Origin of the sequence: Variovorax gracilis (assembly GCF_030317115.1) — a bacterium.
Taxonomy (GTDB): Bacteria; Pseudomonadota; Gammaproteobacteria; order Burkholderiales; family Burkholderiaceae_C; genus Variovorax; species Variovorax gracilis.
In genome coordinates, this window is the sequence record NZ_JASZYF010000008.1 from 1 (window position 1) to 218,810 (window position 218,810).

Genomic DNA, 218,810 nt, shown 5'->3' on the forward strand with positions numbered 1-218,810 from the left:
CGTGTCGATCACGGTGAAGCTGATCAACCCGATCGCGATGGAAGAAGGCCTGCGCTTCGCCATCCGTGAAGGCGGCCGTACCGTCGGTTCGGGCGTCGTGGCCAAGATCCTGGACATCTGATCCGGGCGCACAAAGGAATCACCATGGCCACCAAGCAAAAAATCCGCATCCGCCTCAAGGCGTTCGACTACAAGCTGATCGACCAGTCGGCAGCCGAAATCGTCGACACCGCCAAGCGCACCGGCGCGATCGTCAAGGGCCCGGTGCCCCTGCCGACCCGCATGAAGCGTTTCGACATCCTGCGTTCGCCGCACGTCAACAAGACGAGCCGTGACCAGTTCGAGATTCGCACGCACCAGCGCCTGATGGACATCGTCGACCCGACCGACAAGACCGTGGACGCGCTGATGAAGCTCGACCTGCCGGCCGGCGTAGACGTCGAAATCAAGCTCCAGTAAGTACCTTTGCTTACCACCAAAGCCCGATTGCAGCAGTGCAATCGGGCTTTGTTCTTTGCCACGAACCTGTGGCATCCTAGATCCAAGACACAGCGGCCCCAGTGGCCGCTACGCAAACAAGGGCTCTGCATGGTACGAATCTGGTTATGGCGAGGATTGGCCTCGGCTGCCCTGACGCTGCTGGTGGCGTGCGGCGGCGGTGGAGGAGGTGGGAGCAATGCGTCGGCGCTGGGCTTGAGCGGTGCCAATGTCTCGGGCGCAACGACGGTCACGCTCGATGGCGTCGCGACCTACGACTCGGTCCCCAATACGACGGGCGCCCTCATGTATGCCGCCACGGCGCCAAAGCCGGTTCGGGGCGCCCTTGTGGAGATCGTCAACAACGTATCGTCGGCGATCCTGTCCACCACGACGACGGATTCCAACGGCGCCTACGCCGTTTCCGTGCCCTCCAGCACGTCGGTGATCGTGCGGGTCAAGGCCCAGATGGTGCAGGGCGGCTCGGGCGCGACCTGGGATGTCAGCGTTCGGGACAACACCCAGGCGAATGCGATCTACGCCATGGAAACCCCGGCGTTCTCCACCGGCACGGCGGCGGGCACCCGCAATCTCCATGCGCCATCCGGCTGGGGCGGATCAAGCTACACCTCGGGCCGTACGGCGGCGCCTTTTGCCCTGCTCGACACCGTTTACGCCGCGCAGTCCAAGGTCTTGTCCGTGGCGCCGGCCGCGGTCTTCCCCGCGCTGCGCGTCTTCTGGAGCGTCAATAACGTGCCCGCGGACGGCAACCCCGCCCTGGGCCAGATCGGCACCACCTTCTTCACCGACGATGGCGGGACGCCGGCCATCTATGTCCTCGGGAAGGAAAACGTCGACACCGACGAGTACGACGCTTCGGTGGTCGCGCACGAATGGGGTCACTACTACCAGTCGGCGTTCAGTCGTGACGATTCGCCGGGCGGCAGCCATTCCATGACCGAAAGCCTGGATCGGCGCGTTGCCTTCTCGGAAGGCTGGGGCAATGCATGGTCAGGCATCGTGCTCGATCGCGGCAACTACACCGACGCGGTCGGGGTCAGACAGGCGCAAGGTTCCAATATCGACCTGACGACGGGTGCCAGTCCCAATCCGGGCTGGTATCGCGAGGCATCCATTCATTCCATCTTCTGGAAGCTGAACAGCGCGGTCGGGTTCAAGCCGATTCACGACACGCTGACCAGCGCGCAGTTCAAGAACGGCCTGGCCGTCACTTCCATCCACCCCTTCACCGCGGCGTTCGGCGCGGCTGCACCCGCAGGCAGTTCGGCCCTGGCGGGGCTTCTGTCCGCGCAGAGCATCAGCGCCGCCCCCAATGACCCGTTCGGGACGATGGAGACGAACAGCGGCGGCATCTCCGGGGTGGCGAACCCGATCCCGCTTTACCGGTCCGCCGCGGTGGGCGGAAGCACGTCTGCCTGCGTTACCAACCAGGCCGGTCCGGGCAACAAGCTCGGAGACTACGTGTATCTCCGGTTCGCTACGCCTTCGGCGCGCAACTACACGATCACGGTGGCCGGCCCGGCGGGGTCGGACCCGGATTTCGTCGTCTACAGTGGCCGTCAGATTGCGGAGGCCAATGCCGTCAGCACGACGGAGACGAGCTCTGTCGGCCTGCCGGCCGGCGAAAGCGTTCTCGTCATCAACGACTTCAACAACTCCTCGGCAGCGACATGTTTCACCGTCACCATTCAATGAAGCGCGGGTTCGCGAACGCGGGACTTCGCGCCGGAGCCGGCGCGGTTGCATTGCTGTTGGCGCTTTGCGCCCATCATTCGGCCAGCGCCGACAGTGCGGGCCCTGCTGGCGCGACAAAGGCTGCGGGCGCGCCGGGCAAGATGAAGGCTGCCCCCATGAAAGGAAACGGTTCCGGCGTTGCCGTGCTGTTCCAGGTGAGCGACGCGAACCCGCAGGTGGGAAAGGCCGTTCCCGTGACGCTGACCTTCGAGGGCATCACCGACCCGAACGGAGCCACGCTGCGGTTGACCGCCGACGGCGGCTTGTCGCTCGGGACGGGTGAGGTGACGCGCACCCTTCCCGCGGGCGGGCCCAGCACGTTGACCGTGGAAGTCGTGCCTGCGGCGGAAGGCGTGGGCTATCTTCATGTCTTCACCACGCAATATGGCGCGTCCAGCGCGACGTCGATTCCGGTGCAGGTCGGGAAGGCATCGTCCGCGTTGCCCGCCAGCAAGGACCTCAAGCAGGGATCCGGCGGCGACAAGATCCTGCCGATGCCGGTGAAGTAACGAGCTTCGTTCTTCGATCCCGGCAGGCCGCTTGCGCCGTTGCGTACTTGCGGGCTATAATGTTTGGCTCTGCCCAAGTTGCGCTCGCCTGAGTGTTTCTTGCGCGGAACTTTATCAACCTTCTTCCGCATACCAAACGCTGTCGCCAATTGAAGTGGCAGCGGCGGGAGTTTTGGAGAAAACCAATGAGTCTGAGCAACTCCCTCGGGTTGCTGGGCCGCAAGGTGGGGATGATGCGTCTCTTCACCGATGACGGGGACGCAGTTCCTGTCACGGTGGTGGATGTGTCGAACAACCGCGTGACCCAGATCAAATCCCAAGAGAACGATGGCTACGTCGCACTGCAAGTGACGTTCGGTTCGCGCAAGGCATCGCGCGTGACCAAGCCCGAAGCCGGTCACCTCGCCAAGGCGGGTGTGGAAGCAGGCGAAATCATCCAGGAATTCCGCGTGACCGCCGATACGGCCGGTCAGCACAAGGCTGGTGGCGTCATCGCCGCGGCCAGCGTGTTCGCGGTGGGCCAGAAGGTCGACGTGCAAGGCACCTCGATCGGCAAGGGCTACGCTGGCACCATCAAGCGCCACAACATGAGCTCGCAGCGCGCGTCGCACGGTAACAGCCGTTCGCACAACGTGCCCGGCTCGATCGGCATGGCGCAGGATCCCGGTCGCGTGTTCCCCGGCAAGCGTATGACGGGCCACCTCGGCGACGTCACCGTGACGACCCAGAACCTCGACGTGATCCGTATCGACGAAGCCCGTCAATTGCTCCTGATCAAGGGTGCGATTCCGGGTTCGAAGGGTGGCTTCGTCACCGTGCGTCCGGCTGTCAAGGCCAAGCCGCAAGCCGCTGAAGGAGCGAAGTAATGGAACTCGAACTCCTGAACGAACAAGGCCAGGCCGCGTCGAAGTACGACGCCCCCGAGACCGTGTTCGGCCGTGACTACAACGAAGACCTGGTTCACCAGATCGTCGTCGCATTCCAGGCCAACGCCCGCCAAGGCACGCGCGCCCAGAAGGACCGCGAGCAGGTCAAGCACTCGACCAAGAAGCCTTTCAAGCAAAAGGGAACGGGCCGCGCCCGTGCCGGTATGACTTCCTCGCCGCTGTGGCGTGGGGGCGGCCGCATTTTCCCGAACATGCCCGACGAAAACTTCTCGCAGAAGATCAACAAGAAGATGTACCGCGCCGGCATGGCGTCCATCTTCTCGCAGCTCGCTCGTGAAGGCCGTCTGGCCGTGGTCGATTCCATCAAGGTCGACTCGCCCAAGACCAAGGCGCTGGCCGCCAAGTTCAAGGCGATGAATCTCGAGTCCGTGCTCGTGATCGCCGAGGAAGTCGACGAGAACCTGTATCTGGCCTCGCGCAACCTGGTGAACGTGCTCGTGGTCGAGCCGCGTTATGCCGATCCGGTGTCGCTGGTCCACTACAAGAAGGTGCTGGTCACCAAGGGTGCCGTCGACAAGCTCAAGGAGATGTTCGCATGAGCCGCATGAACCCTACTCCCGCACAACGTCAGTTCGACGAAGGTCGCCTGATGAACGTGCTGGTCGCCCCGATCGTGTCCGAGAAGGCCACGATGGTCGGCGAGAAGTCGAATGCCGTCACCTTCAAGGTGCTGCAAGACGCCACCAAGCCCGAGATCAAGGCCGCTGTTGAACTGATGTTCAAGGTCGAAGTCCAGGGCGTGTCGGTGCTCAACACCAAGGGCAAGACCAAGCGCTTCGGCAAGTCCGTCGGCCGCCGCGACAACGTTCGCAAGGCCTATGTGACGCTGAAGGCTGGTCAAGAGCTCAACCTCGTCGGGGAAGGCGCTTAATCATGGCCGTCATCAAGATGAAACCCACTTCGCCGGGCCAACGCGGCGCGGTGAAGATCTCGCGGGACCACCTGTACAAGGGTGCGCCGCACGCAGCCCTGCTGGAACCCCAGTTCCAGAAGGCCGGCCGCAACAACAACGGTCACATCACGACCCGTCACAAGGGTGGTGGCCACAAGCACCACTACCGCGTGGTGGACTTCGTGCGCAACAAGGACGGCATCCCGGCCAAGGTCGAACGCATCGAGTACGACCCGAACCGCACCGCCCACATCGCGCTCGTGTGCTACGCCGACGGCGAGCGCCGCTACATCATCGCCCCGCGCGGTCTGGAAGCCGGTGCAACGCTGCTGAGCGGTTCGGAAGCCCCGATCCGCGCCGGCAACACGCTGCCGATCCGCAACATTCCCGTGGGTTCGACGATCCACTGCATCGAACTGCAACCCGGCAAGGGTGCGCAGATCGCCCGCTCGGCCGGTACCTCGGCCACGCTGCTGGCCCGTGAAGGCGTCTACGCCCAGGTCCGCATGCGTTCGGGCGAAGTCCGCCGCGTGCACGTCGAGTGCCGCGCGACCATCGGTGAAGTCGCCAACGAAGAACACAGCCTGCGCCAACTCGGCAAGGCCGGTGTGAAGCGCTGGATGGGTATCCGCCCGACCGTTCGCGGCGTGGTGATGAACCCGGTCGACCACCCGCACGGTGGTGGCGAAGGCAAGACCGGCGAAGGCCGCCATCCTGTCGACCCGTGGGGCAACCTGACCAAGGGTTATCGCACCCGTAACAACAAGCGCACGCAGGTCTTCATCGTGTCGCGTCGCAAGAAGTAAGGGTTAGCAAATGACTCGCTCTCTCAAAAAGGGTCCGTTCGTCGACCACCACCTCGTGGCCAAGGCCGACAAGGCCGTGACGACCAAGGACAAGAAGCCGATCAAGACCTGGTCGCGTCGCTCGATGGTCCTGCCCGAGTTCATCGGCCTGACCATTGCCGTGCACAACGGCAAGCAGCACGTGCCCGTGTACATCACCGACCAGATGGTTGGCCACAAGCTCGGCGAATTTGCGCTCACGCGCACGTTCAAGGGGCACCCCGCGGACAAGAAAGTCCAGAAGAAGTAAGGAACGACCATGTCTGAAACACGTGCAGTCCTCCGCGGCGTCCGCCTTTCGGTCGACAAGGGCCGTCTGGTCGCCGACCTGATCCGCGGCAAGAAGGTCGATCAAGCGCTCAACATCCTGCAATTCACGCAGAAGAAGGCCGCTGTGATCGTGAAGAAGGTGCTCGAGTCGGCGATTGCCAACGCCGAGCACAACGACGGTGCCGACATCGACGAACTGAAGGTCAAGACCATCTACGTCGAGCAAGGCGCCACGCTCAAGCGCTTCACCGCGCGCGCCAAGGGTCGCGGCAATCGCATCAGCAAGCCCACGTGCCATGTGTACGTGACGGTTGGCAACTAATAGGCCTGGAAGAAATATGGGACAGAAAATCCACCCAACCGGCTTCCGCCTTGCGGTCAGCCGTAACTGGTCCAGCCGCTGGTACGCAAGCAACCGCGACTTCGCCGGCATGCTGGCCGAAGACATCAAGGTGCGCGAGTACCTGAAGAAGAAGCTCAAGAACGCATCCGTTTCGCGCGTGCTGATCGAGCGTCCCGCCAAGAACGCCCGCATCACGATTTACTCGGCACGTCCGGGCGTCGTGATCGGCAAGAAGGGCGAAGACATCGAGAACCTCAAGCGTGAACTCGGTCGCCAGCTCGGCGTGCCGGTCGCGGTCAACATCGAAGAAGTGCGCAAGCCCGAAATCGATGCCCAACTGATCGCCGACAGCATCACGCAGCAGCTCGAAAAGCGGATCATGTTCCGCCGCGCCATGAAGCGTGCGATGCAGAACGCCATGCGTCTGGGTGCCCAGGGCATCAAGATCATGTCGGCTGGTCGCCTGAACGGCATCGAAATCGCGCGTACCGAGTGGTACCGCGAAGGTCGCGTGCCGCTTCACACGCTGCGCGCCGACATCGACTACGGCACCTCGGAAGCCAAGACCACCTACGGCGTCATCGGCGTCAAGGTCTGGGTGTACAAGGGCGACACGCTGGGTCGCAACGACCTGCCGGCCGTCGAAACGCCGCGTCCTGACGAAGAGCGTCGCCCGCGCGGCCCGCGTCGCGATGGCCGCCCTGGTGGCGACCGTCCCGGCTCTGACCGCCGTGGCCCGCGCGCCGGTGCCCGTGGTCCGATCGGCGGCAACGTCGCTCCGGCCGATGGCAGCGACAAGCCCGCAGAAGCCACTGGCGCCGCCCCTGCGGCTCCGGGTGCAGACTCGAAACCCGCCGTTAAGCGCGTCCGCAAAGCCGCGCCAGCTGCAGCAGCTGACGGTGCCAAGACCGAGTGATCGGTCTTAGAACTACGGAGTAATAAACATGCTGCAACCTGCACGCAGAAAGTTCCGCAAGGAACAAAAGGGCCGCAACACCGGCATCGCGACCCGCGGCAACGCGGTGTCGTTCGGTGACTTCGGCCTGAAGTCGATCGACCGCGGCCGTCTCACGGCCCGTCAGATCGAAGCCGCACGTCGCGCGATCTCGCGTCACGTCAAGCGCGGTGGCCGCATCTGGATTCGTGTGTTCCCCGACAAGCCGATCTCCCACAAGCCCGCAGAAGTGCGGATGGGTAACGGCAAGGGCAACCCCGAGTACTACGTCGCCGAAATCCAGCCTGGCAAGGTGATCTACGAGATCGTCGGCGTTCCCGAAGAACTGGCTCGCGAGGCGTTCCGCCTGGCCGCTGCCAAGCTGCCGCTGCGTACGACCTTCGTCGCTCGCCAGCTCGGCGCCTGATCGAGGAGAACACCATGGCAACACGTAAGAAGAAGGAAGTCGCGGCCACGGCCAAGACTTCGAAGGCTGCCGAGCTGCGCAACAAGGACGTTGCGGGCCTGCAGACCGAAATCAAGGATCTGCAGAAGGCCCATTTCGGCCTGCGCATGCAGAAGGCCACGCAACAGCTGTCGAACACCTCGACGCTGCGCGTGACACGCCGCGACATCGCTCGCGCCAAGACCATTCTTGCTCAGAAGCAGCAAGAAGCCCAAGCCGCCAAGTGAGGAGTGAACATGACGGAAGCTAAAAAATCCCTCAAGCGCACCTTGATCGGCAAGGTGGTCAGCGACAAGCGTGAAAAGACCGTGACCGTGCTGGTCGAGCGTCGTGTGAAGCACGAGCTCTACGGCAAGATCGTGGCCAAGACCAGCAAGTACCACGCCCATGACGAAAAGGGCGAGTACAAGCTGGGCGATACCATCGAAATCACCGAAAGCCGGCCGATTTCGAAGTCGAAGAACTGGGTCGTGACCCGGTTGGTCGAAAAGGCCGTTCTGGTCTGATCCCAGGCGCTACAGCCCTTTCAAAAACGGCCCACAATGTGGGCCTTTTTTCTTTTTAGGAGCAATAGATGATCAAAGTTGGCGACACCCTTCCCCCGGCGACCCTGCAGGAGTATTCCGAGGTCGAAGGCGAGGGTTGCAGCATCGGCCCGAACGCGGTCGACGTGACCAAGGCTGCAGCTGGAAAGACCATTGCGCTGTTCGCGCTGCCCGGTGCCTTCACGCCCACCTGCTCCGCCAAGCACGTGCCGGGCTATGTCCAGCACTTCGAGGATTTCAAAGCCGCAGGCGTCGACGAAATCTGGTGCGTCAGCGTCAACGACGCCTTCGTCATGGGCGCATGGGCCCGCGATCAGAAGACCGGCACCAAGGTCCGCATGCTCGCCGACGGCAGCGGCGCCTTCGCGAACGCCACCGGCCTCACCCTCGACCTGACCGCACGCGGCATGGGCGTGCGCAGCAATCGCTATTCGATGCTCGTGAAGGACGGCAAGGTCGCGACCCTCAATGTCGAAGGTCCCGGCAAGTTCGAAGTCAGCGACGCCGACACCTTGCTCGCCCAAGCAAAAGCGTAGCCCCGCGCCGCTGATGTCGGAACACCGCGGAACCAGCTTCGCTGGGCCGCCGGTGTTGCCCCCGGCAGGGGGTAGGCGGCCACACGAAGTGGGCGAGCCTGGGGGCGAGTTCAGGAACACCGCGGAACCAGCTTCGCTGGGCCGCCGGTGTTGCCCCCGGCAGGGGGTAGGCGGCCACACGAAGTGGGCGAGCCTGGGGGTGAGCTACAGCTCTGTCTTGAGGTAGTGCGAACCCGCAATCGGGTTGTGATAGTACGGCGGCACGTCCACGAATCCCAGGTCTTCGTAGAGCGCCCGGGCCGACTCCATGTCATCGAGCGTGTCGAGCAGCACGCAGGCATAGCCCGCGCCGCGCGCCGCATCCAGGATGGCCTCGGCCAGTTGGCGCCCGAGCCCCACGCCGCGAAATGCGGGCCGCACATAGAGTCGCTTCATCTCAGCCGCGTTCGGATAGTCGGCGGTGTCCAGCGGGCGCAACGCGCAGCAGCCCGCCACGTAGGCCGACCCGCCTTGCGCTCGCTGCAACGGTTCCGCATCGACAGGAACGGCCGTGTCACTCACGTTGACCAGCGCCAGGAGCAGCGCGCCCCGCGGCTCCGCATAGTCTCCCGGAAGGTTGGCGAGCTCTTCGTCGAAGTTCTGAAAGCCGAGATCGACGCTGAGCGAGGCGGCATAGTCTCGAAAGATCGCACGCGCAGCCTCCAACTCATGCGGCTCGTCCGGCGTCATGAGCACGATCTCCGGCGTGTCCGCCAACGGCAGCGGGCGTGAAACCGAGTGGCTCATAGACGAAGCGATGCAATCCAGGTCGCGATTCCCGCACAGGCGGCGAAAACCGCGAACGCGAGCAGCCGAGATGCAACATCATCGCGGCTCGGCGCTGCGCTCCCGTCGATGACCAGCTTGTCGCCGGTGATCATCGGGCGTACCAGCCGGTGCCGCTTGACAACGACATAGAACAGCACGGCCAGCACGTGCAGGCTGACGAGCGTGATCACGGTCCATTTGCCCACCGTCGTATGCCAAAAGCTGGCAGCGCTGACGACCGAATTCGGGACGAACCGCGTCAGCGGCCCCGAGGCCGAGATCTCGTCGTCGGCCACCAGTCCCGTCGCGACCTGGGCGATCAGGAAGCCTAGCAATGCGAACACCGACAGGGCGCCCAGCGGCGAGTGACCGATCAATTGATCGGGATGGCCCCGGCCCCGGAGGTAGGCCACGACCGAGGTCGGCGCATAGAGAAAGGCGGAGAAACGCGACCATCGCCCGCCCACGAACCCCCAGACCACACGGAACAGCAGCAGCGACAGCACCGTGTAGCCCAGGCGGAAGTGCCATTCCATGACGCCGCTGAGACCGGTCGCAATCAGGCCGATCACCGCCGCTGCCAGCACCCAGTGGAAGAGCCGCGTCGGCAGATCCCAGACCCGGGTGCGAGGCGCACCGGCTTCGCCCAGGCCCCGATGGCGGGCGGCGGGCTCGAAGGAGGCGGTCATCGGCGAGGTCTGGGCATGGCGGCGGGACACGCAGATTAGCAAACTTCCGGCGCTGCGCGTTCTGCGGGTTGTCTCTAGTCGTGAGCGGCGGCAAGTCCCTAAACTGACCGTCGCGCCGTACCTCGCGACGCGACCACTAGAAGGAGACACGATGAAACGAGTGATCCTGATCACCCTGGCTGCCGCATGCGCCGCCATTTCCGCCCCGGCCGCTGCGCAGTTCGCCAAGACCGAAGACGCGATCAAGTACCGGCAAAGCGCGATGTTCATTCAGGGCCAGCACGTGGGTCGCCTGGGCGCCATGGCCGCCGGTCGTGTGCCGTACGACGCGGCGGTGGCGGTTTCGAACGCCGAGGTGGTAGCCCAGATTTCGAGGTTGCCGTGGGCCGGTTTCGGCCCGGGCACGGAAGGCGGCAAGGCCAAACCGGAGATCTGGAAGGAACAGGCCAAGTTCAAGGAACTCAGCGAGAGACTGATGGGAGAGACCGACAAGCTGCTGGTGGCCGCGAAAGCCGGCAATCTCGATGCGTTGAAGACAGCGATGGGCGCGGTCGGGGAGACCTGCAAGACCTGTCACGACACCTTCAGGAGCAAGTAGCTCGCCCCCAGGCTTGCCCACTTCGTGGGGCCGCCCACCCCCTGCCGGGCAACACCGGCGGGCCAGCGAAGCTCGTTCCGCGGCGTTCCTGGGAGTGGGCGCTCGCGCTGGCAAGCGTTGGGCTTATGCCTCGGCCAACAGCTTTTCTATGAGCTTGTGGAGTTCGGCGAAGTCCGGTTCGCCGACGTAGCGCTTGACGATTTCGCCGCGCTTGTTGACGACGTAGGTGGTGGGGGTGAGCTTCACATCGCCCCAGGCCTGGGCGACGGCGCCGGTGTTGTCGATCGCAACCTTGAACGGCAGCTTGCGGGTCTCGACGAAGTTGACGACGTAGCTGGGCGGGTCGTAGCTCATGGCCACGGCGAGGGTGTCGTAGCCGCGGCCCTTGTACTTGTCGTAGGTCGCGATGACCTTGGGCATTTCGGCAACACAGGTGACGCAGCTCGTTGCCCAGAAATTGACCAGCGTCACCTTGCCCTTCAGATCCTCGGTGGACTTCTTGCTGCCATCGAGAAGCACGAAGGTCGAGGCGGGTGCCGCGGAAACCCCGGTGTTCAGGTATACGCCCACGCCGACGGCCAGGACGAGGGCGGCTGCGGCGGCGTAGATGACTTTTTTCATGGGTGATCGAGGGAGCCGGTCGATTTTAGTTCCCATCGCCTGACGGCGCCCGGACCCCGGGTGCCGGTTGTTCCGGGGGGCGTTCGATAATCGATCTCCCGATGCCCCGTCGATCCATCTCTCGTCTCGCAGCCATGGCCCTGGCTGCCGCTGCTCTCGTTGCGTGCAATCCCACCTTCAACTGGCGCGAGGTCCCTGTCGGGAACGCCGGCGTGATCGCGCTGCTGCCTTGCAAGCCCGACCGTGCAACGCGCCAGTTGCCGCTCGGTACAGAGGCGGTCGCCGTGGACATGGCGGGTTGCAAGGCGGGTGGGGCCACCTTCGCCGTGGCCCACGCCTCGGCCAGCGATGCTGCGCAGGCTGAAAGCTGGATTCGGGCCTGGCGGGCGGCGACGCTCCAGCAGCTTGCGGGCGCCCCGGTCGAGGAAGCCCCTTCCAAGCTGCCCCGGGCGTCGGCATCGCCTGCACCGCTGCGCCTCGATACGCGAGGCCCGGCGCCGGGCGGCCAGTCGGGGGCGGCCCATGTCCTGTGGTTCGCCCAGCAGCGTCCGGACGGCGTGGCGATCTACCAGGCCACGGTCGTGGGGTCGCCGTCGTCCGCCGAGGCCCTCCAGACGTTCTTTGAAGGTTTGCGACTACCGTGATCCAGGAAACGCGAGAGGGCGCTCGGGAGCCGTTTGTGGGATGCTGCGTGTTGTCTTATTTCTACATCCGGCGGACGCCCCCGCATAATTGGCGGGCCATACGCCGACCTGCATGAACAGCATCTTCATCATCGCCCATTCACCGCTCGCCCAGGCGTTGCGGCAGTGCGCGCTGCATGTCTTTCCGGACAGCGAGCCTTCGATCGTCGCGCTCGACGTCCTGCCCAACGTGTCGCCGGAAGAAACCCTCGCCGCGGCGCGCATCACGCTGGCGCAGCTCCAACGCGCGCCGCGCTCGCAAGTGCTCGTGCTGGCCGATGTTTTCGGCGCCACGCCGTGCAACGTGGCGCAGAAACTGGTCGACGGCATCCGCTCGCGGCTCGTCGCGGGCGTCAACCTGCCGATGTTGCTCCGCGCGGTGAGTTACCGTAACGAACCGCTCGATACTCTGGTGCAGCGGGCGGTGACCGGCGGCACCGCGGGCGTGATGCAGGTGGCGGTGGCGGCACCGCAGAATCAAGCAAGAAGAAAGCACAGTGACCAAGACATCCGTGACCATCAGCAATAAGCTAGGACTGCATGCGCGGGCCTCGGCCAAACTCACCAAGCTTGCGGGGAGCTACCCCTGCGAGGTCTGGCTTGCGCGCGGCGACCGCCGCGTGAATGCCAAGAGCATCATGGGTGTGATGATGCTGGCGGCGGGCCTCGGCGTGACCGTGGAAGTCGAAACCAACGGCGAGCGCGAGCAGGAGGCGCTGGATGCGATCGTGGCGCTCATGAACGACAAGTTCGGGGAAGGGGAATGATGGCTGACCCCCAGGCTTTTTCACTTCGTGTCAACGCCCACCCCCTTTCAGGGGGCAATGCCTGCAGCCCGGCGGAGCCGGTTCTGCGGCATTTCACCAACGGCGCTTGCGCTTCGCGCTTGCTCACTTCCTAGGGGCGGGGGATGACTTTTGCGATCCACGGACTGCCTGTTGCCCGTGGCATCGCCATCGGGCGCGCCGTCCTGGTGGTGTCGAGCCGCATCGATGTGGCGCACTACTTCATCAAGCCGGAGCAGATCGAGACCGAGATCGATCGCGTCCGCATGGCTCGCGATGCGGTGGCCGAGGAGTTGCAGAAGCTGCAGGCCAGCGTCGCGCTGATGGGGCCCAACGACGCGCCGCATGAACTCTCGGCGCTGCTCGACGTCCATCAGATGCTGTTGCAGGACGAGGTGCTCACCGGCGGCGTCAAGCACTGGATCGTCGAGAGGCTCTACAACGCCGAATGGGCGCTGACCACCCAGCTCGAAGTGGTGGCGCGGCAGTTCGACGAGATGGAGGACGAATACCTCCGCGAGCGCAAGGCCGACCTGGAACAGGTCGTCGAGCGCCTGCTGCATCGCATGAAGGGGACGGCGGCGGTGCTCGCGCCCACCCCGCCGCGGCGCAAGCGTGCCGCGGAGAACGACGACGAGCAGTCCGACCCGACCGCGAACGACGCCTTCGACGCGCCGCTGGTGCTGATTGCGCACGACCTGTCGCCGGCCGACATGCTCCAGTTCAAGAAGAGCGTGTTCGCCGGCTTCGTGACCGACGTCGGCGGGCGCACTTCGCACACCGCGATCGTGGCGCGCAGCATGGACATCCCCGCGGTGGTCGGCGCCCGCAGCGCGAGCCAGCTCGTCCGGCAGGACGACTGGGTGATCATCGACGGCGACTCGGGCGTGATGATCGTCGACCCCTCGCCGATCATCCTGGCGGAGTATGGCTTCAAGCAGCGCCAGGGCGACCTCGAGCGCGGGCGGTTGTCGAGGCTGCGCCACAAGCCGGCTGTCACGCTCGACGGCCAGCGTGTCGAACTGCTTGCCAACATCGAGATGCCCGAGGACTCGGTCGGCGCGGTCAAGGCTGGCGCGGTCGGCGTGGGCCTGTTCCGCAGCGAATTCCTCTTCATGGGTCGCGAGGCGCAGCGCATGACGCGCCTGCCCGATGAGGAAGAGCAGTACCAGGCGTACAAGCGCGCGGTGGAAGGCATGCAGGGCATGCCAGTGACGATTCGCACCATCGACGTGGGCGCCGACAAGCCGCTCGATGGCAAGTCGGTGCGCGACGACGCGCACCTGAATCCCGCGCTCGGCCTTCGCGCCATCCGCTGGAGCCTCGCCGACCCGGCGATGTTCCTCACGCAACTGCGTGCCATCCTGCGCGCGGCAGCGCATGGCGAGATCCACCTGCTGATCCCGATGCTCGCCCACGTGAGCGAGATCCGCCAGACGCTCTCGCTGGTCGACTTCGCGCGCGCCGAACTCGACAACCGCGGCGTGGCGCACGGCAACGTGAAGGTCGGCGCGATGATCGAGATTCCGGCGGCCGCGCTGACGCTGAAGACCTTCCTCAAGTACTTCGATTTCCTGTCGATCGGCACCAACGACCTGATCCAGTACACGCTGGCCATCGATCGCGCCGACGAGTCCGTGGCGCATCTGTACGACCCGGCGCACCCGGCAGTGCTTCGGCTGGTGGCCGACACCATCGCCGAGTGCCGGCGGCAGGGCAAGGGCGTGAGTGTGTGCGGCGAGATGGCGGGCGACGTCGTGTTCACGCGGCTGCTGCTGGGCCTGGGCCTGCGCAGCTTCTCGATGCATCCTTCGCAGATCCTGGCGGTCAAGCAGGAAGTGCTGCGGGCCGACACGACCAAGCTCGAAGCCTGGGCGCGGGGCGTCCTGGAATCAGAAGATCCCGCCGCGGCGTTGGTTCGCTAGCTCGGGATGAAGCTCCCTCGACTGGGGGATCGTTTCGAGCCCGCCTTGTGGTTGAGAGCCGTACGGACTTCCCGGGAACCCCTTCGACGCCTGAAGCCGTGATTGAAAAATTTCGGTACATGCCGAAACCGCGCCGAAAGGACTTGCCGGCGCGCCGCCAGCACCATCGAGTCTCCCTGATCGATTTCGATCGTTGTTGAAGGAAGACTCTCATGAAACGCTGGTTCAAACGTTCCCTTTTCGGTATCGCGGGCGCGGCGCTGGTCGCCGGCAGCCTTGCGGGCTGTGGTCATCGCCATGGCTGGAGCAACGCCTCGGAGCAAGACCGGGCCGAGTTCCGCGCCAGGATGGTCGAGCGCGTGAGCGGCAAGCTCGAACTCGACGTCTCGCAGAAGCAGAAGCTCACGGTGCTGACCGAGAAGCTGCAGGCGCAGCGTGCGGCGCTGCGCGGCGGCGGCGATCCGCGTGCCGAGTTCCGTTCGCTGTTCGCCGGTGCCAAGCTCGACCAGGAGCGCGCGAAGAAGCTGGTCGAGGACAAGACGGCGGCGGTACAGGCCGGCAGTCCCGAAGTGATTGCCGCCGCGGCTGACTTCTTTGACAGCCTGAACCCCGCGCAGCAACAGAAAGTGCGGGACTTCATGGACCGCGGCCGCCGCTGGAGGGGGTAGATGCTCGCCCCCAGGCTGCGCGCACTTCGTGTCGCTTCGCCTACCCCCAACCGGGGGCGGGTCGGCCGCGTGGGAGCGGCCCTGCGCGGCGGCCCCCTGGAAGGGGAGGCTGGCGCGGTAGGTGGTGCCGTCTCGGGCGGCGTCTGCGCGACTCTGCGCGTCGAAGGTGCCGTGGTGCTTGTCGCAGCGGTCGTCGCCTACACGCAACTGGGTGCCGGCTGGGGCGCCTTCGCCATGCTGTTCCTGCTGCCCGACCTGTCCTTCCTCGGCTACCTGGCCGGGCCTCGCGTGGGTGCGGCGGCGTACAACGCGGCGCATTCGTACATCGGGCCTGTCGCGATGCTGGTGATCGGCTCGCTCGGTGATTCGCCTGTCGCGATGGCAGCCGGATTGATCTGGTGCGCCCACATCGGCTTCGACCGCGCACTGGGCTACGGCCTCAAGTACGCGACGGGATTCGCCCACACGCATCTAGGCCGCATCGGCCCGGTCGATCCTTGGTGACGGCCCGACGAGGCGGGCAAGCCTGTGAGCGAGCGAGAAGCGAGAATGTTTCATGCGAATCCTCCTGATCGACGATGACGAGCATTTGGGCGCGCCGCTCGCCAGCTACTTCGCGCGCTTCGATTGCGTGCTCGACAGCGCCACCAGCCCGAGCGAAGGCCTCGCCAAGCTCCGCGCCGCGAACTACGACGCCGCCATCCTCGACGTGATGCTCCCCGAGATGGATGGTTTCGCGCTGTGCCGCGAGATCCGCAAGGAAAGCGACATCCCCATCGTCATGCTGACCGCCCGCGGCGACGTGATGGATCGCGTCGTCGGCCTCGAACTCGGCGCCGACGACTATCTTCCCAAGCCCTTCGAGCCACGCGAGCTGGTCGCGCGCGTGCAGACCATCTTGCGGCGCCAGCGCACCGTGCCCGCCGCCGTGCCGGTGCAACGCCGCGTGTTCGAAGGCCTGTCGATCGACCTGGACAAGCGCGAGGTGCTGCGCCAGGGCGAGCGCGTCGACCTGACAAGCACCGAGTTCGAGTTGCTGGCCCTGCTCGCGGACCAGCCCGGCAAGGTGTGGAGCCGCGACGACATCCTGAACCGCCTTCGCGGCCACGAGGCCGAACTCTACACACGCGCCGTCGACATCGTGGTGAGCCGGCTGCGCAAGAAGCTGGAGCCACTGGACTGCATCAAGACACTGCGCAACGCCGGCTACACACTGGCCGTCGGCCGGGGCGGACCGGCGTGAGAGCGGAACGAGGCCATCGCTGGCGTCACCGCTGGCGCCATTCCTTGCGCGTGCGCCTGATCATCGTGTTCGTGCTGCTTGCGTTGGCCATGACGGCGGTGTTCCTCGGCGGCATGCAGCGCGCCTTCTCCACCGGCTGGCGCGACGCGGCCCGACCGGTCGTCTCCGACTACATGGATCGCATCGTGGCCGAGCTCGGAACGCCGCCCGATGTGGCGCGAGCGCAGGCGCTGGTGACGCGGCTGCCGATCTCCATCCGCATCGAAGGCCCGAGCGTCAACTGGGACTCGCATCCCGACCGCCGCGCCCACGGCTTCGGTCCGCGCGGCGACTGGCTCAGCCGCACCACCGCCGACGGGCATCGCGTGAGCTTCGGCGTCGGCACCTTGCCCTGGCAGCGAGAACCGCAAGGCATCGGGTGGATCACGCTGGCCCTGCTGCTGGTGCTGATCGTGCTGGCCTATTCCTATGTACGCCGGTTGTTGAGGCCGCTCGACGACATCCGCGCCGGTGCCGAGCGATTCGGCCGCGGGGCCTTCGACGTGCCGATTCCGCTGCGCCGCCGCGACGAGCTGGGCGACCTGGCGCAGCGCATCAACACGATGGCGCGCGACATCCAGGGCATGCTCGACGCCAAGCGCGCGCTGCTGCTGGCACTGAGCCACGAGCTGCGCTCGCCGCTCACGCGCGCGCGGCTCAACGCCGAGTTGCTGCCCGCCACGCCTGACGGCGAGACCGAACGTGCCGCGCTCCTGCGCGACCTTGCCGAGATGCGCGACCTGATCACCGACCTGCTCGAAAGCGAGCGGCTCGCCAGTCCGCATGCGGCGCTGCACCGCGAGCCCGTCGATCTGGCCGCACTCATCCGGGAGACGGCGAACGAGCATCCCGAAGTCCAGCGCATCACGCTGGACTTCGCGGAAGACCTGCCGACGCTGCAACTGGACCGGTCGCGCATTCGCCTCCTCGTGCGCAACCTCCTCGACAACGCGCTGCGGCACGGCGCCGAGGCCGCGGAGCCGCCGCGCATCGCCCTGCGAAGGGCGGGGCAGGGCGTCGAACTGGAGGTGCGCGATTTCGGCCCTGGCGTGGATGCCGCGCAACTGGAGCGGCTGACCGAACCCTTCTACCGCACCGACAGTGCCCGCCAGCGCGCCACGGGCGGCGTCGGCCTCGGCATGTACCTCTGCCGGCTGGTCGCCGAGGCCCACGCCGGCACGTTCACCGTGCGCAACGCCAATCCGGGCCTCGCCGTCAACGTCGTGCTGCCTGCCGCCTGAAATCGCTCGGGCTGCCGCCCGTGTGCTCGCGGAACACGCGGCTGAAGTGGGAGAGATTGCTGAAGCCGGAGGACATGGCGATGTCCGTGATCGGACGCGCGGCGTTTGCCGGATCCTGCAGGTCGCGGATGCTGCAAGCCAGGCGCTGGTGGAGGATGTAGCCGGTCAGCGTGTCGTCGTCGCCCGCGAAGGCGTTGTGCAGATGGCGCTTGCTGCAGCGCAGCGCCTGGGCAATGCCCTCGATCGAGAGCGCGGGGTCGCGCAGGTGCTGCGCCACGTGCTGCCGGATGCGGTCCTTGAGCGCCTCGCGCTGGGTGCGTGGCGTGTCCTGCCCGGCCAGTTCCATCAGCGAGAGCCGCACGAGCTGGATGATGAGTTCGCCCGCGCCGCGCGCCGCCGCCTCGCTCATGTAGGGCAACTCCAGGTAGGTGTTGCGCATGGTTTCCAGCGCCACGCGCGAGATGCCACTGCCGCCGCCGACACGACGCGCCACCAGGTCGCCCAGCGGAAGTCCGGGCGCGGCGACCTGCTCCTTCGGCAGCATCACGATCAGGTGGTCGCTGCGCTCGGGGTTCGCGACCGTGTAGTCGGCCGTGGTGTCGTAGAGCGTCCAGCCGCCGGCACGCACGGCGGCTTCGCGGCCGCGCTGCGCCACTTCCGCCGAGCCTTGCCAAGGCGCGACGATCTTCAGATAGGCGGCTTCGCTGCTGCGAGCCATCTGCGGCGTGCGCAACACGCGATGCCGATTGGCTTCGAGGCGCGTGAGGATCACGTCGCCGGCATGGGAGGCCGCGAGATGCCCGTCGAAATCGCGGTCGCCGTACAGATCCGACTCGAGCCCGCCGAAGTGGCGCCACACCCACTCGCGCCAGACCGGCGCGCGTTCGCGCGGAGGGACGCCGTCGGTCGACAGGAGCAGGGACGCGGTCATAGGCTGGATCGTTGAAAGAGCTGCGCCTATTTTCCGGTGCGTGGCTCGTGCCCACGCTTGCGGGTTAACCACTACCGGCGTGCACGCTGCGACAACAGCTTTGTGCGCAGCGGGCACAGCGGCGGCGGAACATTCTTCCTACGATTCCAGGACCGGACGCACCTCGACGCCCGGAAAGGAGACCGTATGTTTCGCCACGCCAATCGCCGCCGCTGGATCCAGGGAACCGCTACCGCGCTCGGCGCCGCCGCCGTTGCGCCGCGCCTTTTCGCGCAGGGGGCGCCGGTGCGCATCGGCTACGCCATCGCCCGCACCGGCCCGTGGGCCGCGGGCGCGCAAGTCAGCCAGGAGCCCAACTACCTGCTGTGGGCCGAGCAGGTCAACGCCGCGGGCGGGCTCTCGGTCAAGGGCGCGAAGCGGCCTGTCGAGCTGATCGGCTACGACGATCGCAGCGAAACCGAAACCTGCGTGCGCACCTACGAGAAGCTCATGGGCAGCGACAAGGTCGATCTCATCCTGCCGCCCTGGGGCTCGGGCGCAAACTTCGCTGTGGCGCCGCTCGCCAATCGCTTCGGCTATCCGCTGCTGGCGCCCACTGCGCTCTCGCGCAAGCTGATCGACATGCACCTGCCCTACTTCTTCTCGCTGCTGCAGCAGCCCGACAAGATGATGGGCGCGCTGGTCGACCTGATGGTGGCGAACAACGTGAAGACCATCGCCATCGTCTACATGGACGATCTCTTCGGCCTGGAGAACTTCGCGGCGCTCAACAACGCGCTCAAGAAGACCAGCATCCAGGTGGTGGATCGCAAGAGCTATCCGCTCGGCGTCAAGGACCTGGCCCCCGTGCTGCGCACGATGAAGGACCTGAACCCCGACGCCTTCATCGGCATCACCTACCCGCCGGACACCATCCTCGCCAGCCGCCAGTCGCGCGAAGTCGGCTTCAATCCGAAGTACTTCTACGCCTCGGTCGGCACCGCCTTCCAGCTCTACAAGAACGTCATGGCGGGCAATGCCGAGGGCGTGATCGGCATGGGCTCGTGGAACGCCAACACCAGCCCCGAGGCCAAGGCCTACTTCGAAGCCCACAGCAAGAAGTTCGGCAAGGAGCCCGATCGCTGGGCGAGTGGCCATGCCTGGGCCGGACTCGAGATCCTGCAGCAGTCGGTGGGCAAGGTGGGGCTCGACCGCAAGGCGCTGCGTGAGCACATCGCGAAGAGCGAGTTCAAGACCATCCTGGGCCCGATCCGCTTCGACGGCAGCGAAAACGCCTCCATCCCCGGGACCGTGGCCCAGTGGCAGAACGGCGAGTTCGAGGTGGTCTGGCCCAAGGACCGTGCCACCGCGCAGCTGAAGCCGAAGCCGGCCTGGAAATAAGGTGTCGCTGAGTGGATGGGCCGAGCTGCTGGCCGGCGGATTGATCACGGGCGGCATCTATGCGCTCGTGGCGATCGGATTGAACCTGCAGTACGGCCTGATGCGCATCATGAACATCTCGCACGGCGAGTTCCTGATGCTCGGCGCCTTCCTGACCTGGTGGGCGCACACGACATGGGGCATCTCTCCCCTGGTGTTCCTGCCGGTGGCCTTTGCGGTGCTGATGCTCATCGGCATCGCGGTGCACTGGCTGTGCTTCAGGCAAGTCGCCGCGAAGGCGCCCAACGTGGACGTGTTCGAGGCCCGCAGCCTCATGGTCGGCTTCGGCCTGATGTTCTTCGTGCAGAACACGGCGCTCCTGATCTGGGGCGGTGACCTGCGCGGCTACGAGTACCTGGCGGAGCCGGTGCAGGTGGCCGACATGCGTTTCACCATCAACAAGCTGGTGCTGTGCGGCGTCGCGCTGGCGCTCAGTGTCGCGCTCATTGCATTGCTCAAGCTCACGCTGCTCGGCAAGGCCGTGCGGGCGCTGATGCAATCGCCCGTCGGTGCGCAGCTCGTCGGCATCAACACCCGGCGGCTGCATCCGCTGATGTTCGGCATCGGTCTGGGCCTGTCCGGCGTGGCGGGTGCGCTGCTGTCGATGACCTACGAGATCTCGCCCTCGATGGGTGAACCCTACACAGTGACGGCGCTCATCGTCATCACGCTGGGCGGCTTTGGCAGCATCGCGGGCAGTGTTGTCGGCGGATTGTTGCTGGGCGTGGTCGAAGCGCTGGGCATGCACTTCACGAGCCCCTCGCTCAAGATGCTGCTGTCGTACGCCGTGTTCATCGGCGTCCTGATCTGGCGGCCCAACGGATTGTTCTCGCGATGAAGGCACATCTGGCCAACAGGCCCTGGCTGACGCTGGGCATCGGGCTGGCACTCGCCGCGGCGCTGCCCTGGATCGCCTCCGATTTCGTGGCCTCGGTGGCCTTGAGCTGCCTCATGTACATCGCGCTCGCCACGAGCTGGTCGCTGTTCTGCGGCGCCACGCGCTACCTGTCACTCGCGACCTCGGCCTTCTTCGGGCTCGGAGCGTATTCGAGCGCGACCTTGCTGGATGTGCTGCCCTGGCCGCTCGTGATCCTGAGCGGCGCTGCCGTGGCGAGCGTGGTGGCCGTGGCCATGGGCGCGGCCGTGCTGCACCTTCGCGGCACCTACTTCGCAGTGTTGACCTTCGGCATGACGGAGCTGATCCGGCATGCCGTGACCTTCGTCGAGAAGCAGGTCTCGGGCACCGTGGGGCGCGTGCTCTCGGTGGTGCCGTCGAACGAGACGGTCTACCTGACGGTGCTTGCCATCGCGGGCGCGGCGATCGCCACCGCGATCGTCGTGAAGCGCAGCCGTTTCGGCCTCGCGCTCTCGGGCATCGGCGCCGACGAGCAGCGTGCGCAGACGCTGGGCGTCGATACGCGGCGCTACAAGATCGCCGGCTTCGCGCTGACGGCCGCCTTTGCCGGTGCCGTCGGCGCGGCGATGGCGGTGCGTTGGACCTACATCGAGCCGGCCGCGGTGTTCAGCCCCTTCATCGGCTTCCAGACCGTGCTGATCGCGTTGATCGGCGGCGCGGCCAGCATCGGCGGTCCCGTCGTCGCGGCGATCGTCTTCAGCCTGCTCGCCGAGACCCTGCGGCTGCAGTTGCCCTACGGGTACATGATGGTGCTCGGGCTGCTGCTGATCCTCTGCGTGATGTACCTGCCCAATGGGCTGGCGTCGCTATGGCAGCGCAAGGCCGCGCTGCGGGGGAGCGGCCATGACTGAAGCTCGGATGCTGGCAGCGATTCCCTTGCTCGAGGCCCGCGAAGTCACGGTGCGTTTCGGCGGCCTGACGGCCGTGGATGCCGTCAGCGCACGGCTTCATGCCGGTGAGCTGGTCGGCATCATCGGCCCGAACGGCGCGGGCAAGACCACCTTCTTCAACGCGATCTCGGGCGTGATCCCGCCGACAGCCGGCAAGCTGCTGGTGCAGGGCGCGGTCGACCTCACGGGCCGCGGTCCGCATCACTACGCCGCGCATGGCATCGCGCGCACCTTCCAGACGCCGCGCGTGATGGCCGACATGACGCTCACCGACAACGTGCGGTTCGGCATGCAGTTCGCGGGACGCCATCGCACACCCATCGCCGGGTTGCGCAGCGAGGGCGACATCCTCGACATGCTCGGCCTCTCCGCACTGGCCGACCGAATCGCGGCGGACGTGACGCCATCGCAGCAGCGACTGCTGGAGATCGGCATGGCGCTGGGCACCCGCCCGCGCGTGCTGCTGCTCGACGAAGTGGCCGCGGGCCTGACGGAAGCGGAAGTCGACGCGATGGCGCGCCGCATCCGCCGGCTGCGCGACGATCACGGGCTCACCGTGGTGTGGATCGAGCATGCGGTCACGACGCTGCTGAAGTACGTGGAGCGCGTGCTGGTGCTGCACCAGGGCCGCAAGATTGCCGACGGCACGCCGGCCGAAGTGGTGCGCAACGCCGAGGTGGTCGAGGCCTATCTGGGCGATGAGATGGAGGGCGCGGCATGAGTTCGAGCCAGCTCACCGTTCGCGGTCTGGCCGCGGGCTATCACGGCTTTCAAGTGCTGCAAGGGCTGGACCTCGATGTGCCGCCTGGCATCACCGTCGTGCTCGGGCCGAACGGCGCCGGCAAGACCACGCTGCTGAAGGCGCTCGCCGGGCTCCTGCCGCGCGAAGGCGAAGCGGTGCTCGACGGCGTGGCGCTGCCCTCGGGCGAGGCGACGGCCTGTGTGCGCAAGGGCCTGGCACTGGTGGCGGAGGGGCGGCAGCTCTTCCCGCAGATGACGGTCACCGAGAACCTGGAGCTCGGTGCATGGCTCTCGCCGCCGCGCCTGCGCAACGAACGGCTGGCCCGCGCCTTCGAGGATTTTCCGCGCCTCAAGGAGCGCGCCAGCCAGCTCGCCGGCACGATGAGCGGCGGCGAGCAGCAGATGGTGGCCGTTGCCCGCGCCATGATGAGCGGGCCGCGCCTGCTGATGCTGGACGAGCCCTCGCTCGGCCTCGCGCCCCGCATGGTCGATGAACTGCTTGCCATCGTGCGCCGCATCGCGGCCCAGGGCGTGACCGTGCTGATGGTCGAGCAGAACGTGCGCAAGGCGCTGCAGGCGGCCGACCGCGGCTACGTGCTGGAGCGCGGAAAGATCGTTGCTTCGGGCGAGGCGCGGGCGCTCTTGGACTCCGACGCGATCCGGAAAGCCTATCTCGGCGTCGCCTGAAACAACCATTCCCTTACTTCGAGGACCCATCGCATGACCACCATTTCCATGCTCATCAACGGTGAGCGGCGCCAGGCCGCAGGCGGCGCCAGCTTCGAGCGGCGCAATCCGCTCGACGGCGAAGTTGCCACGCGCGCACCTGCGGCGTCACCCGCCGATGCCATCGCGGCGGTCGAAGCCGCGCACGCCGCTTTCGCTGCATGGTCGCAGACCGGCCCCGGCGAGCGCCGCGCGCTGCTGCTGAAGGCGGCGCATGCACTCGAAGCCCGCACCGATGCCTTCGTGCAAGCCATGGCCCGTGAGACCGGCGCCTCGGCGATGTGGGCCGGCTTCAACGTCCACCTGGCCGCCGGCATCCTTACCGAAGCCGCCGCGTTGACGACGCAGATCAGTGGCGAGGTCATTCCATCCGACGTGCCCGGCAGCCTCGCGATGGGTGTGCGGCAGGCGGCCGGCGTGGTGCTCGGCATCGCACCCTGGAACGCGCCGGTGATCCTCGCCACTCGCGCCATCGCGACGCCGCTGGCCTGCGGCAATACGGTGGTGCTCAAGGGGTCGGAACTCTGCCCCGAGACGCACGCGCTCATCATCGACGCCCTGAACGAGGCCGGGCTGCCGCCCGGCGTGGTGAACTTCGTGACCAACGCGCCGACCGATGCGGGCGCCGTGGTCGAGGCCATGGTCGCGCATCCGGCGGTACGCCGCGTCAACTTCACGGGCTCCACGCGGGTGGGCCGGATCATCGCGCAAACCTGCGCCAAGTACCTCAAGCCCGTGGTGCTTGAACTCGGCGGCAAGGCGCCGCTGGTCGTGCTGGACGATGCAGACGTCGATGCCGCGGTGAACGCGGCTGCCTTCGGCGCTTTCGCCAACTCGGGACAGATCTGCATGTCGACCGAACGCATCGTGGTGGACGCGGCCATCGCCGACGAGTTCGTCGCCAAGTTCGCGGCCAAGGCCAAGAGCCTGCCGGTCGGCGACCCGCGCGAAGGCCCTGTCGTACTCGGCTCGGTCGTCGACGCGAGCACGGTGACGCGCTGCAACGCGCTCATCGACGACGCGCTCGCCAAGGGCGCCAGGCTGGTGTGCGGCGGCCGCGCCGAAAGCACGCTGATGCCGGCCACCGTGCTCGACCATGTCACGTCCGACATGCTGATCTACCGCGAGGAATCCTTCGGGCCGGTGAAGGCGGTGGTGCGTGTCGACGGTGTGGAGCAGGCCATCGCGACAGCCAACGACAACGAGTTCGGCCTTTCTTCCGCTGTGTTCGGCCGCGACGTTGCGCGCGCCTGGAATGTCGCGCGCCGCATCGAGGCTGGCATCTGTCACGTCAATGGACCCACGGTGCACGACGAGGCGCAGATGCCGTTCGGCGGCGTCAAGGCGTCGGGCTACGGCCGCTTCGGCGGCAAGGCGGGCGTGGAAGCCTTTACCGAGCTGCGCTGGATCACGGTGCAGACCACGCCGCGGCATTACCCCTTCTGACGGCCTGCTGCTTGTCGCCTTCGCTACCGGCGCGCGCAGAGGCCGGGGCTACGATGCGGCTGCCCCAGACAGCCCTTCCAGGAGACACGAGCATGAGCAGCAGCACCCTCACCAATCACCAGGTCCGCCTCGCCAAGCGCCCCGAAGGCATGGCCACGCGTGACAACTGGCAGTTCACCACCGAGCCGGCGGGAGAGCCGGCCGAAGGCGGCGTCCTCGTCAAGACGCTGTCGCTCTCGCTCGACCCCGCCATGCGCGGCTGGATGAACGAGGGCAAGAGCTACATCCCGCCGGTCGAGATCGGCGCCGTCATGCGCGCCGGTGGCGTGGGACGCGTCGCCGCCTCGCGCAACCCGGCATTCGCGGTCGGCGACATCGTGTACGGCACGCTCGGCGTGCAGGAGTACGCCTTGATCCCGCAAGAAGAAATCAAGCGCAGCGGCCTGTCGAAGATCGACCTGAATGCCGGGTCGATCACGCAATGGCTCAATGTGTTGGGCATGCCGGGCATGACCGGCTACTTCGGCCTGATGGACATCGGCCAGCCGCAGCCCGGCGAGACGGTGCTGGTCTCTGGTGCTGCCGGCGCGGTGGGCCAGACGGTCGGCCAGCTCGCGAAGATCAAGGGCTGCCGCGCGGTCGGCATCGCCGGCGGCCAGGCCAAGTGCGAGTGGGTGGTGAAGGAGCTGGGCTTCGACGCCTGCATCGACTACAAGGCCGGGCCCGCCGCCGTGCGCGAAGGCCTGAAGACGCATTGCCCGAAGGGCGTGGACATCTACTTCGACAACGTGGGCGGCGAGATCCTCGACGCAGCGCTCGCCAAGCTCGCGCGCGGTGCCCGCATCATCATCTGCGGTGCGATCAGCCAGTACAACAACACCACGCCGGTGCAGGGTCCGAAGAACTACCTGAGCCTGCTGGTGAACCGGGCACGCATGCAGGGCATGGTGGTGTTCGACTACGCCGATCGCTACCACCTGGCGGTGGCCGAGATGTCGGGCTATCTCAAGGATGGCTGCATGAAGAGCCGTGAGGATGTGGTCGAAGGCATCGACACCTTCCCCGAGGCCCTGACGAAGCTTTTCACGGGCGAGAACTTCGGCAAGCTGGTGCTCAAAGTCGCGGACTGAGGGTTGCCCTCCAGGCCGGCTAGGCCTTGGCCCGGGTGCCCATCACCGCGGCCGAGATGATGAGGACGGCGGCGAGCGCGATGGTCCAGCTCAACGGCCGTTGCGTCACGATCAGCAGCAGCGCCGTCGATGCCAGCGGCGTGATGTAGCTCAGGATGCCGATCTGCCGCGCGTCGCCGCGCTTGAGCGCCATGTCCCAGAAGAAGAAGGCCGCGCCGAGCGGGCCGAGGCCGCACAGCGTGACGAGCAGCCAGTCGCGCGACGAGAGCGCGGCCGAAGGCTCCAGCAGTGCATGGCACAGCAGCGAAAGCGCGCCCGAGACCAGCCCGAACAGCCCGATCGCCGTGGTCGGAAAGGCCGGTACGCGCTGCGTCCACAGCGAGTAGCTGGCCCAGATGAAGGCCGAACCCAGCGCGGGCACGAATCCCCAGTAGTTGCCATCGGCGCTTGTGGATGCACCGCTGCGCGCGCCGAGGATCGCAATGGCCGCGCCCGCAAAGCCCAGCAGCGCAGCCACCACGTGCAGCGGGCGCAGCGACACGCCCGGCAGCAGCACCGGCGCCAGCACCACCATGAAAAGGGGCCACAGATAGTTGACGAGGTTGGCCTCGACCGGCGGCGCATTTCGCAGCGCGATGAACAGCAGGAAATGGAAGCCGAAGAGCCCGTAGACACCCAGCGCGAGCGTGCGCGCCGGCACGGCCCACGCGATGCGATTGCGCAGCACCAGCGGCCAGCTCATGGCGCTGCCGATCACCAGCGCGAGCCCGGTGAGCAGGAAGGGCGGCAGGTGCGAAAGCGAAGTGCCCAGCGAGGCGAGCGTGGCCCAGAGTGCGATGGCGGCGAGGGCGTTCAGCGTGGAAGACATGGCGCCCGAGCTTAAGCGGGCCGGTCGTCGCGCAACGCCGGTCGATCGTCGCGCCGCGACGATTCGGCCGGGTCAGCCGTGGCGGCTGGCGGCTCTGCGCAACGCGGCGGTCAATGCCGAAGGCGAGCGATAGCCCGTGCGGCGCGCCGTTTCGGCCACGGCCATTCCGCTGGCGCGTAACTGCCTCGCATGCGCCAGCCGCTGCGTGCGCAGCCAGTGCATGGCACTCACGCCCAACTCGTCGCGGCAGCGCTGCGCGAACTGACTGGGGCTGAGGCAGGCGACCGCGGCGAGGTCCGCCACGCCGAGCGGCCGATGCCAGCGCGCTTGCGCCCAAGTGGACAGTGCTCGCCAATCGATGGTGCGTCCGCGTGCATTCGGCACGTACGGGCCCCAGGCCTCCAGCAACAGGCCCTGCGCGTGATGAAGCGCCATGGCGGGTGGCGAAGGCTGCGCGAGGCAATCCGCCAGGTAGCGAGCCAGCGACAGCACCTGCGGGGCCACCGGCGAGCGCTCGGCGCACCGCGCCCACAGCGCCTGGGAGGTGTCGAGCACGAGGCAACGGCTGCCGTTCTTCGACTCGAAATCGTGACTGTCGCCAGGCTTCACGACCCAGCCATCACCGGCGCCGATGCGGCGACCACGGCCTTCGACCTCCAGCTCCAGCACGCCGTCGAGGCCCACCAGCACCTGGAAGTGATCGTGCGCATGGCTCCCGCGCGAGCCACCGTAGCGGCGCAGCGAGAGGCCGGGCGAAAGAGATGAAGGGTCGTGAGGCTGCATGGCGAGCCGGCGATTTTCCTCGCCTCGCCAGCGTCTGTCACCCCAGGCGCAAGAGCAGCGCCGACACGCCGCACACCAGCAGGAACGGAATGCTGATGCGGTGAAACTCGCGCAGCCCATTCGGCAGTTTCGCGAGGCGCAGTGCGATCAGGTTGGCGAGCGAGCCCAGCACGCAGCCGAAGCCGCCCACGCTCACACCCGCCGCCAGGGCGGGCAGGTCATGCACGAAGCCGTCGAGCAGGATGGTGGCCGGCACGTTGCTGATGAATTGCGAGGTGACGATGGCCGCCAGGTATGCGCGCCAGCCTTCGCCGATCGGCAATTGGCCGAGCAGCGTGGCGATGGCCGGGAGCTCGGCCAGTTGCCGCAGGTCCACGAACATCAGCGCAATGATCGCGAGCAGGGCCCAGTCCACGCCGAGCAGCACGCGCGGACGCAGCAGCAGGAAGGCGCCGAACACGGCCGCCAGTCCGGCGAGCATCCAGCGCTGGTCGAGCGCAATGACGAAGCCGACGAAAAGCACACCCGACAGGGCCAGCAGGCGAGGCTCCTGCGGGGCGGCTTCGCTCGACGGCTTCAGCGTGATCGGCGCGCGCGGCACCAGGAAGCGGATGGCCGCGAAGAGCCAGAACAGCATCACCGCCACGGTCGGCGCCATCATGGCCATGAAGCCGAAGAAGCTCTCGCCAGAACGGTGCCAGAGGAAGAGGTTCTGCGGATTGCCGATCGGCGTCAGTGCCGAGCCCGCGTTGACAGCCAGGGCCTCGATGACCACCAGCCGCGCCAGCGGCAGATGCGCCTGCGTCGCCAGCACGCGCGTCAGCGGCACCAGCAGGAACAGGCTGACGTCGTTGGTCACCAGCGCCGACAACACGGCCGCACTCGCCGCCAGAAGAAAGACCAGGTTGCGCAGCTCGGTCGTGCGCGACAGCAGCCTCGCCGCGGCGGCCTGCAGCATGCCGCTGCGCTCCACGCCCTGCGTGATCGCCAGCAGGCCTGCCAGTGCGCCGACGGTCTGCCAGTCCACCAGCCGGAGGTAGTCCATCGGTGCGCGCGGCCGCACCACCGCGAAGACGACGGCCGCCGCCAGCAGCACCCACAGCAGGCCGTTGCCGCCGCCGTGTTCGGCTTCGGCCGGGGCCGCGTCAGCGGGCGTCGAGTTCACGCAGCTCGCGCTTGAGCACCTTGCCGATCGCACTGCGCGGCAGTTCGTCGATGAACTGCAGGCGCGCGAGCCTCTGCGTCTTGCCCAACTGGGCGTTGGCCCATTGCAGGATCGCCTCGGCCGTCGTGTCATCGCCGGCTCGCCGCACCACGAAGGCCACCGGCGTTTCGCCCCATTGCTCCGACGGCACGCCGATCACCGCGGCGTCCGCGACCGATCCATGGCCGCGCAGCACCGCCTCGAGGTCGCTCGGGTAGATATTGAATCCGCCGCTGATGATCATGTCCTTCTTGCGATCGAACAGCGTGAGAAAGCCATCGTCGTCGAAACGGCCGACGTCGCCGGTACGGATGAAGCGCTTGCCGGCGGGGTCGAACCATTCGGCTTCGCGCGTCTTGCCCGGCTGTCCGTGGTAGCCGACCATCATGCCGGCCGAGTGGCCCACGACTTCGCCGGCCTCGCCGCGCGCGACTTCCTTGCCGGCCTCGTCGATCAGCCGGATGTCGCTGCCTTCGGCCGGGCGGCCGACGGTGTGCAGCTTGTCCGGATGCAGGTGGGCTTCGAGGATGCAGGTGCCGCCGCCTTCGGTCATGCCGTAGAACTCGATCAGGCCGCCGGGCCAGCGCGCGAGCACGTCGGCCTTCAGGGCCGCGTTGAACGGAGCGCTGGTGCTGAACTTGAACCGGAAGCTGGACAGATCGTGAGCGCCGAAATCCGCATGCGCCATCAGCCGCTGGTATTGCACCGGTACCAGCATCGTGTGGGTCACGCGATGGCGCTGCGCCAGCTTCAGGTAGCCGCCCGCGTCGAACTTGGGCATCAGCACGACGCAGCCGCCGAAGGCGATGGTCGGGAAGAACACGACCAGGGTGGTGTTGGAGTAGAGCGGCGTCGACAGCAATGTGACCGTCTCGGGACCGTACTCGTAGCTGGCGCCGCGCTTCACGTGTGCCCAACGCATGCCGTGGCCCTGCACGATGCCCTTGGGCTCGCCCGTGGTACCGGACGAATAGATGATGTTGAAGGGCCAGGCGGGTTGCGGATCGACCGAGGCAGGGCGGGCGCCCGCCGGTGCGAGCCAGGCTTCGACATCGCGTCCAGCCGCTGAACCGTCGAGGGCGACGCGCGGGATGGCGCCTTCCGCCGCCGGACCAATGACTTCGGCCGCCGCGGCATCGACGAAGAGCACGCGCGCCCCGGCGTCCTCGATCATCCGCGCGAGGCTGGCCGGCGTGGAGCCCGGCGCCAGCGGCGCGACCGCGATGCCCGCGCGCAGCGCGCCGAGGAAGACCGCCGCGTAATGCACGCTCGATGCGGCGCAGATCGCAATCGCGTCACCCGGTGCGAGGCCGTCGCGTTGCAGGCTGGCGGCGACGCGGTCCATGAGCGCGTCCAGTTCCCCGTAGCTCAGTGCGTGCGAGGCATCGGCCAGCGCAGGCTTCGCCGGGCGCTGCTGTGCATGGATGCGGATCAGGTCGGCAATCACGCCGAAGTCGCGGTCGATGGCCGCCTCGAAGGAAGTCATGGCTGAAGGCTCGGAAAAGGATGAAGCGTCGGGGATGGGCAATGTGGCGGCGCTAGGTTAGCCGATGCGAGAACGATTGGATGTCGCCACGTTGCCTGCCACGCCGTGCGCTTTCGAAAAAAATCCATGGGAATTGTCTGATTTGATCGGGCGAACGAGATATTTACTGCGCTTCTGGGAATATTTCTTGTTGCATCCAAGACTGTTCTCATTGGCAGTTCAATTGCGTCTGAATCGCGATGAACTATGGTTCAATGCCCTTCCTCCTGACAAAGCCAGACGGAATTCGCGCTCTTCGGGCATTTCTTTCATGTTCGATGAGCGTCATGAATTGGAATTTCGCGCCTCATTGGATGTTGAGCGCTTTATTGGAGGGGGAGCATCTGCCTGCGGGCGGGTGATGCGAGTGACATTGCAGGGATCAATAACATGACAAATACAAGTCGTGAATCCATCGAGCAACGGGTCGTCGAGCTATTCGGCGAAACGACCAGGCTCGATGTGGCGCAATTCCGGTCGGAATTGCTGCTGGCCGACACGGGCATAGATTCGCTCGGATTGGTTGAGCTCATCTTCGCAATCGAGGACGAGTATGACATTTCCATTCCATTCAATGCGAACGAGCAGGGCCGTCCCGATGCCGCTTTCGCGTCGGTGGGGCAATTGCTGGAGCAGGTGGTCAGCCTCGTCCAATCCAAGCATTCCGATTCGGCCGTCGCCGCATGAATCGCGTCGTCGTGACCGGCCGCGGCGTGCTGTCGGCCATCGGCCGCGGCGTGCCTGCCTTTTCGGAGGCGCTGCGCGCGGGCATCCAGGGCATCGTTCCGATCGAGGGCCTGCCGATCAAGGTCGCGGCCCCGGTGACCGGCTTTGATTCGTCGGCGGAATTCAGCGCGGGCGAACTGGCCTTCCTCGACCGCTCGGTGCAGTTCGCGCTGCTGAGCGCGCGGGAGGCCGTGGCGGAAAGCGGCCTGGCCATCTCCCCGGGCCTGGGGCCGCGCACTGCAGTGATCGTGGGGGTGGCCTCGGGCAACATCTGCAGCCTCGAGGAGTCCTACCGGTCCAACCTGGTGGACGGGCGCCGGCGGCTGCCGCCGTTCACGGTCCCGAAGATCATGGCCAATTCGCCGGCCAGCCACATCAGCATGGCCTTCGGCGTGACCGGCCCCGCCTTCGTCGTCTCCACGGCCTGCGCGTCTTCTGCCTATGCCGTCGGCTTGGGCTTGCAGATGATCCGCTCGGGCATCGTGGACGTTGCCATCGTCGGCGGCACCGAGGCGAGCCTCGTCGACGGCAATCTCAAGGGCTGGGATTCGCTGCGCGTCCTGGCGCCCGACACCTGCCGGCCGTTCTCCAGGGGTCGCCGCGGGCTGGTGCTGGGCGAGGGCGCGGCAACGCTGGTCCTCGAATCGCTGGCACATGCGCGCCAACGCAGTGCGCCCATCTTCGGCGAGATCCGCGGCTATGCGCTGACCTCCGATGCGCATCACGTTCTCAGCCCCTCGACCGATGGACAGGCCGATGCCATCCGTCACTGCCTCCGCGACGCGCAGATGAACGCCGAGGAACTCGTCTACATCAACGCCCACGGGACTGCCACCGCGGCCAACGACATCGCCGAGACGCGCGCGCTGCAAATGGCACTGGGCAAGACGGTGGAGCGGCTGCAGGTGTCGTCGACCAAGTCCATGCATGGCCACACGCTGGGCGCCGCCGGCGTCATCGAGTTGCTGGCCACGCTGGTGGGGTTGCAGGAACGCTTTGCGCCGCCGACCTTGAACTTCGTCGAACCCGATCCGGAGTGCGACCTGAACTGCGTGCCCAACCAGGCGCAGGCGCTGGGCAGGGGGCTCTGCGCGCTCAGCAACTCCTTCGCCTTTGGCGGGCACAACGCCGTCCTGGCGGTCGCTTCGGCGGCAGCCGTCTGATCGGTTCGCAAATGCTGGAGTTGGATGGCGTCTGCAAGACGTATCGGGAAGGGGACATTGAAGTCCATGCACTGCACGACGTGAACCTGAGCCTGGATGCGTCGAGCTTCTGCATGATCGTCGGCCCATCGGGCAGCGGCAAGTCCACCTTGCTGAACCTGATCGGCGCGCTCGACCGGCCCACGCGGGGCCGGGTCGTCATCGAGGGACAGGACATCAACCTCCTGCCGGACCGCGAACTCACGCGATTCCGCGCCGAGCGGATCGGATTCATCTTCCAGTCCTTCAACCTGATGCCGGTACTGACCGCCTACGAGAACGTCGAGTACGCGCTGCTGCAGACCGGCATGCCCAAGGCGCAGCGGCGCGCGCGCACCGACGAACTCATCGAGGCCGTAGGACTGGGCGCGCATCGAGCGCACCGTCCGAACCAGCTCAGCGGGGGCCAGCGCCAGCGCGTGGCCATCGCGCGTGCGCTGGTCAAGCGTCCCGCCCTGGTGCTGGCCGACGAACCGACGGCGAACCTCGATTCGTCGAACGGCCGTGCCATCGTCGCGCTGATGCGCGACATGCAGCAGCACTTCAGCACCAGCTTCGTCTTCTCCACCCACGACCCGATGCTGCTGGGACACGCGCACCAGGTGCTCCATGCCAGTGACGGCCGGGTGACGTGCGAAGCGCCCGCGACGACGCCGATGGAGCCCGCCGCATGCTGATGAACCTCTCCCTCGCCTGGCGCAACGTGCGCCGCAACCGACGCCGCACCGGCATCACGTCGATGACCATCGCACTGGGCGCCGCCGCGTTGCTGTTGCTCGGCGCGCTCATGAACTACGTCGTGCTGGAGTTCCAGACCTCGACGGTGCGGCGCAGCGGCCACGTCGCGGTGTTCCAGGGCGGCTACTTCCTGTATGGCGCGGGCAACCCCGCGGCCTACGGCATCAAGGACTACGACGCGCTGATGGGTGACATCCGCAGCGACCCCGCCATGCAGCCGCTGCTGCGAGTGGCGACGCCGGTCCAGATGATTGCCGGCGTGGCCGGGAACTACCAGGCCGGTGCCTCCAAGACTTTCTTCGGGCAGGGCGTGGTGCCGACGGACCGGCTCAGCATGCTGACCTGGAACCAACATCGGCTCGAAGGCATCGAGGCGAGGAGTTCGCCGTTGACGCGTGACGACGGCGTGGCCATGGGCTCGGGCATGGCCCGCATCCTGCACCTGTGCGACGGCGCGAGCCCCGATGGCTGCCCTCGCCATCCCACGGCCCGGACGCAGCCCGCTGTCTTGAGCCCGCAGGACGAGGAGCTCGTCGCGCTGAGCCGTCGGGAGCACGCCGTCATCGACGACGCCCAGGCGGGGGATGCGCCGCGCATCGAACTCCTGGCCGCGACGGCGGGCGGGGCGCCCAACGTCATGTCGGCTGCGGTGGAGCGGATCGACGTCCATGGCGCCAGGGAGCTCAATGACAACCTGATCGTCATGCAACTCGCCACCGCCCAGCGGCTGGTGTACGGCCGGGGCGAGCCGCGTGCGACCGCAATCAACATCCAGCTTCAGCGCACCGAGGACGTGCCCGCCGCGCGCGCCGGGCTGACGCGGCTCTTCAAGGAACGCGGGCTCGACCTCGAAGTCCGCGACTTCGTCGAACTCAATGCCCTCTACGCGCAGACGCAGGCCTTCTTCACTTTCCTGTTCGGCTTCGTCGCGCTGGTCATCGGCGCGATCGTGCTCTTCACCATCATGAACACGATGAGCATGAGCGTGATGGAGCGCTTCAGCGAGATCGGCACTGCGCGCGCGCTGGGCGTGCAACGCAGCAGCGTGCGGGGGCTCTTCATCCTCGAAGGCGCGCTGCAGGGGCTTCTCGGCGTCACGGTCGGCGTGGTGCTGGCGATGCTGATCGTGTACGTGGTCAATCGCAGCGGCCTCGTCTGGAGCCCGCCGACCTCCGCGGGCGTGCTGCCCTTCAAGTTGTACCTGTTCGGCAGCCCGGTCCTGATCGGCGGCACCTGGCTGCTGCTGATCTTCGTCTCGGCCGTCGCCGCGTGGCTTCCCGCCCGCCGCGCATCCCGCATGCCCATCGTCGATGCACTCCGCCATGTTTAGCCGCCGCCTCTTCCTGAAGTCTCTTTGTGCATCGCCGATCGTGGTCGCGCCGCCGGGCGCGCTCGCGCAGGACGCCGACCTCGCACGGCGCGCGGTGGTGCGCGCCGACCAGATCCGCAATCCTCAGCAATCCTTCCGCGCCCAGATGCGGCTGACCGAATTCCGCAACGGACAGGCGCGGGCCGCCGCCACCCTGGTGCTGCATTCCAAGCCTGAGGCCGGCACGGGACGATTCCGCAACCTGGCGCGCTATGTCGAGCCCGCCGCGGATTTCGGCAAGGCCATCCTGATGGATGACCAGGCCTTCTGGTTCTATGACCCGGCGTCGTCCGCCAGCATCCGGATCTCGCCCCAGCAGCGCCTCGTGGGGCAAGCGGCCAACGGCGACGTGATGAGCGTGAACTTCGGGCGCGACTACGCGCCGCGCATGATGGGCGAAGAGTCCATCCGGGACGCCGACAACGCCGAACGCAAGACCTGGCGAGTGGAGCTGACGGCGTCATCGTCGTCGGCGGTCTACCTGCGCATCGAGTACTGGATCGAGCGCGATACCTGCCGACCGGTGAAGGCACGCTTCTTCGTGGACAGTGGCCGCGCTCTCAAGGTGGCCTTCTATCGGAAGTTCAGTCGTCAACTCGGCGAGATGCGTCCCGGCGAGGTCGTCATCCTGGACGAGGTGGACAAGAGCGTGGCCACCAAGCTCGTGCTCACCGGCTACGCGGCGCAGGAGATTCCCGACAACTGGTTCAACCGCGAATACCTGCCCAGGCTGCGCGACGGCGGCGGGGCCGTGCGGACGTGAAGTGGTTGACGGCGAGTACCTGCGCATGCGTGCTTGGAATCCACGTCGGTGCTGAGGCGAGGCAGCTTGCGGACGATGCCGACCGCATTCCGTCGTCCGTGTTGCAGGACGGCGAGGAACCCTTGCTGAAGCCCCGGCGCATCGGCCCGGTCTACGTCGAATTGAACGTCGAATCGGCCGACCGGCGGCAGCCTGCGGTGCCGATCGCTTCGACGGCGCGGAGCCGCCAGATCGCGCGCGGCATCGTGGACGCCCGGGCGGAATGGCCGCTTCACCCTGAGCTCAGCGCACGGTTGAGCGCCCGCGCCGGCATCTCGCGCACGCGCGACGGCGGCACCTCGAGCGACGAGCAGTTCGACCTGCGCGAAGCCGCCGTGCAATGGCGGGCCAGCGACCGCGACGTGATCGAGGCGGGTCGCATCAACGTACGCAATGGCGCCGCGCTCGGCTACAACCCGACCGACTATTTCAGGTCGCGCTCGGCGGTCGACTACAGCACCCGCGACCCCGAGGTGCAACGCAACAACCGCCTGGGCACCGTCTTGCTGGCCGCCCAGCGCATCGACGCGCAGCGCGCGGTAATGCTCGCAGTGGCGCCGAAGCTGACCAGCCCCAAGGGGCTCGCCGAGGAGCAGCCTTCCGAGCGGCTGCGGCTGGCGGACACCAATGGCGAGGATCGCCTGCTGCTCAAGGCCGCCTTCGACGCGCCTTCGCTGTGGAGTCCCGAGCTGTTGGCGTTCAAGGACTCGCAGGGCTGGCGCTTCGGCACCAACCTCACGCAGGTCATCGGCGCGCAGACCACGCTCTTCTTCGAATATTCCGGCGGGCGCAGCCCTTCGCTGATGCAGCAGGCGCTGCGCAGCGGCGTCGCGCTCGGCGACCTGCCGTCCCGCGCCCTGGCCATGGGTCAGGCGCGGCCCGGCGAGTCGTGGCAGAACGATGCCGCAATCGGCGTCACGTGGACCGGCAGCTCGCAACTGAGTCTCAGCGCCCAGCTCAACTATCACCAGGCCGGGTTCGACTCGGCCGAGTGGCGAAGGTGGCTGGCCATGGGCTCGTCCGGCCCCGAGGGTGCCAGCATCGCGTGGTACGTGAGGAACCATGCGAATGCCATGCAGGAGCCCTTGTCGCAGCGCAGCGTCTTCCTGCGCGCGCAGTGGGACCCACTCGGGTTCCGCGATCTCTACTTCAGCGCCTTCCTGAACCGGAGCCTCGACGATCAGTCCTGGCTATTCCAGACAGCCCTCGAATACAGGCTGAGCCCGGCCAGCCGGTTGCGCGCCATGTTCCTCGCCACCGGCGGTAGCGCGGACAGCCTGTATGGCAGCGACCCCGTTCGCCGGGCCTTGCTTCTCAGCTTCACCCACTTTCTGTAGTCATGAGCGAATTCATTGCGGACTTGTTGTTCGCCTCCACTGCGCGCAGCCCCGAAAAGATTGCCCTGGTCGACGAGCGCGGCGAGCTGAGTTACGCCGCGCTGGCGCAGCGGGTCGAGTCCTTCGCTCAGGCGATGATCGCGCTCGGTTTGCGTGACAAGGGCCGCGTGGCGGTCTTCATGGACAAGTCCATCGACGCCTGTGCGGTCGTCCTGGCGGCGATGCTTGCAGGCGGCATCGCCGTGCCACTGAATCCCAAGCTCAAGCAGCATCAGTTGCGCCACATCCTGGCTGACTGCACGGCGCAACTGCTTTTCACCACGACGGCGCGCCACGGCGAGCTGAGCGGCTGCATCGACGACCTGGAGGTCCGCATCGTGCAATGCGACCAGCATGGCTCTCGCCTACTCGATCGACAGCCGCTACTACCGCGGCACGGAGCGCTGCGAGGAAGGACCTCCCGCCCCGGTGGCACCGGCTCCCGTCGAGCCGAAGACCTTCACGCTGAGCTCGGACGCGCTGTTCGCATTCGGCAAGTCCGACTACGCGGCGCTGAAGCCCGAGGGGCACGCCGAGCTGGCCCGGGTTGCATCGGAGATCAAGTCGGGTTCGCTGGATGCCGTCGCCGTGCAAGTGCGCGGCCATGCCGATCCCATCGGCTCCGCTGCCAGCAATCTCAGGCTCTCCGAGCAACGTGCGCGCACCGTCAGCCGCATCCTGGCGGAGCAAGGCATTCCGGCGAACCGCATCACCATCGAGGGTGTCGGCAGCGCCGAGCCGGTCGTTTCCTGCAAGGCCACCGGCCCCAAGGACGCGCGCGTGGCCTGCAACGCGCCGAACCGTCGCGTCGAGGTGATCGCGCGAGGCGCCAAGTAAGGGCCTGACCCGCGCATCGAGAAAAAAGCCCGGGGTCGCCTTGGCGGCCCCGGGCTTTTGCGTTTCAGGAACAACGCGATCAGGCGCCGGTCTCGGCCGCGTGCGAAGCGGCCGCATGCGCCTGCTGGTCCGCGTGGTAGCTGCTGCGCACCATTGCGCCCACGGCCGCGTGGCTGAACCCCATCTTGTAGGCCTCTTCCTCGAACATCCTGAAGGTGTCGGGATGCACGTAGCGGCGCACCGGCAGGTGGCTGTTGCTGGGCGAGAGGTACTGGCCGATGGTCAGCATCTCGATGTCGTGCGCGCGCATGTCGCGCATGACCTGCAGGATTTCTTCGTCGGTCTCGCCGAGGCCGACCATGATGCCGCTCTTGGTCGGCACGCCGGGGTGCAGCGCCTTGAACTTCTTCAGAAGGTTGAGGCTGAACTGGTAGTCGCTGCCCGGGCGCGCTTCCTTGTAGAGGCGCGGCGCGGTCTCGAGGTTGTGGTTCATCACGTCCGGCGGTGCGGCCTTGAGGATCTCGAGCGCGCGGTCGTCGCGGCCGCGGAAGTCGGGCACCAGGATCTCGATCTGCGTCAGCGGCGAGAGCTCGCGGATGTTGCGGATGCAGTCCACGAAGTGCTGGCTGCCGCCATCGCGCAGATCGTCGCGGTCCACGCTGGTGATCACCACGTACTTCAGGCGCAGCTTGGCGATGGTCTTCGCGAGGTTGAGCGGCTCGTCCTTGTCGAGCGGGTCGGGACGTCCGTGGCCGACGTCGCAGAACGGACAGCGCCGCGTGCACTTGTCACCCATGATCATGAAAGTGGCAGTGCCGTTCCCGAAGCACTCGCCGATGTTCGGGCACGAGGCTTCCTCGCAGACGGTGTGCAGGTTGCTTTCGCGCAGGATCTGCTTGATCTCGTAGAAGCGGGTCGTGGGCGAACCGGCCTTGACGCGGATCCATTCCGGCTTCTTGAGGACTTCGCCCTGCACCACCTTGACGGGGATGCGCGAGAGCTTGGCCGCGGCCTTCTGCTTGGCGAGGGGGTTGTAGTCCTCGGGGCTCTGGGCGTCGCGGACAACTTGGAGTGTGCTCATGGCTTCTCTTTGGCGGGGCTCAAGGTGCGAGGTAGGCGCTGAGCTTGTTGCCCAACACCCGCGCGGCTTCGTCCCAGGTTGTTTGAACGCCGATTGTAGAAAGATCGACGGTTTTCAGCGCCGCGTAGCCGCAAGGGTTGATGCGCGTGAAGGGTTCCAGGTCCATCGCCACGTTGAGCGCGACGCCGTGGTAAGTGCAATGGCGGCTGACCTTGATGCCCAGCGCGGCGATCTTGCCGAGGCCGCGAAACGGGTCGTCGGGATGCACGGGGCCGGTGAGCGAGGCGTGCGAAAAGGGGTCGTCGAGCCGCACGTAGATGCCGGGCGCACCGCCCACGCGGTGGCCGGTGACGCCGAAATGGGCCAGCGTGCGGATCACCGATTCCTCGATGCGGTAGACGTATTCCTTCACGTAGTAGCCGGCGCGCCGCAGGTCGATCAGCGGGTAGGCGACCACCTGGCCGGGGCCGTGATAGGTCACCTGGCCGCCGCGGTCGGTCTGTACGACCGGAATATCGCCCGGGTTCAACACATGGTCGGCCTTGCCCGCGAGGCCCTGCGTGTAGACCGGTCCGTGCTCGCAGATCCAGAGCGCGTCGGCCGTGTCCGCTTCGCGTTCCTGCGTCCACTGCCGCATGGCCGCGTAGGCCTCGGCATAGTCGACGCGGCCGAGCAGCGCGATTTCAGGCGCCCAAGTAGCGGTCAGAGCACCACCTTCACCATCGGATGGCTCGACAGCGCGCGGTAGATGTCGTCGAGCTGTTCGCGGCTGGTGGCCGTGACGGTGATCGTCACGCCCAGGTAGTTGCCGGCCTTGCTGGGGCGCAGCTCGATGGTCGTCGCGTCGAAGGTCGGGTCGAACTGCTCGGCGACCAGCGTCACCGCGTGCACGAAGCCGTCGACCTTGGCGCCCATGACCTTGATCGGGAATTTCGAGGGGTACTCGATCAGCGAATCCTTGCGTGCGTCGAGAGGTGCATCCGGCGGGGTGGGGGTGCTCATGCTGTGACTCCGTTGTCTTGCGTGCTGCGCGCCTTCGCCTGCTCATAGCCGGCATGCAGCGCCTGGTAGATGGGGCCGGGGCGGCCGGTGCCGATCGTCTGTCCGTCGAGCGTCACGACCGGCAGCACTTCCTTGCTGGCGGACGACAGCAGGAGCTCGTCGGCGGCGAACACTTCGTTGCGCGCGATGCGGCGAAGCGTGAAGGGGATGCCCACGTCGGCGCAGATCCGTTCGATCAGCCCGTAGCGAATGCCGGCCAGCACCAGCTCGTCCCTGGGAGGGCCGAATACGGCACCGTCCTTCGCCACCCACACATTGCTGGACGAAGCCTCGCTGAGCCAGTCGCCACGGAACATGATGGTTTCGGCCGCTCCGGCCTCGATGCTGATCTGGCGCGCCAACACCGCGCCCAGCAGGCTGGTGCTCTTGATGTGCGCCTTCTGCCAGCGGAAGTCCTGCGCGCTGACGCAGGTGACGCCCTTGGCGCGCACCGCCTCAGGCACCGGCTTCATCGGATTGACCATGACGAACACCGTCGGCGTGAGGCCCTTCGGCATCGCGTGGTCGCGAGGCGCCACGCCACGCGTCACCTGTATATAGACGCCCTGCATGCCCGCACGCACATCGGACGGCGCTGCATCGATCAGGCGCATGGCGACGGCGCGCCACGCCGCATGGGACAGCGGGTTCTTGATCTGCAGTTCGGCGAGCGAACGGTCGAGCCGCCCCATGTGCTCGTCGAAGCAGAACAGGCTGCCGCCGTAGACAGGCACGACCTCATAGACGCCATCGCCGAAAATGAAGCCGCGATCGAGCACGCTGACCTTCGCATCCCGTAACGGGGCGTAGCTTCCGTCGAGGTAGCAGAGGGAGTCGGGGAGGGCATCTGTGATCGGGTGCATGAGGAATTATGGTGGGGGCGCCCTGGTACTTTCCAACCCGGAGGCGATTCCGCAGCGGGCCGCAAGGATCATTTCCTCGATCGACCCCGCGAAGCGGCGGAAGGTCGTGGCTTTTTACTTATAATCAATGGCTTTGTAGAAATTCTGGGTCGTCATCCGGGCTTCATTCCAATGAAAACAATCGCCCGCGATGCCTCGAAGGACGTCCATGAGGACAGTTCCGACCTGGACGAGGATTTCAAGCCGTTGACCGCCGAGGAGGCCCAACGGCTGCGCGACAGGAAACCGTCGATCTCGCCGTGGCGCGTGATCGCGATTCAGGTTGTAGCGGGACTGCTGGTGGCATTGGCCGCCTGGGGTCTGACAGGGAGGCAAAATCTGGGATGGTCCGCCGGATACGGCGCGCTGGCAGTGGTCATTCCCTCTGCGGTGTTCGCACGGGGGCTGACCGGACGGTTTTCTTCCCTGAATCCAGGCACTGCGGTGTTTGGGTTCTTCTTGTGGGAAATGGTCAAGATGGCCTTGACGGTGGCGATGCTGATCGCCGCGCCAAGGCTGGTAGTGGCGCTGAGCTGGCCGGCAATGCTGGTGGGCTTGGTGGTGACAATGAAGGCGGCTTGGGTGGCGGTGATGCTGGCCCCCAGGCGCCTGAAACTTTGAGACGAGTAACGGATGGCTGCTGAAAACGCTGCGGAACACGGTATGACCGCTGGTGAATACATCGTTCACCATTTGACGCATCTTCAAAGCTCGAAGCCCGGAGGCGTCGCCGACCTCTCCGTATTCAATTTCGATTCGCTGTTCTTCTCGATCGCGCTCGGCGTGCTGGGCTGCTGGCTCATGTGGCTGGCCGCGCGCAAGGCCACTTCGGGCGTGCCGGGGCGCTTCCAGGCTGCGGTCGAAATCCTGGTCGAAGTCGTCGACCAGCAGGCCAAGGGCATCGTCCACAACGCCGAGAGCCGCAAATTCGTCGCTCCGCTGGCGCTGACGATCTTCCTGTGGATCTTCCTGCTCAACGCGATGGACTTGCTGCCCGTCGATTTGCTGCCCGCCATCTGGGGCCAGATCCACGGCGATCCGCACCATGCGTACCTGCGCGTCGTGCCGACGGCCGACCTCTCGGTCGCGATGGGCTTCTCGGTCACGGTCCTGCTGATCTGCCTGTACTACAACATCAAGATCAAGGGCCTGGGCGGCTGGGTGCACGAACTCTTCACCGCGCCGTTCGGCAATCACTGGGCGCTGTACCCCTTCAACTTCGCGATGCAGATGATCGAGTTCGTCGCCAAGACCGTGTCGCACGGCATGCGTCTGTTCGGCAACATGTACGCCGGCGAACTGATCTTCCTGCTGATCGCCCTCATGGGCGGCGCGTGGACCCTGTCGGCCACCGGCATCTTCCTGGCGCTGGGCCACATCATCGCAGGCACGGCCTGGGCCATCTTCCACATCCTGATCATCACGCTGCAAGCCTTCGTGTTCATGATGTTGACGCTGGTCTACGTGGGCCAGGCGCACGATCACCACTGATCATCCCGTTCGTTTTCGTTTTTCTTTTCTCTTCAACCAAAGTCCTCTAGGAGTCATCATGGAAGTTATCAGCTTTGTCGCACTGGCCGCCGGCCTGATCATCGGTCTGGGTGCTGTCGGCGCATGTATCGGCATCGGCATCATGGGCAGCAAGTACCTCGAATCGGCTGCTCGTCAACCCGAGCTGATGGGCGAACTGCAAACCAAGATGTTCCTGCTGGCTGGTCTGATCGACGCCGCGTTCATTATCGGTACCGGTATCGCGCTGTGGTTCGCAACGGCCAACCCCTTCCTCTCGCAAATCGCCAACCTGCCGAAGTAATCGGGTCCAGGCTTTCTCGTCGAACCCATGTCGTTCTTCGTTGAATGGCCGCGGATTCATTCCCAAAGAGAGGGTGAAAAGTGAGCATTACCGGTACCCTGATCATCCAGATGATCGTGTTCCTGATTCTTGTCGGGTTCACGATGAAGTTTGTGTGGCCGCCGATCGCGAAGGCGCTGGACGATCGTGCCCAGAAGATCGCCGAAGGCCTCGCAGCCGCCGACAAGGCCAAGAGCGAACTGTCCGCCGCCAACAAGCGCGTGGAAGTCGAGCTCGGCCAGGCGCGCAACGAGTCCGCACAGCGTCTTGCCGATGCCGAACGTCGTGCGCAGGCCATCGTTGAAGAGGCCAAGGCCCGCGCCACGGAAGAAGGCAACAAGATCGTTGCGGCCGCCCGCGTGGAAGCCGACCAGCAGGCCCTGAAGGCGCGCGAAGCACTGCGCGAGCAGGTCGCTGCATTGGCCGTCAAGGGCGCTGAACAGATCCTGCGCAAGGAAGTGAATCCGGCCGTCCACGCCGATTTGCTCGCCCGCCTGCAGACGGAACTCTGATCAAGCCATGGCAGAACTCGCCACCATTGCACGTCCCTACGCCGAGGCGCTGTTCAAGGCGTCTTCGTCGGACCTGGCCGGTGCCGGCGCATGGCTCGAAAAAGTCGCGGCCATTGCCAGCAATCCGGAGCTCCAGCAGTTCGCGGACAACCCCAAGGCCACGCCCGAACAGGTGCTCGGCGTGATCGCCGGCGCCCATGGTTCGTCGCTGCCGCCCGCAGCGAACAACTTCCTGACGGCACTGCTCGAGAACGGCCGCTTCACCGCGCTACCGGAAATCGCGAAGCAATTCCGCACGCTGGCGAACGCCCAGAGCGGCTCGTCCGATGCGGTGGTGTACAGCGCCTTCCCCATCGATGCCAGTGCGCTGGGAACCGTCGCCGCCGCGCTTGAAAAGCGCTTCGGCCGCAAGCTGCAGGTCACGGTCCAGCAGGATCCGTCGCTGATCGGCGGCATCCGTGTGGTGGTCGGCGACGAGGTGCTCGACACCTCCGTCAAAGCGCGCCTTGAACAAATGAAAGTTGCGCTGGCAGCCGCCTGAGGCCGTCAGCCCCCTTAAAGAAAGAAGGAAAGAGTCATGCAACTCAATCCCGCAGAAATTTCCGAACTGATCAAGAGCCGCATCGAGGGTCTCGGCGTCAGCGCGAACATCCGCAACGAAGGCACCGTGGTGTCGGTGACCGACGGCATCGTGCGCGTGCACGGCCTGTCGGACGCGATGCAGGGCGAAATGCTCGAGTTCCCGCCCAGCGCCGACGGCACGCCGTCGTTCGGCCTCGCGCTGAACCTCGAACGCGACTCGGTGGGTGCCGTGATTCTGGGCGAGTACGAGCACATCTCCGAAGGCGACACCGTCAAGTGCACGGGCCGCATCCTGGAAGTGCCGGTCGGCCCCGAACTCATCGGCCGCGTGGTGAACGCCCTGGGCCAGCCGATCGACGGCAAGGGTCCGGTCAACGCCAAGATGACCGACGTGATCGAAAAGGTCGCTCCCGGCGTGATCGCACGGAAGTCCGTCGACCAGCCGATGCAGACCGGCCTGAAGTCCATCGACTCGATGGTGCCGATCGGCCGTGGCCAGCGCGAGCTGATCATCGGCGACCGCCAGACCGGCAAGACCGCCGTGGCGATCGACGCGATCATCAACCAGAAGGGTCAGAACATGACCTGCGTCTACGTTGCGATCGGCCAGAAGGCTTCGTCGATCAAGAACGTGGTGCGCGCCCTGGAACAAGCCGGCGCGATGGAATACACCATCGTGGTTGCCGCCTCCGCTTCCGAATCGGCCGCCATGCAGTACGTCAGCGCCTATTCGGGCTGCACGATGGGCGAATACTTCCGCGACCGCGGCCAGGACGCGCTGATCGTCTATGACGACCTGTCCAAGCAAGCCGTGGCGTATCGCCAGGTCTCGCTGCTGCTGCGCCGCCCGCCAGGCCGCGAAGCCTACCCCGGCGACGTGTTCTATCTCCACAGCCGTCTGCTCGAACGCGCGGCCCGCGTCAACGCCGACTACGTCGAAGCCTTCACCAAGGGTGAAGTCAAGGGCAAGACCGGTTCGCTGACCGCACTGCCCATCATCGAAACGCAAGCCGGCGACGTGTCCGCCTTCGTTCCGACCAACGTGATCTCGATCACCGACGGCCAGATCTTCCTGGAAACCAACCTGTTCAACGCCGGTATCCGCCCCGCCATCAACGCCGGTATCTCGGTGTCGCGCGTGGGTTCGTCGGCACAGACCAAGGTCATCAAGGGCCTGTCCGGCGGAATCCGTACCGACCTGGCGCAGTACCGTGAACTGGCTGCGTTCGCGCAGTTCGCTTCCGACCTCGACGAAGCGACCCGCAAGCAGCTCGACCGCGGTGCCCGCGTGACCGAACTGCTGAAGCAGGCGCAATACAGCCCGCTGCCCATCTCGCTGATGGGTGCCTCGCTGTTCGCCGTGAACAAGGGTTTCATGGACGACCTGGACGTGAAGAAGGTTCTGCCCTTCGAGCACGGCCTGCACCAGTTCCTCAAGTCCAGCTACGGCCCGCTGCTCGACAAGATCGAACAGGCCAAGGCCATCGACAAGGACGCCGAGGCCGAGCTGACCGCAGCCGTCACGTCGTTCAAGAAGTCGTTCGCCTGATCGACCACGCAAGGAGCCCCAATGGCAGCTGGTAAGGAAATCCGCGGCAAGATCAAATCGGTGGAAAACACCAAGAAGATCACCAAGGCCATGGAAATGGTGGCCGCGTCGAAGATGCGCAAGGCGCAGGAACGCATGCGTGCCGCCCGCCCCTACAGCGAGAAGATCCGCAACATCGCGGCCAATCTCGGCCAGGCGAACCCGGAGTACACGCACGCCTTCATGAAGACGCACGACGCCAAGGCGTCGGGCTTCATCCTCGTCACGACCGACAAGGGCCTGTGCGGCGGCATGAACACCAACGTGCTTCGCGCCTTGACCACCAAGATGCGCGAAGAGCAGTCGGCTGGCGTCGCCATCGAGGCAGTCGCGATCGGCAACAAGGGCCTGGGTTTCCTGAACCGCGTCGGCGCGCGCGTGGTCTCGCATGTCACCCAGCTGGGTGACACGCCGCACCTCGACAAGCTGATCGGCCCCGTCAAGGTGCTGCTCGACGCGTACGCCGAAGGCAAGCTCAGCGCGGTCTACCTCTGCTACACCAAGTTCATCAACACGATGCGCCAGGAATCGGTGGTCGAGCAACTGCTGCCGCTGCAGGCCGACTCGCTGAAGGTCGAGAAAGGCCAGCACTCGTGGGACTACATCTACGAGCCCGATGCGCAGAGCGTGATCGACGAGCTGCTGGTGCGCTACGTCGAATCGCTGGTGTACCAGGCCGTGGCCGAGAACATGGCTTCGGAGCAGTCGGCACGCATGGTCGCGATGAAGTCGGCCACCGACAACGCGGGCAACGTCATCAACGAACTCAAGCTGGTCTACAACAAGACCCGGCAGGCAGGCATCACCAAAGAGCTGTCGGAGATCGTTTCGGGCGCCGCGGCGGCCGCGGGCGTCTGAGCCCTTCGGACCTCAACAGATTTAAATTTTTATCGGAGCAGACATGGCTCAAGCAGAAGCAGTTCAAGGCAAGATCGTTCAATGTATCGGCGCCGTGGTCGACGTGGAATTTCCGCGCGACAAGATGCCCAAGATCTACGACGCCCTGAAGTACGAAAGCGGCGGGCTGACCCTCGAGGTGCAGCAGCAGCTCGGCGACGGCGTGGTGCGCACCATTGCGCTCGGCTCGTCCGACGGCCTGCGTCGCGGCCTGATCGTGACCAACACCGGCGCACCCATCACGGTGCCCGTCGGCAAGGCCACGCTGGGCCGCATCATGGACGTGCTGGGTCGTCCCATCGACGAACGCGGCGACGTGGGCCAGGAACTCCAGGCCTCGATCCACCGCAAGGCACCCGAGTACGACGAACTCTCGCCCTCGCAAGACCTGCTGGAAACCGGCATCAAGGTGATCGACCTGGTGTGCCCGTTCGCCAAGGGCGGCAAGGTGGGCCTGTTCGGCGGCGCCGGCGTGGGCAAGACCGTGAACATGATGGAGCTCATCAACAACATCGCCAAGGCGCACTCGGGCTTGTCCGTGTTTGCCGGCGTGGGTGAGCGCACTCGCGAAGGGAACGACTTCTATCACGAAATGGCCGACTCCGGCGTCGTGAACCTCGAGAAGCTCGAGGACTCGAAGGTGGCCATGGTCTACGGCCAGATGAACGAACCCCCGGGCAATCGTCTGCGCGTGGCGTTGACCGGCCTGACCATCGCCGAGTCGTTCCGCGACGAAGGCCGTGACGTTCTGTTCTTCGTCGACAACATCTACCGCTACACGCTGGCCGGTACCGAAGTGTCGGCTCTGCTGGGCCGTATGCCTTCCGCCGTGGGCTACCAGCCGACGCTGGCCGAGGAAATGGGCCGTCTGCAAGAGCGGATCACGTCGACCAAGGTCGGCTCGATCACCTCGATCCAGGCCGTGTATGTGCCTGCCGACGACTTGACCGACCCGTCGCCCGCCACGACCTTCGCCCACTTGGACTCGACCGTGGTGCTGTCGCGTGACATCGCTTCGCTCGGTATCTACCCCGCCGTGGACCCGCTGGACTCGACCTCGCGCCAGCTCGACCCGCTGGTGGTCGGCGAAGAGCACTACAACGTGGCCCGCGCCGTGCAAGGCACGCTGCAGCGCTACAAGGAACTGCGCGACATCATCGCGATTCTGGGCATGGACGAACTCGCACCGGAAGACAAGCTGGCCGTGGCCCGCGCCCGGAAGATCCAGCGCTTCCTGTCGCAGCCCTTCCACGTTGCCGAAGTGTTCACCGGCTCGCCCGGCAAGTACGTGCCGCTGTCCGAGACCATCCGCGGCTTCAAGATGATCGTGAACGGCGAAGCCGACCACCTGCCGGAACAAGCGTTCTACATGGTTGGCGGCATCGACGAAGCGTTCGAAAAGGCCAAGAAGGTCGCTTAAGGAATCACCATGGCAGGCACCATTCACGTGGACGTGGTCAGCGCCGAGGAGTCGATCTTCTCGGGCGAGGCCAAGTTCGTCGCGCTCCCCGGCGAAGCCGGCGAGCTCGGCATCTACCCGCGCCACACGCCGCTGATCACGCGCATCCGCCCCGGCGCGGTGCGCATCGAGACGGCTGACGGCGGCGAGGAATTCGTCTTCGTGGCCGGCGGCATCCTGGAAGTGCAGCCCAACACGGTGACCGTCCTGTCCGACACCGCAATCCGCGGCAAGGACCTCGACGACGAAAAGGCCAACGTGGCCAAGGCCGCCGCCGAGGAAGCGCTCAAGAACGCCAAGACGGACATCGACATCGCGATGGCGCAGTCGGAACTCGCCGTCATGGCTGCCCAGCTCGCCGCCCTGCGCAAGTACCGTCAAAAGAAGTAAGCGGCAACGCTCCAGCTTCGAACAAAAGCCGCCTTCGGGCGGCTTTTGTCATTCACGCGTTGTTTTGACGTCAGTTCGGCTTGAATTTGGCCGAAGTTAAGTCTTGTTCGGCTGAAGCTCCCCCCCTAGTATTCGCCTGCGCTCCGACCGGTAACTCGGCGGAAGGCAAAGAAGAACACGACGGAGACAACGCTTGGCCCCCTGGAGCCGACTGACCGCGGACGAGATGCAACTGCTGGAGACCACCTTCTGGTCCGCCGGCGGGTCGCGCCATGGCATGGCCGAGCAGCTCGGTTTCTCCAAGAGCAAGGCCAATTCACTGATCGCCGGCCTCGTCGAACAGGGGCTGCTCGCGGAAGCGGGATTGCAGCGCTCGTCCGGTGGCCGTCGCCCCGAAAACCTGCAACTTCATGGTGGCCTCGGCGCGCTGGTGGGGGTCGACATCGGCGCCACGAGCCTCGACGTGGCCGTTCTCGCCCCCGACCTGACCGTGCTCGCGCACCACGCCGAGCCGGCCGATGTGCGCGAAGGTCCCGGCGTCGTCTTGGCCCGCGTGCGCGTGCTGGTCCGTGAGCTTCTGGCTCGGGCTGGCTTCGATGCCAGACAGGTCATCGGCATCGGCATCGGCGTGCCGGGCCCGGTCAACTTCGAGATCGGGCAACTGGTCAACCCGCCGCTGATGCCGGCCTGGGACAGTTTCTCGATCCGCGACTACCTGCGTGAAGACTACGCGGCGCCGGTGTTCGTCGACAACGACGTCAACCTGATGGCGCTCGGCGAGCTCTGGCGCCTGAAGCGCTCGCTCTCCAACTTCCTCGTGATCAAGGTGGGCACCGGCATCGGCTGCGGCATCGTGTGCCATGGCGAGGTCTATCGCGGCGCGGCCGGGTCCGCGGGCGACGTCGGCCACATCTGCGTCGACCAGGAAGGCCCGCGTTGCCACTGCGGCAACCTCGGCTGCGTTGAGGCGATGGCGGCAGGGCCTGCCATCACCCGGATGGCGGTGCAGGCGGCCGAGGCGGGCGAGAGCGATGCGCTGGCCGAATGCCTGCGCACGCAAGGCCGTATCGAAGCGGTCGATGTCGGCCAGGCCAGCCGTGCCGGGGATGCGGCAGCCAACGCCATCGTTCAGCGTGCCGGCAGCCTGATCGGGCAGATGCTCGCGTCGATCGTCAACTTCTTCAATCCGTCGCATGTGTTCATCGGCGGCGGCATCACGCGCATCGGGCCGTTGTTTCTTGCGGCTGTGCGGCAGAGCGTCTATCAGCGATCTCTCGCCCTGTCGACGCGTCACCTGGAGATCCAGTACACCCCGCTCGGCGCGCAGGCCGGTCTCATCGGCGCGGGTGTGCTGGCCATGCAGGAGACGCTCAAGGCCCGGGGAGTCGCGCCATGAGCCCCAAGGCCGCCGTCTCGGTCGAGTTCGACAAGGTCCTGAAGTCCTTCGGCCCCGTCGAGGTGCTGCACGGCGTGAGCTTCTCGCTCGAACCCGGCCGCATCTACGGACTGCTCGGCGAAAACGGCGCGGGCAAGTCGACGCTGATGAAGATCCTCGCGGGCTACGAATCGCTCACGGGCGGCAGCTTGCGGGTCAACGGCGAGCTGCACGAGTTCGCCAACTCGCGCGATGCCGAGGCGCTGGGCATCGTGCTGATCCACCAGGAGTTCAACCTCGCCGAAGACCTGAGCGTTGCGCAGAACATCTTCCTCGGCCACGAAAAGAAGAAGGGCTGGCTGCTCGACGACGCCGCGATGGAGCGCGACGCCGCCGCCGCGCTCGCGCAGGTCGGGCTGAACATCGATCCGACGACGAAGGTGCGCCGACTGATCGTCGCCGAGAAGCAACTGGTCGAGATCGCCAAGGCTGTCTCGCGCCATGCGCGGCTGCTGATCATGGACGAGCCCACCGCCACGCTCACGCCCGGCGAGACCGAACGCCTCTTCAAGCTGATCGCGCAACTCCGCGCGGACGGCGTGACCATCGTCTACATCTCGCACAAGCTCGACGAGGTGGAGCGCGTGACCGACGAGGTGATCGTGATGCGCGACGGCCGCTTCGTGACGCGCGCGCTGACGTCGGACGTCACCCGCCACCAGATGGCGAACCTGATGGTCGGCCGCGAGCTGGCCGACCTGTATCCGCCCCGCGACGTGGTCGTCACGGACACCGCCCCGGCGATGCAGGTACGCAACTTCACCGTGCCCGGCTGGGCCGACAACGCGAGCTTCGAAGTGCGCCCCGGCGAAATCCTCGGCTTCGCGGGCCTGGTGGGTGCGGGTCGCACCGAACTTTTCGAAGGCCTGCTGGGCCTGCGCCCCGCGAGTGGCACGGTCGAGATCCAGGGACGCGCGGTGACATTGCAAAACCCCCGCGAAGCCGCCCGCCACGGCCTGACCTACCTCAGCGAAGACCGCAAGGGCAAGGGCCTCCATGTGCACCTGGGCCTGCGCCAGAACCTCACGCTGATGGCGCTCGAACGCTACGCCAAGCCATGGCTCCAGCCCGATGCCGAACGCGCCGCGCTGGCGGAGGCCGTGAAGGACTACGGCATCCGCACCGGCGATCTCGATGCGCAGGCCTCGTCGCTCTCCGGCGGCAACCAGCAGAAGCTGGCGCTCGCGAAGGTGCTGCAGCCGCAGCCCAAGGTCGTGGTGCTCGACGAGCCGACGCGCGGCGTCGACGTCGGCGCCAAGCGCGACATCTATTTCCTGATCCAGCGCCTGGCCCGCCAGGGGCTGGCCGTGATCGTCGTCTCGTCCGAACTGATGGAACTGATCGGCCTGTGCCACCGCGTTGCGGTGATGCGCGCAGGCCGCCTCGTCACGACGCTCGACGCCGACCATCTAACCGAAGAGGAGCTCATCGCTCATGCCACCGGAACCGCCCCCAGCCACGCCTGAGGCCGCCGCGGCCCATCGCAGCGAAGCCAAGGTGCACTGGCTCCAGCGCCTGCACGGCCTCGGCCCTGTCATCGGCCTGGTGCTGCTGTGCATCGCAGGCACGCTGCTCAACAGCGACTTCGCCACGCTCGACAACGCGATGAACGTGCTCACGCGCACGGCCTTCATCGGGATCATCGCGGTCGGCATGTGCTTCGTGATCATCTCCGGCGGCATCGACCTGTCGGTGGGCTCGATGGCCGCCTTGATCGCCGGCTGCGTGATCATGTTCATCAACGCCATGGGCCCGGCGCTCGGTTCGCCGCTGCTGGCGGTGATGCTCGGCGCGGTGCTCGCCGTGGTGCTGGGCGCGACCTTCGGCCTCGCGCATGGGCTGCTGATCACCAAGGGTCGCATCGAGCCCTTCATCGTGACGCTGGGCACGCTCGGCATCTTCCGCGCCTACCTGACCTACTTTGCCGACGGCGGCGCGCTCACGCTCGACAACGAGCTGTCGGACCTCTACGCGCCGGTCTACTACGCGAGCCTGCTGGGTATTCCGGTGCCGGTGTGGGTCTTCTTCATCGTCGCGGTGATCGGCGGCGTCATCCTCAACCGCACCGCCTACGGACGCTACGTGCAGGCCATCGGCTCGAACGAGCAGGTGGCGCGCTATGCGGCGGTCGGCGTGGACGGCGTGAAGATCCTCACCTACGTGCTGCTCGGCGTCTGCGTCGGCATCGCGACCTTGCTCTACGTGCCGCGGCTCGGCTCTGCATCGCCCACCACCGGCCTGCTGTGGGAGCTGGAGGCGATCGCCGCGGTGATCGTCGGCGGCACCGCGCTCAAGGGCGGCGCGGGCAGCATCACCGGCACCGTCATCGGCGCGATCCTGCTGTCGGTCATCAGCAACATCCTGAACCTCACCAGCATCATCAGCGTGTACCTCAACGCGGCGGTGCAGGGCATCGTGATCATCGTCGTCGCCTTCCTGCAGCGCGGGCGACGCTGATGCGTGTGGGTTTCCGTCCGTTCCATTTCATTCACCACAAGGAGACAAGCAGCATGACTTCCATCACCCGACGCCTGGCGCTGAGCGCCGTCGCCGCCGCGAGTTTCGCGGCCTTTCCGGCCCTCGCGGCCGAGCCGGTGAATCTCGGCGTGTCGATCCCCGCGGCGACGCACAGCTTCATGGGCGGCATCAACTACTGGGCCAACCAGGCGAAGAAGGACCTCGAGAAAGAGCACAAGGACCTGAAGATCACCATCAAGACGGCAGCCAACGCGCCCGAGCAGGCGAACCAGCTGCAGGACTTGTCGACGGTGACGAAGATCAACGCGCTCGTGATCTTCCCCTTCGAGTCCGCCGCGCTCACCAAGCCGGTGGCCCAGGTCAAGGCCAAGGGCACCTACGTCACCGTGGTCGACCGCGGCCTGACCGACACCAGCGCGCAGGACGCCTACGTGGCCGGCGACAACACCGCCTTCGGCAAGATCCCGGCCGAGTACATCGCGAAGAAGCTCAACGGCAAGGGCAACGTGGTCGCGCTGCGCGGCATCGCCACCACGCTGGACAACGAGCGCATGGACGCCTTCAACAGCGTGCTCAAGAACTACCCCGACATCAAGCTGCTCGATGCCAAGTACGCCAACTGGAACCGCGACGACGCCTTCAAGGTCACGCAGGACTACCTGACGCGCTTCAAGAACATCGACGCCATCTGGGCCGCCGACGACGACATGGCCGTGGGCGTGCTGAAGGCGGTCGAGCAGGCCAAGCGCGACGACATCAAGGTGATCTTCGGCGGCGCGGGCGCCAAGGGCATGGTCAAGACCATCATCGACGGCAAGGACCCGCGCATCGATGCGGACGTGAGCTATTCGCCCAAGTTCATCTACGACGCGATCAAGCTCACGGCCGAGGCGCGCCTGAAGGGCGAGAAGCTGCCGGCGACGACGATCATTCCTTCGGTGCTGATCACCAAGGACAACGCCAAGAGCTTCTATCACCCCGATAGTCCGTTCTGAGCTCGCCCCCAGGCTGCGCGCACTTCGTGTCGCTTCGCCTACCCCCTGACCGGGGGCAACACCAGCGGACCGGCAAAGCCGGTTCCGCGGTGTTTCACCAACGGCGCGCGCTTCGCGGCGCATGAATATCCATGACTCACGATACTTTTCAACGCAGGCTGCGCTACGCCATGGTTGGCGGAGGGCGGGATGCATTCATCGGCGCGGTGCATCGCAAGGCGATCGCGCTTGACGGGCAGGTCGAGCTGGTGGCGGGTGCGCTGTCCTCAAGTCCTGAGAAGGCGAAAGCCTCGGGGCGCGATCTGTTCCTTGCGGACGATCGCAATCACGGGGACTGGCGGGCGCTGCTGGATGACGAGCTGAAGCGGCCGGCCGATGAGCGGATCGACTTCGTTTCGATCGTCACGCCGAACCATGTGCACTTTCCGGTGGCGCATGCGTTTGTGGAGGCTGGCTTTCACGTCGTGTGCGACAAGCCGCTGGTGCATACCGGCGATCAGGCCGATGCGCTGGTGGATGCGGTGGCGCGCAAGGGCACGGTGTTCGGCGTCACGTACAACTACACCGGGTATCCGATGGTTCGGCAGGCGCGGGAGATGGTGCGCTCGGGCGAGCTGGGCGAGATCCGCAAGGTGGTTGTCGAATACAACCAGGGCTGGCTGGCAACGCGGCTCGAAGGCGAGGGCAACAAGCAGGCGGCCTGGCGCAGTGATCCGGCGCGCAGCGGGGCTGCAGGGGCGATTGGCGACATCGGGTCTCATGCGGAGAACCTGGTGGCAACGGTCACGGGGCTGGAGATTGAAAGCCTTTGTGCCGACCTGAGCTCGATGGTGGCCGGGCGTGCACTCGATGACGACGGCAGCGTGCTGCTGCGCTTCCGGGGCGGGGCGCGCGGCGTGCTGATTGCGTCGCAGATCAATACGGGGCTGGAGAACGATCTGCGGCTTCGCGTCTCGGGCTCGCTGGGCACGCTCGTGTGGCGGCAGGAGCGGCCGAGCGAACTGGTGCACCTTCCGCTCGATGGGCCGAAGCGCATCCTCACGCGGGGAGCGCCCTGGCTGTGCGAGGCGGCACAGCGCGCCAGCCGGTTGCCGGCCGGGCATCCGGAAGGCTTCATCGAGGCTTTCGCGAATGTCTATGGCGGCGTCGCGGCGGATATTCGCGCGCGGCTTTCGGGCGTGCAGGCCGATGCGCTGGCCGCGGACTATCCCCACGTGGAGGATGGCGCGCGCGGGGTGCGTTTCATCGAACGCACGGTGGCGTCGGCGCACGGCGAGGCCAAGTGGACGGCGTGGTGAGCTGAGCCGTACGGGCAAGTCGTAGGCCCCTGCCGACAGCGCGTCGCGCCGGGGTCGCGACGCAGGATCGGGCGGCACGACCTACGATGGAGGTCGCCCCATGACCCATCCATCGTCCGATGTCCCCGCTTCGAGCGACCTCGTCGTCGCTCGCCCCGAGGGCCTCTATTGCCCGCCGGGCGATTTCTACATCGACCCGTGGCGTCCGGTCGATCGCGCCGTCATCACGCACGCGCACTCGGACCACGCACGCGTGGGCCACGCCCACTATCTCGCGCACACCGACAGCGCGGGCACGCTGCGCACCCGGCTCGGCGAGATCACGCTGCAGACGCTGGCCTATGGCGAGAGCATCGTCCATCACGGCGTGCGGCTGTCGCTGCATCCGGCGGGCCACGTGCTCGGATCGGCTCAGGTGCGGCTGGAGCATGGCGGGCGGGTGTGGGTCGCGTCGGGCGACTACAAGACAGAGCCTGACGGCACCTGCGCGCCCTTCGAACCGGTGCCTTGCGACACCTTCGTCACCGAGTCGACCTTTGGCCTGCCGATCTACCGCTGGCCGACACAGCAGGTGCTGTTTGCCGAGATCAATGACTGGTGGCGTGCCAACGCGCAGCAGGGCAGGGCGTCGGTGCTGCTCTGCTATGCGTTCGGCAAGGCGCAGCGCATCCTGCACGGCGTGGATTCGAGCATTGGGCCGATCGTGGTGCACGGCGCGGTCGAGCCGTTGAACGCCGTGTATCGCGCAGCCGGTGTCGCCTTGCCGCCGACCTTGCGCGTGAGCGATCCGGGTGTCGATGCGGCGCTGCTTCAACGCGCGCTGGTGCTCGCGCCGCCGTCGGCGCAAGGCACGCCGTGGATGCGCCGCTTCGGCAACTACTCGGATGCCTTCGCGAGCGGCTGGATGCAACTGCGCGGCACGCGGCGGCGCCGAGGCGTGGACCGTGGCTTCGTGATGTCCGACCACGCCGACTGGCCCGGCCTGCAGCAGGCCATCGCCGGGACCGGCGCGGAGCGCGTGTTCGTCACGCATGGCATGGTCGCCGTGATGGTGCGATGGCTGAGCGAGAACGGCCTGGATGCGCAAGCCTTCAGCACCGAGTACGGGGACGAAGATGCAGACGGCTCCGTTGAGGCAGGCGCCGCCGCGGCACCACCATGAAGCAGTTCGCCGCGCTCTATCGCGAGCTGGACGCAACCACTTCCAGCCTGGCGAAGCAGGCCGCCCTGCAGCGCTACCTGCAAAGCGCCACGCCCGAGGACGCGGCCTGGGCCGTGTACTTCCTCGCCGGCGGCAAGCCGCGCCAACTCGTGCCTGCCAAGCTGCTGAGGCTGCTGGCGCAAGAGTCGGCAGGCTTGCCCGAATGGCTCTTCGACGAGAGCTACGAGGCCGTCGGCGACCTGGCAGAGACCATCTCGCTGCTGCTGCCGCCGCCGGACGAAACGCACGACCTGGGGCTCGCGGCCTGGATCGAGCAGCATCTGCTGCCCCTGCGCAAGTCCCTGCCCGACGCACTGGCGGATGCCCTGCGTTCGCAATGGAAGCGGCTGGCCATGGAGGAGCGGCTGGTGTACTTCAAGCTCATCACCGGCGGCTTTCGCGTCGGCGTCTCGCGCCTGCAGGTCACGCAGGCCCTGGCGGCTGTCGGCGCGCTCGATCCCAAGCGCGTCGCGCAGCGGCTCATGGGCTACACCCATATCAGCGGCCAGCCCACGGCGGCCGACTACGCCGCGCTGATCGCGCCGGAAAGCACCGGCGAGCTCGACCGGCAGACGAGCGGCCAGCCCTATCCCTTCTTCCTCGCGCATCCCTTCAACCTGCCTCTCGAAGCATTCGAGACCACGCTCGGTCCGCCCTCGCAATGGATCATCGAATGGAAGTGGGACGGCATCCGCGCACAACTGGTCAAGCGCGCCGGGCAAGTCTGGTTGTGGTCGCGCGGCGAGGAGTTGGTGACCGATCGCTTCCCCGAGCTCGCGGTGATGGGCGAGGCGCTGCCCGAAGGCACCGTGCTCGACGGCGAGATCGTGGTGTGGCGCGACGACAGGGTGCAGCCCTTTGCCGACCTGCAGAAGCGCATCGGGCGCAAGACGCTCGGCCTGAAGCTGTTGCGCGAGACCCCCGTCGTGCTGCTGGCCTATGACCTGCTCGAATGGCAGGGTCGCGACCTGCGCGGCTTGACGCAGCAGGAGCGCCGCGTGCTGCTCGACGACCTGCTCGCCGATGCGCAACATCCCTCGCTCGTTGCCAGCCCGATGCTGCATGGAGAAAGCTGGGACGATCTCGCACGGCAGCGCGAAGCCGCCCGCTCGATGGGCGTCGAGGGGATGATGCTCAAGCAGCGCGATGCGCCCTACGGCGTCGGGCGCACGAAGGACGTGGGCGTGTGGTGGAAGTGGAAGATCGATCCGCTCTCCGTCGACGCCGTGCTGGTCTACGCCCAGCGCGGCCATGGCCGCCGCGCAAGCCTCTACAGCGACTACACCTTCGCCGTGTGGGATGGGCCGCCCGAAGCCGGGGACCGCAAGCTCGTGCCCTTCGCCAAGGCCTACTCGGGGTTGACCGATGCCGAGATGGCGCGCGTGGATGCGGTGATCCGCAAGACCACGATCGAGAGCTTCGGCCCGGTCCGCAGCGTGCGGCCGACGCTGGTGTTCGAGCTCGGCTTCGAAGGCATCGCCCGGAGCACGCGGCACAAGAGCGGGATCGCGGTGCGCTTTCCGCGCATGCTGCGCTGGCGCGAGGACAAGCCGGTGGAAGAGGCAGACACCCTGCAGACGCTCGCCGCGCTGCTGCCCTCATGAAGATCACGAAGCGCGCACTGGATGAATGGTTCGCCGCCCGCGGCTGGAAACCCTTCCAGTTCCAGCGCGACGTGTGGAAGGCCATCGCGGACGGCCGTTCGGGCCTGCTGCACGCGACCACCGGAGCCGGCAAGACCTATGCGGTCTGGCTCGGTGCGCTGCTGGCGTTCGCCGGCGAGGCGAAGGAGCGGCGGTCCGGCACCCGCCATGCGCCGCCGCTCACGGTGCTCTGGCTGACGCCGATGCGCGCCCTGGCTGCCGACACCTTGCGCGCCCTGCAACAGGCCCTGGAGGGCCTCGGTGCGGAGGCACACGACTGGAGCGCCGGCGCGCGAAGCGGCGATACCGGCGCGGCCGAACGCAGCGCCCAGAACCAGCGGCTCCCCACGGTGCTGGTCACCACGCCGGAGAGCCTGTCGCTGCTGCTCTCGCGTGCCGATGCCAAGGACGTGTTCGGCTCGCTGCGCATGGTGGTCGTCGATGAATGGCACGAACTGCTCGGCAACAAGCGCGGCGTGCAGGTGCAGCTTGCGCTGGCTCGGCTGCGGCGCTGGAACGCGGGGCTTCGCGTGTGGGGGATGTCGGCCACGCTGGGCAACCTCGACGAGGCGATGCGGGCGCTGCTGGCCGGCGAGCCTGGCGTGCTGGTGCAAGGCGACGTGCCGAAGACGCTGGTCATCGATTCGCTGCTGCCCGGCCGCGCCGAGCGCTTTCCGTGGGGCGGGCACCTGGGCCTCACGATGCTGCCGCAGGTGATCGACGAGATCGCCGCCAGCACCACTACGCTGGTCTTCACCAACACGCGCTCGCAATCGGAGATCTGGTACCAGGCGATGCTCGAAGCGCGGCCGGACTGGGCCGGACAGATCGCGCTGCATCACGGCTCGCTGGATCGCGCCGTGCGCGAATGGGTCGAACTGGGCCTGAAGAACGGCGACTTGCGTGCGGTGGTCTGCACGTCGAGCCTGGATCTGGGCGTGGATTTCCTGCCGGTGGAGCGCGTGCTGCAGATCGGTTCGCCCAAGGGCGTGGCGCGGCTGTTGCAGCGTGCAGGGCGATCGGGCCATGCGCCGGGGCGACCGTCGCGGATCACGCTGGTGCCGACCCACAGCATCGAGATCGTGGAGGGCGTGGCTGCACGCGCAGCGATCGCAGCCGGCCACATCGAGGCCCGGATATCGCCGGAACAGCCGCTGGACGTGCTGGTGCAGCACATCGTGACGATCGCCCTGGGCGGCGGCTTCCTGCCCGATGCGCTGTACGACGAGGTGCGCCAGACCGTGGCCTACGCCAACCTGTCCCGCGAAAGCTGGCAGTGGTGCCTGGACTTCGTGTCGCAAGGCGGGCCGTCGCTCGCGGCGTACCCGGACTACCGCCGCGCCGTGCCCGATGCGGAGGGCATCTGGCGCGTGCCCGATGCGCGGCTGGCGCGTCGCCACCGGTCGAACATCGGCACCATCGTCAGCGATGCGAGCATGTCGGTGCAGTTCGTCAGCGGCGGGAAGATCGGCAGCGTGGAGGAGGGCTTCGTCGCGCGGCTGAAGCCGGGCGACTGCTTCCTGTTTGGCGGGCGGCTGCTGGAATTGGTGCGCGTCCACGAGATGACGGCCTGGGTCCGGCGCGCGAGCGGCAAGCGGCCCGCCGTGCCGCGCTGGAACGGCGGGCGCATGCCGCTGTCGAGCACGCTGGCCGACGCCGTGGTTCAGCAGCTCGCACTCGCGGGCGAAGGTCGCTACGACACGGCCGAACTCCAGTGCGTGCGCCCCTTGCTCGACATCCAGCAGCGCTGGTCTGCGCTCCCGACGCCGCAGACGCTGCTCGCCGAAGTGCTGAGGACGCGCGAGGGATGGCATCTGTTCCTTTATCCCTTCGCCGGGCGACCTGTGCATCTGGGCCTCGCGAACCTCATCGCGTGGCGCGTCGCGCAGCATGAGCCACGCACCTTCTCGATCGCGGTGAACGACTACGGCTTCGAGTTGCTGAGCGCGACCGAAGTCGATTGGCCGACCCTCTTGCCGCAGGTGCTGGTGGCCGGGCACGACGCCCAGGCGCTGGAGGCCATCGCGCAGCGAGACGAACGCACGGCACTCCTGCATGAAGTGCTCGCGTCGCTGAACGCGACCGAGCTGGCGCGACGGCGCTTCCGCGAGATCGCACGGGTGTCGGGGCTCATCTTCCAGAGCTTTCCGGGCGAAAGACGAAGCAACAAGCAGCTTCAGGCCTCGTCATCGCTGTTCTACGAGGTGTTTCGCAAGTACGACCCGGCGAATCGCCTGCTGCAGCAGGCGGAAGCGGAACTGCTCGCGCAGGAACTCGAAATCGGGCGCCTGCGCGCCAGCCTCGTGCGCATGGCGACACAGCAGCTGGTCGTGCAATCGCTGGCGCGCCCCACGCCCTTCGCGTTTCCGCTGATGGTGGAGCGCTTTCGCGAGAAGCTCTCCAACGAAAACGTGGCGGACCGCATCGCGCGCATGGTGCAGCAACTGGAGACGGCGGCGGGCGGCGCGATGCAGGTCGGCGGCGCGGACCAGGTCAAGGAGACGCTGCGCTTCGGCCAGGAACAGGCGGCGGATGCAAGCGTGCCCGGCGACGCGGCGCCGCGCAGGAAGCGAAAGACCTCCCGGCCCCTTCCTCCGCTGTAAGCCGGCACGGGCGGGCCGCGCATCTGGGAAACTCGAAACGTGTCTTCTACCCCCAAAGCCTGCCGGATCGAACTGGCGGGCCAGCAGATCGATCTCCTGCCCGACCCGGCCCTCTGGTGGCCGGCCGAGCGCGTGCTGTTCATTGCCGACCTCCACCTGGGCAAGGCGGCCACCTATCGTTCGCTCGGCCAGCCGGTGCCCAGCGGCACCACGCAGGAGAACCTGGCGCGCCTCGATCGGCTGATCGATCGTCACGGGCCGGAGGAGATCGTGTTCCTCGGCGACTTCCTGCACGCGGTGCAGGCTCGCACCGCGCAGTTGCTGGCCGCGGTCGAGGCGTGGCGCGAGCAGCATCGGGCGCTGGCCTGCACGCTGGTGCGGGGCAATCACGACAGCCGGGCCGGCGATCCGCCGGCCTCGCTGCGAATCCGCGTGGTGGATGAACCGCATCCCATGGGGCCCTTCGCCGCCTGCCATCACCCGCAAAAGCAGCCCTCGCACTTCGTGCTGGCGGGCCATGTCCATCCGACCCTGAAGTTGTACGGGCGAGGCCGCGACAGCGTGCGCGTCCCGTGCTTCGTGCAGGATGGGGATCAACTGGTCCTGCCCGCCTTCGGCGAGTTCACCGGCGGCTGGCGCGTCGACGCCGCGCCGGACCGTCGTTTCTTCGCTGTCGGCGGCGATGCCGTGTGGAAGGTGTGAAAATTCGCCACGGACGACATCACTCTATGGATAACCCTGGCGAATTGCATTCCGGCGCGGACCTCCGCGAGCACGCCGTCTACCTGCTGACGGAAATCGCGCCCATGGCCGGCATGGCGCTCGAAGAAGCGCGCGTCGTGGTCGATGCCATGCGCCCAGTGCACGTGCTGCCTGACACGTTGCTGTTCGAGGAAGGGGACGCGGTCGACAACGACTACATGGTCCTCGTGCTGGACGGCCAGGTGCGCGCGGAGACGAACACGGGCATGCCGGGGGAGGAAGTGGTGATCTCCGTCATCGGCCCGGGGAGCCTGATCGGCGAGATGGGTGTCATCGACGGCGGCCCCCGCTCGGCAAGCTGCACGGCGATCACCGAGGTCAAGCTCGGCGTGCTCTCCCGTGCGGCGCTCATGACGCTGATCGTCGAACATCCCGCCGCTGCGGCGCGGCTGATGCTCGGCTTGTCCAAGGGGCTGGCCGAGCGCTTGCGCGAAAGCAACCGGCGACTGCGCACGCTTTCGCAGGTCACGCGCGCCTTGCAGTCCGAACTCGACGCGGTGCACTCCGTCAATCGCAGGCTGCTCGACTCGCAGGATCTCTGAAGCTTCGCCCCGGAGCGCGTCAGAGGACCACGGGTGCGTCAGGCAGTTCGTTGCTGTCGGCCTGGCCCTCGGCGAGCGGGAAGTGCTCGACCAGCAGCGCCGAGACTTCTTCCAGCGCCTGCGTGAGTCCGTCCTCGAACCGACCTTCGCGGAACGCCGCACCCATGCGTTGCGCCATCGCGGCCCAATCGTCGTCGCTCACCCGCGCGTCGATGCCGCGGTCGGCCACGATCTCGATCGCGTGCTCGGCGAGCAGCAGGTAGATCAGCACGCCGTTGTTGTCCGCGGTGTCCCACACGCGCAGCTTGCCGAACAGCGTGATCGCGCGCTCCCGCGGCTGCGCGTCGCGCCACAAGTAGGACATCGGCAGGCCGGCCTCGACGCAGATGCGGATCTCGCCGCTGTGCCGCCTCTCGCTCGCGCCGACCCGGCGCTCCAGGCGTTCGAGCACAACGGGCGGCAAGGCGCGCCGCACCTCGGCCTCGTCGATCCAACGATGGCGCCAGAGCCGTCCGAGACGGGAAAGCATCGTCGCCATGGTCACCAGTCTCCCGAGGCGCCGCCGCCACCAAAGTCGCCGCCACCGCCCGAGCTGAATCCGCCGCCGCCCGAACCGCCGCCCCAGCCGCCACCGCCGCCGCGTCCCGCGCCCCAGCCGCCCAATCCGCCTCCGAGACCGCCGCCCAATGCACCACCGCCGAAGCCGCCGCCGCGCCGTCCGGCGCCTGCACCGAAAGCCATCGACAGCAGGGTAAAGAGCAGGGCCGCGAGGCCCGCCAGCACGGCGATCACGATGCTGGACGTCAGCACCATCACGACGACGCCTGTGAGCCCGCCCATCGCGAGCGAGCCGGGGATCTTGCCGAGGATGCGGCGCGCGATCGGCCCGCCCACCAGCACGGCGATGAAGAAGAACACCGCGAGGTCCTGCCAGTTGAAGCCCTCGTTGCCGCCCTGTCCGCCGCTGAAGTCACCGCCGCGTGCATCGACCTCCGGCAGCGCCTCGCCCTTGACCCTGGCGATGAGTTGGTCGGCCGCCGCATCGAGTCCGCCGGCGAAGTCGTTCTGCCGGAAGCGCGGCTTCATCGCGTCGTCGATGATGTGCGCGGCTGCGAGGTCGGGCACTGCGCCCTCCAGTGTCTTCGCGACCTCGATGCGCATCTTGCGGTCGTTCTTGGCGACCACGACGAGGATGCCATCGCCGACCTGCTTGCGGCCGATCTTCCATTCGTTGCCGACCCGGTTGGCGTAGCTCGCGATGTCCTCGGGCTGTGTGGTCGGGACCATCAACATCACGATCTGCGAGCCCTTTTGCTGCTCGAAAGCCTGCAGCTTGGCTTCGAGCGCCTCGCGCTGCGCCGCGCTCAGCGTGCCCGTCTGGTCGATGACCCGCGCGTTCAGCGCCGGAATCGGCAGCAGCCCCTGCGCATGCGCAGCGAAAAGCGCGCACGCCAGCAACAGGAAGGCCGTCAACGCGTGCCGGATGCGGACAGCCGTCATGGTGCGTCGCCGCGTCTACTTCTTCGGCGCGCTGAAATCGACCGACGGTGGCGTCGAGATCTGGGCTTCGTTCTGCACCGTGAAGTTGGGCTTGGGGTCGTAGCTGAAGACCTTGGCCGTCAGGTTGGTCGGAAAGCTTCGCGCGAGCACGTTGTATTCCTGGACGGTCTGGATGTAGCGGTTGCGCGCCACGGTGATGCGGTTCTCGGTGCCTTCCAGCGTCACGCGCAGGTCGCGGAACGCCTGGTTGGCCTTGAGGTTGGGGTACTGTTCCGCCACGACCATCAGCCGCGACAGGGCGCCCGACAGTTCACCCTGCGCCTGTTGGAACTTGTTGAAGGCCTCGGGGTTGTTGAGCGTCTCGGGCGTCACCTGGATCGATGTGGCCTTGGCGCGCGCCTCGATCACCTTGGTGAGCGTTTCCTGCTCGAAATTGGCTTCGCCCTTGACCGTGGCGACGATGTTCGGCACCAGGTCGGCGCGGCGCTGGTACTGGTTGAGCACTTCGCTCCACGCCGACTTGCTCGCCTCGTCGAGGCGCTGGAAATCGTTGTATCCGCAGCCCGCCAGCGACAGCGCTGCGAGGATGATCAGTAGCCAGCGTTTCACCATGGGGGTGCTCCCTTGTTGCGAAGTTCGCGAAGGTAGCATAGATGGATGGTGGTCGACCCACTTCAAGTCCTGCAGGCCGCGAACCGCCGGTCCGCGCCCAGCCTTGCGTCCGGCGATCCGGCTGGCACCCTGTTGATCGCCGGCGCGACGGGTGCGCTCGGCCATGAACTGGTGCGGCGCCTGGCCGGCAGGCATCGCTTCGACCACACCCACGTGCTGGCCCGCGAGCCGATTCGCGACGGGCTGCCGGGCGTAGAAACCGTGCTCGCTCCGAACGGCCCGATCGCGCAATGGCCGCTGTTGAAGGCCGACACCGCGCTGGTCCTGTTCGAGCCGCCGCGCCTCTACTACGACCGCGAGCGCGCGCTGTGGACACCGGAGCCCGCGCAACTGCCGGCGCTCGCCGCCTGGCTGCGCGCATGCGGCGTGCAAACCCTGGCCGTCGTGCAGCCCCATGCGCAAGGACGGTTGCCGGAGGCGCTGAAGCGCGGCCTCGCCAGCCTCGACGAGCAGGCCGTCGTGGCGCTCGGCTTCGAACGCGTGATCCTCGTGCGTTCGGCACAGAAGCCGGCGAAGGAGCGCTTTGCGAATCCCGCCGAGCGGCTCGCCGCGTGGATGCTGTCCATTACCCGATTCATGGTGCCGGCGAGCGAACAACCGGTGCGTGCGTCCAAGGTGGCCGAACTGGTCGACGTGGCCTTGCGCATCGCGCCGCCCGGCGTGCACGTGGCCGCGCCCGAGCTGGTCTGGCAGGCGGCGCAGGGCGAGTTGCGCGCCGTCGTGCAGGGCTGGGTGGCGCCTTCCTTGCCGCATTCATGATGCGAAACGGCGCTACCCCGCGTCACCTCGGATTTCTCGGCCCGATGCAAAATCGCCGCTTCCCGACCGCATCACCATGTCCACCAAGACCAAACTCCGCGCCGCCACCGTCGGCGGCACCGCCGACGACATCGAAGCGGCCTTCTACGAGGCCCTGCAACGTGGCGACGTCGATTCGCTGATGGGCTGCTGGGCCGACGAGGAAGAGATCTTCTGCGTACACCCCGGCGGCCCGCGCCTCGTGGGCGCCGATGCGATCCGCGCCGCGTTCGAGCACATGTTCGGCAATGGCGCCATCCATGCGACGCCGGCGCGCGTGCGCAAGGTCGAATCGCTGGCGAGCGCAGTGCACAACGTGCTGGAGCGCATCGAGGTGCTGACCGCCGAAGGGCCGCGCCATGCCTTCGTGCTGGCCACCAACGTCTATCACAAGACCCCGCAAGGCTGGCGCATGGTCGCCCACCATGCCAGCCCGGGCAGCGCCCAGGATCCCGGGGACACGGGCGATGCCCCTCAGACGATTCATTGATGAAGGCTCTCCCCCAGGCTTGCCCACTCCGTGTGGCCGCCCACCCCCTCTCCGGGGGCAACCCCTGCGGCCCGGCAAAGCCGGTTCCGCGAGGTTTCACGCATCGTGTGCGCCGGTTTCAGGCGCTGCGCGTTGTGGCTTTCGGGATGGACGACTGAGATGGACTATGTTGCGCCCCGCTGGTTGCCTGGAGGCAACCTGCAGACCATCTGGCCCGCGCTGTACGCGCGGCGGGTTCATGCGCCTCTGCCCGATTACCGCCGCGAGCGCTGGACCACGCCGGACGGTGATTTCATCGACGTCGACTTTCTCGAAGGCACTGCGCCGCGGCCGAGGCCGTTGCTTGTGGTGTTCCACGGCCTGGAAGGTTCGTCGCGCAGCCACTATGCCGAAGCCTTTGCCGCCTTCGCGATGGAGCGGGGCTGGGATTACGCCGTGCCGCATTTTCGCGGCTGCAGCGGCGAGCTGAACCTCGCGCCGCGCGCCTACCACTCGGGCGATTTCGAGGAGATCGGCTGGATCCTCGAGAGGCTGCGCACGCGACAGGATCAGAACGGTGGCGGATCGATCATGGCGGCCGGCGTCTCGCTCGGCGGCAATGCGCTGATGCGCTGGACGGAGGAAGCGGGCGGCGAGGCGTCGAAGCTGGTCAGTGCCGTCGCGTCGATCTCGGCGCCGCTCGATCTCGCGGCGGGAGGCGCGGCCATCGGACGAGGTTTCAACCGCCTGGTCTACACGCGCATGTTCCTGTCGACCATGAAGCCCAAGGCGCTGGCGAAGCTGGCGCAGCATCCGGGCCTCTTCGACCGCGACACGCTCATGGCGGCCCGGAACCTGTACGACTTCGACAACGTCTTCACCGCGCCGCTGCACGGCTTTCGCGACACGGACGACTATTGGGCACGGGGCTCGGCCAAGCCGCACCTGCACGCCATCCGCGTCCCCGCGCTGGTGGTGAACGCCGCCAACGATCCCTTCGTGCCGGCCAGCAGCCTGCCGCGCGCCGGAGAGGTCGGAAGCTACGTCACGCTATGGCAGCCCGCGCACGGCGGCCACGTCGGTTTCCCGCTCGGCCTGCCGCCCGGCCACGTTCGCGGCATGCCCGAACGCGTAGTCGACTGGTTGGCCGGTCGCTGAACCGACTCATCCGAAACACCGGAAGCGGCTCCGCCGTACCGCCGGTGTTGCCCCCGGCAGAGAGTGGGGCGAGTGCAGAAACACCGCGGAACCGGCTCCGCCGGGCCGCCGGTGTTGCCCCCGGTAGGGGGTAGGCGGCTACACGCAGTGAGCAAGCCTGGGGGCGAGTCCAGAAACACCGCGGAACCGGCTCCGCCGGGCCGCCGGTGTTGCCCCCGGCAGGGGGTAGGCGAAGCGACACGCAGTGCGCGAAGCCTGGGGGGGAGCAAAATGCCCTGATGGACGACATCGTCAAACAGGCACTGGCCAAGTGGCCCAACGTTCCGCATTGCTACGGTTGGCTCGGGCTCGACGCGCGCGGCAACTGGTACTTGCGCGACGACCGCACGCAGGCCACCGGGCCGTTTCCCGTCGCCAAGGGCTCGCTGCTGCAGCATGAAAAGCTGATCGACTTCATCCAGCGCAACTACGAGCACGACGATCAGGGCCAGTGGTTCTTCCAGAACGGCCCGCAGCGCGTGTACGTCGAGCTTGAGGCCGCGCCCTGGATCTGGCGTGTGGGCGACGATTTTTCAGTCATGTCCCATTCGGGCCTGCCGGTCGAGCCGTCCGCCTGCCTGCTCGACGAGGAGGGCAGGCTCTATCTGGTCGCACCCCTGGGCTTGGGCCTGGTGCATACGCTGGACATGGGCATCGCCGCCGAGGCCGTGGAGCAGGGACGCTGGGTGCCGGAAAACGTCCGCACCCATGATTTGCCCGCGCGCTTCGGTCATGTGATGAGCCCGGCCGCGAGCCAACCCGTCAAGCCTGCCGCGCCGCACTGAACGAACGACGCAATGAAGAAAGCCCGCAGGTCGCGGGCTTTGTCTCGTGTGGAAGGCGGGGCTTCCTACTTTGCGCTCGCCTCTGCGGCAGGTGCAGGCGCGGCAACGGGTGCCGCTGCTGCCGGTGCCGCTGCGGGTGCAGCCGCTGCATCGGCAGGTGCCGCCGCCGCCGCATCGCCCGCCGCAGGACGCTCGGGCACGGGGAACTTGGCGCCGCCTGCATTGGCCAGGTAGACCACCGCGCGGCCAATTTCCAGGTCGTCGAAGTCGCCGCCACCTTGGGCAGGCATCGCGCCCTTGCCTTTGAGCGCATGCTCGAGCAGCGTGGCGAAGCCCTGGCCGATGCGGGGGGCCCAGGCCGCAGCGTCGTTCAGGTGAGGCGCGCCGGGAATGCCCGGGCTGCCGTGGCAAGCCACGCACTGGGCCTTGAACACGGTTTCGCCGGTGGCGAGGGGACGGTTGGCATCGCGGATCTCGATGGAGCCCACCTTCTTGAGGCGCTCCGCGATTTCGCGATCGCGGTTTTCCTTCGAGACACCATAGAGCGACATGCTGTCACCCTCGGCCGAACCCGAGGGATGGGTGCCCGAGACCACGTACGAAACGAGTCCCGCAATGATCAGGATGGGCGCAATGAAGGAGAAAAATACCGCCAGCAGCAGTTGCTTCGGGTTCTTGATCGGGCCGGTGTGGGCTTCTTCTGTCGCCTGGTAGTGCGGTTCGCTGCTCATTGCGTCCTCGGTATCGGGGGCTTTTTTCGGATCAACCGGCGATTATAGAGAGGCGTCCTGGGCGCCCCTCTTTCACACATCAATGTGTGGCCCAGCCGCCACCCAGCGTCTTGTACAGCGTCACCTGGTTCTGCAGCAGCGATTGCCGCGTCTGCGCCGTCGCGAGCTGCGACGTATAGAGCGAGCGCTGGGCGTCCAGCAGGTCGAGCCCGCTGGCAATGCCATTGCGGTAGCGCATGTCGGACAGCTTGAAGCGCACCTCCTCGGCGTTCGTCTGCGCCACGAGGGCGCGCAACTGATCGTCGAAGGTGGCGCGGCCCGCGAGCGCATCGGCGACTTCGCGGAATGCCGTCTGGATGCTCTTCTCGTACTGCGCCACCGCGATCTCGCGTCCCGCGCGGGCCGAATCCAGAGTGGCCTGGTTGGCGCCGGCATTGAAGATCGGCAAGGTGATCTGCGGCGCGAACGCCCAGGCCTTCGACCCGCTCTTGAAGAGCCCCGAGAACTCGGAGCTTGCCGTGCCGACCGACGATGTCAGCGTCACGCGCGGGAAGAAGTTCGCACGCGCCGCGCCGATATCGGCATTGGCTGCGATCAGCTGTTGCTCCGCAGCGCGGATGTCGGGGCGCTCACCCAGCAGATCGGACGGTAGCCCGGCCGGCAGCTCCTGCATGGGCGCCAGGGCCTTGAGCCCCTCCTTGCTGCCCTGGGTCGCTTCGGGCGGCACCGGCGCGCCGATGAGCTGCGCGAGGGCGTTCTCGTTCTGCATGCGTACGCGCTGCTGCTGCGCATAGGCAGCGCGCGCGGTTTCGGCCTGCGATTCCGCGAACCGGAAGTCGATCTCCGACGAGACGCCGTTGTCGAAGCGCAGCTTCGTGAGCTTGAGCGACTCGTCCCGCGTCACCATCGTCTGGCGTGTGATCTCCAGCACTTCGTCATCACCCAGCACCGCGAGCCATCCGTTGGCCACGGAGGCGATCAGGCTGATCTGCGTCGCCTTGCGCGCTTCCTCGGTGGCGAGGTACTGCGCGAGTGCGGAATCCTTCAGGCTCGCGATGCGGCCGAAGAAGTCGATTTCCCACGCCGTGAAGCCCAGCCCGACCGAGTAGCTTTCAGAGATGCCAGTACCCAACAGCGAAGGCCGCTGCCGGGTGCCGCTTGCACTCGCGTTCACCGCCGGGAACAAGGCCGAGCGCGTGATCTGGAACTGCGCGCGCGCCTGCTCGATGTTGAGCACCGCGACTCGCAGGTCGCGGTTGTTGGCGAGCGCCAGTTCGATCAGCTTCTGAAGCCGCGGGTCCGTGAAGTAGTCCTGCCAGGCGATCGTCGCAGCCAACGGCTGCCCCGCACTCGAAGGCTCCGCATTCGGAAACGTCGCCGGCACCGGTGCCGCTGGCCGCTCGTACTTCGGGATGAGCGAACAGCCGCTCATCAGCAGGGCCGCGCCCAGCGCAGCGAGGCTATGGGTGTACTTAGTTTTCATGAGATTCCTCGATGCCAGCCGCCTGCGCATGGCGCTTGTCGGCCTCGTGCTGGCGCTCGCTGCCCTTGAACAGGCTGCGCACGACCACGAAAAACACCGGCACAAAAATCACCGCGAGCGCGGTACCGGTCAACATGCCGCCCAGCACGCCGGTGCCGATCGCGCGCTGGCTCGCCGAGCCCGCGCCCGTCGCCAGCACCAGCGGCAGCACGCCGAGGCCGAATGCGAGCGAGGTCATCACGATCGGCCGGAACCGCAGGTGCGCCGCGGCCAATGCAGACTCGATCACGCCCTTGCCCTGCGCCTGCAGGTCCTTGGCGAACTCGATGATCAGAATCGCGTTCTTCGCCGAGAGGCCGATGATCGTGATCAGGCCCACCTGGAAGTACACGTCGTTCGCCAGCGAGCGGAACATCGTCGCCAGCAGCACGCCCAGCACGCCCAGCGGCACCACCAGAATCACCGCCAGCGGAATCGTCCAGCTCTCATACAGCGCGGCCAGGCACAGGAACACCGCCAGGATCGCGAAGCCGTACAGGATGATGGCCTGCGAGCCCGCGAGCTTTTCTTCACGCGACTGGCCGGTCCACTCATAGCCGAAGCCCGGGGGCAGCTGCGCGGCGAGCTTTTCCATTTCGGCCATCGCGGCGCCCGAGCTGTAGCCCGGTGCCGCCGAGCCGGAGATGCGGATCGCCGGGTAGCCGTTGTAGCGCACCGTCTGCTGCGCGCCCGTGACCCAGCGCGTCGTCGCAAAGGCCGACAGCGGCACGGGCAGGCCCTTGCTGTTGCTGGCGTTGAGCTTGAGCAGATCCTCGGGTTGCATCCGTGCCGGCGCATCGGCCTGCACCACCACCCGCTGCAGACGACCCCGGTTGGGGAAGTCGTTCACGTAGGTCGAGCCGAGCGCGGTCGACAGCGTCGTGTTGATCGCATCGAAGGTCACGCCCAGCGCGTTCGCCTTGTCGCGGTCGATGTCGATCTGAAGCTGCGGTGCGTCTTCGAGACCGTCCGGCCGCACCTGCGTCAGCAGTGGGCTCTTGCTCGCCATGCCCAGCAACTGGTTGCGCGCGTTCACCAGCGCCTCGTGGCCCGCGCCAGCGCGGTCCTGCAGGCGGAAGGTGAAGCCGCTCGCGTTGCCCAGTTCAGGAATGGGCGGCGGGCTCAGCGGATAGATGAAGGCATCGCGCACGCTGGAGAGCGCGCCGAAGGCCCGACCCGCAAGCGCATCGGCCGACTGGCTGTGCTCGTGGCGCTTGTCCCAGTCCTTGAGCGTCACGAAGGCGAGACCCGCGTTCTGGCCCTGGCCCGAGAAGCTGAAGCCCAGCACGCCGACCATGCTCTGCACTTCAGGCTGCTTGAGGATGTAGGCCTCGACATCCTTGATCACCGACAGCATGCGCTCCTGCGTCGCACCCGGCGGCAGTTGCACGTTGATGATGATGTTGCCCTGGTCTTCCTGCGGCAGGAAGGAGGTCGGCAGCTGGCGGTAAACCACCACCACCGCGCCGATGATCGCCGCGTAGATCACGAGGTAGCGTGCCGCACGCTTCAGGATGCGCGCCACGATGCTCTCGTAGCCCTTGGCCGTGCGCGAGAAACCGCGATTGAACCAGCCGAAGAAGCCCTTCTTCTCGTGGTGATGCCCGGCTTCCACCGGCTTCAGCAAGGTCGCGCACAGCGCCGGCGTGAGCGACAGCGCCATGAAGGCCGAGAAGCCGATCGACGCCACCATCACCGCCGAGAACTGGCGATAGATGTTGCCAGTCGAACCCGCGAAGAAAGCCAGCGGCACGAACACCGAGATCAGCACCACCGTCACGCCGATGATGGCGCCCGAGATCTGCCGCATCGCCTTGCGCGTGGCTTCGAGCGGGGAGAGACCTTCCTCGCTCATGATGCGCTCGACGTTCTCGACCACCACGATCGCATCGTCCACCACGATACCGATCACCAGCACCATGCCGAACATCGTCAGCACGTTGATCGAGAAGCCCAGCGCGAGCAGCGTCGCGAAAGTGCCCAGCAGCGCGATCGGCACGACGATGGTCGGGATGATCGTGTAGCGCCAGTTCTGCAGGAACAGGAACATCACCAGGAACACCAGCGCCACCGCCTCGAACAGCGTCTTGACCACTTCGGTGATCGAGATGCTCACGAAGCGCGAGCTGTCGTAGGGGATGGTCCACTTCACACCTTCGGGGAAGAAGCGCGAGAGCTCGTCCATCTTGGCGCGGATGGCCTTGGCCGAAGCCAGCGCATTGCCGCTTGGCGCGAGCTGGACGCCGATACCGACGGCCGGCTCGCCGTTCAGGCGCGCCGAGGTCGAATAGGCCTGGCCGCCCAGCTCAATGCGTGCGACGTCGCGCAGCCGCACGGCCGAGCCGTCGGTGTTGGCGCGCAGCACGATGTTGCCGAACTGCTCGGCCGTCGTGAGCTGGCCGTTGACCACCACCGTGGCGGCGATCGCCTGGCCCGGTACGTTGGGCAGGTCGCCGATGATGCCGGAGGACACCTGCGCGTTCTGCGCCCGGATCGCCGCGTTCACGTCGGCCGGCGACAGGTTGAAGCCCTGCAGCTTGGCCGGTTCGATCCAGATGCGCATGGAGCGCTCGGTGCCGAACAGCTGCGCCTGGCCGATGCCGGCGACCCGCTGAAGTTCAGGCACGACGTTGCGCGAGGCGTAGTCGCCCAGCGCGATCGGATCGTAGGCCGGGTTGTCGGAGGACAGGATCGTGAACAACAGGAAGTTGTTGCGCGACTTGTCCACGCGCACCCCCTGCTGCGTCACTGCCGCCGGCAGGCGCGGCGTGGCGCGCGACAGGCGGTTCTGCACGTCGACCTGCGCGAGGTCGGGATCGGTGCCCGTCTGGAAACTGATCGTGATCGTGCCGGTGCCGTCCGCCTGCGCGACCGACTCCATATAGATAAGGCCCGGCGAGCCGTTCATCTCGCGCTCGATCACCGACAGCACGCTGTCTTCCAGTGTCTGGGCCGAGGCGCCGGGGTAGGCCGTGCTGATGACGATTGCCGGCGGAGCCACCGGCGGGTACTGCGAAATCGGAAGCTGCGTGATCGCCACGCTGCCCATCACGATGATGAACAGCGCGATCACCCACGCAAAGATCGGTCGGTCGATAAAGAACTTGGCCATGCGGGCGCGCTCCTTACTGCTTCGCGGCGGGAGCCGGAGCGGCTGCCGCGGCAGCAGGAGCGGCCGGTGCAGAAGGTTTCCACGGCACTGCCTTCACGGGCGTGCCGGGCGGCATCATCTGGAGCTTCTGGAAGCCGTCGACCATCACCTGTTCGCCGGCCTTCAGGCCTTCGAGCACCACCCACTGGTTGTTCTGCGCGGCGCTGATCTTCACGTTGCGCTTGGTGAGCTTGCCGTCGGCCTCGACCACGGTCAGCGTGTCACCCTGCTGCGTGCGCGTGACCGCCTGCTGCGGGACCGTGATGGCGTTGGCGGCCTGCGCCTGTTCCACCCGCACGCGCACATACAGGCCGGGCAGCAGCTCGCCCTTGGGATTCGGCACTTCGGCGCGCAGCGTGACCTGGCCCGTGGTCGCGTCGACCGTCAGGTCGGAGAACAGCAGCCGGCCGGGCAGGGCGTATTCGGTGCCGTCTTCGAGCACGACGCGCACGCTCGCGGCATTCGGGCCGCTGGCGCGCTTGAACTGGCCGGCTTCCATCGCGCGGCGCAGGCGCAGCACGTCGGTGGCCGACTGCGTGAAGTTCACGTACATCGGATCGATCTGCTGGATCACGGCCAGCTCCGTCGCGTCGCCCTGGCCCACCAGCGCGCCTTCCGTCACCAGCGCGCGGCCGATGCGGCCGGAGATCGGCGCGGTCACGGCGGCGTAGCCCATGTTGATCTTGGCGGTCGTCAGCGCCGCGCGGCTCACGCCCACGTCGGCCTCGGCCGTCTTCTGCGCGGCGACCGCGTTGTCGTATTCCTGCTTGCTGACCGCGTTGGCGGCGACCAGCGGCTTGTAGCGCTCGGCCAGCGCCTTGGCCTGCGCCGCATTGGCTTCGGCGCGCGCCAGGCTGGCCTCCGCGCTGCGCTGGGCAGCCGCGTAGGGGGCCGGATCGATGCGGAACAGCGGCTGGCCCGCCTTCACGTCGCTGCCTTCCTTGAAGAGCCGCTCCAGCAGGATGCCGGCCGCACGGGCACGCACCTGCGAAACGCGCGAGGCTTCGAGCCGGCCCGGCAGTTCGGTGATCAGCCCGACATTGGTCGGCGTGGCGACCACCACGCCCACTTCGGGCGGCGGCGGCGCGGCACCACCGGCTCCGGCCGCGGGGGCAGCGCCCTTGCCGCAGGCCGTCAGTGCCAGGAGCACGGCGGTGGCGGCGGCAGCAGCCGCAAGACGCGGGGAGAACAATGAATGGCGCGAGACATGCAGGACGGGCATGCGATTCCTTTGAAGCGAGGAAGAGGACGATGCATGGTTCGCGCCAGTGCCTAAAGCAACACGGCGAACATGACCATCGGGAAAGGGCTGTATCTTACATACATTCATGCATGTATAGTGACACCCGTGCGCAATCGCGCATTCTAAGAAGGGAGACTAAGTGGTTCGTCGTACAAAGGAAGAGGCGCTCGAGACGCGGCATCGGTTGCTCGATGCGGCCGAAGTGCTCTTCCAGGCCCAGGGGGTATCGCAGACCTCGCTGCAGCAGATCGCGCAGCAGGCTGGAGCCACGCGCGGCGCGATCTACTGGCACTTCAAGGACAAGGCCGACCTTTTCAACGCCATGATGGACCGCGTCAAGCTGCCCCTGGAGGCGGCCGCGCAACAGGTGACCGGCGGCCCCGAGGCCGACCCCATCGACGACGTCGAACGCATGATGGCCGAGGCGCTGAAATTGATGACCAGCGACCCCCAGGTGCGCCGCGTTTTCGACATCGCCACGCACAAGGTCGAATACACGCACGACATGCAATCGGTGCACCAGCGGCACCTGGACGCCCGCAACGCCTGCGTGATCGATTTCGAGAAAGCCATGCTCGCCGGCGCCCGCCGCGCCCGCATCCGCCTGCCGATCCCGGCCGCGGCGGCGGCGCTGGGGCTGCACGCGCTGATCAGCGGGTTGATCCAGGACTGGCTGCTCGACCCCGAGGCTTTCGACCTGGTGTCGACCGGGCGCCGGACCTTTCGGGTGTACCTTTCAGGGCTGGGTTTTGTCAGGCCGTTGGCGGGCGGTGGCTGATAGGCGATAATGGAGGGCTCCTGACATCGTCAGGCGACACCCATCTCGCTGTATTTCAACGGATAGAATTCGGCCCTCCGAAGGCTGAGATCCAGGTTCGATTCCTGGCGGCGGGACCAATTCAAAGGCTGGAAGCGTCCGCATGCTTCCAGCCTTTTTCGTTTCTCCTCCGCACAAGCCCTATCAGATGCATGAGTGCATGCTGTGAACGCGCATGGATTTGGCTAGGCGCTGCCTCCGGGAACGTCCGCGGCCATGCCTGACGCCTCGGGCCATTTCGCTGCCGAAATTTTTGGCCCTTGCCGTTCTAGGAGTGTTCCAAGGCCTTCACCAGTTCCGCCGTCGTCAAGATCACATGCGCATAGGTTGGCCCATTGATCTCATGCGCCACCTTCATCGCCTCCATCGAGAACGCCGCAGTCGCATCACGCACCAGCGTCACGTGATACCCCAGCTCCACCGCGAACTTGCCTGTCGTCTCGATGCACGTATTCGCCAGCAGCCCGATCAGCACCACCTTGGTGACCCCATGCTGCCGCAGTTGGATATCCAGATCCGTGTTCGCAAACCCGCTGGAGCCGCGGTGCTCCTTGATCATCACGTCCCCGTCCTGCGGCTGAAAATCCGGATGCCACTCGGCGCCCCAGCTTCCTTCCGCGAAGAGCTGGATGCGGTGTCCGCCCAGCTGGTAGGGCGTCGGGTGCGCCCACCCGCTGAAGTCCGAGGGCTTCGCGCGGTTGTGCGGCACATAGAACACGGGGATGCCCGCCTTCCGGCAAGCCGCGACGACCTGGCGCATGTGCGCGATCGTGTCCGTCTGGTCGATCACTGCCTTGGCGCGGCCTTGCAGCTTGCCGCCCTCCGACAGAAAGTCGTTGTACGGGTCGACCAGCAGCAAGGCGGTGCTCATGGTCAGCCCTTGATGAACGCGAGCAAGTCCGCGTTGACCACGTCCGGATGCGTCGCACACAACCCATGCGGCAGCCCCGCATACACCTTCAACTCCGCCCCCTTCACCAGCTTCGACGACAGCAGCGCCGAATCCGCAATCGGCACGATCTGGTCATCGTCCCCGTGCATCACGAAGGTCGGCACGTCGATCTTCTTCAGGTCTTCGGTGAAGTCCGTTTCCGAGAACGCCCTGACGCAGTCGTAGTGCGCCTTGATGCCGCCCATCATCCCCTGCAGCCACCAGTGCTGGCGGATGCCTTCGGAGATCTTGGCGCCGGGGCGGTTGTAGCCGTAGAAGGGCAGGGTGATGTCGCGGTAGAACTCGGCGCGGTTGCCGGCGACGCCGGCGCGGATGCCGTCGAACACGTCGATCGGCAGGCCGCCCGGGTTGGCTTCCGACTTGACCATGATGGGCGGCACCGCGCCGATCAGCACGGCCTTGGCGACGCGCTTCGTGCCGTGGCGCCCCAGGTAGCGCGCGACTTCGCCGCCGCCGGTGGAGTGGCCGACGTGGATGGCGTCCTTCAGGTCCAGCGCGGCGGTGAGGGCGGCGAGGTCGTCGGCGTAGGTGTCCATCTCGTTGCCGGTCCACGTCTGGGTCGAGCGGCCGTGGCCGCGGCGGTCGTGCGCGATCACGCGGTAGCCCTGCGCCAGGAAGAACAGCATCTGGTTGTCCCAGTCGTCCGCCGACAGGGGCCAGCCGTGCGAGAAGACGATGGGTTGGCCTTGGCCCCAGTCCTTGTAGTAGATCTCGGTGCCGTCTTTGGTGGTGATGGTGGGCATGGTCAAGCTTCCTTTTGGGAGTGGAGGGAGGGAGGATGGCGGTGCCGGCAGTATGCTCGGATACCCCGCCGGCGACGACCTCCCAAGGGGCACTTCGACCCTCTCCGGATTGCGAATCGGCGCATTGGCCTTTGGAGATAGAAAACACCCCCATGGCTTCCGACCTTGCTCGCTCCTGGCTGACTTTCAGCGCGCCCGTGGCTGCGGCGCAGGCGGCCGGGCGCCCGGTCGTGGCGCTCGAATCGACCATCATTGCCCACGGCATGCCCTACCCGGAAAACGTTCGCACGGCGCGCGAAGTCGAGGCGCTGATCCGCGGCCTGGGCGCCGAGCCCGCGACGATCGCGGTGATGGACGGGCGCATCCGCATCGGACTGTCCGACGACGAGCTGGAGCTGCTCGGCCGCTCGAAAGAGGCGCAGAAGGTCAGCCGCCGCGACCTGCCGGCCGTGCTGGCCGGCGGCGGGCTCGGCGCGACGACGGTGGCCGGCACGATGATCTGCGCGGCGCTCGCCGGCATCGAGGTGTTCGTGACCGGCGGCATCGGCGGCGTGCACCGTGGCGCGCCGGAGAGCTTCGACATCTCGGCCGACCTGCAGGAACTGGCGAAGACGTCGGTGGCCGTGGTGTGCGCGGGCGCCAAGTCCATCCTCGACATCGGGCTGACGCTCGAATACCTGGAGACGCACGGCGTGCCGGTGCTCAGTTGCGAGCAGGACAATTTCGCGGCCTTCTACACGCGCGACAGCGGTTTCAGGGCGGACTACCGGCTCGACGACGCGGCGGCGCAGGCCCGCTTCATCCGCACCAAGTGGGATCTGGGCCTGGCAGGCGGCGTGGTGCTGAGCACGCCGGTCCCCGAGTCAGCCGCGATGCCGCGCGAGGAGATCGACGCGCTGACGCGGCAGGCGCTGGACGAGGCCAAGGCGCAGGGCATCGCCGGCAAGGCGGTGACACCTTTCCTGCTGGCGCGCATCAAGGCGCTGACGGGCGGGCGCAGCCTCGCGACCAACATCGCGCTGGTCAGGCACAACGCCGAGGTGGGTGCCAGGCTGGCGCTGGCATTGGCGGCCGGGTCGCGTCGCTAACATGCCCGGTTCAGTGATCAATCCAAGGGAAGCAGAGGCCGCATGACGAACGAGAGCAACCAAAGAGCCGCCGAGTTGAAGAAGATGACGCTCTGCGCCTCCTGCGCCGGCATCCAGCGGAACTGGCGCCGCGCGCCAGGACACGCCGAGCTGGTCCAGCAGTCCAGCCGCAAGGCGGTGCGCAGCGACGACGATGGCGGCAGCCACACGGTCACCCTCACCAGCTACCGCTGCGACGCCTGCGGCACGCGCTGGGAGTACGAGAACGACAAGACCAACCAGCAGGCGGGCTGGTCGGTGGTCGGGCAGTAGGGCCGGCTTCCACGGCGGCTTGTTGCGCGGAGGGTTTGTGACTTACCAACTGCACTACTGGCCCTCGATCCAGGGCCGCGGCGAATTCGTGCGTCTGGCGCTGGAGGCTGCCGGCGCGGCTTATGTCGATGTGGCGCGCGAGCCGCCCGCCAAAGGCGGTGGCGAAGCGGCGCTGGGTCGACGCCTCGGCGATCCGGGCAACCCGCGTCCCTCGTTCGCGCCGCCTTTTCTGGTCGATGGCGACATCGTCGTCGGGCAGACCGCGGCGATCCTGCTCTATCTGGGGCCGCGCCTCGGGCTCGCAGGTCTCGGCGAGGCCGACGGGATCTGGGCTCACCAGTTGCAGCTCACCATCGCGGACGTGGTGGCCGAAGCGCACGACACGCACCATCCGCTGTCGACGGGCCTCTATTACGAAGACCAGCGCGAAGCGGCGCTGGAGCGCGCCAAGGCGTTTCGCGAAGAGCGCATCCCCAAGTTCCTCGACTGGTTCGAGCTGATCCTGCAACGCAATCCCGCCGGTGATCTCCATTTGGTCAGCGATGTGCTGACCTATGCCGACCTGTCGCTCTTCCAACTCGTGGCGGGCTTGCGCTACGCGTTCCCGAAGGCGACGGCAAGGGCGCTCGCGCGAACCCCGGCCGTCGCCAAGCTCGCGACGAACGTAAGCCGCCGCCAGCGGGTGCACGACTATCTGCAGAGCCCGCGCCGCATCCCCTTCAACGAGGACGGCATCTTCCGGGCGTATCCCGAACTCGACGGCTGATCGCCAATGCGCGAGGCGCCTAGTCGTTGGGCTCTTCGCGCATGCGCAGGGCCGCGTCGTAGAGCGCATTGCGCGGGGCGCCGCTGATCTCGGCCGCCACGCGCACGGCGCTCTTGAGCGGCAGTTCGTCCAGCAGCAGGCGCAATACGCGCTCGCCTTCGACGCCGTCGTCGGCCGCCGTGGGCTTGGGATGCAGCACCAGCGCGAACTCGCCGCGCGTGCGGTCGCGGCTTGCCCGGAACCAGTCGGGCAAGGCGGCGGCGGTGACGGTGGCGATCTCCTCGAACTGCTTGGTGAGTTCGCGGCCCACGGTGATCTGTCGCTCCCCCAAGGTCGCCAAGGCACGCGCCAGCGCTTCGATACGGTGAGGCGCTTCGAGCAGCACCACGCTGCGAGGCTCGTCGGCCAGTTCGAGCACAGCGGCGTCACGCTCGCCCGACTTGCTGGGCAAAAAGCCCGCGAAGACGAATGCGCTGCCGGCGTCCCCCGATGAAACCAGCCCCGCTGCGCCGACCAGCGTCGTCACGCTGCTGGCACCGGGCAGCGGCAGCACGCGGTAGCCGGCCTCGCGCACCGCGGCAACCAGCCGCGCACCGGGGTCGCTCACGCCGGGGGTGCCGGCGTCGCTCACGTAGGCAATGCGTTCACCGTTCGCGAGCTTCGCGATCACGGACTGAGCGGCCTCGGCCTCGTTGTGCTGGTGCAGCGCCAGAAGCTGGGCGGAGGCCCGCTCGATGCCATAGGCGCGCAGCAGGCTTTGCGTATGGCGGGTGTCCTCGCAGGCCACGGCATCGACGGTCTGCAGGACATGCAGCGCGCGCAGCGTGATGTCCGCGAGATTGCCGATCGGCGTTGCGACGACGTAGAGCGTCGCCTGCGGATAATGCTGCGCGCCCGCGGCATCGCGTGCCGCCTGCAGGGCGGCGCCGAACGAAGCGGGTGCGAGTGAGGTCAATGGGTTTCTCCAGAACAAGACGACAGGGAGGTCGCCGCAGGTGACGACAAAGCAGCGAGGCGACGCGGCGGAAGATGCCGCGCTCGACCACTTGCAGGCGGCCGGCCTGAGCCTGGTCGCGCGCAATTATCGAACCCCCGGCCGCGGTGGCGGCGAGATCGACCTGATCATGCGCGATCCGGGCGACGGCACGCTGGTGTTCGTCGAGGTGCGGCAGCGTGCGAGCGGCACGCATGGCGGCGCCGGGGGCAGCATCACCGGCGTGAAGCAGCGCCGCATCGTCTTCGCGGCGCGGCACTACATCAGCCGGCTCCGCGTGCTGCCGCCATGCCGTTTCGACGTGGTGCTGATCGAGGAGCGCATCGAGTGGATCCAGGGCGCGTTCGATGCGGGTTGAGGCGTTCGCGGAACCCATCGGCCGAACCCGGCTCTACGTCGCTACACGTTTTGTTTCACCGAGCGCGTCTCATCGCGCAGTTATCATCCCGCCCCATGCTTGAGCAACGCATCCAGCAGCATTTCATCGACAGCGCCGACCTGAAGTACCAGGCAGGCCCCCTTCTCGGTAAACCCATTTCGCAAGCGATGCAGGCGCTGCTTGCGTGCGTCACCAGCGGCGGCAAGATCCTCGCGTGCGGCGCGGGCGTGTCCGGCTTCCTGGCGGCGCAGTTCGCCTCGCAGTTCGTCGGCCGTTTCGAGCGCGATCGTCCCGAGCTGGCCGCAATCGCCTTGCCCGGCGACCCGACCGATCCCGCCGCCGACACGCCCGATGCACTCGACGCCGACCGCTTCGCGCGGCAGGTCCGGGCGCTCGGCCAGGCCGGCGACGTGCTGCTCGCCCTGAGCGCGAGCGGCCAGTCCGCCGCGGTGCTGGCGGCGGTCGAAGCCGCCCACGCACGGGACATGACAGTCGTGGCACTGCTCGGCAACGCCGGCAACGCGGGCGGCGGTTCAGGCGGGGCGGTGGGGCGCGCGCTGCGCGAAACCGACGTCCAGGTCACCGTGCCGCACGAGCGCGGAGCGCGCATCCACGAGGTGCACCTGCTCACGCTGCACTGCCTGTGCGACGGCGTCGATGCGCAACTGCTCGGCGATCAGGACAGCGATTCCTCGCTCCTGTCCGTCTGAACCTGCTTCACTGCGCGGCGGCTGCGCCTTGCTTCGACGGCTGGTTGGTGGCGTCGATCCGCTTCAGCAGGTCGCGATAGGTCGGTGATTCGCGTAGCAACTTTCCGCCGAGGGCGCGCAGGCGGTCCACGGCCTCGTCCGGCAGCACGAAGCTGGTGGGCAGGTTCATGAAGTAGCGCTTTTCCTCAGGGTCGTGGATTTCATCGAAGCTCACGTCGATGGCGTCGAAGGTCAGCTTCAACACCGATGCTTCGGCCTGGGCCTTCGACATCCCGGCGAGTCGGCGCTCGGCGATCGCGAGTTCCCGCTTGTCGGCCCAGCGCTGGGCAATGTCCTTCAGCAGCTCGACCGATTCGTAGGAGAAGTGATCGATCGGCACGCTCGACGATTGCAGCAGCTGCGAGACGATCCCCGGCGCGATGGCTCGGCGGTCCCAGTCGGTGTCCGGCGCCGAGCGCGAGTTGACGACCACCACCACGATCCGGCGGATGTGCTGCAACCCCACCTGCTCCTGGAAGGCCGGGCTTGCCTCCACTTCTTCCAGCGCTTCGAGCAGGCCGCGCAGGCCGAGGTTGTCGGACACGCCGCCGTCGACCACGTGCAGGTACGGGCGGTTCTTGCTGTCCTGGAAGCTCTGGATGTCGCGGTAGCGCAGCAGGGCGCGGCCGGCCGGGCGCTCGGGGCCGTCGGCCTTGGTGACGTCCTTGACCCACGCGGGCATGACCGCGCCGCAGGTTCCGCCGTAGTTGTGGTACGTGACCGGCGACAGCACGGCGGGCACGGCGGACGAAGTCGCGGCGGCCCGGGCGAGCCGCACCTTGCCCAAGTCGGAGCACAGCAGGTCGAAGTGGTCCTGCGAGAACGGAAAGCGTGCGCCGGTCGAGAGGTCCGTGCCGGTCACTGCCGTCACGGGCGTGGGCTTGTCGATCAGGTCGTCGAAGGTCGCGCCGCCGAAGAGGATCTGGTCGTAGTAGTCGGCCGCGAACTCGGAGCGCCCGTAGAGGCCGCTGCCGAGCGCAAACCAGTTGATGGGGTTCAGCGCACCCCAGGTGAGCGCGCCCTGCACGTTGCGCTTGAGGAAGCGCGGCTCGTACTCCGTGAACAGCCGATCGCCATAAAGCGCATAGGCCAGCGCGGTGAAGCTGCCGCCGGAGACACCGGCAATGGCATCGACTTCCGACAGGAGGTTGACGGGCTGTCCCTTCACCATGACGCTCGTGCGCCGCAGTTCTTCCAGCACGCCGTACGAGAAAGCCGCTGCGCGCGTTCCACCGCCCGAGAAGGTCAGCAGGAACAGCGTGTCCGCGTCATTCTTGACGCCGTGCGTGCGCTTCAGCATGTTGCCGACGCGGTAGCCGCTGTCCAGGTCGACATGGTCGATGGGCGGATTGACCGGCGCGAAGGAGTTGCATCCGGCGAGAACCAGCGCAGCGACGGCGCCCGTCATCCTTCGGACAAGTTGTGTCTGCGACCCGGGAGACTGCTTCAAGGGGCTTCCTTCCTCGTTCCAACATCTGCGAACCGACACGAATCGGCTCGCAACAACCGCGCCACCGACCGGTGCGCAAGCCGTCGCCGAGCGCGAATTGTAGGGACGCACTTTGTCTGACGTGTGTAGGAGCCAGGCGATGACACGCGGTAACGGGCGGTCGAATTCGCTGGGCTAAACTCGCCGCGATCAGAGGCAGGGAGCGGGCAGAAGCACTCGCCGGCACAAGTCCGCCACAGAACTTTTGCGCACCGACCCACTCATCCAGCAGGACGACGCACAGGCTTCCGAACGGAATGCCACGGCCGGCCTGCGCATCGTCCATCTCACACCCACAAGCACTGGAAGGTCCTATCTATGACGACGAGATCCACTCAACGCATCGCGATGGCATTGGCCGCAGGCGCCGTACTGGTCGCCGGCCTTTCCGCCTGCGTTCCGCTGGTCGTCGGAGGGGCCGCTGCCGTCGGCGTGGGCATGGTGGCCACGGACCGCCGCAGCTCCGGCGCGCAGGTGGACGACCAGGGCATCGAGCTGCGCGGCGGCGCGCGCATCCGCGAGATCGCCAACGACAACATGTACGTCAGCATCACGAGCTTCAATCGTCAGGTGCTCCTGACAGGCTCGGTGGGCACGGAGGCGGATCGCATCAAGGTCGAGGAGGTCATCCGCCGCGTCGACAACGTGCGCTCGGTCGTCAACGAACTGACGGTCGGCCCGCCGGCGAGCTTCCAGGACCGTTCGAACGACACCTTCATCAGCGGCAAGGTCAAGGCCTCGCTGCTCGACGCGAAGGACATCTTCGCGAACTCGTTCAAGGTCGTGACCGAGCGTGGCACGGTGTACATGATGGGCATCGCGACCCGCCGCGAGACCGATCGCGCCACCGACATCGCACGTGGCGTGTCGGGTGTGACGAAGGTGGTGCGCGTGGTGGAGATCGTCAGCGAGCAGGATCTGGCGAATATCCAGAGCCAGCAACAGCCGCAGCCTTCGCAAGGCGGTGCCACGCAGGGCGGAACGGGCGCAGCCCCGGCTTCGACTTCGCGTGTTCCGCTGCCGCCGATGGAGCCGCTGCCGTCGACGCCTTCCGGCGGCGGTGCGACGACCTCGCCCGTCCGCTGAGGCGCCGCCGCCTTACTTGAGCCGGGTGATCAGGCTCGACGTGTCCCAGCGGTTGCCGCCGGACTGCTGCACGTCGGCGTAGAACTGATCCACCAGTGCTGTCACCGGAAGCCGGGCGCCGTTGCGCTTGGCTTCGTCGAGCACGAGGCCGAGGTCCTTGCGCATCCAGTCGACCGCGAAGCCGAAATCGAACTTGCCTTCGATCATGGTCTTGCCGCGGTTGTCCATCTGCCAGCTCTGCGCCGCGCCCTTGCCGATGACGCCGAGCACTTCGTTCATGTCGAGTCCGGCGCGCTGGCCGAAGGCGATGGCTTCGGAGAGGCCCTGCACCAGGCCGGCGATGGCGATCTGGTTGACCATCTTCGCGAGCTGGCCCGCGCCGCTCTCGCCCACACGGGTGACGGCGCGCGCGAAGGCGGCGGTCACGGGCTTGATGCGATCGAAGGTGGCCGCATCGCCGCCGCACATCACCGTCAGCACGCCGTTCTGCGCGCCGGCCTGGCCGCCCGAGACGGGCGCATCGATGAACTGCAGGCCGCGTTCGATCGCGGCCTTGGAGAGTTCACGTGCCACGTCGGCCGAAGCCGTGGTGTGGTCCACCAACACCGAGCCCTTGGCCATGCCCGCGAAAGCGCCGTTGTCGCCGAGCACCACCGAGCGAAGGTCGTCGTCGTTGCCGACGCAGCAGAAGACGATGTCCACATTGGAGGCCGCGCCCCTCGGCGTGGCCGAGTGGGTCAGGGTGCCCTTGGCCTGCGGCTTGAACTCTGCCTGCCAGGCGATGGATTTGGCATCGGTCCGGTTGTAGACCGTCACGTCGTGACCCGCCAGCGCGAGGTGGCCGGCCATGGGATAGCCCATCACGCCGAGGCCGAGGAAGGCGACCTTCTGCGAGGGGATGGAATCGTAGGTTTTGGGGTTGAGGCTGCTCATCCCCCTAGCTTAGCTCGGCACGTTCCGAGACCTTCAGGAACACTGCGGAACCGGCTCCGCCGGGCCGCAGGTGTTGCCCCCGGCAGGGGGTAGGCGGCTACACGCAGTGAGCAAGCCTGGGGGCGAGCCTAGACAATCGCGAAGTGCTCGGTTCCGGCTGAGAGATCCGTGGATCGCGCCCGCTGGCTATTGAGCTTGATCTGCAAGCGCAGGTCGTTCGCCGAGTCGGCATTGCGGATCGCATCCTCGAAACTGATCGCATTGCCCTCGAACAGGTCGAACAGCGCCTGGTCGAAAGTCTGCATGCCGAGGTTGCGGCTCTTCTTCATGATTTCCTTGATCTCGCCCACCTCGCCCTTGAAGATCAGGTCGGAGATCAGCGGCGTGTTCAGCAGGATCTCGACGGCGGCGATGCGCCCATGCCCGTCCTCGGTCGGGATCAGGCGCTGCGACACCAGCGAACGCAGGTTCAGCGACAGGTCCATCAGCAACTGCGCACGGCGCTCTTCGGGGAAGAAATTGATGATCCGGTCCAGCGCCTGGTTGGCGCTGTTGGCATGCAGGGTGGCCATGCACAGGTGGCCGGTTTCGGCAAAGGCCACGGCATGTTCCATGGTCTCTCGGTCGCGGATTTCACCCATCAGGATCACGTCGGGCGCCTGGCGCAGCGTGTTCTTGAGCGCTGCTTCCCAACTGTCGGTGTCGATGCCGACTTCGCGCTGCGTCACCACGCAGTTCTTGTGCGGATGCACGAACTCCACCGGGTCTTCCACCGTCACGATGTGGCCGAATGAGTTCTCGTTGCGCCAGTCGATCATCGCGGCGAGCGTGGTCGACTTGCCCGAGCCGGTCGCGCCGACCAGGATGGTGAGGCCGCGCTTGGTCATCGCCACGTCCTTGAGCACCTGCGGCATGCCCAGGCCGTCGATGGTCGGCAGCTTGGCGGGGATGGTCCGCAGCACCATGCCGACCTTGCCCTGCTGCACGAAGGCATTGACGCGGAAGCGGCCGATGCCCGTCGGCGAGATCGCGAAGTTGCATTCCTTCGTGCGCTCGAACTCGGCCGTCTGGCGGTCGTTCATGATGGAACGCGTGAGCGCCAGCGTGTGCTGCGCGCCGAGCGCCTGCTGCGACACCTTGGTCACCTTGCCGTCGACCTTGATCGCCGGCGGAAACTCCGCCGTGATGAACAGGTCGCTGCCGTTGCGGCTCACCATGAGCTTCAGCAGGTCGTTGATGAACTGGCTGGCCTGATCGCGTTCCATCTGAGCTCCTAGTGCAGTCGTGAGGGCAGCCCTTGTGCCCTCTCATTCGAGAAATACCGCAGAACCGGCTGTGCCGGGCCGCAGGTATTGCCCCCTGCAAGGGGGTTGGCGAAGCGACACGAAGTGCGCGCAGCCTGGGGGTGTGCCATATCAACCTGGGAAATTCTCGGGGATCTTGGCCTTGCCCCGCGCTTCTGCGGAGGAAATGACACTGCGGCGCACGAGGTCCGTGAGGTTCTGGTCCAGCGTCTGCATGCCCTGGCCGCTGCCGGTCTGGATCGACGAATACATCTGCGCGACCTTGCCTTCGCGGATCAGGTTCCGGATGGCGGGCGTGCCCAGCATGATCTCGTGCGCGGCCACGCGGCCCTGGCCGTCCTTGGTCTTGCACAGCGTCTGCGAGATCACGGCCTGGAGCGATTCGGACAGCATGGCGCGGATCATTTCCTTCTCTTCGCCGGGGAAGACGTCGATGATCCGGTCGATGGTCTTGGCGGCGGACGAGGTGTGCAGCGTGCCGAACACCAGGTGACCCGTTTCTGCCGCGGTCATCGCGAGGCGGATGGTTTCGAGGTCGCGCATTTCGCCGACGAGGATCGCGTCCGGGTCTTCACGCAGCGCGGAGCGCAGCGCATTCGCGAAGGAGAGCGTCATGGGCCCGACTTCGCGCTGGTTGATCAGGCACTTCTTGGATTCGTGCACGAACTCGATCGGGTCCTCGACGGTCAGGATGTGGCCGTACTCGGTCTCGTTGAGGTAGTTGATCATCGCGGCCAGCGTGGTCGACTTGCCGGAGCCGGTCGGGCCGGTCACGAGCACGAGGCCACGGGGCTTGAGCGCGAGGTCGCCGAAAATCTTGGGCGCGTTGAGCTGCTCCAGCGTCAGGATCTTGGACGGAATCGTCCGGAACACCGCCGCGGCGCCACGCGCCTGGTTGAAGGCGTTCACGCGGAAGCGCGCCAGGCCGTCGATCTCGAACGAGAAGTCGACCTCCAGGAACTCTTCGTAATGCTTGCGGTGCGTGTCGCTCATGATGTCGTACACCATGGCGTGGACGGCCTTGTGGTCGAGCGCGTCGACATTGATGCGCCGCACGTCGCCGTGCACCCGGATCATCGGCGGCAGGCCGGACGACAGATGCAAGTCGGACGCCTTGTTCTTGACGCTGAAAGCAAGCAGTTGGGTAATGTCCACGCAATTCCTTGGTGACGTTTTGATACGACTTTGAAGATTATGACGATGATTGGCGACAAGCTCCAGCAAGTTCAGGCTCGAATCGTGACCGCGTGCACAGCGGCCGGACGCGATCCGGCGAGCGTGCACTTGCTTGCGGTTTCGAAGACGTTCCCGGCCGAGGCGGTGCGCGAAGCCCATGCGGTCGGCCAGACGGCCTTTGGCGAGAACTATGTTCAGGAAGGCGTCGCCAAGATCGAGGCCCTGGCCGATCTGCGCAGCCGGCTCGAATGGCACTGCATCGGGCCGCTGCAGAGCAACAAGACGCGCGTGGTGGCCGAGCATTTCGACTGGGTGCACAGCATCGATCGCCTCAAGATCGCCGAGCGGCTGGCGGAGCAGCGGCCGGCGCATCTCCCACCCTTGCAGGTGTGCCTGCAGGTCAATGTGGATGGGGGCGCCAACAAGTCGGGTGTCGCAGCCGAGGAAGCGCTTTCCCTAGCATGCGCTGTGGCGGCGTTGCCACGTTTGCGGCTCCGCGGGGTGATGGCGATCCCTGAACCGGCGTCGGATTTCGCTGCGCAGCGCGAACTGTTCCTGCGCGCGGCCGGAGTGTTCGATCAGATCAGGGCGTCAGGGATTGAACTCGACACGCTCTCGCTGGGCATGTCCGCGGATCTGGAGGCGGCCGTTGCGGCCGGCAGCACCATGGTCCGCATCGGCACCGCCATCTTTGGAAAGCGATGAGCGCTGTTCCCGACCTAGATGCCCAGGGGTAGTCTGGCGCTGCTTTTCACCTCTTCCATCACCGCGTAGGTCCGGGTCTCCCGCACCCCCGGCAGTTGCCACAGAACCGTGCCGGCGAACGCGCGATAGGCCGCCATGTCGGCCATGCGGGTCTTGAGCAGGTAGTCGAAGCCGCCGGCGACCATGTGACATTCCATGATCTCGTCGCGCACCTGCACGGCTGCCTTGAATTCGTCGAACACATTGGGCGTGGTGCGATCGAGCAGCACCTCGACGAACACCGTGAAGCCGCGCCCGAGCTTGTGCGGGTCCAGCCGGGCCTCGTAGCCGAGGATGAAGCCTTCGCGCGTCAGGCGCTGCACGCGCGCGAGCACGGCGGTGGGGGAAAGGGCCACAGTCTCGGCCAGCTTGAGATTGGAAATCCTGCCGTCTTCCTGAAGAACCTTCAGGATTTTCATGTCGATGCGGTCCAGATCGGAGGGGATGTCGCTCATGGGTAGTGAATTATCCGGTCGAGAGCGAATATTTGGTGAATAACTCGCCGGGGGAAGGCGGAGCATCAGCCCACTCACTATCCATACGGTCCGCCATGCGCCTCCCCACCCCCTACCGACCCGAAGCCGAGATCGTTTCTCACCGCCTCGCCTCGTTGAAAGGCGCGCTCGACTGGGCGCTGGCGGTGCCCACCGCATCGCCCTGGGTGCGCGCCGTGCGCGACAAGCCGCCGCCGTTCTGGGCCATGGAAAGCCTTCTGCGCGAATACCCGATCTCCAGCGCGGAAGGCCTGGCGCTCATGCGACTGGCCGAGGCGCTGCTGAGAGTGCCGGATGCCGAGACGGCCATTGCGCTGACCGCCGACCAGCTGGGTCGAGCCGACTTCGAGGGTAGCGCCGACTCGACGCTGGCGCGACTTTCATCTTCAGCGATCGCGCTGTCGAAGAAGTTCCTCCCGCACTTTTCCGACGGGGAGGGCGAGGCAGAGTCCGAGCCGGGGCTGATGGCGAGGCTGGGTGCCCGCACGGTGGTGGCCGCGACGCTGCGCGCAGTGCAGTTGCTGGGCCGCCAGTTCGTGCTGGGCCAGACCATCGACGAAGCGATGGGCGAGGCCCGGTCGGCTCACAGGAAGCATGCCGCGCTGCGCTTCAGCTACGACATGCTGGGCGAAGGTGCCCGCACCGATGCGGATGCGCTGCACTACCTCGACAGCTACATCAACGCCATCCACTCCATCGCCTCCGGCGCCGACCGCGCCGGCACGCCGGAGCACAACGATGGCATCTCCATCAAGCTCAGCGCGCTGCATCCCCGCTATGAAGACGCCCAGCGCGAACGCGTGATGAACGAACTCGTCCCGCGCGTCTGGCAACTGTGCGAACTGGCGGCCGACGCGAACCTCAATCTCACGATCGACGCCGAGGAGGTGGATCGCCTCGAACTGTCGCTCGACGTCTTCGAAGCCCTCGCGGCGCAGGTCGCGGCCAGGCGCCCTCGATGGCGCGGCTTCGGGCTCGCGATGCAGGCCTACCAGACGCGCGCGCTGGAACTGGTCGAGCACGTCACGGCGATCGCGCGCAAGTACGAACTGCGCCTGATGTGCCGGCTGGTGAAGGGCGCCTATTGGGATGCGGAGGTCAAGCGGACCCAGGAGTTGGGATTCCCGTACTACCCGGTGTTCACGCACAAGCACCACACCGATCTGAGCTACCTGGCCTGCGCCCGTGCGCTGCTGGCCGCGCCGGATGCGATCTACCCGCAGTTCGCGACGCACAACGCCGGGACCATCGCGGCGATCCTGCAGATGGCCGGGGATGTCCCCTTCGAATTGCAGCGTCTGCACGGGATGGGCGAGGGCGTCTACCGGGAGGTGATGAAGAGCACCTCCGCGCCGGTGCGCGTCTACGCGCCCGTGGGCAAGCACAAGGACCTGCTGGCCTACCTGGTGCGCAGGTTGCTGGAGAACGGAGCCAATTCGTCCTTCGTCAACCAGCTGGGCGACGAATCGGTGGGCATGGATCAACTCCTGGTGTCCCCGCTGTGGCTGGAGCGCGAGGCATCGTTGCCCTTGCCGAACGAGCTTTACGGACCGCCGCCTGCGCGCCGCAACAGCAATGGCGTCGACTTGACGGTGGAAGCGATGCGCGCCCCATTGCTCGATGCTTTGGCCACCACCACCGTGCCGGTCGTGCCGGAATTCGAATCCCATCGCGCGGAAGCTGCGGTGTCGGCCGCCGCCGCCTGCTACCGCACGTGGACCCGCACGCCCGTCGCGCAACGCGCCGCCTCGCTGCGCCACGCCGCGGACGCGCTCGACGCCGCCCTCCCGCGCTTCTGCGCGCTGCTGGTCAAGGAAGCGGCCAAGACCTGGGGCGATGCAGTGGCCGAAGTCCGCGAGGCGGTCGACTTCCTGCGCTACTACGCCGACGAGGCCGAACGGGTCATGCAGCCGGTCGCGCTGCCCGGACCGACAGGCGAGAGCAATGAACTGCGCCTGACCGGGCGCGGCCCGTGGGTGTGCATCAGCCCGTGGAATTTCCCGCTGGCGATCTTTCTTGGGCAGGTGGCCGCCGCGCTCGCCACCGGCAACACCGTGCTGGCCAAGCCGGCCGAGCAGACGCCTGCCGTGGCATTGGAGGCCGTCAGGCTGCTGCATGCGGCCGGCGTTCCGGCCGATGCGGTGCAACTTCTGCATGGCCCCGGCGAAACGGTCGGCGCCGCGCTGGTCGCGGCAACCGGCGTGGCGGGCGTGGTGTTCACGGGATCGACGCAGGTCGCCAAGGTCATCCACCGCGCCCTTGCATCCAAGGACGGCCCGATCGTGCCGCTGATTGCCGAGACGGGCGGCATCAACGCGATGGTGGTCGATTCCAGCGCGCTGCCCGAGCAGGTGGTCGATGCGGTGGTGCAGAGCGCATTCCGCTCGGCCGGCCAGCGCTGCTCGGCCCTTCGCCTGTTGCTGATCCACGAAAGCATTGCCGACGACGTGATCGAGATGATCCGGGGCGCTGCCAGGGAACTGGTCGCCGGCGACCCGGCGCTGCTCGCGACGGACGTCGGCCCCGTGATCGACCGCGAGGCCTTCGACGGCATCCAGCGCCACCTGCAGCGCCTGAACTTGGAAGCGAAGGTGCTTGTCGCCCCGGCGCGCCCGGCGCAGGAGGTGCCCAACCTCGTGCCGCCGCATGCCTTCGAAGTACCCTCCATCGACAGCGTGAAGACCGAGATCTTCGGCCCGGTGCTGCACGTCGTGCGCTGGTCGGGCGACCCCCAAGCGGTCATCGACCGGATCAACGCGCTCGGCTTCGGACTCACCCTCGGCATCCAGACCCGCATCGACAGCCGCGCCCAGGCGATGGCCGCCCGGGCCCATGTCGGCAACATCTACGTCAACCGCAACATCATCGGCGCGGTGGTCGGGGTGCAGCCCTTCGGCGGCGAAGGCCTGAGCGGAACCGGCCCCAAGGCCGGCGGACCGCACTACCTGTTGCGCTTCTGCGCGGAGCAGACGCTCACTATCAACACCACTGCCGCGGGCGGCAATGCGGCGCTGCTTGCCGCCATCGCATAACCGCCATAGCAATGCGCATAGGCGTGGCGCCGCGCCCGGCGAAGGACTATGGTCGCGCCTATCCGTTCAACAACAAGGGATCGCCATGAGTTCCGTCCTCTCCTACGTCCAGCCGACCGCCAACAGCCCCTGGGGCACCTACCTGTCGCAAGTCGACCGCGTCGTGCCCTACCTGGGTGACCTGGCGCGCTGGGTCGAAACGCTCAAGCGTCCGAAGCGCGCGCTGATCGTCGACGTGCCGATCGAGATGGACGACGGCTCGATCGCGCACTTCGAGGGCTATCGCGTGCAGCACAACATGTCGCGCGGCCCTGGCAAGGGTGGCGTGCGCTTCCACCCGGACGTCACGCTGGAGGAAGTCATGGCGCTCTCCGCCTGGATGACGGTCAAGACCGCGGCGGTCAACCTGCCGTACGGCGGCGCCAAGGGCGGCATACGCGTCGACCCCAAGAAGCTCTCGCTGAAGGAGCTTGAAAAAGTCACCCGCCGCTACACCAGCGAGATCGGCATCATCATCGGCCCGCACAGCGACATCCCCGCGCCCGACGTGAACACCAACGCCCAGATCATGGCCTGGATGATGGACACCTATTCGATGAACGTCGGCGGCACCGCCACTGGCGTGGTCACCGGCAAGCCGCTGCACCTGGGCGGCTCGCTCGGCCGCGTGAAGGCCACCGGCCGCGGCGTGTTCGTGACCGGCCGCGAAGCGGCCCGGCGCCTCGGGCTCGACCTGCGCGGCGCGCGGATCGCGGTGCAAGGCTTCGGCAACGTGGGTTCGGTGGCGGCCGAGTTGTTCGCCGAGGCGGGCGCCAGGATCGTCGCGGTGCAGGACCACACCGGCACGATCTTCAACGACAAGGGGCTCGACCTCCCGACGCTGGTGCCGATCTCCCGCACCGACGGCGTCGTCGCCTTCAAGGGCGGCGACGTGATCGACAACGAGGCCTTCTGGGACGTGGCCTGCGACATCCTGATCCCCGCCGCGCTGGAAGGGCAGGTGACTGCCGAGCGCGCGCAGAAGACCAAGGCCAAGCTGGTGCTCGAGGGCGCCAACGGGCCGACCGTGCCGACCGCCGACGACATACTGGCCGAGCGCGGCGTGCTGGTGGTGCCGGACGTGATCTGCAATGCCGGCGGCGTGACGGTGAGCTACTTCGAGTGGGTGCAGGACTTCTCGTCCTTCTTCTGGGACGAGGACGAGATCAACGTGCGACTCGACCGCATCATGATGAACGCGCTCAACAACATCTGGGACAAGGCCGACCACTACAAGATCAGCCTGCGCACCGCCACCTACGCGGTGGCCTGCGAGCGCATCCTGATGGCGCGCCAGGAGCGCGGCCTCTACCCATGATCCGCCCATGATCGAGGTGCCCGCCGCGGAACTGGCGCGCATCGAAGCCCTGCTGACCGACGGGCGGCGCAAGCTGCTCGGGCTGGTGGGCGCGCCTGGTTCGGGCAAGTCGACGCTTGCGCTGGCGTTGTTGCGGGCGTTTGCAGGGCGTGCGCAGGTGGTGCCGATGGACGGGTTTCATCTGGCCAACGCCGAGTTGCAGCGCTTGGGTCGCGCCGTGCGCAAAGGGGCGCCCGACACCTTCGACGGCGCAGGCTATGTCGCGCTGCTGCGGCGCCTGCGCGAGCAGGGCGCGGAGGAAATCGTCTACGCGCCCGAGTTCCGCCGCGAGATCGAAGAGCCGATCGCCGGCGCGATCGCCGTGCTGCCGGAGACGCAGTTGGTCATCACCGAAGGCAACTACCTGCTGCTCGACGATGGTCCGTGGGCCGGGGCGGCGGCTCTGCTCGACGAGGTCTGGTACGTCGACGTGGCGGATGAGCTTCGGCTGGACCGGCTCGTGCGGCGGCACGAGCAGTTCGGCCGCAGCCGGGCGGAGGCGCTGGCATGGGTCGAGCAGACGGACGAGCCCAATGCCCGCCGCATCGCCGCGACACGCGCCAAGGCGCATCGCGTGGTCCGCTTGGGCGGCTGAGCCGTCAAGTTGCCGGCCCAGGGGAACGCGCGACCCTCCGGCATGTCAAAAGGGGCGCCGGCCCGCCGTCTTGCGGCTAGCATTCCGAGTCTCGTCCTTCCATGCCCCTCATGCGCTCTCCGATTTCCCATGCAGCCGCTGCCGCGCTGCTGTTCTCGTTTCTCGTCGCGGGTTGCAGCACGGCAACGCGTCGCGTTTCGTACGAACCGGAAGTGTTCGATTCCACCACCACGCACACGCGGACCTACGTGGCGACCGAAGCCCAGACCTGCGAGGCGGCACGCCGCGCGCTGCTGAGCCAGGGCTACATGATCACCGCCGGCAATCACGAACTGGTCACCGGCCGCAAGAGCTTCCAGCCGGCGGCCGAGGTGCATGTGGAAGTGGAGTTCCGCGTCGTTTGCGCACGCGAGAGCAATGGCCGGAACGGGCCGCGCAGCACCATCGCGTTTGCGAGCGCGCTGCAGGATCGCTACGGCATCAAGAAGGTCAACAACTCCGCGACGGTGGGTGTGGGGGCGATCGGCTCGCTGTCGCTGCCGTTCTCGTCCAGCGACGACGCCTTGGTCAAGGTCGCGAGCGAAACGCTGACGGACGAGCGCTTCTACGACCGCTTCTTTGCACTGATCGATCGCTTCCTGCCGGAAGCGGCGGAAGAGACACCGGCCGAGGCGCGGCCTGTTCTGCCGTCGCAGCCGCTTATCGAGGCTCCGCTGCGCGACGTGCCCCTGACGCCGTCGCGCGGCTGAACCCGCCCGTTCAGGCCTCGGTCCGGTTCTTCGCCCGGGACAGCGCCGATTCCAGCTGTTCGACCGTGAAAGGCTTCTGGAGCCATAAAGTGCCTTCGATCGGCTCGGCTGGTGCCGGCCGGCCGGTGGCGAAGATCACTTCCAGCTTCTGGCGCGTGCGCAGGCTCTCCACCAGATCCATGCCCGAGAGGGCGGGCAGGCCGATGTCGGTGAGCAGGACGTCGAAGGCACCGTCCAGGTAACGGTCCTTGGCGGTCTCCGCGCTGCGCACGCCGGCAGCCCAATGACCGAGTAGCTGGAGCATTTCGACGGTGGCCGCGAGCGCATCGGGATCGTCTTCCACGACCAGTACGCGCAGCCCTTTAGCGCTTTCTCCTTTAGCGCTGTCTGTCCGTCCGCCCGTTGCGTCCTTCGCCGTGCTTGCCATCGTCGTTTTCTTGTGAAAACGCCAATCTAAGGATGACAAGCCGCGGATGGAATACCCGAAGCGCGGATTTGCTTGTAGGAGGCCTGCCCTTGGAGCCGGAGCAGCGTTGTGCGATTCTGCGGGGATGATCAAGATCGGAACGCTGTGCTACGTGGTCCCGAGTTGCCTGGCCAGCCCGCTCACCCGGCAGGCTGTCGGCAGGATCGTGGAGGTGGTGTCGACACCGTACGAGGCACCGGACTGGACTTATCTGCCGGGCACGTACTACGACGTCGCCTTCGAGGGCTGGACCTTCTACTGCCGCAGCGACAAGCTGCGGCCCATCTCGGACCCCGGCGCGGACCTCTCCGAGACGGACTACAGCGAGACCGAACGGGCGGCGTAGGCCGGCAAGCCCGTCAGCCCGCACAGGCGCTGCATCACGCCATAACCTTGGGCGAGCGCGGCGGAATAGGTCGCAAACGAGCGCTCTGCGCGGTGCAGCGATTCGTAGCGGCCGTCACGCCGCACGTCCTCGTGGATCACCCAGTAGAACGACCCATCGGTGGGTTGTTCCACCAGCAATCCAATCTTGCGCATGCTCATTTCAGTACCCCGACTCCGGAAAACGAATACTTAAGACTGTAGTTCCTGGCTTCGGTCTTCTGGCTGGAGAAAGTTCACGCTTCGATGGAATTTGACGGCAGCCAACCGTCGCGGCGTGCGTGCTCAGCGCGCCAGCGTCGACTTGCCGAACAGGCTTTCGATCAGCTCGACCGCCACCTCGGCCGTGCGATTGCGCACATCCAGCGCCGGGTTGAGCTCGACCACGTCCAGCGATCCGAGCCGACCGGTGTCGGCGATCATTTCCATGCAGAGCTGCATCTCGCGCCAGGTCGGCCCGCCGCGCACGCCGGTGCCGACGCCGGGCGCATAGTCGGGGTCCAGGCAGTCGAGGTCGAAGCTCACGTGCAGGTGGGTGTCCTCGTCCACGTCCTGCAGCGCTTCGGTCATCGTCGTGCGCATGCCGTGCTCGTCGATGTGGCGCATGTCGAACACGTTGAGCCCGAGCGCGCGGATGGCCGACTTCTCGTCAGCATCGACGCTGCGGATGCCGATGAAGCGGATGGCATCGTGCTCGAAGGCCGCGCGCTCGCCGCTCCAACCCGTCAGCGCCGCCGGCCCATGGCCGAGCAGGCAGGAGACCGGCATGCCGTGCAGGTTGCCGCTGGGCGTGGTGGTCTCGGTGTTGACGTCGGAGTGGGCGTCGAGCCACAGCACGCGCAGCTTCTGCCCGCGCCGGCGCGCGTGCCAGGCGATGGCGCTGATGGAGCCGACGGCGATGCAGTGGTCGCCGCCCAGCAGAACGGGGAGATGGTTCGCGCCCAGCGCCTCGTCGACCGCGTCGTAGACCAGCCGGTTCCAGGCGACGACCTCGTCGAGATGATGCAGGCCTTCCGTTGGTGTGATCCAGGGGGTCGCGGGCCCGGCCAGGTTACCCCGGTCGATGACGTTGAAGCCGAGGCGTGCCAGCATGCCCGCAAGATTGGCCACGCGGAGTGCGTCGGGACCCATGCCGGCGCCCCGCGTGCTGGCGCCGATGTCGGTCGGCGCGCCAACCAGTTGAAGAGTAGCGGTCATGGGCTGGAGCCTCCGTAAGGTGTCGAGCTTTCGGCACGTAACGGTACAGCATGCACATGACAAGAGGCCAGTCGCATCGCGGCCGGAGCCTCGGGCGTCGCTCAGGCGGTTGCAGTCTTGCGAGCGGCAGGCTTGCGCGCCACGGTCTTCCTCGATGCAGTCTTCCGGGCAGGGGTCTTGCGGGGCCTCGCGGCGGCGGCCTTGGCGGGGGGCGACGCGGGCACCCCTTCAGCTGCGGTCGCCGGCGTATCGAGGGCCTTCACCTTGGCCAGCAGCGCGCGGTGTTCCTCGACCAGGTAGTCCGCGATGTCGTCCACGTCAGGCACCGCGCGCCGGCAGGCGATCAGGCCGAAATCCAGCATACCGTTGTAGCTCTGCACCGTCATGTTGAGCGCCATGCCGTGGCTCGGGATCGACACCGGGTAGTAGGTCAGGAGCTTCGCGCCCGCGAAATAGAGCGGCACCGGCGCGCCCGGCACGTTCGAGATCACCACGTTCGCCACGGGCGGCAGCCGGTCCGCGAAGCGCGAGCGGCCGTACATCGAGGCCAGCCCCGACATCAGCCATGGCGCACCGAAGGACGGGAAGTCCGTCGGTATGGCGGCCTTGATGCTGCCCATCAGCGACTTGGTGGCGGCCGACGATTCCGCGATGGCCTTGATGCGCTCGATCGGATCGGCCACATCGGTCGCCAGGGTCATGACGGTCATCGAGACCTGGTTGTTCGAGGTCGTGTCGCCCGGCTCGCGCAGCGTGACCGGGATGGCGGCGGTCAGCGGCTTCCTGGGCAACTTGCCGTGATCGGAGAGGTAGTGCCGCAACGCACCCGCGCAAAGGCCCAGCACCACGTCGTTGAGGCTCGCGCCCAGCCGCTTGCCTATCTGCTTCACCTCGGCGAGGGGAATGGAGCGCACGGCGTAGGCGCGCTGGTTGGTGATCGCGACATTGAGCGGCGTCCGCGGGCCGAGCAGGTTGAGGTTCTTCGGCAGCTTCCAGAGGCTGCCCGCCTGGTTGGTCGGCTGCGGCACGACGAGGCTCTTCACCGCGCGCGCCATGTCGGGAAAGGTCTTCACCAGCTTGACGTACTGCTGCAGCGTGTTGGTGAGCGCCGCGCCCGCCAGCTCGGCCACGCCGAGCTGATAGCGGTTGCGCCGCGCCATCTGTCGCGGGGCCTTGATCACCCGCGGCTCGGGTGTCAGGTCCATGATCGCCTCGGCGAAGGCCGCGCCGGCCTGCCCATCGATGCCGGCATGGTGCAGCTTCGAATACAAGGCGACGCGGCCGCCCTGCAGGCCGTCGATCACGAAGAACTCCCACAGCGGCCGGCTGCGGTCCAGCAGCGTCGAATGCAGGCGGGCCACGTACTGCTCGAGCTGGCGGCTGCTGCCGGGGCGCGGCAGGGTGACGCGCCGCACGTGGTAGTCGAGGTCGACATCGTCGTCGTCCACCCATACGGGGTTCGACAGCTCGAAGGGCATCAGCGCGAGCTTGCGCGTGAAAACCTCGGACAGATGCATGCGGCTCTGCACGTGTGCCTTCACGTCCTCGTAGAAGTCGCCCTTGTAGCCGCTGGGCAGCTCCAGCACGTGAAGGCCGCCGACATGCATCGGCGTCTCGGGCGTTTCGGTGTGCAGGAAAGTCGCGTCCAGGCCGCTGAGATGTTTCATTGGGTGTTCCCTCTTGGCGTTGTTCGGGCAGCGTCAGGCACGGCGCGAGGCGAAATGATCCCCAATGTCCACAGGGCGGAATAGCGGGTAACCCCGATGGCGCGGGCCCTGCCACGGGGCGCCTCTCGTCGTAGCATCGCCCTGGCGGTAAATTGGGGCAGTTGGACTAACTATCGAACGGTTCTAGTTTTTCACGCCTAGGGCTTTCAGAAGAAGATGACCCCATCGCGTCGGAAACCATGACGCGAGTGCCGCAGGGACCGAATCCCGGCGGCTTGGGTCCATCAACTTCCAGGAAAACATCATGTCCACGCAAACGATCTCCACCGCTGCCATCCACGTCGTCGGCCAGTACAACGACGCAGGCAAGACCCTGGTCAGCGCCTACCGCGCTGGCGCGCATCGCCTGCTGGGCGGCGCCGCATCGCGCTACAGCAACTTCCTCGGCAAGCGCGAACTGCCGCTGCTGAACGAAGACATCAAGGCCCGCCTGCTCGGCGCGCAGGAAAAAGTCACCGGCTTCCTCGCCAACCGCCTCGACATCGACACCAGCCGCGTCGTCAACCTGATGGACCGCGTCGCCACCGGCGCCACCAGCGGTATCGAATCGGTCGCCAACGTCGTCTCGCGCGTCGAAGCGCCGATGGGCACCTCGGTGATCAACGCGCTCAGCCGCGTGAACCAGCCGATCGCCAACGTGTCGGTGAAGATCGCCGACAAGATCGCCGAAGGCGCCAAGCAGATCGAAAGCCGCGTGGCCGGCACGACGACCACCGCCAAAGTGGTCAAGGCCGTGAAGGCGAAGGCCAAGCCGGCGACCCGCCGCGCCGTTCGCACGACGAAGCCCAAGGCGGCCTGATCGCCATGGCGGCCTGCCGCACGCCTTCTTTTGAAACGTTTTCCTGGAGCAACGCATGGCGACTCGCCGCGATGAAACTGTCAGCGTGAAGAAGAAGTCGGCGGCCCCGGCCAGCACGAAGGCCGCGCCGGCCAAGAAGGCTGCCGCACCGCGCAAGCGGGCCGCGGCCAGGAAGGCCCCGGCGCCCGAATCCATACCCGCCAAGAAGGCGGCCGCTCCCTCGGAGCCGGCCGGCGCCAAGGGCCTGCTGCGTGCGGGCCTTCAGGCTTTGGGCAATGTGCGCGACGACGTCGTCAAGCGCCAGACCAACGTGATCGAAAGCCTGCTGGGCATGGGCAAGGCCGAGCCATCGGCCGACGGCAAGCCCGCGCCTGCACGCTTCCCCGGCCTCGACACTTTCGGCATCCGCAAGTTCGAGGACGTGTTCGACCAGCGCGTCGCGACCTCGCTCCAGCGCCTGGGCATGCCGAGCGCGGAGGAAATCAAGGAACTGCGCGAGCAGATGCGGCAGGTGCTGGAACACCTCGAGCGGGCCGAAGCCGCCCGACGCAAGCGCTGAGCCCATCGGACCGAGCCCGCACCAGCCCGTGGCCAGCTCCAATACGCGAGAACGCATCCTGCAGGCCAGCCTGGCGCTGTTCAATGCGCAGGGACTCGCAGCGGTGTCGACGCACCGCATCGCAGCGGAGCTGGAGATCAGCCCCGGCAATCTGCACTATCACTTCAAGGCCAAGCAGCTCATCGTCGACCGCCTTTTCAGGCGTTTCGAGGAACGACTTGAACTGCTCAACGGGTCGTCGGACACTGTGCGGGCGATCGACGACCTGTGGCTGGCGCTGCACCTGCGCTTCGAGGCCATCGACGCATACCGCTTCGTGTACCGCGACATGGCCTATCTTTCGAGCGAATACCCCGAACTCGGCGAGCGTGCCCAGGCGCTGACCGCGCAGAACCTGCTGGCCGCGCAGGCGCTGTGCGAGACGCTGGTCGCCGCCGGCGTCATCGAGGCGACGGCCGAGGAGGCCCAGATGCTGGCGCTGCAGATGGTCTTCACGACCACCTGCTGGCTGTCCTTCGAGCGCCTGGTGCCGGGGCGCGACGCGCTGCGGCAGGCGGACCCGGGTTTTGCGGCTTTCTACACGCTGACCCTGATCGCACCGTATGTATCGCGCGAATCAAGGGCTTACCTTGATTACCTGCGGGGCAAATACCTCGGATAAATGGGTTGATGTCCGACGGCATTTCGACCTCGCGACCGCACATTCCCAAGAACGACCAGGACCTTTCAATGATGACTGCCGCCCACAAACCGATCGCCCCGCCTTCGCGGCTTCTTCTGCTCGCAGAGACGCGCGCCATCTGGGAGGCCGGGGCTGCCGTGGCCTTGTGGCCGCTGCTGCAACTGGCGCCGCGCGGCGATGGCCATTCGGTGCTGGTGCTGCCGGGGCTGGTGGCGAGCGATCTGTCGACCAAGCTGCTGCGCCGCTATCTCAAGAGCCGCGGCTACGACGCGCACGGCTGGGGCCTGGGGCGCAATCTCGGTCCCCGCGAGGGCGTGGAGGCGGGCATGTTGCACAAGCTCGAAGCCTTGCACGAGAAGAGCGGACGCAAGGTGAGCATCGTTGGATGGAGCCTCGGCGGCGTGTACGCGCGCCTTCTGGCGTCGACCCGGCCCGAGCTGGTGCGCAGCGTGGTCACGCTGGGCAGCCCGTTCGCCGGCAGCGCGCGCGCCACGAATGCATGGCGTGTGTACGAAGGCGTGAGCGGTCTGAGTGCGGAGGACCCGCGGCGCATGGAGCACGTACGGCCGACGCCTTCGGTGCCGACGACTTCGATCTTCAGCCGCAGCGATGGCGTGGTGGCGTGGCGCTGCAGTGTGGAGGAGGCGGGCCCGCAGTCGGAGAACATCGAGGTCGTGGCGAGTCACCTGGGGCTTGGGGCGCATCCGGCCGTGCTGTATGCGCTGGCGGATCGGCTGGCTCAGGCTGAGGGGCAGTGGAAGCCGTTTGATCGCGGGACGTTCGGGCCGTTGGTTTATCCGGATCCTGCTCGGGCGCACTGAATAGCTTTCCTCGTGTGAGCGGTGGCGTCACGGCACCCACCAATAGCGCAGCGCATGAAAGTAGACCGGCGCGGCGAAGACTACCGAGTCGAGCCGATCGAGCATCCCACCGTGGCCTTCAATCATGGTGCCCCAATCCTTCACGCCGCGATCGCGCTTGATGGCCGACATCACGAGGCCACCGAAGAAGCCCATCAGGCAGATCGCGAGCGCCATTAGCGCTGCTTGCCAAGGGCTGAACGGCGTGGCCCAGTAGAGCGCAGCGCCCAGCGCCGTCGCGCTCGCGACGCCGCCGACCAGGCCCTCCCAGGTCTTCGAGGGTGACAGCTCAGGTGCCACCTTGCGCCGGCCGAGCAGCTTGCCCCACACATACTGCAGCACGTCGCTGCCCTGCACCACGATCACCAGGAAGGCGATCAACAACAGGTTCCGCCCTTCGAAGCCCCGAATCTGCAGCGTCAGCAGCGCCGGCACGTGGCCGATGCAAAACACGCAAACCATCAGGCCCCACTGGACCTTGGACGTGCGCTCCAGGAAGCGCTTGGTGTCGCCCCCCATGGCAGCCAGGATAGGCAGAACCAGGAACGCATAGACGGGGATGAAGATCACGTAGAGGCTGTACCACTCGATCCAGATCAGGAAGTACTGCACCGGCAGCACGATGAAGAAGGCCGCCGCCATCGCGTGATGATCGCCGCGCCGCGTGTAAGCGAGGCTCATGAATTCGCGCAGCGCGTAGAACGAGATCAGGTAGAACAGCACGATGACACCGCCCGCGCCGAAAGCGAAGGCAACGCCGATCACCGCGACCATCACCCACCACGCGTTCACGCGCGAGTTGAGGTTGTCGATCACCGAATGCGCCTGACCCTGGGCGACGCGCCACTTGAGCAACGCGCCGATCGCCGAAGCGAGGACCAAGACGACTGCGACGCCGCCAAAGAGCATGAGCGTGGTGTGGGTGGAGGAGGACGGATTCATGGTGTGTCGCGGATGGCTGCGCTCTCATCGTCGGCGCGGTCGTATTCGGGGCGCAGATCGAGCATCGCGGCGCGCGCCCGGGCCATGAAGGCCGCCTTGTCCTCGCCGTCCGTTCGCATGATCGGCTTGCCGTAGCGCACGGTGCAGGCGAGCGGAATCGGCACCAGCGTGCCCTTGGGCAAGACGCGGTCGAGGTTCTCGATCCATACGGGCACCAGCCGCACTTGCGGACAGGCGAGTGCGAGGTGGTACAGACCGCTCTTGAGCGGCAGCAGGACGTCTTCCCCGATGTTGCGCGTGCCTTCGGGAAACATGATGAGCGAGTCGCCCGATCGAAGGGCCTCCGTCATCTGGTCGACAGGGTTGGCGCTCGCGTCGCTGCCGGACGTGGCGATGCCGCTGCGGCGGATCATCAACGCGTTGAACACATCCCGCCCGATGAAGCGGCGCATCGCCGAGATCTCCCAGTAGTCCTGTCCGGCCACGGGACGTGTCAGCGCACGCAGCTCCGGCGGCAGCGTGGTCCACAGGAGGACGAAGTCGCCGTGACTCGTATGGTTGGCAAAGTAGAGGGTCTGATCGGCCTTCGGCGTGGTGCCCGACCAGATTCCGCGCACTCCGGTCAACAGCTTGGCGAAGACGGCGATCAGCCGCGCCGCAAAGGCTGCGGCCAGTCTGCGTGCGCAGGTTGGGGATGAAGAACTCATTGGGAATCCTTGGGGTGCATGGCGCTCAGCGCCAGTCCTGCATGGCGAGGGCCACGGCAAACAATGCGGTCTGCAGCGTCACCAGGATGCCGTGCTTCTGCATCAGTTGACGGGTGCCGGCGATTCGATCGGCGATGGGTCGCGGCGTATCGGCGGTGCGGCGAAGACCGAGTCCTTGCAGCGCACCATCCAGCGCGGCGAACGAGCCGATGGTGCCTCGCGCCAAGCCTTCGAAGAGCGCGGTGTCGAGCCTCAGCCGCAGTCCGAAGTAGCGCTCGGCCAGCCCTGCAACGCCGACGGCGGCATAGGCGATCCATGCGCTCAAAGACAGCGAACGCCCCGTGAGCGCCAGCACCAACCCAGCGATGGATGTAAGCGCGAGGCCCCAGGCCGCGACGGCGCCGCAGCCGCGCAAGACCCCGGCCGCCGCGGCGCACAAGGCGCGATCGTTGTCGTTCATGATTCGCTGTGTCGTGGCAAGGCCAGTCGATCGAGAGTGGCGAGCCAGTCGGTTCGCAGCACGATCTGCGGACGAGCGCGACGCACAGACTCATGGGCCGCGCCCATGGTGCGTGCCGTGCCGTGCAGGCCAAGCCAGCCGATCACCGAGGCCGCGCTGCGCGAGAAGCCGAGCGCGCAGCAGACCCATACGGTCTGGCCGGCCTCCCGCCGCGCGTCGATGGCGTTGACGGCCCGTTGCAGTTGCAGGGGGCTCGGCACCGTGAGGTCAAGCATCGGCACACAGCGAGCGCCCGGCACGTTTGGCAATTGCAGTTCAGCGCAGAGGCTCAGGAGCGCGGGCTCGCCGGCAGCTTGCCACTCGGCGCGCGTCGGCCGGCGGCCGAGCCGAAGGCCAGGCGCGACTTCCACGGAGGCCGGTAGGCTGCGCGTCCACAGCCGCGCATTCAGCGCGGCGCCCAAGCGGTAGGGCGCGAAGAGCCAGCGGGCGGCCCAATGCATGCGGCCGCGGCAATCCATACGGAAGCCGCGCGCGCCCAAGCCCGCATAGTTGAGCGCCACGAGCACGAGCGACAAGGCCGGCCAGCAAAGCCAGAGCATCGCGCCGCCCATGCCGAGTGCCAACGTGAAGCAGAGCACTCCGCCTGCTGCATAGCCCCCGGCGAGCTTCCAACGCTGCGGATCGCGCGCCAGCTTCCAGCAACGCGGCAGCGTTACCACGCGTTCGAGTGGCCAAAGCCAGACGCAAACCAGGCCCAGCAGTGTCCCTGTCGGGATGTCGATGAAGTGATGCTGCCAGGTCGTGAGCACGGACCCGCAGATGGCCAAAGTCCAGGCATGCAGTACGGCGCGAGACCACCGCGCGCGCACCAGGCGCCGATACCAGTCCCACAGAATCACCGCCAATGCGATGTGCAGCGAGGGCGCCTGGTTGAACGGCTGGTCGAAGGCGCGCAGCGCATCGAACAGCAAGGCCGGTGCGCCCCCGACGGCCGGCTGGTCGAAGCTGGAGCGCAGCGGCCACGCGACGAAGCAGGCGACAGCCACCACCTGCGCGGTCAGCAGGCGCGCCACATGGCGGTCGAGCGCATGTCGGTCGCGCGCCAGGAAGAGCGACAGCGCATAGAACGCGTTGAGGGTCCAGTAGGGAAAGATCGTCCAGGCCCAGAAGGGCATGCCGCGTTCCCAGTCGAAAACCATCGAGGGGACGTGCGCGCGCGTCGAGGCCCACCAGTTGGCGAAGCCGTAGGTCGCATAGAACAGTGGCCCGAGCAGCGCGAGCCATGCGACGGCGCGCTTCCAGGGTCGCTTCTTCGCGCCACCTTGCATCATGGCTTGATGCGCTGCGCCAGCGAGACAGTGAAGATGCCCCACTCGTCGATGCGCTGAGTGAGCTTCCTGAAGCCGGCTGCCTCGACCAGTTGGTCCATCTCGGCCTGTGTTCGGCGGCGCATCACCCAGGCCTCGCCCTGGCGATGGCTGGTGAGTGCGCGCGCAATCATCTCGAGCTGCGGGTGCCACGGCTGGCCGGTGTAGACGAGATAGCCTCCTTCTTCCGTCGCGTCGCCGATGCCGGCCAGCGACCGGCTCACCATCTCGTTGTCGGGGAACAGCTCGTAGAGGCCAGACACCACGGCCAGCGTCGGTCGGGGCGCGACGGTTGCCAGACTGCTGCGATCGAAAGCGTCGGCCAGCACGAAGCGGGCGATGTCCTGCAAGCCTTTCTCGGCGATGAGCGCGTGGCCGTCACGCACGTTGATGTCACTGTAGTCGCGCAGCAGGATGGACGCGGGCTTGATCGGGCTGGCGAGCACAGCGTCGAGCACATAGCGGCCATGGCCGGCGGCGATGTCCATCACGTGCACATCGCACCGCGCGTCTGCGAGGCGCTGCATCGCTTCGCGCAGCAGTTCTTCGATGTGGAGCTTGCGTTGGCGGATGCCGCGCCAGCCAATCGAGCTGAGGTAGGTCTTGTCGATCGACCGTCCCATCGGTCCCGCGCCCTGCGGCTGGTTCCGATAGACGTAGTCGAGCGTGCTCCCGGAGTCGAAGCCCGTCGCATGCCCCAGCTTCACGCCCCGCGACAGCAGGCGGCCCACGCGCAGCCCTGCACGCGTTGCCGCCCAGTACGCCCCACGCGGCGAGAGTATCGGCAGCGGTTTCGCCAGCGCGCGCGATTCGTCGGCCGTTTCGCCGTGCACGTGGGCGTCGCGCAGGTCGACAGCTTGCGGCTGCTCCGCGAACAGGCGCTGGATGAACGCCCGGGTGGCGCGGACCGCCGTTGCGCGATCCTTCTCGCCGAGGGTGTCGTGGAAGAAGCCCGGCAGTTCCAGCTTCTCCTTTACCGAACTGCCGAGCCGATCGAAAAACCGATGCTGGGGCTTGTGATGCACGACCCAGTCGGCGCCGGAGACCAGAAGCTGCACCGGTAGGGTGATCGCGTTGGAATCCTTCACCACGCGGTCGGCCGCCTCGTACAGGCCCAGCAGGATGTTGACGGCAATCGGTCGTGAGATCAGCGGATCGCTTTCGTAGCTCGCGATGCGCTCGGGGTCGTGAGTGAGGAATTTGGCCTTGACGTAGCTGTTCACGAAGAAGAGACCTCTGAGGCGGTGCATCAGCGCAAGCCCGGCCCGCGCAAAGGGCACGTAGAGCTTGACCTTGAAGGCGGGCGACGCCAGCGTGAGCCCGCGCACCTGGGGCGCGTAGTCGTGGGCCCAGGTCGCGACTAGAACCGCGCCGACACTTTGCGCGATCAGATGGATGTCGGAGGCAGGCACGCCGTGCGCCTGGTTGATGTGGCCGACAAAGGTCTGCACGTCGCGCACCGAGGTCGCGAAGCTCGGGCTGTATCCGCGCCGCCCGGGCGACTTTCCATGGCCGCGCGCATCCCAGGCGAAGAAGTCGAAATCCGGAAGGTCGAGTTCATCGACCAGGTGCGCCATACGAGCGCCGTGCTCGTGGCCGCGATGGAACAGCACCACGGCGCCGCGACGCACCGGCCCGGTCACTGGCCAATGACGATAGAAGAGCTTCACATCGTCATGCGTTTCGAAGTGATGTTCGAGCGGGCTGCGGGAGTTGGTCATGGGGTCCTGTGTCAGCGGTGGGGCTTGGGGCCGTCTTCGGCCAAGGCGTGTCGAGTGCGGTTCACGATGGTCCAGGCGACCAGCGATGCCATGAGGGGCATAAGGCAGGCGGCCCAGTCCGGTAGCGGCCAGCCGAGCGCGACATACAAGCCGAGCGCGCCGAACAGGAAGGCCCGATCGGTCTTGCCGAGCGGGCCGTCGTACCGGCGTGAGGCGCCGACGGTCATGCCGAGCGCCCCGGCGAACTCGCTCATACCCGCGAGCACGATGATCAGACCGATCCAGAAAGGGCTGAAGGGAGCGATCAGCGCGAAGGGCAGATAGAGCGCTGCATCGGACAGCACATCCGCCAGTTCGTTGAGAAAGGCGCCGAGCGCAGTTTGCTGGTTGTGTTCTCGGGCGAGCATGCCGTCGATGGCATTGAAAGCCATTCGCAGGAACATCCAGAGAGGGATCAGGGCAAAGAAGACGGTCGATGGCACTGAAAAGAAGAGCCACAAACCCAGAGCGACCGAGATCGCACAGGCTGTGACGGTCACCTGATTGGCGGTGACGCCGAGACCATGCAGATGCACAACCAAGGGCCGCAGCAGCGCCTGAAATCGCGGTTTCAGCTCATAGATCGACATAGCGCGACTCCCGGGGATCTTTACTCTGGGGCGAGACCGCCTGCAGGGTTCATGGATGGCGAAAAAGGAGGGTTGCCGACATCGAGGAACCGCCGCGTTGGGCGGGAGCCGAAGCGCCTCTATCGGCGCTGACAACCGTGGGAGGGAATCTTAGAAGTTACGGGTCGCGGCGAAATCGGATCAATCTGAATCTGGCAGCTCGCGTTCGTCCGTGGAGAGGCCTTCATAGAAGCCGGGCCCTTGCGTTGGATGAGTGCCGTTCATTGCCCGCATTTCGAGGGAGCGCAGGCCATCCTGCCTGGGCTCATTGCATCGGGATTTTCTCGTTTCGGCGCGGCGTCGTCGGGCGGTGTACCTTGTGCCGGCCGACGACACGAGACGCTGTGGTCGAATCGTCCGCCCCTAAGCCCCCGCCCAAACATCCAACACATACCGCTTCCGAGAAATCATCCCGTCCATCCAGGCCGCCCCATCCTGCCCATGCTCCCGCGCGATATCCGAGAGTGCACGCCGCACATCGGGCTCCATGCGCGACCCATCCCCGCACACATAGACGATCGCGCCGTCATCGAGAAGACGCCAGACGCGCGCCGCCTGCTCGCGAATCAGATCCTGCACATACACCTTGCGCTCGCCCGCGCGCGAGAACGCCGTGTGGAGTTGCGTCACGCCGCTCCCCGCCCAGTCCTTGAGTTCGTCGGCGTAGATGAAATCCTGCTCCGGATGCCGGCATCCGAAGAAGAGCATGGCATCGCCCGGTGTCGTGCCGTTGGCGATCATCGCGGCGCGTTCCTGCAGAAAGCCGCGGAAGGGCGCGAGGCCCGTGCCCGGCCCCACCATGATGACCGGGCGCGCCGGATCGTCCGGCAGGCGGAAGCCCTCCGCCGTGGTTTCCCGCACCACGCCGTGCACCATTTCCCCGGCCTGGGTGCGCGAAAGGAAGTTGGAGCACACACCCTCGAACCGACCAAGGCCCGAACGCGCCGGACCTGCGACCACGCCCACCGTGACGCTGCAGCGTCCCTCATTGACCTTCGGTGAAGAAGAGATGGAGTAGTAGCGCGGCGTGAGCGGCGACAGCATTTCGAGGAACTGCGCGAACGGAATCTGGCAAGCAGGAAATTCCTCCAGCAGATCGAGCACCGACTTGCGCTTCTGCAGCACCTCGCTCTTGTAGAGCTGCGCCGAACTCTCGTCCGCGCCCGACAGCGCCACCAGCTTCGGCTTGGTGAAAGGGCACTCCGTGTGCGCCGCGAGCTGCGCGATCTGCTTGCGCGTGGCCACGTCCTGCAACTCCACATAGTCACCCAGGAGGCGATCGACCGCGATCACCTCGTCCACCGGCAACGCCGCCTTGCGCCCCGGCACCGCATGAAGCCGCACATGCGCATTGCGATCGAAGCCGAATCGCGCCATGGCGCGCTCCACCTGCGCCGGACCGTTGCGCGGCACCACGCTCAAATGGTCACCGGCGCGATAGCTCACGCCTTCGGGCAACTGCAACTCGACATGGCGCGTCGATCGCGCTTCACCGGCGTCGCTGCTCGCGCCCTGCAGCTCGCGGTTCTCGATCACGCGCATTGGCACGGCACCGAGCGCGTCGACGAGCGCGTTCTTCTGCGGCGGCGGCAGCTCTTCCAGCGTGTAAAGCGGCTCGCTTTGCGCGGGCGTGTCCGCGCCCATCTTGAGGTCGAAGGCCGTGACCAGCGTCGGCCACAGCGCATCGCTCCAGTCCTGGAAGGCGCCGTCCATGTCCTCGCGCGCATCGCCCTCGCCACGCGGATGCACGCGTGTTGCGCCGAGCGCGGCCAGACGCTCGTCGATGCGGCGCGGCACCGATTGATAGGTCGACGCCCAATCGGTATTGCCGCAGCCGAAGACGGTGAAGCGCACGCCATTGAGCGAATCGTCGGCCTTGTCGAGCCAGCGATGGAACTCCGCCGCGTTGTCGGGCGCCGCGCCGTTGTACGACGCGCAGACGATCGCGACCGCGCCGTTGGCAGGCAGGCGCTCCGCATAGTCGTCGAGCGAGGCAAGCTGGGTCGAGAAGCCGCGCATTTCGCCGGCCTCGGCCAGCTGGCGCGCCAGGTCCTCCGCCGTGCCGAGATTCGAGCCCTGCAGCACCAGCAGCGAAGTGCCGTGGCGCGCCGCATGCGGCCTGGCCGCCGACGGCTTCTCGGCAGTGGCCTGCACGGCTTGCACCACGCCTTCGCTGCGCGCGCGTGTCGCCGGGTCCCGCAGCACCGCCTTGATCCTGAAACCCTCCGGCTTGATCGTCAGCGCTTCCTTGATCTTGAGCTGGTAGGCCGTGTGATCGACCAGCGTGAAGCGCTGCAGGATCATCCCCAGCGTCAGCACCGCTTCCTGCAGCGCGAACTGTCGCCCGATGCACGCACGCTGCCCGTTGCCGAAAGGCTTGAAGGCATTCACCGGCCGCTCCCGCTCGGCCTCGCGGCTGAAATGATCGGGGTTGAACCGGTCCGCATCCTCGCCCCACACCGCCTTGTCGCGATGCAATGCGAGCGCATGAAGGATCACCATGTTCCGCCGCTTGATCGTGTACTGCCCGCCGATCGTCGTGTCCTCCTTCGCGGCCAGGGCGATCGCAGGCGCGGTCGGGAACATGCGCAGCGATTCCTTCAGCACCTGCAGCACATAGGTCAGCCGGTTGACCTGCGCATAGGTCGGCTTCACCGAGGGGTCGGGCCCGAACACGTGGTCGACCTCGGCCTGCGCCTTGGCCATGGCTTCGGGGTTGTTCAGCAGGAAGTAGATGGCGAATGACAGCAGCCCGCTCGTCGTCTCATGCCCGGCGATCAGGAATTCGATGCACTCGTCGCGGATCTGCCGGTCGTCCAGCCGTTCGCCGGTCTTCTTGTCGACGCCGGCGATCATGTAGCTCAGCAGGTCGGGCTTGGTCGCGATGTCGGCGCCGCTCTCGCGCCGCTCGCGCACGATGTCCTCCACCATCTTGTGCATGTAGCGCACGTCCTTGCGCTGCTGGGCCAGCTCCTTCTTGAGCATGAACTCTTCCAGCGGAATGCCGCGGCGGTTCTGCACCGTCTCCAGCGTGCGCACCATCGCATCCACGAAGGGATGGAAGCCTTCCCGGTAGAAGGAATTGAAGCGATAGCCGAAGCCGCACAGGCCGATGGTGTCGAGCGTGAGCGCCGTCATGTCGCGCACCACGTCGATCTCCTCGTCGAAGTTCAGCCGCTCCCACTTGGTCGCCAGCTGCTCCGCGATGTCCAGCATCATCGGGTGGTAGGCCTGCATCGCGCGCTGGCTGAAGTTGGCCAGCAGGATGTTGTGCGGCTTCGACCAGGTCGACTCGTGGGTGTCCGAGGTGAAGAGGCCGTGCGACAGCGCCCGCAGCCGGCGCAGCGTGCCCTTGGTGCTCTTGTCGAATCGCTTCTCGTCGCAGAGCTCATCGGCCAGCGCGGCGGACGACACCACGATCACCGGCATCCCCGGCATGTCGAGCCAGTAGATGGCGCCCAGGTCCTGGGCAATCCGCCACATGTCCAGCACCGGCGAGTCGGACCCGATCGACAGGATGTTGCCGACGAAAGGCTTCTTCGCCGGATGCGGAATCGGATACAGCGCGTTCTTGCCTGCCATGGTCATGCCCTTTGCTCGTGCCGATTGCGGACCGCGGGTGCGGGTCCCGCAGTATCTCGACGGCAGAGGGGGGCGGCAGGCCGGGGTATTCCCTTATCAGGGACGTGGCATCTTGCAGTCCGTGCCTTGCGCGAGTTCGTTGCCGCTGTAGATCGCGTCGGTGCGGAAGCCGTAGTTCGTGCCTTCCCAGCCGACCTTCACCGTCTTGCCGTCGACCGGCGCAATGGTGTTGACCACCTGCGGCAGCAGCAGTTGATGGTCTTCGGCGCGCATGCGGACCGGGCCGACCACGGAGTCGAAGCTCAGGTCCTCGAGTGCGAGGGCCACCTTGGGCGTGTCCGTGCTGCCGGCCTTGTTGATGGCGGCGGCCAGCAGGCGCGGCGTCATCTCGATGCGCGGCGCGAGGAAATCCTTGCCTGTCTTGGCCTTGTAGCTCTTCGCGAGGGCATCGACCTTGGGCGAGTCGGCCTGGCCAGGATGCCATTCGGCGACCCAGGTCAACTGGCCGATCCTGGCCTGCGACACGGCGAGCACCGTGCCCGGGACCGAGCCCGCGCTGTGGTTGAAGTAGCGCAGGTTGTAGCCCGCATCGCCTGCGGCCTTCAGCAGCAGGGTCATGTCCTGGCCCCAGTTGCCGGTGATGACCGAGTCGGCGCCCGACTGCTTGACGTTAGCGAGGTAGGGAGCGAAGTCCTTCACCTTGCCGATCGGGTGCAGTGTCTCGCCGACGAACTGGATGTCGGGCCGAGCGAGGCCGACCAGTTGCCGGCCATAGCTGGCCCATTGCTTGCCATGGGCGTAGTCCTGGTTCAGCAGGTAGACCTTCTTCACCTCCGGCGTCTTCTTGATGTAGTTGGCGAGCGCCTTCATCTTCATCGCCGTGTTGGCGTCGGTCTGGAAGTGCCAGAAGCTGCACGACTTGCCCGTGAGTTCCGGGTCGATCGACGAGTGGTTCAGCACCAGCAGCTCCTTGCCGGGGTTCCGCTGGTTCCAGCGGTTGACGGCCTGCACCAGCGCACTCACCACCGAGGAGCCCGAACCGCCCGTGACGATGGCGCGCGCCCCCTGGTCGATGGCTGCCTGCAGCGCGCTCTGGCTCTCCTGCGCCGAGAGCTTGCTGTCGAACTGCAGCAACTGGAGCTTGGTGCCACCGAGCACGCCGCCCTTGGCGTTGATGTCCTCGATGGCGTACTGCGTGTGCGTGAGCATCAGCTCGCCCACGTTCGCGAAGGGGCCGGAGAGCGGGTCGATGTAGGCGATCTTGTAGGTCTGCTGGGCGTGGGCGGCACCGGCCGTGAGAAGGGCGGCGGCCGCGATGGGCGCGAGCAGGCTGGGGAACTTCATGGACTGTCTCCGTAAGGGGTGAGGGATGGGACGAGGGAAGGGCCGTGCTCAGCGATTGCGCTCGCGCAGGCCCAGCACGCGCCAAGCCAGGCGTGACAGCTCGGCCGCCACTTCGTCGGGCGAGAGGCGGCCGTCGGGCCGATACCAGCTGTAGAGGAAGCCCGGCAGGCTCAGGGCGGCAAAGGCCGTGATCTTGGTTTCGCCGAAGTCCAGGTCGCCATCGCGCCGTGCTTCTTCGAGCAGCGGAAAGAGCTGGTCGTAGAAGTGATGCGCGAGCTTCTTCTGCGCGTCGAGGTACTCGGGACGATAGACCTGCGGCTCCTTGTAGGCGAAGAAGGCGCAGGGATGGTGCGCCACTGTCGCGCGGATCAGCCGCTCGATGCCTTCCTTGACCTTCTCCACCGCGGGGCGCGTGTCGCCGGCCGCGAAGTCCATGGCGGTGAAGCAGTCGACCGCAGGCCGCCACGACAGGGTCTCGAAGATCTCCTGCTTGTCGCGGAAGTAGTAGTAGACGAAAGGCTTGGTCGCATCGAGCGCGCGCACGATCTGCGCCATCGTCGTGTTGGCATAGCCCTGCGCCGCGAAGAGCTGCGCCGCGGCCTGCAGGATGCGCTCGCGCTGTACGTCGGTGCCGGCGGTGGCGGCGCGCTGGCGACCCGTGCCTTGAGGCAGATCGGTTCTCATGGAGTGCGTATCGCCGTGCCCAGAGGGTTTGTGCGGTGTCGCCGAAGTTATACCCATGGGTAGGATTGTTGGTGCACCATGCGGCGATGGCAAGCGGCCAAGCCCTATCGATAACCCTGTGAGAGTGACGCCATGGAGACAACCCAGCTTCCCGACCGCCCGCAGCAAGCGCTGCACGAGTACCTGCGCACGCATGCGCGCGAGCGGGGCGACCACCCGGCCTGCATCTGGTACGGACAAGCCTTCAGCTACACCGAGCTGGACGCCGCCAGCGATGCCTTCGCTGCGAGGCTGCAGGCCATCGGCGTGCGCAAGGGCGATCCGGTGGTGCTTTTCCTCAACAACTGCCCGCAGTACCTGGCGGCGCACTATGGCATCCAGAAGATCGGCGCCATCGTGTGCCCGAGCGGTCCGCTCAACAAGGAGCACGAGCTGGCCTACCAGGTCAACGACCTGAAGGCACGCGTGATCGTCGCGGCCTCGTCGCTGATGCCGGTGGTCGACAAGGTCCGCGCGGCGAGCGCGCTCGAACACGTGTTCGTCGTGCACTACGCCGACCTGCTGCCGGCGACGACGACGATCGACCTGCCAGCCGACCTCGCTGCCGCGCAGCGCGAAGCGCGCAACGTGCCGTCGGATTGCGAGGATTTCCTGGCCGTGATGAAGAGCGGCAAGCGCCCGACGCCCGTCGAAGTCTCCCTCGACGACGTCGCGCTGATGACCTACACCTCCGGCACCACCGGTCTGCCCAAGGGCGCGATGCTGAGCTACGGCAATGCGCTCTTCAAGACGCGCGCCGCCGCCGATTGCAATGGTGTGACCGGCAGCGACGTGCTGTTGTCGATCGCGCCGCTCTATCACATCGCCGGCATGCTGATGGGCGTCAATGTGCCGGTGTTCACGGGTGCGACCTCGGTGCTTCTGCATCGCTTCGAGCCGCGCGCCGCGTTGCAGGCGATCGATCGCTACAGGGTGAGCTGGTGGTACAGCATCGCGCCGATGAACGTGGCCTGCATGCAGGTGGAAGGCATTGCGGGCTTCGACCTGTCGAGCCTGCGCATGAACCCCGTCACCAGCTTCGGAATCACCTTCACGGAGCCGCTCGCGCAGCAATGGCGCGGCTTCGCGAACAACTGCAGTTCCTTCGAAGCCGCCTATGGCCTCAGCGAAACGCACACCTGCGACACCTACACGCCGCATCACGCGCCGCGCTGGGGCACGCAGGGCATCGCGGTGCCGGGCGTGACGATCCGCATCATCGACACCGACACTGGCGAACAAAGGCCGGTGGGCGAGGTCGGCGAGATCGTGCTCACGAGCGCGGGGTCCTTCAAGGGCTACTGGAACAAGCCCGAGGCCACTGCCGCAACGCTTCGCAACGGATGGGTGCACACCGGCGACATGGGCAAGCTCGATGCGGATGGTTACCTCACCTTCATCGGCCGCTTCAAGGAAATGATCAAGGTGTCGGGCTACAGCGTGTTCCCCGAGGAGGTCGAGACCATCCTCATCAAGCATCCCGCCGTGGCGCAGGCCGCGGTCATCGCGCAGCCCGATGCGGACAAGGGCGAAGTGGTCAAGGCCTTCATCGTGAAGAAGCCGGGCACCGAGCTCGGTGCGGACGCATTGATCGCCTGGTCGCGCGAGAACATGGCCAGCTACAAGGCGCCGCGCGCGGTGCGCTTCATCGATGCACTGCCCACCACCGGCGCCGGCAAGGTGCTGCGCCGCCTTTTGAAGGATTGAACGGATGATGAAGAAGGTCCTGATTGCCAATCGCGGCGAGATCGCCGTGCGGCTGGTGCGCGCGCTGCGCGATCTCGGCATCGCGAGCGTCGCCGTCCATGCGAAGGACGATGCCGCCGCACTGCATGTGCAACTGGCCGACACGGCCGTGGCGCTGGGCGCAACGGGCCCTTCGGCCTATCTCGACATGGCAGCGCTGATTGCCGTCGCACGCGATCACGGATGCGATGCGGTGCACCCCGGCTATGGCTTCCTGAGCGAGCGTGCCGACTTCGCGCAGGCCTGCGCGGATGCGGGGTTGCGATTCATCGGCCCGACGCCGCAACAGCTGGTGCTGTTCGGCGACAAGGCGCGCGCTCGCGCGCTGGCCGAGCAGTGCGATGTGCCGGTGATGCCGGGCAGCGCCGGTGCGGTGACCCTGGCCGAGGCGCAGGCGTTCTTCTCGGCTCAGCAGGCCGAGGGCGCCGGCGTGATGGTCAAGGCCATTGGCGGCGGCGGCGGACGCGGCATGCGGGCGGTGCTGAATGCGGCCGACCTGCCGGAAGCGCACGCACGCTGCATGTCCGAAGCCAAGGCGGCCTTCGGTGTCGAAGGCGTCTATGTCGAACGCCTGATGCGCAATGCGCGGCACATCGAAGTGCAGGTGCTGGGCGACGGCCATGCGGTGGCGAGCCTCGGCGAGCGCGAGTGCACGCTGCAGCGGCGCTTCCAGAAACTGGTCGAGATTGCGCCGAGCCCTTCGTTGCCCGAAGCGCTGCGGGAGCAGGTCACGCAGGCTGCACTGCGCATGGCGAAGGCCGTGGGCTACCAGAGCCTGGGTACCTTCGAATTCCTGGTCGATGAACATTCGACGAAGCTGCCCTACGTGTTCATCGAGGCCAATCCGCGCTTGCAGGTCGAGCACACGGTGACGGAAGCGGTCACGGGGCTCGACCTGGTCCAGTTGCAGGTCGGCGTGGCGAACGGCCAGACTCTGGCGGACCTGGGCATCGACACCCAGCGCACGGCGGCGCAGCGTGGCTTCGCGGTGCAGTGGCGCATCAATGCCGAGACGCTCGATGTGCAAGGCAACGCGCGGCCTTCGGGCGGCACGCTGGCGCGCTTCGATCTGCCGGCTGGTCCGGGTGTCCGCGTCGATTCGCACGGCTATGCGGGCCTGGCGCCCTCGCCGCACTACGACACGCTGCTGGCCAAGCTGATCGTTCACTCATCGTCGCCGCGCTTCGCGGACGTGGTGCGGCGATCGCTGCGCGCGCTGGAGGAGTGCCACATCGACGGCATCGCGACCAACCTGGCATTGCTGCGCGCGATCGGCACGCGGCCCGAATTCGAGACGCAGGCGGTGCACACGCGCTTCGTGGAGGCGCATCTGGCAGATCTGCTGGCGGCTGCCGCGCACATCGGTGATGCGGCCATGAAGGCCGCGCGGCCTGCCGTGTCCAGAAGCGAAGTGGCGGCGCCGTCGCAGGATGACGATGACGGCCTCGTCGTGAAGGCGCCGATGCCCGCCAAGCTGGTACAGCTCGAAGTGGATGTCGGCGACATCGTGCCGGCCGGGGCGCAACTCGGCGTGCTCGAAGCAATGAAGATGGAGCACCTTCTGCACGCACCGCTTGCGGGCCGCGTCGTCGCCTTGCTCTCGCAGCCCGGCGACTATCTGGTCGAAGGGCAGTCGCTGGTCAAGCTCGAAGCGGTGGACGCCCACGCGGTCGAAGCGGAAGCGCTTGCGGAACGCGACCTCGACGAGATCCGCCCCGACCTGCAGAAGGTGATCGACCGCCACGCACCGACGCTCGACGCGAACCGGGCGGCCGCGGTGGCAAAGCGCCGAGCGCAGGGAGGCCGCACCGCGCGCGCCAACATCGCCGACTTGTGCGAGTTGGCCGACGACCCCGGCAACTTCACCGAGTACGGCGCGCTCGCGATCGCGGCGCAGACGCGCCGCCGCACGTTGGAGGACCTGATCGCCAACACGCCGGCCGACGGCATGGTGACCGGCATCGGCAGCATCAACGCGAAGCAGTTCGGCCCCGAGAAGTCGCGCTGCGTGGTCATGTCCTACGACTACACCGTGCTCGCGGGCACGCAGGGCATGCGCAACCATCACAAGACCGACCGCATGCTCGGCATCGCGCACCAGTTGCAATTGCCGGTGGTGCTGTTCGCCGAAGGCGGTGGCGGCCGCCCCGGCGATACCGACATGCCGATCGTCGCCGGGCTGAACAACCACACCTTCAGCCAGTTCGCGGCACTGTCGGGCAAGGTGCCGGTGGTGGGCATCGTGCACGGGCGCTGCTTCGCGGGCAATGCGGCGCTGCTGGGATGCGCCGACGTGATCATCGCGACGGAGTCGAGCAACATCGGCATGAGCGGCCCCGCGATGATCGAAGGCGGCGGCCTCGGCACCTTCGCACCGGAGCAGATCGGGCCCAGCAGCGTTCAGTCGCGCAATGGCGTGATCGACATCCTCGTGAAGGACGAGGCGCACGCCGTCGCCGCCGCCAAGCAATACATCTCGTACTTCCAGGGGCCGACGAGCGATTGGGAATGCGCTGATCAGCGAGCGTTGCGTCATGCGGTGCCGGAAAACCGGTTGCGCGTCTATGACGTGCGCGCCGCGATGCGGGGCGTCGTCGACACGGGATCGATGCTCGAACTGCGCGCCGGCTTCGGCGCCGGCATCGTGACGGCGCTGGCGCGAATCGAAGGCAAGCCAGTGGGGCTCCTCGCGAACAACCCGCACCATCTCGGCGGCGCGATCGACGTGGAGGCCGCCGACAAGGCCGCGCGCTTCATGCAGCTTTGCAACGCGCATGGACTGCCGCTGGTGTCGCTGTGCGACACGCCGGGCTTCATGGTCGGCCCCGAGATCGAGGCGCAGGCGCAGGTGCGCCATGTGTGCCGCATGTTCATGGTCGCATCGCACTTGCGGGTGCCGTACTTTGCCGTGGTGCTGCGCAAGGGCTACGGGCTCGGCGCGCAGGCGATGACGGCGGGCGGCTTCGATGCGCCGGTGTTCACCGTGGCGTGGCCCACGGGCGAGTTCGGCGCGATGGGACTCGAAGGCGCGGTGCGTCTCGGCTTCCGCAAGGAGCTCGAAGCCGCGGCCGAGGGCGCCGAGCGCGACGCGCTGTTCAAGAAGCTGGTCGCGCAGCAGTACGCCAACGGCGAGGCGATCCACATGGCGCAGACGCTGGAGATCGACGCGGTGATCGATCCGGCCGACACGCGGGCGTGGCTGGTGCGAGGGCTCGCTTCGGCCGCAGTGGCCCAGCGGCCGGCCACGGCGTACGTCGACACCTGGTAGGACGCTGCAAGAAGGGTCGACACAGCTCTACACAACACTTCGCTCGCGGCTTACAGGCAGTTCACATGGGGCAGGGAGGATGAAGCTTCCAACAACTCAAAGGAGTTACCCATGAAAAAACTCGCAATCTCTTTCGCGATGGGCGCCGCTTCCCTGTTGTCGCTGGGCGCCGTGATGGTGCCGACCGCGGCACAGGCGCAGGCCGTGGTCTCGGTCCGCGTGGCGCCGCCGCCGGCACGCTATGAGCGCGTGCCCCCGCCGCGTCCGGGTTATGTCTGGGCTCCCGGCCACTATGAGTGGAACCACGGCCGCTATGTCTGGAATCGCGGCAACTGGATGCGTGCAAGGGAGGGCTATGCGTACCGCGCGCCGCAATGGCAGGAGCGCGGTGGCCACTGGGAATACCAGGCCGGGCGCTGGGACAACGACCGTGACGGCGTGCCGAACCGGTATGACCGCAAGCCGAACAATCCCTCGCGAAGCTGAGGCGGGTGACCGGCCTTCAGGCTGAGCGAAAAGCCGGCCATGCGGAATGCATGGGCCGGCTTTTTTTATCTGTGCTGAAAGGATCGGCTCAGAAGAGCTTGAACACCAGCGGCATCAGCAAGGCCGCGAGCACCACCTGCATTCCCAGCGCGAGACCGGCATAGGCGCCGGCATCGGCATCGACATGAAGCGCCCGGGCCGCGCCGATGCCGTGCGCGGCGGTGCCCAGCCCGAAACCGCGCGCGGCGAAGCCCTGGGCGCTGGTGCTGATGCGGAGCGCGTCAAAGAGGTACTTGCCCGAGAGCGCGCCGATCATCCCGGTGAGCACCGCGAACACGGCCGAGAGCGCCGGGATGCCGCCGATCTTCTCCGCGATGCCCATCGCCACCGGTGCCGTCACCGACTTGGGCGCGAGCGACAGGACGACGTCGTGCGGCAGGCCCATCGCCCAGCCGAGCGCCACGGCCGACCCGCCCGCGGCAGCGCCGCCGAGCAGCGAAGCAAGCAGCAACCGCCCGAAGCGCGCGCGCAACTCGGCACGACGCTGCCACAGCGGCCATGCCAGTGCGACGACGGCCGGGCCCAACAGGAAGTGGATGAACTGCGCGCCTGCGAAGTAGGTCGGGTAGTCCACATGCGTGAGCAGCAATCCGCTCGCCAGCACCACCACCGACCACAGCACCGGGTTGGCCCACGGCGCGCCGCCGGCCTTCATGTATGCCGCGTTCGCAAGCAAGTACACGACCAGCGTGGCGGTCAGCCCGAACAGCGGCGTGGCGGAAAGATAGATCCAGAGTTCGACGAAGCGGGGCATGCGCTCAGGCCTCTCGCTTGCGGTCGGGCCAGTAGAGCACCAGCGCGGTGACGCCGAGTCCGATCCACGTCGACAGCGCGATGATGACCAGCATGCGGCCGCCGTACTGACCCAGCAGCGCGAGGTGCGTCATGACGCCGACGCCGACCGGCACGAAGAGCAGCGAGAGATGTGTCAGCAGAAAGCCCGCGCATTCGGCCACCGGCTTGCGCACGACTTCGAAGCGAAGTCCCGCGAGCATCAGCATCATGCCGAGCACCGGCCCGGGCAAAGGAAGCGACAAGCCGCGTGAAAGCAACTCCCCTACCGACTGGAACACCAACAACCAGGCCATGCCGCGCAAGCCATTCATTGGCCCACCCCCAGGCTTGCCCACTGCGTGTGGCCGCCCACCCCCTTCGAGGGGGCGTCGCCTGCGGCCCGGCAAAGCCGGTTCCGCGGCAACCTCCGTTTGGGTGTATTCATTTCAGAAGCGGGGGAGATCGGCGAAGGGCTGTGCCTGTCCGCCGCGGAACACTTGCTTGCCGTACTCCGCACAGCGCTGCAGCGTGGGGATGACCTTGCCGGGGTTCAGCAGTCCGGCCGGATCGAAGGCGCGCTTGACGCCGAACATCTGCTCGTTCTCGGCGGCGGTGAACTGAACGCACATGCTGTTGAGCTTCTCGACGCCCACGCCGTGCTCGCCCGATACCGTCCCGCCCATGGCGACGCTGGTCTCCAGGATGTCCGCACCGAAGAGTTCGCAGCGATGCAGTTCGTCCGGGTCGTTGGCATCGAACAGCACCAGCGGATGCAGGTTGCCATCGCCCGCGTGGAACACGTTGCAGCAGCGCAGGTTGTACTTCTTCTCCATCTCCTGGATGGCGAGCAGGATGTCGGCCAGGCGCTTGCGCGGGATGGTCGAGTCCAGGCACATGTAGTCGGGGCTGATGCGGCCGGAGGCCGGGAAGGCGTTCTTGCGGCCGCTCCAGAACTTGAGGCGCTCGTCCTCGTTCTCGCTCACCGCGATGGCCGTCGCTCCGCAGCCGCGCAGGACGTCGGTCATGCGGCCGATTTCCTCCTCGACTTCCTCGGGCGTGCCGTCGGATTCGCAAAGGAGGATCGCCGCGGCCTCCAGGTCGTAGCCCGCGCGCACGAAATCCTCGACGGCGGCGGTCATCGGCTTGTCCATCATCTCCAGGCCGGCGGGGATGATGCCGGCGGCGATCACGGCGGCCACGGCGTCGCCCGCTTTGCGCACGTCGTCGAAGCTGGCCATGATGCAGCGCGCCAACTGCGGCTTGGGCACGAGCTTGACGGTGACCTCGGTCGTCACTGCCAGCATGCCTTCGCTGCCGATCACGAGCGCCAGCAGGTCGAGCCCGGCGCAGTCGAGCGCCTCGCCGCCGAATTCGACAGGGTCGCCCTCGGCCGTGAAACCGCGCACGCGCAGCACGTTGTGCAGCGTCAAGCCGTACTTGAGGCAGTGCACGCCGCCCGAGTTCTCCGCCACGTTGCCGCCGATGGTGCAGGCGATCTGGCTCGAAGGATCGGGCGCGTAATAGAGGCCGAAGGGGGCCGCCGCCTCGCTGATCGCGAGATTGCGCACGCCGCATTGCACGACGGCGGTGCGGCTGACCGGGTCGACCTTGAGGATGCGGTTGAACTTGGCGAGCGAGAGCGTCACGCCCACGGCATTGGGCATCGCGCCGCCGGACAGTCCCGTGCCCGCGCCGCGCGCCACGACCGGCACGCCGAGCGAATGGCAGGTCTTGAGCACGGCCTGGACCTGGGCCTCGTCCTCTGGCAGCGCGACCACCAGGGGCCTTTGCCGGTAGGCGGTGAGGCCGTCGCATTCGTAGGGCGTGGTGTCTTCGTCGTTGGACAGCACCGCATGCGACGGCAGACTGGCCCGCAAGGCACTCACGACCCTGGCTCGAAGCTCCGTGCGGGCGGGCGAAGCGACCGGGGGTTCCACCGTCTCAGTGTTCATGCCGCCATTGTGTACGCCTTGGTCGATGAAGGCGCCGATCCGAAGCTGAAAACACCGGCCGCGGCGAGCTTGCCGGCTTCCGCCCGCACCACGTCGGCGACCACGGCGATGGCCGAGTTCTGCGCCCGTTCGATGCGCGTCGCCAGCATCAGCATGCGGTGCAACTGCACGCCGGAGACTTCGGACAGGCGCACGGTGTCCATGCGCTGTTCCTTGAAGACCGACACCGGCATGACGGTTGCCCACCGCCCCTGCCGCACCAGCTCGCGGATGGCATCGACCGAGTCGATCTCGGCCTGGATGTTCAGGCGTGTCCCGAGGGGAGCGAGGGTGCGCTCCACGATGCCGCGATGCAGCCGTGTCATCAGCAGCGGCACCTTCGCAAGCGTGGCCAGCGGCACCACCGGCGGCATGTTGCGATCCGCGGGTGTGATGAGCGCGAAGGGTTCGGCCAGCAGCGGCTGATGGGCGAGGGTGCGGTTGGGCTCGGGGTTGGTGACCACGGCCATGTCGATCCGTCCGCGTTCCAGGCTTTCCAGCAGTTGCGGCGTGAACGCCTCGCGCACGACCAGCCGGACGCCGGCCAGGCCGTGGTGGCAGCGCTCGAACACGCCCGGCAGCAGGACCCGGGTGAGCGTGGGCGACACGCCGAGCACGACGGTGGACTCCGAGGTCGCATCGCCGCTCGTCAGCAGTTGGCGTACGCGCGCCGATTCGGCCAGCATGCGCTGCGCGGATTCGTAGAGCGTCGCGCCTTCCTGCGTCAGCCGCACGCCGCGCGGGCCGCGCTGCAGCAACTGCACGCCCAGTTCCGCCTCCAGGTCGCGCAACTGGCGGGTCAGCGCGGATTGGGCGATGGACAGCGCCGTGGCCGCCGCCGTGAAGCCGCCAGCGTCCGCGATGGCGACGAAATAGCGCAGGGTCCGAAGATTCATGGCGGGCGCCTTGGGGTTGAGCAATCGCAGAATGATATGGCTGCGAACCGATTCGGCATTGGACGTTGGTGCGCCCCTTACCTAGACTGCGTCCGAAATCATTAGCACGGAGACAAGGCCGGGGCGCGGCGCGCTGCGGAAGCCCCGCCAAGAAGAATGACGACCGATAGCAAAAGCATATGGATTTCCAGTGAGCGCCTGAAGCGCTTCACAGCCGCCGCGCTGGTGCGTGTCGGCCTGCCGGCCGCCGACGCCGACTGCGTCGCCGGGCTCATGGCCGAGGCCGACCTCCAGGGCTCGGACGGCCACGGGATCATCCGGCTGCCGCAGTACGTGCAGCGCATCGAGTCGGGCGGCATCAATGTCCGTCCCGATATCCGCGTGGTCGAGGAGCGCGCCGCCATGGCGGTGGTGGACGGCGACAACGGCATGGGCCATCTCGTGGTGTCGCAGGCGGTGCGCATCGCGATCGAGAAGGCGCGCAGTGCGGGGGTCGCCTGGGTGGGCACGCGCCACAGCAACCACGCAGGGCCGGCCTCGCTCTACGCGCGCATGCCGGTGGCGCACGACATGATCGGGCTGTACTTCGCGGTCGGCAATGCCAACCACCTGCCGCCTTGGGGCGGCATGGAGATGCTGCTGTCGACCAACCCGATCGCCGCCGGCATTCCTGCCGGCGAGGAGCCGGCCGTGGTGCTGGACATGGCGACCACCGTCGCGGCCTACGGCAAGGTGAAGGCCAAGGCGAAGCGGGGCGAGCAGATGCCCGAAGGCTGGATGATCGACCGCGAAGGGCGCCCGCTCACCGACCCCCGGCGCGCACACGAGGGCTTCCTGATGCCCATCGGGGGCCACAAGGGGTATGGCCTGGCGCTCATCGTGGGGCTGCTGGCGGGCACGCTGCAGGGCGCGGCGATGGGGCGCGACCTCGTCGACTTCAACGCCGACCACGTCACGCCGACCAACACCGGCCAGGCGATCCTGGTGATCGATCTGGCGGCCTTTGGTGGCGCGGGACCCTTCAAGGCGTCCGTCGATGCGCTGGTGCGCGACATTCGCAACAGCGAGCGCCTGCCGGGTGTCGAGCGCATCTGGCTGCCGGGCGAGCAGAGCCACGGCCGGCGTGCGGCGTACGAGAAGAGCGGCGTGCCGGTCGCGGCCGCGCTGGTCGACGATCTCGACCAGCTGGCCTCGCGCCTCGGCATCCCCGCGCTGCGCTGAACCGCAATGAAAAAGAACGGAGACAACCCCACATGACATTCCTGCAACGCCTCCTGGTCGCCGCGTGGATCAGCGCCGCGGCGATGGCTTCTTCGGCGCAGCCGGCCTTCCCGACCAAGCCGATCCGCATGGTGATCCCGCTCGCGGCGGGCAGCGCGGTGGACAACGGCGCGCGCGTGCTGACGCAGAAGATGGGCGTCGAACTGGGTCAGCCCTTCGTCCTCGAAAACATCCCGGGTTCCTCGGGCCTGATCGGCGCCGACCGCGTCGCGCATGCCGCGCCGGACGGCTACACCATCGGCGGCTTCAACGACAGCGTGCTGACGATGATTCCGCACATCTACCCCAAGGCCGGCTGGGACGCGCTGACCGATTTCGCGCCGATCTCGCTGGTCGGCACCATCGAGTGGGGCCTGGTGGTCCCGCCGGATTCGCCGCTTCGCACGGTGGAGGATTTCATCAAGGCAGCGAAGGCGTCGCCCGGCAAGCTCAACTTCGGCTCGGGCGGCAGCGGCAGCCCCCAGCACATCGCGATGGCGATGTTCGCCTCGCGCGCCGGCATCAGCGTGACGCATGTGCCGTACAAGGGCGCGACGCCGGCGGCGGTCGCGGTGGCCGGCGGGGAGGTCGACGCGGCTTTCCAGGGGTTGGGCACCGTCACTTCGCTGATCCAGGGCGGCAAGCTGCGCCTGCTGGCCGTGTCGACGCCGAAGCGCCTGCCGCAGTACCCGAACGTGCCGACGGTGGCCGAATCCGGGCTGCCGGACTTCTATTTCAACTCGTGGTTCGCGATGGTCGCGCCCAAGGGCACGCCGAAGGAGGTCATCGACCGGCTGCATGCAGCCATGCGCAGCGCGCTGGACGACCCGGACACCAACGCCAAGCTCGTCGGCCTGGGCATCACCGTGCGCGGCACCTCGCCGGAGGAATTCGGCCGCGCGATCGGCGAGCAGTACGCGCTCTACCGCAAGGTGATCCAGGCGAACAACATCAAGGCCGACTGAGCGGCCGGCTCAGCGGAAAACCACCGTCCGGTGGCCGTTCAGCAGCACGCGGTGCTCGCTGTGCCACTTGACGGCGCGCGCAAGCACCTGGCTCTCGGTGTCGCGGCCGCGCGCGGTCAGGTCTTCGACCGTGTCGGTGTGGTCGGCGCGCTCCACGTCCTGCTCGATGATCGGACCCTCGTCGAGGTCGGCCGTCACGTAGTGGGCGGTCGCGCCGATCAGCTTCACGCCGCGGTCGTGCGCCTGGTAGTAGGGCTTGGCGCCCTTGAAGCTGGGCAGGAAGGAATGGTGGATGTTGATGGCGCGCCCGGCAAGCTGGGTGCACAGATCGTTGCTCAGGATCTGCATGTAGCGCGCCAGCACCACCATTTCGGCGCCTTCGGCCTCGATGATCTCCAGTTGCTTCGCTTCGCCCTGCGCCTTGGTGGCGGCCGTCACCGGGATGTGGTGGAAGGGCACGTTGTAGCTGGCGGCCAACTGATAGAAGTCGCGGTGGTTCGAGATGATGGCGCGCACGTCGATGGCCAGCAGGCCGCTTTTCCAGCGGAACAGCAGATCGTTGAGGCAGTGGCCTTCCTTGCTGACCAGGATGACGGTCTTCATCGGCTCGGCGGCGGCATGCAGCTTCCAGCGCATGTCGAACTTCGAGGCCAGGTCCGCGATCTGCTCGCGCAGCGCGGTTTCGCTCTGGTCGCAGGCGAAGCGCACGCGCATGAAGAACAGGCCCGTGCCATGGTCGTTGTACTGCGCCGCTTCTTCGATATTGCCGCCGCGCTCGAGCAGGAAGCCGGAGACGGCATGGACGATGCCGGTGCGGTCGGGGCAGGAAAGGGTGAGGATGTACGCGGGATTCATAAGGCCGGCCATTGTCGCAGGCCCATCGCCGGGCGTCGCCGGTGCCAAAATGCCCGTTCCAGCAAGAACGAACCCGCAGGAGCGATTCATGGCCTTCAACGACTTCAGCATGGACAACCAGTGGTTGCCCTTCACCCCCAACCGCCACTTCAGGAAGGACCCGCGGGTCTTCGTGGCAGCGGACGGGATGGAGTTCACCACGCACGACGGGCGCAAGGTGATCGACGGCATCTCCTCGCTGTGGTGCGTGGGCGCAGGCCATAACCGCAAGCCGATCAACGAGGCGATCAAGAAGCAGCTCGACACGCTCGACTATGCGACGGCCTTCCAGGTCAGCAACGACAAGGCATTCAAGGCCGCAGAGACGATCGCCGCGATGGCGCCGGGCGACCTCAACAAGGTGCTGTTCTGCAATTCGGGCAGTGAAGCAGCCGACACCTCGCTGAAGGTCGCGCTGGCCTATCACCGCGCGCGCGGCGAGGGCCATCGCAACGTGTTCATCGGCCGCGAGAAGGGCTACCACGGCGTCGGTTTCGGTGGCATGTCGGTGGGCGGCATCCCGGGCAACCGCAAGGTGTTCGGCTCGGCCTTCCTGCCGCGCGTGGATCACATGCGATTCATCCACGACCCGGCGAACCACGCCTACATCCACAACCAGGAGCCGGTGTGGGCCGAGGACCCGCTGGCCGACCTGGAGCAGCGCATCCTGCCGCTGCACGACCCGAGCAACGTGGCGGCGATCATCGTCGAGCCCATCGCGGGCTCGGCCGGCTGGTACGTGCCCCCCAAGGGCTACCTGCAGAAGCTGCGCGAGATCTGCGACAAGCACGGCATCCTGCTGATCTTCGACGAGGTCATCACCGGCTTCGGGCGCATGGGCACCAACTTCGCGTCGGACTACTACGGCGTGGTGCCCGACATGCTCAACTTCGCCAAGTGCGTGACCAACGGCGTGATCCCGCTGGGCGGGGTGATCTGCCGCGACAAGCTCTACGACGAAATGATGAACACCTCGGCGCCGGAGCACGTCGTCGAGTTCTTCCACGGCTACACCTATTCGGGCCATCCGGTGGCTTGCGCGGCCGCGATCGCGACGCTCGAGCTGTTCCAGAAGGAGCAGCTGTTCGCGCGCGCCGGCGAGATGGGCAAGGTGCTGGGCGATGCGTTCCACAGCACTTTCAAGGGGCTGCCGAACGTCATCGGCATTCGCAGTCTCGGGCTGGCAGCGGCGGTCGAGCTGGCGCCGATCGCGGGCTCACCGGGCAAACGGGCCTACGACGTCTTCCTGGACTGCTATCACAAGGGTGCGCTGGTGCGGCCGGCGGGTGATGTGCTGGTCATCGCGCCGCCGTACATCGTCGAGAAGTCGCACATCGACACGCTGGTCAATACGCTGGCCGACGCCATCAGGAAGTCCGCCTGAGAACTGAATTCCCCAAGGGGCCGTGTCAGCCTTGGGGGCGGGCCGGCGCCTTGACGCCCGCGCAGTAGTCTTTCTCGGGCAGCGCCGGGGTCGCCCAGACGACGTCGAAGGCGCCGTCGGTGGCATCCGCCGGCCCCGCCCGCATCCGCACCACCTTGACCGACACGTCGGTCGGCATGTGCTGCGGCACGCCCAGCCGCTTGTTGCTGTGACCGGCGCCGCTCACCAGCAGCACTGTCTTGCCCGGCTGCTTCGCCTTGACGACGGCCTGGGCCATCGCGCGGTCGCGTGCGATCTGGATGCGGGTCATCGGGACGATCTGCGCTTCGGGCAGCAGGTTGCAATGGCCGCTGCGCACGGCCTCGCGCTGGGATGCGCGGGCGTCATCGTTCAATTGCGCGTCGAGCGAGACGTCGGACATTGCATCCTTCATGTGGGCGCGCTGCAGGTTGGCACCGACCACGGGCACGCCCGCGCGCACCGCCGCCATCACCACCGGCCCGTAGGCGGCCCAGGGCCAGCCCTTGTCGTTCCAGCTCAACGCGGCCTGGACCTGCGCTTCGCTCGCATCGGTCGGCAGATGGGCGGTGCTGTTGCCTTCCTCGGCCATCTCGATCGCAACCGCCGCCAGCCGGCCGCGCCCGGCCAGCGCCAGAACCGTTTCGCGCTCGATGACCTGGTGTTCGGACGCGTCGTGCTGTTCACCCAGCAGCAGGGCATCGGCGGGCAGCAGCGTCGCGACGCGGCGGTCGATCGGGGCATCGGCGGCGGGCGCGAAACCCGTGCAGCCGGAAAGCATCGCGGCACCGAGCAACGGCGCCATGCAGGACAGTGCGAAAGAGCGTCGAAAAAACATGCAGCCATACTAATGCTCGGCCTGAGCGCTCAGCCGCCGTCCTATTTCGATTCTTCCTGTCCGTGTCCCTCCGCTTCCCGATCCGTGTTCTTGCCACGCTCCTGCTCGCATTGGTGGCGGCTGGCGCGTGCGTGGCGCTGCGTACGCCGCTGCCCTGGATGATCGGCCCGCTGCTGGCGGTGTCCGTCGCCTCGATCGCCGGAGTGCCGACCGCGAGCCACACACCCTTGCGCAATGCGGGGCAGTGGGTCATCGGCGTCGCGCTGGGGCTTTATTTCACGCCGCAGGTGGTCTCCCTGGTTGCGAGCGTGTGGTGGGCGATTGCGCTCGCTATCGCCTGGGCGCTCGCGATGGGCTGGATCTTCGGGCTCTGGCTGCATCGCCTGCATGTGAAGCGCATGCCGCACATTCCGGTGCGCACGATGAGAGCCACGACTTACTTTTCGGGCGCGATCGGCGGCGCGTCGGAAATGACCTTGCTGGCCGAGCGCACTGGCGCCCGTACCGACCTGGTGGCCGCCGCGCACAGCCTGCGGGTAGTGCTGGTGACGATCCTGGTGCCGTTCGGGATGCAGTGGAGCGGCATGCACGGGCTGGAAATCAATGCGTCGAGCACCCGAGCGGTGCATGGCGGCGGCCTGGCCTTGCTTGCGATGGCGACCGGCATCGGCGGGCTCGCCATGCGCGCGACGGGCCGCACCAATCCGTGGTTCATGGGGCCCTTGCTGGTGGCGATGGGGCTCACCGTGGCCGGGCAGCAGTTGTCGGGCATACCCACGTGGCTCTCGAATGCCGCTCAGCTGGTGATCGCCGTGAGCCTCGGCGCCCGATTCAGCCGGGAATTCCTGCACACGGCGCCGCGCTGGCTGGCGACGGTGGCGGTCGGGACGCTGGGCTTGATCGCGCTGTGCGGCGCGTTCGCATGGGGCTTGTCGCGGATGACCGGGTTGCATCCCGCGACGATGATCCTGGGAACCTCCCCGGGCGGGATCGCCGAGATGTCGATCACCGCGAAGGTGCTTCAACTCGGCGTGCCGGTGGTCACGGCGTTCCAGGTCTGCCGGCTGGTGGCTGTGCTGCTGATCGTCGGCCCGATGTACGGGTGGGTGGAGCGCCGGGAGCGCCGCGGCGCTCAGTGAACCAGAACGGGGGTGTGCGCCAGCTCGGCGTAGCCCTCGAGGGTGTCTTCCACTTCTTCCTGGGTCGGCGTGTTGAGCTGCCAGGCCGCAATCTGCTGCTGGAAAAGCTCGGCCCACGAGCCGTCGAGGTAAACCTCTTTGCCCGAGCGCTTGTCGACGATCTCGAAGCCGTGGCGCGCCAGCACCGGCAGGTGGGGCGCCACGGGCGCTTCGCCTTCCGTCGGCTGCACGTGCACGACGACGAACGAGTCGGAGTCGTAAAGCATTTGCATTTCGGGTCCTGTGAGGATGTCGATGGCGTTCATGGTGGTTAGATAGCAATCAACGCGCCAGTTTCAATATCGATCGTTGCGTTGTAGGCACTTGGCTGTATCTTTTTGTTTCTCCGATGCTAATGGCTAGTTCGAAGGCCGCAACGGTACTTGTTCACGCAGTTGCATGTCGGCGAAGTCGCCGCCGGCCTGGGTGAGCCTGAGGCGCACGGGGAGATAGCCCAGCTCGGGCGCCAGCCACACCTCGACCTTGTCGTCGAAGGGCAGGCGCGGGTTGCGGGTCAGTTTTCGCACCGTGAAATTGCCGGCGGGCACGCTCAGCTGTTCCTCTTCGCCGACGTTGAAGGTCCAGATCTCGGCATCGCGCGGACCGACCGTCTGGACGGCGATCACCGACCCCGGCGGGTAGCGCGGTGGGTCTCCGGCCAGCAGGGCGCCCAGTTGCATCAATACGCTCAATCGGTCCTGCGCGCCCGCCAGGAGCATCACGCTGGGCGTGTTGTTGCTGAACACGACCAGGCCCTGGTCCCTCGCGAAGTGCGAGGCGACTTCGGTCTTGCGCTTGTCCGAAAAGCGCAGCGGCTCGATGCCCGTCTTGCCGATCGCGCCGGTGCTCGTCCAGCGGCGCAGCGTCTTGAACAGGAAAGTGAGCGAGAGATGGGCGTCGTAGCGCTCTCCGTCCTGCAGCCAGGCCAGTTCGCCGAAGACGCCTGACATCGGTGTCGTGCCCACCTGGGCGGTCGCCGCGAAAGCCAGCCGCACGGAACCCGGAATGTGCAGGGGCACGGCGCCCGGCATGTTGGCCGCGGAGGCTTCGTTGGCTGCGGCGGCTTCGGCTGTGCCAACGTCGCCCGCACCCGCGGTGGATGCACCAGGGTCGGTAGCGCCCGGCGACACCGGCCCTTCGGCGCCCCCTGTATCGATGGCGTTCTGCGCCAGCAGGTCCTGCGGCGTGTGTTCATGCGTGGGCTTCGGCGCAGACGCCGCGGGACGGGGAGGGCGGGCGGCCGCCGTCCTCGGAGGCGCCGGCCGGGGCGGCGGCTTGGCCTCCGCCTCCGGTATCGCAGGCGCGGCCGCGGGCGGCGGCGCGATGACGATGGTCCGCGTGGTGAACGTGTTGTCCAGCGGCGCCTGCCGGGTGCCCACGGTGACCGGCGTGACACCCAGCAAGGCCAGGTGCGCGGCGACCACGGCCAAGGTCAGCAACGCCAGTGCGCGCCAGGGCAGGCGCGCATCGTCGGGTCCGGCAGGGGAGGCGAGCGAGGGCATCAGAGGTGTGGATCAGGCGCCGCCCGCGAGGTTCACCTCGGTACACTGCCGCCCGTCCAACCAGTTTAGTAGCGATGCCGCGCCGGCATCCGCCGCCACCATGAAACTCGCCACCCTCAAAGACGGTTCGCGCGACGGCCAGCTCGTCGTCGTCTCGCGCGATCTCGCCAGCGCCCACTACGCCACCGGCATCGCCAGCCGAATGCAGCAGGTGCTCGACGACTGGGGCTTCATGAGCCCGCAACTGCAGGATCTGTACGATGGGCTCAACGCGGGACGCGCGCGGCACGCCTTTCCTTTCGACCCCGTCCAATGCATGGCGCCGCTGCCGCGCGCCTACCAGTGGGCCGACGGCTCGGCCTACATCAACCACGTGGAACTGGTGCGCAAGGCGCGCAACGCTGAAGTGCCCGACAGCTTCTATATCGATCCGCTGATGTACCAGGGCGGCAGCGACGACTTCATCGGCCCCTGCGATCCGGTCGTGGTCGCCAGCGAAGCCTTCGGCATCGACTTCGAGGCCGAGATCGCCGTCATCACCGGCGACGTGAGAATGGGCGCCACGCCCGCGCAGGCGTTGGACGGCATCCGCCTCGTGATGCTTGCCAACGACGTGAGCCTGCGCAACCTGATCCCCGCCGAGTTGGCCAAGGGCTTCGGCTTTTTCCAGAGCAAGCCTGCCACGGCGTTCAGCCCCGTGGCCGTCACGCTCGACGAGTTGGGCGATGCCTGGCAGGGCGGCCGCGTGCACCTCACGCTGCAAAGCACGTGGAACGGCCGCAAGGTCGGCATGTGCGACGCGGGCGACGAAATGACCTTCCACTTCGGCCAACTCGTCGCGCACATCGCCAAGACGCGCAACGTGCGCGCCGGCAGCATCGTCGGCAGCGGCACGGTGAGCAACAAGGGTTTCGAGCCGAAGGGCGGACGCATGGAATGGCCCAAGGGCTACAGCTGTATCGCCGAGAAGCGGTGCATCGAGACCATCCAGGACGGCCAGCCCAGCACCGAGTTCATGAAGTACGGCGACACCATCCGGATCGAGATGAAGGGGAAGGATGGACAGACGATCTTCGGGGCGATCGATCAGGAAGTGGTGGCACCTGGGACGGGCAAGTAGCGCCCTACACACTTGCGCCGCGCAGCAGGTCTTTCAGGCTGCCGATCCCCAGCCTCCGGAACGCGCGGTACTGATGCGTCCGCACCGTGGTGAGTTCGATGCCGATCTCGCGCGCCGCTTCCTTGCCCGTCTTGCCGGCCAGCAGATGGCCGATCACCTCGCGTTCGCGCAGGCTCAGGACCAGCAGGCGCGAAGCCAGGGACGGCTCCACCGCCTCGCGCGCCGCCACGGCGATGCGGCCGTGCGCGGCGGTGGCGTCCGCCAGCAGTGCGGCGTGCGTTTCAAGCAAGCTGAAATCCGTCGGGCCGAAGTCGGGCTGCGCGAGGCTGCGATAGAAGCTCACCGCGGCGCGCTGGCCGGTCGGCAACAGGAGCAGCACCGAAGCGCGCTCGCGGATGCCGACGTCGCCGTAGCAGGCCGCGCGGTAGGCGGGGTCGGCCACCTCCTCGGCGTGCTGGTGGCCCAGCCACAGTTGCGGGCGCTTCGGCAGCTTGCGCGCGGCGAGCCAGGCCATGTTGGGGTCGAGCAGGTCGAAACGCTGGGCTACGTAGCGCTCGGCCGTGCGCTCCGCAGTGTTGCCGTAGGAACTGGCGGCTGAGACGGTTTCGATGCGGCCCGTCGCACTCACCGCGAACACGGTGCAGAAAGTCACCGGCAGCACGCGATGCATGGCGACGAGATAGCTGGCGGCGAGGTGCGATGTGCCGATGCCCGCAAGCACGCCGCTGACGACGGGCGTTGACACGGCATGTTCGGCGCCATGGATGGGCCAGCGCTTCATCAGGTTCCCAGGGTTAACACTTCGTATGAAGTTACGACATCGGCTGCAAGGCCGCATCAGGACAATCCTGCACATGACTACCGCTGTGACCCCACCCACCGCACGCGCAGGCGACGCCGCCACGGGCCCGTTGCCGCCGGTCGCCGGCGAGCTGCCGCCGTCGGTCGGCGAATTCCACTACACCCAGTTCAAGCCCTGGCTACCTCCGCTGGAAGAGGGCGTCGAGCCCGGACGCCATCCGGTCGTGATCGCGGGCGGCGGCCCCGTCGGCATGTCGCTTGCGCTCGGGCTGGCGAACCACGGCGTACGCTGCGTGATCCTCGAAGCCGACGACACGGTCTGCGTCGGCAGCCGCGCGGCCTGCATTTCGCGCCGGAGCCTGGAGATCGTCGAGCGTCTCGGCGCGCTGCCGGCCTTCCTGGCGAAGGGCCTGCCCTGGACGGGCGGGCGCAGCTTCTACAAGACCGACGAAGTGTTCCGCTTCGAGATGCCGCACGCCGCGCAGCAGAAGTTGCCGCCGATGATCAACCTCGAGCAGTACTACATCGAGCAGTACCTGCTGGACGAGATCTTCCGCCGCAACGAGGCGACGCCGGGCCTGATCGACATCCGCTGGGGCACCGAACTTACCGGCTTCACCGAAGACGCCGACGGACTCACGCTGGAGGCGCGCAATCCGCTGGCCGCCTACGCGCTGCGCGCGCAATGGCTGGTCGGCTGCGATGGCGGACAGAGCTTCGTGCGCAAGACGCTCGGCCTCAATCTCGAAGGCACGGGCTACGAAGGCCGCTACGTGATCATCGACATCGAACTGCACAGCAAGCACCCGACCGAGCGGCGCGCCTGGTTCGATCCGCCGTGGAACCCCGGCTCGACCGTGCTGATGCACCGCCAGCCCGACGACATCTGGCGCATCGACTACCAGTTGCGTGCAGGGCAGAGCACCGAAGAAGCGCTCCAGCCCGCCGCGGTGCAGGAATTCGTCCAGCGGCATCTGGAGGCGATCGGCGAAGGGCGCCTGCCGTGGAAGACGGTGTGGACCTCGGTCTACCGCGCCGGCGCGATGACGCTGGAGAGCTACCGCCACGGCCGCGTGCTGTTCGCCGGCAATGCGGCGCACGCGATGCCGATCTTCGGGGTGCGCGGGCTGAATTCGGGCTTCGACGATGCCGACAACCTGGCGTGGAAGCTGGCGCTGGTGGTGAAGGGCGTGTCCGCCGCTTCGCTGCTCGACAGCTATTCCCAGGAGCGCATCGCGGCCTTCCACATCAATGCCGAGAGCGCAATGCGCAGCACCGAATTCATGTCGCCGCCCTCGCGGGGCTTCGACCTGCTGCGCGAGGCGGCGCTTTCGCTGTCCGGCGCGCACCGCGAGATCGCGAACCTGATCAATCCGCGCCAGACGCAAGCCGTTTGCTACGACGCCTCGGCGCTGTCCAGCGACAGCGATGAACTTGCGTCCGGACCCCACCCCGGCGAGGTGATGCCCGACCAGCCCCTGGCCCGCGGCCTGCATCTCACCGACCGGCTGCGGCCAAACTTCACCGTGCTCGTGCTGAACATGCGTGGCACGGACGCCGCGCTCGCCGCCGACATCGCCACGGCACAGGCCGGGCCGGTGCCCGTCGTGATGCACGAGCTTCCGCCCGGCAGCGCCGAAGAGTCCGTCTTCCAGGCCCTCGGGGCCGAGCAGGGCGCCATCTATTTGTTGCGTCCCGACGGCCACGTGGCCGCGCGGTGGCGCCGCGTGCCGCAGGGTGCGCTGTTGCGGGCGCTGGCACGTGCCGCCGCGCTCGCCGGAAAGGAGTTGGCATGACCGCCTTGACCCACGACGCGCGCGACCGCGTCTATGCCGAATGCGCCCGCGCCATCAGCGAGGCCGGCGCCGAGCGAGAATCGCTCTTCCTCGCGCGGCTTGCCCTGCTGCTGTTCGAGCAGGTCGGCGACGAGACCCGATGCCGCGCCGCGCTGGCGCATGCGCTGGATGGCTTGCCCATGCCGTCCCTGTCCGCGGCGCCGGCCGATGCATCGCCGGCCTGAACTTTCATGACGACCCGCAAAAAACCAGGAGACTTTCAGATGGATCGCAGAACCCTGCTCACCACCCTCGCTGCCACCGTGGCCGCCAGTGCAGCGCCGTGGGCGCGCGCCCAGGGATTCCCCGAGCAGCTCATCAAGTGGGTGGTGCCGTACCCGGCAGGGGGCGGCACGGACGTGATCGCCCGCACGCTGGCCGAGGCGATGCGCCAGCCGCTGGGCCAGCAGATCATCGTCGACAACCGGCCCGGCGCGTCGACCAACATCGGCGCCGAGCTGGTCGCCAAGGCGAAGCCGGACGGCTACACCATCCTGTCCGCCGACAACGCGGTGCTGGCCTTCAACGAGCATCTGTTCAGCAAGCTCCCTTTCAATCCCGAAAAGGACTTCACCTACATCGGCGCCATCGGCAAGTTCCCGCTCGCGCTGGTGGTGCATCCGGACTTTCCGGCGCAGGACTTCAAGGCCTTCCTTGCCTACGTGAAGGCCAATCCCGGCAAGGTCAACTACGCATCGCCCGGCAACGGTTCGCCGCACCACCTGGCGATGGAGATGTTCAAGAACCGCACAGGTACCTTCATCACGCACATCCCCTACCGCGGCGCCGCGCCGGCGATGGCCGACGTGATGGGCGGTCAGGTGCCTTGCATGTTCCTCGACCTGGCCTCGGGCCTGTCGATCATCCAGGGCAAGAAGGTGCGCGTGCTCGCCATCGGGACCGGCGCCCGTTCGAAGCTGCTGCCCGACGTGCCGACGCTGGCCGAAGTGGGAGTGCCCAACTCCGAGGTGTTCGCGTTCCAGGGCATCCTCGGACCGGCCGGCATGCCGCCCGCCGTCGTTACCCGGCTCAACACCGAGCTCAACCGCTCGTTCAGCACGCCCGCTGTGATGAAGCGCTTCAGCGACTTCGGCATGGAGGCGATGCCCGGCACGCCGCAGCAGTTCGCCGAGCTGTCCCGTGCGGAATCCAAGCGCTGGGGCCCCATCATCAAGGCCGCCGGCATCAAGCTCGACTGATGGCCAGCCGGTTCGCCCTGACCTACTTCGCGTAGGCCTTGCGCGAACCGTCCTCGAACACTTCGTCGTCGCGCTCCAGCCTGCCGCTCGCATCCCAGGCGCGCTCGCGGGTGATGCGGCCCTTGTCGTCGTAGATCGATTCGGCGATCAGCATGCCGGCGTCGCTGAAGCGCTGGTGCGTGCCGATGGCGGTCTGGCGGAAGCGGTCCGTGGCCACGTAGCGTCCGACGGCGGCCCGCTGGCCGTTGTCGTGGAACTCGGTGATCTCGATCTGGCGGGGATCGCCGCCCACGCCATAGACCGCCTTGCTGAGCGGCTGGCCGTTCAAATAGAAGCTCTCGTCGCTCACGGGCTCGCCGGCGGGGTTCCAGCGCTGGTCGCGCACGAGCGTTCCTTTCTCGGAGAACTCCTGCTCCCGCTGCTTGGTCGCGCCACGCTCGCTCAGCAGCGAGACCACTTCGCGCCGCTTGACGCCTTCGGACGAGAAGCGTCGCTCGGTGCGCTGGTTGCCCGTGGTCTCGTCGAGCGCGGCGGGTTTGCCGTTGTCGTACAGCTCCTCGCTGCGCACCCGCTTGCCGGCCAGGTACGAGAGCCGCGAACGCAGTATTCCCTTGCTGTCGAACAACTCGACTTGCGACGGCACCACGCCGAAGCCGCAGAGCCTGGCGTCGTCTGCGGCCGGCGCCAGCACCGGCTTGTCGCCGCATCGCAGCGCCGAGAGCTGGCCGCGCTCGGTGAACTCGACCGAGGCGCGCTCGCCCACTGCATCGGCGAAATAGGTGACCCGGCGCAACTGGCCTGACGGGTAGTAGCTGCGCACGAGGCCCGTCTCGTGGCCGTCGTCGTAGGTTGCGTCACGCAGTACCTGGCCGCCGGGCGAGAACTCGCGGGCGCGGCCTTCCATGTTGCCGCGCGCATTCACGCTGTAGTCCTTCACGAGCTTGCCGTTCTCGTAAAGGCGCACGGGCCCCTGGAACGTGCCGCTCTGGATCTGCTGCTCGCGCACCAGCGCGCGCGTGTCGCGGTCCCTGCAGCGCATCAGGCCGGTCTTGCCGGCGGTCGTGTTGCCGTTGGCCGGATTGACGGCAATGCCGTTGATCTCGCAGTCCTGCACGGCCTGCGCATTTGCGTGGAAGACAACCGGAAACAAGACCGCCAGCCCGGCCATGCGCCAGGACATCGACTTCATGCCAGGGACCGAAGGGGAGTTCATGCGTTGTAGACGGTGTCCAGGGACCGGAATCCCTTCGCCTCGATCGGGTTGCCGAAGGGGTCGCAGAAGAACATGGTCCATTGCTCGCCGGGCTGGCCTTCGAAGCGGACCTGGGGCTCGAGCACGAAGTCGATGCCGGCGGCCTCCAGGCGGTCCGCCATCGCCCGCCAAGCCGGCAGTTCCAGGACGATGCCGAAGTGCGGCATCGGCACCATTGCGTCGCCTACGCGGCCAGTGCGCGAGGTGGCGAAGGGTTCGCCCAGGTGCAGGGAAATCTGGTGGCCGAAGAAATCGAAATCGACCCAGGTATCGGTGCTGCGGCCCTCGGCGCAGCCGAGTACGCCCCCGTAGAAGCGCCGGGCTTCGTCGAGATCGCGGACGTGAAATGCAAGGTGAAAGATAGACATGTGACTTTCTGTGTCGAATTGATCATTTTCCACAAGCCGGGGCGACATGGCGAGCGGGTTGATAATCGCGGTCCATGTCCGCCCTGCGCCGCGCCCACCGACTCGTCAGCTTCGTGCTGATGTGGTTCGTGCTGTCGCTGGGTGTGGCAGTGGCTTCGCCGGTGGTCCAACCCAAGGCCGTTGAACTGGTCTGCTCTGCCAGCGGGGCGGTCAAGGTGGTCGTCCAGACCGACGACGGCGCCCAGGAGATGGGCGCCTCCCATCTGGATTGCCCGCTGTGCGTGCTGAGCGGCGCACCGCCGCCGACGCCTGTGGTTGCCTTGCCTGCGGTTCAGCCGCTGGCGCATGCCGTCCAATCCATCCCCGCCGCGCGCATCGCCGCGGCCACCGCCGCGCCGTTGCCGGCGCGCGGGCCTCCGCGCTTCCTCTGAGCTGCATCCGCTGATCTCGCTGCACGCCCGTCGGGCGCATGCGCGCTGATCGACACCAGCCAATGCACCGGTGCCCTGAAGGGGCCGAGGAGCGCTTTTCAAGTGAACAAGAAGACCCTGCTGTCGCTCGCCATGGGCGCAGCTTTTCCGTGGCTCGCCGGCCCTGTCGCCGCCCAGGCCCCATCTCCCGAGGCCGCCGCGACGGCGGACGACAGCCCCGAGCGCGTCAAGTCGCTCGGCGTCGTCACCGTCACCGGCGGTCAGCCGACCTCGCTGCCCACCCAGATCCCGACCACCATCGAGAGCGTGACGCGCGAGGAGATCGAGACGCGCATCAACGCCACTGACAGCGAGGATGCGCTGAAGTACCTGCCCAGCCTGCTGGTGCGCAAGCGCTACATCGGCGACTACAACCACGCCATCCTGTCCACCCGGGCTTCGGGCACCGGCAACAGTGCGCGCTCGGCGGTGTATGCCGACGGCATCCTGTTGTCGAACTACCTGGGCAACGGCATCGCCAACGGCACCAACTACGCCCCTCGCTGGGGGCTGGTGACGCCAGAGGAAATCGAGCGCGTGGACGTGATGTACGGCCCCTTCTCCGCGGCGTACCCCGGCAACTCCGCCGGGGCGGTGGTGGACTACGTCACCCGCATGCCGACGAAGCTGGAGGCGCACGTCAAGGCGGGCTATTCGTCGCAGCCCTTCGACCTGTACGACACGCACCAGACCTTCAACAGTTGGCAGACGAGCGCGTCGCTGGGAAGCAGGAGCGGTGACTGGTCGTGGTGGATCGACGTCTCCCGCACGGACAGCCAGGGCCAGCCGCTGACCTTCACCACCGCGACCCTGGCATCCGGCACGCGGGGCAGCGCCGGCACATCGGTGACCGGCTTCGTGCCGGGACTGAACACGACCAACATGCCCTGGTACATCCTTGGCACCGGGACGCAGTACCACACGGTACAGGACCACGCCAAGCTGAAGCTGGCCTACGACTTCTCGTCCACGGTGCGCGCAACCTACACGCTGGGCTGGTGGCAGAACACCTCCGAAGGACGGCCGGAAACCTACCTGAGCAACAGCGCCGGGGCGCCCGTGTATGCCGGGCCGATCAACATCCTGGGCCGCAGCTTCACGTTGGCGCCCACCGCCTTCCCGCTGACCAACGACAACCAGACGCAATACATGCACGGCCTGTCGGTCAAGAGCAACACCAAGGGCGAGTGGGACTGGGAAGTGGCGGCGAGCCTGTACGACTACGCGACCGACCAGCAGCGCCAGCCGACCGTTGCCTTGCCCCTGGCCGCCGTCGGCGGCGCCGGGACGCTGCAGGACCAAGGCGGCACCACGGGGTGGAACACACTGGCGGCCAGGGGCACCTGGCGGCCGCAGGGCATCGGCGGCGCGCACATCGTCGACTTCGGCGTCGGCCGCGACGCCTACGAGCTGGGCATCCTGAAGACGAATGTCCTGGGCAACTGGCTCAACGGCCCGCCGACTACCCTGGTGAGCAACGTCGGCGGCAACAGCGAAACCCTGAGCGCCTGGGTGCAGGACGCGTGGTCCTTCGCACCCCTGTGGAAGGCGGTGCTCGGTCTGCGCTACGAGGATTGGAAGGCCGACAACGGCTTCACCCAGATCGCGACCAGCGCCATCGCCTACGCTCCGCGCAGCCAGTCCGACGTGTCGCCCAAGGCGGCACTGGCCTACCAGCTCACCGAAGACACGGTGCTCAAGGGCTCGGTGGGGCGCGCCGTGCGCTTTCCGACCGTGGGCGAGTTGTACGGCGCCACGACGGGTGGGGCGCTGTCGTTCATCAACGACCCGTTCCTGAAGCCGGAGAAGTCATGGACCAGCGAACTATCGGCCGAGAAGGACCTGGGCAACGGCCTGGCCCGCGCCACGGTGTTCCACGAGACCACGGACGACGCGATCTTCAGCCAGCTCATTCCCGGATCAACCACGGTGTCGCGCGTGCAGAACATCGCCAAGGTCCGGACGACCGGCTTCGAGCTGGCGTACACCGGGCAGGACGTGGTCATGCGCGGACTCGACCTGGGCGGCAGCCTGACTTTCGCGGACTCCAAGACCGTGGCGAACCCAGGCAACCCGGCCAGCGTGGGCAAGTGGCAGCCGCGCGTGCCGCGCTGGCGTTCCACCGTGTTCGCCACGTACAAGCCCGACGATCGCTGGGCCTTCACGGTGGCTGCACGCTACAGCGGCAAGCAGTATTCGACCCTCGACAACAGCGACGTCAACGGCTACGCCTACACGGGGGTGAGCCCCTATTTCACCGTCGACTTGCGCGTGCGCTACCAGATCGCCCGGCAGTGGTCGGCCGCCTTCGGCATCGACAACGCCAACAACTACCAGTACTGGAACTTCCATCCGTATCCGCAGCGCACCTACACCGCTGAACTCCGCTTCGACCTCTGACTCCACTTCTCACAAAGGAATCGCCATGAACACCCCATTCCCCCTCCGGCACGTTGCCGCCTGCATCCTCATGGCCGGCGCCGGGAGCGCCTTTGCGCATGTGACCCTGCCGCCCGGCGGGGCGAGCGCCGGCAGCGAGTACGAAGCCGCATTCCGCGTCGGCCACGCGTGCAAGGATGCCAAGAGCACCACCGGCATCACCGTGCGCCTGCCCAAGGGCTTCGCCTTCAGCGACGCGCAGGCCCGCAAGGGTTGGACGCTCGACGTGCAGAAGCCGGCGGGCGACAGCGCCGGCGAAGTCCGCTGGACGGCCGAATCCGCGCAGACTGCGCTTCCGGGCAGCGAGCGCGCCGAGTTCGTGGTGCGCGGCAAGCTGCCGGCGACCCCGGGCGTGCTGTGGTTCAAGGTGCTGCAGACCTGCGACACCGGGAGCGCCGACTGGGCTCAGATCCCCGCCGGCGGCAACTCGACCGAAGGCCTCGAAAGCCCCGCGGCGCGCCTCGACGTGCTGGCGCCCGGCGTGGCGGCGGTCGACGTGCGCGATGCATGGATCCGCGCGTCGGTGCCGGGCCAGAGCGGCACGGGTGCCTTCATGAAGCTCAATGCGCCGTCGGGCACGCGGCTGGTCGGCGCCACGACGCCGGCGGCCGGCGTGGCCGAAGTGCACGAGATGAAGATGGAGGGCGACACCATGCGCATGCGTGCCGCCGGGGCCATCGAGTTGCCGGCGCGGCAAACCGTCGAACTCAAGCCGGGCGGCTATCACCTGATGCTGATGGACCTGAAGAAGGCGCTCGCGAACGGCAGCACCGTCCCGCTCACGCTCCAGTTCGAGGACGCCAAGGGCCAGAAGAGCACCAAGGAACTCGACGTCCCGGTCCTCGCGGGGAGCGCCGCGCCCGCCGGCGGCGAACACAAGCACTGACGCGCCCAAACCGAGCCCAAATCCATCCGCTTGGAGTAAGCTGCCCGGACAAGAACCACACCACCGGAGACCGCCCATGAGCGACGCTAGCAAGCCTTTCGCCTTCAGCCAGTTCGTCCCGGGCTTCGACTTTCTCCGGAACCTGGCGAGCGGCAGCGCGTCAGCCGGCGCGAGCGCGGTGCCCGGCATGCCCAGCCTGTCGAGCTGGGTCGCGCCGACGCTCAGCGTCGAGGAAGTCGACAAGCGCATCCAGGAACTCAAGACGGTGCAGTACTGGCTCGAACAGAATGGCCATGCGCTCAAGGCGACCATCCAGGCGCTCGAGGTGCAGAAGATGACGCTCTCGACCTTGCGCGGCATGAACGTGCGCATGGAAGACCTGGCCAGCGTCTTCACGCGGCCGCCGAGCGCTCCGGCGCCCGTGTCCGCGCCTTCATTCCGTGCCGCGCCGCCGGAGCCTGAACCGGAGCCGGAAGTCGAGGAGGAAGAGGAAGAACAGGAAGAAGAGGAAGAAGTCGAGGAGGCGCCGACCGCCAAGGCCAAGCCGTCGAAGGCGTCCGCGGGCGCGGGCGCGGCGGCGGATGGCACGGGCGTCATCGACCCGATGCAGTGGTGGGGTGCACTCACGCAGCAGTTCCAGCAGATCGCCAGTTCGGCCATGCAGGACGCCTCCCAGCTGAAGGTGCCGGCCATGGCTCAACCACTGGCCGACGCGGTCGGCAAGGCAATGACGGCGGCGCCGGCCCCGGCCAAGTCGACGGCACGCAAGCCGGCCACCGCTGCCGCCACGAAGACGGCAAAGAAGAAGACACCTGCCGCCGGCAAATCATCGGCCCCTGCACGCAAGCGCGCGCGCGGGCGCTGACCACCCGCAACGAACCCAGACAGAAAGCCGCGCGCATGAAGCTGTTTCCCTCCGGTCACGCCACCCATCCGCAATGGCGCATGGCGGCCGGGCTCGTGCTCGCCCAACTTCGGGCGCAGATGGCGCTGCCCGACTACGCCCGCTCACCCTCCCTGGGTCTGCTCTACATCACCGATCACTACGCGGCCGACGCGCAGGAAATCCTCGACCACCTCGGCGCCGAGCTGCCCGAGATCACCGACTGGTCCGGCACCGTCGGCGTGGGCGTGGCCGCCAACAACGCCGAGTATTTCGACGAGCCGGCGCTCAGCGTGATGCTGTGCGAGATGGCGAGCGACCAGTACCGCGTGTTCTCGGGCGTGGCGCCGCTCGCCAGCTCGGAGATGAGCGGCTTTGCGGCGCACACGGCGCTCGTGCACGCCGATCCGCGGACGCCCGAGCTGAGCGAACTGATCGCCGAGATGGCCGATCGCACCGACACCGGCTACCTCTTCGGCGGGCTCTCTTCGGGGCGCGCCGGTTCGCTGCAGTTCGCCATCGGCGGCAACGGCAACATCCGGGGCCACGGCGCCGTGGGCGGGGTGTTCTCGGGCGGCTTGTCGGGCGTGGTGTTCGGCGAAGGCGTGCGCCTGGTGTCGCGCGTCACGCAAGGCTGCCAGCCGGTATCGATCGAACGCGAGATCACCGAGGCCGACGGCAACCTGTTGCTCAAGCTCGATGGGGAACCGGCGCTGGATGTGCTGCTCGACGACCTGCAGGTGTCGCTCGATGCGCCGGAGCAGGCGGTCGACGCGGTGCGTGCCACGCTCGTCGGACTGTCCGAGGCAGGCAGCGACGGCTTCCGGCGCACGCGTGATCTCGGTGCCGACGTGCGGGTGCGCCACATCATCGGTCTCGACCCGACGCGTCGCGGCGTGGCGATCGCGGACAACGCCGAAGCCGGCATGCGCATGAGTTTCTGCCGGCGCAACGCGCAGGCAGCGCGTTCCGACCTGATGCGGGTGTGCGCCGAGATCCGCGAGGAGCTGGAACCGGAAGAGCAGACGCTCGCTACCGCACGCGCGGTGGCCGCTGGCGAGGCGGAGGCCGCGCCGCATCCGGCCCGCCGCATCGCGGGTGCCGTCTACGTGAGCTGCTCCGGCCGCGGTGGTCCGCACTTCGGGGCGCCGGGCGCGGAGCTGCAGATCGTGCGCCATGCGCTGGGCGACGTGCCGCTGGTCGGCTTCTTCGCGGCCGGCGAGATCGCGCGGAACCACCTGTACGGCTACACAGGCGTCCTGACGGTCTTCACCGGCAACGACTGAGCCGGCGGCGCCTCACGCTCTCACGCGGGCTGGAGCGTCGGTGAAGCATTTGCGTGCAAGCCGGTGAACGCAAAGTCCACTTCCGGCGCGAGCCCGCTCACTATGCGGGCAATCGACTTCCCCGATCCGCACGCGTGCGTCCAGCCCAGCGTGCCGTGGCCGGTGTTGAGGAACAGGTTCGGGAGCTTCGTCCCGCCGATCAGCGGCACGTTGCTCGGCGTCGCGGGACGAAGGCCGGTCCAGAACTGGGCCTGCTCGGTATCGCCGGCGCCGGGGAACAGTTCTTCGACGCGACGCACGATCGCCTCGCAGCGCACACGGTTCAGGTCGCGGTCGTAGCCGTTGAGTTCGGCCGTGCCGGCGATGCGGAGCCGGTCGCCGGAAGCGGATGTGTAGCGCGAGAACACCAGCTTGTACTCGTCGTCGGTCAGCGAGACCTGATGCGCCTTGGAGGCGTCCTTCACGGGCAGGGTCACCGAGTAGCCCTTGGCCGGGTAGATCGGCAGGCGGATACCCAGCGGCGCGGCATACAGCGGGCTCAGCGACCCCATCGCCAGCACGAAGGCATCGCCGCGGATGGGCTGGAAGCGGCCTTCGTTGTCGGTGGCCTCGACGTGGTCGATGCGGCCGCCGGCTTCGCGCAGCGCGGTCACCGTGTGGCTCATGAGGAACTTCACGCCGGCGGCCGTCGCGAGCGCCACGAGTTCGCGCGCGAAGCGGTTGGCATCGCCGGACTCGTCCTCGGCCGTGTAGGTGGCGCCGGCCAGTTGGGGGCGGATGTGTGCCAGCGCGGGCTCGATCTTCACCGCCTCGTCGGCCGAGATCACCTGGCGATCGCAGCCCAGAGCACGCATCTGCTCGGCGGGCGCGAGGGCGGCGTCGAACTCCTTCTGCGTCGTATAGAAGTGCAGGATGCCCTGCGTGCGCTGGTCGTAGCCGATGCCGGTGTCGCGGCGCAACTGCTGCAGCGTGTCGCGGCTGTAGGTGCCGAGCCGCACGATCTGCTCGATGTTGTGGCGGGTTCGCGCTGGCGTGCATTCGCGCAGGAACTGCAGCCCCCAGAGCCATTGGCGCATGTCGGCGCGAATGCGGAAGAGCAGGGGAGCATCTTCCTTGCCAAGCCATTGCAGCACCTTCAGCGGTGCGCCCGGATTGGCCCAGGGCTCGGCGTGGCTCACCGAGATCTGCCCGCCGTTGGCAAAGCTGGTCTCGGCGGCCGGCGTGGCCTGCCGGTCGATGACGGTCACTTCGTGGCCGAGTTGCTGGAGGTAGTAAGCCGAGGTCACGCCGAGCAGGCCGGCGCCAAGAACGATCACGCGCATATCAAGACCCTTGAAGGTTGCAGCGCTTGAACGGAATGGGAACGGAAGCTGAAAAAAGAAAAAGCAACCGGACCGGTCGTCCAAGTTGCCGCTCCCCCTGTCCTCGGTACCTGAGAGATTCACCCATTGCGCCCGCAACGGGTTTGCTCCTTCGGTGCATCACATGGTGTGATGGCTCTCCAGACGGCTTTGACAGTTGGTGCAGTACAGGCCCGTCTTGCGAGCCGACCTGAGCGTTTATGGGAGTTTGCGCCTTCGGTGGAGCCGCTTGCGCGGCCCGCTCTCCTGCAGTGCCGCGATTGTAAGGGGCAGCCGCCCTTTGCGCTACAGGCCGCGGAAGGCGAACTGCAGTTCGGGCCGCAGGCCGCTGACGATGCGGGCGATGGACTTGCCCGCGCCGAGCGCATTGATCCAACTCGGCGTGCCGGGCGCGGTGTTGAGGAAGAGGTTGGGCAAGCGCGTCTTGCCGATCATCGGCAGGCTGTTGGTGCTCACGGCATGCATCTCGGTCGCGAGGGAGGCCCGCGCCGTATCCGCCGCACCGGGCAGCAGCATCTCGACCCGGCTCAGGATGGCGTTGAAGCGGTCCGAATCCGGCTCGCGATCCTCATCGAGGCCGGCGCGCACGGTGGCGGTGACGCGCAGGTGGTCGCCTTCGGGCGTTTCGATGCGGTTGATGCGCAGCTTGCCTTGCAGGTCGCGCAGCGCGACGCGGGGCGCGCGGGCAGCATCCTTGACCGGTATCGTGACGATGTACTCGCGCACGAAGCTCAGCGGCATGTCGACGCCCAGGTACTCCGCGTGCGGAACGCTCGATGCGCCCAGCGCCAGCACGTAGGCCTGTGCCCGCAGCGTCATCGGCCGGCCGGCGGGGTCGAGCAGTTCGACGCGGTCGATCCGGCCGTCCCGGTCCTTCAGCGACACCACGGTGTGCTTCGTGAGGAATCGCACCCCCGCCGCGCGGCACAGGAAGACCAGGCTGGCGGCGAACTGCGAAGGATCGCGCGCGGGGTCTTCGACCGAGTAGGTGGCTCCTGCGAGTTGGGTGCACATGGCCCGCAGCGCGGGTTCCATGCGCATCGCATCGTCGGGCGAGAACAATTGCTCCTCGCAGCCCAGTTCGGACCAGTGCGGCGCCCGCGCCAGGCGGGCGCGGAAGGCCTCGGGGCAGGTGAAGACGTTCAACAGGCCGCCGACGCGCGAGCCGTGGGGCAACCCCGCCTCATCGCGCAGCACGCGGGCGCTCTTGCGGCTGTAGGCGGCGAGTCGCACGAGGTGTTCGCGCGGATCTCGCTGCGCGCGCGCGCCGATGGCCCGATCAAGCAGTTTGGAGACGCGGCGGCGCATGCCTGCGCGCAGCCGGGCCCATCTGCCTTGCGTACTGCCGATGCGCGTCGAACCGGAGCCGGGGCGATGCGGTGTCGCTGCGCCGTCCTTCGGCGCCACGCGGCCGCGAGCCTTGGCAGCGGGTGTGGCATGCCGGTCGACCACGATCACTTCGTGGCCGAGCTGTTGGAGGTAATAGGCCGATGTGACGCCGAGCAAGCCGGCACCGAGCACAACCACGCGCATGTCCAAATCCTTGTGGGATGACATGAACGGCGGGTGTTGGTGCTCCTTGTGCGGAGCGCCGTGACCCGAGGTTCAGACTGCCGCTCCCCCTGTCTCTGTTACCTGAGAGATTCATCCGGTGCGACCTGCAGCGGACTTGCTCCTTCGGTGCGCCACATGGCGTGGCGTCTCTCCAGTCGGCGATTGATCAATAAGAAGCAGTGACCGAACCGCGAGTGCGGTTCACCTGAGCGTTCATGGGAGTTTGCGCCATCGGTGGGACGCGTGGCGTCCACTTTTCTGCAACCCTCCATTTTATAGAAGAAACCGGTTTCTGTGTGTTTCAGCCCCGGCGCAGACGCGTGAAGAGCTCGAACTCCCAGTTGCGCATGCCCAGCAGCAGGGTGTAGCCCTCGCGCTCCTTGGGGGACAGCTTCTGGTCGGTCTGGTGCTGCTGCGCGAAGTCCTGCGCGACGCGCTGCAGGCGGTCCAGGAAGGCCGGCGCGAGCGACTTGCTGATCGATCCATGCACCAGCAGCAGCCCCTCGGCGGGCCCGTCGAAGCCGCCACGGTAGTAATCGAGCACCACGTTCTCGCGGAAGAAATCCATCACGGGGCCATGAGGGCGCCAGCGAAAGGTCTTGGCCAGCTTCAGCCGGTAGCGGTTCAGCGGGCGCAACTCGATGATGCCGATGCGGTCCAGCTGGGCCAGGTAGCCGATGCACTCGGCCTCGGTGATGCGGTAGGCCGCGACGATCTGCTCCAGCGTCCACTGGCTCAGTACGCAGATCGCCAGCAGCAGCAGCTTCTTGTCCTTGACGACGGCGTTTTCCTGCTCGAGCGTCAGCTCCTTGAGCAGAGGCTGAGCGTCGGCCACACGGCGGGCCAGCTCGGCGAAGTCGATCTTGAGGGCCCGGCAGATGGCGTCGACCCGGGTGAGCGGCATGTCGCCCTTGGCGAGCATCCGTTTGACGCTGGATTCGGCCATGTCCAGCGACTTGGCGAGGTCCCCGTAGGTCATGTGGGCGTTCTTGAGTTCGTTCTTGAGGGCCTGGACCAGGTCGACGGTGGTGCTCATGGGGGAGGCGGGTATTGCCGGTTGATACCGGCAGTGGTGGAAAAGTAGGCCGTATCGATTTTCGATGCCGATCGACGGGTTGACAACCTAGATTCCACCCCAAGCCAACCACCGGAGCCCGCCATGTCCCTGTTGTCCCTTTCCCACCGCGAACGATGCCTGCTGTCGCTGTTCGTCCTGCTCGTGCTGGCAGCGGTCGTGGGGCCGGCGCTTCCGGCGTCCGGGCTCGGTGCGGCGCCCTTCGCCGACACCCATGCCTGGCGCGGCCTCCCGAACGCGATGGACGTGCTCAGCAACCTGCCTTTCGCCGCGATCGGCATCTGGGGCCTGCGTTGGCTGCACTGGCTCGATCGCGCGAACGAGGAAGCCCAGGATGCGGCGCCGCTGCCCCAGGCCGCGTTCCAGCCGCCCGTCAATTCGCTGGATTGCGCCTGGATGTTCTTCGCCGGCCTGATCCTCACGGCTGCGGGATCGGCCTTCTATCACCTGGAGCCCGACAGCATGCGCCTGGCGGCCGACCGCGCTGGCATGGCCGTGGCCTTCGCGGGGCTGGTGGGCTTCGCGGTGTGCGAACGGGTGAGTTCACGTGCCGGCTGGCCGGCTGCCTGGTTCACGCTGGTGGGCGGGCTGCTGGCGGCGGCCATCTGCCACGCGACCGGGAACGCGCTGCCGTGGGTTCTGGTCCAGTTCGGTGGCATGGCGCTGATTGCGGCGCTGGCGCTGACGAAGCCGATGAATGGCGCAATTGGCCTCAAGCTCGGCTGGGTGATCTTCTTCTATATGCTCGCCAAGATGTTCGAGCTGGCGGACCACGCGATCTTCGAAGCGACGCAGCAGTTCGTCTCGGGGCACAGCCTCAAGCACCTGACCGCGGCGCTGGCCGCCCTGCCTGTGCTGCATGCCTTGCAAGCCATGGAGCGGCAAACCCTGCGGCACAATCCGGGCGCCGCCGCCGTGACGGCCTGAGGACCCTGCCAGCAAGGCTCTACGAATGACAACAACCGCCGACGCGTCTTCCTCCAGCGTGCCCGACCCGCATGGGCACGCCAACCAGTTCGCTCTCCTGAGCCAACGGCGCTTTGCGCCTTTCTTCTGGACCCAGTTCGCCGGCGCTGCCAACGACAACCTTTTCAAGTTCGCCTTCACGGTGATGGTGACCTACCAGCTGCAGATCAACTGGATGCCGCCCGCCATGGCGGGCCTCGCGATCGGCGCGCTGTTCATCCTGCCTTTCCTGCTGTTTTCCGCCACCGCAGGGCAGCTCACGGACAAATACGACAAGACGAAGATGATCCGCTTCGTCAAGAACCTTGAGATCGCGATCATGCTGGTTGCCGCGTGGGGGTTCTTCCGGGCGGATGCCGCGGTGCTGCTGGGCTGCGTGTTCCTGATGGGGCTGCACTCGACGCTGTTCGGCCCGGTCAAGTTCGCGTATCTCCCGCAGGTGCTGGATTCCCGCGAACTGACTGGCGGCAACGGCATGGTCGAGATGGGGACCTTCGTCGCCATCCTGCTCGGGCAGGTCGCGGGCGGCCTGCTGGTCGCGCTGCCGCAGGTCGGCCATGCGACCGTGGCCGTCGCATGCGTGCTGTTGGCCCTGGTCGGGCGCGGCGTAGCGCAGGCGATTCCGCCTGCACCGGCCACCGACCCGGGCCTCACGATCAACTGGAACCCGATCAGCGAGACCTGGCGCAACCTCAGGCTGGCGCACGGCAACCTCGTCGTGTTCCGCTCGCTCCTGGGCATCTCCTGGATGTGGTTCTTCGGCGCCGTGTTCCTGAGCCAGTTCCCGAGCTTCGCGAAGGAAGTGCTGCACGGCAACGAACAGGTTGCCTCCCTCCTGCTCGTGGTCTTCTCGGTCGGTATCGGCATCGGCTCGCTGCTGTGCGAGACCCTGAGCCGCCGCCAGGTCGAGATCGGCCTGGTGCCGCTCGGCGCCATCGGCATGAGCGTGTTTGCCATCGATCTGTACTTTGCGTCGCGGGCCCTTCCCGCCCTGGGCGACATGGGGCTGGGCAGCTTCGTGCAGCAGCCTGCCCATTGGCGCGTGATGGCCGACCTGGGCCTGCTGTCGCTGTTCGCGGGCCTCTACAGCGTGCCGATGTACGCGCTGATCCAGCTGCGCAGCCAGCCCACGCACCGTGCGCGGATCATCGCGGCCAACAACATACTCAACGCGCTCTTCATGATCGGCAGCTCGATCATCGCGGGCGCCTTGCTCAAGGCCGGCTTCACGATCCCGCAGATCTTCCTGTTCACCGGCATCGCCAATGCGGTGGTGGCGTTCTACATCTTCATGCTGGTGCCGGAGTACCTGCTTCGTTTCGTGGCGTGGGTGCTCTCCCGCTTCGTCTACCGTTTCGATGTGAAGGGCGACGAGCACATTCCTGCCGAAGGCGCCGCGGTGCTGGTCTGCAACCATGTGAGCTTCATCGATGCGGTGCTGCTGATGGCCGCGAGCCCGCGCCCGATCCGCTTCATCATGGACTACCGCATCTTCCGCGTGCCGGTCCTCGGCTGGCTTTTCAAGCTGGCCAAGGCGATCCCCATCGCGCCACAGAAGGAAGACCCGGCCGCCTACGAAGAAGCATTCGCGCAGGCCGTGCAGGTGCTGCGCGAGGGCGATTTGCTCGCGATCTTCCCCGAGGGCGCGATCACGCGCGACGGCAGCCTCCAGCCCTTCAAGGGCGGCGTGATGAAGATCCTGGAATCCGCGCGTGCCGAAGGCATCGACGCGCCGGTGATTCCGATGGCGCTGACCAATCTCTGGGGCTCGTACTTCAGCCGGGTCGAAGTGCGCGACGGGCAGAACGTCGCGATGGTGCGTCCGTTCCGGCGCGGGTTCTACAGCCGCGTCGGGCTCAACGTGGGCGATGCGATGACCCAGGCCGACGTGCAGCCCGAAGCCTTGCAGCGGCGCGTGAGCGGGCTGCTGAGCGCATGACGGCCGCCTGATGGTCCTTCCCCTTTCGGAAGCGTTCTGGCATTCGCTGACCTGGTTCGGTGACAGCGGCTTCCTGCTGCCCGCCGCGCTGTGGATCGCGGTGTGGCTCGGCATCCGCAACGCCACCCGGCCGTCCGCCCTGCTGTGGCTGCTGCTTTTCGGCACTGCCGGGAGCCTCATCGCCGCATCCAAGATCGCCTTCCTGGGCTGGGGCATCGGGAGTGCCACGCTCAACTTCACCGGCTTCAGCGGCCATACGGCGATCTCGGCCAGCGTCTGGCCGGTCGCATGCTGGCTGACGGTCTCGCGGTGGGAACACCGCGTGCGTGTGGCGGCGGCGTCGATTGGCCTCGTGTTTGCCGCGCTCATCGGCGCTTCGCGATTGGCGCTCTACGCGCATTCCAAGTCGGAAGTCGCGGCCGGCTTCGCACTCGGCGTGGCCGTCAGCGGCATCTTTCTCTGGCAGCAGCATCGCTTGCCGCATCCCCGTGTGAGCTGGACCCTGGTGCTGCTCAGCCTCGCCACACCCATCCTGTTCCTCCGGCCCGGCAACCCGGCGCCGACGCAGGGCGCGCTCGAAGTGATCGCAATGCGCCTGGCCGGCACCGACCGGCCCTACACACGCGCCGACCTGCTCGCGCGACGCCAGAAGGCGCCCGGTATCGAATAGAGATACCGGTGGCGCAGCAAGTCGCCACCGGTGCATTAGTTCACGCCTTGCGGCGGGAGTGCGAAACATCATTCGCGCACTTTCACTTCGCCGCGAGGCTTTCATGCACCCCTTCTCTTCCAACGTCTCCATCCAGCGCGACACGCGTGCCTGGCAAATGCAGGTCTGGATTTCGTTCGGGTTGGCCGTGTTCCTGTGCGCCACCGGCCTGACCTGGCTGCCGGGACAGGCGCTGGATCGAGCCTTCATGGTGATGGGCTACGTGTTCTGCCTGTCGGCGGCTTTCGTGCTCGCGAAGTTCGTGCGCGACAACCAGCGTGGCGCCCCTCTGACGGCAGGCGATACGCCGATGTGGAAGCTGGTCGTCTGGGGCGGCTTCTTCACCGCGATGGGGCTGACCGGCTGGGGCCTGCTGCGGATGGAAATCAGCGAGACATACAAGGCCTTCCTCGGCGTGAGCTGGCTCTTCCTGATCAGCTCGGCCTTCACGCTGGCCAAGACGCTGCGCGACCGCCACGAAGCCGATCTCGCCGAAGCGCGCCTGCAAGGCCGCCGCGAAGCCCGTGCCGAAGCGGGCGCGGACCAATGACCGATCAATCCGTTCACGACCTTTCTCAAGGAGTGCCCACCATGAAGCAGTATCTCGCCACTGTTGTTGTCGCCGTCCTGGCGGCCCTGGCCAACGTGCTCGTTCCGGCAGAGGCTCACGCCCAGAGCGAAGCTTCTGCGTTGTCGATGTTGCCGGTCGCCTCCGTCGTCGGGGCCGCCTCGGTCGCCGGTGCCTCGGCGAGCGCGGTCGTGGCCGTGCCGGCGGCTCTTTCGGTCGGTGGCGCCGTGCTGACCGTGATCGCGGTCGAGGCATCGGTCGACGGCACGGTCTTCCTGCTCGAGCGGGCATCCGACGGAGCCCGGGCCAGCGTGAAGGTGGCGGGCCGGGTGGCCCACGGCGCTTCGGTCGTCGTCGGCTCGACCCTCACGGTCAGCGTGATCGGAACCGGCGTCATCCTGTCGGCGGCGGGCGAAGTGCTGGCGTTCGTGCCCAATGCCATCGGCCGCGCGCTGCTCTACAACGAGAAGCTGTCATGAAGCGCGCGTCCACCAACTTCGGACCCTACGAACGCGAGTACCAGGCCCGCGTGTCACGCTCGCGGCGCCTGCTGAGGACCGCGTTGCAGATGGTCCTGACGGCGGCGGCCGTTGCGCTGGCGGGCGTGTTCCTCTTCCCGCTGAACGCGCATGCGGGCCGGTCGTGCGAGCAGTCGAAGCCGGATGCCGCCGCGCTCATCAAGGGCATGCAGCTGGCGGAACGCACGGCCCGGGAACTCGACGCGGGCGGCGCGCGCGTCGTGGTGCTTGCCCGCGCAGGGCAGGACCTGGGCAAGTACGGGCTGCGCTACTCGCATCTCGGGCTGGCCTACAAGACGGAAACAGGCACCTGGCGCGTGGTGCACAAGCTGAATCAATGCGGCACTGCGGTCGCGACGGTGTACCGGCAGGGTCTGGGCGACTTCTTCCTCGACGATCTCTGGCGCTACGAGGCCGCCTGGGTCGTGCCGACACCTGCCGTGCAGGCGCAATTGCTGGCGGCTCTCAACGAGCCGCCCGCGCGTGTCACCCGGCTGCACACGGCGCACTACAGCATCGTGAGCTATGCCTGGGGCCACAAGTACCAGCAGTCGAACCAATGGGCCGTCGAGACGCTGGCCGCTGCCATGGAGCCGGCAACCATCCGGACCCGCGACCAGGCCCAGGCCTGGCTGCACGTCAAGGGCTATGAGCCGACGACGCTCCGGCTCGGGCCCCTGACCCGGCTCGGCGGCCGCGCCGGCTCGGCCAATGTGGCTTTCGATGACCACCCGAACGAGAAGCGCTTTAGCGACCGCATCGAGACGGTGACCGTCGACTCGGTCTTCGCCTGGCTGCCTCGCGCGGGGCTCGGCGCCGCCCCGGTGGTGCTCAAGCTCTAGACCAGAATCGTGCGATTCACGAACTGAACCTGCAACACGAAAAAAGGAAAGCGATGAGCAAATCCCTGCGCCTGTCCGAAAAATGGTTTCGCCGCGGCCTTTGGCTGGTTGCGGTGGTCTTTGCGAGCTTCCTGATCGGACTGGGCAGCACCATCGTCGGCGATCTGCCGCGTGTCGAACACAGGCTGGAGCTGGACGACTTCATCGACCGGGCCGTCGCGGAGCCGCTGCGCAACACGGTCCGCGATGCCAACCTGGCCGAGCAGCAGGCGACGCGCGAACGCGAGCAGGCCGATCTCAAGCTCCTCACGGCCCAGCAGGCGAGCCGGGCGGCCCGCGAAACCTTCGCGAACTGGCTCGCGACGCGGCGCGCCACGGCGCAACCCGATCAGGACACCGAACTCATCGCCCGCACGAAGGCGCTGGATGCCTTGAAGGCCAAGGAGGACGAAGCGCAGCGCGCGGTGGGTGCGCAGCGCCAGGTCGCGCTGGACGCCCGCCAGTCGCGCCAGCGCGCGCAGCAGCAGCTCGCGGAGCTGGAGAAGGATGCGCATACGAAGCTCGATGCAGAGTACCGCCGCGTCGAGCTGCGCGTGTTCGGCTACCGGCTGGCACTCACGCTGCCCTTGCTGGCGATCGCCGGTTGGCTGTTCGTCAAGAAGCGCAAGAGCACGTGGTGGCCCTTCGTCTGGGGTTTCATCTACTTCGCGCTGTTCGCGTTCTTCGTGGAACTCGTGCCCTACTTGCCCAGCTACGGCGGCTACGTGCGCTACGCGGTCGGCATCGTGGTGACCGTACTCGTGGGGCGCTACGCGATCATTGCGCTCAACCGCTACCTCGCGCGCCAGAAGCTCGCCGAGGCGCAGCCGGACACCGTGCGCCGCAACGAGCTGAGCTATGACACGGCCTTGGCGCGCCTCGCAAAAAGCGTGTGCCCCGGATGCGAACGGCCGGTAGACCTCAAGAATGCCGAGATCGACTTCTGCCCGCACTGCGGCATCGGCCTCTTTGATCACTGCCACGTATGCAAGGCGCGCAAGAGCGCGTTCGCAAAGTTCTGCCACGCCTGCGGGACCGGCGCCACTTCGCCAAGTCCGCCAAGCCCGCCGGATCTGTTGTCTCAGGTCCAGCCGGCGTCCACCACGTAGTTCTGCGCGGTGCACATCTTCGAGTCGTCCGCGGCGAGGAAGAGCGCCATGCTGGCGATGTCCTCCGCCATCACGCGGCCCGGCAGGCACTGGGCGGCGTCGATTTCCGCGCCCGACTCGGGCTTGACCCAGAGCCGCAGCTGGCGCTCGGTCATCACCCAGCCCGGCACGATCGTATTGACGCGGATGTTCTGTTTGCCGAGGTCGCGCGCCAGCGAGCGTGTGAGTCCCTGGATGGCCGACTTGCAGGCCTGGTAGACCGGGTAGCCGGCGCCCTTGATCATCCAGCTGACCGAGCCGAAGTTGATGATCGAGCCGCTGCCGAGTCCGCGCATGTCGTCCGCCACCGCCTGCGCGGCAAAGAACTGGTGCTTGAAATTGACCGCCATGAGCCGGTCGAAATCCTCGCTGGTGACGTCGGCCATGTCGTGGCGGCGGTCGTTGGCCGCGTTGTTGAGGAGCACCTGGATCGGCCCGAAACGCGCACGCACGGCGGCGATGGTCGCGCGCAGCGCGTCCACATTGGTGACATCGCACTCGCTGAACAGCACCTCGTTGTCGGCGCCCAGTTCGGCCGCCAGTGCCTGCCCGGCCTTGACGTCGAGATCGCAGAAGCCGACGCGGGCACCCTGCGCATGGAAGGCGCGAACCAGCGTCTCGCCGATGCCGGAGGCGCCACCGGAAATGAAGACGGTGCGGCCAACGAGCGACGGGTAGCGGGCCGATGGGGCGAGGGAGGTCGATGCGGTCATGAATGGATCCATGCGGGAAGAGGTCGGCCAGGCGACTGCGCGGCCGGCGCGATTTTGACCCTCAACGGTGCCGCGTGCCACCCGTGTGAACGAGAATGCCGCGACACAACGATCGGTGGCGCATCGAATGAACGAGACTCGACCTTTCTCAGCGTCCGAAGCCCTGCTGCAGCTCTCGGCCGGCTCCCTGCATCTGACGCTCGCCCCGGAGATCGGTGGCGCCGTGGCGTCGTTCTACGACGAGCAGGCCGATGGGCGTTTCGATTGGCTGCGTCCCGCGACCGACGACGCCTTGCGCCGGCGCGATCTGTTCGCGATGGCCAGCTTTCCGCTCGTGCCCTGGTGCAACCGCATCCGCGACGGCCGGGCGCATTTCGACGGGCGGGACATCGCGATCGCACCCGGTCACCCTGCGGGCCCTTCGGGCAAGCACCCGCTCCACGGCATTGGATGGCTGCGGCCGTGGCAGGTGGCGCAAGCCTCGTCCTCGCAGGCCCAACTGGTGCTGAAGGTCGAGGCCGATGCGCAATGGCCCTGGCGCTTCGAGGCATCGCAATGGTTCGAACTCGACCCGACGGGGCTCCGCTGCACCGTGACGCTGACCAACCGTGACACGGTGCCGATGCCCGCGGGCATCGGCCATCACCCCTATTTCCCGCATCGCGAAGGCACTCGCCTGCAGGCGTCCACCGGGGCGATGTGGCGGGGCGACGCGGAAGTGATGCCGGCGGCATTGGAAGCGACGACCGAGGTAGGGCAACTGCGTGAAGGCGTGCTTCTCGCCAAACTGGACCTGGACAACAACTTCACCGCTTGGGAGCACCGGGCCCGAATCGAATGGCCCGCGTCATCCCGCACGCTGGTGATGGGCGCCGAGTCGCCGCTCGATTTCTTCGTGCTGTATTGCCCAAGCGGCGCCGATCATTTCTGCGCCGAACCGGTGAGCCAGTGCACGGATGCGATCAACCTGTCGGACCGCCACAGCCCTGAAGAGGTGGGCGGCGCGGTGCTCGCGCCAGGCGAAACGCTGGCGGGGAGCTGGACCCTGCGGGCCGCGTAAACCAATCAGACACCGCGCGCGCGGTCGGCCTTGAACCGGGCGCGAAACTCCGCGAAACGCCCCGCCTCGAGCGCCTCGCGAATCTCGCGCATCAGGTTCAGGTAATAGTGCAGGTTGTGGATGGTCGTGAGCATCGGCCCCAGCATTTCGCCGCACCGGTCGAGATGGTGCAGGTAGGCGCGGCTGAAGCCGTCGCGGCCGCCGTCGTTCCACGCCACCCCCGAGGCGCCAGCGCAGGCGTGGCAGGTGCAGCTCGGGTCGATCGGCTGCGGGTCGCTCTTGTGGCGCGCGTTGCGCATCTTGAGGTCGCCGAAGCGCGAGAAGAGCGTGCCGTTGCGCGCATTGCGGGTCGGCATCACGCAGTCGAACATGTCGACGCCTTGCGCCACGCCTTCGACCAGGTCTTCCGGCGTGCCGACGCCCATGAGGTAGCGCGGCTTGTGCGCCGGCAGCTTGTGCGGCGTGTGCGCCATGATGCGCAGCATCTCGTCCTTGGGCTCGCCCACGCTCACGCCGCCGATCGCATAGCCGGGGAAGTCCATCTCGACCAGTTGGGCCAGCGATTCCTCGCGCAGGTTCTCGAACATGCCGCCCTGCACGATGCCGAAGAGGGCGTTGGGGTTTTCGAGCTTCGCGAACTCGGCCTGGCAGCGACGGGCCCAGCGCAGGCTGAGTTCCATCGACTTGCGCGCTTCGGCCTCGGTCGTCACGTGGCCCTGTGTGTCGTAGGGCGTGCACTCGTCGAACTGCATGACGATGTCGCTGTTGAGGATGGTCTGGATCTGCATCGAGACCTCCGGCGTGAGGAAGAGCTTGTCGCCATTGACCGGCGACGCGAACTTCACGCCTTCCTCGCTGATCTTGCGCATTGCGCCCAGCGACCAGACCTGGAAACCGCCCGAGTCGGTCAGGATGGGCTTGCTCCACTTCTCGAACTGGTGCAGGCCGCCGAAGCTCGCCATGACGTCGAGGCCGGGGCGCATCCAAAGATGGAAGGTGTTGCCCAGGATGATCTGCGCGCCCATCTCTTCGAGGCTGCGCGGCATCACGCCCTTGACGGTTCCGTAGGTGCCCACCGGCATGAAGATCGGGGTCTGCACCACGCCGTGGTTCAGCGTGAGCGTGCCGCGCCGGGCGTGGCTTGCCGGGTCGTTGGCGAGGAGTTCGAAGTTCAGCATGGTGTTCAGTTCTTTCGTGCCAGGAGCATCGCGTCGCCGTAGCTGAAGAAGCGGTAGCGCTCGCGGATCGCGTGGGCGTACAGCGCCATCACTCTTTCGTAGCCCGCGAAGGCGCTGACCAGCATCATGAGCGTGCTCTTGGGCAGGTGGAAGTTGGTGACGAGCAGGTCGACGTGCTCGAACGCGAAGCCCGGCGTGATGAAGATGCGCGTGTCGCCCGTTGCCTCGCCGCTCTTCGCCCAGGATTCGAGCGTGCGAACGGTGGTCGTGCCCACGGCGACGATGCGGCCGCCGCGCGCTTTCGCGTCGGCGATGGCGCGCTGCGTGGACGTCGGCACCTCGTAGCGCTCGGCATGCATCGTGTGCTCGGCGATGTTCTCCGTCTTGACGGGCTGGAAGGTTCCGGCGCCGACGTGGAGCGTGACATTGGCCCGCTGCACGCCGCGCGCTTCGAGCTCGCCCAGCAGCGCGTCGTCGAAATGCAGTGCCGCCGTCGGCGCGGCGACCGCGCCCGGTACGCGCGCGAACACGGTCTGGTAGCGGCTCTCGTCATCCGACGAATCGGTGTGCGTGATGTACGGGGGCAGCGGAACGTGGCCACAGCGGGCCATCAGCGCGTAGGGGTCTTCGCCGGACGGGCTTTCGAAGCGGAAGCGGAAGAGGGCGCCGTCTTCCTCGGGCCACCGGCCCAACAGCGTCGCGCTGAAGCCACCGACCATCGCGAGCGTGGTGCCGACTGGCGGCTTCTTGCTGACCTTCATGTGCGCGACGACTTCATCGCCCTGCAGCACGCGCTCCACCAGCAGTTCCAGCTTGCCCCCCGTGGGCTTTTCTCCGAAGAGGCGTGCCTTGACGACGCGCGTGTCGTTGAACACGAGCAGGTCGCCGGCGCGCAGCAGCGAGGGCAGTTCCCTGAAGATCCGATCGACCGTGGGGTCGGCGGTGCCGTCGAGCAATCGGGAAGCGCTGCGTTCGGTGGCGGGGTGCTGGGCCACCAGTTCGGGCGGCAGGTCGAAATCGAAATCGGAAAGCGTGAAGGCGCGCATGGTGCTTGAGGGCCGGACGGGCCCGTGCCAAGGAGGCGTAAGGGATGGGGTCGAAGAGGCGGGCAGAATTGTCCCATGCCCGCCGCCGCCAAGTCCCCGCCACTGGAAAAGCCCGTACCCGACGCCGCACCTGCGCGGGCGCCCGGCACGGGCCTGAGCGTGGTGCAGCGCGCGCTGCGCAAGCTCGGCCTGCTCCGGGATATCGACTTCGCGCTCTACCTGCCGATGCGCTACGAGGACGAAACGCGGGTCGTGCGGCTGGCGGACGTGCGCGACGGCGAAATGGCGCAGATCGAAGCCGTCGTGACCGACAGCGAGGTCGTCTTTCGGCCCCGCCGCCAACTGATCGTGACGGTGGATGACGGCAGCGACACCTGCCAGTTGCGCTTCTTCAATTTCTATCCGTCGCAGCAGAAGCAGTTGGCGGTCGGCGCGCGGGTGCGCGTGCGGGGCGAGGTGCGGGGTGGATTCCTGGGGCGGCAGATGATGCATCCAGCCGTCAAGGCGGCGGGCACCGCGCTGCCGGAAGCGCTGACGCCGGTCTATTCGACGATCGCCGGGCTGGCCCAGCCGGTGCTGCGGCGCGAAGTGCGTTCCGGTATCGCGCGGGCCGTGCTCGACGAGACCTTGCCCGCAGGTGCCGCGCCGCATGGCGCATGGGACCTGCGGCGGGCGCTCTCGTTTCTTCACTACCCCGCGCCCGACGTCGCGATGGCCACGCTGGAGGACCACAGTCACCCCGCCTGGCAGCGCCTCAAGGCCGATGAACTCCTTGCGCAGCAACTCTCGCAATTGCAGGCGCGCCGTGCGCGTGCAGCGCAGCGTGCGCCGGTGCTCGACACGGCCGCATCCGGCGGTCCGCTGCACACCGAACTGCTGGCCGCGCTGCCGTTCGCGCTGACCGGCGCGCAGCAACGCGTCGGCGTCGAGATCACCCGCGACCTGGCGCGAGACATTCCGATGCATCGCCTGCTGCAGGGCGACGTCGGGTCCGGCAAGACCGTCGTCGCGGCGCTGGCGGCCGCGCGCTGCATCGATGCGGGCTTTCAGTGCGCGCTCATGGCGCCGACCGAAATCCTCGCGGCGCAGCACTTCGGCAAGCTGGTCGGCTGGCTCGATCCCCTGCTGGCCGAGCGCGGCTTGCGCGTCGCGTGGCTCACGGGCAGCCAGAAGAAGAAGGAGCGTGACGAGATGTCGGCCGCGGTCGAGAGCGGCGAGGCCGCGCTCGTGATCGGGACGCATGCCGTCATCTCGGAGAAGGTGCGATTCAGGAACCTGGCGCTGGCGATCATCGACGAGCAGCACCGCTTCGGCGTCGCGCAGCGGCTCGCCTTGCGCGGCAAGGCCGGCGGAGAGCTGGAGCCGCATCTCCTGATGATGAGCGCGACGCCGATCCCGCGCACGCTGGCGATGAGCTACTACGCCGACCTCGATGTCTCGACGCTCGACGAGTTGCCGCCAGGACGCACGCCCATCGTCACCAAGCTCGTGGCGGAGCATCGGCGCGACGAAGTGATCGACCGGATCCGCTTCCAGGTCGAGCAGGGGAGGCAGGTGTACTGGGTGTGCCCGCTGATCGAGGAGAGCGAGGCGGTCGATCTGCGCAACGCCACCGCGACGCGCGACGAGCTGGCCGATGCGCTGGGCGAGAAGGTGAGCGTCGGGCTGTTGCATTCGCGCATGCCCACGGCCGAGAAGCAGGCGGTGATGGAAAGCTTCACCGCCAACCAGCTTCAGGTGCTGGTCAGCACGACGGTGATCGAGGTCGGCGTCGACGTGCCCAACGCCTCGCTGATGGTCATCGAGCATGCGGAGCGCTTCGGGCTCTCGCAGTTGCACCAGTTGCGCGGCCGTGTCGGGCGCGGCGCCGCGGCATCGGCCTGTGTGCTGCTGTATGCGCCCAATGAAGGCGGACGGGTCGGCGAGGCTGCTCGCGCGCGCCTCAAGGCGATGGCCGAAACGGGCGACGGCTTCGAGATCGCGCGCCGCGACCTGGAGATTCGCGGGCCCGGCGAATTCCTCGGCGCTCGTCAGTCCGGCGCGCCCTTGCTGCGTTTCGCGGACCTGAGCACGGATGTCATGTTGCTGGACTGGGCGCGCGAACTGGCGCCCCGGATGCTCGACCGGCACCCCGACCTGGCCCACCAGCACGTCGACCGCTGGCTGGGCAGCAAGGCCGAGTTCCTGAAGGCCTGATGCGGCCGGGCGGGTGCCTTCAGGCGTCGGCGTCGGCCACTGGGTCGGCGAAGGCCGCGGACGTCGACGCGCCCTCCCGGCGGGTCAGCTTGCCGTCCACTGTCGCGCCGGCATCCATGCGCAACCGTTGATAGTCGATGTTGCCGGTGACGTGTGCATTGGCTTGCAACTCGACGAAGTGCTCGGCGAACACGTCGCCGATGATCTTGCCGTTGATGATCACGTCATAGCCATGCACGTTGCCGTTGACCGAGCCGCGATCGCTGAGCACCAGCAATGTCTCGCTGCCGGGTTTGCCGCTGATGTTGCCGTGCACGTGGCCGTCCAGGCGCAGGCCCTCGCTGAACGCGAGGTTGCCGGTCAGGTGCACGTCGTGTGCGACCAGGGTTGCGAACCTGGCCTGGCGGATACCCGCCGACTTCTTCTTGTTGCCGAACATGACGATCCTCTGGTGGGGAATGGAGGGCGCTTCAGGGCTTCTTGGCGCGTTGGCCGCGCAGGAAGCGGAGTTCCGTCTCAAGGCGGCTGACTTCCGCGGCCGAAGCGGTGGCGGTTTTCTGCAGTGCGGCGCGCGCCGCCTCCTGTTGTGCCAGCGCCAGCTCGGTTCTCGCCAGTTCGGCCTGGACCAGCTCGTCGGAGGGAGGGGGCGGGCAGGGCGCGGCGTCGACCGCGTTGCGTTGTGCGTGCCATGTCATGGCGGCAGCGCCAGCCGCGAGGCATGCCGCGCAGAGGAGTGCCGACGTCGCCACGCGTGCGGCGAACGAGCGCACCGGCTGCGGCGCATAGCGGCGCGTCGCGAGGCGGCTCGCGCCGCTGTCCTGATGCGGATCAGCCATGCTTTCCCTCTGCAAACAGGCTCAGGTAGTGAGCGGGGTCCATCGGCTCGCCGTTCTCCAGCACTTCGAAATGGAGGTGCGGGCCGGTGGAGCGCCCCGTCGAGCCGACGTCGGCGATGTGCTGCTTGGGCAGCACCAGATCGCCCTCTTGCGCTATCAGGCGGGAGGCGTGTCCGTAGCGGGTGACGAGCTGGTTGCCGTGGTCGATCTCGATCACCTGGCCGTAGCCCGGCTTCTGCCCGGCAAAGACCACGCGACCGCCGGCCGTCGCGAGAATCGGCGTCCCGGCCTGGGCCGCGATGTCGATGCCTGAATGAAAACTCAGGCGACGGTCGAAGGGATCGAGGCGGTTGCCAAAGGACGAGCCGAAGCGGCCGCCGTGCACCGGCAGGCGTCCCGGCAGTGCCGACCATGCGACCGTGTGCATGATGGCCTCCTGCTCGAGCTGCTCCAGCGTTTCGGCAATGCACGCGAGTTGAAGGCGCGTGTCGTCGACCTCCGCGTTCGAAGCCGCCGTGTCGGCGCAGCGCCGTGGCGGCAAGGCCGGGCCGCCGGCGGCATCGCGGGAAGAGGCGCGATCGGCGCTGACTTTCGACAGTGGCTTCTGCGTCTTCAGCCGCGCCTGGAGACTGCGCAATTCGCCGATGTGCGTGGCCAGGCGGGCGATGCGGGGCTCCATCTGCGCGACCGATGCGTTCAGTTTGCCGAGTTCGTCGACCACGTATGCGCGCTCGACGCCATTCGAGCCCTGGCTGGCGGCCCTGTGCTCGGCCCAGCGGATGCCGATGGCGGCGCCCGCGGCAAGCGCGATGGCCGCAGCCAAGGCCGCGGCCGCGCCGGCGATCATCAGCGTCGTGCGGCGGGTAACGAACTGGACGGATCCATTGCTGAGATGGCGGCCTGGGCTGAACATGAGTAAGTGGCGTATTCGCATAGGGACGTGTCGAAATCAGGCGCCATCCGGCCGTCATGGACGGCCCGACCACAAAGGTGGTCATGCGCGTGGGGGAGAGAAGCCCCTGATCTCGGTGTGCGGCGCGCCCGAAAATTCCAGAAGCCTTGGGTTCAAGCACCTGGCCGGCGGCACATGCCATCGGGGCCAGGACACTGCGCGCGTGGGCGCCGCAGTTGCTCGATGAAGTGATTGTGTCCGTTGGCTTCCGCCAGTCCCATGGGAAAAATCCGAAAGGGCGGGAGATGTCGCCGGTCCCGGGACCCCGTGCGCATAATTGACGAAAACTATGACGCTTACGGAACTCAAATACATCGTCGCCGTGGCACGCGAGCGGCATTTCGGCAAGGCCGCGGAAGCCTGCTACGTCTCGCAGCCCACTCTGTCGGTCGCGATCAAGAAGCTCGAGGACGAACTCGAGGTCAAGCTTTTCGAGCGCAGTGCCGGCGAGGTCTCGGTCACGCCACTGGGTGAGCAGATCGTGCAGCAGGCGCAGAGCGTGCTGGACCAGGCCGCAAGCATCAAGGAAATCGCCAAGCGCGGGAAGGACCCGCTGTCCGGTCCGCTCAACCTGGGCGTGATCTACACCATCGGCCCCTACCTGTTGCCCGACCTGGTGCGCCAGAACATCGCGCGCACGCCGCAGATGCCGCTGGTGCTTCAGGAGAACTTCACCGCCAAGCTCCTCGAGATGCTGCGCGCCGGCGAGATCGATTGCGCGATCATGGCCGAGCCTTTCCCCGACACGGGGCTGGCCATGGCGCCGCTCTACGACGAACCTTTCGTCGCGGCGCTGCCGGCCCATCACCCGCTGGCGGACCGCGAGTCCGTGACCTCCGACGAGCTCAAGAAGGAGACGATGCTCCTGCTGGGCACCGGCCACTGCTTCCGCGACCACGTGCTGGAGGTGTGCCCGGAGTTCGCCCGCTTTTCAAGCAACGCCGAAGGCATCCGCAAGAGCTTCGAAGGCTCGTCGCTGGAGACCATCAAGCACATGGTTGCCTCAGGCATGGGCGTGACGCTGGTGCCGCGCCTCTCGGTGCCGGCCGATGCGCTCAAGCCCAAGAGCAGGAGCCGCAAGGAGCCCGAGCAGATCGTGCGCTACGTTCCAGTGCGCGACACGCAGGGCGGCGAGCCGCCGACGCGACGCGTGGTGCTGGCGTGGCGGCGAAGCTTCACGCGGTATGAAGCCATCGCGGCCCTGCGCAATGCGATCTATGCGTGCGAACTGCCGGGCGTCAAGCGTCTCTCGTAGCAAATTGCGCCATCAGCCTACGAACCCGGTGCGTCCCGGCCGCGACACCTGCGATAGAGTGCAGCTGTTGCGGGGCCCGCGCCCGGCCTTCCTGCGTTTTTTGCCGTCAATCCACTGAAGAAAGATCTCATCACCATGGCCAAAGTCGTGAAGAAACCCAAGTCGCCCGTCACTGCCGCACCGTCCGCATCCGCCGGCAAGGTGCCCAAGAAGGGCGGCGTGGTGGTCGCTGAAGAGTCCGGCAGCCGCAATGCCCCGATCATCAACATCGGCATCGACCGCCAGGACCGCGCAGCCATCGCCGAGGGCTTGAGCCGCGTGCTGGCGGACACTTACACGCTCTACCTGACCACGCACAACTTCCACTGGAACGTGACGGGTCCGCATTTCAACTCGCTGCATGCGATGTTCATGACCCAGTACACCGAACTCTGGGGCTCCACGGACGTCATCGCCGAACGCATTCGCGCGCTGGGCCACTACGCACCGGGTTCGTACGCCGAGTTCAGCAAGATTGCGACCGTGCCGGATGTGCCGCAGAACCCGCCCAAGGCGATGGAGATGGTGCGCATCCTGGTGAAGGGGCACGAGACCGTCTCGCGCATCGCGCGCGAATTCATTCCCGTGGCCGAAGAGGCCGGCGACGATCCGACCGCCGACATGCTGACCGCGCGCTGCACTGTGCACGACCAGACGGCCTGGATGCTGCGTTCGCTGCTTGAAGACTGATCCCGCCGCCGGCCCCGCCACGGGCGCGGCCCAGCCTGCGCCCGCGCCGCATCGCGGGCGTTTTGCGTTGTACCTCGACCTGATCCGCTGGAATCGCCCGGCGGGTTGGCTGCTCTTGCTCTGGCCGACGCTGGGCGCCCTCTGGTTTGCGGCCGACGGATGGCCGGGCTGGCACCTGCTCATCGTGTTCGTGCTCGGCACCATCCTCATGCGCAGTGCCGGGTGTTGCGTCAACGACGTGGCCGACCGGGACTTCGATCGCCACGTCAAGCGCACGGCGCAGCGGCCCGTCACCAGCGGTGCGATCTCTGTAGCGGAGGCGCTGGTCGTCGGCGCCGTGCTCGCGCTCGCAGCGTTCGGACTGGTGCTGACGACCAATCGCGTCACGGTGCTGTGGTCCTTCGCGGCGCTGGCAGTCACATTGGTCTATCCGTTTGCGAAGCGCTTCGTCTCGATTCCGCAGGCGGTGCTGGGCATTGCGTTCAGCTTCGGCATTCCGATGGCCTTTGCAGCGGTGCAGGGCAAGGTGCCCGCGCTGGCCTGGTGGCTTCTCGCAGGCAATCTGTTCTGGGTGCTGGCCTACGACACCGAGTACGCGATGGTCGACCGCGACGACGATCTCAAGATCGGCATGAAAACCTCGGCCATCACTTTCGGGCGGTTCGACGTTGCGATCGTCATGGCGAGCTATGCGATTTTCCTGGCCGTGTGGGCCGGAGCGGGTGCGGGCAAGTCGCTGGGCGCGATCTTCTTCATCGCCGTCGGAATGGCGGCTGCGCAAGCGCTATGGCACTGGCGGCTCATTCAGGACCGGACGCGCGACGGCTGCTTCAAGGCCTTCCGGCTCAACCACTGGCTGGGCTTCACCGTGTTCGCCGGCGTCGTGGCCGGCTACGCGTTGCGGTGATCGAGGCTGTCTTTCTTCAGCCGCCCCCGAATTCCCGGCCGAGCTCGGCGGCGCGCTGATGCGCGGCGCGAATGGCGTCCTTGAACTTCGCCTTGATGTCGGCACTCTCCATGGCCGTGATGGCGGCGTACGTGGTGCCGCCCTTCGATGTCACGCGCTGGCGCAGGACCGCCGGCGGTTCGGTCGCGCTGCTGGCCAGGGCGGAGGCGCCGGTGAATGTGCCTACAGCGAGTTGGTGCGCCTGTTCCGGCGTCAGGCCGAGGTCCACGCCGGCTTCCGTCATCGCCTCGATGAAATAGAAGACATAGGCCGGACCTGAGCCCGAAATCGCCGTGACGGCGTCGAGTGCCGTTTCGGCGTCGACCCAGATCAGGTCGCCAGTCGGGGCAAGTACCTGTTCGGCCAGTTTCCGACCACCGCTGTCCACGGCTTCGCGCGCAAAGAGACCGGTCATGCCCTGTCCGACGAGCGCCGGCGTATTGGGCATGGCGCGAACCACCCGCTCCGTGCCGAGCCAGCGGGCAATGCTGTCGGACGGAATTCCCGCGGCGACCGAGAGATGGAGGGCGTCGGGCGCCAGGCCGCGCACCGGCTTGGCCGCCTCGGCGAAGCTCTGCGGCTTGACCGCCCAGACCACGACCTCGCAGCGCGCCAGGCCGCTGCCGGCTTCGGCCTGTGCCGTGATGCCGAAATCGTGAGCGAGCCTGGCGCGGGCTTCGGCGAACGGCTCGACGACTTCGAAGGATTCCGCGGGCGCGCCCTGCTTGATCAGCCCGCCGATGATGGCGCTGGCCATGTTGCCGCCGCCGATGAACGCGACGGGTGGCAAGGGTTCCGGCTCACGGCGGGGCAGGAAAGTGACTGCGATGTTCATGACTTATCCGGTGAATTCGAATGCTGCGAACTGGGTGATCTGCAGCGGATTGAAATTGTCGTCGCTCACCGCGACCAGCAGTCGGCTGCCGTTCGGCAGATCGGGGCCCCAGCACAGGCCCTCGCTGTTGTCCAGGCGGGACAGGCCCAGTGCGGCGAAGTCGGCGACCAGCTTCTTGGGCGCGGCAGTGTGATTGTCCGGGCTCAGCGCTTCCAGGGCCAGGGTATCGGTGGCGGTGCGGGTATCGATCTCGTAGAGCCTCAGCGAATTTCCGACCCCGGTGGCGTAGGCGCGCTCCAGGACCAGCATGCGGTGGGCGTCGATCATCAGCACCTCGCTGACGCCGTTGTCGGCGGGCATGCCCGGCACCAGGGGGCGCAACGGGATCGCGTCCGGGAGGTAGGCGATCTGGCGGGTGGCCTTGCGGGTTGCCAGGTCGATCTGCGTGAACCGGCAGGGCCCGCCCGGCGCCGCCACGGTCGGGATGGGGCCGTCCTGAATCAGCGCGCTCTCCATCGCGAGCCAGGCGTGGGTTGCGTCGGGGGTCAATGCCAAACCTTCCAGGCCCAGGTTGTCCCTCGTGCCGCGCCGGCCTGTCGGGTCGGGCTGGAATGTGTCGGGGAGCGGGATTTCGCGGATCAGCGCACCGTCGCGTCTGGATTCGTAGAGCGTCGGGCCGAATCCGCGTGGCGCATCGCCCTCGCTGGTCCAGAGGACCGTGTCGGTGTCCGGCCGCAAGCGGAGTGCTTCAGGATCGGGAACCGGCGTGTTCCGGGGGGCGCGCCGGCGCGATGGCCACGGCGTGCCGTCGGCTTGCCGGAACACGGCGACATCGACGAGGCGAGGTGCCTCGGCCCCGGGTGCGGCGGACCACTGTGCACTGTAGAAACGAGCCGGTGCCAGGTCTGACCGGTCATCACTGAGAAGCAGGTACTCACGTCGGAGAGGGTCGTAGTCGATGCCGGACAATCCTCCGACCGCCGTCCCTTGAAAACCCAGTCGATGCGGCCAACGTGCTTCGGCGACAAGCCGCAGCTGCTGTGGGCCCGGCGCCACAGCGATTCCACTCTTGCATCCCGCAATCCCGCTTGCGAGGGGAATCGCCGCAGCGACCAGCATCTGGCGGCGGGTAACCGGCGTTGAAAGTGTGGATGGGCGCTCGTGCACGCCCCGAAGTCTACGGTTTTGCAAACTTGCGCAGCGCAGGTTGTTGACGAAGCCGGCAGACTATGTGACAATCGCAGGCTTCGCTTGAAAAGGCGAAAGCTTCTGCCCAGCGGAAGCGCACTGAAGTGGTTTTGGTGCGTGGACGACGGGCCCAAGACTGACCGCAGATCTGTTCCGGAGTGTCCGGGGCGGCAAACGGTACAAGTTGGGAATATCACAAAATGATCCAAACTGAATCCAGGCTCGATGTGGCCGACAACACGGGCGCGAAATCCGTCCTGTGTATCAAGGTGCTCGGTGGCTCCAAGCGGCGTTATGCCAGCGTGGGCGACGTCATCAAGGTCAGCGTCAAGGAAGCCGCTCCGCGGGGTCGCGTCAAGAAGGGCGAGATCTACAGCGCAGTGGTGGTCCGCACCGCCAAGGGCATCCGTCGTGCTGACGGTTCGCTCGTCAAGTTCGACGGCAACGCAGCAGTGTTGCTCAACGCTAAGCTGGAGCCCATCGGCACCCGCATCTTCGGACCGGTCACGCGCGAACTGCGCACCGAGAAGTTCATGAAGATCGTGTCGCTGGCCCCCGAAGTTCTGTAAGGACAACAACGCCATGAACAAGATTCGCAAAGGCGACCAGGTCATCGTGTTGGCCGGGCGCGACAAGGGCAAGCGCGGCACTGTGTCGCTGCGCAAGGATGATTCGCATCTGATCATCGACGGCATCAACATCGTCAAGAAGCACACCAAGCCGAACCCCCTCAAGGGTACGACCGGTGGCATCGTCGAGAAGGCCATGCCGATTCACCAATCCAACGTGGCGATCTTCAATGCTGCGACCGGCAAGGCCGATCGCGTCGGCATCAAGGTCACGGACGGCAAGCGCGTGCGCGTCTTCAAGTCCAGCGGCGAAGAAATCAAGCTCGCCTAAGGGGTACTCACATGGCACGTCTCCAACAACACTATCGCGAGAAAGTCGCGAAGGACCTGACCGAAAAGTTCGGCTACACCTCGCCGATGCAGGTTCCGCGTCTGACCAAGATCACGCTCAACATGGGCGTGGGTGAAGCAGTCGCCGACAAGAAGGTCCTCGACAACGCTGTCGCCGACCTCACCAAGATCGCGGGCCAGAAGCCCGTCGTGACCAAGTCGAAGAAGGCGATCGCCGGCTTCAAGATTCGCGAGAACCAGCCGATCGGCTGCATGGTCACGCTGCGCGGTGTGCAGATGTATGAATTCCTGGATCGTTTCGTGACCGTGGCACTGCCGCGCGTTCGCGACTTCCGCGGGATCTCCGGCCGCGCTTTCGACGGCCGCGGCAACTACAACATCGGCGTCAAAGAGCAGATCATTTTCCCTGAGATCGAATACGACAAGGTCGATGCCCTGCGCGGTCTCAATATCAGCATCACGACGACGGCCAAGACCGACGAAGAAGCCAAGGCGCTTCTCGCTGGCTTCCGTTTCCCGTTCAAGAACTGAGGTGGTTTGTGGCTAAAGTAGCTTTGATCGAGCGCGAGCTCAAGCGAGAAAAACTGGTCGCAAAGTACGCCGCCAAGCATGCGGAACTGAAGGCGATCGCCAACGACGCGAAGAAGAGCGACGAAGAGCGCGCAGCTGCCCGCCTGGGTCTGCAGAAGCTCCCGCGTAACGCCAACCCGACGCGCCAGCGCAACCGTTGCGAAATCACCGGTCGTCCGCGTGGCACCTTCCGTCAATTCGGTCTGGCCCGCGCCAAGATCCGCGAACTGGCTTTCAATGGCGACATCCCCGGTGTCACCAAGGCCAGCTGGTAAGCCAGGCAGGAGCAAACAACATGAGCATGAGTGATCCCATTGCCGACCTGCTGACGCGTATCCGTAACGCGCAGATGGTGGCGAAGCCCACCGTGTCGGTCCCGTCTTCCAAGGTGAAGATCGCGATCGCACAGGTGTTGAAGGACGAGGGCTACATCGACGGCTTCAAGGTCAAGACCGAAGCCGGCAAGAGCGAGCTCGAAATCGCGCTGAAGTACTACGCTGGCCGTCCGGTCATCGAGCGCATCGAGCGCGTGAGCCGTCCTGGCCTGCGTGTCTACAAGGCCAGCGCAGCCATTCCGCAAGTCCAGAACGGCCTCGGCGTTGCCATCGTCACGACCCCCAAGGGCGTGATGACCGACCGCAAGGCGCGCGCTACCGGTGTCGGTGGCGAAGTGCTGTGCTACGTCGCCTAACCGAGACATCGAGGAGAAACTGAAATGTCCCGAGTAGGAAAAATGCCGGTCACCATCCCCGCAGGCGTGGATGTGTCGATCAAGGAAGACCAGATCAACGTCAAGGGCACGGGCGGCACGCTCAGCCTGCAGCGCAATGCGCTGGTCAATGTCTCCAGCAATGATGGCAAGCTGAGTTTCGAGCCCGCCAACGATTCGCGTGAAGCGAACGCGATGAGCGGCACGTTCCGTCAGCTGGTGAACAACATGGTCGTCGGCGTGACCAAGGGCTTCGAGAAGAAGCTCGCCCTCGTCGGCGTGGGCTACAAGGCTGCCGCTCAAGGTGCCAAGCTCAACCTGCAAGTCGGTTATTCGCATCCGGTCAACTTCGACATGCCCCAGGGCGTGACGGTGGCGACCCCGACGCCGACCGAAATCGTCATCAAGGGTGCCGACCGCCAACGTGTTGGCCAAGTGGCCGCTGAGATCCGCGCTGTTCGTCCGCCTGAGCCCTACAAGGGCAAGGGCATCAAGTACTCGGACGAGAAGATCGTGATCAAAGAGACCAAGAAGAAATAAGGGGCAGCAAAATGATGTTGACCAAAAAAGCACAGCGTCTTCGCCGCTCGCGCCAGACCCGTATCCGCATTGCAACGCAAGGCGTGGCGCGTCTGACGGTGAACCGCACCAATCTGCACATCTACGCCACCGTCATCTCCGACGACGGCTCCAAGGTGATTGCCACCGCATCGACGGCCGAAGCCGAAGTGCGTTCCGCGCTGGGTGGTTCCGGCAAGGGCGGCAACACCGCTGCGGCAACCGCCATCGGCAAGCGCATCGCTGAAAAGGCGAAGGCTGCCGGCGTCGAGAAGGTCGCTTTCGATCGCGCAGGTTTCGCGTACCACGGCCGCGTCAAGGCGTTGGCCGATGCAGCTCGCGAAGCTGGCCTGCAGTTCTAACCGGACACGAGATTCAAAATGGCAAAGATTCAGGCAAGAACGCAGAACGAAGGCCCCGAAGACGGTTTGCGCGAGAAGATGATCGCGATCAACCGCGTCACCAAGGTGGTGAAGGGTGGTCGTATCCTCGGTTTCGCAGCACTCACCGTGGTGGGTGACGGCGACGGTCGCGTCGGCATGGGCAAGGGCAAGTCGAAGGAAGTGCCGGCCGCAGTGCAGAAGGCGATGGAAGAAGCACGTCGCAACCTGGCGAAGATCTCGATCAAGAACGGTACGCTGCATCACCGCGTGACGGGCCACCATGGCGCCGCCTCGGTGGTCATGATCCCGGCCCCGAAGGGTACCGGCATCATCGCCGGCGGCCCGATGCGCGCCGTGTTCGAAGTGATGGGCATCACCGACATCGTGGCCAAGAGCCATGGTTCGTCGAACCCCTACAACATGGTTCGCGCCACGCTCGACGGGTTGAAGAACTCGACGACGGCATCCGAAGTGGCTGCCAAGCGTGGTCTGACCGTCGAAGAACTCTTCGCCTAAACCGGGAGTATCGAGATGACGACGCAACAACAAACCCTCAAGGTGCAACTGGTCAAGAGCCCGATCGGCACCAAGGAATCGCATCGCGCCACCGTGCGTGGTCTGGGCCTGCGCAAGCTCAATAGCGTGAGCGAGCTGCAGGACACGCCCGCGGTGCGCGGCATGATCAACAAGATCAGTTATCTGGTCAAAGTGCTCTAAACAGAGTCGCTGAGAGAGACGTATATGGAACTCAATGGCATCAAGCCGGCAGCCGGCGCCAAGCACGCCAAGCGCCGCGTCGGCCGTGGTATCGGCTCCGGCCTCGGCAAGACCGCGGGTCGCGGTCACAAGGGTCAGAAGTCGCGTGCAGGCGGTTTCCACAAGGTCGGCTTCGAAGGCGGTCAAATGCCGCTGCAGCGTCGCCTGCCGAAGCGTGGCTTCAAGTCGCACCTGCTGAAGTACAACGCCGAAGTGACGCTGGCCGCGCTCGAGCAACTCGGCCTGGCCGAAGTCGACGTACTGGCGCTGAAGCAAGCCGGCCTGGTCGGCCAGATCGCCAAGGTGGTCAAGGTCATCAAGTCGGGCGAGCTCACCAAGGCCGTCAAGCTGACGGGCATCGGCGCAACCGCCGGCGCCAAGGCTGCGATCGAAGCCGCTGGCGGCAGCATCGCCTAAGTACACGGACTGAAAGAAGTACTTCGTGGCAACCAACGCGGCAACGCTCGCAAAAACAGGCAAGTTCGGTGACCTGCGTCGCCGGCTCGTCTTTTTGCTGCTCGCGCTCGTGGTCTATCGCATCGGGGCTCACATTCCGGTGCCGGGCATCAATCCGGACCAACTCGCGCAGCTGTTCCAAGGCCAGCAAGGCGGCATCCTGAGCCTGTTCAACATGTTCTCGGGCGGCGCCCTGTCGCGCTTTACCGTGTTCGCGTTGGGCATCATGCCGTACATCTCCGCGTCGATCATCATGCAACTGATGACCTACGTGGTGCCGACCTTCGAGCAATTGAAGAAGGAAGGCGAAGCGGGTCGTCGCAAGATCACGCAGTACACCCGCTACGGCACGCTGGCACTGGCCCTGTTCCAGTCGTTCAGCATTGCAGTGGCGCTGGAGTCCTCGGCCGGCCTGGTGATTTCGCCCGGCTTCGGCTTCCGGATCACGGCCATGGTCAGCCTCACCGCTGGCTCGATGTTTCTGATGTGGCTCGGCGAGCAGATCACGGAGCGTGGTCTCGGCAACGGCATCTCGATCCTGATCTTTGCGGGTATCGCAGCCGGCCTGCCGAGCGCGATCGGCGGCTTGCTGGAACTGGTTCGCACCGGTGCCATGAACGTGCTCGTCGCACTGTTCATCGTGGCGGTGGTGGTGCTCGTGACCTACTTCGTGGTGTTCGTCGAACGTGGCCAGCGCAAGATCCTCGTGAACTATGCGCGGCGCCAGGTGGGCAACAAGGTCTACGGTGGCCAGTCGTCGCACCTGCCGCTGAAGCTGAACATGGCCGGGGTGATTCCGCCGATCTTCGCATCGTCGATCATCCTGCTGCCGACCACCGTGGTGGGCTGGTTCAGCACTGGCGAGAGCATGCGCTGGATCAAGGACATCGCGAGCGCCCTGCGCCCGGGTCAGCCGATCTATGTGCTGCTGTACGCTGCCGCGATCGTGTTCTTCTGCTTCTTCTACACGGCGCTCGTGTTCAACAGCCGCGAAACGGCCGACAACCTGAAGAAGAGCGGTGCGTTCATCCCGGGCATTCGTCCTGGTGACCAGACCGCGCGCTACATCGACAAGATCCTGGTTCGCCTGACGTTGGCCGGCGCGGTGTACATCACCTTCGTCTGTCTGCTGCCGGAGTTCCTGATCCTCAAATACAACGTGCCGTTCTATTTTGGCGGCACCTCCCTGTTGATCATCGTGGTTGTCACGATGGACTTCATGGCCCAGGTACAGAACTACATGATGTCTCAGCAGTACGAGTCACTGCTAAAGAAAGCCAATTTCAAGACTTCGTAGGTGTAGATGTCGAAGGACGATGTCATCCAGCTGCAGGGTGAGGTTCTGGAAAACCTTCCCAACGCAACATTCCGGGTGAAGCTGGAAAATGGCCACATCGTCCTCGGACATATTTCCGGAAAGATGAGGATGCACTACATCCGCATCCTTCCTGGTGACAAAGTCACCGTTGAGTTGACGCCCTACGACTTGAGCCGGGCGCGCATTGTGTTTCGGGCGAAATGAGTCGCCGGGTTGAAAGAGTTTTAGGAGAATGAAATGAGAGTTTCGGCTTCGGTCAAAACCATTTGCCGTAATTGCAAGATCATCCGCCGCAAGGGTGTGGTGCGTGTGATCTGTACCGACCCGCGCCACAAGCAGCGCCAGGGTTGATTGAACGAGTATTAGAGGACGCACATGGCACGTATTGCTGGCATCAACATTCCGCCGCACAAGCACGCTGAAATCGGCCTGACCGCCATTTTCGGCATCGGTCGCACCCGCGCCCGCAAGATCTGCGAAGCGAGCGGCATCGAGTATTCGAAGAAGATCAAGGATCTGACCGACGCCGATCTGGAGAAGATCCGCGACCAGATCGCACTCTTCACCATCGAAGGTGACCTGCGTCGCGAAACGACGATGAACATCAAGCGCTTGATGGACATCGGTTGCTATCGCGGCTTCCGTCACCGTCGCGGCCTGCCGATGCGCGGCCAGCGTACGCGCACCAATGCTCGCACTCGCAAGGGTCCGCGCAAGGCAGCGCAGTCCCTGAAGAAATAAGGATAGACCAGCATGGCTAAAGCTCCTGCCAACAACGCTGCACAACGCGTTCGCAAGAAGGTTCGCAAGAACGTTGCGGACGGCATTGCACACGTGCACGCCTCGTTCAACAACACGATCATCACGATCACCGACCGCCAGGGCAACGCCTTGTCGTGGGCGTCTTCGGGTGGTCAGGGCTTCAAGGGCTCGCGCAAGTCGACGCCGTTCGCTGCGCAGGTCGCTTCTGAAGTCGCCGGCCGCGCTGCGGTCGAGCAAGGCATCAAGAACCTCGACGTCGAGATCAAGGGCCCCGGTCCTGGTCGCGAATCGTCGGTGCGCGCCCTGGCCGCTCTCGGCATCCGGATCAATTCCATTGCCGACGTGACCCCGGTGCCGCACAACGGCTGCCGTCCGCAAAAGCGTCGTCGCATCTAAGGCGAAGACGCCCGGCGCAGCCCGCTTCACAGCGGCTGCGCATTTTGTTTTTTCAACAAGCCCACCGCTGTCGGCACGCCGCTGACGGCTCCCGCACCCCAGTGCGGTAGATGACACAGAAGGAAGATCAAGTGGCACGCTATCTCGGCCCCAAGGCCAAACTCTCCCGCCGCGAAGGCACCGACCTGTTCCTGAAGAGCGCCCGCCGTTCGATCCAGGACAAGGCCAAGTTCGACTCCAAGCCCGGCCAGCACGGCCGCACCTCGGGTCAGCGCACCTCCGACTTCGGCCTGCAACTGCGCGAGAAGCAGAAGGTCAAGCGCATGTACGGCGTGCTCGAGAAGCAGTTCCGCCGCTACTTCGAGGAAGCCGATCGCCGCCGTGGCAACACCGGCGCGAACCTGCTGTTCATCCTCGAATCGCGCCTGGACAACGTCGTCTACCGCATGGGCTTCGGCTCGACCCGCGCCGAAGCACGCCAACTGGTGTCGCACAAGGCGATCACGGTGAACGGCCAGTCGGTCAACATCCCGTCGTACCTGGTCAAGACTGGCGACATCATCGCGGTGCGCGACAAGTCGAAGAAGCAGACCCGTATCGCCGAGGCGCTTCAACTGGCCCAGCAAGTCGGAATTCCGGCTTGGGTCGAAGTGAATGCCGACAAGGCCGAAGGCACCTTCAAGAAGGTTCCTGATCGCGACGAATTCGCAGCCGACATCAACGAATCGCTGATCGTCGAACTCTATTCGCGTTGATTTTTCAGCTCGCACCTACGGGCGCGGGCCGATATTTTTGTTCACGTTCCTGCCTCGCACTTCGCTGCGGGTCAGGTGCTTCACCAGCCTTACCGGTGTAACGAGCCGGGGGTATTGAGAGGAAGTCTGCATGCAAACCACCCTGCTGAAACCCAAGACCATCCAGGTCGAGCAACTCGCGGCCAACAAGGCCAAGGTCACGCTCGAGCCGTTCGAGCGCGGCTACGGCCACACGCTCGGCAATGCACTGCGTCGCGTTCTGCTGTCGTCGATGGTCGGCTATTCGGCCACCGAAGTCACGATCGCCGGCGTGCTGCACGAGTACTCGTCGATCGATGGTGTGCAGGAAGACGTCGTCAACATTCTGCTGAACCTCAAGGGCGTGGTGTTCAAGCTCCACAACCGCGATGAAGTCACGCTGAGCCTGCGCAAGGACGGCGAAGGCGCGGTCACGGCATCGGACATCCAGACGCCGCACGACGTCGAGATCATCAATCCCGACCACGTGATTGCCCACCTGTCGCAAGGCGGCAAGCTGGACATGCAGATCAAGGTCGAAAAGGGTCGCGGCTACGTGCCCGGCACGATGCGCCGCTATGCGGACGAGCCGACGAAGTCGATCGGCCGTATCGTGCTGGATGCGTCGTTCTCGCCCGTCAAGCGCGTGAGCTACACGGTTGAAAGCGCCCGCGTCGAACAGCGCACCGACCTGGACAAGCTGCTGGTCGAGATCGAAACCAATGGCGCGATCACGGCCGAAGACGCGGTCCGCGCCTCGGCTAAAATCCTGGTCGAGCAACTGGCTGTGTTCGCGCAGCTCGAAGGTGGCGAACTCGCTGCATTCGATGCTCCCGCACCGCGCAGTGCCCAGCAATTCGATCCGATCCTGCTGCGCCCGGTCGATGAACTCGAACTCACGGTCCGTTCGGCTAACTGCCTGAAGGCCGAAAACATCTACTACATCGGTGATCTGATCCAGCGCACCGAAAACGAGCTGCTCAAGACTCCGAACCTGGGTCGCAAGTCGCTCAACGAAATCAAGGAAGTGCTCGCTTCTCGCGGCCTGACCTTGGGTATGAAGCTCGAAAGCTGGCCGCCGGCCGGCCTCGACAAGCGCTGATTTTTTTGGCGGCCCGCGAGGGCCGCAGTGCACCGGGCAGTACCTGACACGGCTGCCTGTTTTTATAAAGTAAAGGAAAGCACCATGCGTCACGGACACGGACTCCGCAAACTCAACCGCACCAGCTCGCACCGCCTCGCGATGCTGCAGAACATGATGAACTCGCTCATCGAGCACGAAGTCATCAAGACGACGGTCCCCAAGGCCAAGGAACTCCGCCGCGTCATCGAGCCGATGATCACGCTGGCCAAGAAGCCCACCGTTGCCAACAAGCGCCTCGCATTCGACCGCCTGCGCGACCGCGACAGCGTCGTGAAGCTCTTCGGCGAACTCGGCCCGCGCTACCAGGCGCGTCCGGGCGGCTACACCCGCATCCTGAAGATGGGTTTCCGCGTGGGCGACAACGCGCCGATGGCGCTGGTCGAACTGGTCGACCGTCCTGAAATCACTGAAGTTTCTGCCGACGAGCAAAACGCCGCAGAATAAGCTATAATTCCATCTTGCCGCGCGATGGAGCAGCCTGGTAGCTCGTTGGGCTCATAACCCAAAGGTCGCAAGTTCAAATCTTGCTCGCGCAACCAAATTTCCCGGCGACTGAAAGTTGCCGATGAAAACAAAAAAGCCCACTTCTGTGGGCTTTTTTGTTTTTGCGCCGCAGCGTCGAGAAACACCTGCCGCCGGTCTCTGTTTTCCAGGAATGCGACGGGTCCGCCGCCGCCGGCCCGCCGGCATTGCCCCCTGCGAGGGGGTGGGCGAACCGACACGAAGCGCGCGAAGCCTCGGAAATGGTCAGGGTATGACCGCTGTGACCTCGATCTCGACTTTGGCACGGGATTCGACCAGCGCCGCCACCTGTACACAAGTCATCGCCGGGAAGTTCTTTCCCATGGCCTCTCGGTAGACGGGACCCAGTTCGCCCAGGCGCCGGTTGTACTCGTCGCGGTCCACCACGTACCAGGTCATGCGGACCATGTGTTCGGGCCCCGCGCCAGCTTCACGCAGCACTTCGACGATGTTGCGCAGGGCCTGACCCGTCTGTTCGATGAAATCGTCGGATTCGAACTGCTGTTGCCCATTCCACCCGATCTGTCCTCCGACGAACACCATCGTCCCGCGCGCGGCGACGCCGTTTGCATAGCCCTTGGGGGGCAGCCAGCCAGGGGGCTGCAAGAATTTCATCATGTCAATTGCCTCAGTTTGAATCGTTGGAGTTTCCCGGTTTCGGTGCGCGGCAGGCTCGCGACGAATGCAACTTCCCGGGGGTATTTGAAAGGAGCGATGGTTGCCTTGACGTGGTCCTGCAGTGCCTTGACCAATGCCGCGTCGCCTGTATGGCCGGGCTTGAGCACGCAGAACGCCTTGACGATCATTCCGCGCTCTTCATCCGGCTTGCCGATCACGCCGCATTCGGCGACAGCCGGGTGCTTGAGGAGCGCATCCTCGACCTCCGGCCCACCGACGTTGTAGCCCGCCGTGACGATCATGTCGTCGGCGCGCGACTGGTAGAAGAAGTAGCCGTCCTCGTCCTCGACGAATGCGTCGCCGGGGTAGTTCCAGCCATTGCGCACGTAGTCGGCCTGCCTGGGATCGTCGAGGTAGCGGCAACCGACGGGCCCAATGATGGCCAGCCTGCCGACCGTGCCGCGCGGCACGTCGTTGCCCTCGTCGTCCACGATCTTCGCGGTGAAGCCCGGCACGGCCTTGCCGACGGCGCCGCGCCGGACGTCGTTGCCGGCCGCCGAGATGTAGATATGAAACACCTCGGTGCCGCCGATGCCATCCAGCATCTCGATCCCGGTGGCTTGCTTCCAGAGCTGCCGCGTCGCGTCGGGCAAAGCCTCGCCGGCGCTCACGCTGATGCGCAGGCTCGGCATGCCGGCCGCTTTGGCGAAGGCCGCCATCTGCCGATAGAAGGTGGGCGCGGTGTAGCAGATGGTGGCGCCGACATCGCGAATCACCTTCACCATGGTTTCCGGCGTGTACGGCGTGTCGTGGAAGTACACCGACGCACCGGCCCACATCGGGAAGATCAGCAGGCCGCCGAGCCCGAAGGTGAATGCCAGCGGGGGAGACCCGACCACGATGTCGTCGCTGCCGGCCTTGAGGATATGGCGCGGCCAGGTCTGGCACATTGCCAGCACGTCGCGGTGCGTCGTCACCGGCGCCTTGGGCTTGCCGGTGGTGCCGGAGGTGAAGGCCAGCAACGCGATGTCGTCGGCAGCCGTCGGACAGGCCTTGAAGGCATCGCGCTTGGTGGAAGCTCGCGCCTCCAAGGAATCGGCCGCTTCGGGACGGTTGAAAGCCACGATCGTCGCGAGCACCGGATGCGCCTGTTGCGCCGTCTGCAACTCGTCGAGCAGCTTGCCTTCGCACAGCGCGGCGACCGGCTGCGACTTCTCGATGATGTCGCCCAGCTCCTTGGCGCGCAGCAGCGGCATGGTGGCGACCGCGATCAGCCCGGCCTTGACCACCGCGAGCCATGCCAGCGCCATCGCGACCGAGTTGCCGCCGCGCAGCAGCACGCGGTTGCCGGGAACGAGTCCCAGGTCTTCGGTCAGCACCTGGGCGATGCGGTCGACCTCCACCGCGGCCTGCGCGTAGGTGAACGTCCGGGCCGGCGAGCGCAGCATCGGCTTGTCGGCGAAGCCCTTGGACAGGGCCTTGTCGAGCAGTTCCTCCACAAGGTTCAGCTGGTCCGGCAAGCGGAGCTCAGGCAGGTCGTACCGGAAGATCGGTAGCTGATCCGCCGGGGGCAGCCGGTCATGCACGAAGCGATCGATCTGGGCACTTGGGGTCATTTGTTCCTCAGGACGGCCTTGCCAATGATCAGTTGCTGGACTTCCGTTGCGCCTTCGTAGATGCGCAACGAGCGGATGTCTCGATAGAGGCTCTCGACTTTCGTGCCCACCTTCACGCCGAGCCCGCCATGCATTTGCAGCGCCATGTCGATCACGCGGCTGGCGTTCTCGGTGGCGCACATCTTGGCCATGGCCGCGGCCGCGGTGAGATCGCCGGTGGCGGGCTCGCCGCGGCGTTCGCTGTCGTCGCGCATCCAGGCGGCGCGGTAGGTGAGCAATGCGGCGCTGTCGATCAGCGCGGCCATCTCGCCGAGCTTGGCTTGCGTGAGCTGGAAGTCCGCCAGCGTCTGGCCGAACATCTTCCGCTTCTGCGCGTGCTGGATGGCTTCGGACAACGCGCGCCGGGCCATGCCGAGCGCGGCGCCGGCGACAGAGGCGCGGAAAATGTCGAGCGTGCGCATCGCCAGCTTGAACCCGCCGTTCAACTCGCCGAGCTGCGCGCTGCGCGGCACGGTGCACCCGTCGAAGCGCAAGGTCGCCAGCGGGTGCGGCGCCATCACTTCGATGTGGCCGGAGGTGTCGAGCCCCGGCGTCTTCGCGTCGACGATGAAGGCCGTGATGCCGCGCGATCCGGCCGTCGGGTCGGTTTTCGCGAACACGCAGTAGAAGTCGGCGATGCCGCCATTGCTGATCCAGGTCTTCTCGCCCGTCAGGCGCCATCCGTCGGCAGTGGGTTCGGCGCGCATTGCCATCGCCCCGACATCCGAACCCGCATCGGGTTCGCTGAGCGCGAAAGCCGCGATCTTCTCGCCACGACCCACCGGCGCGAGGTAGCCGGAGTGCTGCTCCGGCGCGCCTGCCAGCGTGATCGCGCCGCTGCCCAGTCCTTGCATCGCGAACGCAAAGTCCGCCAGCGGCGAGTGGAACGCGAGCGTCTCGCGCAGCAGCACCAGGGCGCGCGAATCCAGCCGGTCCAGCGCACCGCCGGACGCGGCCGGCACGCAATATCGCAGCCAGCCGCCTTGGCCGAGCCGACGGACCCAGTCGCGGCAAGCGGCACGATCGTCGCGTTCGTCGACCTCCTGCCCGGACGCCCAAGGCAGCAGGTCACGCGCGAGCGCGCGATGCACGTCGTCGAAGAAGGGCAGCGCGAGGTGCGCCGTGGAGGGGTCGACAGCAGATGCAGCCATGGATCAATCCCCCCCGAACACGGGCTTGCGCTTGGCCGCGAAGGCCTCGTAAGCGCGCTTGAAGTCTTCGGTCTGCATGCAGATCGCTTGCGCCTGCGCCTCGGCCTCGATGGCCTGGTCGATGGTCATGGACCATTCCTGCGACAGCATGGTCTTGGTCATGCCGTGTGCAAAGCTCGGGCCTTCCGCAAGATCGCGCGCGGTCGCGGTGGCGGCGGCCAACAGCGCATTGCTCTCGTGCAGTGCGTTGAAGAAGCCCCAGGCGTGGCCTTCCTGTGCCGTCATCGCGCGGCCGGTGAAGAGCAACTCGGACGCACGACCCTGGCCGATCATTCGAGGCAGGAGCGCGCAGGCGCCCATGTCGGCGCCAGCCAACCCGACACGCGTGAACAGGAACGCAGTGCGCGTCGCAGGCGTTCCGTAGCGAATGTCGCAAGCCAGCGCGATCATCGCGCCGGCGCCGGCACACACGCCATCGATCGCGCCGACGATGGGCTGCGGGCAGTGGCGAATGGCTTTCACCAGATCACCGGTCATGCGCGTGAATTCCAGCAACTCGGGCATGCGCATGCGCGTGAGCGGGCCGATGATTTCGTGCACGTCGCCGCCGGAGCAGAAGTTGCCGCCTGCGCCTGTGACGACGATGGCCTTCACGTCGGTGGCGAAGTTCAGCGCGCGAAAGAGATCGCGCAGTTCGGCGTACGAATCGAAAGTCAGCGGATTCTTGCGCTCGGGCCGGTTCAGCGTGATGGTGCCGACGCCCGCGTCGAAGGACCACGAGAAATGCTCGGCCGCGTACGCGGCCTTGGGTTCGAACTGTGCGCGCATGGGGCTGTCCGCGCCGATGTAGTGCTTCATAGAGTCTCCGCCATTTGGTGTGAGTGTTGCTTGACCTTGCCGAGCAGCTTGTGCAACTGGGCGATTTCCTTGGGGCTCAGCGCCGAGAACGCATCGCAGATCCAGGCCTCGTGCTGCTGCGCCATTTCGTTGAAGAGCTTGCGGCCGCGCGCCGTGAGGCGCACACGCCAGGCGCGGCGGTCGCCTGCGACGTCCACCCGCTCCACGAGGCCTTCGGTCACCAGCTGATCGGTGATGCCGGTGACGTTGCCGCCGGTGACCATCATTCGGCGCGACAGCTCGTTCATCTTCATCCCGTCGGGCGAGCGCTCCAGCTGCGACATGAGGTCGAAGCGGGGCAGGGTGGTGGCGAACTGCTCGCGCAATTCGTTGCGAACCTGCTTCTCGATCAGCTGGGTGCAAGTCAGGAGGCGCAGCCAGAGCCGGAGTTCATCCGGGTGCTCGCTGTGCGCGCGCGCTTCGAGGTCCATGCTATTGCTCCTCTTCCGGGACGCGCGGCGCCGCCGCCATGGCTGCCGCGAGTTGCTGCTGCTTGGAGATCTCGCGGTACATCTGGTCGCGGCCGCTCAGGTACTGCTTGGGCCAGTCGACGTCGCGGTTCTGCAGCTTGGCTGCTTCGTGCAGCGTCCATGCCGGGTCGGCCAGGTGCGGGCGAGCGATGGCGCAGAGGTCGGCGCGACCGGCCGCGATGATGCTGTTGGCCTGGTCGGCGTCGGTGATGGCGCCGACCGCGATCGTGGAGATGCCGACCTCGTTGCGGATACGGTCCGCGAACGGCGTCTGGTACATGCGGCCGTACACCGGCTTCGCTGCCCGCGTGGTCTGGCCGGATGACACGTCGATGAAGTCGCAGCCGGCGTCCTTGAAGGCGCGTGCCACCACCACCGCATCGGCGTCGGTGTTGCCGCCCGGCGCCCAGTCGTGGGCCGAGATGCGCACGCTCATCGGACGGTCCGCCGGCCACGCCGCACGCATCGCACGGAAGACTTCGAGCGGATAGCGGCACCGGTTGTCGATGTCGCCGCCGTATTCGTCGGTGCGCAGATTGGTCAGCGGGCTGATGAAGGACGACAGCAGATAGCCGTGCGCGCAGTGCAGCTCCAGCCAGTCAAAGCCGGCTTCGGCGGCGCGCCGGGTGGATTCGACGAACTGGTCACGCATCCGGTCCATGTCGGCGCGCGTCATCTGGGCGGGCAACTGGTTCTGCTCGCCATAGGCCAGCGCACTGGCGGCCAGCAGCGGCCAGTTGCCTTCGGGCAGCGGCTCGTCGGTGCCTTCCCAGCCCACCTGGGTGGAACCCTTCGGCCCGCTGTGGCCCAGCTGCATGCCGATCTTCGCGCTCGACTGCGTGTGCACGAAGTCGACGATGCGCCTGAAGGCTGCGGACTGCGCGTCGTTGTAGAGCCCGGTGCAGGCCGGCGTGATGCGGCCTTCGGGCGTCGGGCTGGTCATCTCCACGAACACCATGCCGGCACCGCCGAGCGCGCGCGCACCGAGATGCACGAGCAGGAAGTCCTGCGGAATGCCGTCGACCGCGCTGTAGGTCGCCATCGGCGACACGATGATGCGGTTCTTGAGCGTCAGGCCACGCACGGTGAGCGGCATCAGCATCGGCGGCAGCGCCTTGCCGCCCGACAGCCACTGCTCGTAGCCGCCCAGCCATTCGGTATCGCGCAGGCGCAGGTTCTCGTGGCTGATGCGCTGCGAGCGCGTGAGCAGCGAGTAGGCGAACTGCTCGATCTCCATGCCGGTGTAGCGCTGAACGTTCTCGAACCACTCGGTCGAGTTGCGTGCGGCGTTCTGGATCTTCAGCACCTCGACGCTGCGGCGTGCCTCGTAGGCCTCCAGCACGTGATCGATGCCACCGCCCGAGGCGAACTCGTTCGCCAGGTCGATCGCATCTTCCAGCGCGAGCTTGGTGCCCGAACCGATCGAGAAATGCGCCGTGTGCGCCGCGTCGCCCATCAGCACGACCGGCACGGTCTTGCCGTTGACGCTGACGCGGTGCGTCCAGTGCTTGCAGACCACCCGCGGAAAGCGGATCCAGTTGGCCGAGCCGCGCAGGTGGGTGGCATTGCTGATGAGCGAATGGCCGTCCAGGTATTTCGCGAAGAGCTTTTCGCAGAAGGCGATGGCTTCCGGCTGCTCCATCTTGTCCAGGCCGTGCGCCTGCCAGACTTCTTCCGGCGTCTCGACGATGAAGGTCGAGGTCTTGTCGTCGAACTGGTAGGCGTGGGCCTGGAACCAGCCGTGCTCGGTCTTCTCGAAGGCGAAGGTGAAGGCGTCGAAGGTCTGGTTCGTGCCCAGCCAGACGAAGCGGCATTGCCGCAGGTCGATGTCGGGCTCGAACACCTCCGCGTAGCGCTGGCGGATGCGGCTGTTGAGGCCGTCGCTGGCGATCACGAGGTCCGCGTTGTACTGCTCGGCCAGCGCCTGGTCGTCCGTGGCATCGGTTTCGAAGACCAGGTTGACACCCAGCGCGAGGCAGCGCTCCTGCAGGATGTTCAGCAACCGCTTGCGCCCGATGCCGCAAAAGCCGTGGCCGCCGGAGCGCACCTGCCGGCCCTTGAAGAAGACCTGGATGTCGTCCCAGTGGTGGAACTCCCGGCCAATGATGGTCGCCGTCTCGGCGTCCGCCGCGGCCAGGTTGGCCAGCGTCTGGTCGCTGAGCACCACGCCCCAGCCGAAGGTGTCGAACGGGCGGTTGCGCTCGATCACCGTGACTTCGAGACCCGGCTGGCGGGCTTTCATCAGCAATGCGAAGTACAGCCCCGCAGGGCCGCCGCCAATGCACAGGATGCGCTGAAGATTCGGAGTGAAGCTATTCATGGATAAATAGTTTAGACATAAACGATCTGATGTCAACCCGGGTGAGCCCGGGATTGCGTGGCGGGGCCCCAGTTGACGGGGGCTGTCCGCGGTGGCAAAAATCAACCCATGCAAAGCCTGATTCCGAAGATCGAGTCCCAGCTTTCCACACTGTCCGTGCCCATCACGCTGCAATTGCCGGACGGCCGGCAGGTTGCGAAGCCCGGATCTCGCGTCACTCTTGCTTTCAACGAATGGTCTGCCCTGGCCAAGCTGGCGGGGCGCCAGATCGGTGCCCTCGGAGAGGCGTACGTGGAAGGCCGCGTCCAGATCGAGGGGGCCATGCGCGACCTCATCGACGCAGCGGTCGGCCTGCTGCCCGGCAATCCCGCCGAGACAAACACGGGCTGGTGGAGCCGGATGCAGCGCCGCGCCAAGTCGCGCGGCTCGCACTCGCTGGGCAAGGATGCGGCGCAGATCGAGTTCCACTACGACGTGTCCGACGACTTCTACGCACTGTGGCTCGATCCGCGGCGCGTGTACTCCTGCGCCTATTTCCGTGACCTGGACACGACGCTTGCCCAGGCGCAGGAGGCCAAGCTCGACCACATCTGCCGCAAGCTCATGCTGAAGCCGGGCGAGCGCTATCTCGACATCGGCTCAGGCTGGGGCGCACTGCTGATGTGGGCCGCCGAGCATTACGGCGTGGATGCGACCGGCATCACGCTGTCGAAGAACCAGCACGCCCATGTGCAAGGGCTGATCGAAGAAAAAGGGCTCCAGGGCCGAGTGCGCGTCGAGTTGCGCGACTACCGCAAGCTCGATACCGCGAGGCCTTACGACAAGATCTCGTCGGTGGGCATGTTCGAGCATGTCGGCAGCGCCAACATGCCAACCTACTTTCGCAAGATCCATGCGCTCTTGGCGCCCGGTGGCATGGTGATGAACCATGGCATCACTTCAGGGCAGCTCAACTACCGGCAACTGGGCGCCGGCATGGGTGACTTCATCGAGAAGTACATCTTCCCCGGCGGCGAACTCCTGCACGTGACCCACGTCCTGCGCGAGACCGCGGCCGCGGGCCTCGAAATGGTCGACACCGAAAATCTCCGGCCGCACTATGCGCGCACGCTGTGGGCCTGGTCCGACTCGCTCGAATCGCAGCTCGATGCCGCGCTGGAGGTGCTGAAGCGCGGTGGCGGGCGGCAGGGCGAGAACGCCGAGCGCATCCTGCGGGCCTACCGGCTGTATCTGGCCGGCTCGGCCATGAGCTTCGAGCAGGGCTGGATCTCGCTGCACCAGATGCTGGCCACCAGGCCGGACGGCGAGGTCGAGGGCCGTCCGCTGCGTGGCTCACAATCGGAGTACCCTTTTGTTCGCGACTACATCTACAAGTGAGTGAGGCACCATGCTGTATCGATTCCAATCTCGGGCAACTCCCCCCTTCGTGATGCTCGAGGTGCATGCGCGCCAGCTCTTCGACATCATCGGAAAAGCGCCGACACCGAAGGGTGTCATCACGGGCGAGCAAATGCCGGCTGCCATTGCGGCGCTGGAAGCGGCCATGGCCAACGAGGGCCGCAATGCACACAACGCGGACTCCTATGCGGTCGAAGGCCACGACGAGGATGCGGAGAAGCAGCACATCGGCCTGCGCCAGCGTGCCGCTCCCCTGCTGCACATGCTGAAGGACTCCCTCGCGGACGGCAAGGACGTCGTCTGGGAGGTTTAGGTAGGCACACCCCCAGGCTTCGCGCACTTCGTGTCGCTGCGCCTACCCCCTTGCTGGGGGCGCCGCATGCGGCCCGGCGGAGCCGGTTCCGCTGCGGCTCACGAATGGGTGGCCGAGTCACCCGATCCGGCGGGTATTGCCCCCTGGAAGCGGGTGGGCGTCCGCACGAAGTGGGCAAGCCTGGGGGGTCAGTCCACCTTCGCGCCTGACGCCTTCACGACCTTTGCCCACTTGGCGTGTTCGTTGTCGATCAGCTTGGCGAATTCGGCGGGGGTGTTGCCGCTGGGGATGGCGCCTTGGGCGACCAGCTTTTCCTTGATGGCGGGCGTGCCCAGCGACTTCGCCACCTCCTGCTGGATGCGGTTGATGATGTCCGGTGGGGTGCCGGCGGGGGCCAGCAGGCCGAACCACGAGCTGGCCTCGTAGCCCTTGAGCGAGGGGCCGCCGGCTTCTTCGACCGTGGGCACATCGGGCAACGCGGGTGAGCGCTGCGAGCTGGTCACCGCCAGCGCCTTGAGCTTGCCGCCCTTGATCTGCTGCATCGAGGACGGCAGGTTGTCGAACATCACGTCGGCATTGCCACCCACCAGGTCCAGCAGCGCCGGGCCCGATCCGCGGTAGGGGATATGCGTCATGAAGCTGCCGGTCATGGTCTTGAAGAGCTCGCCGGCCAGGTGGATGGAGGTGCCGCTGCCGCTCGACGCCATGTTGAGCTTGCCGGGGTTGGCCTTGGCGTACTTCATGAAGTCTGCGACGTTGTTGATGCCGAGCGCCTTGGCCTTGTCGACGTTCATCTCCATCACGTTCGGCACCGCAGCGACCAGGGTGATCGGCGCGAAGTCCTTGATGGGGTCGAAGGGGAGCTTGGGATACAGCGCGCGGTTGATACCGTGCGTGCCGACCGTGCCCATGAGCAGCGTGTAGCCGTCGTTGGGCGACTTCGCCACGATCTCGGCACCCACGTTGCCGCCGGCGCCGGCCCGGTTGTCGACGATGAACTGCTGGCCGAAGGCCTTGGACAGCTCCGGCGCGATGGCGCGTGCCAGGATGTCGGTCGTGCCACCCGGCGCGAACGGCACGACGATGCGCACAGGCTTGGTCGGCCAGGTGGACTGCGCAGCGGCCGGCCCTGCGGCGAAGGCCACGGCCGCCATCGCGGCGAGGGCCAGCGCGGAGCGGCGACGGAATGGGGAGGAGAGGGTCATGCTGGAATTCCTGTGAATGAGAGCGGGTCGGGTGCCGTCTCGGTGCACCTGTTTTTACAGGTGAAGCGTACCCGGCGGCGCGGGTGAAAACCCCGGCCGCGCCCGGCTCAGGCCGCTGTGCCCAATTCGACCGTCCCGGCCACCGAGGCGATCAGCTTGTCCAGCGTGGCGTTCATCTCGCGCAGTTCCGCCGGATCGACGCGGGCGAACAGTTCTGCCTCGCGCTCGCGCGCCTGCGCACTGACCGTTGCGTACAGTTCCTTGCCGATGCTGCTCAGATAGAGCCTGCTGCGCCGCAGATCGGTCGGGTCCTCGTGGCGGTGCAGGCGCTTGTGGCGCTGCAGGCCGGCCAGCGCACGGCTGACCGCCATCTTGTCCAGGCCCGTGAGATCCGCGACCTGTGTGGCCGTGAGTCCGGGCTGCGCACCCAGCACCGCCATCGCGCGCCACTCGTTGAGCGTCAACTGGTGGCGCCGCCCCACGCGCTGCTGGAAGGGCCGCGCCGTCAGGTTGACGACGCGGACCAGCTTGAAGAAGACCGAGTCTTCCAGCCCTGAGTTCATCCGAGCAGCGCCCTGGCGCCCTTCACGATCTGTTCGATGCCCACACGCGATTGCGCCTCCAGCACCGGCGCATAGCCGACAGGAATGCGCGGCGCGCCCAGCCGCGCGACGCGGCAGCCGGTCGCCTCGGCGGCGGTCGCGGCGATTTCTGCGCCGAAGCCTGCCGCCTGCACTGCTTCGTGGACCACCAGCAGGCGCCCGCTGCGACCGCAAGAGGCGAGCACCGCCTCGCGGTCCCAGGGCCAGAGCGTGCGCAGGTCGATCAGATCGACCGCAATGCCTTCCGCCGCCAGTGCATCGCAGGCGGAGATGCACGCGTGCATCTGCTTGCCCCAGCTCACCAGCGTGAGCGCGTCGCCCCGGCGAACATGCGCCGCCTTGCCCAGCGCCACCTCCACGCCTTCGTCCACCGGGCCGCGCACACCCCAGAGCGTCTTGTGCTCGATGTACACCACCGGATCGCCGCAGCGCAACGCGGCTCGCAGCAGCGCGTAGTTGTCCTGCGGCGTCGACGGGCACACCACCACCACGCCCGGCAGATGTGCGAACCAGGCTTCGAGCGATTGCGAATGCTGCGCCGCCGAAGAGTCCCAGATGCCGCCCGGCATGCGGGCCACCAGCGGCACGCGGCCCTGGCCGCCGAACATGAAGCGGTTCTTGGCGGCCTGGTTCACCAGTTCGTCCATGCCGCACAGCGCGAAGTCGACCACCCGCATCTCGACCACCGGACGCAAGCCGGCGAGCGCCATGCCGACGCCGGCGCCCATGATCGCGGCCTCGGAGATGGGCGTGTCGATCACGCGCTGCGCGCCGAAGGCGTCCTGCAGGCCCTTGTACTGGCCGAAGATGCCGCCGCGGCCGACGTCCTCGCCGAGCACGACCACGTTCGGGTCGGCTTCCATCTCGCGCCGCACCGCCAGCACGGCCGCCTCGGCGTAGCTGAGTTCCTGCCTGGTCGTGGGGGCGAGTGCCGCGCCGCCTCCGGCCATGTCGCTCGTCATATCCATTGGCCGGCTCCGGTGGTTTGCACGTCGGTGAATGCGGCACTGGCGTCGGGCCACGGCGCGGCGTCCGCGGCGGCGAGCGCGGCATCGACTTCCGCATGCGCCTCGTTCTCGATCGCGGCGAGCGTGGCGGCAGTGATGCCATCGGTCATCAGTTGAGCGCGGGCATGCGCGATCGGGTCGGTTTCCAGCGCCGCAGCCAGCTCGGCCGGATCGCGGTAGGCGGCCGGGTCGACCGACACGTGGCCCTTCACGCGGTAGGTGAGGGCATGCAACAGGCGCGGTCCGCTGCCGGCGCGCACCTCGGCGACCAGCCTGCCGGCCGCAGCATGCACCGCGAACACGTCATTGCCGTCGACCTGGGTTGCCGCGATGTCCATGGCCTCGGCGCGTGCCGATGCGCCATCGCCGGCCGTCATCGGTCCGCTGGCGGTGGTCGCGCTCCAGCGGTTGTCCTCGCAGACGAAGAGCACCGGGAGTTGGTACACCCGTGCCCAGTTGAGCGCTTCGAGAAAGGGTCCGCGGTTGATCGCCCCGTCGCCGAAGAAGCACACGGTGATCGCGTCCTTCTTCTGGAGCTTCTGTGCGTGCGCCGCGCCCACGGCGATCGGGAGCCCGGCCGCGACCACTCCGTTGGCGCCCAGCATCCCGACCGAGAAGTCGGCGATGTGCATCGACCCGCCCTTGCCGCCGTTGAAGCCCGTCGCCTTGCCGAACAGCTCGCCCATCATCCGGCCCAGGTCCGCGCCCTTGGCCAGCGTGTGGCCATGGCCGCGATGGGTGGAAGTGAGGTAGTCGGCCGGGGCCAGGTGGGCGCAGACGCCGGCCGGCACCGCCTCCTGGCCGGTGGAAAGATGAAGTGGGCCGCGCACCTTGGCACCGCCGGCTGCCTGCTGCCCATAGGCGCTCACGCCGCCCTGGCTCGCCGTCTCGGCAGCGTTCTCGAAGGCGCGGATGCGCACCATCGTGCGGTAGAGCGCGGTGCGCGCCGCCGCTGAATTCGCAAAGTCCATATCGTCTCCAGCACTTGCACAGCGTGCATTCGGAGCGAAATCGTATCGCCCGTGACCAATCCGGATGTAGCGCATTTACCCGCAGGGAATGTCCCGATGCCGCAGCCGAGGGACCGCTGCGATAGTTAGTTCGTTACTCGAACTAATTAGAGCCAACGATTCATCCCAAGCCTGGAGACCCGCACATGAAGCTCGCACGCACCCTCACCACCCTGGCCTTCGGGCTGACCGCCATCGGCGCCTGCGCGCAAACCGTGGTGGGAGTGAGCTGGTCCAACTTCCAGGAAGAACGATGGAAGACCGATGAGGCCGCGATCAAGGCGCAGCTCGAAAAGCTGGGTGCCAAGTACATCAGCGCCGATGCCGGCGGTTCGCCCGAAAAGCAGCTCGGCGATATCGAGGGGCTGATGTCCAAGGGCGCCAAGGCGCTGATCGTGCTGGCGATGGACAAGGACGCCATCCTGCCCGCCGTCAACAAGGCCATGAAGCAGAAGGTGCCGGTGGTGGCCTATGACCGGCTGATCGAAACGCCGGGCGTCTTCTACATCACCTTCGACAACGTCGAGGTCGGCCGCATGCAGGCGCGCGCGGTCTACAAGGTCCAGCCCAAGGGCAACTACGTGATGATCAAGGGCTCGCCCACGGACCCCAACGCCAACTTCCTGCGCGCCGGCCAGCAGGAGGTCATTGCCGACGCGGTAAAGAAGGGCGACATCAAGATCGTCGGCGACGAATACACCGACGGCTGGAAGCCCGAGGTCGCCCAGAAGAACATGGAGCAGATCCTCACCAAGGTCGGCAACAAGGTCGACGCGGTGGTGGCGGCGAACGACGGCACGGCAGGCGGTGCGGTCGCGGCGCTCACGGCCAAGGGTATTCGGGGCATCCCGGTGTCGGGGCAGGACGCCGACTTCGCCGCGCTCAACCGCGTGGCGCTCGGCACGCAGACCGTCACGGTGTGGAAGGACTCGCGCGAACTCGGCCGTGAAGCCGCCTCCGCCGCCGTCGCACTGGCGCAAGGCAAGCCGGCGGACAAGGCGGCCGACTGGAGCGGCGGCGAGAAGAAGCTCGCGATCTCCTCGCGCTTCCTGACGCCGGTGCCGATCACGCGCGACAACCTCGACGTCGTGGTCAAGGCCGGTTGGATCAAGAAAGACGAGCTGTGCAAGGGTGTGACTGGCGACAAGGCTCCTCCTGCCTGTAAATGAAGCACATCCCCAGGCTTGCCCACTTCGTGTGGCCGCCCACCCCCTTGCAGGGGGCAACACCCTGCGGCCCGGCGGAGCCGGTTCCGCGGTGTTTCCCGAATGGAGTCGCCAGATGAGTTCGTCCCCGGGCTTGTGGCGCCGCAGCGGCGTCGACCTCCGCCTGCTGCTCATGAGCGTGCTGCTGGTGGTGATGGCGATCGTGTTCCACGTCATGTCGGGCGGCGTGTTCCTGTCGCCCGAGAACCTCTACAACATCGCGCAGCAGACGGCGGTGGTCGGCATCGTGTCGACGGTGATGGTGCTGATCATCGTGGCGCGCCACATCGACCTGTCGGTGGGCTCGGTGATGGGCTTCGTCGGCGTGCTGGTCGCGTACCTGCAATACACCGCCGGCTGGTCGTGGCCGGCGGCGAGCCTCGCAGGGCTGGCGGTGGCGTTGCTGGTGTCGCTCTACCAGGGCGGGCTGACCGCCGTGCTGGGCGTGCCATCGTTCGTGGTCACGCTGGGCGGGCTCATGTCGTTCCGGGGGGCCGCGTTCCTCGTGGCGGACGGCAAGACGCAGCCGGTCAACGACGAATTCTTCCAGCGCCTCGGTGGCGGCTATGACGGCGGCATCGGCACCACGGCGACGTGGGTGCTGGCGGCGTTCGTCGGCGTCGTGCTTTTCGCCCGGATGCTGCAGAAGCGGCGCGCGCGGCAGCGCCATGACATGCCGGTCGAGCCTTTGTGGCTGGACCTCCTGCTCACCGCGGTGCCCGTGATCGTCGTCTTCGCCTTCGCCGCGACCATGAACAGCTATCAGATCTCGTCGAAGACCGAGGCGCAGGGCATGCCGATCCCGGTGCTGATCTGGGCCGTGGTGGCAGTGGTGCTGTCGTTCATCGTGCATCGCACGCGCTTCGGCCGTTACGTGTTCGCCATGGGCGGCAATCCGGATGCCGCCGCGCTGGTCGGCATCCCGGTCAAGCGCGTGACGCTGATGCTCTTCGCATTGCTCGCGGTGCTGGTGACCATCGCCGCCATCGTCTCCATCGCGCGCCTGAACGCCGGCACCAACTCGCTGGGCAGCGGCATGGAGCTCTACGTGATCGCCGCCGCGGTGATCGGCGGCACGGCGCTGGCCGGCGGCAGCGGGTCGATCTTCGGCTCGGTGCTCGGCGCGCTGATCATGCAGTCGCTCGACAGCGGCATGCTGCTGCTGGACGTGCCGATCGGCAAGCGCATGGTGATCATTGGGCAGGTCCTGATCATCGCGGTCGTCTTCGATGTGCTCTACCGCAAGAAATTCGGGGAGAACTAGATGACCCCCAACCCACCCCTGGTCGAACTGCGCGACATCCACAAGGCCTTCGGCGGCGTGAAGGCGGTCGACGGCGTCAGCGTCAACCTCTATCCCGGCGAAGTGGTCGCGCTGCTGGGCCACAACGGCGCGGGCAAGTCGACGCTGATGAAGATGCTCGCTGGCGCCTACCCGATCGACTCCGGCGACACGCTCATCGCAGGCGAGAAGGTCAACATCCGCACACCCTCCGAGGCGCAGGCGCAGGGTATCGAGACCATCTACCAGACGCTTGCGCTCGCGGACAACCTCGACTCGGTCGCCAACCTCTTCCTGGGTCGCGAAAAGCTCACGCCCTGGCGCACGCTCGACGACCATTTCATGGAAGGCCAGGCGCGCAAGGTGTTCCAGCGCCTCAACAAGAACTTCACCAACATCCGCGTGCCGGTGCGGCGCCTCTCGGGCGGGCAGCGGCAGGTGGTGGCGATCTCGCGAGCGCTGTACTTCAACGCCCGCATCCTGATCATGGACGAGCCCTGCGCGGCGCTGGGGCCGGAAGAAACCGCGATGGTTGGCGCGCTGGTGAGGCAGCTCAAGGCCGATGGGGTCGGCATCTTCCTGATCACGCACGACATGCCCGATGTGTTCGGCCTGAGCGACCGGCTGGCCGTGATGAAGAACGGACGGCTCGTCGGCACCTATCGCACCGACGATGTGACCGAGGACGAGGTGCTGGGAATGATCATTGCCGGCAAGCGGCCCGAGGGAAAGCCACAGGCCGAGCACGCGACGGCGTGACGGCCGGGATGGAGCCCGGATGAAGACCATCGGCGATCAGCAATTGGTCCGGCGGATCAATCGCAGCGTGCTGCTACGGCTCTTGCGCGCACAGCCGGGACTTTCACGCGCTCGGCTGGCCGCGGAAAGCGGCCTCACCAAATCCACCGTCAGCCTGCTGGTGCGCGAGCTTCTCGATGACGGCTGGCTCGACGAGGCCGGTGCGCCGGTCGTCGACGGGCTCGGAAGACCCTCGACGCCCCTGCGCATCAACGTCGGGGTGCGCGCGCTGATCGGGGTGGAGATCGCGATCGAGGTCGTGCGCGTCGTGTGCGTCTCGCTGCAGGGCGAAGTGCTCTATTCCGATGCGCAGCCGCTTCGCGACCACGCGCCATCGGTGGTGTGCGCGCAGGCCGCACGCATGGTGGCCGCCGCGCATCGCCGCTTGCTGGTATCGGGGCTGCGGCTGTCGGGCATTGGCGTGGGGGTTCCCGGTGCCGTGCACGATGCGACCGGCGTCGTGCGCTTCGCGCCCAACCTTGGCTGGCGCAACGTCAGCCTGCTGCCGGGGCTCACCGATGCGCTTGCGGGCGAGGGCATTTCGGGCGTCGCCGTGCAATTGCAGAACGACGCCGACACGGCGGCGCTCGGCGAATACGAGTTCTCGGACGGCGAGGGCGAGGACCCATTGATCTTCGTCAGCTGCGACGTCGGCGTCGGCGCCGGCATCGTGCTGAACGACCGGCTCTTCATCGGCGCCCAGGGCATGGCCGGGGAGATCGGGCACACCGTGCTGCAGATCGACGGGCCGCGCTGTTCATGTGGGCGGCGGGGTTGCGCCGAAGTCTTTCTCGGCTCGCGCGTGCTGGACCGCGAAGCCGGCGAGCTTCGCCGTGCGGCCGGCTTCCTCGGCGTGCTTCTCCAGAACCTGTGGGTTACCTTCGAGCCGCGCGCGATCGTCGTCGGCGGCAAGTCATGCGAAGCGCACCCGGAATTCCTGGGGCTGGCGATCGAAACCGTGGGCCGCTACGCCGAAAGCGCGGGCATGCCGCCGCCTGTCGTGCGAGCGGCGCGCTATGGCGAATGGGCGCCGGCAGTCGGCGCGGCGGCGCTGGCGCTGCATGAGTACCTTCGGCCCCTGCATCCGAACTCGGAGGCGCGGCGCGAGCGCGCGGCAGCGTCCGAATCGGCGGTGTAGCGCTTCATTCGGCTTCGTTCGCCCGCCAGCTCTTGAGATGGCGATACAGCGTGCCACGCGACACGCGCAACTGCCTCGCGGCATGCGAGATGTTCCCGTCGTTCGTAGCCAGGGTTTCTTCGATCAGCTTGCGGCTGTGGCCGCGCAAGGTGCCATCGCCTTCGGCGAGTGATGCCGCAGCGACCGCAGGTGGCAGCTCCGCCTCCACGGCCTCCGCACTCGCTTCGGACACGACGGACTGCATCGCCGGCGCCATGCTCACCGCATGTCCGAAATCCACGCCGTCGCGAGCCTGCAGCCGGGCCTGCAGCCACACGCCGAGCCCGCTTGCCAGCCGAACGGGCTGCGCGGCTTCGCCGCGGCCCATGCGCAACAGGCCCGCGAGGTCGAGGCCGAACAGCATCTCCACATCGCAAGGCTCGGCTTCCGGCACGCCGCCGATCAGCCGTGAGCCGGCCGCGTTCAGCCAGGCGACGGTGCCGTCCGGCGCAATGCCCGCCAGCGCCTCCAGCGGCGTGCCGAGCAGCGTCGGACTGGCCTGGAAGCGCAGCACCAGCCGGTCCTGCGACTGGGCCAGCAAGAGGCGGTTCTCGATGGTGGTGGCATAGAGCGCGACCATCGACGCTGCATCGAAGCCGAAGCGTCGCGATTCCACCGTGAGATCGAGCACACCTGCCAGCCGCCCGTGGACGTCGCGGATCGGCGCCGCTGCGCATTGCATTTCGCGCAGGTATTCGAAGTAGTGCTCGGCCCCATGCACCGTGCAGGCCTGGCCGGTGGTCGCGACGATACCCGGCGCCGTGGTGCCGACCACGCTTTCGGCAATGTTGACGCCCAGCCGCGCCGTCTTCTGCAGGATCGGTTGTTGCGCGTTCGACGGATGCTGCGTGACATGGACGATCACCCCTTGCGCGTCGGTCAGCAGCACGCGGCAATCGGTGCCGGCCAGCGAGCTTTCCATGCCCGCCAATTCCTGTCGCGCGGCTTCCAGCAGTTCGCGGTTGCGTCCCAGCGTGGCATGCAGCCGGCTCGGCGTGACCGCATCGAAGGCCACGACGCGCCGCCGATCGCTGTGCGTCCGCGTGCAGCGCATCCACGACTGGATCACGGCCTCGCCGATCAGCCCCGAGGGGCGCACGCCTTCCTCGAAGAACTGCTGCCGGGCCAGCGCCACGCGCTCTGCGGAAGTCTTTGCGAACAACTGCCGAGGACCACCCGCCGGATTGCGTGTTGACAAGGGCATGCCGTCTCCAGAGTGGGAAAAGACGTCGAATCTGTTCCGCAATGGAACAGTCCGGCTCTAGGGAAATCCCGAGGATGAACAAAGCGCGCGCCAGGGCGATCCTTCGCTTCACAACGACAGGAGACGACACGATGACCAAGACCCACGCCGCGCTGGCGCTCGGCGCGTTGCTGTGCCTGGCTGCCGCGACCGCATCGGCCCAGCCCGCCAAAGGCTCCCCCGAGCACATCAAGGCCGCTACCCAGCGCGTGGATGGCTCCTTCATCCGCGCCAATGCCGCGAAGACTCCCGACTGGCCCAGCTACGGCCTCGACTACGCGGAGACGCGCTTCAGCAAGCTCGACCAGGTCAACGCGGGCAACGTGAAGGACCTCGGGCTCGTGTGGTCCTACGACCTGCAATCGACGCGCGGCGTCGAGGCCACCCCGCTGGTCGTGGACGGCATCATGTACGTCACCGCCTCATGGAGCGTGGTGCACGCGATCGATGCGCGCACCGGCAAGAAGCTCTGGACCTACGACCCGAAGGTCGACCGCTCCAAGGGCTACCGGGGCTGCTGCGACGTGGTCAACCGTGGCGTGGCGCTCTACCAGGGCAAGGTGTTCGTCGCCTCGTACGACGGCCGCCTGATTGCGCTCGACGCGGCCACGGGCCAGCCGGTCTGGGAGAAGGACACGATCATCGACCACGCGAGGTCGTACACCATCACCGGCGCGCCGCGCGTGTTCAAGGGCAAGGTCATCATCGGCAACGGCGGCGCCGAGTACGGCGTGCGCGGCTATGTCACGGCCTACGACGCTGCCACGGGCGACCAGAAATGGCGCTGGTTCACCGTGCCGGGCGATCCGTCCAAGCCCTTCGAGGACGCATCGATGGCCAAGGCCGCGAAGACCTGGGACCCGAGCGGGAAGTACTGGGAAGCGGGTGGCGGCGGCACGGCGTGGGACACGCTGACCTTCGACCCCGAACTCAACCTCATGTACGTGGGCACCGGCAACGGCTCGCCGTGGGCCCACAGCAAGCGCAGCCCGAAGGGCGGCGACAACCTCTACCTGGCGTCGATCGTCGCGCTCAACCCGGACACCGGCAAGTACGTCTGGCACTACCAGGAGACGCCCGGCGACAACTGGGACTACACCTCGACCCAGCCGATGATCCTGGCCGACATCAAGATCGACAACAAGCCGCGCAAGGTGATCCTGCATGCGCCGAAGAACGGCTTCTTCTTCGTCATCGACAGGACCAACGGCAAGTTCATCTCGGCGAAGAACTTCGTCGAGGTGAACTGGGCCAGCGGCTTCGACAAGAACGGCCGGCCGATCGAGATCGCCGCCGCGCGGCAGAACACGAAGCCCGGCGACAGCATCCCCGGCCCGTTCGGCGCGCACAACTGGCATCCGATGTCCTTCAACCCGCAGACGGGGCTGGCGTACTTGCCGGCGCAGAACGTGCCGCTGAACCTGATGGACGACAAGGACTGGAAGTTCAACGAGAACAGTCCCGGACGGCCGCATGCCGCGCTGGGCTGGAACACCGCCATGTTCGCCAACGCGCAGCCGCCTGCGAGCAAGCCGATGGGCCGCCTCATCGCATGGGACCCCGTCGCGCAGAAGGAAGCGTGGGGCGTCGAGCACGCGTCGCCCTGGAACGGCGGCACGCTCACCACCGCCGGCAATCTCGTGTTCCAGGGCACGGCCGACGGCCGCCTGGTCGCCTACAACGCCAAGACCGGCGAGAAGCTCTGGGAGACACCCACCGGCACCGGCGTGGTGGCCGCGCCTGCCACTTTCATGGTCGACGGCAAGCAGTTCGTGTCGGTGGCGGTCGGCTGGGGCGGCGTCTACGGCCTCGCCCAGCGCGCGACCGATCGGCAGGGCCCGGGCACGGTCTACACCTTCGCCGTCGGCGGCAACGCACCCAAGCCGGAGTTCGTGCAGTACCGCATGGACAAGCTCCTGCAAGGCGTCAAGTACGACCCCGCCAAGGTCGAGGCCGGCACCATGCTCTACGTCAGCAACTGCGTCTTCTGCCACGGCGTGCCGGGCGTGGACCGTGGCGGCAATATCCCCAACCTGGGCTACATGAACTCGTCCTATATCGAGAACCTCGACAAGTTCGTCTTCAAGGGCCCGGCAATGGATCGCGGCATGCCGGATTTCAGCGGCAAGCTGACCCCGGAGGATGTGGAAAAAATAAAGGCGTTCATCCAGGGAACTGCAGACGCCATCCGACCGAAATAGTTGCTCGCCCCCAGGCTCCGCGCACTTCGTGTCGCTTCGCCTACCCCCTGCCGGGGGCAACACCGGCGGCCCGGCGGAGCCGGTTCCGCGGTGTTCCACCAACTCAAAAGCCCCGCATGCGGGGCTTTTGCTTCTTGATCTTCACGGGCTGCCGCGGAACTGGCTTCGCCAGGCCGGAGGCGGCGCCCCCGGCAGGGGGTAGGCGGCTACACGAAGTGAGCAAGCCTGGGGGCGAGCCCTTTAATCAGCGTAGACGCCCGCGGCCTTGATGATGGGGCTCCACTTGGCGATCTCGGCCACCACGAACTTCTTGTGTCCGTCGGGTTCGACGCGGCCATCATTCGCCACCACCGCGCCCAGGCCTTCCTGCTTCTTGATGAAGTCGGGGTCCTTCAGCGCGACCTTCAGTGCGTCGTTGATCTTCTTGGTGACAGCCGCGGGCGTGCCCTTCGGCGCATAGAGGCCGTGCCAGATGGTGACCTGGAAGTCCTTCAGGCCCGATTCCTGGAGCGTCGGCAGGTCCTTCAGAAGCGGCGTGGTCAGGCGCTTGTTCGTGGTCACCGCGAAGGCCTTGACCTTCTTGGCCTCGATCTGCGGCGAGGTGTTGGTCGTCTGGTCGCAAAGCAGGTCGATCTGGCCTCCGATGAGGTCGGTGATGGCAGGCGCCGTGCCCTTGTACGGCACGGGCGTCATCTCGGTCTTCGTGGCGGTCTGGAAGAGCAGGCCGCACAGGTGCGAGGCGGAGCCGACACCGGCATTGCCGAGGTTGATCTTGCCCTTGTTGGCGGCGATCCAGGCGGACAGTTCCTTGTAGTTGTTGGCCTGCATGCTGGGCTTGGAAATCAGCGTCATCGGCACGTCATTGACGATGCCGAGGTATTCGAAGTCGGTCTCGACCTTGAAGGGCACGTTGCGCACCAGGGTCGGAATGGTCGACATTCCGATGTGGTTGAGCAGCAGCGTATAGCCGTCCGGGTTGGCGCGCGCCACCTTGGCCGCGCCGATCGAGCTGCCGGCGCCCGGCACGTTGTCGACCACGATGCTGACGCCGCCGAGCGGCTTGCGCAGCGCTTCGGCCAGGTCGCGCGCGACGCGGTCGGTCGGGCCGCCGGCCGCGAAGGGCACCACGATGTTGATGGGCTTGCTGGGGAAGTCCTGGGCGTGGGCTCCCACCACCGCTGCGGCGATGGCCGTCAAGGCGAGCAGTTTCTTCATGATCTCTCCGAATTGAAAATTGGCCGCGATCTTATCGGCTGACTGCACCCTGACCACAGCTGATTTTCCCGAAGACCTTGATCGAGACCAAGAAATGCGCGCGGCCGGTGGTTTTCGCCGCAGCCGGTGTGCGCCGGCGCCATCGCGGGTATCGTGCCTCCTCTATCCACGGAGTGCGAGACATGTTGAAACTGAAGGACCCGACCCTGCTGCGCCAGCAGGTTTTCATCGCAGGCGAATGGGTGGATGCGGACAACCGCGAAACCATCCCGGTCACCAATCCGGCCAATGGAGAGCAGATCGGCACCGTGCCGATGTGCGGCACCGACGAGACCGTGCGTGCCATCGCAGCCGCTGAAGTCGCGCAACGCGCCTGGGCGCAACGGCCGGCCAAGGAGCGCTCCGCCATCCTGCGCAAGCTCAACGACCTGATGCTCGCGAACCAGGACGACCTGGCGCTCATCATGACCACGGAGCAGGGCAAGCCGCTCGCCGAGAGCAAGGGCGAGATCGCCTATGCGGCGTCCTTCATCGAATGGTTCGCCGAAGAGGCGCGCCGCGTGTACGGCGACACCATCCCCGCACCGCAGGCGGATCGCCGCATCCTGGCGCTCAAGCAGCCGGTCGGCGTGACGGCCGCGATCACGCCCTGGAACTTCCCGACCGCGATGCTCACGCGAAAGGCCGGCCCGGCATTGGCGGCGGGCTGCTCCATGGTGGTCAAGCCCGCGACGCAGACGCCGTTCTCGGCGCTCGCCTTCGCCGAACTGGCCGACCGCGCCGGGCTGCCCAAGGGCCTGCTGTCGGTGCTGACCGGCTCGGCCTCGAAGATCGGCGGCGAGATGACGCGCAGCCCCATCGTGCGCAAGCTGAGCTTCACCGGCTCGACCGAGGTCGGCCGCACGCTGATGAAGCAATCCGCCGACACCATCAAGAAGCTGTCGCTCGAACTCGGCGGCAACGCGCCGTTCATCGTGTTCGACGATGCCGATGTCGATGCGGCCGTCGAGGGTGCGATGGTCTCCAAGTACCGCAACACCGGCCAGACCTGCGTCTGTGCCAACCGCATCTATGTGCAGCGGGGCGTGCTCGAGGCTTTCACGCAGAAGCTGATCGCGAAGGTCAATGCGTTGAAAGTGGGCGATGGCACCGAGCCGGGCGTGAACCAGGGCCCGCTGATCGACGACAAGGCCGTCGCCAAGATCGAGCAGCACGTCGCCGACGCCGTCGCCAAGGGCGGGAAGGTTCTGGCCGGGGGCCGGCGTCACGCGCTGGGCGGGCGTTTCTACCAGCCCACGGTGATCGGTGGCGCGACGGCGGACATGCTGGTCGCGCACGAGGAGAGCTTCGGCCCGCTGGCGCCAGTCTTCGCGTTCGACACCGAAGCCGAGGCGATCGCGCTGGCCAATGACACCGAGTTCGGCCTCGCCTCGTATTTCTACAGCCGCGACATCGGCCGCGTCATGCGCGTCGCCGAGGCGCTCGAATGCGGCATCGTCGGTGTCAACACCGGCCTTATCTCGACGGCCGAGGCGCCCTTCGGCGGCGTCAAGCAGTCGGGGCTGGGCCGAGAAGGCTCGAAGTACGGCCTCGACGACTTCCTGGAAATCAAGTACGTGTGCCTCGCGGGGCTGGGTCTGTAGCTCGCCCCCAGGCTTGCCCACTTCGTGTGGCCGCCTACCCCCTGCCGGGGGCAACACCGGCGGCCCGGCGGAGCCGGTTCCGCGGTGTTTCTGGACTCGCTCGGGGGCAATACCGGCGGCTCGGCGGAGCCGGTTCCGCGGTGGTTCTGGGCTCGCGCTTCGATCGGCTGAAACGCCTCGGGGGACGGGGTTGAATGCAGAATTGCGTGGTTCCTGTACGAAAGCGTCCCGCGAACTCCGATCGATGACTGAAAGCAACAAGGCGCTCGACGCCGCCATCGAGCTGTTGCGCACCGCACGGCGTATCGTCGTTTTTTCCGGCGCGGGCCTGTCGAAGGCCTCCGGCATACCGACCTACCGCGATGCCGACGGCCTGTGGATGAACCAGAACGCCGTCCAGTTCTCGCACATCGAAGACCTCGAGCGTGATCCGGCCGGGTTCTCGAGGTTCTGGGCTCATCGCCTCGCCGTCGTCGAGGCGGCCAAGCCCAACCCGGGCCACCTTGCGCTGGCCCAACTGCAGCGCCTGCGCCCTTCGACGCGCCTCGTCACGCAAAACGTGGACGGCCTCCTGACGCTGGCCGGCGGCATGGACGTGCTGGAGCTGCACGGCTCCCTGCGCCGCTGGCGTTGCGATCACTGCGGCAACCGTCGCGGTCCGTGGCTCTTTCAGCGGTGCACGCGTTGCGGCTCGCGCGCACGGCCGGACGTCGTGATGTTCGGCGAGATGCTGAATCAAGGCGTGCTGCTGGACGCCCAGACGGCGGCGCAGGAAGCGGACGTCTTCATCGTCGTCGGCAGCACCGCGGTGGTCTACCCGGCCGCGGACCTGCCGCTACAGGCGCTTTCCACAGGCGGCAGGCTCGTCACGCTCAACATCGAGCCGCTGCACCTGGACGCCTCGGCGTCCGCGGTGCTGAGAGGCGCTTCGGAAGACCTGCTGCCTCGCCTGGTGGCGGGCCTGGGCTATTCCAGCACCACCCTCGGAAAGTAGAACGAGACCACCCAGTTCGGCACATCGACGATGGAGCTGATGCGCAGGTCCGCGCAGACGTTGCACAGCATGTAGGCATCGATCGGCTCGTAGCCATAGCGCAGGCTCAGGAGCTTCCCGCGCAGGTGCTGTAAATGTCGGCACGCGCGTCGTTGCATCCGCTTGTGGCGCTCGGGCGGGCCGCGCAGAATGGCAGGCACCGGCCCTTCCTGGAGGAACAACCCATGAAATCCGTGGCGGAAATTCTCAAGGCCAAAGGCGATTCGACGGTTTATTCCATCGAGCCCACGGCCTCGGTCTTCGATGCCGTCAAGCTGATGGCACAAAAGAACGTCGGCGCGCTGCTCGTCATGGAGCGCGATCGCATCGTCGGCGTGGTGACCGAACGCGACTACGCGCGCAAGGTCGTGCTGATGGCGCGTTCGTCCAAGGACACGCCGCTGCGCGATGTGATGACCGCGGCCGTGATCTACGTGCGGCCCAACCAGACCAGCGAGGAATGCATGGCGCTGATGACGGAGAACCGGGTGCGCCATCTGCCCGTGATGGATGGCGGCAAGCTGATCGGGCTGATCTCGATCGGCGACATCGTGAAGGGCATCATCTCCGAGCAGAACTTCATCATCGAACAGCTGCAGCACTACATCTCGGGAGAGCATCGCTGAGCCGCAGCGCTCCACCCTCATGCCACTGACGCCCGAGGATCTCCAGCGCATCGCGGCGGTCACCCTGGCCCACTACGACCGGGGCGCGGAGGACTTCTGGCTCGCCACGCGCGACCACGACGTGAGCCAGAACATCGCGGCGCTGCTGCAGTTCATCGACGCGTCGCCGCCCTTCGCGATCCTGGACTTCGGCTGCGGACCCGGGCGCGACCTGCTGACGTTCACGCAACTCGGGCACGTGGCAACCGGACTCGAAGGTTCACCGCAACTGGCGGAGATGGCGCGTGCGCAAAGCGGGTGCGAGGTGCTGCAGCAGAACTTCCTCGCACTGGAGCTGCCTCCCAGCCGCTTCGACGGCGTGTTCGCCAACGCGGCGCTCTTTCATGTGCCCGCGCAGGAGTTGCCTCGGGTGCTGCGCGAGCTGCATGCGACGCTGAAGCCGGGCGGCGTGCTGTTCAGTTCCAATCCGCGCGGCGATGGGCAGGAAGGCTGGCGCGGCGACCGCTACGGCGCGTTCCATGATCTGGCGAGCTGGCGCGACAGCATGACGGAAGCCGGGTTCGCCGAGCTGGCTCACTACTACCGTCCGACCGGGTTGCCCTTCGAGCAGCAGCCGTGGCTGGCGAGCGTGTGGCGCAAGCCGGTGAACTAGACCGCCACGCTCAATCGCTCTCTTCACCACCCCGCATGCCGGCTTCCCCGGTCCCGCGCACCAGCAGTTGGCGCAGCCGATCCCGCAGGGCCGGGATGGCCGCCGCAGGGCCCGCCGCGGCTTCCCACTGCCGATAGATCTCGCGTTCCCTCGCCAGGCAATGGCCGAGCGCTGCGAGATTCCGCTCGTTATAGGCCCAGACGCCCTCCACCACGAAGTTGCCCGGCGTCTCGTGATCGGGCCGCGGCGTGATGGTGACGCCTTCGGCGCCGATGTCCTGCAGCAGCGCCGAACGTGCCGATGCGACCTTCATGCCGTCGCCGTGCATTTCGATTTCCCGGCTGAGCGAGTAGCTGATGGTCTGGATGCCGTGGAACTGTTCGGCAAGGTAGGAAGTGACTTCGAGCAGGACCAGGGGGCCGAAATTCCGCCTTTGTTCCTTGACGAACCTGGAGGGCAGGAAGCGCTCGATGTGCACCTCCGTCCCGTCGCGGCTGAGCCTGACCGGGTCGACCGCGCCCAGGTGGACGCTGCCGTCATGCACGTGCATCGGGGCGCCGAGCTCGTAGCGCTCGCCGTCGCGTCCCGTGATGCGAAGTCTCTCGAAAGTCATCGTTCGAGAATGCCACGTGCATCCTGACGCGACGCCCCGGGCGACACGAGGCAATTCCCGTACACCACGAAGACCGCACAAAAACGCAGGAAATCTGCGGCGGTCCGGCGCTCAGGCGGTCATGAGATCGTCAAGAAGCCGGTAGTCGGGCAGGGTGGTGTCGATCGCACGGCCGGCGCGCAGCACCGTGCGATCGAACTGCGTGCGCGCGAGCATCTCCGAATAGTTGCGCGCCTTGAGCACGATCAGGTCTGCAGGCGCCCCGGCCTTCAGCACGCCGCGATCGATGCCCATGATCGCGGCCGGCGTCTCCGTGGCCGCGCGGATCCAGTCGCCGAGCGGGTGGTCCAGGTGCAGGATCTTCACGGCCTGCGTGAAGGTGTCGAGCATGTCGTGGTCGCCGTAGGCGTAGAAGGGGTCGCGGCAGTTGTCGCCCGCCACCGCGACGCGCAGGCCGCGCGCCTTCATCTCGTGCAGCACCGTCACGCCGCGCCAGCGGGGCGTGCGGGCCTCCTGGCTGCGGTCCTGCAGATACATGTTGACGGTGGGCAGGCTCACGATGTCGATGCCCGCGTCCCTGCAGGCGGCGATCGTCTCCTCGATGAACTCGTCGGTCTGCAAGGCGAGGGAGGTCACGTGGCCGCAGAGGATGCGTCCGTCGAAATCCTGCGACACCGCCGTGCGCGCAACGCGGATGAGCGCGCGTGCGTTCGGGTCGGTCGATTCGTCCACGTGCAGGTCGAGGTTCAGGCCGCGCTCGGCCGCGAGCTTGAACACGCGGACCAGCGCTTCGTCCATGTCCGGCGGCATGGTCTCCGCCGGGAAGCGGGCCGAGCGCGTCACGCAGCCGAGCTTGCCGCCGCTCTCGGCCACGATGTCGGCGAGTTGGCGGCCTTCGTCCGTCAGGAAGATGTCGAGGGGCGCGATGGAAGACACCTGCAGGTCGATGCGCCCGGCCCAGCGTTCGCGCATCTCGCGGAACACGGGAAACGAGATCGATGCCTGCGGCGCCAGCGAATCGAGATGCGTGCTGATCGCGACCACGCCCTTGGCATGGGCGGTGCACAGGCCGAACTCCATGCGCCGGCGCACGTCCTCGGCATTCCAGCGCGTGGTGCGGTCGCGCATCGTCGCCAAGGAGGCGCCCGCGCCGTCGCCGGTGAGGTTGGGCTGGCGCGGCCAGATGTGCCCCTTGTCGAGGTGCGTGTGGCAATCGACCATGCCCGGCAGCACCATCGACGCGTCGAGATCGGGGCCGAGTTCGGCGGGCATGGCGCCTGCGGCGTCGATGGCGGCGATACGGCCGTCGTCCACCAGGAGATCGATGGCGGCGAGCCCGTCGTCGGCGTTGCCGGGTAGCCCGGCGGGAACGAGGCACCGGGGAGCGCGCAGGTTGCGCAGGGCGAAGCGGGATGTGGCGGGCGGCTGGAAGAAGGAGTGGGTCATTGCGGAAGGACCGAAAGCAGTTTCCGCGCCCGGCCCGCTACTTGTAGCTGCGTGCGTCCTCGATCACCTTGCCGTCGTTGGGCAGGCTTCCCGGTGCGACCAGCTCCACCGTGCCTCGCAGCTTGGTGACATCGCGGATCGCCTCGCCGATGCGATCGGCCAGGCCCTCGGCCGCCGTGGGGCATTCGAGACGCAGCGTCATGCGGTCGTCGGCCATCTCGCCTTCGACCACCAGCCGCGCCCGCTGCACTTCCGGAAAGCGGCGCGCGATTTCCGCGATCTGGCCCGGGTGCACGAACATGCCGCGCACCTTGGTCGTCTGGTCCGCGCGGCCGAGCCAGCCCTTGATGCGGGCATTGGTTCGGCCGGTGGGGCAGTCCCCCGGCAGCAGGGCCGAGAGATCGCCCGTGCCGAAGCGGACCAGCGGATAGTCGGGATTCAGCGTGGTCACGACGATCTCGCCGACCTCGCCTGCCGGCACGGGGTCGCCGGTGCCGGGCCGCACGATCTCCACGATCACACCCTCGTCCAGCACCAGCCCTTCGCGCGCGCTCGTCTCATAGGCGATCAGGCCCAGGTCGGCCGTGGCGTAGCACTGCACGCCGGTCACGCCACGCTCGGCGATCCAGTCGCGCAGGCTCGGCGGAAAGGCTTCGCCCGACACCAGTGCCTTGGTGAGCGAGGGCAGGGGCACCTTCCTCTCCGCCGCCTTCTCGATGATGATCTTCAGGAAGCTCGGCGTGCCCGCATAGCCCGCGGGCCGCAGGTCGGCAATGGCGTCCACCTGCTGCTCGGTCTGCCCCGTGCCGCCCGCGAAGACGGTGCAGCCCAGCGCACGCGCGCCGCTTTCCATGATGGAGCCAGCCGGCGTCATGTGATAGCTGAAGCAGTTGTGCACCAGCTCCCCGCTGCGAAAGCCCGCCGCGTACAGCGCACGGGCGGTGCGCCAATAGTCCCGAGCCTCGCCCTCGGGCTCGTAGATGGTGCCGGGGCTCGCGAAGACGCGCGTCATCCGTGGCCCGAAACGTATCGCCGAGAAGCCGCCGAACGGATCGCTCGCGCGGCGCTGCTGCTGCAGAGCGAGCAGTTCCGACTTGCGCGTGACCGGCAGCTTCGCCAGCGCCTCGCGGCTCGTGATGTCGTTCGGCTTGACGCCGTCGAGGATCTTCGCGAAGGCCGATGCGGCGGTCTGCGCCTGCATGATCTGCCGAGGCAGCGCGGCCAGCAGGTCCCGTTCGCGCTCGGCCGGCTCTCGAATCTCGAGCTCGTCGTAGTAGTCCTTCGTCATGCCAGCCACCGTTTTCTTCGCTTGTAGCTCTTGACGTCCCTGAAGCTCTTTCGGTCTGCGCCACCCACGCCGAGGTAGAACTCCTTCACGTCCTCGTTCTCGCGCAGGCTCTTCGCCTCGCCGTCCATCACGATGCGGCCGTTCTCCAGGATGTAGCCGTAGTCGGCGAAGCGCAGCGCCATGTTGGTGTTCTGCTCGGCGAGCAGGAAGGTCACGCGCTCCTTCTCGTTCAGGTCCTTCACGATGCCGAACACCTCTTCCACGATCTGCGGCGCGAGGCCCATCGAGGGTTCGTCGAGCAGCACCATGTTCGGGTTCGCCATCAGGGCGCGGCCGATCGCGCACATCTGCTGCTCGCCGCCCGAGGTATAGGCGGCCTGCGAGGTCCGCCGTGTCTTGAGGCGCGGGAAGTAGGTGTAGACCTTCTCCAGCGTCTGCGCGACCGCCGCCTTGCCGTCGGTGCGCGTGTAGGCGCCGGTCATCAGGTTGTCCTCGATCGTCAGGTGCGCGAAGCAGTGGCGCCCCTCCATCACCTGGATCAGGCCGCGCTTGACCAGCTCGGCCGGCGACAGCGCCTCGATGCGCTCCCCGCGCAGCTCGATCGTGCCCTTGGTCACCGCGCCGCGCTCTCCGGCGAGCAGGTTCGAGACCGCGCGCAGCGTGGTCGTCTTGCCCGCGCCATTGCCGCCGAGCAGCGCCACGATGCCGCCCTCCGGCACCACGAGCGATACGCCCTTCAGCACGAGGATCACGTGGTTGTAGATGACCTCGATGCCGTTGACGTTGAGAAGAATGTTGGTTTCGCTCATTGAAGCTCTTTCAAGCGATCGCTACGCTCCCCTCTTCTCGGGAAACACCGCGGACCCGGCTTCGCCGGTCCGCAGGTGTTGCCCCCTGCAAAGGGGGTAGGCGAAAGCGACACGAAGTGCGCGCAGCCTGGGGGTGTACTCAGCTACTACAGTCGGCCACGTCGCGGCGGGTGAGTTTCTTTTCGCCCGCGTACTTCTCGCCCGCGACCTTCACCATCGGCTTGATGATCTGCTCGTCAGCCTGGTACCACTCGGGCGCGACGTTCCACTTGCTGCCGTCCCAGGTCTCGATGCGCGCCCAGGTCGAGCCCATGTGGTCCTGGCACGAGGTGCTGATCGGGCGCATCACGCCGGCGAAGCCCAGCGCATCCAGCTTCTTCTGGTCGAGCGCAAGGTTCTCCAGGCCCCAGCGCACCTGCTCGCCGGTCATGACCTTGCCCTTGCCGAAGCGCTCCTGCGCGCGTCGGACGGCCTCGATGCCGAGCATCTGGATGATCACGCCGCGGGTGTAGAGCACCGAGCCGACCTCTTCCTTCGGCCCCGTGCCCTGGCCCTTGTCGTGCACGTTCTTCAGGATGTCCTGCATCACCTTGGGTTCCGTGCCCGAGGTGTTGAGCGCGAGCGCGTTGTAGCCCTTGGCATTGGCGCCGACGTCCTTCACGTCCGGTTCGGCGCCGGCCCACCACACGCCATACATCTTCTCGCGCGGGTAGCCGGTGGCGACGGCTTCCTTGAGCGCGGTCGAATTCATCACGCCCCAGCCCCAGAGCAGCACGTAGTCGGGCCGCGACTGGCGCACCTGCAGCCAGGCGGACTTCTGCTCGATGCCGGGCGCCGCGACCGGAATCAGCGACAGCTCGAAGCCGTTCATCTTGGCGCGCTCCTGCAGCAGCGGGATCGGTTCCTTGCCGAAAGGCGAGTCGTGATAGACCAGCGCGATCTTCTTGCCCTTGAGCTTGTCGGCGCCGCCTTCCTTCTTGGCAATGTGCTGGATCAGGATGTCGGCCGCGGTCCAGTAGCTGCCCATCAACGGGAAGTTCCACTTGAACACGTTGCCGTCCTGCGAGGCCGACAGGCCGTAGCCCAGCGTGATCAGCGGGATCTTGTCGACGGGCGCCTTGTCGGTCAGTGCGAAGGTGATGCCGGTCGCCTGCGGGTCGATCAGCGTCGCGCCCTTGCCCTTGAGGCGCTCGTAGCATTCGACGCCCTTGTCGGTGGCATAGCCGGTTTCGCATTCCTCGAAGCTGATCTTCACGCCGTTGATGCCGCCGGTCGCATTGATGAGCTTGATGTAGTCCTGCTTGCCGTTGGCCCAGGGCGTGCCATTGGGTGCATAGGGGCCGGTGCGGTAGACCAGCAGCGGAAAGAACTGCTCCTTGGCCTGCGCCTGCGCGAGCGATGGCGCGATCATCGCGCCGAGGGTGCTGGCCGCCAGGGCGGCGGTCACAGCGAGCGATTTCAGTTTCATGCCAGTCTCCTTCAATTGGGCACGCGATCGTGCAGGTTGGAATGTGGGGCAAGGTCGAGCAGCCAGATCCGTCGAAGCGCGCTGCCAGCAGCACCACGGAACCGGCCTTGCCGGGCCGCAGGTGCTGCCCCCTGCAAGGGGGTGGAGAGCGACACGAAGTGCGCGGGCCTGGGGATGTGCATATCTAGTGGGGGAAGGGCCAGAGGCGGAGCTTTTCCTTTGCCGTCGACCAGAGTCTTGCGAGGCCATGCGGCTCCACGATCAGGAAGAACACGATGAGCGCGCCGAAGATCATGAATTCGAGGTGCGACGCCAGCGCCGTCGAGATCGAGATGCCGAACCAGCCCGGCAACTGGTTGAGCAGGATCGGCAGCAGCACGATGAAGGCCGCGCCGAAGAAGCTGCCCATGATCGAGCCGAGTCCGCCGATGATCACCATGAAGAGCAACTGGAACGAGCGGTCGATGTTGAATGCCGCCGGCTCCCACGTGCCCAGGTGCACGAAGCCCCACAAGGCGCCTGCCACGCCGACGATGAACGAACTCACCGCGAAGGCCGAGAGCTTGGCGTAGACCGGACGAATGCCGATCACCGCGGCGGCCACGTCCATGTCGCGCATCGCCATCCATTCGCGGCCGATCGCGCTGCGCACCAGGTTCTTGGCGAGCACCGCGAAGACCACCAGCAGCGTGAGGCACAGCAGGTATTTCTGCACGGCGGTCTCTACCGGAAACCCGAAAAGGTTGAGCCCCGAGGCGGTCACGGAGCCGGACGACGAATTGTTGGTGAGCCAGTTGATTCGCAGGAAAGCCCAGTCGACGAAGAACTGCGCGGCCAGCGTTGCCACCGCGAGGTACAGCCCCTTGATGCGCAGGCTCGGGATGCCGAAGAGCACGCCGACGGCTGTCGAGCACAGCCCGCCGAGCAGCAGCGACAGGATCAGCGGCATGCCCTCGATGCGCACATGGAAGTTGTAGGCCGCGTACGCACCCACGGCCATGAAGGCGCCGGTGCCGAGCGAGATCTGTCCGCAGTAGCCCACCAGGATGTTCAGTCCCAGCGCAGCGAGCGCGAGAATGAGGAAGGGAATCAGGATCGCCCGGAACCAGTACTCCGGCGCGGTCAGTGGCACCACGGCGAAGGCGAAGACCAGCAGCGCGAGCATCAGCACGCGGTCTTGCAGGATCGGGAAGATCTGCTGGTCGGCGCGGTAGCTCGACTTGAACTGGCCGTTCTCGCGATAAAACATCTCAGTGCCTCCGGTGCGCCGTGACGGCCATTCCAGGAATACCGCGGAACCGGCTCCGCCGGTCTGCTGGTATTGCCCCCTGCAAGGGGGTGGGCGGCCACACGAAGTGGGCAAGCCTGGGAGTGAGCTTCATACTCTGTCGATGATTTTTTCGCCGAACAAGCCCTGCGGCCTGACGAGAAGGAAAACGAGCGCCAGCACGTAGGCGAACCAGATCTCGATCCCCCCGCCCAGCATCGGGCCGAGGTAGATCTCCGACAGCTTCTCGCCGACGCCGATGAGCAGGCCGCCGATGATGGCGCCCGGTATCGACGTGAGCCCACCAAGGATCACCACCGGCAGCGCCTTCAGCGCCACCAGCGACAGCGAGAACTGCACGCCCAGCTTCGATCCCCAGATGATCCCCGCCACCAGCGCAGCGAAGCCGGCGACCGACCAGACGATGACCCAGATGCGGTTGAGCGGAATGCCGATCGATTGCGCGGCCTGGTGGTCGTCGGCCACCGCCCGCAGCGCGCGGCCGGTGGATGTCTTCTGGAAGAACAGCGCCAGCACCACCACCAGCGCGGCGGCGACCAGCGCGGCGATCAGGTCCTCGCGGCTCAGCAGCAGCCCGCCCTGGAAGGTGTTCTCCAGCACCATCAGAGGCTCCTTGGGCATGCCGACGTCGATCTTGTAGATATCGTTGCCGAAGAGCGTCTGGCCCAGTCCGTCGAGGAAGTAGGCGATGCCGAGCGTGGCCATCAGCAAGGTGATGCCTTCCTGGTTGACCAGCTTGCTCAGCACCAGCCGCTCGATGAGCCAGGCCACCGCGATCATCACGACCATCGCGGCAACGAAGGCCAGCACGTTGGCGAGCACCAGGCTCTCGAAGCCGAGCCACCGCGGAATCCATTCGGCGAAGCGCGCCATCGCCAGCGCAGCGAACAGCACCATCGCCCCCTGCGCGAAGTTGAAGACGCCCGAGGCCTTGTAGATGAGGACGAAGCCGATCGCGATCAGCGAATAGAGCATGCCGACCATGAGGCCGCCGAAAAGCGTTTCGAGGAAAAAGCCCATGATTACGTTCCCACCCCCGTTGCTTGCTCGCTGCGCGTAGCCGCCTCTCCCCTGCGAGGGGGCGCCGCCAGCGGGCCGGCGAAGCCGGTTCCGCGTCGGCCGCTCGAAGCAGTTGGATCGGCGAATGGTCTTGTCATGCTCAATGCTCCACGCCCAGGTACGCGCGGACCACGTCGGGATTGCCGCGCACCTCATCCGGCGTCCCGTCGCCGATCTTCTTGCCGTAGTCGAGCACCACCACGCGATCCGAGATGTCCATGACCACTCCCATGTCGTGCTCGATCAGCACGATGGTCGTGCCGAATTCGTCGTTCACGTCCAGGATGAAGCGGCTCATGTCCTGCTTCTCCTCCACGTTCATGCCGGCCATGGGCTCGTCGAGCAGCAGCACCTGCGGCTCCATCGCAAGTGCGCGGCCGAGGTCGACGCGCTTCTGCAGGCCGTAGGGCAGCCGCCCCACCGGCGTCTTGCGATGAAGCTGGATCTCGAGGAAGTCGATGATGCGTTCGACGAACTCGCGCTGCGCCAGCTCCTCGCGTTCGGCCGGGCCCCAGCGCAGCGCCTGCGCCAGCAGGCCGCTCTTCATCTTGAGATTGCGGCCCGTCATGATGTTGTCGAGCACGCTCATGCCCTTGAACAGCGCCAGGTTCTGGAAGGTGCGCGCCACGCCCATCTCGGCCACCTGGCGCGAGTTCATGTGCTTGAAGTGCTGGCCGCGAAAGGTGATGGAGCCCTGCTGCGGCTGGTAGACGCCGTTGATGCAGTTGAGCATGGAGCTCTTGCCCGCGCCGTTGGGGCCGATGATCGCGCGCACTTCGTGCTCGCGTACGTTGAAGCTGATGTCCGTCAGCGCCTTGACGCCGCCGAAGCTCAGGCTGATGTTCTGCACGTCGAGGATGACCTCGCCGATCTTTCGGTTCATTTCGGCCCCCACGCTCGGCACTTCGTGTTCTCGCTGCTCCCCGAGGGGGCGCGGGCTTGCCTGGGACGGCCCGGCGCTGCGCTCGTCATGCTGCCGCCTTCATCGGGGCGAAGCACTTGGCCTCGACGATGTTGAGCGTGGCGCTCACCACACCGGTACGCCCATCCTCGAACTTGACTTGCGTCTCGATGTATTGCTCCGACTTGCCGCCGTAGAGCGCATCCACCAGCACCGCGTACTTGCCGGCGATGAAGCCGCGACGTACCTTGCGCGTGCGGGTGAGTTCGTCGTCGTCCGGGTCGAGTTCCTTGTGCAGCACCATGAAGCGCGCGATCTGGGTGTCGGCCATGCCTTCTTCGGCGGCGAGGTCGGCATTCACCTTGGCAATGCAATCCGCCACCAGTGCCAGCACGTCGGGCTTGCCTGCGAGGTCGACGTAGCCGCCATAGGCCAGGCCGCGTCGCTCGGCCCAGTTGCCCACGGCCTCGTAGTCGATGTTGATGAAGGCGCAGACCTGGTCGCGCTCATGGCCGAAGCACACGGCCTCCTTGATCTGCGGAAAGAACTTCAGCTTGTTCTCGATGTAGTTGGGCGCGAACATCGCACCCGCCGCAGCGCCGCCCGGCGCGGCCATGCGACCCACGTCCTTGGCGCGATCGATGATGCGCAGATGGCCTTCGGCATCGAGCACGCCTGCGTCGCCCGTGTGGAAGTAGCCGTCGGAATCGAGCACCTCGGCCGTGGCATCGGGCCGCTTGTAGTACTCCTTGAGCACTGACACGCCACGCACGAGCACCTCGCCATCGGGCGCGATCTTGAGTTCGATACCGGGTGCCGCGCTGCCCACGGTCTGCAGCTTGACCTTGCCGTCCTGCTGCAGGCACACGTAGGCGCAGGTCTCGGTCTGTCCATAGAACTGCTTGAGGTTGACGCCGATGGATCGATAGAAGCGGAAGAGATCGGGCCCGATCGCCGCGCCCGCCGTGTAGGCCACGCGGATGCGGCTCATGCCGAGCACGTTGCGCAGCGGTCCGTAGATCACGAGGTTGCCTAGCGCGTACATCAGCCGGTCGCCCAAGCCGACCGATGCGCCATTGAGGATGTCCGCGCCCACGCGCCGCGCCAGCGCCATGAACCTGGCATACAGCCAGCGCTTGGGCGCGGCGGCGTCTTCCATGCGGATCGACACCGCGGTCAGCAATCCCTCGAAAGTGCGCGGCGGGCCGAAGTAGTAGCTTGGCCCGATCTCGCGCATGTCGTTCATCACCGTCTCTGCCGATTCCGGGCAGTTGAGCGTGAAGCCGCCGACCAGCCATTGCGCGACCGAGAAGAGATGGTCGCCGACCCAGGCCATGGGCAGGTAGCTCATGATGTTGTCGCCGGGCCCGAGTTTGTCGGTCTCCACGCCGCCCCGGCCCGCTGCGATGAAGCTCGCATGCGTCTGGCACACGCCCTTGGGACGGCCCGTGGTGCCGGAGGTGTAGAGGATCACGGCCACGTCGCCGGGTTCGCCGGCGGCCACGCTCTGGTCGAAGGCGCCCGGATGCGCGGCGTCCCAGGCGCGGCCGAGTTCGCACAGCTTCTCGTAGCCCATGAGGCCCGGCTGGTCGTAGTGGCGCAGCCCGCGCGGGTCGTCGTAGATGATGTGGCGGATCGAGGGCCGCGTTTCGCGGCATTCGAGCAGCTTGTCCACCTGCTCCTGGTCTTCGGCGATCACGAACTCGACCGAGGCGTCCTCCAGCATGAACACCATCTCGCCGGCCACCGCGTCCTGGTACAGCGGCACGGGCACGCCGCGCATGCTTTGCGCGGCGACCACCGCCATATAGAGATGAGGGCGATTGGCGCCGACGATCGCGAGGTTGTCGCCTGCCTTGAAGCCCAGGCTTGCCAGCCCGCAGGCGAACTCGCGCACCTCGCGCGCGACCGCCGCCCAGTTCCAGGTCTGCCAGATGCCGAGGTCCTTTTCGCGCACGGCCGGCGCGTCAGGTTGCTGCTTCGAATGCTCCAGCAACAGGCGAGGAAAGGTGTTGGCTGTGGTCTGCACGATGGGGCGGACTGTAGAACCAACTTTGACGCCAACTTGTCGTTACGACGACAATCCTAGGGACACTACTCCCCGGAGTTTCCCGATGCCGATCGGCAGTGACAGCGGCACCTCATCGATCCGCGACCGCGTGCGTCCGGCCACCGCCGACGAACTCGACAACATCCCCTGGCTGCGCACGCTGGCGCCCGTCGAGCGCCGTCGCGCCGAAGTGGCGGTGGTGGTCGGCGACGCCGAGCCCGGCGACCTGGTCTGCCGCATCGGCCGCCCGCCCACCTACTGGTTCGGCGTCGTCGAAGGGCTGCTCAAGATGAGCAACGACAACGCCGACGGCACCTCGATGACCTACAGCGGCCTGCCGCCCGGCGGCTGGTTCGGCGAGGGCACGGCGCTCAAGCGCGAGCCTTACCGCTACAACATCCAGGCATTGCGGCGCAGCGTGGTGGCGGGGCTGCCCGTGGATGACTTCCACTGGCTGCTCGACCACTCGATCGGCTTCAACCGCTTCGTGATGAACCAGCTCAACGAGCGGCTGGCCCAGTTCATCGCCGCGCGCGAGGCGGACCGGTTGAACAACCCGGACGCACGGGTCGCGCGCAACCTGGCGGCGCTGTTCAATCCGGTGCTGTTTCCCGGCGTGGGCGAGTTGCTGCGCATCACGCAGCAGGAGCTGGCCTATCTCATCGGGCTGTCGCGCCAGCGTGTCAACGAAGCCTTGCGTACCTTGCAGGCACAGGGCGCGATCCGCGTCGAATACGGCGGGCTGCGTGTGACCGACCTCGAAGCGCTGCGCGCGAACGGAATGGCGGGGAAGGGTGCGGCCTAGGAACTACGCGTCGACAGGCAGGGTCTCGCGCACCAGCTTGTCGTCGGCATAGGGCCGGAGGTAGGCGGCCGTTTCCTCGACCGGGCAGTGCAGCCAGTCGTCGATCCATGCATCGCGCAGGATGACGGTGCGGCGGCGTTCGGGTTGCTCGGTCGCAGCCAGGGTCAGCAGGGCGAAGCTCTCGACGCACTCGCCGGCGGGCGAACGCCAGCCGTTCCACAGGCCGGCCAAGGCGAGGGGCTCGCCATCGGCTCGCGATACGCGCACCACCGAATCCTCGGTGTCGCCGGGCTGGAACAGGCAGTCCGCCAGGATCACGCAACGGTGGCCGCGCTTCCAGGGTTGGTAGAAATTGCGCTCGGCGGAGGCGGTCTCGCCGCGGGCCTCGTGCGTGTCCTGGTCCTGGCCGTCCTTCGAGAAAAGCGGGATCAGGCCCCAGCGCCCGGGGGCGATCTGGAATCGCTCCGGCGGAATCTGCTGGCCGACGCCATCCGCCCGGGGGCGTCGCACGAAAACACCCTGCTGTCCCGGCCGGACGATCGCGCCGTCGGGATCGCAGGCAATACCGAAGCGCTGCGCGAAATGTCTTGGCTCGCTCGCTGCTTGGTAGTGGGTGGGCATGGCCGGGAATGTAAGAAGGGCGGACGATTCTAGTCAACACGCCGATACCATCGGGTCGGCGCGGCACCGTCGCCCGCAAGACCTTTCTCACGAAATCGCCCATGACTTCATCTCACCTTACCGTCATCACCGGCGCATCGCGCGGCCTGGGCCGCGCGATGGCCGAGCAGTTGTTGCAGCCCGGCCGGCGTCTGCTGTGTATTTCGCGCCAGAGCGACGAGCGGCTCGCCGCGCTTGCCCGCGAGGCCGGCGTCGAGCTGGAGCAGTGGCAGCAGGACCTGGCCGACCCGGTCGCGGCGGCCGCGCGCCTTGCGGCCTGGCTGCAGGGACTGGACGCGCAGCGCTTCGACAGCGCAACGCTCGTCAACAACGCCGGCACCGTCGGGCGCCCGCGGCCCTTGTCGGAAGCCGTGGCCACTGAACTGGCGCAGGCGCTGCGCGTGGGGCTGGAAGCGCCCATGCTGCTGACCTCCGCCTTCCTCGGCGCGACCAAGGGCTGGCGCGCCGACCGCAAGGTGCTCAACATCTCGTCGGGCCTGGGCCGCAACGCCATGGGCAGCCAGGCGCCCTACTGCGCCGCCAAGGCGGGCATGGACCATTTCTCGCGCGCCGTCGCGCTCGAGGAGAAGGGCGTGGGCGGCGCCCGCATCGTGTCGCTCGCGCCCGGCGTGGTGGACACCGACATGCAGGTGCAACTGCGCGAAAGCGAGCCTGGCATGTTCCCGGACTACGTGCGCTTCCAGAAGCTGAAGGCCGAAGGCCTGCTCGATTCGCCGGCCTCCGCCGCCGCGAAGATCCTCAAATACCTGGACCGCGTGGATTTCGGCAGCAATCCCGTTGCAGACGTGCGCGATCCCGCCTGACTATTGCATCGTGAAGCGGTCGCGCGTGGCGCGCGCGCATTCGTTCATGACGGTCAGGCCGCGAAGCACCGCGTCATTGCCGATGACGAAGGGATTCGGCTGCAGCCCGGGCTGCTGGCGCAGCGCCTCGAGCCGCGGCAGCGCGTTGTCGTAACCCGAATGGTTCGACAGCAGCACATCGACTTTCTGCTCCTTCGCCACCGTGCTCATGCGCTCGGTGGCCTGGATGTAGCTGTCGAGCCGCGGGATGTCCTTGCCGAAGTTGAAGGCCGTGCCGCCCCAGAGCAGGGTGCGGTAGCTCCGGCCGCCCGATTTCACGTCGAACACCGGCGTGATCGTTCCCATCGTGTGGCCCGGCGTGAGGTAGACCGTGACGGTGGTGTCGCCCAGCGTGATGCGATCGCCGTCCTTGACGGCCAGGTCGCGCTGAGGCGGGGCGCCCCAGAGCGGGGTCGTGAACTCAAGCTGGGTTTCGGTCATCTTCCAGTCGACTTCGCTCATCACGATGCGTGGCCGGTACTTCTGCACGAGGTATCTGGCGCCGCCATAGTGGTCGCCGTGCCCGTGCGTGACGATCACGTACTTGATCTGCGCCGGGTCGAGCCCGAGCTTGCGCATGCCGCCATCGATCAGCGCCGTGGCCTCGGCCTCGTTGTTGAGGGCGTCGATAAGGATGATGCCGTCCGAAGTCTTGATGGCCCAGGCGCTGACCCAATCGGCGCCGACGTAGTAGAGATTGTCGAAGGCCTTGCCGGGCGGGGGCGGCGGCTTGTTGATGAGGGCCGCGATGCCCCGGTCCGCCTCGGCTTGGGGCGGCCTGGTGGCGGGTGCCGGCTTGCAGAGCACCAGCAAGGGCTGGAGGTCCGTGCCCGCGGCCTGCGTGGCTGCAGCAACGTGCGCTGAAACGGTGGACTGAGAAGCCGGCTGGGCGCAACCCGAGAGGATCGCGGCAAGGACACATGTGCCGACCAGGGGCCGGATGCTGGATCTGTTCGTCAAGAGCGATCTCCTCGCCGGTGCCCGGCTTGATGGTTCGAGACCGCGATTCTGCGACGTCTACTCGATCGTTGCACCCGAGTCGTGCACGATGCCGCGCCACTTCTGGTAGTCGGTCTTCAGCAGCGTGCCGAACTGCTCCGGCGTCATGCTCTGCGGCTCCGCGCCCTGCGCGATGATCGCGGCCTTCATCTCGGGCGTCGCGAGCAGCTTGTTGACCTCGGCGTTCACCGTCATGACGATCTCCTTGGGCGTGCCCGCGGGCATGAAGAGGCCATACCAGGTGCTGACGTCGAAGTCCTTGTAGCCCAGCTCGGCCACGCTGGGAACATCGGGCAGCGAGCTGCTGCGGCGCAGCGAGGTCACGGCCAGCGGGCGCAGCTTGCCCGACTTGATCTGGCCCATGGCCGAGGGCAGCGAGGACACCATCAGGTCCACGTTGCCGGCCAGCACGTCCATCATCGCGGCGTTGGAGCCCTTGTAGGGCACATGTCGCATCTTGATGTTGGCAGCGGTCTTGAAGATCTCGCCGGCCAGGTGGATGGTCGTGCCGTTGCCGGGCGAGCCGTAGGTGATCGAATCGGGCGCCGCGCGCGCGGCGTTGACGACGTCGGCGAGCGTCTTGAACTTCGATTCGGTGCGGGTGACGATCACCACCGGCGTATAGGCCACGTGCGCCACGGCGGTCAGGTCCTTGGTGGGGTCGTAGCTGAGGTTCTTGTAGAGCCAGGGCGCGACGACCATGTTGTCCTTCTGGCCCATCACCATGTCGTAGCCGGTGGGAGCGGAGCGCACGGCCTCGGCGATGCCGATGGTGCCGCCCGCGCCGGCGCGGTTGTCGGGCACCACGGTCCACTTGCTGGTTTCGGTGAGCTTGTTCGCGACCAGGCGCGAGAGGATGTCGGTCCCGCCTCCGGGCGGGAAGGGCACGACCATGCGGATCGGCTTGGTCGGGTAGGGCTGGGCCTGTGCGGCGGCGGCAAATGCCAGCCCCAGGGCGACGGAGGTGATGAGCTTTCGGATCATGGGATGTCTCGTTGTGTCGAGGCGCCGCCGAGGTGCGGCGCTATGCGCCGGCAGTGTGCCCGACCGAGACAGCGCGGGTGCTCGCAATTCGAGATGGCCGCCGTATCGAACGGCGAGTCCCGCGAGAGCGGCGCTCAGTGGATGGTGGGCGGACCCAGGTCCTCGGCGGGGTCGACGTATGCCGTGACGATGGGGGTGCTGCCGGCATTCGCGCCGCGGTCGTCGGCGCGACGCTGCAGCGCCGCGATGCCGGCCATCATGGCCGCGCCGTAGGTCGGCATCGGCCCGGCGGCGGCGTCGATCGGGCGGCAGTCGCAGCCGTCCTGCTTCTGCAGCACCCAGTAGAAGTGGCCGGCGATCGGTTCGTCGACGACCAGTGCGATTGCTTCGGTGTCCATGGCGGTGATCCCTTTCGTCACTTCGGATGCAAGGGTTGTACGCATCGCGCGGCCGGCCGGATAGCAACGAATTCACGGCGCCGGGGCCGTCATTGCAAAAGCGCGGGCATGTGTGGAATACGCACACCTTCCAGAGGGCGCCGGGCGGGCAACGGGCTGGCATTTACGCTTTCTTTACAGCCTCTGCCCGACTCTCTTCCCCCTTTTTACGCACGGCTGCCGAAACTGGATGCCTTGTCTCGCATGCAGGAGTGACAGATGGACATCGTGTGGATTGCCGCCCTGCGCCGCATGGGCATCAAGACCGTGATGAGCCCTTGCGCTCGATGCGCAACCTTCTCCTTGATCGGCGATCGATGAGATAACCTGCGGCGCCGCCAATGAACGACGACGCCCGACCCGACCCCGACGCGCTTCTGGCCGAGCTGCGCGCGGAGGAGCATCGCGCGCAGCGCGGCAAGCTGCGCATCTACTTCGGTGCCAGCGCAGGTGTCGGCAAGACCTGGGCGATGCTGAGCGCCGCGCAGCGCGAACATGCCGCGGGGCGCGACGTGCTGATCGGCGTGGTCGAGACGCACGGCCGCAGCGAGACCGCGGCATTGCTCACAGGCCTCGACGCGCTGCCCTTGCGCGAGGTGGCCTACCGCGGCCGCCAGCTCGCCGAATTCGATCTCGATGCCGCGCTCGCACGCAAGCCGGCCGTGCTGCTCGTCGACGAACTGGCGCATTCGAACGCGCCTGGCTCACGCCACGCCAAGCGCTGGCAGGACGTGCAGGAACTGCTCGCGGCGGGCATCGAGGTCTGGTCGGCGCTCAACGTCCAGCATCTGGAAAGCCTGAACGGAACGGTCGGCGCGATCACCGGCGTCCGCGTGCACGAGACCGTGCCCGACACCGTGCTCGACGAAGCCGACGAGGTGGTGCTGGTCGACGTCACGCCCGACGAACTCACGGCCCGGCTGTCGGCCGGCAAGGTCTACCTGCCGCAGCAGGCCGAGCGCGCGGCGCAGAACTTCTTCCGCAAGGGCAACCTCATCGCGTTGCGCGAGATCGCGCTGCGCCGCACGGCCGAGCACGTGGAAGACGACGTGCGCGGCTGGCGCGTGGAGCAGTCGGGGCCGCAGGGCGATGGCGGCCCGCCGGCATGGAACACCTCGGGCGCGATCCTGGCCTGCGTCGGCCCGCACGAAGGCGCGGGGCAGACCGTGCGCACGGCGGCCCGGCTTGCGGGACAGCTCAACGTGCGCTGGCACGCGGCCTATGTCGAGACGCCGCGGCTGCAGCGCCTCGATGCGGCGCAGCGCGACCGCATCCTCGCCGTGCTCCAGTTGGCCGAGGAACTCGGCGCCGAGACGGCGGTGCTCACGGGGACCGACATCGCGGAGGAACTCGCGGCCCAGGCGCAGCGCCTCAATTGCGCGACGCTGGTCGTGGGCCGTGCCGAGCCGGCGCAGGGTTGGGCGTGCTGGTGGCCTTCGCCCCCGCTGGCGCGCGAACTCGCAGGCCATGCGCCAGGCGTGGACATCGTCGAGGTCGCCCGTGCCGACAGTTCGCGCCGCCTCGCGCACGCTCGTCCGGGCGGGCGGCGGGGAGATCCGGCGGTCGAAGACGCCGACCGCCCGCGTGCGCGCTGGCCCGGCTATGCCTGGGCGGCGGCCACCAGCGTCGCGATCACGCTGCTGGCGACGCCGCTGGTCGGCGTGCTGGAACTGGCCAATATCGTCATGCTGTTCCTGCTCGGGGTGGTGGGCGTGGCGATGCGCTTCGGACGCGGTCCGGCCGCCTTCGCCGCGATGCTCAACGTGGCGGCCTTCGATTACTTTTTCGTCTCGCCGCGGTTGTCGTTCGCGGTCAGCGACGTGCAGTACCTCGTGACCTTCGGCGTGATGCTCGGCGTCGGCCTGCTGGTCGGCCAGTTGACGGCGGGGCTGCGTTTCGCGGCGGGGGTGTCGTCGAGCCGGGAACGCAGGGCGCAGTCGCTGTTCGAACTGACGCGCGAGTTGTCCGCCGCGCTCGAAAGCGCCCAGGTCGCCGCACTCGGTGCTGCTGCGGTCCAGGGGCATTTCGGCGGCCGTGCGCAGGTGCTGGTGACCGATGCCAATGACCGCCTCGTGATGCCGGCAGAGCCCCCGCCGGGCTTCGACGCCAGCGTGGCCGACTGGACCTTCCGGCAGGGCCAGCCGGCCGGCCTCGCGACGGCCACGCTCGCGGCGCAACCCTGGCACTACACACCCCTGAAGGCCCCGATGCGCGTGCGCGGCGTGCTCGCGCTCGAACCCGCCCAGCCGCGCTGGCTCTTGATCCCGGAGCAGGCGCAGCAGCTCGACACACTGGCCCGGCAGATCGCGATCGCGCTGGAGCGCGTGCACTACGTCGAGGTCGCGCAGCAGGCCGTGGTCGAGATGGAATCGGAGCGGTTGCGCAACGCGCTGCTCGGGGCCATCTCGCACGACGTCCGCACGCCGTTGACTGCGCTGATCGCGTTGGCCGAATCGCTGCAGACCTTGCCCGATGGCACCGACGACCAGCGTGCCGCGGCGCGCGCCATCGTCGCGCAGGCGCACCAGCTTCACGCGCTGGTGAGCAACCTGCTGGACATGGCGCGGCTGGAAAGCGGCATCGCTGGCGGAGCCGTCAACCTGCGGCGTGACTGGCAGTCGGTCGAGGAAGTGGTGGGCTCTGCCATTCGCGCCGCGCGGCCGGCGCTGGGCGACATGGCGGTACAGACCGCGTTGCCCGCGGAATTGCCGCTGGTCGAGTTCGATGCGGTGCTGATTGAGCGCGTGCTGGTCAACCTGCTGGAAAACGCCGGCAAGTACGGCGCGCCGCCCATCGCCGTCGGCGCGCATGTCACCGACCGCGCGCTGGTGCTGAGCGTGCGCGACCACGGTCCGGGCCTGCCGCCATCGCTCCGTGGTCGCGAGCAGACGCTGTTCGACAAGTTCACGCGTGGGCAGGCAGAGTCGGCCACGCCCGGCGTCGGTCTGGGGCTGGCGATCTGCAAGGCGGTGGTCAGCGCGCACGGCGGCGCGATCACGGCTGCCAACGCGGCAGGCGGGGGGGCAGAATTCACCGTCACGCTGCCGCGCCGTGCGCCACCCGAGCCGGCAGAGTCGAGCGACATTTCCATCTGAGAGCCAAACCAAGCCATGCCCAGCCCCACCGCCATCGTCATCGAGGACGAGCCGCAGATCCGCCGCTTCGTGCGTGGCGCGCTGGAGTCAGAAGGCTGGCAGGTGCACGAGGCCGGCACGTTGCGCGACGGCCTCGCGGCGGCCGGCACGCGGCAACCCGATTTGCTGGTGCTCGATCTGGGGCTGCCGGATGGGGACGGCGTTTCGCTGATTCGCGACGTGCGCGGCTGGTCGGCGGTGCCGATCATCGTGCTCTCGGCCCGCACCGACGAGGCCGACAAGATCGCGGCCCTGGATGCCGGCGCGGATGACTACCTCACCAAGCCCTTCGGCACTGGCGAGTTGCTGGCCCGGGTGCGCGCCAACCTGCGCCGTCCGCGCACGGCCGGCGGCGGCGAAGAGCCCGAGCCGGTGTTCCGCTTCGGCGAGGTCGAGGTCGACCGCACGGCACGGCTGGTGCGCCGCGCGGGCGCCGAGGTGCATCTCACGCCGACCGAGTACCGGCTGCTGTCGGTGCTGATCGCCAATGCCGGGCGGGTCATCACGCAGCGCCAGTTGCTGCGCGAGGTGTGGGGCCCTTCGCATGGCGAGCAAAGCCACTACCTACGCATCTACATGGGCCACCTGCGCCAGAAGCTCGAAGCCGATCCCGCGCAGCCCCGGCACCTGCTCACCGAGACGGCGGTGGGGTATCGGCTGGTGCCGTGAGTGTGTCCCGGCGCGACGGCCGTCCGCGCGCGAGCAGCACGACGGCTACCCCGCCGAGCACCGCGACCGATGCAACCACCAACCGCAGGCTGACGGATTCGTCGAGAACCAGCACGCCGCCGAAGGCCGCGATCA

General features: G+C 66.8%; 228 protein-coding genes, 2 tRNA genes, 2 pseudogenes and 4 riboswitches (1 of these 236 running past the window's edge). Of the genes and pseudogenes, 143 read left to right on the plus strand and 89 right to left on the minus strand.

The annotated features are described in order from the left end of the window. The 15 genes from QTH97_RS16820 to QTH97_RS16890 form a co-directional block, all read left to right on the plus strand. A partial coding sequence (locus tag QTH97_RS16820; RefSeq protein WP_506555386.1) for an EF-Tu C-terminal domain-related protein occupies positions 1–121 on the plus strand: 121 nt, incomplete at its 5' end. A 23-nt stretch (positions 122–144) separates the two neighbouring features. Continuing rightward, on the plus strand, positions 145–459 hold the full coding sequence (rpsJ, locus tag QTH97_RS16825) for a 30S ribosomal protein S10 (protein ID WP_028250951.1): 315 nt from the start codon (positions 145–147) through the stop codon (positions 457–459). Positions 460–615: 156 nt separating this feature from the next. Next, entirely contained in the window at positions 616–2,193 is a 1,578-nt protein-coding gene (locus QTH97_RS16830; protein ID WP_286569492.1) for a hypothetical protein, read from the plus strand. 155 nt (positions 2,194–2,348) lie between these two features. Next, positions 2,349–2,741 carry a hypothetical protein gene (locus tag QTH97_RS16835; protein ID WP_286569493.1) on the plus strand — a complete coding sequence of 131 codons (393 nt, stop codon included), beginning with the start codon at positions 2,349–2,351 and terminating at the stop codon, positions 2,739–2,741. 185 nt (positions 2,742–2,926) lie between these two features. After that, positions 2,927–3,607, plus strand: a complete 681-nt coding sequence (gene rplC, locus QTH97_RS16840) for a 50S ribosomal protein L3 (RefSeq protein WP_286569494.1) — start codon at positions 2,927–2,929, stop codon at positions 3,605–3,607. Next, positions 3,607–4,227, plus strand: coding sequence for a 50S ribosomal protein L4 (gene rplD / locus QTH97_RS16845; protein ID WP_286569495.1), 621 nt, complete (start codon positions 3,607–3,609; stop codon positions 4,225–4,227). The genes rplC and rplD overlap by 1 nt, the downstream gene beginning before the upstream one ends. Then, positions 4,224–4,559: a 50S ribosomal protein L23 gene (gene rplW / locus QTH97_RS16850; protein ID WP_093162195.1), complete on the plus strand. Its 336-nt coding sequence runs from the start codon at positions 4,224–4,226 to the stop codon at positions 4,557–4,559. Before rplD ends, rplW begins: the two co-directional genes overlap by 4 nt. 2 nt (positions 4,560–4,561) lie before the next feature. Further along, positions 4,562–5,386 carry a 50S ribosomal protein L2 gene (gene rplB, locus QTH97_RS16855; RefSeq protein ID WP_028250945.1) on the plus strand — a complete coding sequence of 275 codons (825 nt, stop codon included), beginning with the start codon at positions 4,562–4,564 and terminating at the stop codon, positions 5,384–5,386. A 10-nt stretch (positions 5,387–5,396) separates the two neighbouring features. Further along, positions 5,397–5,675 carry a 30S ribosomal protein S19 gene (gene rpsS / locus QTH97_RS16860; RefSeq protein ID WP_007838132.1) on the plus strand — a complete coding sequence of 93 codons (279 nt, stop codon included), beginning with the start codon at positions 5,397–5,399 and terminating at the stop codon, positions 5,673–5,675. A gap of 9 nt (positions 5,676–5,684) precedes the next feature. Then, the gene (rplV, locus tag QTH97_RS16865) at positions 5,685–6,017 is read left to right on the plus strand and encodes a 50S ribosomal protein L22 (protein ID WP_019657678.1); all 333 of its coding nucleotides are present in this window, start codon (positions 5,685–5,687) and stop codon (positions 6,015–6,017) included. A gap of 16 nt (positions 6,018–6,033) precedes the next feature. Then, positions 6,034–6,954, plus strand: coding sequence for a 30S ribosomal protein S3 (gene rpsC, locus QTH97_RS16870; RefSeq protein ID WP_286569496.1), 921 nt, complete (start codon positions 6,034–6,036; stop codon positions 6,952–6,954). A 28-nt stretch (positions 6,955–6,982) separates the two neighbouring features. Continuing rightward, entirely contained in the window at positions 6,983–7,399 is a 417-nt protein-coding gene (gene rplP / locus QTH97_RS16875; RefSeq protein ID WP_028250943.1) for a 50S ribosomal protein L16, read from the plus strand. Between the two features lie 14 nt (positions 7,400–7,413). Continuing rightward, positions 7,414–7,665, plus strand: coding sequence for a 50S ribosomal protein L29 (gene rpmC, locus QTH97_RS16880; protein WP_286569498.1), 252 nt, complete (start codon positions 7,414–7,416; stop codon positions 7,663–7,665). Between the two features lie 9 nt (positions 7,666–7,674). Then, positions 7,675–7,944, plus strand: coding sequence for a 30S ribosomal protein S17 (gene rpsQ / locus QTH97_RS16885; RefSeq protein WP_126837987.1), 270 nt, complete (start codon positions 7,675–7,677; stop codon positions 7,942–7,944). Positions 7,945–8,012: 68 nt separating this feature from the next. After that, positions 8,013–8,519 carry a peroxiredoxin gene (locus QTH97_RS16890; protein WP_286569502.1) on the plus strand — a complete coding sequence of 169 codons (507 nt, stop codon included), beginning with the start codon at positions 8,013–8,015 and terminating at the stop codon, positions 8,517–8,519. A gap of 204 nt (positions 8,520–8,723) precedes the next feature. On the opposite strand, the gene QTH97_RS16895 is transcribed toward QTH97_RS16890, so the two are convergent. Next, the gene (locus QTH97_RS16895; RefSeq protein ID WP_286569503.1) at positions 8,724–9,305 is read right to left on the minus strand and encodes a GNAT family N-acetyltransferase; all 582 of its coding nucleotides are present in this window, start codon (positions 9,303–9,305) and stop codon (positions 8,724–8,726) included. Beyond that, positions 9,302–10,015 (minus strand): cytochrome b/b6 domain-containing protein, encoded by a 714-nt coding sequence (locus tag QTH97_RS16900; RefSeq protein WP_286569504.1) that lies wholly within the window; start codon positions 10,013–10,015, stop codon positions 9,302–9,304. Before QTH97_RS16900 ends, QTH97_RS16895 begins: the two co-directional genes overlap by 4 nt. Before the next feature lie 151 nt (positions 10,016–10,166). Between QTH97_RS16900 and QTH97_RS16905 the strand changes: the two genes are divergently transcribed. Continuing rightward, positions 10,167–10,613 (plus strand): c-type cytochrome, encoded by a 447-nt coding sequence (locus QTH97_RS16905; RefSeq protein ID WP_286569505.1) that lies wholly within the window; start codon positions 10,167–10,169, stop codon positions 10,611–10,613. A gap of 123 nt (positions 10,614–10,736) precedes the next feature. On the opposite strand, the gene QTH97_RS16910 is transcribed toward QTH97_RS16905, so the two are convergent. Beyond that, positions 10,737–11,234 (minus strand): TlpA disulfide reductase family protein, encoded by a 498-nt coding sequence (locus QTH97_RS16910; protein ID WP_286569506.1) that lies wholly within the window; start codon positions 11,232–11,234, stop codon positions 10,737–10,739. A gap of 101 nt (positions 11,235–11,335) precedes the next feature. Here QTH97_RS16910 and QTH97_RS16915 point away from each other — a divergent pair, with 101 nt between their 5' ends. From QTH97_RS16915 to QTH97_RS16950, 8 genes are all read left to right on the plus strand, one after another. Next, on the plus strand, positions 11,336–11,878 hold the full coding sequence (locus tag QTH97_RS16915; protein ID WP_286569508.1) for a hypothetical protein: 543 nt from the start codon (positions 11,336–11,338) through the stop codon (positions 11,876–11,878). Positions 11,879–11,990: 112 nt separating this feature from the next. After that, a complete protein-coding gene (locus tag QTH97_RS16920; RefSeq protein ID WP_028250934.1) occupies positions 11,991–12,446 on the plus strand; it encodes a PTS sugar transporter subunit IIA in 456 nt (151 codons plus the stop codon). Beyond that, the gene (locus tag QTH97_RS16925) at positions 12,415–12,684 is read left to right on the plus strand and encodes an HPr family phosphocarrier protein (protein ID WP_286569509.1); all 270 of its coding nucleotides are present in this window, start codon (positions 12,415–12,417) and stop codon (positions 12,682–12,684) included. Before QTH97_RS16920 ends, QTH97_RS16925 begins: the two co-directional genes overlap by 32 nt. Before the next feature lie 143 nt (positions 12,685–12,827). Then, positions 12,828–14,627, plus strand: a complete 1,800-nt coding sequence (gene ptsP / locus QTH97_RS16930) for a phosphoenolpyruvate--protein phosphotransferase (protein WP_286569511.1) — start codon at positions 12,828–12,830, stop codon at positions 14,625–14,627. A 212-nt stretch (positions 14,628–14,839) separates the two neighbouring features. Further along, on the plus strand, positions 14,840–15,295 hold the full coding sequence (locus tag QTH97_RS16935) for a Spy/CpxP family protein refolding chaperone (protein WP_286569513.1): 456 nt from the start codon (positions 14,840–14,842) through the stop codon (positions 15,293–15,295). Continuing rightward, positions 15,296–15,799, plus strand: coding sequence for a DUF4260 domain-containing protein (locus QTH97_RS16940; protein WP_286569515.1), 504 nt, complete (start codon positions 15,296–15,298; stop codon positions 15,797–15,799). It begins immediately after the preceding gene. A gap of 52 nt (positions 15,800–15,851) precedes the next feature. Next, complete coding sequence (locus QTH97_RS16945) at positions 15,852–16,538, plus strand: response regulator transcription factor (RefSeq protein ID WP_286569516.1); 687 nt, start codon at positions 15,852–15,854, stop codon at positions 16,536–16,538. Next, positions 16,535–17,818 (plus strand): HAMP domain-containing sensor histidine kinase, encoded by a 1,284-nt coding sequence (locus tag QTH97_RS16950; protein ID WP_286569518.1) that lies wholly within the window; start codon positions 16,535–16,537, stop codon positions 17,816–17,818. The genes QTH97_RS16945 and QTH97_RS16950 overlap by 4 nt, the downstream gene beginning before the upstream one ends. Here QTH97_RS16950 and QTH97_RS16955 read toward each other — a convergent pair. After that, the gene (locus QTH97_RS16955) at positions 17,793–18,749 is read right to left on the minus strand and encodes an AraC-like ligand-binding domain-containing protein (protein ID WP_286569519.1); all 957 of its coding nucleotides are present in this window, start codon (positions 18,747–18,749) and stop codon (positions 17,793–17,795) included. The genes QTH97_RS16950 and QTH97_RS16955 overlap by 26 nt on opposite strands. Before the next feature lie 186 nt (positions 18,750–18,935). Here QTH97_RS16955 and QTH97_RS16960 point away from each other — a divergent pair, with 186 nt between their 5' ends. From QTH97_RS16960 to QTH97_RS16990, 7 genes are all read left to right on the plus strand, one after another. Continuing rightward, positions 18,936–20,129, plus strand: coding sequence for an amino acid ABC transporter substrate-binding protein (locus QTH97_RS16960; protein WP_286569520.1), 1,194 nt, complete (start codon positions 18,936–18,938; stop codon positions 20,127–20,129). Between the two features lies 1 nt (position 20,130). After that, positions 20,131–21,006, plus strand: a complete 876-nt coding sequence (locus tag QTH97_RS16965) for a branched-chain amino acid ABC transporter permease (protein ID WP_286569522.1) — start codon at positions 20,131–20,133, stop codon at positions 21,004–21,006. After that, entirely contained in the window at positions 21,003–21,935 is a 933-nt protein-coding gene (locus tag QTH97_RS16970; RefSeq protein WP_286569524.1) for a branched-chain amino acid ABC transporter permease, read from the plus strand. Before QTH97_RS16965 ends, QTH97_RS16970 begins: the two co-directional genes overlap by 4 nt. Then, the gene (locus QTH97_RS16975) at positions 21,928–22,695 is read left to right on the plus strand and encodes an ABC transporter ATP-binding protein (RefSeq protein ID WP_286569525.1); all 768 of its coding nucleotides are present in this window, start codon (positions 21,928–21,930) and stop codon (positions 22,693–22,695) included. The genes QTH97_RS16970 and QTH97_RS16975 overlap by 8 nt, the downstream gene beginning before the upstream one ends. Beyond that, positions 22,692–23,402: an ABC transporter ATP-binding protein gene (locus tag QTH97_RS16980; protein ID WP_286569526.1), complete on the plus strand. Its 711-nt coding sequence runs from the start codon at positions 22,692–22,694 to the stop codon at positions 23,400–23,402. The genes QTH97_RS16975 and QTH97_RS16980 overlap by 4 nt, the downstream gene beginning before the upstream one ends. 33 nt (positions 23,403–23,435) lie before the next feature. Then, positions 23,436–24,887 carry an aldehyde dehydrogenase gene (locus QTH97_RS16985; protein ID WP_286569527.1) on the plus strand — a complete coding sequence of 484 codons (1,452 nt, stop codon included), beginning with the start codon at positions 23,436–23,438 and terminating at the stop codon, positions 24,885–24,887. Positions 24,888–24,979: 92 nt separating this feature from the next. Beyond that, on the plus strand, positions 24,980–26,017 hold the full coding sequence (locus QTH97_RS16990) for an NADP-dependent oxidoreductase (protein WP_286569529.1): 1,038 nt from the start codon (positions 24,980–24,982) through the stop codon (positions 26,015–26,017). 19 nt (positions 26,018–26,036) lie between these two features. On the opposite strand, the gene QTH97_RS16995 is transcribed toward QTH97_RS16990, so the two are convergent. The 4 genes from QTH97_RS16995 to QTH97_RS17010 form a co-directional block, all read right to left on the minus strand. After that, complete coding sequence (locus tag QTH97_RS16995) at positions 26,037–26,885, minus strand: DMT family transporter (protein ID WP_286569531.1); 849 nt, start codon at positions 26,883–26,885, stop codon at positions 26,037–26,039. Between the two features lie 72 nt (positions 26,886–26,957). Continuing rightward, on the minus strand, positions 26,958–27,668 hold the full coding sequence (locus QTH97_RS17000) for a helix-turn-helix domain-containing protein (RefSeq protein WP_286569534.1): 711 nt from the start codon (positions 27,666–27,668) through the stop codon (positions 26,958–26,960). A gap of 37 nt (positions 27,669–27,705) precedes the next feature. Continuing rightward, the gene (locus QTH97_RS17005; protein ID WP_286569536.1) at positions 27,706–28,833 is read right to left on the minus strand and encodes an SLC13 family permease; all 1,128 of its coding nucleotides are present in this window, start codon (positions 28,831–28,833) and stop codon (positions 27,706–27,708) included. Then, positions 28,814–30,358, minus strand: coding sequence for a class I adenylate-forming enzyme family protein (locus tag QTH97_RS17010; protein WP_286569538.1), 1,545 nt, complete (start codon positions 30,356–30,358; stop codon positions 28,814–28,816). The genes QTH97_RS17005 and QTH97_RS17010 overlap by 20 nt, the downstream gene beginning before the upstream one ends. Positions 30,359–30,434: 76 nt before the next feature. On the opposite strand from QTH97_RS17010, the gene QTH97_RS17015 reads away from it, so the two are divergent. The 9 genes and pseudogenes from QTH97_RS17015 to QTH97_RS17050 all read left to right on the plus strand — a co-directional run bounded on the left by QTH97_RS17015 (position 30,435) and on the right by QTH97_RS17050 (position 37,447). Beyond that, positions 30,435–30,791, plus strand: a complete 357-nt coding sequence (locus tag QTH97_RS17015) for a hypothetical protein (RefSeq protein ID WP_286569539.1) — start codon at positions 30,435–30,437, stop codon at positions 30,789–30,791. Beyond that, positions 30,788–31,084, plus strand: coding sequence for an acyl carrier protein (locus tag QTH97_RS17020; RefSeq protein WP_286569541.1), 297 nt, complete (start codon positions 30,788–30,790; stop codon positions 31,082–31,084). The genes QTH97_RS17015 and QTH97_RS17020 overlap by 4 nt, the downstream gene beginning before the upstream one ends. After that, on the plus strand, positions 31,081–32,286 hold the full coding sequence (locus tag QTH97_RS17025) for a beta-ketoacyl-[acyl-carrier-protein] synthase family protein (protein WP_286569543.1): 1,206 nt from the start codon (positions 31,081–31,083) through the stop codon (positions 32,284–32,286). The genes QTH97_RS17020 and QTH97_RS17025 overlap by 4 nt, the downstream gene beginning before the upstream one ends. An 11-nt stretch (positions 32,287–32,297) precedes the next feature. After that, complete coding sequence (locus QTH97_RS17030) at positions 32,298–33,002, plus strand: ABC transporter ATP-binding protein (RefSeq protein WP_286569545.1); 705 nt, start codon at positions 32,298–32,300, stop codon at positions 33,000–33,002. Then, entirely contained in the window at positions 32,996–34,393 is a 1,398-nt protein-coding gene (locus QTH97_RS17035) for an ABC transporter permease (RefSeq protein ID WP_286569546.1), read from the plus strand. The genes QTH97_RS17030 and QTH97_RS17035 overlap by 7 nt, the downstream gene beginning before the upstream one ends. Further along, on the plus strand, positions 34,386–35,195 hold the full coding sequence (locus QTH97_RS17040) for an outer membrane lipoprotein-sorting protein (protein ID WP_286569548.1): 810 nt from the start codon (positions 34,386–34,388) through the stop codon (positions 35,193–35,195). Before QTH97_RS17035 ends, QTH97_RS17040 begins: the two co-directional genes overlap by 8 nt. Before the next feature lie 29 nt (positions 35,196–35,224). Then, positions 35,225–36,571 (plus strand): hypothetical protein, encoded by a 1,347-nt coding sequence (locus tag QTH97_RS17045; protein ID WP_286569550.1) that lies wholly within the window; start codon positions 35,225–35,227, stop codon positions 36,569–36,571. 2 nt (positions 36,572–36,573) lie between these two features. Continuing rightward, positions 36,574–36,846, plus strand: a pseudogene (locus tag QTH97_RS36995) (AMP-binding protein); the annotation flags it as partial. Positions 36,847–36,964: 118 nt separating this feature from the next. Further along, a complete protein-coding gene (locus QTH97_RS17050) occupies positions 36,965–37,447 on the plus strand; it encodes an OmpA family protein (protein WP_286569551.1) in 483 nt (160 codons plus the stop codon). 79 nt (positions 37,448–37,526) lie between these two features. Here the strand turns inward: QTH97_RS17050 and lipA are convergent, their stop codons facing one another. The 4 genes from lipA to QTH97_RS17070 are packed head-to-tail and all read right to left on the minus strand — an operon-like array spanning position 37,527 to position 40,432. Continuing rightward, a complete protein-coding gene (gene lipA / locus QTH97_RS17055) occupies positions 37,527–38,528 on the minus strand; it encodes a lipoyl synthase (RefSeq protein ID WP_286569554.1) in 1,002 nt (333 codons plus the stop codon). 19 nt (positions 38,529–38,547) lie between these two features. After that, the gene (gene lipB / locus QTH97_RS17060) at positions 38,548–39,234 is read right to left on the minus strand and encodes a lipoyl(octanoyl) transferase LipB (RefSeq protein WP_286569821.1); all 687 of its coding nucleotides are present in this window, start codon (positions 39,232–39,234) and stop codon (positions 38,548–38,550) included. Beyond that, positions 39,231–39,530: a YbeD family protein gene (locus tag QTH97_RS17065; protein WP_286569556.1), complete on the minus strand. Its 300-nt coding sequence runs from the start codon at positions 39,528–39,530 to the stop codon at positions 39,231–39,233. Before QTH97_RS17065 ends, lipB begins: the two co-directional genes overlap by 4 nt. Further along, complete coding sequence (locus QTH97_RS17070) at positions 39,527–40,432, minus strand: aminotransferase class IV (RefSeq protein ID WP_286569557.1); 906 nt, start codon at positions 40,430–40,432, stop codon at positions 39,527–39,529. The genes QTH97_RS17065 and QTH97_RS17070 overlap by 4 nt, the downstream gene beginning before the upstream one ends. 171 nt (positions 40,433–40,603) lie before the next feature. Here QTH97_RS17070 and QTH97_RS17075 point away from each other — a divergent pair, with 171 nt between their 5' ends. From QTH97_RS17075 to QTH97_RS17165, 19 genes are all read left to right on the plus strand, one after another. Next, positions 40,604–41,092 (plus strand): ATP synthase subunit I, encoded by a 489-nt coding sequence (locus QTH97_RS17075; RefSeq protein ID WP_286569558.1) that lies wholly within the window; start codon positions 40,604–40,606, stop codon positions 41,090–41,092. A gap of 12 nt (positions 41,093–41,104) precedes the next feature. After that, complete coding sequence (gene atpB, locus QTH97_RS17080; protein WP_286569559.1) at positions 41,105–41,962, plus strand: F0F1 ATP synthase subunit A; 858 nt, start codon at positions 41,105–41,107, stop codon at positions 41,960–41,962. A 58-nt stretch (positions 41,963–42,020) separates the two neighbouring features. Further along, positions 42,021–42,284, plus strand: coding sequence for a F0F1 ATP synthase subunit C (gene atpE, locus QTH97_RS17085; RefSeq protein WP_019657641.1), 264 nt, complete (start codon positions 42,021–42,023; stop codon positions 42,282–42,284). A gap of 80 nt (positions 42,285–42,364) precedes the next feature. After that, on the plus strand, positions 42,365–42,835 hold the full coding sequence (locus QTH97_RS17090; RefSeq protein WP_286569560.1) for a F0F1 ATP synthase subunit B: 471 nt from the start codon (positions 42,365–42,367) through the stop codon (positions 42,833–42,835). A 7-nt stretch (positions 42,836–42,842) separates the two neighbouring features. Beyond that, positions 42,843–43,376 (plus strand): F0F1 ATP synthase subunit delta, encoded by a 534-nt coding sequence (locus QTH97_RS17095; protein ID WP_286569562.1) that lies wholly within the window; start codon positions 42,843–42,845, stop codon positions 43,374–43,376. A 36-nt stretch (positions 43,377–43,412) separates the two neighbouring features. Then, positions 43,413–44,966, plus strand: coding sequence for a F0F1 ATP synthase subunit alpha (atpA, locus tag QTH97_RS17100; RefSeq protein WP_286569563.1), 1,554 nt, complete (start codon positions 43,413–43,415; stop codon positions 44,964–44,966). Between the two features lie 21 nt (positions 44,967–44,987). Further along, entirely contained in the window at positions 44,988–45,863 is an 876-nt protein-coding gene (atpG, locus tag QTH97_RS17105) for a F0F1 ATP synthase subunit gamma (RefSeq protein WP_286569564.1), read from the plus strand. A gap of 43 nt (positions 45,864–45,906) precedes the next feature. Next, on the plus strand, positions 45,907–47,322 hold the full coding sequence (gene atpD / locus QTH97_RS17110; protein ID WP_286569565.1) for a F0F1 ATP synthase subunit beta: 1,416 nt from the start codon (positions 45,907–45,909) through the stop codon (positions 47,320–47,322). 9 nt (positions 47,323–47,331) lie between these two features. Beyond that, positions 47,332–47,751, plus strand: coding sequence for a F0F1 ATP synthase subunit epsilon (locus QTH97_RS17115; RefSeq protein ID WP_286569566.1), 420 nt, complete (start codon positions 47,332–47,334; stop codon positions 47,749–47,751). A gap of 226 nt (positions 47,752–47,977) precedes the next feature. Continuing rightward, positions 47,978–49,147: an ROK family protein gene (locus tag QTH97_RS17120; RefSeq protein WP_286569822.1), complete on the plus strand. Its 1,170-nt coding sequence runs from the start codon at positions 47,978–47,980 to the stop codon at positions 49,145–49,147. After that, complete coding sequence (locus tag QTH97_RS17125) at positions 49,144–50,652, plus strand: sugar ABC transporter ATP-binding protein (protein WP_286569568.1); 1,509 nt, start codon at positions 49,144–49,146, stop codon at positions 50,650–50,652. The genes QTH97_RS17120 and QTH97_RS17125 overlap by 4 nt, the downstream gene beginning before the upstream one ends. Beyond that, positions 50,621–51,643, plus strand: a complete 1,023-nt coding sequence (locus QTH97_RS17130; RefSeq protein WP_286569569.1) for an ABC transporter permease — start codon at positions 50,621–50,623, stop codon at positions 51,641–51,643. Before QTH97_RS17125 ends, QTH97_RS17130 begins: the two co-directional genes overlap by 32 nt. 53 nt (positions 51,644–51,696) lie before the next feature. Next, a complete protein-coding gene (locus QTH97_RS17135; protein ID WP_286569570.1) occupies positions 51,697–52,659 on the plus strand; it encodes a substrate-binding domain-containing protein in 963 nt (320 codons plus the stop codon). Between the two features lie 131 nt (positions 52,660–52,790). Beyond that, positions 52,791–53,957, plus strand: coding sequence for a Gfo/Idh/MocA family protein (locus QTH97_RS17140; protein ID WP_286569572.1), 1,167 nt, complete (start codon positions 52,791–52,793; stop codon positions 53,955–53,957). A 100-nt stretch (positions 53,958–54,057) separates the two neighbouring features. After that, positions 54,058–55,119 (plus strand): ligase-associated DNA damage response exonuclease, encoded by a 1,062-nt coding sequence (locus QTH97_RS17145; RefSeq protein WP_286569574.1) that lies wholly within the window; start codon positions 54,058–54,060, stop codon positions 55,117–55,119. Next, positions 55,116–56,762, plus strand: a complete 1,647-nt coding sequence (locus QTH97_RS17150; RefSeq protein WP_286569575.1) for an ATP-dependent DNA ligase — start codon at positions 55,116–55,118, stop codon at positions 56,760–56,762. Before QTH97_RS17145 ends, QTH97_RS17150 begins: the two co-directional genes overlap by 4 nt. Then, positions 56,759–59,404, plus strand: coding sequence for a ligase-associated DNA damage response DEXH box helicase (locus tag QTH97_RS17155; protein WP_286569577.1), 2,646 nt, complete (start codon positions 56,759–56,761; stop codon positions 59,402–59,404). The genes QTH97_RS17150 and QTH97_RS17155 overlap by 4 nt, the downstream gene beginning before the upstream one ends. Positions 59,405–59,443: 39 nt before the next feature. Then, a complete protein-coding gene (gene pdeM / locus QTH97_RS17160) occupies positions 59,444–60,106 on the plus strand; it encodes a ligase-associated DNA damage response endonuclease PdeM (protein ID WP_286569578.1) in 663 nt (220 codons plus the stop codon). A gap of 26 nt (positions 60,107–60,132) precedes the next feature. After that, positions 60,133–60,708 (plus strand): Crp/Fnr family transcriptional regulator, encoded by a 576-nt coding sequence (locus tag QTH97_RS17165; protein WP_286569579.1) that lies wholly within the window; start codon positions 60,133–60,135, stop codon positions 60,706–60,708. A gap of 19 nt (positions 60,709–60,727) precedes the next feature. Here QTH97_RS17165 and QTH97_RS17170 read toward each other — a convergent pair whose 3' ends face one another. From QTH97_RS17170 to QTH97_RS17180, 3 genes are read right to left on the minus strand one after another with little or no spacing between them, the layout of a single operon-like run. Continuing rightward, on the minus strand, positions 60,728–61,246 hold the full coding sequence (locus QTH97_RS17170) for a TPM domain-containing protein (protein WP_444813447.1): 519 nt from the start codon (positions 61,244–61,246) through the stop codon (positions 60,728–60,730). Positions 61,247–61,248: 2 nt separating this feature from the next. Next, positions 61,249–62,208, minus strand: coding sequence for a TPM domain-containing protein (locus QTH97_RS17175; RefSeq protein ID WP_286569580.1), 960 nt, complete (start codon positions 62,206–62,208; stop codon positions 61,249–61,251). Positions 62,209–62,223: 15 nt separating this feature from the next. Continuing rightward, entirely contained in the window at positions 62,224–62,820 is a 597-nt protein-coding gene (locus QTH97_RS17180; RefSeq protein WP_444813448.1) for a LemA family protein, read from the minus strand. A 45-nt stretch (positions 62,821–62,865) separates the two neighbouring features. On the opposite strand from QTH97_RS17180, the gene QTH97_RS17185 reads away from it, so the two are divergent. The 4 genes from QTH97_RS17185 (at position 62,866) to QTH97_RS17200 (ending at position 66,129) form a co-directional block, all read left to right on the plus strand. Next, positions 62,866–63,639 carry a Rossmann-fold NAD(P)-binding domain-containing protein gene (locus QTH97_RS17185; RefSeq protein ID WP_286569581.1) on the plus strand — a complete coding sequence of 258 codons (774 nt, stop codon included), beginning with the start codon at positions 62,866–62,868 and terminating at the stop codon, positions 63,637–63,639. Between the two features lie 76 nt (positions 63,640–63,715). Next, entirely contained in the window at positions 63,716–64,168 is a 453-nt protein-coding gene (locus QTH97_RS17190; RefSeq protein WP_286569582.1) for a YybH family protein, read from the plus strand. A gap of 159 nt (positions 64,169–64,327) precedes the next feature. After that, positions 64,328–65,305 carry a YheT family hydrolase gene (locus tag QTH97_RS17195; protein ID WP_286569583.1) on the plus strand — a complete coding sequence of 326 codons (978 nt, stop codon included), beginning with the start codon at positions 64,328–64,330 and terminating at the stop codon, positions 65,303–65,305. 278 nt (positions 65,306–65,583) lie between these two features. Next, positions 65,584–66,129 carry a DUF2946 family protein gene (locus tag QTH97_RS17200; protein ID WP_286569584.1) on the plus strand — a complete coding sequence of 182 codons (546 nt, stop codon included), beginning with the start codon at positions 65,584–65,586 and terminating at the stop codon, positions 66,127–66,129. A gap of 71 nt (positions 66,130–66,200) precedes the next feature. Here the strand turns inward: QTH97_RS17200 and QTH97_RS17205 are convergent. The 4 genes and pseudogenes from QTH97_RS17205 to QTH97_RS17220 form a co-directional block, all read right to left on the minus strand. After that, positions 66,201–66,860 (minus strand): annotated as a pseudogene (locus tag QTH97_RS17205) (c-type cytochrome); the annotation flags it as partial. A gap of 79 nt (positions 66,861–66,939) precedes the next feature. Then, a complete protein-coding gene (locus QTH97_RS17210; RefSeq protein ID WP_286569586.1) occupies positions 66,940–68,343 on the minus strand; it encodes an efflux transporter outer membrane subunit in 1,404 nt (467 codons plus the stop codon). Beyond that, positions 68,333–71,494, minus strand: coding sequence for an efflux RND transporter permease subunit (locus QTH97_RS17215; RefSeq protein WP_286569588.1), 3,162 nt, complete (start codon positions 71,492–71,494; stop codon positions 68,333–68,335). Before QTH97_RS17215 ends, QTH97_RS17210 begins: the two co-directional genes overlap by 11 nt. A gap of 13 nt (positions 71,495–71,507) precedes the next feature. Continuing rightward, positions 71,508–72,755 carry an efflux RND transporter periplasmic adaptor subunit gene (locus QTH97_RS17220; RefSeq protein WP_286569590.1) on the minus strand — a complete coding sequence of 416 codons (1,248 nt, stop codon included), beginning with the start codon at positions 72,753–72,755 and terminating at the stop codon, positions 71,508–71,510. A 160-nt stretch (positions 72,756–72,915) separates the two neighbouring features. Between QTH97_RS17220 and QTH97_RS17225 the strand changes: the two genes are divergently transcribed. Both QTH97_RS17225 and QTH97_RS17230 read left to right on the plus strand, forming a co-directional pair. Further along, positions 72,916–73,554 carry a TetR family transcriptional regulator gene (locus QTH97_RS17225; RefSeq protein ID WP_286569591.1) on the plus strand — a complete coding sequence of 213 codons (639 nt, stop codon included), beginning with the start codon at positions 72,916–72,918 and terminating at the stop codon, positions 73,552–73,554. A 44-nt stretch (positions 73,555–73,598) separates the two neighbouring features. Next, positions 73,599–73,673, plus strand: a tRNA-Arg gene (locus QTH97_RS17230). Between the two features lie 188 nt (positions 73,674–73,861). Here the strand turns inward: QTH97_RS17230 and QTH97_RS17235 are convergent. Both QTH97_RS17235 and QTH97_RS17240 read right to left on the minus strand, forming a co-directional pair. After that, on the minus strand, positions 73,862–74,464 hold the full coding sequence (locus tag QTH97_RS17235) for a cysteine hydrolase family protein (protein WP_286569593.1): 603 nt from the start codon (positions 74,462–74,464) through the stop codon (positions 73,862–73,864). A gap of 2 nt (positions 74,465–74,466) precedes the next feature. Further along, complete coding sequence (locus QTH97_RS17240; RefSeq protein ID WP_286569594.1) at positions 74,467–75,288, minus strand: alpha/beta fold hydrolase; 822 nt, start codon at positions 75,286–75,288, stop codon at positions 74,467–74,469. Between the two features lie 152 nt (positions 75,289–75,440). Here QTH97_RS17240 and QTH97_RS17245 point away from each other — a divergent pair, with 152 nt between their 5' ends. The 3 genes from QTH97_RS17245 to QTH97_RS17255 are packed head-to-tail and all read left to right on the plus strand — an operon-like array spanning position 75,441 to position 77,454. Then, a complete protein-coding gene (locus QTH97_RS17245; RefSeq protein WP_286569595.1) occupies positions 75,441–76,376 on the plus strand; it encodes a pseudouridine-5'-phosphate glycosidase in 936 nt (311 codons plus the stop codon). Between the two features lie 42 nt (positions 76,377–76,418). Beyond that, positions 76,419–76,688, plus strand: coding sequence for a hypothetical protein (locus tag QTH97_RS17250; RefSeq protein WP_286569596.1), 270 nt, complete (start codon positions 76,419–76,421; stop codon positions 76,686–76,688). Positions 76,689–76,725: 37 nt separating this feature from the next. After that, positions 76,726–77,454, plus strand: a complete 729-nt coding sequence (locus QTH97_RS17255) for a glutathione S-transferase (RefSeq protein ID WP_286569597.1) — start codon at positions 76,726–76,728, stop codon at positions 77,452–77,454. A 19-nt stretch (positions 77,455–77,473) separates the two neighbouring features. Here QTH97_RS17255 and rsmI read toward each other — a convergent pair whose 3' ends face one another. Further along, a complete protein-coding gene (gene rsmI / locus QTH97_RS17260; protein WP_286569599.1) occupies positions 77,474–78,409 on the minus strand; it encodes a 16S rRNA (cytidine(1402)-2'-O)-methyltransferase in 936 nt (311 codons plus the stop codon). Positions 78,410–78,449: 40 nt separating this feature from the next. Here rsmI and QTH97_RS17265 point away from each other — a divergent pair, with 40 nt between their 5' ends. Both QTH97_RS17265 and QTH97_RS17270 read left to right on the plus strand, forming a co-directional pair. Beyond that, the gene (locus QTH97_RS17265; RefSeq protein WP_286569600.1) at positions 78,450–78,806 is read left to right on the plus strand and encodes a YraN family protein; all 357 of its coding nucleotides are present in this window, start codon (positions 78,450–78,452) and stop codon (positions 78,804–78,806) included. A gap of 95 nt (positions 78,807–78,901) precedes the next feature. After that, positions 78,902–79,537, plus strand: coding sequence for an SIS domain-containing protein (locus QTH97_RS17270; RefSeq protein WP_286569601.1), 636 nt, complete (start codon positions 78,902–78,904; stop codon positions 79,535–79,537). 7 nt (positions 79,538–79,544) lie between these two features. Here QTH97_RS17270 and QTH97_RS17275 read toward each other — a convergent pair whose 3' ends face one another. After that, positions 79,545–81,026: a patatin-like phospholipase family protein gene (locus QTH97_RS17275; protein WP_286569602.1), complete on the minus strand. Its 1,482-nt coding sequence runs from the start codon at positions 81,024–81,026 to the stop codon at positions 79,545–79,547. A 357-nt stretch (positions 81,027–81,383) separates the two neighbouring features. Here QTH97_RS17275 and QTH97_RS17280 point away from each other — a divergent pair, with 357 nt between their 5' ends. Next, the gene (locus QTH97_RS17280) at positions 81,384–82,151 is read left to right on the plus strand and encodes a BON domain-containing protein (RefSeq protein WP_286569603.1); all 768 of its coding nucleotides are present in this window, start codon (positions 81,384–81,386) and stop codon (positions 82,149–82,151) included. Positions 82,152–82,163: 12 nt separating this feature from the next. Here the strand turns inward: QTH97_RS17280 and QTH97_RS17285 are convergent, their stop codons facing one another. From QTH97_RS17285 to QTH97_RS17295, 3 genes are all read right to left on the minus strand, one after another. Continuing rightward, positions 82,164–83,084, minus strand: coding sequence for an NAD(P)-dependent oxidoreductase (locus tag QTH97_RS17285; protein WP_286569604.1), 921 nt, complete (start codon positions 83,082–83,084; stop codon positions 82,164–82,166). 128 nt (positions 83,085–83,212) lie between these two features. Then, on the minus strand, positions 83,213–84,349 hold the full coding sequence (locus QTH97_RS17290; protein WP_286569605.1) for a PilT/PilU family type 4a pilus ATPase: 1,137 nt from the start codon (positions 84,347–84,349) through the stop codon (positions 83,213–83,215). 150 nt (positions 84,350–84,499) lie between these two features. After that, positions 84,500–85,543, minus strand: a complete 1,044-nt coding sequence (locus QTH97_RS17295) for a type IV pilus twitching motility protein PilT (RefSeq protein ID WP_286569606.1) — start codon at positions 85,541–85,543, stop codon at positions 84,500–84,502. A gap of 39 nt (positions 85,544–85,582) precedes the next feature. On the opposite strand from QTH97_RS17295, the gene QTH97_RS17300 reads away from it, so the two are divergent. Next, positions 85,583–86,269: a YggS family pyridoxal phosphate-dependent enzyme gene (locus QTH97_RS17300; protein WP_286569825.1), complete on the plus strand. Its 687-nt coding sequence runs from the start codon at positions 85,583–85,585 to the stop codon at positions 86,267–86,269. A 14-nt stretch (positions 86,270–86,283) separates the two neighbouring features. On the opposite strand, the gene QTH97_RS17305 is transcribed toward QTH97_RS17300, so the two are convergent. Then, entirely contained in the window at positions 86,284–86,763 is a 480-nt protein-coding gene (locus QTH97_RS17305) for an Lrp/AsnC ligand binding domain-containing protein (protein WP_286569607.1), read from the minus strand. A 95-nt stretch (positions 86,764–86,858) separates the two neighbouring features. Here QTH97_RS17305 and QTH97_RS17310 point away from each other — a divergent pair, with 95 nt between their 5' ends. The 4 genes from QTH97_RS17310 (at position 86,859) to QTH97_RS17325 (ending at position 92,574) form a co-directional block, all read left to right on the plus strand. Then, a complete protein-coding gene (locus QTH97_RS17310; protein WP_286569609.1) occupies positions 86,859–89,834 on the plus strand; it encodes an L-glutamate gamma-semialdehyde dehydrogenase in 2,976 nt (991 codons plus the stop codon). A gap of 85 nt (positions 89,835–89,919) precedes the next feature. Further along, positions 89,920–91,191, plus strand: a complete 1,272-nt coding sequence (locus QTH97_RS17315) for a Glu/Leu/Phe/Val family dehydrogenase (protein WP_286569610.1) — start codon at positions 89,920–89,922, stop codon at positions 91,189–91,191. 7 nt (positions 91,192–91,198) lie between these two features. Further along, on the plus strand, positions 91,199–91,825 hold the full coding sequence (locus tag QTH97_RS17320; RefSeq protein ID WP_286569611.1) for a nucleoside/nucleotide kinase family protein: 627 nt from the start codon (positions 91,199–91,201) through the stop codon (positions 91,823–91,825). A gap of 110 nt (positions 91,826–91,935) precedes the next feature. Beyond that, positions 91,936–92,574, plus strand: a complete 639-nt coding sequence (locus QTH97_RS17325) for a DUF2242 domain-containing protein (protein WP_286569612.1) — start codon at positions 91,936–91,938, stop codon at positions 92,572–92,574. Positions 92,575–92,584: 10 nt separating this feature from the next. On the opposite strand, the gene QTH97_RS17330 is transcribed toward QTH97_RS17325, so the two are convergent. Further along, positions 92,585–93,001, minus strand: a complete 417-nt coding sequence (locus QTH97_RS17330; RefSeq protein WP_286569614.1) for a response regulator — start codon at positions 92,999–93,001, stop codon at positions 92,585–92,587. 124 nt (positions 93,002–93,125) lie between these two features. On the opposite strand from QTH97_RS17330, the gene QTH97_RS17335 reads away from it, so the two are divergent. After that, complete coding sequence (locus QTH97_RS17335) at positions 93,126–93,386, plus strand: hypothetical protein (RefSeq protein ID WP_286569615.1); 261 nt, start codon at positions 93,126–93,128, stop codon at positions 93,384–93,386. Here the strand turns inward: QTH97_RS17335 and QTH97_RS17340 are convergent. From QTH97_RS17340 to QTH97_RS17350, 3 genes are all read right to left on the minus strand, one after another. Beyond that, a complete protein-coding gene (locus QTH97_RS17340; RefSeq protein WP_286569616.1) occupies positions 93,359–93,586 on the minus strand; it encodes a hypothetical protein in 228 nt (75 codons plus the stop codon). The genes QTH97_RS17335 and QTH97_RS17340 overlap by 28 nt on opposite strands. A gap of 123 nt (positions 93,587–93,709) precedes the next feature. Next, positions 93,710–94,621, minus strand: coding sequence for an arginase (gene rocF, locus QTH97_RS17345; RefSeq protein ID WP_286569617.1), 912 nt, complete (start codon positions 94,619–94,621; stop codon positions 93,710–93,712). Between the two features lie 101 nt (positions 94,622–94,722). After that, on the minus strand, positions 94,723–96,288 hold the full coding sequence (locus QTH97_RS17350) for a WS/DGAT/MGAT family O-acyltransferase (RefSeq protein ID WP_286569618.1): 1,566 nt from the start codon (positions 96,286–96,288) through the stop codon (positions 94,723–94,725). Positions 96,289–96,592: 304 nt separating this feature from the next. Between QTH97_RS17350 and QTH97_RS17355 the strand changes: the two genes are divergently transcribed. From QTH97_RS17355 to QTH97_RS17370, 4 genes are all read left to right on the plus strand, one after another. Continuing rightward, positions 96,593–97,147, plus strand: coding sequence for a hypothetical protein (locus QTH97_RS17355; protein ID WP_286569619.1), 555 nt, complete (start codon positions 96,593–96,595; stop codon positions 97,145–97,147). 55 nt (positions 97,148–97,202) lie between these two features. Continuing rightward, the gene (locus QTH97_RS17360; protein WP_286569620.1) at positions 97,203–97,706 is read left to right on the plus strand and encodes a phasin family protein; all 504 of its coding nucleotides are present in this window, start codon (positions 97,203–97,205) and stop codon (positions 97,704–97,706) included. A gap of 28 nt (positions 97,707–97,734) precedes the next feature. Further along, positions 97,735–98,367: a TetR/AcrR family transcriptional regulator gene (locus QTH97_RS17365; protein WP_286569621.1), complete on the plus strand. Its 633-nt coding sequence runs from the start codon at positions 97,735–97,737 to the stop codon at positions 98,365–98,367. A gap of 68 nt (positions 98,368–98,435) precedes the next feature. After that, positions 98,436–99,209: an esterase/lipase family protein gene (locus QTH97_RS17370; protein ID WP_286569622.1), complete on the plus strand. Its 774-nt coding sequence runs from the start codon at positions 98,436–98,438 to the stop codon at positions 99,207–99,209. A gap of 27 nt (positions 99,210–99,236) precedes the next feature. Here the strand turns inward: QTH97_RS17370 and QTH97_RS17375 are convergent, their stop codons facing one another. The 9 genes from QTH97_RS17375 to QTH97_RS17415 form a co-directional block, all read right to left on the minus strand. Next, positions 99,237–100,190, minus strand: a complete 954-nt coding sequence (locus QTH97_RS17375; protein ID WP_286569623.1) for a phosphatidate cytidylyltransferase — start codon at positions 100,188–100,190, stop codon at positions 99,237–99,239. Beyond that, positions 100,187–100,897 (minus strand): lysophospholipid acyltransferase family protein, encoded by a 711-nt coding sequence (locus QTH97_RS17380; protein WP_286569624.1) that lies wholly within the window; start codon positions 100,895–100,897, stop codon positions 100,187–100,189. Before QTH97_RS17380 ends, QTH97_RS17375 begins: the two co-directional genes overlap by 4 nt. 25 nt (positions 100,898–100,922) lie before the next feature. Then, the gene (locus QTH97_RS17385) at positions 100,923–101,357 is read right to left on the minus strand and encodes a hypothetical protein (RefSeq protein WP_286569626.1); all 435 of its coding nucleotides are present in this window, start codon (positions 101,355–101,357) and stop codon (positions 100,923–100,925) included. After that, positions 101,354–102,688 (minus strand): phosphatase PAP2/dual specificity phosphatase family protein, encoded by a 1,335-nt coding sequence (locus QTH97_RS17390; protein WP_286569627.1) that lies wholly within the window; start codon positions 102,686–102,688, stop codon positions 101,354–101,356. The genes QTH97_RS17385 and QTH97_RS17390 overlap by 4 nt, the downstream gene beginning before the upstream one ends. Further along, the gene (locus tag QTH97_RS17395; protein ID WP_286569628.1) at positions 102,685–104,445 is read right to left on the minus strand and encodes a bifunctional alpha/beta hydrolase/class I SAM-dependent methyltransferase; all 1,761 of its coding nucleotides are present in this window, start codon (positions 104,443–104,445) and stop codon (positions 102,685–102,687) included. The genes QTH97_RS17390 and QTH97_RS17395 overlap by 4 nt, the downstream gene beginning before the upstream one ends. Positions 104,446–104,456: 11 nt before the next feature. Beyond that, positions 104,457–105,074, minus strand: coding sequence for a CDP-alcohol phosphatidyltransferase family protein (locus QTH97_RS17400; RefSeq protein ID WP_286569629.1), 618 nt, complete (start codon positions 105,072–105,074; stop codon positions 104,457–104,459). 402 nt (positions 105,075–105,476) lie between these two features. Next, positions 105,477–108,695 (minus strand): bifunctional cytochrome P450/NADPH--P450 reductase, encoded by a 3,219-nt coding sequence (locus QTH97_RS17405; protein ID WP_444813450.1) that lies wholly within the window; start codon positions 108,693–108,695, stop codon positions 105,477–105,479. Positions 108,696–108,791: 96 nt separating this feature from the next. Next, a complete protein-coding gene (locus tag QTH97_RS17410) occupies positions 108,792–110,039 on the minus strand; it encodes a branched-chain amino acid ABC transporter substrate-binding protein (protein ID WP_286569632.1) in 1,248 nt (415 codons plus the stop codon). Positions 110,040–110,087: 48 nt separating this feature from the next. Next, positions 110,088–110,780: a TetR/AcrR family transcriptional regulator gene (locus QTH97_RS17415; RefSeq protein WP_444813449.1), complete on the minus strand. Its 693-nt coding sequence runs from the start codon at positions 110,778–110,780 to the stop codon at positions 110,088–110,090. 75 nt (positions 110,781–110,855) lie between these two features. Between QTH97_RS17415 and QTH97_RS17420 the strand changes: the two genes are divergently transcribed. From QTH97_RS17420 to QTH97_RS17430, 3 genes are all read left to right on the plus strand, one after another. After that, positions 110,856–112,469 (plus strand): AMP-binding protein, encoded by a 1,614-nt coding sequence (locus QTH97_RS17420; RefSeq protein ID WP_286569635.1) that lies wholly within the window; start codon positions 110,856–110,858, stop codon positions 112,467–112,469. Positions 112,470–112,473: 4 nt separating this feature from the next. After that, on the plus strand, positions 112,474–115,776 hold the full coding sequence (locus QTH97_RS17425) for a carboxyl transferase domain-containing protein (protein ID WP_286569636.1): 3,303 nt from the start codon (positions 112,474–112,476) through the stop codon (positions 115,774–115,776). 111 nt (positions 115,777–115,887) lie between these two features. Then, complete coding sequence (locus QTH97_RS17430) at positions 115,888–116,262, plus strand: YXWGXW repeat-containing protein (RefSeq protein WP_286569637.1); 375 nt, start codon at positions 115,888–115,890, stop codon at positions 116,260–116,262. Positions 116,263–116,350: 88 nt separating this feature from the next. Here the strand turns inward: QTH97_RS17430 and QTH97_RS17435 are convergent, their stop codons facing one another. The 4 genes from QTH97_RS17435 to QTH97_RS17450 all read right to left on the minus strand — a co-directional run bounded on the left by QTH97_RS17435 (position 116,351) and on the right by QTH97_RS17450 (position 119,983). Then, on the minus strand, positions 116,351–117,076 hold the full coding sequence (locus QTH97_RS17435; RefSeq protein ID WP_286569638.1) for an LrgB family protein: 726 nt from the start codon (positions 117,074–117,076) through the stop codon (positions 116,351–116,353). Between the two features lie 4 nt (positions 117,077–117,080). After that, positions 117,081–117,428, minus strand: a complete 348-nt coding sequence (locus tag QTH97_RS17440; protein ID WP_286569639.1) for a CidA/LrgA family protein — start codon at positions 117,426–117,428, stop codon at positions 117,081–117,083. 114 nt (positions 117,429–117,542) lie between these two features. Further along, positions 117,543–119,048 carry an FAD-linked oxidase C-terminal domain-containing protein gene (locus tag QTH97_RS17445; protein ID WP_286569640.1) on the minus strand — a complete coding sequence of 502 codons (1,506 nt, stop codon included), beginning with the start codon at positions 119,046–119,048 and terminating at the stop codon, positions 117,543–117,545. Beyond that, complete coding sequence (locus tag QTH97_RS17450; RefSeq protein ID WP_286569641.1) at positions 119,045–119,983, minus strand: LysR family transcriptional regulator; 939 nt, start codon at positions 119,981–119,983, stop codon at positions 119,045–119,047. The genes QTH97_RS17445 and QTH97_RS17450 overlap by 4 nt, the downstream gene beginning before the upstream one ends. A 156-nt stretch (positions 119,984–120,139) precedes the next feature. On the opposite strand from QTH97_RS17450, the gene QTH97_RS17455 reads away from it, so the two are divergent. Both QTH97_RS17455 and QTH97_RS17460 read left to right on the plus strand, forming a co-directional pair. Next, entirely contained in the window at positions 120,140–121,204 is a 1,065-nt protein-coding gene (locus tag QTH97_RS17455) for an Ldh family oxidoreductase (RefSeq protein ID WP_286569642.1), read from the plus strand. Positions 121,205–121,236: 32 nt separating this feature from the next. Then, the gene (locus tag QTH97_RS17460) at positions 121,237–122,208 is read left to right on the plus strand and encodes a Bug family tripartite tricarboxylate transporter substrate binding protein (protein WP_286569643.1); all 972 of its coding nucleotides are present in this window, start codon (positions 121,237–121,239) and stop codon (positions 122,206–122,208) included. A 9-nt stretch (positions 122,209–122,217) separates the two neighbouring features. Here the strand turns inward: QTH97_RS17460 and purU are convergent, their stop codons facing one another. Continuing rightward, a complete protein-coding gene (gene purU / locus QTH97_RS17465; RefSeq protein WP_286569644.1) occupies positions 122,218–123,063 on the minus strand; it encodes a formyltetrahydrofolate deformylase in 846 nt (281 codons plus the stop codon). An 88-nt stretch (positions 123,064–123,151) separates the two neighbouring features. Here purU and aptA point away from each other — a divergent pair, with 88 nt between their 5' ends. After that, complete coding sequence (gene aptA / locus QTH97_RS17470; RefSeq protein ID WP_286569645.1) at positions 123,152–124,486, plus strand: omega-aminotransferase AptA; 1,335 nt, start codon at positions 123,152–123,154, stop codon at positions 124,484–124,486. A gap of 25 nt (positions 124,487–124,511) precedes the next feature. On the opposite strand, the gene QTH97_RS17475 is transcribed toward aptA, so the two are convergent. Continuing rightward, positions 124,512–125,342: a ChaN family lipoprotein gene (locus tag QTH97_RS17475; protein ID WP_286569646.1), complete on the minus strand. Its 831-nt coding sequence runs from the start codon at positions 125,340–125,342 to the stop codon at positions 124,512–124,514. A 62-nt stretch (positions 125,343–125,404) separates the two neighbouring features. Here QTH97_RS17475 and QTH97_RS17480 point away from each other — a divergent pair, with 62 nt between their 5' ends. After that, entirely contained in the window at positions 125,405–126,481 is a 1,077-nt protein-coding gene (locus QTH97_RS17480; protein ID WP_286569647.1) for an AbrB family transcriptional regulator, read from the plus strand. On the opposite strand, the gene QTH97_RS17485 is transcribed toward QTH97_RS17480, so the two are convergent. Continuing rightward, a complete protein-coding gene (locus tag QTH97_RS17485; RefSeq protein WP_081781478.1) occupies positions 126,475–126,786 on the minus strand; it encodes a BTH_I0359 family protein in 312 nt (103 codons plus the stop codon). The genes QTH97_RS17480 and QTH97_RS17485 overlap by 7 nt on opposite strands. Before the next feature lie 93 nt (positions 126,787–126,879). Next, positions 126,880–128,022, minus strand: coding sequence for a DUF3108 domain-containing protein (locus tag QTH97_RS17490; RefSeq protein ID WP_286569648.1), 1,143 nt, complete (start codon positions 128,020–128,022; stop codon positions 126,880–126,882). 100 nt (positions 128,023–128,122) lie between these two features. Between QTH97_RS17490 and QTH97_RS17495 the strand changes: the two genes are divergently transcribed. Further along, positions 128,123–129,142 carry a fumarylacetoacetate hydrolase family protein gene (locus QTH97_RS17495; protein ID WP_286569650.1) on the plus strand — a complete coding sequence of 340 codons (1,020 nt, stop codon included), beginning with the start codon at positions 128,123–128,125 and terminating at the stop codon, positions 129,140–129,142. Between the two features lie 4 nt (positions 129,143–129,146). Here QTH97_RS17495 and QTH97_RS17500 read toward each other — a convergent pair whose 3' ends face one another. Beyond that, the gene (locus QTH97_RS17500; protein WP_286569652.1) at positions 129,147–129,923 is read right to left on the minus strand and encodes a LuxR C-terminal-related transcriptional regulator; all 777 of its coding nucleotides are present in this window, start codon (positions 129,921–129,923) and stop codon (positions 129,147–129,149) included. 73 nt (positions 129,924–129,996) lie between these two features. On the opposite strand from QTH97_RS17500, the gene QTH97_RS17505 reads away from it, so the two are divergent. Genes QTH97_RS17505 through QTH97_RS17515 form a run of 3 tightly spaced genes read left to right on the plus strand, consistent with a single transcriptional unit; the run spans position 129,997 to position 132,977 of the window. Beyond that, on the plus strand, positions 129,997–131,739 hold the full coding sequence (locus QTH97_RS17505; RefSeq protein WP_286569653.1) for an FAD-dependent monooxygenase: 1,743 nt from the start codon (positions 129,997–129,999) through the stop codon (positions 131,737–131,739). Then, positions 131,736–131,963 (plus strand): hypothetical protein, encoded by a 228-nt coding sequence (locus QTH97_RS17510; RefSeq protein WP_286569654.1) that lies wholly within the window; start codon positions 131,736–131,738, stop codon positions 131,961–131,963. Before QTH97_RS17505 ends, QTH97_RS17510 begins: the two co-directional genes overlap by 4 nt. A 39-nt stretch (positions 131,964–132,002) precedes the next feature. Further along, the gene (locus QTH97_RS17515) at positions 132,003–132,977 is read left to right on the plus strand and encodes a Bug family tripartite tricarboxylate transporter substrate binding protein (RefSeq protein ID WP_286569655.1); all 975 of its coding nucleotides are present in this window, start codon (positions 132,003–132,005) and stop codon (positions 132,975–132,977) included. Positions 132,978–132,999: 22 nt separating this feature from the next. Here the strand turns inward: QTH97_RS17515 and QTH97_RS17520 are convergent, their stop codons facing one another. Together QTH97_RS17520 and QTH97_RS17525 are read right to left on the minus strand one after the other, a co-directional pair. Next, on the minus strand, positions 133,000–134,190 hold the full coding sequence (locus tag QTH97_RS17520) for a toxin-antitoxin system YwqK family antitoxin (RefSeq protein ID WP_353655639.1): 1,191 nt from the start codon (positions 134,188–134,190) through the stop codon (positions 133,000–133,002). After that, positions 134,187–134,597: a VOC family protein gene (locus QTH97_RS17525; protein WP_286569656.1), complete on the minus strand. Its 411-nt coding sequence runs from the start codon at positions 134,595–134,597 to the stop codon at positions 134,187–134,189. The genes QTH97_RS17520 and QTH97_RS17525 overlap by 4 nt, the downstream gene beginning before the upstream one ends. 74 nt (positions 134,598–134,671) lie before the next feature. On the opposite strand from QTH97_RS17525, the gene QTH97_RS17530 reads away from it, so the two are divergent. The 5 genes from QTH97_RS17530 to QTH97_RS17555 all read left to right on the plus strand — a co-directional run bounded on the left by QTH97_RS17530 (position 134,672) and on the right by QTH97_RS17555 (position 140,561). Then, entirely contained in the window at positions 134,672–135,028 is a 357-nt protein-coding gene (locus QTH97_RS17530) for a DUF2946 family protein (RefSeq protein WP_286569657.1), read from the plus strand. A gap of 132 nt (positions 135,029–135,160) precedes the next feature. After that, complete coding sequence (locus QTH97_RS17535) at positions 135,161–137,467, plus strand: TonB-dependent receptor (RefSeq protein ID WP_286569827.1); 2,307 nt, start codon at positions 135,161–135,163, stop codon at positions 137,465–137,467. Between the two features lie 25 nt (positions 137,468–137,492). Further along, complete coding sequence (locus QTH97_RS37000; RefSeq protein WP_353655640.1) at positions 137,493–138,392, plus strand: copper chaperone PCu(A)C domain-containing protein; 900 nt, start codon at positions 137,493–137,495, stop codon at positions 138,390–138,392. A gap of 76 nt (positions 138,393–138,468) precedes the next feature. Beyond that, a complete protein-coding gene (locus QTH97_RS17550; protein WP_286569659.1) occupies positions 138,469–139,257 on the plus strand; it encodes a PhaM family polyhydroxyalkanoate granule multifunctional regulatory protein in 789 nt (262 codons plus the stop codon). Positions 139,258–139,292: 35 nt separating this feature from the next. Continuing rightward, positions 139,293–140,561: an FIST signal transduction protein gene (locus tag QTH97_RS17555; protein ID WP_286569660.1), complete on the plus strand. Its 1,269-nt coding sequence runs from the start codon at positions 139,293–139,295 to the stop codon at positions 140,559–140,561. Positions 140,562–140,581: 20 nt separating this feature from the next. Here QTH97_RS17555 and QTH97_RS17560 read toward each other — a convergent pair whose 3' ends face one another. The 3 genes from QTH97_RS17560 to QTH97_RS17570 form a co-directional block, all read right to left on the minus strand. Next, the gene (locus QTH97_RS17560) at positions 140,582–141,883 is read right to left on the minus strand and encodes a D-amino acid dehydrogenase (RefSeq protein ID WP_286569661.1); all 1,302 of its coding nucleotides are present in this window, start codon (positions 141,881–141,883) and stop codon (positions 140,582–140,584) included. Positions 141,884–141,970: 87 nt separating this feature from the next. Next, a riboswitch (glycine riboswitch) is annotated at positions 141,971–142,076 on the minus strand. A gap of 9 nt (positions 142,077–142,085) precedes the next feature. Next, a riboswitch (glycine riboswitch) is annotated at positions 142,086–142,181 on the minus strand. A 26-nt stretch (positions 142,182–142,207) separates the two neighbouring features. Further along, the gene (locus QTH97_RS17565; protein WP_286569663.1) at positions 142,208–143,455 is read right to left on the minus strand and encodes an FAD-dependent oxidoreductase; all 1,248 of its coding nucleotides are present in this window, start codon (positions 143,453–143,455) and stop codon (positions 142,208–142,210) included. A 79-nt stretch (positions 143,456–143,534) separates the two neighbouring features. Then, positions 143,535–143,641, minus strand: a riboswitch (glycine riboswitch). 22 nt (positions 143,642–143,663) lie between these two features. After that, a riboswitch (glycine riboswitch) is annotated at positions 143,664–143,747 on the minus strand. Between the two features lie 30 nt (positions 143,748–143,777). Continuing rightward, positions 143,778–144,512: a helix-turn-helix domain-containing protein gene (locus tag QTH97_RS17570; RefSeq protein ID WP_286569664.1), complete on the minus strand. Its 735-nt coding sequence runs from the start codon at positions 144,510–144,512 to the stop codon at positions 143,778–143,780. Between the two features lie 123 nt (positions 144,513–144,635). On the opposite strand from QTH97_RS17570, the gene QTH97_RS17575 reads away from it, so the two are divergent. The 7 genes from QTH97_RS17575 (at position 144,636) to QTH97_RS17605 (ending at position 151,241) form a co-directional block, all read left to right on the plus strand. After that, positions 144,636–145,478, plus strand: a complete 843-nt coding sequence (locus QTH97_RS17575; protein WP_286569665.1) for a hypothetical protein — start codon at positions 144,636–144,638, stop codon at positions 145,476–145,478. 25 nt (positions 145,479–145,503) lie between these two features. Beyond that, positions 145,504–147,456, plus strand: coding sequence for an MFS transporter (locus QTH97_RS17580; RefSeq protein WP_286569666.1), 1,953 nt, complete (start codon positions 145,504–145,506; stop codon positions 147,454–147,456). Between the two features lie 10 nt (positions 147,457–147,466). Then, a complete protein-coding gene (locus QTH97_RS17585; protein WP_286569667.1) occupies positions 147,467–148,126 on the plus strand; it encodes a phosphatase PAP2 family protein in 660 nt (219 codons plus the stop codon). A gap of 103 nt (positions 148,127–148,229) precedes the next feature. Beyond that, the gene (locus QTH97_RS17590; protein ID WP_286569668.1) at positions 148,230–148,715 is read left to right on the plus strand and encodes a YiaA/YiaB family inner membrane protein; all 486 of its coding nucleotides are present in this window, start codon (positions 148,230–148,232) and stop codon (positions 148,713–148,715) included. A gap of 41 nt (positions 148,716–148,756) precedes the next feature. Continuing rightward, positions 148,757–149,212, plus strand: coding sequence for a hypothetical protein (locus tag QTH97_RS17595; protein ID WP_286569669.1), 456 nt, complete (start codon positions 148,757–148,759; stop codon positions 149,210–149,212). A gap of 89 nt (positions 149,213–149,301) precedes the next feature. Then, positions 149,302–150,093, plus strand: coding sequence for a DUF2145 domain-containing protein (locus QTH97_RS17600; protein WP_286569829.1), 792 nt, complete (start codon positions 149,302–149,304; stop codon positions 150,091–150,093). Between the two features lie 53 nt (positions 150,094–150,146). Beyond that, positions 150,147–151,241 carry a serine endopeptidase gene (locus QTH97_RS17605; protein ID WP_286569670.1) on the plus strand — a complete coding sequence of 365 codons (1,095 nt, stop codon included), beginning with the start codon at positions 150,147–150,149 and terminating at the stop codon, positions 151,239–151,241. Here the strand turns inward: QTH97_RS17605 and QTH97_RS17610 are convergent. Further along, a complete protein-coding gene (locus tag QTH97_RS17610) occupies positions 151,214–151,993 on the minus strand; it encodes an SDR family NAD(P)-dependent oxidoreductase (protein ID WP_286569671.1) in 780 nt (259 codons plus the stop codon). The two genes, QTH97_RS17605 and QTH97_RS17610, sit on opposite strands and share 28 nt — an antisense overlap. 127 nt (positions 151,994–152,120) lie before the next feature. On the opposite strand from QTH97_RS17610, the gene QTH97_RS17615 reads away from it, so the two are divergent. Then, positions 152,121–153,053 (plus strand): aldose 1-epimerase, encoded by a 933-nt coding sequence (locus QTH97_RS17615; RefSeq protein WP_286569672.1) that lies wholly within the window; start codon positions 152,121–152,123, stop codon positions 153,051–153,053. A gap of 5 nt (positions 153,054–153,058) precedes the next feature. Here QTH97_RS17615 and tgt read toward each other — a convergent pair whose 3' ends face one another. Both tgt and queA read right to left on the minus strand, forming a co-directional pair. After that, positions 153,059–154,231: a tRNA guanosine(34) transglycosylase Tgt gene (gene tgt, locus QTH97_RS17620; protein ID WP_286569674.1), complete on the minus strand. Its 1,173-nt coding sequence runs from the start codon at positions 154,229–154,231 to the stop codon at positions 153,059–153,061. Positions 154,232–154,236: 5 nt separating this feature from the next. Further along, a complete protein-coding gene (gene queA / locus QTH97_RS17625; protein ID WP_286569675.1) occupies positions 154,237–155,277 on the minus strand; it encodes a tRNA preQ1(34) S-adenosylmethionine ribosyltransferase-isomerase QueA in 1,041 nt (346 codons plus the stop codon). 75 nt (positions 155,278–155,352) lie between these two features. Here queA and recG point away from each other — a divergent pair, with 75 nt between their 5' ends. Then, positions 155,353–157,473, plus strand: coding sequence for an ATP-dependent DNA helicase RecG (gene recG, locus QTH97_RS17630; RefSeq protein ID WP_286569676.1), 2,121 nt, complete (start codon positions 155,353–155,355; stop codon positions 157,471–157,473). Between the two features lie 19 nt (positions 157,474–157,492). On the opposite strand, the gene QTH97_RS17635 is transcribed toward recG, so the two are convergent. Genes QTH97_RS17635 through QTH97_RS17645 form a run of 3 tightly spaced genes read right to left on the minus strand, consistent with a single transcriptional unit; the run spans position 157,493 to position 159,222 of the window. Next, positions 157,493–157,912, minus strand: a complete 420-nt coding sequence (locus tag QTH97_RS17635) for a bactofilin family protein (protein WP_286569677.1) — start codon at positions 157,910–157,912, stop codon at positions 157,493–157,495. 31 nt (positions 157,913–157,943) lie between these two features. Then, positions 157,944–158,309: a hypothetical protein gene (locus QTH97_RS17640; RefSeq protein WP_286569678.1), complete on the minus strand. Its 366-nt coding sequence runs from the start codon at positions 158,307–158,309 to the stop codon at positions 157,944–157,946. Beyond that, complete coding sequence (locus QTH97_RS17645) at positions 158,302–159,222, minus strand: M23 family metallopeptidase (protein WP_286569679.1); 921 nt, start codon at positions 159,220–159,222, stop codon at positions 158,302–158,304. The genes QTH97_RS17640 and QTH97_RS17645 overlap by 8 nt, the downstream gene beginning before the upstream one ends. A gap of 328 nt (positions 159,223–159,550) precedes the next feature. Between QTH97_RS17645 and QTH97_RS17650 the strand changes: the two genes are divergently transcribed. The 3 genes from QTH97_RS17650 to ubiA all read left to right on the plus strand — a co-directional run bounded on the left by QTH97_RS17650 (position 159,551) and on the right by ubiA (position 162,152). After that, entirely contained in the window at positions 159,551–160,516 is a 966-nt protein-coding gene (locus QTH97_RS17650) for a LysR substrate-binding domain-containing protein (RefSeq protein WP_286569681.1), read from the plus strand. Between the two features lie 135 nt (positions 160,517–160,651). Further along, on the plus strand, positions 160,652–161,245 hold the full coding sequence (locus QTH97_RS17655; RefSeq protein ID WP_286569682.1) for a Dps family protein: 594 nt from the start codon (positions 160,652–160,654) through the stop codon (positions 161,243–161,245). A gap of 67 nt (positions 161,246–161,312) precedes the next feature. Next, positions 161,313–162,152: a 4-hydroxybenzoate octaprenyltransferase gene (gene ubiA, locus QTH97_RS17660; protein WP_286569830.1), complete on the plus strand. Its 840-nt coding sequence runs from the start codon at positions 161,313–161,315 to the stop codon at positions 162,150–162,152. A gap of 16 nt (positions 162,153–162,168) precedes the next feature. Here the strand turns inward: ubiA and proC are convergent, their stop codons facing one another. Both proC and QTH97_RS17670 read right to left on the minus strand, forming a co-directional pair. After that, entirely contained in the window at positions 162,169–163,026 is an 858-nt protein-coding gene (gene proC / locus QTH97_RS17665; protein ID WP_286569683.1) for a pyrroline-5-carboxylate reductase, read from the minus strand. Between the two features lie 3 nt (positions 163,027–163,029). Continuing rightward, entirely contained in the window at positions 163,030–164,145 is a 1,116-nt protein-coding gene (locus QTH97_RS17670; protein ID WP_286569684.1) for an esterase-like activity of phytase family protein, read from the minus strand. 269 nt (positions 164,146–164,414) lie between these two features. Between QTH97_RS17670 and rplN the strand changes: the two genes are divergently transcribed. The 19 genes from rplN (at position 164,415) to QTH97_RS17765 (ending at position 173,498) form a co-directional block, all read left to right on the plus strand. Beyond that, entirely contained in the window at positions 164,415–164,783 is a 369-nt protein-coding gene (gene rplN, locus QTH97_RS17675; protein WP_028250829.1) for a 50S ribosomal protein L14, read from the plus strand. 13 nt (positions 164,784–164,796) lie between these two features. Then, positions 164,797–165,114 carry a 50S ribosomal protein L24 gene (gene rplX, locus QTH97_RS17680; RefSeq protein ID WP_286569686.1) on the plus strand — a complete coding sequence of 106 codons (318 nt, stop codon included), beginning with the start codon at positions 164,797–164,799 and terminating at the stop codon, positions 165,112–165,114. 11 nt (positions 165,115–165,125) lie between these two features. Next, complete coding sequence (rplE, locus tag QTH97_RS17685; protein WP_028250827.1) at positions 165,126–165,665, plus strand: 50S ribosomal protein L5; 540 nt, start codon at positions 165,126–165,128, stop codon at positions 165,663–165,665. An 8-nt stretch (positions 165,666–165,673) separates the two neighbouring features. Beyond that, positions 165,674–165,979 (plus strand): 30S ribosomal protein S14, encoded by a 306-nt coding sequence (gene rpsN, locus QTH97_RS17690; RefSeq protein WP_068674578.1) that lies wholly within the window; start codon positions 165,674–165,676, stop codon positions 165,977–165,979. 20 nt (positions 165,980–165,999) lie between these two features. Next, positions 166,000–166,395, plus strand: a complete 396-nt coding sequence (gene rpsH, locus QTH97_RS17695) for a 30S ribosomal protein S8 (protein WP_286569689.1) — start codon at positions 166,000–166,002, stop codon at positions 166,393–166,395. A gap of 24 nt (positions 166,396–166,419) precedes the next feature. Continuing rightward, positions 166,420–166,953 carry a 50S ribosomal protein L6 gene (gene rplF, locus QTH97_RS17700; RefSeq protein ID WP_286569690.1) on the plus strand — a complete coding sequence of 178 codons (534 nt, stop codon included), beginning with the start codon at positions 166,420–166,422 and terminating at the stop codon, positions 166,951–166,953. A 14-nt stretch (positions 166,954–166,967) separates the two neighbouring features. Further along, complete coding sequence (rplR, locus tag QTH97_RS17705) at positions 166,968–167,333, plus strand: 50S ribosomal protein L18 (RefSeq protein WP_286569831.1); 366 nt, start codon at positions 166,968–166,970, stop codon at positions 167,331–167,333. Between the two features lie 18 nt (positions 167,334–167,351). After that, positions 167,352–167,870: a 30S ribosomal protein S5 gene (rpsE, locus tag QTH97_RS17710; protein WP_028250822.1), complete on the plus strand. Its 519-nt coding sequence runs from the start codon at positions 167,352–167,354 to the stop codon at positions 167,868–167,870. A gap of 15 nt (positions 167,871–167,885) precedes the next feature. Then, positions 167,886–168,071, plus strand: a complete 186-nt coding sequence (gene rpmD, locus QTH97_RS17715) for a 50S ribosomal protein L30 (protein ID WP_009124818.1) — start codon at positions 167,886–167,888, stop codon at positions 168,069–168,071. A gap of 24 nt (positions 168,072–168,095) precedes the next feature. Next, a complete protein-coding gene (gene rplO / locus QTH97_RS17720; protein WP_286569691.1) occupies positions 168,096–168,527 on the plus strand; it encodes a 50S ribosomal protein L15 in 432 nt (143 codons plus the stop codon). 25 nt (positions 168,528–168,552) lie between these two features. Continuing rightward, positions 168,553–169,863 (plus strand): preprotein translocase subunit SecY, encoded by a 1,311-nt coding sequence (gene secY / locus QTH97_RS17725; RefSeq protein WP_286569692.1) that lies wholly within the window; start codon positions 168,553–168,555, stop codon positions 169,861–169,863. Positions 169,864–169,869: 6 nt separating this feature from the next. Beyond that, positions 169,870–170,088, plus strand: coding sequence for a translation initiation factor IF-1 (infA, locus tag QTH97_RS17730; RefSeq protein WP_286569693.1), 219 nt, complete (start codon positions 169,870–169,872; stop codon positions 170,086–170,088). A gap of 33 nt (positions 170,089–170,121) precedes the next feature. After that, the gene (gene rpmJ / locus QTH97_RS17735) at positions 170,122–170,235 is read left to right on the plus strand and encodes a 50S ribosomal protein L36 (protein ID WP_038201958.1); all 114 of its coding nucleotides are present in this window, start codon (positions 170,122–170,124) and stop codon (positions 170,233–170,235) included. 24 nt (positions 170,236–170,259) lie between these two features. Further along, positions 170,260–170,625: a 30S ribosomal protein S13 gene (gene rpsM, locus QTH97_RS17740; protein WP_019653977.1), complete on the plus strand. Its 366-nt coding sequence runs from the start codon at positions 170,260–170,262 to the stop codon at positions 170,623–170,625. A gap of 12 nt (positions 170,626–170,637) precedes the next feature. Then, entirely contained in the window at positions 170,638–171,042 is a 405-nt protein-coding gene (gene rpsK / locus QTH97_RS17745) for a 30S ribosomal protein S11 (protein ID WP_009124825.1), read from the plus strand. Between the two features lie 131 nt (positions 171,043–171,173). Next, complete coding sequence (gene rpsD, locus QTH97_RS17750; protein ID WP_286569695.1) at positions 171,174–171,797, plus strand: 30S ribosomal protein S4; 624 nt, start codon at positions 171,174–171,176, stop codon at positions 171,795–171,797. A gap of 130 nt (positions 171,798–171,927) precedes the next feature. After that, positions 171,928–172,917, plus strand: coding sequence for a DNA-directed RNA polymerase subunit alpha (locus QTH97_RS17755; protein ID WP_028250818.1), 990 nt, complete (start codon positions 171,928–171,930; stop codon positions 172,915–172,917). Between the two features lie 84 nt (positions 172,918–173,001). After that, a complete protein-coding gene (gene rplQ / locus QTH97_RS17760) occupies positions 173,002–173,403 on the plus strand; it encodes a 50S ribosomal protein L17 (RefSeq protein WP_286569696.1) in 402 nt (133 codons plus the stop codon). 18 nt (positions 173,404–173,421) lie between these two features. Then, a tRNA-Met gene (locus tag QTH97_RS17765) sits at positions 173,422–173,498 on the plus strand. Between the two features lie 208 nt (positions 173,499–173,706). Here QTH97_RS17765 and QTH97_RS17770 read toward each other — a convergent pair. From QTH97_RS17770 to QTH97_RS17795, 6 genes are read right to left on the minus strand one after another with little or no spacing between them, the layout of a single operon-like run. Next, complete coding sequence (locus tag QTH97_RS17770; RefSeq protein ID WP_286569697.1) at positions 173,707–174,099, minus strand: RidA family protein; 393 nt, start codon at positions 174,097–174,099, stop codon at positions 173,707–173,709. Further along, positions 174,096–175,715, minus strand: coding sequence for an AMP-binding protein (locus QTH97_RS17775; protein WP_286569698.1), 1,620 nt, complete (start codon positions 175,713–175,715; stop codon positions 174,096–174,098). The genes QTH97_RS17770 and QTH97_RS17775 overlap by 4 nt, the downstream gene beginning before the upstream one ends. Further along, positions 175,712–176,905: an acyl-CoA dehydrogenase family protein gene (locus QTH97_RS17780; protein ID WP_286569699.1), complete on the minus strand. Its 1,194-nt coding sequence runs from the start codon at positions 176,903–176,905 to the stop codon at positions 175,712–175,714. Before QTH97_RS17780 ends, QTH97_RS17775 begins: the two co-directional genes overlap by 4 nt. A 3-nt stretch (positions 176,906–176,908) precedes the next feature. Next, on the minus strand, positions 176,909–177,763 hold the full coding sequence (locus QTH97_RS17785; RefSeq protein ID WP_286569700.1) for an enoyl-CoA hydratase family protein: 855 nt from the start codon (positions 177,761–177,763) through the stop codon (positions 176,909–176,911). Beyond that, the gene (locus QTH97_RS17790; protein ID WP_286569701.1) at positions 177,760–178,233 is read right to left on the minus strand and encodes a MarR family winged helix-turn-helix transcriptional regulator; all 474 of its coding nucleotides are present in this window, start codon (positions 178,231–178,233) and stop codon (positions 177,760–177,762) included. The genes QTH97_RS17785 and QTH97_RS17790 overlap by 4 nt, the downstream gene beginning before the upstream one ends. Before the next feature lies 1 nt (position 178,234). After that, entirely contained in the window at positions 178,235–180,592 is a 2,358-nt protein-coding gene (locus tag QTH97_RS17795) for a bifunctional salicylyl-CoA 5-hydroxylase/oxidoreductase (protein WP_286569702.1), read from the minus strand. 108 nt (positions 180,593–180,700) lie between these two features. On the opposite strand from QTH97_RS17795, the gene QTH97_RS17800 reads away from it, so the two are divergent. Then, positions 180,701–181,969 (plus strand): class I SAM-dependent methyltransferase, encoded by a 1,269-nt coding sequence (locus tag QTH97_RS17800; protein ID WP_286569703.1) that lies wholly within the window; start codon positions 180,701–180,703, stop codon positions 181,967–181,969. A gap of 10 nt (positions 181,970–181,979) precedes the next feature. Further along, on the plus strand, positions 181,980–182,303 hold the full coding sequence (locus tag QTH97_RS17805; protein ID WP_286569704.1) for a DUF1840 domain-containing protein: 324 nt from the start codon (positions 181,980–181,982) through the stop codon (positions 182,301–182,303). A gap of 188 nt (positions 182,304–182,491) precedes the next feature. Here the strand turns inward: QTH97_RS17805 and QTH97_RS17810 are convergent, their stop codons facing one another. From QTH97_RS17810 to QTH97_RS17825, 4 genes are all read right to left on the minus strand, one after another. Further along, the gene (locus QTH97_RS17810) at positions 182,492–183,508 is read right to left on the minus strand and encodes a Bug family tripartite tricarboxylate transporter substrate binding protein (protein WP_286569705.1); all 1,017 of its coding nucleotides are present in this window, start codon (positions 183,506–183,508) and stop codon (positions 182,492–182,494) included. Positions 183,509–183,615: 107 nt separating this feature from the next. Continuing rightward, positions 183,616–184,071, minus strand: coding sequence for a MarR family winged helix-turn-helix transcriptional regulator (locus QTH97_RS17815; RefSeq protein ID WP_286569706.1), 456 nt, complete (start codon positions 184,069–184,071; stop codon positions 183,616–183,618). Next, positions 184,068–185,072 carry an alpha-ketoacid dehydrogenase subunit beta gene (locus QTH97_RS17820; protein ID WP_286569832.1) on the minus strand — a complete coding sequence of 335 codons (1,005 nt, stop codon included), beginning with the start codon at positions 185,070–185,072 and terminating at the stop codon, positions 184,068–184,070. Before QTH97_RS17820 ends, QTH97_RS17815 begins: the two co-directional genes overlap by 4 nt. Continuing rightward, the gene (locus QTH97_RS17825; RefSeq protein ID WP_286569707.1) at positions 185,069–186,088 is read right to left on the minus strand and encodes a thiamine pyrophosphate-dependent dehydrogenase E1 component subunit alpha; all 1,020 of its coding nucleotides are present in this window, start codon (positions 186,086–186,088) and stop codon (positions 185,069–185,071) included. The genes QTH97_RS17820 and QTH97_RS17825 overlap by 4 nt, the downstream gene beginning before the upstream one ends. A gap of 185 nt (positions 186,089–186,273) precedes the next feature. Between QTH97_RS17825 and xylF the strand changes: the two genes are divergently transcribed. From xylF to QTH97_RS17845, 4 genes are all read left to right on the plus strand, one after another. Continuing rightward, positions 186,274–187,296, plus strand: a complete 1,023-nt coding sequence (xylF, locus tag QTH97_RS17830; protein WP_286569708.1) for a D-xylose ABC transporter substrate-binding protein — start codon at positions 186,274–186,276, stop codon at positions 187,294–187,296. A gap of 112 nt (positions 187,297–187,408) precedes the next feature. Continuing rightward, on the plus strand, positions 187,409–188,596 hold the full coding sequence (locus tag QTH97_RS17835; RefSeq protein WP_286569709.1) for a sugar ABC transporter permease: 1,188 nt from the start codon (positions 187,409–187,411) through the stop codon (positions 188,594–188,596). After that, the gene (locus QTH97_RS17840) at positions 188,597–189,373 is read left to right on the plus strand and encodes an ATP-binding cassette domain-containing protein (protein WP_286569710.1); all 777 of its coding nucleotides are present in this window, start codon (positions 188,597–188,599) and stop codon (positions 189,371–189,373) included. 19 nt (positions 189,374–189,392) lie between these two features. Beyond that, the gene (locus tag QTH97_RS17845; RefSeq protein ID WP_286569711.1) at positions 189,393–190,550 is read left to right on the plus strand and encodes an ROK family transcriptional regulator; all 1,158 of its coding nucleotides are present in this window, start codon (positions 189,393–189,395) and stop codon (positions 190,548–190,550) included. A gap of 4 nt (positions 190,551–190,554) precedes the next feature. Here QTH97_RS17845 and QTH97_RS17850 read toward each other — a convergent pair whose 3' ends face one another. Beyond that, positions 190,555–191,793 carry a helix-turn-helix domain-containing protein gene (locus tag QTH97_RS17850; RefSeq protein ID WP_286569712.1) on the minus strand — a complete coding sequence of 413 codons (1,239 nt, stop codon included), beginning with the start codon at positions 191,791–191,793 and terminating at the stop codon, positions 190,555–190,557. A 131-nt stretch (positions 191,794–191,924) separates the two neighbouring features. Here QTH97_RS17850 and QTH97_RS17855 point away from each other — a divergent pair, with 131 nt between their 5' ends. After that, complete coding sequence (locus QTH97_RS17855; RefSeq protein ID WP_286569713.1) at positions 191,925–194,033, plus strand: PQQ-dependent dehydrogenase, methanol/ethanol family; 2,109 nt, start codon at positions 191,925–191,927, stop codon at positions 194,031–194,033. A gap of 240 nt (positions 194,034–194,273) precedes the next feature. On the opposite strand, the gene QTH97_RS17860 is transcribed toward QTH97_RS17855, so the two are convergent. Further along, positions 194,274–195,248, minus strand: coding sequence for a tripartite tricarboxylate transporter substrate-binding protein (locus QTH97_RS17860; RefSeq protein ID WP_286569714.1), 975 nt, complete (start codon positions 195,246–195,248; stop codon positions 194,274–194,276). 182 nt (positions 195,249–195,430) lie between these two features. Between QTH97_RS17860 and QTH97_RS17865 the strand changes: the two genes are divergently transcribed. Next, positions 195,431–196,891 carry an NAD-dependent succinate-semialdehyde dehydrogenase gene (locus QTH97_RS17865; protein ID WP_286569715.1) on the plus strand — a complete coding sequence of 487 codons (1,461 nt, stop codon included), beginning with the start codon at positions 195,431–195,433 and terminating at the stop codon, positions 196,889–196,891. 244 nt (positions 196,892–197,135) lie between these two features. Then, positions 197,136–197,885 carry an SIR2 family NAD-dependent protein deacylase gene (locus QTH97_RS17870; RefSeq protein WP_286569716.1) on the plus strand — a complete coding sequence of 250 codons (750 nt, stop codon included), beginning with the start codon at positions 197,136–197,138 and terminating at the stop codon, positions 197,883–197,885. Here the strand turns inward: QTH97_RS17870 and QTH97_RS37005 are convergent. Next, on the minus strand, positions 197,858–198,085 hold the full coding sequence (locus QTH97_RS37005; RefSeq protein WP_353655642.1) for an acetamidase/formamidase family protein: 228 nt from the start codon (positions 198,083–198,085) through the stop codon (positions 197,858–197,860). The two genes, QTH97_RS17870 and QTH97_RS37005, sit on opposite strands and share 28 nt — an antisense overlap. Before the next feature lie 24 nt (positions 198,086–198,109). On the opposite strand from QTH97_RS37005, the gene QTH97_RS17880 reads away from it, so the two are divergent. Beyond that, the gene (locus QTH97_RS17880; RefSeq protein ID WP_286569717.1) at positions 198,110–198,550 is read left to right on the plus strand and encodes a CBS domain-containing protein; all 441 of its coding nucleotides are present in this window, start codon (positions 198,110–198,112) and stop codon (positions 198,548–198,550) included. A 19-nt stretch (positions 198,551–198,569) separates the two neighbouring features. Continuing rightward, complete coding sequence (locus QTH97_RS17885) at positions 198,570–199,202, plus strand: class I SAM-dependent methyltransferase (RefSeq protein WP_286569718.1); 633 nt, start codon at positions 198,570–198,572, stop codon at positions 199,200–199,202. A gap of 10 nt (positions 199,203–199,212) precedes the next feature. Here the strand turns inward: QTH97_RS17885 and QTH97_RS17890 are convergent, their stop codons facing one another. The 9 genes from QTH97_RS17890 to QTH97_RS17930 form a co-directional block, all read right to left on the minus strand. Then, entirely contained in the window at positions 199,213–199,815 is a 603-nt protein-coding gene (locus tag QTH97_RS17890) for a hypothetical protein (protein WP_286569719.1), read from the minus strand. A gap of 111 nt (positions 199,816–199,926) precedes the next feature. After that, the gene (locus QTH97_RS17895) at positions 199,927–201,261 is read right to left on the minus strand and encodes a cytosine deaminase (RefSeq protein WP_286569720.1); all 1,335 of its coding nucleotides are present in this window, start codon (positions 201,259–201,261) and stop codon (positions 199,927–199,929) included. Between the two features lie 37 nt (positions 201,262–201,298). After that, positions 201,299–202,549, minus strand: a complete 1,251-nt coding sequence (locus QTH97_RS17900; protein WP_286569721.1) for a phenylacetate--CoA ligase family protein — start codon at positions 202,547–202,549, stop codon at positions 201,299–201,301. After that, positions 202,546–203,358, minus strand: a complete 813-nt coding sequence (locus QTH97_RS17905) for an ABC transporter ATP-binding protein (RefSeq protein ID WP_286569722.1) — start codon at positions 203,356–203,358, stop codon at positions 202,546–202,548. The genes QTH97_RS17900 and QTH97_RS17905 overlap by 4 nt, the downstream gene beginning before the upstream one ends. A 139-nt stretch (positions 203,359–203,497) precedes the next feature. Then, a complete protein-coding gene (locus QTH97_RS17910) occupies positions 203,498–204,826 on the minus strand; it encodes an ABC transporter substrate-binding protein (protein WP_286569723.1) in 1,329 nt (442 codons plus the stop codon). A gap of 184 nt (positions 204,827–205,010) precedes the next feature. Then, complete coding sequence (locus QTH97_RS17915; RefSeq protein WP_286569724.1) at positions 205,011–206,075, minus strand: branched-chain amino acid ABC transporter permease; 1,065 nt, start codon at positions 206,073–206,075, stop codon at positions 205,011–205,013. A gap of 129 nt (positions 206,076–206,204) precedes the next feature. After that, positions 206,205–207,134: a branched-chain amino acid ABC transporter permease gene (locus QTH97_RS17920; RefSeq protein ID WP_286569725.1), complete on the minus strand. Its 930-nt coding sequence runs from the start codon at positions 207,132–207,134 to the stop codon at positions 206,205–206,207. A 139-nt stretch (positions 207,135–207,273) separates the two neighbouring features. Further along, on the minus strand, positions 207,274–208,056 hold the full coding sequence (locus QTH97_RS17925) for an ABC transporter ATP-binding protein (protein WP_286569726.1): 783 nt from the start codon (positions 208,054–208,056) through the stop codon (positions 207,274–207,276). A gap of 85 nt (positions 208,057–208,141) precedes the next feature. Beyond that, positions 208,142–210,103: an AMP-dependent synthetase/ligase gene (locus QTH97_RS17930; protein WP_286569727.1), complete on the minus strand. Its 1,962-nt coding sequence runs from the start codon at positions 210,101–210,103 to the stop codon at positions 208,142–208,144. 85 nt (positions 210,104–210,188) lie between these two features. Here QTH97_RS17930 and QTH97_RS17935 point away from each other — a divergent pair, with 85 nt between their 5' ends. After that, complete coding sequence (locus QTH97_RS17935; protein ID WP_286569728.1) at positions 210,189–210,929, plus strand: Crp/Fnr family transcriptional regulator; 741 nt, start codon at positions 210,189–210,191, stop codon at positions 210,927–210,929. 3 nt (positions 210,930–210,932) lie between these two features. Here QTH97_RS17935 and QTH97_RS17940 read toward each other — a convergent pair whose 3' ends face one another. After that, positions 210,933–211,550 carry an SOS response-associated peptidase gene (locus tag QTH97_RS17940; protein WP_286569730.1) on the minus strand — a complete coding sequence of 206 codons (618 nt, stop codon included), beginning with the start codon at positions 211,548–211,550 and terminating at the stop codon, positions 210,933–210,935. Between the two features lie 101 nt (positions 211,551–211,651). On the opposite strand from QTH97_RS17940, the gene QTH97_RS17945 reads away from it, so the two are divergent. Next, positions 211,652–212,413, plus strand: coding sequence for an SDR family NAD(P)-dependent oxidoreductase (locus QTH97_RS17945; protein ID WP_286569731.1), 762 nt, complete (start codon positions 211,652–211,654; stop codon positions 212,411–212,413). Here QTH97_RS17945 and QTH97_RS17950 read toward each other — a convergent pair whose 3' ends face one another. From QTH97_RS17950 to QTH97_RS17960, 3 genes are all read right to left on the minus strand, one after another. Then, on the minus strand, positions 212,414–213,412 hold the full coding sequence (locus tag QTH97_RS17950) for an MBL fold metallo-hydrolase (RefSeq protein ID WP_286569732.1): 999 nt from the start codon (positions 213,410–213,412) through the stop codon (positions 212,414–212,416). A 57-nt stretch (positions 213,413–213,469) separates the two neighbouring features. Continuing rightward, positions 213,470–214,435 (minus strand): Bug family tripartite tricarboxylate transporter substrate binding protein, encoded by a 966-nt coding sequence (locus tag QTH97_RS17955; protein WP_286569734.1) that lies wholly within the window; start codon positions 214,433–214,435, stop codon positions 213,470–213,472. A gap of 134 nt (positions 214,436–214,569) precedes the next feature. Continuing rightward, complete coding sequence (locus QTH97_RS17960; RefSeq protein ID WP_286569735.1) at positions 214,570–214,833, minus strand: hypothetical protein; 264 nt, start codon at positions 214,831–214,833, stop codon at positions 214,570–214,572. A gap of 380 nt (positions 214,834–215,213) precedes the next feature. Here QTH97_RS17960 and QTH97_RS17965 point away from each other — a divergent pair, with 380 nt between their 5' ends. Both QTH97_RS17965 and kdpE read left to right on the plus strand, forming a co-directional pair. Continuing rightward, on the plus strand, positions 215,214–217,967 hold the full coding sequence (locus QTH97_RS17965) for a DUF4118 domain-containing protein (protein ID WP_286569736.1): 2,754 nt from the start codon (positions 215,214–215,216) through the stop codon (positions 217,965–217,967). 15 nt (positions 217,968–217,982) lie between these two features. Beyond that, the gene (gene kdpE / locus QTH97_RS17970) at positions 217,983–218,675 is read left to right on the plus strand and encodes a two-component system response regulator KdpE (protein WP_286569737.1); all 693 of its coding nucleotides are present in this window, start codon (positions 217,983–217,985) and stop codon (positions 218,673–218,675) included. Here the strand turns inward: kdpE and QTH97_RS17975 are convergent. Beyond that, a protein-coding gene (locus QTH97_RS17975) for a DMT family transporter (RefSeq protein WP_286569739.1) crosses the window boundary here: on the minus strand, positions 218,638–218,810 show its 3' end. It continues 718 nt past the right edge of the window; the window shows 173 of its 891 coding nt (coding positions 719–891); its start codon lies beyond the right edge, outside the window; the stop codon is at positions 218,638–218,640. The genes kdpE and QTH97_RS17975 overlap by 38 nt on opposite strands.

Excerpts from the sequence above, each read along its gene's own strand:
- rpsJ (WP_028250951.1), top strand. The coding sequence starts at position 145 with ATGGCCACCAAGCAAAAAATCCGCATCCGCCTCAAGGCGTTCGACTAC.
- QTH97_RS16835 (WP_286569493.1), top strand. The coding sequence starts at position 2,349 with ATGAAAGGAAACGGTTCCGGCGTTGCCGTGCTGTTCCAGGTGAGCGAC.
- rplC (WP_286569494.1), top strand. The coding sequence starts at position 2,927 with ATGAGTCTGAGCAACTCCCTCGGGTTGCTGGGCCGCAAGGTGGGGATG.
- rplD (WP_286569495.1), top strand. The coding sequence starts at position 3,607 with ATGGAACTCGAACTCCTGAACGAACAAGGCCAGGCCGCGTCGAAGTAC.
- rplW (WP_093162195.1), top strand. The coding sequence starts at position 4,224 with ATGAGCCGCATGAACCCTACTCCCGCACAACGTCAGTTCGACGAAGGT.
- rplB (WP_028250945.1), top strand. The coding sequence starts at position 4,562 with ATGGCCGTCATCAAGATGAAACCCACTTCGCCGGGCCAACGCGGCGCG.
- rpsS (WP_007838132.1), top strand. The coding sequence starts at position 5,397 with ATGACTCGCTCTCTCAAAAAGGGTCCGTTCGTCGACCACCACCTCGTG.
- rplV (WP_019657678.1), top strand. The coding sequence starts at position 5,685 with ATGTCTGAAACACGTGCAGTCCTCCGCGGCGTCCGCCTTTCGGTCGAC.
- rpsC (WP_286569496.1), top strand. The coding sequence starts at position 6,034 with ATGGGACAGAAAATCCACCCAACCGGCTTCCGCCTTGCGGTCAGCCGT.
- rplP (WP_028250943.1), top strand. The coding sequence starts at position 6,983 with ATGCTGCAACCTGCACGCAGAAAGTTCCGCAAGGAACAAAAGGGCCGC.
- rpmC (WP_286569498.1), top strand. The coding sequence starts at position 7,414 with ATGGCAACACGTAAGAAGAAGGAAGTCGCGGCCACGGCCAAGACTTCG.
- rpsQ (WP_126837987.1), top strand. The coding sequence starts at position 7,675 with ATGACGGAAGCTAAAAAATCCCTCAAGCGCACCTTGATCGGCAAGGTG.
- QTH97_RS16890 (WP_286569502.1), top strand. The coding sequence starts at position 8,013 with ATGATCAAAGTTGGCGACACCCTTCCCCCGGCGACCCTGCAGGAGTAT.
- QTH97_RS16895 (WP_286569503.1), bottom strand. The coding sequence starts at position 9,305 with ATGAGCCACTCGGTTTCACGCCCGCTGCCGTTGGCGGACACGCCGGAG.
- QTH97_RS16900 (WP_286569504.1), bottom strand. The coding sequence starts at position 10,015 with ATGACCGCCTCCTTCGAGCCCGCCGCCCGCCATCGGGGCCTGGGCGAA.
- QTH97_RS16905 (WP_286569505.1), top strand. The coding sequence starts at position 10,167 with ATGAAACGAGTGATCCTGATCACCCTGGCTGCCGCATGCGCCGCCATT.
- QTH97_RS16910 (WP_286569506.1), bottom strand. The coding sequence starts at position 11,234 with ATGAAAAAAGTCATCTACGCCGCCGCAGCCGCCCTCGTCCTGGCCGTC.
- QTH97_RS16915 (WP_286569508.1), top strand. The coding sequence starts at position 11,336 with ATGCCCCGTCGATCCATCTCTCGTCTCGCAGCCATGGCCCTGGCTGCC.
- QTH97_RS16920 (WP_028250934.1), top strand. The coding sequence starts at position 11,991 with ATGAACAGCATCTTCATCATCGCCCATTCACCGCTCGCCCAGGCGTTG.
- ptsP (WP_286569511.1), top strand. The coding sequence starts at position 12,828 with ATGACTTTTGCGATCCACGGACTGCCTGTTGCCCGTGGCATCGCCATC.
- QTH97_RS16935 (WP_286569513.1), top strand. The coding sequence starts at position 14,840 with ATGAAACGCTGGTTCAAACGTTCCCTTTTCGGTATCGCGGGCGCGGCG.
- QTH97_RS16940 (WP_286569515.1), top strand. The coding sequence starts at position 15,296 with ATGCTCGCCCCCAGGCTGCGCGCACTTCGTGTCGCTTCGCCTACCCCC.
- QTH97_RS16945 (WP_286569516.1), top strand. The coding sequence starts at position 15,852 with ATGCGAATCCTCCTGATCGACGATGACGAGCATTTGGGCGCGCCGCTC.
- QTH97_RS16955 (WP_286569519.1), bottom strand. The coding sequence starts at position 18,749 with ATGACCGCGTCCCTGCTCCTGTCGACCGACGGCGTCCCTCCGCGCGAA.
- QTH97_RS16960 (WP_286569520.1), top strand. The coding sequence starts at position 18,936 with ATGTTTCGCCACGCCAATCGCCGCCGCTGGATCCAGGGAACCGCTACC.
- QTH97_RS16970 (WP_286569524.1), top strand. The coding sequence starts at position 21,003 with ATGAAGGCACATCTGGCCAACAGGCCCTGGCTGACGCTGGGCATCGGG.
- QTH97_RS16975 (WP_286569525.1), top strand. The coding sequence starts at position 21,928 with ATGACTGAAGCTCGGATGCTGGCAGCGATTCCCTTGCTCGAGGCCCGC.
- QTH97_RS16980 (WP_286569526.1), top strand. The coding sequence starts at position 22,692 with ATGAGTTCGAGCCAGCTCACCGTTCGCGGTCTGGCCGCGGGCTATCAC.
- QTH97_RS16985 (WP_286569527.1), top strand. The coding sequence starts at position 23,436 with ATGACCACCATTTCCATGCTCATCAACGGTGAGCGGCGCCAGGCCGCA.
- QTH97_RS16990 (WP_286569529.1), top strand. The coding sequence starts at position 24,980 with ATGAGCAGCAGCACCCTCACCAATCACCAGGTCCGCCTCGCCAAGCGC.
- QTH97_RS16995 (WP_286569531.1), bottom strand. The coding sequence starts at position 26,885 with ATGTCTTCCACGCTGAACGCCCTCGCCGCCATCGCACTCTGGGCCACG.
- QTH97_RS17000 (WP_286569534.1), bottom strand. The coding sequence starts at position 27,668 with ATGCAGCCTCACGACCCTTCATCTCTTTCGCCCGGCCTCTCGCTGCGC.
- QTH97_RS17010 (WP_286569538.1), bottom strand. The coding sequence starts at position 30,358 with ATGACTTCCTTCGAGGCGGCCATCGACCGCGACTTCGGCGTGATTGCC.
- QTH97_RS17020 (WP_286569541.1), top strand. The coding sequence starts at position 30,788 with ATGACAAATACAAGTCGTGAATCCATCGAGCAACGGGTCGTCGAGCTA.
- QTH97_RS17025 (WP_286569543.1), top strand. The coding sequence starts at position 31,081 with ATGAATCGCGTCGTCGTGACCGGCCGCGGCGTGCTGTCGGCCATCGGC.
- QTH97_RS17030 (WP_286569545.1), top strand. The coding sequence starts at position 32,298 with ATGCTGGAGTTGGATGGCGTCTGCAAGACGTATCGGGAAGGGGACATT.
- QTH97_RS17035 (WP_286569546.1), top strand. The coding sequence starts at position 32,996 with ATGCTGATGAACCTCTCCCTCGCCTGGCGCAACGTGCGCCGCAACCGA.
- QTH97_RS17040 (WP_286569548.1), top strand. The coding sequence starts at position 34,386 with ATGTTTAGCCGCCGCCTCTTCCTGAAGTCTCTTTGTGCATCGCCGATC.
- QTH97_RS17050 (WP_286569551.1), top strand. The coding sequence starts at position 36,965 with ATGGCTCTCGCCTACTCGATCGACAGCCGCTACTACCGCGGCACGGAG.
- lipA (WP_286569554.1), bottom strand. The coding sequence starts at position 38,528 with ATGAGCACACTCCAAGTTGTCCGCGACGCCCAGAGCCCCGAGGACTAC.
- QTH97_RS17065 (WP_286569556.1), bottom strand. The coding sequence starts at position 39,530 with ATGAGCACCCCCACCCCGCCGGATGCACCTCTCGACGCACGCAAGGAT.
- QTH97_RS17070 (WP_286569557.1), bottom strand. The coding sequence starts at position 40,432 with ATGCACCCGATCACAGATGCCCTCCCCGACTCCCTCTGCTACCTCGAC.
- QTH97_RS17075 (WP_286569558.1), top strand. The coding sequence starts at position 40,604 with ATGAAAACAATCGCCCGCGATGCCTCGAAGGACGTCCATGAGGACAGT.
- atpB (WP_286569559.1), top strand. The coding sequence starts at position 41,105 with ATGGCTGCTGAAAACGCTGCGGAACACGGTATGACCGCTGGTGAATAC.
- atpE (WP_019657641.1), top strand. The coding sequence starts at position 42,021 with ATGGAAGTTATCAGCTTTGTCGCACTGGCCGCCGGCCTGATCATCGGT.
- QTH97_RS17095 (WP_286569562.1), top strand. The coding sequence starts at position 42,843 with ATGGCAGAACTCGCCACCATTGCACGTCCCTACGCCGAGGCGCTGTTC.
- atpA (WP_286569563.1), top strand. The coding sequence starts at position 43,413 with ATGCAACTCAATCCCGCAGAAATTTCCGAACTGATCAAGAGCCGCATC.
- atpG (WP_286569564.1), top strand. The coding sequence starts at position 44,988 with ATGGCAGCTGGTAAGGAAATCCGCGGCAAGATCAAATCGGTGGAAAAC.
- atpD (WP_286569565.1), top strand. The coding sequence starts at position 45,907 with ATGGCTCAAGCAGAAGCAGTTCAAGGCAAGATCGTTCAATGTATCGGC.
- QTH97_RS17115 (WP_286569566.1), top strand. The coding sequence starts at position 47,332 with ATGGCAGGCACCATTCACGTGGACGTGGTCAGCGCCGAGGAGTCGATC.
- QTH97_RS17120 (WP_286569822.1), top strand. The coding sequence starts at position 47,978 with ATGCAACTGCTGGAGACCACCTTCTGGTCCGCCGGCGGGTCGCGCCAT.
- QTH97_RS17125 (WP_286569568.1), top strand. The coding sequence starts at position 49,144 with ATGAGCCCCAAGGCCGCCGTCTCGGTCGAGTTCGACAAGGTCCTGAAG.
- QTH97_RS17130 (WP_286569569.1), top strand. The coding sequence starts at position 50,621 with ATGCCACCGGAACCGCCCCCAGCCACGCCTGAGGCCGCCGCGGCCCAT.
- QTH97_RS17135 (WP_286569570.1), top strand. The coding sequence starts at position 51,697 with ATGACTTCCATCACCCGACGCCTGGCGCTGAGCGCCGTCGCCGCCGCG.
- QTH97_RS17140 (WP_286569572.1), top strand. The coding sequence starts at position 52,791 with ATGACTCACGATACTTTTCAACGCAGGCTGCGCTACGCCATGGTTGGC.
- QTH97_RS17145 (WP_286569574.1), top strand. The coding sequence starts at position 54,058 with ATGACCCATCCATCGTCCGATGTCCCCGCTTCGAGCGACCTCGTCGTC.
- QTH97_RS17150 (WP_286569575.1), top strand. The coding sequence starts at position 55,116 with ATGAAGCAGTTCGCCGCGCTCTATCGCGAGCTGGACGCAACCACTTCC.
- QTH97_RS17155 (WP_286569577.1), top strand. The coding sequence starts at position 56,759 with ATGAAGATCACGAAGCGCGCACTGGATGAATGGTTCGCCGCCCGCGGC.
- QTH97_RS17165 (WP_286569579.1), top strand. The coding sequence starts at position 60,133 with ATGGATAACCCTGGCGAATTGCATTCCGGCGCGGACCTCCGCGAGCAC.
- QTH97_RS17170 (WP_444813447.1), bottom strand. The coding sequence starts at position 61,246 with ATGGCGACGATGCTTTCCCGTCTCGGACGGCTCTGGCGCCATCGTTGG.
- QTH97_RS17175 (WP_286569580.1), bottom strand. The coding sequence starts at position 62,208 with ATGACGGCTGTCCGCATCCGGCACGCGTTGACGGCCTTCCTGTTGCTG.
- QTH97_RS17180 (WP_444813448.1), bottom strand. The coding sequence starts at position 62,820 with ATGGTGAAACGCTGGCTACTGATCATCCTCGCAGCGCTGTCGCTGGCG.
- QTH97_RS17185 (WP_286569581.1), top strand. The coding sequence starts at position 62,866 with ATGGTGGTCGACCCACTTCAAGTCCTGCAGGCCGCGAACCGCCGGTCC.
- QTH97_RS17190 (WP_286569582.1), top strand. The coding sequence starts at position 63,716 with ATGTCCACCAAGACCAAACTCCGCGCCGCCACCGTCGGCGGCACCGCC.
- QTH97_RS17195 (WP_286569583.1), top strand. The coding sequence starts at position 64,328 with ATGGACTATGTTGCGCCCCGCTGGTTGCCTGGAGGCAACCTGCAGACC.
- QTH97_RS17200 (WP_286569584.1), top strand. The coding sequence starts at position 65,584 with ATGGACGACATCGTCAAACAGGCACTGGCCAAGTGGCCCAACGTTCCG.
- QTH97_RS17210 (WP_286569586.1), bottom strand. The coding sequence starts at position 68,343 with ATGAAAACTAAGTACACCCATAGCCTCGCTGCGCTGGGCGCGGCCCTG.
- QTH97_RS17215 (WP_286569588.1), bottom strand. The coding sequence starts at position 71,494 with ATGGCCAAGTTCTTTATCGACCGACCGATCTTTGCGTGGGTGATCGCG.
- QTH97_RS17220 (WP_286569590.1), bottom strand. The coding sequence starts at position 72,755 with ATGCCCGTCCTGCATGTCTCGCGCCATTCATTGTTCTCCCCGCGTCTT.
- QTH97_RS17235 (WP_286569593.1), bottom strand. The coding sequence starts at position 74,464 with ATGAGCACCGCCTTGCTGCTGGTCGACCCGTACAACGACTTTCTGTCG.
- QTH97_RS17240 (WP_286569594.1), bottom strand. The coding sequence starts at position 75,288 with ATGCCCACCATCACCACCAAAGACGGCACCGAGATCTACTACAAGGAC.
- QTH97_RS17245 (WP_286569595.1), top strand. The coding sequence starts at position 75,441 with ATGGCTTCCGACCTTGCTCGCTCCTGGCTGACTTTCAGCGCGCCCGTG.
- QTH97_RS17250 (WP_286569596.1), top strand. The coding sequence starts at position 76,419 with ATGACGAACGAGAGCAACCAAAGAGCCGCCGAGTTGAAGAAGATGACG.
- QTH97_RS17270 (WP_286569601.1), top strand. The coding sequence starts at position 78,902 with ATGCTTGAGCAACGCATCCAGCAGCATTTCATCGACAGCGCCGACCTG.
- QTH97_RS17280 (WP_286569603.1), top strand. The coding sequence starts at position 81,384 with ATGACGACGAGATCCACTCAACGCATCGCGATGGCATTGGCCGCAGGC.
- QTH97_RS17285 (WP_286569604.1), bottom strand. The coding sequence starts at position 83,084 with ATGAGCAGCCTCAACCCCAAAACCTACGATTCCATCCCCTCGCAGAAG.
- QTH97_RS17290 (WP_286569605.1), bottom strand. The coding sequence starts at position 84,349 with ATGGAACGCGATCAGGCCAGCCAGTTCATCAACGACCTGCTGAAGCTC.
- QTH97_RS17300 (WP_286569825.1), top strand. The coding sequence starts at position 85,583 with ATGACGATGATTGGCGACAAGCTCCAGCAAGTTCAGGCTCGAATCGTG.
- QTH97_RS17305 (WP_286569607.1), bottom strand. The coding sequence starts at position 86,763 with ATGAGCGACATCCCCTCCGATCTGGACCGCATCGACATGAAAATCCTG.
- QTH97_RS17310 (WP_286569609.1), top strand. The coding sequence starts at position 86,859 with ATGCGCCTCCCCACCCCCTACCGACCCGAAGCCGAGATCGTTTCTCAC.
- QTH97_RS17315 (WP_286569610.1), top strand. The coding sequence starts at position 89,920 with ATGAGTTCCGTCCTCTCCTACGTCCAGCCGACCGCCAACAGCCCCTGG.
- QTH97_RS17320 (WP_286569611.1), top strand. The coding sequence starts at position 91,199 with ATGATCGAGGTGCCCGCCGCGGAACTGGCGCGCATCGAAGCCCTGCTG.
- QTH97_RS17325 (WP_286569612.1), top strand. The coding sequence starts at position 91,936 with ATGCGCTCTCCGATTTCCCATGCAGCCGCTGCCGCGCTGCTGTTCTCG.
- QTH97_RS17330 (WP_286569614.1), bottom strand. The coding sequence starts at position 93,001 with ATGGCAAGCACGGCGAAGGACGCAACGGGCGGACGGACAGACAGCGCT.
- QTH97_RS17335 (WP_286569615.1), top strand. The coding sequence starts at position 93,126 with ATGATCAAGATCGGAACGCTGTGCTACGTGGTCCCGAGTTGCCTGGCC.
- QTH97_RS17340 (WP_286569616.1), bottom strand. The coding sequence starts at position 93,586 with ATGAGCATGCGCAAGATTGGATTGCTGGTGGAACAACCCACCGATGGG.
- rocF (WP_286569617.1), bottom strand. The coding sequence starts at position 94,621 with ATGACCGCTACTCTTCAACTGGTTGGCGCGCCGACCGACATCGGCGCC.
- QTH97_RS17350 (WP_286569618.1), bottom strand. The coding sequence starts at position 96,288 with ATGAAACATCTCAGCGGCCTGGACGCGACTTTCCTGCACACCGAAACG.
- QTH97_RS17355 (WP_286569619.1), top strand. The coding sequence starts at position 96,593 with ATGTCCACGCAAACGATCTCCACCGCTGCCATCCACGTCGTCGGCCAG.
- QTH97_RS17360 (WP_286569620.1), top strand. The coding sequence starts at position 97,203 with ATGGCGACTCGCCGCGATGAAACTGTCAGCGTGAAGAAGAAGTCGGCG.
- QTH97_RS17370 (WP_286569622.1), top strand. The coding sequence starts at position 98,436 with ATGATGACTGCCGCCCACAAACCGATCGCCCCGCCTTCGCGGCTTCTT.
- QTH97_RS17375 (WP_286569623.1), bottom strand. The coding sequence starts at position 100,190 with ATGAATCCGTCCTCCTCCACCCACACCACGCTCATGCTCTTTGGCGGC.
- QTH97_RS17380 (WP_286569624.1), bottom strand. The coding sequence starts at position 100,897 with ATGAGTTCTTCATCCCCAACCTGCGCACGCAGACTGGCCGCAGCCTTT.
- QTH97_RS17385 (WP_286569626.1), bottom strand. The coding sequence starts at position 101,357 with ATGAACGACAACGATCGCGCCTTGTGCGCCGCGGCGGCCGGGGTCTTG.
- QTH97_RS17390 (WP_286569627.1), bottom strand. The coding sequence starts at position 102,688 with ATGATGCAAGGTGGCGCGAAGAAGCGACCCTGGAAGCGCGCCGTCGCA.
- QTH97_RS17395 (WP_286569628.1), bottom strand. The coding sequence starts at position 104,445 with ATGACCAACTCCCGCAGCCCGCTCGAACATCACTTCGAAACGCATGAC.
- QTH97_RS17400 (WP_286569629.1), bottom strand. The coding sequence starts at position 105,074 with ATGTCGATCTATGAGCTGAAACCGCGATTTCAGGCGCTGCTGCGGCCC.
- QTH97_RS17405 (WP_444813450.1), bottom strand. The coding sequence starts at position 108,695 with ATGGCAGGCAAGAACGCGCTGTATCCGATTCCGCATCCGGCGAAGAAG.
- QTH97_RS17410 (WP_286569632.1), bottom strand. The coding sequence starts at position 110,039 with ATGAAGTTCCCCAGCCTGCTCGCGCCCATCGCGGCCGCCGCCCTTCTC.
- QTH97_RS17415 (WP_444813449.1), bottom strand. The coding sequence starts at position 110,780 with ATGGGTATAACTTCGGCGACACCGCACAAACCCTCTGGGCACGGCGAT.
- QTH97_RS17420 (WP_286569635.1), top strand. The coding sequence starts at position 110,856 with ATGGAGACAACCCAGCTTCCCGACCGCCCGCAGCAAGCGCTGCACGAG.
- QTH97_RS17425 (WP_286569636.1), top strand. The coding sequence starts at position 112,474 with ATGATGAAGAAGGTCCTGATTGCCAATCGCGGCGAGATCGCCGTGCGG.
- QTH97_RS17430 (WP_286569637.1), top strand. The coding sequence starts at position 115,888 with ATGAAAAAACTCGCAATCTCTTTCGCGATGGGCGCCGCTTCCCTGTTG.
- QTH97_RS17435 (WP_286569638.1), bottom strand. The coding sequence starts at position 117,076 with ATGCCCCGCTTCGTCGAACTCTGGATCTATCTTTCCGCCACGCCGCTG.
- QTH97_RS17440 (WP_286569639.1), bottom strand. The coding sequence starts at position 117,428 with ATGAATGGCTTGCGCGGCATGGCCTGGTTGTTGGTGTTCCAGTCGGTA.
- QTH97_RS17445 (WP_286569640.1), bottom strand. The coding sequence starts at position 119,048 with ATGAACACTGAGACGGTGGAACCCCCGGTCGCTTCGCCCGCCCGCACG.
- QTH97_RS17450 (WP_286569641.1), bottom strand. The coding sequence starts at position 119,983 with ATGAATCTTCGGACCCTGCGCTATTTCGTCGCCATCGCGGACGCTGGC.
- QTH97_RS17455 (WP_286569642.1), top strand. The coding sequence starts at position 120,140 with ATGACGACCGATAGCAAAAGCATATGGATTTCCAGTGAGCGCCTGAAG.
- QTH97_RS17460 (WP_286569643.1), top strand. The coding sequence starts at position 121,237 with ATGACATTCCTGCAACGCCTCCTGGTCGCCGCGTGGATCAGCGCCGCG.
- purU (WP_286569644.1), bottom strand. The coding sequence starts at position 123,063 with ATGAATCCCGCGTACATCCTCACCCTTTCCTGCCCCGACCGCACCGGC.
- aptA (WP_286569645.1), top strand. The coding sequence starts at position 123,152 with ATGGCCTTCAACGACTTCAGCATGGACAACCAGTGGTTGCCCTTCACC.
- QTH97_RS17475 (WP_286569646.1), bottom strand. The coding sequence starts at position 125,342 with ATGTTTTTTCGACGCTCTTTCGCACTGTCCTGCATGGCGCCGTTGCTC.
- QTH97_RS17485 (WP_081781478.1), bottom strand. The coding sequence starts at position 126,786 with ATGAACGCCATCGACATCCTCACAGGACCCGAAATGCAAATGCTTTAC.
- QTH97_RS17490 (WP_286569648.1), bottom strand. The coding sequence starts at position 128,022 with ATGCCCTCGCTCGCCTCCCCTGCCGGACCCGACGATGCGCGCCTGCCC.
- QTH97_RS17495 (WP_286569650.1), top strand. The coding sequence starts at position 128,123 with ATGAAACTCGCCACCCTCAAAGACGGTTCGCGCGACGGCCAGCTCGTC.
- QTH97_RS17500 (WP_286569652.1), bottom strand. The coding sequence starts at position 129,923 with ATGAAGCGCTGGCCCATCCATGGCGCCGAACATGCCGTGTCAACGCCC.
- QTH97_RS17505 (WP_286569653.1), top strand. The coding sequence starts at position 129,997 with ATGACTACCGCTGTGACCCCACCCACCGCACGCGCAGGCGACGCCGCC.
- QTH97_RS17510 (WP_286569654.1), top strand. The coding sequence starts at position 131,736 with ATGACCGCCTTGACCCACGACGCGCGCGACCGCGTCTATGCCGAATGC.
- QTH97_RS17515 (WP_286569655.1), top strand. The coding sequence starts at position 132,003 with ATGGATCGCAGAACCCTGCTCACCACCCTCGCTGCCACCGTGGCCGCC.
- QTH97_RS17520 (WP_353655639.1), bottom strand. The coding sequence starts at position 134,190 with ATGAACTCCCCTTCGGTCCCTGGCATGAAGTCGATGTCCTGGCGCATG.
- QTH97_RS17525 (WP_286569656.1), bottom strand. The coding sequence starts at position 134,597 with ATGTCTATCTTTCACCTTGCATTTCACGTCCGCGATCTCGACGAAGCC.
- QTH97_RS17530 (WP_286569657.1), top strand. The coding sequence starts at position 134,672 with ATGTCCGCCCTGCGCCGCGCCCACCGACTCGTCAGCTTCGTGCTGATG.
- QTH97_RS17535 (WP_286569827.1), top strand. The coding sequence starts at position 135,161 with ATGGGCGCAGCTTTTCCGTGGCTCGCCGGCCCTGTCGCCGCCCAGGCC.
- QTH97_RS37000 (WP_353655640.1), top strand. The coding sequence starts at position 137,493 with ATGAACACCCCATTCCCCCTCCGGCACGTTGCCGCCTGCATCCTCATG.
- QTH97_RS17550 (WP_286569659.1), top strand. The coding sequence starts at position 138,469 with ATGAGCGACGCTAGCAAGCCTTTCGCCTTCAGCCAGTTCGTCCCGGGC.
- QTH97_RS17555 (WP_286569660.1), top strand. The coding sequence starts at position 139,293 with ATGAAGCTGTTTCCCTCCGGTCACGCCACCCATCCGCAATGGCGCATG.
- QTH97_RS17560 (WP_286569661.1), bottom strand. The coding sequence starts at position 141,883 with ATGCGCGTGATCGTTCTTGGCGCCGGCCTGCTCGGCGTGACCTCGGCT.
- QTH97_RS17565 (WP_286569663.1), bottom strand. The coding sequence starts at position 143,455 with ATGCGCGTGGTTGTGCTCGGTGCCGGCTTGCTCGGCGTCACATCGGCC.
- QTH97_RS17570 (WP_286569664.1), bottom strand. The coding sequence starts at position 144,512 with ATGAGCACCACCGTCGACCTGGTCCAGGCCCTCAAGAACGAACTCAAG.
- QTH97_RS17575 (WP_286569665.1), top strand. The coding sequence starts at position 144,636 with ATGTCCCTGTTGTCCCTTTCCCACCGCGAACGATGCCTGCTGTCGCTG.
- QTH97_RS17580 (WP_286569666.1), top strand. The coding sequence starts at position 145,504 with ATGACAACAACCGCCGACGCGTCTTCCTCCAGCGTGCCCGACCCGCAT.
- QTH97_RS17585 (WP_286569667.1), top strand. The coding sequence starts at position 147,467 with ATGGTCCTTCCCCTTTCGGAAGCGTTCTGGCATTCGCTGACCTGGTTC.
- QTH97_RS17590 (WP_286569668.1), top strand. The coding sequence starts at position 148,230 with ATGCACCCCTTCTCTTCCAACGTCTCCATCCAGCGCGACACGCGTGCC.
- QTH97_RS17595 (WP_286569669.1), top strand. The coding sequence starts at position 148,757 with ATGAAGCAGTATCTCGCCACTGTTGTTGTCGCCGTCCTGGCGGCCCTG.
- QTH97_RS17600 (WP_286569829.1), top strand. The coding sequence starts at position 149,302 with ATGGTCCTGACGGCGGCGGCCGTTGCGCTGGCGGGCGTGTTCCTCTTC.
- QTH97_RS17605 (WP_286569670.1), top strand. The coding sequence starts at position 150,147 with ATGAGCAAATCCCTGCGCCTGTCCGAAAAATGGTTTCGCCGCGGCCTT.
- QTH97_RS17610 (WP_286569671.1), bottom strand. The coding sequence starts at position 151,993 with ATGACCGCATCGACCTCCCTCGCCCCATCGGCCCGCTACCCGTCGCTC.
- QTH97_RS17615 (WP_286569672.1), top strand. The coding sequence starts at position 152,121 with ATGAACGAGACTCGACCTTTCTCAGCGTCCGAAGCCCTGCTGCAGCTC.
- tgt (WP_286569674.1), bottom strand. The coding sequence starts at position 154,231 with ATGCTGAACTTCGAACTCCTCGCCAACGACCCGGCAAGCCACGCCCGG.
- queA (WP_286569675.1), bottom strand. The coding sequence starts at position 155,277 with ATGCGCGCCTTCACGCTTTCCGATTTCGATTTCGACCTGCCGCCCGAA.
- recG (WP_286569676.1), top strand. The coding sequence starts at position 155,353 with ATGCCCGCCGCCGCCAAGTCCCCGCCACTGGAAAAGCCCGTACCCGAC.
- QTH97_RS17635 (WP_286569677.1), bottom strand. The coding sequence starts at position 157,912 with ATGTTCGGCAACAAGAAGAAGTCGGCGGGTATCCGCCAGGCCAGGTTC.
- QTH97_RS17640 (WP_286569678.1), bottom strand. The coding sequence starts at position 158,309 with ATGGCTGATCCGCATCAGGACAGCGGCGCGAGCCGCCTCGCGACGCGC.
- QTH97_RS17645 (WP_286569679.1), bottom strand. The coding sequence starts at position 159,222 with ATGTTCAGCCCAGGCCGCCATCTCAGCAATGGATCCGTCCAGTTCGTT.
- QTH97_RS17650 (WP_286569681.1), top strand. The coding sequence starts at position 159,551 with ATGACGCTTACGGAACTCAAATACATCGTCGCCGTGGCACGCGAGCGG.
- QTH97_RS17655 (WP_286569682.1), top strand. The coding sequence starts at position 160,652 with ATGGCCAAAGTCGTGAAGAAACCCAAGTCGCCCGTCACTGCCGCACCG.
- proC (WP_286569683.1), bottom strand. The coding sequence starts at position 163,026 with ATGAACATCGCAGTCACTTTCCTGCCCCGCCGTGAGCCGGAACCCTTG.
- QTH97_RS17670 (WP_286569684.1), bottom strand. The coding sequence starts at position 164,145 with ATGCTGGTCGCTGCGGCGATTCCCCTCGCAAGCGGGATTGCGGGATGC.
- rplN (WP_028250829.1), top strand. The coding sequence starts at position 164,415 with ATGATCCAAACTGAATCCAGGCTCGATGTGGCCGACAACACGGGCGCG.
- rplX (WP_286569686.1), top strand. The coding sequence starts at position 164,797 with ATGAACAAGATTCGCAAAGGCGACCAGGTCATCGTGTTGGCCGGGCGC.
- rplE (WP_028250827.1), top strand. The coding sequence starts at position 165,126 with ATGGCACGTCTCCAACAACACTATCGCGAGAAAGTCGCGAAGGACCTG.
- rpsH (WP_286569689.1), top strand. The coding sequence starts at position 166,000 with ATGAGCATGAGTGATCCCATTGCCGACCTGCTGACGCGTATCCGTAAC.
- rplF (WP_286569690.1), top strand. The coding sequence starts at position 166,420 with ATGTCCCGAGTAGGAAAAATGCCGGTCACCATCCCCGCAGGCGTGGAT.
- rplR (WP_286569831.1), top strand. The coding sequence starts at position 166,968 with ATGTTGACCAAAAAAGCACAGCGTCTTCGCCGCTCGCGCCAGACCCGT.
- rpsE (WP_028250822.1), top strand. The coding sequence starts at position 167,352 with ATGGCAAAGATTCAGGCAAGAACGCAGAACGAAGGCCCCGAAGACGGT.
- rpmD (WP_009124818.1), top strand. The coding sequence starts at position 167,886 with ATGACGACGCAACAACAAACCCTCAAGGTGCAACTGGTCAAGAGCCCG.
- rplO (WP_286569691.1), top strand. The coding sequence starts at position 168,096 with ATGGAACTCAATGGCATCAAGCCGGCAGCCGGCGCCAAGCACGCCAAG.
- infA (WP_286569693.1), top strand. The coding sequence starts at position 169,870 with ATGTCGAAGGACGATGTCATCCAGCTGCAGGGTGAGGTTCTGGAAAAC.
- rpmJ (WP_038201958.1), top strand. The coding sequence starts at position 170,122 with ATGAGAGTTTCGGCTTCGGTCAAAACCATTTGCCGTAATTGCAAGATC.
- rpsM (WP_019653977.1), top strand. The coding sequence starts at position 170,260 with ATGGCACGTATTGCTGGCATCAACATTCCGCCGCACAAGCACGCTGAA.
- rpsK (WP_009124825.1), top strand. The coding sequence starts at position 170,638 with ATGGCTAAAGCTCCTGCCAACAACGCTGCACAACGCGTTCGCAAGAAG.
- QTH97_RS17755 (WP_028250818.1), top strand. The coding sequence starts at position 171,928 with ATGCAAACCACCCTGCTGAAACCCAAGACCATCCAGGTCGAGCAACTC.
- rplQ (WP_286569696.1), top strand. The coding sequence starts at position 173,002 with ATGCGTCACGGACACGGACTCCGCAAACTCAACCGCACCAGCTCGCAC.
- QTH97_RS17770 (WP_286569697.1), bottom strand. The coding sequence starts at position 174,099 with ATGATGAAATTCTTGCAGCCCCCTGGCTGGCTGCCCCCCAAGGGCTAT.
- QTH97_RS17775 (WP_286569698.1), bottom strand. The coding sequence starts at position 175,715 with ATGACCCCAAGTGCCCAGATCGATCGCTTCGTGCATGACCGGCTGCCC.
- QTH97_RS17780 (WP_286569699.1), bottom strand. The coding sequence starts at position 176,905 with ATGGCTGCATCTGCTGTCGACCCCTCCACGGCGCACCTCGCGCTGCCC.
- QTH97_RS17785 (WP_286569700.1), bottom strand. The coding sequence starts at position 177,763 with ATGAAGCACTACATCGGCGCGGACAGCCCCATGCGCGCACAGTTCGAA.
- QTH97_RS17790 (WP_286569701.1), bottom strand. The coding sequence starts at position 178,233 with ATGGACCTCGAAGCGCGCGCGCACAGCGAGCACCCGGATGAACTCCGG.
- QTH97_RS17795 (WP_286569702.1), bottom strand. The coding sequence starts at position 180,592 with ATGAATAGCTTCACTCCGAATCTTCAGCGCATCCTGTGCATTGGCGGC.
- QTH97_RS17800 (WP_286569703.1), top strand. The coding sequence starts at position 180,701 with ATGCAAAGCCTGATTCCGAAGATCGAGTCCCAGCTTTCCACACTGTCC.
- QTH97_RS17805 (WP_286569704.1), top strand. The coding sequence starts at position 181,980 with ATGCTGTATCGATTCCAATCTCGGGCAACTCCCCCCTTCGTGATGCTC.
- QTH97_RS17810 (WP_286569705.1), bottom strand. The coding sequence starts at position 183,508 with ATGACCCTCTCCTCCCCATTCCGTCGCCGCTCCGCGCTGGCCCTCGCC.
- QTH97_RS17815 (WP_286569706.1), bottom strand. The coding sequence starts at position 184,071 with ATGAACTCAGGGCTGGAAGACTCGGTCTTCTTCAAGCTGGTCCGCGTC.
- QTH97_RS17820 (WP_286569832.1), bottom strand. The coding sequence starts at position 185,072 with ATGACGAGCGACATGGCCGGAGGCGGCGCGGCACTCGCCCCCACGACC.
- QTH97_RS17825 (WP_286569707.1), bottom strand. The coding sequence starts at position 186,088 with ATGGACTTTGCGAATTCAGCGGCGGCGCGCACCGCGCTCTACCGCACG.
- xylF (WP_286569708.1), top strand. The coding sequence starts at position 186,274 with ATGAAGCTCGCACGCACCCTCACCACCCTGGCCTTCGGGCTGACCGCC.
- QTH97_RS17835 (WP_286569709.1), top strand. The coding sequence starts at position 187,409 with ATGAGTTCGTCCCCGGGCTTGTGGCGCCGCAGCGGCGTCGACCTCCGC.
- QTH97_RS17840 (WP_286569710.1), top strand. The coding sequence starts at position 188,597 with ATGACCCCCAACCCACCCCTGGTCGAACTGCGCGACATCCACAAGGCC.
- QTH97_RS17845 (WP_286569711.1), top strand. The coding sequence starts at position 189,393 with ATGAAGACCATCGGCGATCAGCAATTGGTCCGGCGGATCAATCGCAGC.
- QTH97_RS17850 (WP_286569712.1), bottom strand. The coding sequence starts at position 191,793 with ATGCCCTTGTCAACACGCAATCCGGCGGGTGGTCCTCGGCAGTTGTTC.
- QTH97_RS17855 (WP_286569713.1), top strand. The coding sequence starts at position 191,925 with ATGACCAAGACCCACGCCGCGCTGGCGCTCGGCGCGTTGCTGTGCCTG.
- QTH97_RS17860 (WP_286569714.1), bottom strand. The coding sequence starts at position 195,248 with ATGAAGAAACTGCTCGCCTTGACGGCCATCGCCGCAGCGGTGGTGGGA.
- QTH97_RS17865 (WP_286569715.1), top strand. The coding sequence starts at position 195,431 with ATGTTGAAACTGAAGGACCCGACCCTGCTGCGCCAGCAGGTTTTCATC.
- QTH97_RS17870 (WP_286569716.1), top strand. The coding sequence starts at position 197,136 with ATGACTGAAAGCAACAAGGCGCTCGACGCCGCCATCGAGCTGTTGCGC.
- QTH97_RS17880 (WP_286569717.1), top strand. The coding sequence starts at position 198,110 with ATGAAATCCGTGGCGGAAATTCTCAAGGCCAAAGGCGATTCGACGGTT.
- QTH97_RS17885 (WP_286569718.1), top strand. The coding sequence starts at position 198,570 with ATGCCACTGACGCCCGAGGATCTCCAGCGCATCGCGGCGGTCACCCTG.
- QTH97_RS17890 (WP_286569719.1), bottom strand. The coding sequence starts at position 199,815 with ATGACTTTCGAGAGACTTCGCATCACGGGACGCGACGGCGAGCGCTAC.
- QTH97_RS17895 (WP_286569720.1), bottom strand. The coding sequence starts at position 201,261 with ATGACCCACTCCTTCTTCCAGCCGCCCGCCACATCCCGCTTCGCCCTG.
- QTH97_RS17900 (WP_286569721.1), bottom strand. The coding sequence starts at position 202,549 with ATGACGAAGGACTACTACGACGAGCTCGAGATTCGAGAGCCGGCCGAG.
- QTH97_RS17905 (WP_286569722.1), bottom strand. The coding sequence starts at position 203,358 with ATGAGCGAAACCAACATTCTTCTCAACGTCAACGGCATCGAGGTCATC.
- QTH97_RS17910 (WP_286569723.1), bottom strand. The coding sequence starts at position 204,826 with ATGAAACTGAAATCGCTCGCTGTGACCGCCGCCCTGGCGGCCAGCACC.
- QTH97_RS17915 (WP_286569724.1), bottom strand. The coding sequence starts at position 206,075 with ATGTTTTATCGCGAGAACGGCCAGTTCAAGTCGAGCTACCGCGCCGAC.
- QTH97_RS17920 (WP_286569725.1), bottom strand. The coding sequence starts at position 207,134 with ATGGGCTTTTTCCTCGAAACGCTTTTCGGCGGCCTCATGGTCGGCATG.
- QTH97_RS17925 (WP_286569726.1), bottom strand. The coding sequence starts at position 208,056 with ATGAACCGAAAGATCGGCGAGGTCATCCTCGACGTGCAGAACATCAGC.
- QTH97_RS17935 (WP_286569728.1), top strand. The coding sequence starts at position 210,189 with ATGCCGATCGGCAGTGACAGCGGCACCTCATCGATCCGCGACCGCGTG.
- QTH97_RS17940 (WP_286569730.1), bottom strand. The coding sequence starts at position 211,550 with ATGCCCACCCACTACCAAGCAGCGAGCGAGCCAAGACATTTCGCGCAG.
- QTH97_RS17945 (WP_286569731.1), top strand. The coding sequence starts at position 211,652 with ATGACTTCATCTCACCTTACCGTCATCACCGGCGCATCGCGCGGCCTG.
- QTH97_RS17955 (WP_286569734.1), bottom strand. The coding sequence starts at position 214,435 with ATGATCCGAAAGCTCATCACCTCCGTCGCCCTGGGGCTGGCATTTGCC.
- QTH97_RS17960 (WP_286569735.1), bottom strand. The coding sequence starts at position 214,833 with ATGGACACCGAAGCAATCGCACTGGTCGTCGACGAACCGATCGCCGGC.
- QTH97_RS17965 (WP_286569736.1), top strand. The coding sequence starts at position 215,214 with ATGAACGACGACGCCCGACCCGACCCCGACGCGCTTCTGGCCGAGCTG.
- kdpE (WP_286569737.1), top strand. The coding sequence starts at position 217,983 with ATGCCCAGCCCCACCGCCATCGTCATCGAGGACGAGCCGCAGATCCGC.